At 61.1% G+C, this 230686-nt stretch carries 195 protein-coding genes, 2 tRNA genes, 6 pseudogenes and 1 riboswitch (1 of these 204 only partly in view); of the genes and pseudogenes, 84 read left to right on the forward strand and 119 right to left on the reverse strand.

All coding sequences use genetic code 11. From position 1 onward, the window contains the following. From AO356_RS03905 to AO356_RS03980, 16 genes are all read right to left on the reverse strand, one after another. Window positions 1-2802: the 5' portion of a glycosyltransferase gene (locus AO356_RS03905; protein WP_060743067.1), read on the reverse strand. 780 nt of this gene lie to the left of the window's left edge; 2802 of the gene's 3582 nt are visible here — the first part of the coding sequence; the start codon lies at window positions 2800-2802; its stop codon lies off the left edge, out of view. A 110-nt stretch (window positions 2803-2912) separates the two neighbouring features. Further along, the gene (locus tag AO356_RS03910; RefSeq protein WP_060738656.1) at window positions 2913-4478 is read right to left on the reverse strand and encodes a flagellar hook-associated protein 3; all 1566 of its coding nucleotides are present in this window, start codon (window positions 4476-4478) and stop codon (window positions 2913-2915) included. Window positions 4479-4491: 13 nt separating this feature from the next. Further along, window positions 4492-6558 carry a flagellar hook-associated protein FlgK gene (gene flgK, locus AO356_RS03915; protein WP_060738657.1) on the reverse strand — a complete coding sequence of 689 codons (2067 nt, stop codon included), beginning with the start codon at window positions 6556-6558 and terminating at the stop codon, window positions 4492-4494. Between the two features lie 10 nt (window positions 6559-6568). Beyond that, window positions 6569-7873, reverse strand: coding sequence for a flagellar assembly peptidoglycan hydrolase FlgJ (gene flgJ / locus AO356_RS03920; RefSeq protein WP_060738658.1), 1305 nt, complete (start codon window positions 7871-7873; stop codon window positions 6569-6571). A gap of 10 nt (window positions 7874-7883) precedes the next feature. Next, entirely contained in the window at window positions 7884-8954 is a 1071-nt protein-coding gene (locus tag AO356_RS03925; RefSeq protein WP_161798353.1) for a flagellar basal body P-ring protein FlgI, read from the reverse strand. Window positions 8955-8999: 45 nt separating this feature from the next. After that, window positions 9000-9695, reverse strand: a complete 696-nt coding sequence (gene flgH, locus AO356_RS03930; RefSeq protein WP_060738659.1) for a flagellar basal body L-ring protein FlgH — start codon at window positions 9693-9695, stop codon at window positions 9000-9002. 70 nt (window positions 9696-9765) lie between these two features. Then, window positions 9766-10551, reverse strand: a complete 786-nt coding sequence (gene flgG, locus AO356_RS03935) for a flagellar basal-body rod protein FlgG (RefSeq protein ID WP_053146447.1) — start codon at window positions 10549-10551, stop codon at window positions 9766-9768. 49 nt (window positions 10552-10600) lie between these two features. Next, a complete protein-coding gene (locus AO356_RS03940) occupies window positions 10601-11338 on the reverse strand; it encodes a flagellar basal body rod protein FlgF (protein ID WP_060738660.1) in 738 nt (245 codons plus the stop codon). A 247-nt stretch (window positions 11339-11585) separates the two neighbouring features. Further along, window positions 11586-15092, reverse strand: coding sequence for a glycosyltransferase family 2 protein (locus tag AO356_RS03945; RefSeq protein ID WP_060738661.1), 3507 nt, complete (start codon window positions 15090-15092; stop codon window positions 11586-11588). Continuing rightward, complete coding sequence (locus tag AO356_RS03950) at window positions 15089-15841, reverse strand: class I SAM-dependent methyltransferase (protein WP_060738662.1); 753 nt, start codon at window positions 15839-15841, stop codon at window positions 15089-15091. The genes AO356_RS03945 and AO356_RS03950 overlap by 4 nt, the downstream gene beginning before the upstream one ends. A 4-nt stretch (window positions 15842-15845) precedes the next feature. After that, the gene (locus AO356_RS03955) at window positions 15846-16625 is read right to left on the reverse strand and encodes a phytanoyl-CoA dioxygenase family protein (protein WP_060743068.1); all 780 of its coding nucleotides are present in this window, start codon (window positions 16623-16625) and stop codon (window positions 15846-15848) included. Further along, window positions 16622-17179, reverse strand: a complete 558-nt coding sequence (locus tag AO356_RS03960; protein ID WP_060738663.1) for a GNAT family N-acetyltransferase — start codon at window positions 17177-17179, stop codon at window positions 16622-16624. Before AO356_RS03960 ends, AO356_RS03955 begins: the two co-directional genes overlap by 4 nt. Further along, complete coding sequence (locus tag AO356_RS03965) at window positions 17176-18162, reverse strand: hypothetical protein (RefSeq protein WP_203225776.1); 987 nt, start codon at window positions 18160-18162, stop codon at window positions 17176-17178. Before AO356_RS03965 ends, AO356_RS03960 begins: the two co-directional genes overlap by 4 nt. Further along, window positions 18149-18907: a WbqC family protein gene (locus AO356_RS03970; RefSeq protein WP_060738665.1), complete on the reverse strand. Its 759-nt coding sequence runs from the start codon at window positions 18905-18907 to the stop codon at window positions 18149-18151. The genes AO356_RS03965 and AO356_RS03970 overlap by 14 nt, the downstream gene beginning before the upstream one ends. After that, window positions 18904-20022, reverse strand: a complete 1119-nt coding sequence (gene vioA, locus AO356_RS03975) for a dTDP-4-amino-4,6-dideoxy-D-glucose aminotransferase VioA (protein ID WP_060738666.1) — start codon at window positions 20020-20022, stop codon at window positions 18904-18906. The genes AO356_RS03970 and vioA overlap by 4 nt, the downstream gene beginning before the upstream one ends. A gap of 179 nt (window positions 20023-20201) precedes the next feature. Then, window positions 20202-21761: a sigma-54-dependent transcriptional regulator gene (locus AO356_RS03980; RefSeq protein WP_060738667.1), complete on the reverse strand. Its 1560-nt coding sequence runs from the start codon at window positions 21759-21761 to the stop codon at window positions 20202-20204. Between the two features lie 350 nt (window positions 21762-22111). On the opposite strand from AO356_RS03980, the gene phhA reads away from it, so the two are divergent. The 3 genes from phhA (at window position 22112) to AO356_RS03995 (ending at window position 24546) form a co-directional block, all read left to right on the forward strand. After that, window positions 22112-22897, forward strand: coding sequence for a phenylalanine 4-monooxygenase (gene phhA, locus AO356_RS03985; RefSeq protein WP_060738668.1), 786 nt, complete (start codon window positions 22112-22114; stop codon window positions 22895-22897). 99 nt (window positions 22898-22996) lie between these two features. Then, a complete protein-coding gene (locus AO356_RS03990; protein WP_003184087.1) occupies window positions 22997-23353 on the forward strand; it encodes a 4a-hydroxytetrahydrobiopterin dehydratase in 357 nt (118 codons plus the stop codon). Further along, window positions 23353-24546 carry an amino acid aminotransferase gene (locus AO356_RS03995; protein ID WP_060738669.1) on the forward strand — a complete coding sequence of 398 codons (1194 nt, stop codon included), beginning with the start codon at window positions 23353-23355 and terminating at the stop codon, window positions 24544-24546. Before AO356_RS03990 ends, AO356_RS03995 begins: the two co-directional genes overlap by 1 nt. 195 nt (window positions 24547-24741) lie before the next feature. Here AO356_RS03995 and AO356_RS04000 read toward each other — a convergent pair whose 3' ends face one another. Further along, entirely contained in the window at window positions 24742-25305 is a 564-nt protein-coding gene (locus AO356_RS04000) for an NAD(P)H nitroreductase (protein ID WP_060738670.1), read from the reverse strand. A 119-nt stretch (window positions 25306-25424) separates the two neighbouring features. Here AO356_RS04000 and AO356_RS04005 point away from each other — a divergent pair, with 119 nt between their 5' ends. Further along, a complete protein-coding gene (locus AO356_RS04005; RefSeq protein ID WP_060738671.1) occupies window positions 25425-26879 on the forward strand; it encodes a TrkH family potassium uptake protein in 1455 nt (484 codons plus the stop codon). Here AO356_RS04005 and AO356_RS04010 read toward each other — a convergent pair. Beyond that, entirely contained in the window at window positions 26836-27897 is a 1062-nt protein-coding gene (locus AO356_RS04010) for an AraC family transcriptional regulator (RefSeq protein WP_081015311.1), read from the reverse strand. The two genes, AO356_RS04005 and AO356_RS04010, sit on opposite strands and share 44 nt — an antisense overlap. Window positions 27898-28036: 139 nt before the next feature. On the opposite strand from AO356_RS04010, the gene AO356_RS04015 reads away from it, so the two are divergent. Together AO356_RS04015 and AO356_RS04020 are read left to right on the forward strand one after the other, a co-directional pair. Beyond that, the gene (locus tag AO356_RS04015) at window positions 28037-28348 is read left to right on the forward strand and encodes a DUF962 domain-containing protein (protein ID WP_060738673.1); all 312 of its coding nucleotides are present in this window, start codon (window positions 28037-28039) and stop codon (window positions 28346-28348) included. 12 nt (window positions 28349-28360) lie between these two features. Continuing rightward, window positions 28361-28948 (forward strand): HD domain-containing protein, encoded by a 588-nt coding sequence (locus AO356_RS04020; RefSeq protein ID WP_060738674.1) that lies wholly within the window; start codon window positions 28361-28363, stop codon window positions 28946-28948. 147 nt (window positions 28949-29095) lie between these two features. Here the strand turns inward: AO356_RS04020 and AO356_RS04025 are convergent, their stop codons facing one another. Beyond that, complete coding sequence (locus AO356_RS04025) at window positions 29096-29914, reverse strand: UDP-2,3-diacylglucosamine diphosphatase (RefSeq protein WP_060738675.1); 819 nt, start codon at window positions 29912-29914, stop codon at window positions 29096-29098. A 135-nt stretch (window positions 29915-30049) separates the two neighbouring features. Here AO356_RS04025 and AO356_RS04030 point away from each other — a divergent pair, with 135 nt between their 5' ends. Both AO356_RS04030 and AO356_RS04035 read left to right on the forward strand, forming a co-directional pair. Beyond that, on the forward strand, window positions 30050-30799 hold the full coding sequence (locus AO356_RS04030; protein WP_060738676.1) for a helix-turn-helix transcriptional regulator: 750 nt from the start codon (window positions 30050-30052) through the stop codon (window positions 30797-30799). Window positions 30800-31027: 228 nt separating this feature from the next. After that, window positions 31028-31918 carry a DMT family transporter gene (locus AO356_RS04035; protein ID WP_060738677.1) on the forward strand — a complete coding sequence of 297 codons (891 nt, stop codon included), beginning with the start codon at window positions 31028-31030 and terminating at the stop codon, window positions 31916-31918. Here AO356_RS04035 and AO356_RS04040 read toward each other — a convergent pair. Further along, window positions 31912-32199, reverse strand: a complete 288-nt coding sequence (locus AO356_RS04040; protein WP_060738678.1) for a SelT/SelW/SelH family protein — start codon at window positions 32197-32199, stop codon at window positions 31912-31914. The two genes, AO356_RS04035 and AO356_RS04040, sit on opposite strands and share 7 nt — an antisense overlap. A 71-nt stretch (window positions 32200-32270) precedes the next feature. Here AO356_RS04040 and AO356_RS04045 point away from each other — a divergent pair, with 71 nt between their 5' ends. Next, window positions 32271-34472 carry a patatin-like phospholipase family protein gene (locus AO356_RS04045; RefSeq protein WP_060738679.1) on the forward strand — a complete coding sequence of 734 codons (2202 nt, stop codon included), beginning with the start codon at window positions 32271-32273 and terminating at the stop codon, window positions 34470-34472. Between the two features lie 126 nt (window positions 34473-34598). Here AO356_RS04045 and AO356_RS04050 read toward each other — a convergent pair whose 3' ends face one another. The 3 genes from AO356_RS04050 to recQ all read right to left on the reverse strand — a co-directional run bounded on the left by AO356_RS04050 (window position 34599) and on the right by recQ (window position 39361). Further along, window positions 34599-36563 (reverse strand): FimV/HubP family polar landmark protein, encoded by a 1965-nt coding sequence (locus tag AO356_RS04050; protein WP_060738680.1) that lies wholly within the window; start codon window positions 36561-36563, stop codon window positions 34599-34601. Window positions 36564-36682: 119 nt separating this feature from the next. Next, on the reverse strand, window positions 36683-37117 hold the full coding sequence (locus tag AO356_RS04055; protein ID WP_003199001.1) for a MarR family transcriptional regulator: 435 nt from the start codon (window positions 37115-37117) through the stop codon (window positions 36683-36685). Between the two features lie 117 nt (window positions 37118-37234). Further along, the gene (recQ, locus tag AO356_RS04060) at window positions 37235-39361 is read right to left on the reverse strand and encodes a DNA helicase RecQ (RefSeq protein WP_060738681.1); all 2127 of its coding nucleotides are present in this window, start codon (window positions 39359-39361) and stop codon (window positions 37235-37237) included. A gap of 422 nt (window positions 39362-39783) precedes the next feature. On the opposite strand from recQ, the gene AO356_RS04065 reads away from it, so the two are divergent. Beyond that, a complete protein-coding gene (locus AO356_RS04065; RefSeq protein ID WP_060738682.1) occupies window positions 39784-40371 on the forward strand; it encodes a YecA family protein in 588 nt (195 codons plus the stop codon). An 8-nt stretch (window positions 40372-40379) separates the two neighbouring features. Beyond that, window positions 40380-40775, forward strand: a complete 396-nt coding sequence (locus AO356_RS04070) for a YbaN family protein (RefSeq protein ID WP_060738683.1) — start codon at window positions 40380-40382, stop codon at window positions 40773-40775. 348 nt (window positions 40776-41123) lie between these two features. Here the strand turns inward: AO356_RS04070 and AO356_RS04075 are convergent, their stop codons facing one another. Then, window positions 41124-49691, reverse strand: a complete 8568-nt coding sequence (locus AO356_RS04075) for a retention module-containing protein (protein ID WP_060738684.1) — start codon at window positions 49689-49691, stop codon at window positions 41124-41126. 455 nt (window positions 49692-50146) lie between these two features. Between AO356_RS04075 and AO356_RS04080 the strand changes: the two genes are divergently transcribed. From AO356_RS04080 to AO356_RS04090, 3 genes are all read left to right on the forward strand, one after another. Further along, window positions 50147-51505, forward strand: a complete 1359-nt coding sequence (locus AO356_RS04080) for a TolC family outer membrane protein (protein WP_060738685.1) — start codon at window positions 50147-50149, stop codon at window positions 51503-51505. Window positions 51506-51534: 29 nt separating this feature from the next. Further along, window positions 51535-53694 carry a type I secretion system permease/ATPase gene (locus AO356_RS04085; protein WP_060738686.1) on the forward strand — a complete coding sequence of 720 codons (2160 nt, stop codon included), beginning with the start codon at window positions 51535-51537 and terminating at the stop codon, window positions 53692-53694. A gap of 176 nt (window positions 53695-53870) precedes the next feature. Further along, on the forward strand, window positions 53871-55235 hold the full coding sequence (locus AO356_RS04090; protein ID WP_060738687.1) for an HlyD family type I secretion periplasmic adaptor subunit: 1365 nt from the start codon (window positions 53871-53873) through the stop codon (window positions 55233-55235). Between the two features lie 132 nt (window positions 55236-55367). On the opposite strand, the gene AO356_RS04095 is transcribed toward AO356_RS04090, so the two are convergent. Beyond that, window positions 55368-55964 (reverse strand): tRNA-uridine aminocarboxypropyltransferase, encoded by a 597-nt coding sequence (locus tag AO356_RS04095; protein ID WP_060738688.1) that lies wholly within the window; start codon window positions 55962-55964, stop codon window positions 55368-55370. Between the two features lie 2 nt (window positions 55965-55966). Beyond that, window positions 55967-56860 carry a LysR family transcriptional regulator gene (locus tag AO356_RS04100; protein WP_003184133.1) on the reverse strand — a complete coding sequence of 298 codons (894 nt, stop codon included), beginning with the start codon at window positions 56858-56860 and terminating at the stop codon, window positions 55967-55969. Between the two features lie 310 nt (window positions 56861-57170). Between AO356_RS04100 and speB the strand changes: the two genes are divergently transcribed. From speB to AO356_RS04120, 4 genes are all read left to right on the forward strand, one after another. Then, window positions 57171-58121: an agmatinase gene (gene speB / locus AO356_RS04105; protein WP_003198979.1), complete on the forward strand. Its 951-nt coding sequence runs from the start codon at window positions 57171-57173 to the stop codon at window positions 58119-58121. 9 nt (window positions 58122-58130) lie between these two features. Next, on the forward strand, window positions 58131-58538 hold the full coding sequence (locus AO356_RS04110; protein ID WP_060738689.1) for a YybH family protein: 408 nt from the start codon (window positions 58131-58133) through the stop codon (window positions 58536-58538). Between the two features lie 49 nt (window positions 58539-58587). Next, window positions 58588-60099 (forward strand): purine-cytosine permease family protein, encoded by a 1512-nt coding sequence (locus tag AO356_RS04115; RefSeq protein WP_162491251.1) that lies wholly within the window; start codon window positions 58588-58590, stop codon window positions 60097-60099. Between the two features lie 223 nt (window positions 60100-60322). Then, a complete protein-coding gene (locus AO356_RS04120) occupies window positions 60323-61711 on the forward strand; it encodes a sodium:solute symporter (protein WP_060738691.1) in 1389 nt (462 codons plus the stop codon). Between the two features lie 208 nt (window positions 61712-61919). Here the strand turns inward: AO356_RS04120 and AO356_RS33190 are convergent, their stop codons facing one another. Both AO356_RS33190 and ptrR read right to left on the reverse strand, forming a co-directional pair. Beyond that, window positions 61920-62048 (reverse strand): PA1414 family protein, encoded by a 129-nt coding sequence (locus AO356_RS33190; RefSeq protein WP_003198971.1) that lies wholly within the window; start codon window positions 62046-62048, stop codon window positions 61920-61922. A 139-nt stretch (window positions 62049-62187) separates the two neighbouring features. Further along, window positions 62188-63081 (reverse strand): putrescine utilization regulator PtrR, encoded by an 894-nt coding sequence (ptrR, locus tag AO356_RS04125; protein ID WP_060738692.1) that lies wholly within the window; start codon window positions 63079-63081, stop codon window positions 62188-62190. Window positions 63082-63184: 103 nt separating this feature from the next. Between ptrR and AO356_RS04130 the strand changes: the two genes are divergently transcribed. Further along, a complete protein-coding gene (locus AO356_RS04130) occupies window positions 63185-64357 on the forward strand; it encodes an MFS transporter (protein ID WP_060738693.1) in 1173 nt (390 codons plus the stop codon). On the opposite strand, the gene AO356_RS04135 is transcribed toward AO356_RS04130, so the two are convergent. Continuing rightward, window positions 64358-65812, reverse strand: a complete 1455-nt coding sequence (locus AO356_RS04135) for an NCS1 family nucleobase:cation symporter-1 (protein WP_060738694.1) — start codon at window positions 65810-65812, stop codon at window positions 64358-64360. 384 nt (window positions 65813-66196) lie between these two features. Continuing rightward, window positions 66197-67033 carry a S1 RNA-binding domain-containing protein gene (locus AO356_RS04140; protein ID WP_060738695.1) on the reverse strand — a complete coding sequence of 279 codons (837 nt, stop codon included), beginning with the start codon at window positions 67031-67033 and terminating at the stop codon, window positions 66197-66199. Window positions 67034-67372: 339 nt separating this feature from the next. Here AO356_RS04140 and AO356_RS04145 point away from each other — a divergent pair, with 339 nt between their 5' ends. From AO356_RS04145 to AO356_RS04155, 3 genes are all read left to right on the forward strand, one after another. After that, window positions 67373-67561, forward strand: coding sequence for a hypothetical protein (locus AO356_RS04145; RefSeq protein ID WP_018607615.1), 189 nt, complete (start codon window positions 67373-67375; stop codon window positions 67559-67561). A gap of 190 nt (window positions 67562-67751) precedes the next feature. Further along, the gene (locus AO356_RS04150) at window positions 67752-68462 is read left to right on the forward strand and encodes a TorF family putative porin (RefSeq protein ID WP_060738696.1); all 711 of its coding nucleotides are present in this window, start codon (window positions 67752-67754) and stop codon (window positions 68460-68462) included. An 81-nt stretch (window positions 68463-68543) separates the two neighbouring features. Beyond that, window positions 68544-69410, forward strand: coding sequence for a DUF6279 family lipoprotein (locus tag AO356_RS04155; protein ID WP_060738697.1), 867 nt, complete (start codon window positions 68544-68546; stop codon window positions 69408-69410). 155 nt (window positions 69411-69565) lie between these two features. Here the strand turns inward: AO356_RS04155 and AO356_RS04160 are convergent, their stop codons facing one another. Continuing rightward, window positions 69566-69958 (reverse strand): hypothetical protein, encoded by a 393-nt coding sequence (locus AO356_RS04160; RefSeq protein ID WP_060738698.1) that lies wholly within the window; start codon window positions 69956-69958, stop codon window positions 69566-69568. 187 nt (window positions 69959-70145) lie between these two features. Between AO356_RS04160 and AO356_RS04165 the strand changes: the two genes are divergently transcribed. Further along, window positions 70146-70877, forward strand: coding sequence for a DUF899 domain-containing protein (locus AO356_RS04165; RefSeq protein ID WP_060738699.1), 732 nt, complete (start codon window positions 70146-70148; stop codon window positions 70875-70877). Window positions 70878-71140: 263 nt separating this feature from the next. Then, window positions 71141-71413 (forward strand): hypothetical protein, encoded by a 273-nt coding sequence (locus AO356_RS04170; RefSeq protein WP_060738700.1) that lies wholly within the window; start codon window positions 71141-71143, stop codon window positions 71411-71413. A 44-nt stretch (window positions 71414-71457) separates the two neighbouring features. Here the strand turns inward: AO356_RS04170 and AO356_RS04175 are convergent, their stop codons facing one another. The 5 genes from AO356_RS04175 to AO356_RS04195 form a co-directional block, all read right to left on the reverse strand. Next, window positions 71458-72018 (reverse strand): hypothetical protein, encoded by a 561-nt coding sequence (locus AO356_RS04175; protein ID WP_060738701.1) that lies wholly within the window; start codon window positions 72016-72018, stop codon window positions 71458-71460. 324 nt (window positions 72019-72342) lie between these two features. Next, a complete protein-coding gene (locus AO356_RS30585) occupies window positions 72343-72903 on the reverse strand; it encodes a hypothetical protein (protein WP_081015312.1) in 561 nt (186 codons plus the stop codon). 2 nt (window positions 72904-72905) lie between these two features. Beyond that, window positions 72906-73382 carry a hypothetical protein gene (locus AO356_RS04185; protein ID WP_060738703.1) on the reverse strand — a complete coding sequence of 159 codons (477 nt, stop codon included), beginning with the start codon at window positions 73380-73382 and terminating at the stop codon, window positions 72906-72908. A gap of 256 nt (window positions 73383-73638) precedes the next feature. Next, on the reverse strand, window positions 73639-74172 hold the full coding sequence (locus AO356_RS04190) for a hypothetical protein (RefSeq protein ID WP_060738704.1): 534 nt from the start codon (window positions 74170-74172) through the stop codon (window positions 73639-73641). 68 nt (window positions 74173-74240) lie between these two features. Further along, on the reverse strand, window positions 74241-74942 hold the full coding sequence (locus AO356_RS04195; RefSeq protein WP_060738705.1) for a transposase: 702 nt from the start codon (window positions 74940-74942) through the stop codon (window positions 74241-74243). Window positions 74943-75523: 581 nt separating this feature from the next. Between AO356_RS04195 and AO356_RS32965 the strand changes: the two are divergent. Then, a pseudogene (locus tag AO356_RS32965) lies at window positions 75524-75819 on the forward strand (IS4 family transposase); the annotation flags it as partial. Window positions 75820-75878: 59 nt separating this feature from the next. On the opposite strand, the gene AO356_RS32695 reads toward AO356_RS32965, so the two are convergent. The 3 genes from AO356_RS32695 to AO356_RS04210 are packed head-to-tail and all read right to left on the reverse strand — an operon-like array spanning window position 75879 to window position 91238. After that, complete coding sequence (locus AO356_RS32695) at window positions 75879-76148, reverse strand: hypothetical protein (protein ID WP_060738706.1); 270 nt, start codon at window positions 76146-76148, stop codon at window positions 75879-75881. A gap of 12 nt (window positions 76149-76160) precedes the next feature. Then, window positions 76161-89507, reverse strand: coding sequence for a filamentous hemagglutinin N-terminal domain-containing protein (locus tag AO356_RS04205; protein ID WP_081015314.1), 13347 nt, complete (start codon window positions 89505-89507; stop codon window positions 76161-76163). 24 nt (window positions 89508-89531) lie between these two features. Then, complete coding sequence (locus tag AO356_RS04210) at window positions 89532-91238, reverse strand: ShlB/FhaC/HecB family hemolysin secretion/activation protein (protein ID WP_060738707.1); 1707 nt, start codon at window positions 91236-91238, stop codon at window positions 89532-89534. Between the two features lie 279 nt (window positions 91239-91517). Here AO356_RS04210 and AO356_RS04215 point away from each other — a divergent pair, with 279 nt between their 5' ends. Beyond that, window positions 91518-91793, forward strand: a complete 276-nt coding sequence (locus tag AO356_RS04215) for a hypothetical protein (protein ID WP_060738708.1) — start codon at window positions 91518-91520, stop codon at window positions 91791-91793. Window positions 91794-92027: 234 nt separating this feature from the next. On the opposite strand, the gene AO356_RS04220 is transcribed toward AO356_RS04215, so the two are convergent. Next, on the reverse strand, window positions 92028-93374 hold the full coding sequence (locus AO356_RS04220) for a DEAD/DEAH box helicase (RefSeq protein ID WP_060738709.1): 1347 nt from the start codon (window positions 93372-93374) through the stop codon (window positions 92028-92030). Window positions 93375-93567: 193 nt separating this feature from the next. On the opposite strand from AO356_RS04220, the gene AO356_RS04225 reads away from it, so the two are divergent. Then, window positions 93568-94866 carry a mechanosensitive ion channel family protein gene (locus AO356_RS04225; RefSeq protein ID WP_060738710.1) on the forward strand — a complete coding sequence of 433 codons (1299 nt, stop codon included), beginning with the start codon at window positions 93568-93570 and terminating at the stop codon, window positions 94864-94866. A 112-nt stretch (window positions 94867-94978) separates the two neighbouring features. Here AO356_RS04225 and AO356_RS04230 read toward each other — a convergent pair whose 3' ends face one another. The 3 genes from AO356_RS04230 to AO356_RS04240 form a co-directional block, all read right to left on the reverse strand. After that, window positions 94979-95845, reverse strand: a complete 867-nt coding sequence (locus AO356_RS04230; protein WP_060738711.1) for a carboxylate/amino acid/amine transporter — start codon at window positions 95843-95845, stop codon at window positions 94979-94981. A gap of 381 nt (window positions 95846-96226) precedes the next feature. Further along, entirely contained in the window at window positions 96227-96826 is a 600-nt protein-coding gene (locus AO356_RS04235) for an FMN-dependent NADH-azoreductase (protein WP_053120158.1), read from the reverse strand. A gap of 150 nt (window positions 96827-96976) precedes the next feature. Beyond that, window positions 96977-97291, reverse strand: a complete 315-nt coding sequence (locus tag AO356_RS04240; protein WP_060738712.1) for a hypothetical protein — start codon at window positions 97289-97291, stop codon at window positions 96977-96979. Between the two features lie 50 nt (window positions 97292-97341). Between AO356_RS04240 and AO356_RS04245 the strand changes: the two genes are divergently transcribed. The 4 genes from AO356_RS04245 (at window position 97342) to AO356_RS04260 (ending at window position 101568) form a co-directional block, all read left to right on the forward strand. After that, complete coding sequence (locus AO356_RS04245; RefSeq protein ID WP_060738713.1) at window positions 97342-98265, forward strand: LysR family transcriptional regulator; 924 nt, start codon at window positions 97342-97344, stop codon at window positions 98263-98265. Between the two features lie 14 nt (window positions 98266-98279). Then, window positions 98280-99083 carry an alpha/beta fold hydrolase gene (locus AO356_RS04250; protein ID WP_060738714.1) on the forward strand — a complete coding sequence of 268 codons (804 nt, stop codon included), beginning with the start codon at window positions 98280-98282 and terminating at the stop codon, window positions 99081-99083. Window positions 99084-99087: 4 nt separating this feature from the next. Beyond that, window positions 99088-99651 (forward strand): peptidylprolyl isomerase, encoded by a 564-nt coding sequence (locus tag AO356_RS04255; RefSeq protein WP_060738715.1) that lies wholly within the window; start codon window positions 99088-99090, stop codon window positions 99649-99651. Window positions 99652-99735: 84 nt separating this feature from the next. Beyond that, entirely contained in the window at window positions 99736-101568 is a 1833-nt protein-coding gene (locus AO356_RS04260) for an ABC transporter ATP-binding protein (RefSeq protein ID WP_060738716.1), read from the forward strand. A gap of 139 nt (window positions 101569-101707) precedes the next feature. On the opposite strand, the gene AO356_RS04265 is transcribed toward AO356_RS04260, so the two are convergent. From AO356_RS04265 to aceK, 7 genes are all read right to left on the reverse strand, one after another. Further along, complete coding sequence (locus AO356_RS04265; RefSeq protein ID WP_060738717.1) at window positions 101708-102832, reverse strand: GNAT family N-acetyltransferase; 1125 nt, start codon at window positions 102830-102832, stop codon at window positions 101708-101710. A gap of 141 nt (window positions 102833-102973) precedes the next feature. Further along, entirely contained in the window at window positions 102974-104284 is a 1311-nt protein-coding gene (locus AO356_RS04270; protein ID WP_060738718.1) for an OprO/OprP family phosphate-selective porin, read from the reverse strand. A gap of 288 nt (window positions 104285-104572) precedes the next feature. Next, complete coding sequence (locus AO356_RS04275; RefSeq protein ID WP_060738719.1) at window positions 104573-104809, reverse strand: anti-sigma factor family protein; 237 nt, start codon at window positions 104807-104809, stop codon at window positions 104573-104575. Beyond that, entirely contained in the window at window positions 104803-105414 is a 612-nt protein-coding gene (locus AO356_RS04280; RefSeq protein WP_060738720.1) for an RNA polymerase sigma factor, read from the reverse strand. Before AO356_RS04280 ends, AO356_RS04275 begins: the two co-directional genes overlap by 7 nt. A gap of 192 nt (window positions 105415-105606) precedes the next feature. After that, the gene (locus tag AO356_RS04285) at window positions 105607-106728 is read right to left on the reverse strand and encodes a beta-ketoacyl-ACP synthase III (protein WP_060738721.1); all 1122 of its coding nucleotides are present in this window, start codon (window positions 106726-106728) and stop codon (window positions 105607-105609) included. A 329-nt stretch (window positions 106729-107057) separates the two neighbouring features. Further along, on the reverse strand, window positions 107058-110969 hold the full coding sequence (gene hrpA / locus AO356_RS04290) for an ATP-dependent RNA helicase HrpA (RefSeq protein WP_060738722.1): 3912 nt from the start codon (window positions 110967-110969) through the stop codon (window positions 107058-107060). 229 nt (window positions 110970-111198) lie between these two features. Beyond that, entirely contained in the window at window positions 111199-112920 is a 1722-nt protein-coding gene (gene aceK / locus AO356_RS04295; RefSeq protein WP_060738723.1) for a bifunctional isocitrate dehydrogenase kinase/phosphatase, read from the reverse strand. A 130-nt stretch (window positions 112921-113050) separates the two neighbouring features. Between aceK and AO356_RS04300 the strand changes: the two genes are divergently transcribed. Then, window positions 113051-113959 carry a DMT family transporter gene (locus tag AO356_RS04300; protein WP_060738724.1) on the forward strand — a complete coding sequence of 303 codons (909 nt, stop codon included), beginning with the start codon at window positions 113051-113053 and terminating at the stop codon, window positions 113957-113959. A gap of 201 nt (window positions 113960-114160) precedes the next feature. Here AO356_RS04300 and AO356_RS04305 read toward each other — a convergent pair whose 3' ends face one another. The 3 genes from AO356_RS04305 to cysK all read right to left on the reverse strand — a co-directional run bounded on the left by AO356_RS04305 (window position 114161) and on the right by cysK (window position 117630). Beyond that, window positions 114161-115024: a DMT family transporter gene (locus tag AO356_RS04305; RefSeq protein WP_060738725.1), complete on the reverse strand. Its 864-nt coding sequence runs from the start codon at window positions 115022-115024 to the stop codon at window positions 114161-114163. A gap of 339 nt (window positions 115025-115363) precedes the next feature. Beyond that, a complete protein-coding gene (locus tag AO356_RS04310) occupies window positions 115364-116302 on the reverse strand; it encodes an aspartyl/asparaginyl beta-hydroxylase domain-containing protein (protein ID WP_060738726.1) in 939 nt (312 codons plus the stop codon). Between the two features lie 353 nt (window positions 116303-116655). Further along, window positions 116656-117630 carry a cysteine synthase A gene (cysK, locus tag AO356_RS04315; protein WP_053120124.1) on the reverse strand — a complete coding sequence of 325 codons (975 nt, stop codon included), beginning with the start codon at window positions 117628-117630 and terminating at the stop codon, window positions 116656-116658. A gap of 147 nt (window positions 117631-117777) precedes the next feature. Between cysK and AO356_RS04320 the strand changes: the two genes are divergently transcribed. The 3 genes from AO356_RS04320 to AO356_RS04330 all read left to right on the forward strand — a co-directional run bounded on the left by AO356_RS04320 (window position 117778) and on the right by AO356_RS04330 (window position 121154). Next, window positions 117778-118854: a DUF748 domain-containing protein gene (locus tag AO356_RS04320; RefSeq protein WP_060738727.1), complete on the forward strand. Its 1077-nt coding sequence runs from the start codon at window positions 117778-117780 to the stop codon at window positions 118852-118854. 241 nt (window positions 118855-119095) lie between these two features. Next, window positions 119096-119941 carry an AAA family ATPase gene (locus tag AO356_RS04325; RefSeq protein ID WP_003184225.1) on the forward strand — a complete coding sequence of 282 codons (846 nt, stop codon included), beginning with the start codon at window positions 119096-119098 and terminating at the stop codon, window positions 119939-119941. Window positions 119942-119975: 34 nt separating this feature from the next. After that, window positions 119976-121154, forward strand: coding sequence for a vWA domain-containing protein (locus tag AO356_RS04330; RefSeq protein ID WP_060738728.1), 1179 nt, complete (start codon window positions 119976-119978; stop codon window positions 121152-121154). A 104-nt stretch (window positions 121155-121258) separates the two neighbouring features. Here the strand turns inward: AO356_RS04330 and AO356_RS04335 are convergent, their stop codons facing one another. From AO356_RS04335 to AO356_RS04365, 7 genes are all read right to left on the reverse strand, one after another. Then, window positions 121259-122179, reverse strand: a complete 921-nt coding sequence (locus tag AO356_RS04335; protein WP_060738729.1) for a biotin-dependent carboxyltransferase family protein — start codon at window positions 122177-122179, stop codon at window positions 121259-121261. Then, entirely contained in the window at window positions 122176-122880 is a 705-nt protein-coding gene (pxpB, locus tag AO356_RS04340; protein WP_060738730.1) for a 5-oxoprolinase subunit PxpB, read from the reverse strand. Before pxpB ends, AO356_RS04335 begins: the two co-directional genes overlap by 4 nt. Next, window positions 122877-123629, reverse strand: a complete 753-nt coding sequence (locus AO356_RS04345) for a 5-oxoprolinase subunit PxpA (RefSeq protein ID WP_060738731.1) — start codon at window positions 123627-123629, stop codon at window positions 122877-122879. The genes pxpB and AO356_RS04345 overlap by 4 nt, the downstream gene beginning before the upstream one ends. A gap of 64 nt (window positions 123630-123693) precedes the next feature. Then, window positions 123694-124980 (reverse strand): MFS transporter, encoded by a 1287-nt coding sequence (locus AO356_RS04350; protein ID WP_060738732.1) that lies wholly within the window; start codon window positions 124978-124980, stop codon window positions 123694-123696. A gap of 318 nt (window positions 124981-125298) precedes the next feature. Next, window positions 125299-125841, reverse strand: coding sequence for a DUF2937 family protein (locus AO356_RS04355; RefSeq protein WP_003184238.1), 543 nt, complete (start codon window positions 125839-125841; stop codon window positions 125299-125301). A 12-nt stretch (window positions 125842-125853) separates the two neighbouring features. Continuing rightward, on the reverse strand, window positions 125854-126630 hold the full coding sequence (locus tag AO356_RS04360) for a class II glutamine amidotransferase (protein ID WP_053120116.1): 777 nt from the start codon (window positions 126628-126630) through the stop codon (window positions 125854-125856). Window positions 126631-126662: 32 nt separating this feature from the next. Then, window positions 126663-127160, reverse strand: coding sequence for a hypothetical protein (locus AO356_RS04365; protein WP_060738733.1), 498 nt, complete (start codon window positions 127158-127160; stop codon window positions 126663-126665). Between the two features lie 135 nt (window positions 127161-127295). Between AO356_RS04365 and AO356_RS04370 the strand changes: the two genes are divergently transcribed. Both AO356_RS04370 and AO356_RS04375 read left to right on the forward strand, forming a co-directional pair. Further along, entirely contained in the window at window positions 127296-129350 is a 2055-nt protein-coding gene (locus AO356_RS04370; RefSeq protein WP_060738734.1) for a S9 family peptidase, read from the forward strand. A gap of 205 nt (window positions 129351-129555) precedes the next feature. Beyond that, window positions 129556-130029 (forward strand): cyclic nucleotide-binding domain-containing protein, encoded by a 474-nt coding sequence (locus tag AO356_RS04375; protein ID WP_057449793.1) that lies wholly within the window; start codon window positions 129556-129558, stop codon window positions 130027-130029. 130 nt (window positions 130030-130159) lie between these two features. Here AO356_RS04375 and AO356_RS30605 read toward each other — a convergent pair whose 3' ends face one another. Next, window positions 130160-130447, reverse strand: coding sequence for a hypothetical protein (locus AO356_RS30605; protein WP_046062927.1), 288 nt, complete (start codon window positions 130445-130447; stop codon window positions 130160-130162). 72 nt (window positions 130448-130519) lie between these two features. Between AO356_RS30605 and AO356_RS04385 the strand changes: the two genes are divergently transcribed. From AO356_RS04385 to AO356_RS04400, 4 genes are all read left to right on the forward strand, one after another. Beyond that, a complete protein-coding gene (locus AO356_RS04385; protein ID WP_018607541.1) occupies window positions 130520-131206 on the forward strand; it encodes a spermidine synthase in 687 nt (228 codons plus the stop codon). 49 nt (window positions 131207-131255) lie between these two features. Next, entirely contained in the window at window positions 131256-131630 is a 375-nt protein-coding gene (locus AO356_RS04390; protein WP_003184246.1) for a YajD family HNH nuclease, read from the forward strand. 183 nt (window positions 131631-131813) lie between these two features. After that, complete coding sequence (locus tag AO356_RS04395) at window positions 131814-132284, forward strand: RNA methyltransferase (protein ID WP_060738736.1); 471 nt, start codon at window positions 131814-131816, stop codon at window positions 132282-132284. 76 nt (window positions 132285-132360) lie between these two features. Further along, window positions 132361-132738: a YgaP family membrane protein gene (locus AO356_RS04400; protein ID WP_060738737.1), complete on the forward strand. Its 378-nt coding sequence runs from the start codon at window positions 132361-132363 to the stop codon at window positions 132736-132738. A gap of 105 nt (window positions 132739-132843) precedes the next feature. Here AO356_RS04400 and AO356_RS04405 read toward each other — a convergent pair whose 3' ends face one another. Then, the gene (locus AO356_RS04405) at window positions 132844-134073 is read right to left on the reverse strand and encodes a hypothetical protein (protein WP_060738738.1); all 1230 of its coding nucleotides are present in this window, start codon (window positions 134071-134073) and stop codon (window positions 132844-132846) included. Between the two features lie 32 nt (window positions 134074-134105). Further along, a complete protein-coding gene (locus tag AO356_RS04410) occupies window positions 134106-134555 on the reverse strand; it encodes a YcgN family cysteine cluster protein (protein ID WP_060738739.1) in 450 nt (149 codons plus the stop codon). A 159-nt stretch (window positions 134556-134714) separates the two neighbouring features. Here AO356_RS04410 and AO356_RS04415 point away from each other — a divergent pair, with 159 nt between their 5' ends. After that, a complete protein-coding gene (locus AO356_RS04415) occupies window positions 134715-135308 on the forward strand; it encodes a nitroreductase family protein (protein WP_060738740.1) in 594 nt (197 codons plus the stop codon). Window positions 135309-135460: 152 nt separating this feature from the next. Here AO356_RS04415 and AO356_RS04420 read toward each other — a convergent pair whose 3' ends face one another. The 6 genes from AO356_RS04420 to AO356_RS04445 form a co-directional block, all read right to left on the reverse strand. Beyond that, a complete protein-coding gene (locus AO356_RS04420) occupies window positions 135461-136393 on the reverse strand; it encodes a D-2-hydroxyacid dehydrogenase (protein WP_060738741.1) in 933 nt (310 codons plus the stop codon). Window positions 136394-136517: 124 nt separating this feature from the next. Then, a complete protein-coding gene (locus AO356_RS04425) occupies window positions 136518-136811 on the reverse strand; it encodes a YcgL domain-containing protein (protein WP_053120094.1) in 294 nt (97 codons plus the stop codon). Next, complete coding sequence (gene rnd / locus AO356_RS04430) at window positions 136808-137941, reverse strand: ribonuclease D (protein WP_060738742.1); 1134 nt, start codon at window positions 137939-137941, stop codon at window positions 136808-136810. Before rnd ends, AO356_RS04425 begins: the two co-directional genes overlap by 4 nt. Before the next feature lie 121 nt (window positions 137942-138062). Beyond that, window positions 138063-138704: a class I SAM-dependent methyltransferase gene (locus AO356_RS04435; RefSeq protein ID WP_060738743.1), complete on the reverse strand. Its 642-nt coding sequence runs from the start codon at window positions 138702-138704 to the stop codon at window positions 138063-138065. A 69-nt stretch (window positions 138705-138773) separates the two neighbouring features. Next, a complete protein-coding gene (locus AO356_RS04440; protein ID WP_060738744.1) occupies window positions 138774-140423 on the reverse strand; it encodes a phosphoethanolamine transferase in 1650 nt (549 codons plus the stop codon). A 164-nt stretch (window positions 140424-140587) separates the two neighbouring features. After that, on the reverse strand, window positions 140588-141955 hold the full coding sequence (locus AO356_RS04445) for a glutamine synthetase family protein (RefSeq protein ID WP_162491252.1): 1368 nt from the start codon (window positions 141953-141955) through the stop codon (window positions 140588-140590). A 536-nt stretch (window positions 141956-142491) separates the two neighbouring features. On the opposite strand from AO356_RS04445, the gene AO356_RS04450 reads away from it, so the two are divergent. After that, complete coding sequence (locus tag AO356_RS04450) at window positions 142492-143424, forward strand: LysR family transcriptional regulator (protein ID WP_060738746.1); 933 nt, start codon at window positions 142492-142494, stop codon at window positions 143422-143424. Window positions 143425-143427: 3 nt separating this feature from the next. Here AO356_RS04450 and AO356_RS04455 read toward each other — a convergent pair whose 3' ends face one another. The 6 genes from AO356_RS04455 to AO356_RS04480 all read right to left on the reverse strand — a co-directional run bounded on the left by AO356_RS04455 (window position 143428) and on the right by AO356_RS04480 (window position 149191). Beyond that, window positions 143428-143793, reverse strand: a complete 366-nt coding sequence (locus tag AO356_RS04455) for a 5-carboxymethyl-2-hydroxymuconate Delta-isomerase (protein WP_060738747.1) — start codon at window positions 143791-143793, stop codon at window positions 143428-143430. A 103-nt stretch (window positions 143794-143896) separates the two neighbouring features. Continuing rightward, window positions 143897-144820, reverse strand: coding sequence for a LysR family transcriptional regulator (locus tag AO356_RS04460; protein WP_060738748.1), 924 nt, complete (start codon window positions 144818-144820; stop codon window positions 143897-143899). Between the two features lie 228 nt (window positions 144821-145048). After that, window positions 145049-147133, reverse strand: a complete 2085-nt coding sequence (locus tag AO356_RS04465) for a DUF6311 domain-containing protein (protein WP_060738749.1) — start codon at window positions 147131-147133, stop codon at window positions 145049-145051. Continuing rightward, window positions 147130-147465, reverse strand: coding sequence for a GtrA family protein (locus AO356_RS04470; protein ID WP_060743069.1), 336 nt, complete (start codon window positions 147463-147465; stop codon window positions 147130-147132). Before AO356_RS04470 ends, AO356_RS04465 begins: the two co-directional genes overlap by 4 nt. A 44-nt stretch (window positions 147466-147509) precedes the next feature. Continuing rightward, window positions 147510-148220 (reverse strand): class I SAM-dependent methyltransferase, encoded by a 711-nt coding sequence (locus AO356_RS04475; RefSeq protein ID WP_060738750.1) that lies wholly within the window; start codon window positions 148218-148220, stop codon window positions 147510-147512. A gap of 2 nt (window positions 148221-148222) precedes the next feature. Further along, window positions 148223-149191 carry a glycosyltransferase family 2 protein gene (locus tag AO356_RS04480; protein ID WP_060738751.1) on the reverse strand — a complete coding sequence of 323 codons (969 nt, stop codon included), beginning with the start codon at window positions 149189-149191 and terminating at the stop codon, window positions 148223-148225. Between the two features lie 302 nt (window positions 149192-149493). Here AO356_RS04480 and AO356_RS04485 point away from each other — a divergent pair, with 302 nt between their 5' ends. From AO356_RS04485 to AO356_RS04495, 3 genes are all read left to right on the forward strand, one after another. Then, window positions 149494-149685: a YegP family protein gene (locus AO356_RS04485; protein WP_060738752.1), complete on the forward strand. Its 192-nt coding sequence runs from the start codon at window positions 149494-149496 to the stop codon at window positions 149683-149685. Window positions 149686-149881: 196 nt separating this feature from the next. Continuing rightward, window positions 149882-150688 (forward strand): AraC family transcriptional regulator, encoded by an 807-nt coding sequence (locus AO356_RS04490; RefSeq protein WP_060738753.1) that lies wholly within the window; start codon window positions 149882-149884, stop codon window positions 150686-150688. Between the two features lie 100 nt (window positions 150689-150788). Next, window positions 150789-151157, forward strand: coding sequence for a cupin domain-containing protein (locus tag AO356_RS04495; protein WP_060738754.1), 369 nt, complete (start codon window positions 150789-150791; stop codon window positions 151155-151157). 11 nt (window positions 151158-151168) lie between these two features. On the opposite strand, the gene AO356_RS32970 is transcribed toward AO356_RS04495, so the two are convergent. The 3 genes and pseudogenes from AO356_RS32970 to AO356_RS33300 form a co-directional block, all read right to left on the reverse strand. Beyond that, complete coding sequence (locus tag AO356_RS32970) at window positions 151169-151315, reverse strand: hypothetical protein (RefSeq protein WP_219734607.1); 147 nt, start codon at window positions 151313-151315, stop codon at window positions 151169-151171. 13 nt (window positions 151316-151328) lie between these two features. Then, entirely contained in the window at window positions 151329-152117 is a 789-nt protein-coding gene (locus tag AO356_RS33295) for a methyl-accepting chemotaxis protein (protein WP_371914143.1), read from the reverse strand. Between the two features lie 69 nt (window positions 152118-152186). Continuing rightward, a pseudogene (locus AO356_RS33300) lies at window positions 152187-152963 on the reverse strand (MCP four helix bundle domain-containing protein); the annotation flags it as partial. A gap of 333 nt (window positions 152964-153296) precedes the next feature. On the opposite strand from AO356_RS33300, the gene AO356_RS04505 reads away from it, so the two are divergent. Next, window positions 153297-153572, forward strand: a complete 276-nt coding sequence (locus AO356_RS04505; RefSeq protein WP_060743070.1) for a hypothetical protein — start codon at window positions 153297-153299, stop codon at window positions 153570-153572. Between the two features lie 270 nt (window positions 153573-153842). Here AO356_RS04505 and AO356_RS04510 read toward each other — a convergent pair whose 3' ends face one another. The 8 genes and pseudogenes from AO356_RS04510 to dapA all read right to left on the reverse strand — a co-directional run bounded on the left by AO356_RS04510 (window position 153843) and on the right by dapA (window position 159453). Beyond that, complete coding sequence (locus AO356_RS04510; protein WP_060743071.1) at window positions 153843-154151, reverse strand: addiction module antidote protein; 309 nt, start codon at window positions 154149-154151, stop codon at window positions 153843-153845. An 18-nt stretch (window positions 154152-154169) separates the two neighbouring features. After that, window positions 154170-154331: pseudogene (locus AO356_RS30610) on the reverse strand (type II toxin-antitoxin system RelE/ParE family toxin); the annotation flags it as partial. 193 nt (window positions 154332-154524) lie between these two features. Continuing rightward, window positions 154525-155634 carry a hypothetical protein gene (locus AO356_RS04515; RefSeq protein WP_060738756.1) on the reverse strand — a complete coding sequence of 370 codons (1110 nt, stop codon included), beginning with the start codon at window positions 155632-155634 and terminating at the stop codon, window positions 154525-154527. A 130-nt stretch (window positions 155635-155764) separates the two neighbouring features. After that, window positions 155765-155854, reverse strand: a tRNA-Ser gene (locus AO356_RS04520). Window positions 155855-155937: 83 nt separating this feature from the next. Next, window positions 155938-156651 (reverse strand): phosphoribosylaminoimidazolesuccinocarboxamide synthase, encoded by a 714-nt coding sequence (purC, locus tag AO356_RS04525; RefSeq protein WP_057449754.1) that lies wholly within the window; start codon window positions 156649-156651, stop codon window positions 155938-155940. 27 nt (window positions 156652-156678) lie between these two features. Further along, window positions 156679-157437: an MBL fold metallo-hydrolase gene (locus tag AO356_RS04530; RefSeq protein WP_060738757.1), complete on the reverse strand. Its 759-nt coding sequence runs from the start codon at window positions 157435-157437 to the stop codon at window positions 156679-156681. Between the two features lie 4 nt (window positions 157438-157441). After that, window positions 157442-158557, reverse strand: a complete 1116-nt coding sequence (gene bamC / locus AO356_RS04535; RefSeq protein WP_060738758.1) for an outer membrane protein assembly factor BamC — start codon at window positions 158555-158557, stop codon at window positions 157442-157444. Window positions 158558-158574: 17 nt separating this feature from the next. Then, complete coding sequence (gene dapA / locus AO356_RS04540; RefSeq protein ID WP_060738759.1) at window positions 158575-159453, reverse strand: 4-hydroxy-tetrahydrodipicolinate synthase; 879 nt, start codon at window positions 159451-159453, stop codon at window positions 158575-158577. A gap of 315 nt (window positions 159454-159768) precedes the next feature. Here dapA and AO356_RS04545 point away from each other — a divergent pair, with 315 nt between their 5' ends. Next, window positions 159769-160329: a glycine cleavage system protein R gene (locus AO356_RS04545; protein ID WP_060738760.1), complete on the forward strand. Its 561-nt coding sequence runs from the start codon at window positions 159769-159771 to the stop codon at window positions 160327-160329. A 10-nt stretch (window positions 160330-160339) separates the two neighbouring features. Next, window positions 160340-160813, forward strand: coding sequence for a peroxiredoxin (locus tag AO356_RS04550; RefSeq protein WP_024616115.1), 474 nt, complete (start codon window positions 160340-160342; stop codon window positions 160811-160813). Window positions 160814-160944: 131 nt separating this feature from the next. Here the strand turns inward: AO356_RS04550 and AO356_RS04555 are convergent, their stop codons facing one another. Continuing rightward, window positions 160945-162015, reverse strand: coding sequence for an AI-2E family transporter (locus AO356_RS04555; protein WP_060738761.1), 1071 nt, complete (start codon window positions 162013-162015; stop codon window positions 160945-160947). Window positions 162016-162047: 32 nt separating this feature from the next. Next, window positions 162048-162287 (reverse strand): sulfurtransferase TusA family protein, encoded by a 240-nt coding sequence (locus tag AO356_RS04560; RefSeq protein WP_053120054.1) that lies wholly within the window; start codon window positions 162285-162287, stop codon window positions 162048-162050. A gap of 98 nt (window positions 162288-162385) precedes the next feature. Here AO356_RS04560 and AO356_RS04565 point away from each other — a divergent pair, with 98 nt between their 5' ends. Then, window positions 162386-163819 (forward strand): M48 family metalloprotease, encoded by a 1434-nt coding sequence (locus AO356_RS04565; protein ID WP_060738762.1) that lies wholly within the window; start codon window positions 162386-162388, stop codon window positions 163817-163819. Window positions 163820-163880: 61 nt separating this feature from the next. Here AO356_RS04565 and AO356_RS04570 read toward each other — a convergent pair whose 3' ends face one another. From AO356_RS04570 to rpoE, 4 genes are all read right to left on the reverse strand, one after another. Continuing rightward, complete coding sequence (locus AO356_RS04570; RefSeq protein ID WP_060738763.1) at window positions 163881-165311, reverse strand: DegQ family serine endoprotease; 1431 nt, start codon at window positions 165309-165311, stop codon at window positions 163881-163883. A gap of 234 nt (window positions 165312-165545) precedes the next feature. After that, window positions 165546-166493, reverse strand: a complete 948-nt coding sequence (locus tag AO356_RS04575; protein ID WP_060738764.1) for a MucB/RseB C-terminal domain-containing protein — start codon at window positions 166491-166493, stop codon at window positions 165546-165548. A 12-nt stretch (window positions 166494-166505) separates the two neighbouring features. Continuing rightward, window positions 166506-167093 carry a sigma-E factor negative regulatory protein gene (locus AO356_RS04580; RefSeq protein ID WP_046065129.1) on the reverse strand — a complete coding sequence of 196 codons (588 nt, stop codon included), beginning with the start codon at window positions 167091-167093 and terminating at the stop codon, window positions 166506-166508. A gap of 31 nt (window positions 167094-167124) precedes the next feature. Beyond that, a complete protein-coding gene (gene rpoE / locus AO356_RS04585; RefSeq protein WP_003172477.1) occupies window positions 167125-167706 on the reverse strand; it encodes an RNA polymerase sigma factor RpoE in 582 nt (193 codons plus the stop codon). A 559-nt stretch (window positions 167707-168265) separates the two neighbouring features. Here rpoE and nadB point away from each other — a divergent pair. Then, window positions 168266-169882, forward strand: coding sequence for an L-aspartate oxidase (nadB, locus tag AO356_RS04590; RefSeq protein ID WP_060738765.1), 1617 nt, complete (start codon window positions 168266-168268; stop codon window positions 169880-169882). Here the strand turns inward: nadB and AO356_RS04595 are convergent. Further along, on the reverse strand, window positions 169851-170303 hold the full coding sequence (locus tag AO356_RS04595; RefSeq protein WP_060738766.1) for a protein YgfX: 453 nt from the start codon (window positions 170301-170303) through the stop codon (window positions 169851-169853). The two genes, nadB and AO356_RS04595, sit on opposite strands and share 32 nt — an antisense overlap. Next, window positions 170287-170541 carry a succinate dehydrogenase assembly factor 2 gene (locus AO356_RS04600; RefSeq protein WP_003184348.1) on the reverse strand — a complete coding sequence of 85 codons (255 nt, stop codon included), beginning with the start codon at window positions 170539-170541 and terminating at the stop codon, window positions 170287-170289. The genes AO356_RS04595 and AO356_RS04600 overlap by 17 nt, the downstream gene beginning before the upstream one ends. Before the next feature lie 149 nt (window positions 170542-170690). Between AO356_RS04600 and AO356_RS04605 the strand changes: the two genes are divergently transcribed. Both AO356_RS04605 and AO356_RS04610 read left to right on the forward strand, forming a co-directional pair. Further along, window positions 170691-171632 carry a YgfZ/GcvT domain-containing protein gene (locus AO356_RS04605; RefSeq protein ID WP_060738767.1) on the forward strand — a complete coding sequence of 314 codons (942 nt, stop codon included), beginning with the start codon at window positions 170691-170693 and terminating at the stop codon, window positions 171630-171632. A gap of 35 nt (window positions 171633-171667) precedes the next feature. Further along, the gene (locus tag AO356_RS04610; RefSeq protein ID WP_060738768.1) at window positions 171668-172489 is read left to right on the forward strand and encodes an HDOD domain-containing protein; all 822 of its coding nucleotides are present in this window, start codon (window positions 171668-171670) and stop codon (window positions 172487-172489) included. A 167-nt stretch (window positions 172490-172656) separates the two neighbouring features. On the opposite strand, the gene AO356_RS04615 is transcribed toward AO356_RS04610, so the two are convergent. Together AO356_RS04615 and AO356_RS04620 are read right to left on the reverse strand one after the other, a co-directional pair. Then, complete coding sequence (locus tag AO356_RS04615) at window positions 172657-174048, reverse strand: sensor histidine kinase (RefSeq protein ID WP_060738769.1); 1392 nt, start codon at window positions 174046-174048, stop codon at window positions 172657-172659. Next, entirely contained in the window at window positions 174041-174712 is a 672-nt protein-coding gene (locus AO356_RS04620) for a response regulator (protein ID WP_003198779.1), read from the reverse strand. Before AO356_RS04620 ends, AO356_RS04615 begins: the two co-directional genes overlap by 8 nt. 457 nt (window positions 174713-175169) lie before the next feature. On the opposite strand from AO356_RS04620, the gene AO356_RS04625 reads away from it, so the two are divergent. The 4 genes from AO356_RS04625 to AO356_RS04640 are packed head-to-tail and all read left to right on the forward strand — an operon-like array spanning window position 175170 to window position 179225. Next, window positions 175170-176162, forward strand: coding sequence for a Bug family tripartite tricarboxylate transporter substrate binding protein (locus tag AO356_RS04625; RefSeq protein WP_060738770.1), 993 nt, complete (start codon window positions 175170-175172; stop codon window positions 176160-176162). A 55-nt stretch (window positions 176163-176217) separates the two neighbouring features. After that, complete coding sequence (locus AO356_RS04630) at window positions 176218-176679, forward strand: tripartite tricarboxylate transporter TctB family protein (protein WP_060738771.1); 462 nt, start codon at window positions 176218-176220, stop codon at window positions 176677-176679. Window position 176680: 1 nt separating this feature from the next. Continuing rightward, a complete protein-coding gene (locus AO356_RS04635; protein WP_060738772.1) occupies window positions 176681-178195 on the forward strand; it encodes a tripartite tricarboxylate transporter permease in 1515 nt (504 codons plus the stop codon). Continuing rightward, window positions 178188-179225, forward strand: coding sequence for an AbrB family transcriptional regulator (locus AO356_RS04640; RefSeq protein ID WP_060738773.1), 1038 nt, complete (start codon window positions 178188-178190; stop codon window positions 179223-179225). Before AO356_RS04635 ends, AO356_RS04640 begins: the two co-directional genes overlap by 8 nt. A gap of 109 nt (window positions 179226-179334) precedes the next feature. Here the strand turns inward: AO356_RS04640 and ung are convergent, their stop codons facing one another. After that, the gene (ung, locus tag AO356_RS04645) at window positions 179335-180027 is read right to left on the reverse strand and encodes a uracil-DNA glycosylase (protein ID WP_060738774.1); all 693 of its coding nucleotides are present in this window, start codon (window positions 180025-180027) and stop codon (window positions 179335-179337) included. Between the two features lie 131 nt (window positions 180028-180158). Between ung and AO356_RS04650 the strand changes: the two genes are divergently transcribed. Next, window positions 180159-181271: an enoyl-CoA hydratase/isomerase family protein gene (locus tag AO356_RS04650; RefSeq protein WP_060738775.1), complete on the forward strand. Its 1113-nt coding sequence runs from the start codon at window positions 180159-180161 to the stop codon at window positions 181269-181271. A 182-nt stretch (window positions 181272-181453) separates the two neighbouring features. Here AO356_RS04650 and AO356_RS30620 read toward each other — a convergent pair whose 3' ends face one another. Beyond that, on the reverse strand, window positions 181454-181843 hold the full coding sequence (locus AO356_RS30620) for a hypothetical protein (protein ID WP_081015315.1): 390 nt from the start codon (window positions 181841-181843) through the stop codon (window positions 181454-181456). A 304-nt stretch (window positions 181844-182147) separates the two neighbouring features. After that, a riboswitch (guanidine-I (ykkC/yxkD leader) is annotated at window positions 182148-182249 on the forward strand. 60 nt (window positions 182250-182309) lie between these two features. On the opposite strand from AO356_RS30620, the gene AO356_RS04655 reads away from it, so the two are divergent. The 12 genes and pseudogenes from AO356_RS04655 to AO356_RS04710 all read left to right on the forward strand — a co-directional run bounded on the left by AO356_RS04655 (window position 182310) and on the right by AO356_RS04710 (window position 195410). Beyond that, complete coding sequence (locus tag AO356_RS04655) at window positions 182310-183377, forward strand: putative urea ABC transporter substrate-binding protein (protein ID WP_060738776.1); 1068 nt, start codon at window positions 182310-182312, stop codon at window positions 183375-183377. 15 nt (window positions 183378-183392) lie between these two features. After that, the gene (locus AO356_RS04660) at window positions 183393-184208 is read left to right on the forward strand and encodes an ABC transporter permease (protein ID WP_060738777.1); all 816 of its coding nucleotides are present in this window, start codon (window positions 183393-183395) and stop codon (window positions 184206-184208) included. Beyond that, a complete protein-coding gene (locus AO356_RS04665) occupies window positions 184205-184993 on the forward strand; it encodes an ABC transporter ATP-binding protein (protein ID WP_060738778.1) in 789 nt (262 codons plus the stop codon). The genes AO356_RS04660 and AO356_RS04665 overlap by 4 nt, the downstream gene beginning before the upstream one ends. A 13-nt stretch (window positions 184994-185006) precedes the next feature. Then, a complete protein-coding gene (locus AO356_RS04670) occupies window positions 185007-185732 on the forward strand; it encodes an urea amidolyase associated protein UAAP1 (RefSeq protein WP_060738779.1) in 726 nt (241 codons plus the stop codon). Between the two features lie 11 nt (window positions 185733-185743). Further along, window positions 185744-186385, forward strand: a complete 642-nt coding sequence (locus AO356_RS04675; RefSeq protein WP_042732480.1) for an urea amidolyase associated protein UAAP2 — start codon at window positions 185744-185746, stop codon at window positions 186383-186385. A gap of 286 nt (window positions 186386-186671) precedes the next feature. Beyond that, complete coding sequence (gene uca, locus AO356_RS04680; protein ID WP_060738780.1) at window positions 186672-190313, forward strand: urea carboxylase; 3642 nt, start codon at window positions 186672-186674, stop codon at window positions 190311-190313. A 22-nt stretch (window positions 190314-190335) separates the two neighbouring features. After that, the gene (gene atzF, locus AO356_RS04685) at window positions 190336-192114 is read left to right on the forward strand and encodes an allophanate hydrolase (RefSeq protein ID WP_060738781.1); all 1779 of its coding nucleotides are present in this window, start codon (window positions 190336-190338) and stop codon (window positions 192112-192114) included. A gap of 310 nt (window positions 192115-192424) precedes the next feature. Continuing rightward, window positions 192425-193042, forward strand: a pseudogene (locus tag AO356_RS04690) (GGDEF domain-containing protein); the annotation flags it as partial. Further along, on the forward strand, window positions 193035-193253 hold the full coding sequence (locus tag AO356_RS04695; RefSeq protein ID WP_060738783.1) for a cysteine-rich CWC family protein: 219 nt from the start codon (window positions 193035-193037) through the stop codon (window positions 193251-193253). The pseudogene AO356_RS04690 and the gene AO356_RS04695, both read left to right, overlap by 8 nt. A 35-nt stretch (window positions 193254-193288) precedes the next feature. Then, window positions 193289-193981: a pseudouridine synthase gene (locus AO356_RS04700; protein ID WP_060738784.1), complete on the forward strand. Its 693-nt coding sequence runs from the start codon at window positions 193289-193291 to the stop codon at window positions 193979-193981. 311 nt (window positions 193982-194292) lie between these two features. After that, complete coding sequence (locus AO356_RS04705; protein WP_060738785.1) at window positions 194293-195177, forward strand: alpha/beta fold hydrolase; 885 nt, start codon at window positions 194293-194295, stop codon at window positions 195175-195177. Window positions 195178-195336: 159 nt separating this feature from the next. Then, window positions 195337-195410: transfer RNA gene (locus AO356_RS04710), tRNA-Gly, on the forward strand. Between the two features lie 555 nt (window positions 195411-195965). On the opposite strand, the gene AO356_RS04720 is transcribed toward AO356_RS04710, so the two are convergent. After that, window positions 195966-196160 carry a hypothetical protein gene (locus tag AO356_RS04720; protein ID WP_025212339.1) on the reverse strand — a complete coding sequence of 65 codons (195 nt, stop codon included), beginning with the start codon at window positions 196158-196160 and terminating at the stop codon, window positions 195966-195968. A gap of 474 nt (window positions 196161-196634) precedes the next feature. Beyond that, entirely contained in the window at window positions 196635-197117 is a 483-nt protein-coding gene (locus AO356_RS04725) for an Lrp/AsnC family transcriptional regulator (protein ID WP_060743072.1), read from the reverse strand. A gap of 139 nt (window positions 197118-197256) precedes the next feature. Here AO356_RS04725 and AO356_RS04730 point away from each other — a divergent pair, with 139 nt between their 5' ends. The 3 genes and pseudogenes from AO356_RS04730 (at window position 197257) to AO356_RS04740 (ending at window position 198806) form a co-directional block, all read left to right on the forward strand. Continuing rightward, complete coding sequence (locus AO356_RS04730) at window positions 197257-197886, forward strand: LysE family translocator (RefSeq protein ID WP_060738787.1); 630 nt, start codon at window positions 197257-197259, stop codon at window positions 197884-197886. Between the two features lie 292 nt (window positions 197887-198178). Then, window positions 198179-198355 (forward strand): annotated as a pseudogene (locus AO356_RS30640) (type II toxin-antitoxin system HicA family toxin); the annotation flags it as partial. Between the two features lie 40 nt (window positions 198356-198395). Further along, the gene (locus AO356_RS04740; RefSeq protein ID WP_025212335.1) at window positions 198396-198806 is read left to right on the forward strand and encodes a type II toxin-antitoxin system HicB family antitoxin; all 411 of its coding nucleotides are present in this window, start codon (window positions 198396-198398) and stop codon (window positions 198804-198806) included. Between the two features lie 306 nt (window positions 198807-199112). Here the strand turns inward: AO356_RS04740 and AO356_RS04745 are convergent, their stop codons facing one another. Together AO356_RS04745 and AO356_RS32790 are read right to left on the reverse strand one after the other, a co-directional pair. Next, window positions 199113-202844 carry a calcium-binding protein gene (locus tag AO356_RS04745; protein ID WP_060738789.1) on the reverse strand — a complete coding sequence of 1244 codons (3732 nt, stop codon included), beginning with the start codon at window positions 202842-202844 and terminating at the stop codon, window positions 199113-199115. 509 nt (window positions 202845-203353) lie between these two features. Then, on the reverse strand, window positions 203354-203500 hold the full coding sequence (locus AO356_RS32790; protein WP_170866878.1) for a hypothetical protein: 147 nt from the start codon (window positions 203498-203500) through the stop codon (window positions 203354-203356). 176 nt (window positions 203501-203676) lie between these two features. On the opposite strand from AO356_RS32790, the gene AO356_RS04750 reads away from it, so the two are divergent. Further along, window positions 203677-204081: a low affinity iron permease family protein gene (locus AO356_RS04750; RefSeq protein WP_060738790.1), complete on the forward strand. Its 405-nt coding sequence runs from the start codon at window positions 203677-203679 to the stop codon at window positions 204079-204081. A gap of 96 nt (window positions 204082-204177) precedes the next feature. On the opposite strand, the gene AO356_RS04755 is transcribed toward AO356_RS04750, so the two are convergent. From AO356_RS04755 to AO356_RS33305, 3 genes and pseudogenes are all read right to left on the reverse strand, one after another. After that, window positions 204178-204681: a DUF4142 domain-containing protein gene (locus AO356_RS04755; protein WP_060738791.1), complete on the reverse strand. Its 504-nt coding sequence runs from the start codon at window positions 204679-204681 to the stop codon at window positions 204178-204180. Between the two features lie 328 nt (window positions 204682-205009). After that, complete coding sequence (locus tag AO356_RS04760) at window positions 205010-206359, reverse strand: GGDEF domain-containing protein (protein ID WP_060738792.1); 1350 nt, start codon at window positions 206357-206359, stop codon at window positions 205010-205012. 231 nt (window positions 206360-206590) lie between these two features. Next, a pseudogene (locus AO356_RS33305) lies at window positions 206591-206674 on the reverse strand (glutathione transferase); the annotation flags it as partial. A 256-nt stretch (window positions 206675-206930) separates the two neighbouring features. Here AO356_RS33305 and AO356_RS04765 point away from each other — a divergent pair. Both AO356_RS04765 and AO356_RS04770 read left to right on the forward strand, forming a co-directional pair. Continuing rightward, a complete protein-coding gene (locus AO356_RS04765; protein ID WP_060738793.1) occupies window positions 206931-208166 on the forward strand; it encodes an aminotransferase class I/II-fold pyridoxal phosphate-dependent enzyme in 1236 nt (411 codons plus the stop codon). Between the two features lie 13 nt (window positions 208167-208179). After that, a complete protein-coding gene (locus tag AO356_RS04770; RefSeq protein ID WP_060738794.1) occupies window positions 208180-209343 on the forward strand; it encodes an MFS transporter in 1164 nt (387 codons plus the stop codon). On the opposite strand, the gene yiaY is transcribed toward AO356_RS04770, so the two are convergent. Then, complete coding sequence (gene yiaY / locus AO356_RS04775; protein ID WP_060738795.1) at window positions 209340-210488, reverse strand: L-threonine dehydrogenase; 1149 nt, start codon at window positions 210486-210488, stop codon at window positions 209340-209342. The two genes, AO356_RS04770 and yiaY, sit on opposite strands and share 4 nt — an antisense overlap. Window positions 210489-210628: 140 nt before the next feature. On the opposite strand from yiaY, the gene AO356_RS04780 reads away from it, so the two are divergent. Further along, window positions 210629-211648, forward strand: a complete 1020-nt coding sequence (locus AO356_RS04780; protein WP_060738796.1) for a DUF4917 family protein — start codon at window positions 210629-210631, stop codon at window positions 211646-211648. Between the two features lie 169 nt (window positions 211649-211817). Here AO356_RS04780 and AO356_RS04785 read toward each other — a convergent pair whose 3' ends face one another. The 6 genes from AO356_RS04785 to AO356_RS04810 all read right to left on the reverse strand — a co-directional run bounded on the left by AO356_RS04785 (window position 211818) and on the right by AO356_RS04810 (window position 216615). After that, window positions 211818-212162: a YegP family protein gene (locus AO356_RS04785; protein WP_060738797.1), complete on the reverse strand. Its 345-nt coding sequence runs from the start codon at window positions 212160-212162 to the stop codon at window positions 211818-211820. Window positions 212163-212233: 71 nt separating this feature from the next. After that, window positions 212234-212815 carry a DJ-1/PfpI family protein gene (locus tag AO356_RS04790; RefSeq protein ID WP_060738798.1) on the reverse strand — a complete coding sequence of 194 codons (582 nt, stop codon included), beginning with the start codon at window positions 212813-212815 and terminating at the stop codon, window positions 212234-212236. Window positions 212816-213035: 220 nt separating this feature from the next. Beyond that, window positions 213036-214256, reverse strand: coding sequence for a class I SAM-dependent methyltransferase (locus tag AO356_RS04795; protein WP_060738799.1), 1221 nt, complete (start codon window positions 214254-214256; stop codon window positions 213036-213038). 212 nt (window positions 214257-214468) lie between these two features. Further along, the gene (locus AO356_RS04800; RefSeq protein WP_060738800.1) at window positions 214469-215086 is read right to left on the reverse strand and encodes a TPM domain-containing protein; all 618 of its coding nucleotides are present in this window, start codon (window positions 215084-215086) and stop codon (window positions 214469-214471) included. A gap of 28 nt (window positions 215087-215114) precedes the next feature. Further along, window positions 215115-215870, reverse strand: a complete 756-nt coding sequence (locus AO356_RS04805; RefSeq protein ID WP_060738801.1) for a TPM domain-containing protein — start codon at window positions 215868-215870, stop codon at window positions 215115-215117. A 136-nt stretch (window positions 215871-216006) separates the two neighbouring features. Continuing rightward, window positions 216007-216615, reverse strand: a complete 609-nt coding sequence (locus tag AO356_RS04810) for a LemA family protein (RefSeq protein WP_060738802.1) — start codon at window positions 216613-216615, stop codon at window positions 216007-216009. Window positions 216616-216866: 251 nt separating this feature from the next. Here AO356_RS04810 and bglX point away from each other — a divergent pair, with 251 nt between their 5' ends. Continuing rightward, a complete protein-coding gene (gene bglX, locus AO356_RS04815; RefSeq protein ID WP_060738803.1) occupies window positions 216867-219158 on the forward strand; it encodes a beta-glucosidase BglX in 2292 nt (763 codons plus the stop codon). Window positions 219159-219422: 264 nt separating this feature from the next. Here bglX and AO356_RS04820 read toward each other — a convergent pair whose 3' ends face one another. The 5 genes from AO356_RS04820 to AO356_RS04840 form a co-directional block, all read right to left on the reverse strand. Then, on the reverse strand, window positions 219423-220580 hold the full coding sequence (locus AO356_RS04820; protein ID WP_060738804.1) for a phospholipase D-like domain-containing protein: 1158 nt from the start codon (window positions 220578-220580) through the stop codon (window positions 219423-219425). Between the two features lies 1 nt (window position 220581). After that, window positions 220582-221172 carry a YceI family protein gene (locus tag AO356_RS04825; RefSeq protein ID WP_060738805.1) on the reverse strand — a complete coding sequence of 197 codons (591 nt, stop codon included), beginning with the start codon at window positions 221170-221172 and terminating at the stop codon, window positions 220582-220584. Window positions 221173-221395: 223 nt separating this feature from the next. Next, window positions 221396-221707: a hypothetical protein gene (locus tag AO356_RS04830; RefSeq protein WP_060738806.1), complete on the reverse strand. Its 312-nt coding sequence runs from the start codon at window positions 221705-221707 to the stop codon at window positions 221396-221398. Next, window positions 221704-222798, reverse strand: a complete 1095-nt coding sequence (locus AO356_RS04835) for a serine hydrolase domain-containing protein (RefSeq protein WP_060738807.1) — start codon at window positions 222796-222798, stop codon at window positions 221704-221706. Before AO356_RS04835 ends, AO356_RS04830 begins: the two co-directional genes overlap by 4 nt. Window positions 222799-222976: 178 nt before the next feature. Further along, entirely contained in the window at window positions 222977-223849 is an 873-nt protein-coding gene (locus tag AO356_RS04840; protein WP_060738808.1) for a hypothetical protein, read from the reverse strand. Between the two features lie 145 nt (window positions 223850-223994). Here AO356_RS04840 and olsB point away from each other — a divergent pair, with 145 nt between their 5' ends. Together olsB and AO356_RS04850 are read left to right on the forward strand one after the other, a co-directional pair. After that, complete coding sequence (gene olsB, locus AO356_RS04845) at window positions 223995-224750, forward strand: L-ornithine N(alpha)-acyltransferase (protein ID WP_060738809.1); 756 nt, start codon at window positions 223995-223997, stop codon at window positions 224748-224750. After that, window positions 224750-225541: a lysophospholipid acyltransferase family protein gene (locus tag AO356_RS04850; RefSeq protein ID WP_060738810.1), complete on the forward strand. Its 792-nt coding sequence runs from the start codon at window positions 224750-224752 to the stop codon at window positions 225539-225541. The genes olsB and AO356_RS04850 overlap by 1 nt, the downstream gene beginning before the upstream one ends. 120 nt (window positions 225542-225661) lie before the next feature. Here AO356_RS04850 and AO356_RS04855 read toward each other — a convergent pair whose 3' ends face one another. Then, window positions 225662-226246: an ACP phosphodiesterase gene (locus AO356_RS04855; protein WP_060738811.1), complete on the reverse strand. Its 585-nt coding sequence runs from the start codon at window positions 226244-226246 to the stop codon at window positions 225662-225664. A 159-nt stretch (window positions 226247-226405) separates the two neighbouring features. On the opposite strand from AO356_RS04855, the gene AO356_RS04860 reads away from it, so the two are divergent. The 4 genes from AO356_RS04860 to AO356_RS04875 all read left to right on the forward strand — a co-directional run bounded on the left by AO356_RS04860 (window position 226406) and on the right by AO356_RS04875 (window position 229812). Beyond that, on the forward strand, window positions 226406-226708 hold the full coding sequence (locus tag AO356_RS04860; RefSeq protein ID WP_003198672.1) for an ArsR/SmtB family transcription factor: 303 nt from the start codon (window positions 226406-226408) through the stop codon (window positions 226706-226708). A 17-nt stretch (window positions 226709-226725) separates the two neighbouring features. Continuing rightward, a complete protein-coding gene (locus tag AO356_RS04865; RefSeq protein WP_018607025.1) occupies window positions 226726-227892 on the forward strand; it encodes an MFS transporter in 1167 nt (388 codons plus the stop codon). 32 nt (window positions 227893-227924) lie between these two features. Continuing rightward, window positions 227925-228974, forward strand: a complete 1050-nt coding sequence (locus tag AO356_RS04870) for an alkene reductase (RefSeq protein ID WP_060738812.1) — start codon at window positions 227925-227927, stop codon at window positions 228972-228974. Between the two features lie 322 nt (window positions 228975-229296). Next, window positions 229297-229812, forward strand: a complete 516-nt coding sequence (locus tag AO356_RS04875; RefSeq protein WP_060738813.1) for a hypothetical protein — start codon at window positions 229297-229299, stop codon at window positions 229810-229812. Window positions 229813-230025: 213 nt separating this feature from the next. On the opposite strand, the gene AO356_RS04880 is transcribed toward AO356_RS04875, so the two are convergent. After that, the gene (locus tag AO356_RS04880) at window positions 230026-230658 is read right to left on the reverse strand and encodes a TetR family transcriptional regulator (RefSeq protein ID WP_060738814.1); all 633 of its coding nucleotides are present in this window, start codon (window positions 230656-230658) and stop codon (window positions 230026-230028) included. Window positions 230659-230686: the final 28 nt, after the last annotated feature.

Here is a 230686-nt window from a genome sequence, read left to right on the forward strand (position 1 = left end):
AGTGATGTCCTTGAACTTACCCACGTTGTAGCGACCCTGAAGGATGATCACATCCGGTGACTGGCGCTCGATGTCGATGATCGAGGGCGTATCGTAGGCAACACGCCCCACGACTCGCCCAGCCGCTTCCAGTTCGAATAACGGTTGGCTGACGCGGTAATGCCCCACCGCCGAGGTATTGACCGCCAGCCCCAGGATCGAAGGGACGTTGCGGGTGATCAATGGATTCCAGCCGGTGCGTGGTCCGGGCTCGAGGCAGAAGCTTTTGCCGATCAGGGTCAGGTTACGGTTGTAGGCAGGATCGTTGGCAATCCTGGGCAACCAGCGCTGATAGAACGCCTCTTGTTCGAGCTCCAGCCGCTGCTTCCACGAAGGATCGCGACTGGCTTCCACGCCGGACACCAGCACGACATCACTGTAAGGCGTGGTGACGATCAGGTAGCCGTTTTTTCCGACCTGCTGGCATAACTCCAGAGCGTTGATGCGCTGTGTTGTGATCGACTCATCGAACCCACCGGCCTCCTCCAGAACCTGCTTGCGCACCAACAGGCAGTGATCGCCGACAGCGCTCCAGTTCTGTACCGTCTGCAAGCGTTGCATATAGCCGCCAGACGCGACCGATTCGTTGACGAAGGCCCTGCCCGCCAACCCACCCAGCCCCATGATCATGCCGGCGTCGATGACCCGGCCTTGCTGGTTGAGTGTGCGAGGCCCCACGATACCGACCTCGGGACGTTGTCCATGATTGAGCAACTCATCCAGCCAGGCGGCTTCCAGCACGATGCAATTGGGGTTGAGCAACAACAGGTATTCACCGCGGGCATGCTGCGCGGCGAAGTTGCGGATCACTGCTTCGCTGCTGCTTTGCGGGTGCAGGAATATTCGCAACTTTTCACTGCCCAGCTCGGCCATGGCCCGCAGCCAATGCTGCAGCTCGGCGTTTTCACTGGCGTTATCGACAATGATGATTTCGTAATGCGGGTACGCAGTCGTGCTGATCAGGCTGTTGACGCAACGCTCCAGCGCGCCCAGGTCATCCTTGACGCTGATGACGATCGACACCAGGGGGCGCTCGGCGAACAGGTATTCGATGCGCGGGACCAACGCCAGTAGCGGTCCTGGGTGAAGCCGGTAAGGCACGCCGATACGCTGTAGATGAGCTTCGATCAGCCGGACGTTTTGCTCGATGACTTCCGGCAACGACAGCCATTGGGCAAACGAAAACGTCGACTCGACCTGGACTTCAGGAATGTGGCCAATGACCTGTGGCCCGTCCGTTTCCACCAGCCGCCAGATCAAGTCATGGGGTGCCAGCTCGCCCAGGCTCGAATCGAATCCACCCGAGGCCACAAATCGGGCACGCTCGAAAGCCAGTGTCCGACCAACATAGGGATAAGCGCGCATCAGGTCGAGATTGAAGTCGGGTTTGAAGATCGGCTCCACCGACTTCTCATCCACCAGCGCACCTTCATCGCTGTAGAGACAGGCAGCAGCCGGCGAGCTGACAATCCGATCGGCCATGATCAGCAGCGCAGACTCCGTCAAGCGATCGCCGGCACGCAGCAGGTAGAACCAGTCGGCGCCGTCCAGTTGAGGCAACAGCCCATTGAGCTGCTGCGCCCAGTCCGCTTGCAGGCCAAGGCGCAGGACATGGTTGTCCACGGCCTGGCGCCCATTGGACAGCAACAGCACCGATTCGCAGGCATAGGCTTGGGCAGCGATACTCTGCAGGGTAATACCCAGCGCATAAGGATCATCTTGCTCATCGATGATGACGGGAACGATCATCGGTCGATAGGCCCAGCGGGCAATCTGCCGGGACAAGACTTGCTTGCGCAATGGACTGAAACGTCGACATGTCAGCCACTGCGCATAGAGGTCTGCGTAGCTTTCGATGTCCGTGCCGACTTGCGAGCCGATGACGCCCTGGCGAGTCGCAATGACTGAATAGACGTTGATTTCTTCCCACTCGGGCGCCCCTGGCTCCTTGGGCTGTCCCAGCGACTGGTAACGCACCCAGCCACTGGCTGGCGCCGGCTCGCCACTGCGCTGAGCCAGCATTTCCTTGAGCCAGGTCAGCTCTACCGTGGCAGCCTCAACCATCTTGTGCTGACGCTCGAGGCGCTCGGGGTGCAACCGCTGGCCGCTTCCCTCGGCATAAAGCTGGACCAGATTGCCCCGGCGCAACAGGCAGATGAACAAGGCAAAATCGAGGACAGCCTCGAAGCCTTCGCCGGGCCGCGCCAACGCTGGCAGCAGGGCGTCGACATCTGTGCGACGCATCAATGCGCCACTCAAACCACCGAGAATATTACGGGTGGTCTTTTCAAAATACGCCAGCATGTCGTTGCCGTTGAACAACGCATCGAACTGCGTGATGCCCGTATTTTCAACGCGGACCGGCAAGGCATAGTTGTCGGCATCGATTAAATGATGCTTGTTGATCACCAGCGATACTTGAGGATGCTCCTGCAAGATGGCCGCCTGTTGGCTGACGCAGAACGCCAGCAACTGGTCGTCATCGCACAGGAACTTGATGAACTCGCCCCGGGACTCTTCAAGACAGCGCAACAGATTCTGCTGGAACCCCAGCCGGGTCGGGTTGCGCAGGTAACGCACCGTAACTGTGGAGCCCATGCCCACTTCCTGGACAATCTGCTCGATTGCATCGGTGCGGCAGTCGTCGCAGATGACAATCTCCAGGTTCTCGTAGGTCTGCTCGAGCGCGCTTTGCAAGGCGAGGCGGAAAAAGCGTGGGTGGTACGCGGGGATGGCAATGCTGACAAGAGGAGCTGATTTCACACGCATGGCTCTCAACCGTTGGGCGTCAACTCAGGCGAGAGCAGGACGTCCTGAATCGTATAGAGGAACGGGTCAGGGACCGCTTATAGCGTCACGGTCCCTGCCCTGGATCAGATTTTGTTGAACAATCCCAATTGCGTGATTTTGCTGAACGCCAACTGCGACGCCTGCAGCATCGTCTGCTGCAAGGTCAAGCGCGTCATCACTTCGGCCGGGTCGGAATCACGAATCGCCGACTGGGTCTGCGAGTTGGCGAGGACAAAGCTCTGATTGGTATCGCTCTGGGTATCGAGCGACTGGCCACGACCACCGACCGAACTCAATGCACTGGTCAACTGGTCAGTGCCGCTGGCCAGGTTACCGATCGCCGAAGCCAGTGACGCGTTCAGTTTCTGGATGGCGATGTTGTCGCCATCGGCCGGCGTGCTCAAAGCAGTCCGCAACTGGTTCACGGTGTCCAGGATGTTCTGCGTCTCGTGGGTATTGACCGCGATGCTGAACTGATCGTTGGCGGCCGGGGCACCATTGAGGGTGAAACTCACGCCGGAAGCGGTGGCGACGTTGCCCGCCAGGGTACCGCTGGACACCGGTTTGCTGTCAGCGGTCAGTGGCGCGGCGTACAGGTCGAAATCCGTGGCGCTGGTGAACTTCAGCACCGCCGCCCCCGTCGGAAAGCTGGCGTGGTAGGCCGTCGGATCAGTGATTGCGCTACCGGTGATCTGGGTCGCGGTGCTGTTGCCCGGGCTGCGGGCCGGGGTGAACGAATCGGGTTTGGCAGCCAGGGTGAAGGTATGGCCGGGCAAGACCGTGCCTGCAACATCGCCTGCTTGAAGGTTGACGTTCAAGGTCAAGTCGACACCGCGAAAGCTCACCGTCTGCCCGATCTGGTTACTAGGCTCGATGACCCCGCCCTTGCTGGCTTCGGCGGTCACATCGTTGCCACCCGAGTCGGTGATTTTCAATTGGGTGCCGCTGACGAACTCCACTGTGTACGGCTCGCCACTGCGGAACTGGCTGTTGTAGGTCACGCTGGACGACACTTGGCCGTTGGTCAGTACCACACGACCATCATCCACCGCCGGCGCAGTCATGGTGACTTGGGTGCGACTGGTGTTGACAGCCTGTTGGAACACTTCCCAGCCGGTGCTGTTGGTGGCCATCGACATGGTGTCGCCAATCGGCAGATCCAGGGTCACCTGGTCGCCGTTGTAGCTGTAGGTGCCATCGCCGTTGCGGGTGAACGGTACGACATCGCCCTTGGAACCGGAGAAGATGTATTTGCCGTTTTCATCCTTGGTGTTCATCAGGCTCAGCAACTGATCTTCGATCGACCCCAATTCCGAGGCAACCGCTTTACGGTCCGCGTCGGTGTAGGCGGCGTTACCGGCACTGACGGCCAATTCCTTGGCGCGCTGCAGCACGTTGCCGATGCTGGTCATGACCGCTTCGGTCGTGCCCAGGGTCGCCTTGATGGTGGTGACGTTGGTTTCGTATTGGGAAAGCATCGAAGCCTGGTTGCCCAGTTGCAGCAAGCGCGAGGCGCCCACCGGATCGTCCGCGGCGGTGTTCACGCGCACCAGGCTGCTGGCTTCCTCGCTGGTCTTGACCACCTTGGCGAAGTTTTTCTGGTAGTTCGCAGCCGTGCTTTCGTAGAACTGAGAGGTAGAAATGCGCATGGGCTACGGCTCCTTAAAGGCTGTTGATCAATGTGCTGAAGATTTGCTGCGCCGCCTTGATGATCTGCGAAGACGCGGTGTAGTACTGCTGGAACTTGACCAGGTTGCCGGTTTCTTCATCCAGGTCCACACCCGACAGCGAATCGCGGGCGGTCTTGGCATTGTCCAGGATCGCCCCAGTGGCGGCGCTGTCGAGCTTGCCCTGGGCGGCCTTGGCGCCGACGCCTTCCACCAGCTTGCCGTAGGCATCGTTCAGGGAAATACCCTTGCTGGCCGAACCGGTGTCTACGGTCTTGGCCGTCTGCAAACCGGCCAGGACAGTACCGTTACGGTTGTCCAGGCTACCGGCCTGGCTGAGGCTGACATTGATCGAGGCGCCGTTGGATGGAGCACCGGCAATGGACATGTCGAACGTGACGGTGCGTTGAACCGGCGGCACGGACGAATCCATGATCGGGTTGCCACTGGCGTCCTTGAGCGGAACACTCAGGCTCAAGGTGTTGCTTTCGCCGGGCTTGATCGTGCCATTGCTGATCTGGACACCTTTGGCATCGAGCAATTGATAAGCCTGGCTGGTGCCATCGGCGGACGTCGCGCCGAACACCACCTTGACCGGCATGGAGTTCTTGATGCCGTTCTGGATGATGGTCGTGGTGGCTGCGTCGTAGATGTCCAGCTTGGTGGTCATGCTCGGCTGGCCGCTGGCCGGGATGGTCAGTGTGCCGCTGCCCCCCGGCACGATGGCGGCGCCCAACGGCGCGGCAATCGCCAGCCGCTTGGAGTCGGTCATCTCGGTCTTGATGTTGGTCGCCGCGTTGCGGGTCGGCGTGAGCTTGAACGAGTCGCCGGCGACGGCGGTGCCGTTGGCGAACGTCATCGAAAAACCGTCGATCACCGGCGGAGGCGTGGTCGCGGTGTTGAACGCGCCCATCGAGGTGCCGTCCGGCAGGCGCTGGACGGTGTAGTCCGTGCCGCTGGTGAACGTCACCTTGTAGTCGTTGGTGGTCAGTTTGCCGGAGTCTTTGATGGCGATGTTGAAGTTGCCGGAGCCGGCGCTGTTGTTCAACGACGCAACGCTGCGCTGGCTGATCTGCGTGGCGCTGTTGATGTTAGTGAACAGGTTGGAGCCGAAGGCCCCGTTCATGTCGATGCCCGAGGCCTGGACGCTGTTCATCTGGTCGGCGACCACCAGGGCCACGCGCCCCAGCTCGTTCATGGCCGGGTCGAGCACGGTACTGCGGTAACGCATCAGGCCACCGATCTCGCCGCCGGTAAGCACCGACGTCAGGTCCATGGAGCTGGAACCGCTGTTGAGCTGGATACCCATGCGCCCTGGATCGTTCTTGTCCGGCACCGCTTCCAGGGTATTGACGATGTTGCCCATCACCAACGGTTGACCGGAGCCCAGGTAGATATCCAGGCTGTTGCCGCTCTCGACAACCTGTGTGCCGGTGAAGGTCGACAGTTGGCGAATGGTTTCGCTGCGGGCATCGAGCAGGTCGTTGGGGGCGCCGCCGGCGTTGGAGACTTCGGAAATTTTCTTGTTCAACTGCGCAACGGTGGCCGCCAGGTTATTGACCTGGTCGACCATGTTCGACAGGTTGCCATTGATGTTCTGGCTCTGCTCCGTCAACTGGTTGGAAATCGAATTGAAACGGTTGCTCAAGGCCTGGGCATCGCTGAGCAGCAACTGCCGGGATGCATCGTCACCCGGCTTGGCGTTGACGTTCTGCACCGAGGCGAAAAACTTGGTCAGTGCGCCGTTGAGACCGGTGCCGCTGTCCGACAGCAGGGAGTCGAGCGGCGTGATCTGCCCTTGGTAGGCCGCCGCGTCACTGTTGAGCGACGTGGTGGTTTTCAGTTGTGCTTCAAGGAAGGCGTTGTACACCCGGCGCACATCGGCCAGGGTCGTGCCGGAACCAATGAACACGTTGCCGTACTGGTTCGACGCCTTGGTGGTCTGCACGGTCTGCTGACGCGAATACCCAGCGGTATCGACGTTGGCAATGTTGTTACCCGTGGTCACCAACGCAGTCTGGCTTGCTGACAGACCCGACATCCCTATATTGAGCAAACTCATGGTTCAGACCTTATAAAGTCGTGGTGGCGCCTGCAGAAGCGTAGTTTTGGTAACTCGTCATCTGCCGGGCTATGTTCGAAATCTTGCTGGCGTAGTGCGGGTCGGTGGCGTAACCGGCCTTCTGCAACTCGCGTACAAACTGTTCGGGGTTATCGGCCGACTTCAGCACATCTTGATAGCGACTGTTGCTTTGCAGCAGGTTGACCAAATCATGGAAACTGTCGCGATACGAGGCGTAGGAACGGAACTCGGCCGTCTCCTTGACCATCGCGCCATTGCGGAATTCGCTGGTGATCGCCCGTGCCGAATCGCCCTTCCAATTGGCGCTGGCCTTGATGCCGAACAGGTTGTGACTGCTGCTGCCATCGGGCTGGCGCATCACCGACTTGCCCCAACCGGTTTCCAGGGCGGCCTGGGCCACCAGGTAACGGGGGTCGACACCGATGCGGTCGGCGGCTTCCTTGGCCATTGGCAGCATGGCGTTGACGAATTCATCGGCATCGCGGAAGGCCTTGCGCGCCGGTGCCAGCGGTGGCTGGGCCACGGCACGACCATAGACCTGCATGTCCCCTTTCGGCTCGGAAGCCTTGAGCGCGGCCAGCCAGTCGCCATTGGCCAGTTCGCCGGTGGCCGGCTTGACGGCGGCGATGGCGCGATCCGGCAGCAGGTTCTGCGCTGGGACATCGGCATTGGCCGAGGCCGAAGGCACCAGCCCGGCGAGCAGGCGGTCGGCCAGTTTCGGCGGCAGGGCCAGGCGACGCTGGTTGAGCAGTTCCATGTCGTTGCGGTGGACGCCCTCGGCACCTTGCGGCGCACTCACGGCCCGCGAAGCCCACAACGGACGCTGGCCATTGGTACGCGACAACGGACCGTCGGTGGGCAAGGTCCCCGCCGCCACCGGCGTCGGGACCGGCGCCTTGGCGACCTTGTCCAGGGCCTCTTGCTGCTTGGCCGCCGACAACGTCGCCGCCTCACCGGGCGCCAGTGGCTTGTTCTTCGACATCTGGCGCAGCAGCACATCGGCCAGGCCGATACCGCCGCCCTCGCGGGACATGGAAACGGCCAACTGCTGGTCGTACATTTCCTGGTATTGCTTGGCTTCCGGCGTGTTCATCGGGTTGTCCTTGCCCAAGGCCTCGGTGGCCGAACGCATGGACTTGAGCATTTCACCGAGGAACAGCGATTCGAACTCCTGCGCCACTTTACGCAGGTTGCCGTCGCTGTTCTTGTCGCCGACCTTGAGCTGGTTCAGACGGTTCAGGTCCGAGTAGGAACCTGAATCTCCGCTGATCAAAGCGCCCTTGCGCATATCCATGGCTCGGCCCTCAAATCACGATCAGGTCGGCTTGCAACGCGCCGGCCTGTTTCAAGGCTTCGAGAATGGCCATCAAGTCGCCCGGCGCCGCGCCGACCTGGTTCACCGCCCGGACGATTTCATCCAGGGTCGTACCCGGGCCGAACTTGAACATCGGCTTGGCTTCCTGTTCGGCATTGACCCGCGAACGCGGGACCACGGCGGTCTGACCGTTGGACAATGGGCCCGGCTGGCTGACGATCGGGTCTTCGGTGATGGTCACGGTCAGGCTGCCGTGGGTCACGGCGGCCGGGGAAACCTTGACGTTCTGGCCGATCACGATGGTGCCGGTGCGCGAATTGATGATGACTTTCGCCACCGCCTGGCCCGGATCGACCTCGAGGTTCTCCAGGATCGACAGATAGTCGACCCGCTGGCTCGGATCCAGCGGCGCGGTAACACGGATCGACCCACCGTCGATGGCCTGGGCCACGCCTGGGCCGAGCATGTCGTTGATCTTGTCGACGATACGCTTGGCGGTGGTGAAGTCGGAACGGTTGAGGTTCAGCGTCAGGCTGTTGCCCTGGTTGAAACCGCTCGGTACCGCACGTTCCACCGACGCACCGCCGGGGATGCGGCCGGCCGACGGAACGTTGACGGTGATCTTCGAACCGTCGCGACCCTCGGCATCGAAACCGCCCACCACCAGGTTGCCCTGGGCGATGGCGTAGACGTTGCCGTCGATACCCTTGAGCGGCGTCAGCAGCAACGTACCGCCACGCAGGCTCTTGGAGTTACCGATGGACGAAACGGTGATATCCACTTGCTGGCCGGGCTTGGCGAACGCCGGCAGATCGGCACTGATCGACACCGCCGCAACGTTCTTCAACTGCACGTTGCCAGAGCCGGCCGGCACCTTGATGCCGAACTGCGACAACATGTTATTGAAGGTCTGCAGGGTGAACGGGGTCTGGGTGGTCTGGTCGCCGGTGCCGTTCAGGCCCACGACCAGGCCGTAGCCGATCAACTGGTTGGAGCGCACACCGGAAATGCTGGCGATGTCCTTCAACCGCTCGGCCTGAGCGGTAAAGGCCGCGGACATCACCAGGGCACCTATCAACAGCTGCTTAAGATTCAACTGGGCCACCTAGAAAGGGAACTTCGGGCTGAGGAAGAAACGGTCGAACCAGCCTGGCTGACTCGCATCGGCAAAGGCACCGGTGCCCGAATAGGTGATGCGCGCATCGGCCACACGGGTGGACGAAACGGTGTTGTCGGTGGCGATGTCGTCGGCGCGAACCATGCCGGCGATGCGCACCAGTTCGTCACCGGTGTTGAGGGTCAGCCACTTCTCGCCGCGCACGACGATGATGCCGTTGGGCAGCACATCGGCGACGGTCACGGTAATCGAGCCGGTCAGGCTGTTGCTCTGGCCGGACTTGCTGTCGCCCTTGGTGGCGCGGTCAGCGTTGTACCCGGCGTTGAGGCTCAGGTCGCCGCCACCGACCGGGTTGTTGGTGGTCAGGCTGGAGCCGAACAACGAGGTCAAGCCGACGCTGGTCTCGCTGGTCTTGTCGATCTGCGAGTTGGCGTTCTTACTGGCCTGGGTCCGCTCGTTCAGGGTGATGGTGATGATGTCACCGACCCGGAAAGCCTTGCGGTCGCTGTACAGGTTCTGCTCGAAGCCGGCCTGGTAGATCGAGCCATTGTTGGCGGCGGCCGGCAACGGCGTACGCGGCAACACCGGAGCGTAATACGGGTCATTGGGCCTGGGTGTCGGCGCGACACAGCCCGCGAGTGCGGTGATGCCACTCAGTGCCAGAACAGATACGAAGCGTTTCATGACCCTACCTCTTGGTGTTGCAGGCGACCCTGGGGCCGCCCTGTCTACGTAATGACGGGCGTTGTGACGATTACAGATTCTGCGTAACGAACGAGAGCATCTGGTCGGCGGTGGAGATCACCTTGGAGTTCATCTCGTAGGCACGCTGGGTGGTGATCATGTTGACCATCTCCTCGACGGTGCTCACGTTGGACGTTTCCAGGGTGTTCTGCAGCGTGGTGCCGAAACCGTTCAGGCCCGGGGTGCCGACTTGCGGCGCGCCACTGGCAGCGGTTTCCAGGAACAGGTTGTTGCCCACCGCTTGCAGGCCGGCCGGGTTGATGAAGTCGGCGGTCTGCAGGTTGCCGATCACCTGGGCGGCCGGGTTGCCCGCCACGGTGATGGACACGGTGCCGTCACGGCCCACGGTAAAGGTCTGGGCATCGTTCGGAATGATGATCGCCGGCTCCAGGGCGAAACCGCTGGCGTTGACGATCTGGCCGTTGGAGTCGAGGTGGAACGTACCGTCACGGGTGTAGGACGTGGTGCCGTCCGGCTGCAGGATCTGGAAGAAACCACGACCGTCGATGGCCATGTCCAGCGGCTGCTCGGTGGTCTGCAGGCTGCCGGCGTTGAAGTTCTTCTGGGTGCCGACAATGCGTACACCCGTACCCACTTGCAGGCCCGACGGCAATTCGCTGTCTTGGGTCGACTGGGCGCCAGGCTGGCGTTTTACCTGATACAGCAGGTCCTGGAACTCGGCGCGATCACGTTTGAAACCCGTGGTCGAAACGTTCGCCAGGTTGTTGGAAATGGTCGTCAGGTTGGTGTCCTGGGCGGACAGACCTGTTTTGGCAACCCATAGAGCCGGAAGCATTCGATTCTCCTCGTACGCCTGTTTTTCGGCGCGACGCTTTAATTAATGGTTAGATCTGCAAGACCCGAGCCATGGCCTCGTCGCCTTCTTTGGCGGTGTTCATCATCTTCACGTGAAGCTCGAACTGCTTGGCCAGGGCCAGCACCGAAGTCATTTCATCCACGGCATTGACGTTGCTCGCCTCCTGGAAACCCGACACCAACTGCACGTTGGCATCGATGGGCGCCGGCTGGCCGTCCTTGGTACGGATCGAGCCGTCCAGGCCCTTGGTCATGTTCTTGAGGTCCGGGTTGACCAGCTTGATGCGGTCCACTTCAGCCATCACCCGCGGGCCTTCACCCATGGCGCGAATGCTGATGGTGCCGTCCTGGCCGATTTCGATTTTCTGTTCCGGCGGCACGGCGATCGGACCGCCGTTGCCCATCACCGGCATGCCGTTGCCGGCCCGCAGTACGCCCAGGGCATCGACATTGAGGCTGCCGGTGCGCACGTAGCTTTCACCGCCGTCGGGGTTCTGCACAGCCATCCAGCCCGGCCCGCTCACCGCGACGTCGAGGTCACGACCGGTTTCCACCAGCGCGCCCGGGGTGAAGTCAGTAGCGGGACGCTCGGACAGGGCAAAGGCCCGCGCCGGAAAGCTGTCACCGAATACAGGCATCGAGCGCGCCTGCTCCAGGTCTTTCTGAAAGCCATTGGTGGAGATGTTCGCCAGGTTGTTGGCATGGGCCCGCTGCGCCAGTGCGTTCTGGCTGGCGCCGGTCATTGCCACATAAAGGTACTTGTCCACTGTCGTTCCTCTGCATGCCGGACGTTTGCCGTCCACTGCTGTGTTGCACAGCCTCAAGCAATTTGCAGACCAACTTTCCCCTGATGCCACGCAGGCCTGTAAACAAAGGGCTTGAGGGGGTTGGTGGGCTTGTGGAGATGTATCGAAGACGAAAAACCGGCGCGGTTATGCCGGTAAGTGGCAAGTGTCGGCCCTTGCCCCCCCGGGGGCGGCTGGGTGCACTCCCCTGCCGCCTCTGAGGTCTGCGTCAGTCAGGCATCCACCCCTTGATCCATTGCGCCGCATAGGCATCGTCGAAGACCCAGTTGTCCAGCACTTGCTCGCGCAGTCGCGCGGCTTGGCGCCGTGAGGCTTGCCGATCAGCCAGGTGATCACGAATTGCCTCCAGCCATTGTTCCCGGCTGTCAGCCACGCGCGTGATGTCGAGATCACCCGGGTAATCGGCGGTATCGCTGCCGATCACACTGTAGCCGCAAGCGCCATACTGCAGATGATCCAGCGAACTTGCGCCTTCGCCTGCCTGGCCGAAGCCCCGAGGCGCGAGGACAATATCCAGATTGAGGCTTGCCATGACATCGGGATTGTCGTGAACGTCATCATGAACCTCGCTGGCGAGCGGTCGCAGATACGCTGGCACATCACCCCACAGTACCCACTCCACCTGACCGGCCAGCGCTTGCATCAGCTCGATGATCAACGGCTGAACGAAGGGCTGCGCCGGGTCGATATCGCAGCCTATGCGAGGAATGTCAAACGTCTGGCGCACATTGGGGAGGTTGCGCCATCTGCTATCCAGACGCGTTTCAAGGACGCGAATATCGCGGTGCAGTCCGGCACAGGCTTGAGCCATCGCAGGCGTCGCCACAATGATGCGGTCGACCAGGCTTGCCGCTTGTTGCAGTGAAGTCGCCCACCCAGGGATCGCTGGCGTCAATGCATCCAACTCAAGGACCTTGAAGGCTTTTGAGAGGGTATTGATGCGCTGCATCTGCTCCAGACGCAGCGGGTCGTTCTGATGCTGGAAGACAATGATATCGGGGTTGTAGCGCGCAAGCGTCGTTGCCGGTAACAGGCTACTGCTGATGCAACCTTCGATTTTGCCGCAGTCACGCAAAGCAGTGAACGGCTCGACAACTCGTAGATTGGCGGCTTTTGCCGACTTCGCAGGATGTACCAGCACCACCGGAAGCGGTCGCCAGGACAGCGGGCGCCAGGTCAACTCGTTGATAGCTTCCAGTTCGAAGCCGGAACCGCGCAACGACAGGTTGCTGTTGTAGGCGGGATCATTGGCCAAGACGCCCAACCATTTGCTCAAGGCCTGCTCTTGTTCCATGGCGAAGCGTTGCTGGTTGAGTGGGTCCTTGCCGACGCTTGACCAGGTCGCTTCACCCTCATGCAAGAGCACGGCATGGGGTGTCCAGACATTCAGGTAGCCAAGGTTCGCCACCTTCAGGCACAGGTCCAGATCGTTGCAGGTGACCTGGAACTGCGCGTCATCCATACCACCGGCTTCCAGATAGATCGCTGTGCGGATCATCAGGCAGGCCGCACTGACCGCACTGCTGTTCTGGTCGACCAACAGGCGCTGCATGTAACCGCCGCCGTTGGCAGCCTGATCGATGAAAGGGCTGCCGGCGGGGCCGCGCAGGCCAGTGATCAGGCTTGCATGCTGCACGGTGCCCGCCGGAGTAATCAGCTTGGCGCCGACGACCCCAACTTCCGGGCGCAAGGCGTGATTGAGCAACTCGTCCAACCAATCTTCGCGAATGATTGCCGTATCGTTGTTCAACAACACCAGGTACTCGCCACGCGCACGGCTGACCGCCAAATTGTTCATAGCGCTGAAGTTGAACGCAGAGGAGAAGCGGATGACACGGATCTTGTCACCGCCAATCGACTCCATCTCGCTCAGCCAGGTGAGCGCCTCTTCGGTCTCGCTGCCATTGTCGATCAGAATGATCTCGAAATAGGGGTAGCGGGTCTTCGACAACAGGCTGTCCACGCAGCGCTGCAAGAGTGGCAACTGGTCCCGGGTAGGAATCAGGATCGACACCAAGGGCTGCTGATCATGACCGTACTTGATGTGGTAATGGCGGGTCGGTTCCTGCAGGACCCTGGCGTTCGCGTAGCCGCGATTGTCCAGGTGCCGTTGCAGGGCAAGGCGCTCGTCCGGGTTATCGACAAGGTGGGGGGTGTTGCTTGCCACAAGCGGTTCGCTCAGGTGGGCAATGCCGTTCATGCTACCGCTTTCGATCAGTCGCAGGATCAAGTCCAATTCAAGTGCTGCGGGCACTTGCGGGTCGTAACCGCCAACCTCCAGCGCCAGCCCGCGACGGATCAGCCAATGGCTGGCCATGGCCAATGGCAGGCTCAAGAGGTAGTCGAGGTTGATATCAGGTCGAAAAACCGCTTGAGCACCATTCTCCGAGCGATACATGCCATCGCAATAGATCATTCGGCAGCCATCGGCACCCGGCAGTTCCAGATCGAGCATCAACGTACCGGCGGGCAGGACCTCATCGCCAGCCGTCAGCAGCATGATCCAGTCGCTGTCGTCTGCCTGCAGAATCTCGTTCAGTTCGAAGGCCCCCGGGTTGACGCATGTCAGCCAGTACAGGCTCTCGGGCAGATTGACAGGCGATGGCGAGGTGCTCAGGACCACCATGCGCAAGCTGATCGATGAGCGTGATCGCCACAACGCAAGACTTTCCAGGGTATCGCTCAAGGCATTGAAATCGCCCAGGGGATCGCGCACCAACAGCGTCAGGCTGGTTTGTCCGCTGAGTTGTTGACGACGCTTGTCGACAAGTTGCTGCTGGATCGGCGTCAGTACGCGGTTGCGCAGCCAGTCCTTGACGGAAGGTACGCGGACATCAATGGCATGCTGGATGGCAGCTTGCTGAGTGATATCGATGAAACGCTCCAACTGAGGCCAAAAGGCCTTTTCAAGGTCCAGCCAGCGCCTGCGCGCCTGCATCACGGTTGCGCGGGCGCGCTCCAGCCCGCCCACCTCGCCATAGAGCGCCGAGCCCGCATCACCAAACTGCTCGACGAAAGGCTGGGTCTTGACGTGACCGCCGGGCATGTAGATAACCGGGCAGCCACAGAGCATGGCTTCGGTGCACGTCGCTGAGATCTCGTAACTGTAAAGCGTTGAAGCGGTTCGGAAAATCTGCGCCAGCTCGGCCAGGGTCTTGGGGTTGGCCATGCTCAGGACTTCGATATCGTCCGGCAGCAGCGAATAGTCGACCTTGGTCTTGTCGAAGCGGTGCAGATACAGGTAGTTGCCACTACGCTGCACCGGCTCGGTTGGCGGCGAAAACAACTCCGAGTCGATGACGGGCAACAGGAGCAAGTTGCTGCTCTGGCCGTCGCCGCCAAAATCCTGGGTGTAATAAAAGAACAGGTCTGACTTCTGCACGCTGATCGCACGGCCGGTGAGAAAGCCTTCGCGATTGAGGAGATAACGCGCCACGATTGGAGCGCCAACCGGGTTGCCGTCCATCACTTCGGGATAGACCGCAATCGGCGCCAAGCCGATTGACCGATGGTGCCGCCGCACTTCATCGGTCAGGATCGGCGTGCGCAGTTTCGGGTTGACCTGGCATGGGGTGACATAGGCCTCGTAGCCGGACAGGTTCAGGACGTGGCACAGGTAGTGCAGCACGCATACCCCCGAAGAGGTCTCCCGATAGTTAGGGGCACCAATGTAGTAAGGGTGACGCGGCTTGCCATGCACGGATGGGGTGATCATATGGTTGCCTTGGGGCTGGAGGGCTGCTCACAAATGACGAAGACACTGGCACACAGGTCTGGATAGACCATCCCCAGCGCATGGCAGGCATCCATGAAGCGGTCATCGATCAATTGGGTTTCCAGGGCCTTGTCCAGCTGGAAGTTGGCCAATGGCTTGAAGAACACCCCGCCACGGTGACTCACTTGCCAACCGGCGCTGCGTACTTCGTGATCGAGGGTGTCGAGGGTGTAGGTGATCCGATGGCCATGCAGCCGCTCGCCTTCGGTCACGGCACTGTTGTGTTCGATCAAGCCCATCTTGACGGCGATCTGCCGCGAAGGGGCATTGGCGTTCGGTACGGCGATGAACAGGCGACCGCCGGGAGCGAGCCAGTTCCGCACGCGCTTGAGCACCGCCTGGCGGTCGTCGAGGTGCTCCAGGGTGTGGATCAGGAAAATGTTATCGAAGCGCGGCTCCAGCTCGGCCTCTTCAAAGGTACTGCAGACGAACTTGACGCCTGAGCCGACCTTTTTCCGGGTGACGTCAATCAGGTCGCTGGCCGCCTCGATGACCGTCAGGTCGGCAAAGCGCTCTGCGAACAGTGTCGTAAAAGCACCCTCGAAGCAGCCCATTTCCAGGGTCGGTCCCTCCGCCAGCCAGGGGCCGAAGCTGTCCAGCATGTAGCGTCGCAGGCGCGCATCGAAGTCGTAGAAGTAGCTGCGATGAGCGTTATCCTGAAACTCTTTGTTGTAATCACGTACGGACATGGCGTTATTCCTGGCTTTTCCTGTAGAAACGATGTTCTTCAGGTTGGTACCACTCATGGAGGGTCGAGGGAGTACGGGCATACCACCCCAGCAGTTGTTGCATGCTCGGTGTTTGCGAGCGGCAGAAGTCTTCGCCCAAAGCTCGGCAATAATCGAACTGCGGTTTGAAATAGCTTCGCGTGAAGGTCAATGTCAGGCAGCGTCGTGGCTGGTCGGTACGATTGACGCCGGCGGCATGCCAGATACGTGAGTCGAACAAGTAAATCGAACCGGCGCTGCCCAAGGCCTTGCGGGCCTGAGCCTCGAATACCTGAGGGTCGGGTTTTTCAGGAGCGGAGTGCGAGCCTGGCAGAAACAGGGTTGCGCCGTTGTCGATGGTGAAGTCGTCGAGCAATACCAGCGCCTGGGCCATCTGCATGGACTCGGCTGACCAGGAACGCACGTCCCGGTGCACGTTACGCACGTAGGCATCAGTGCTGTTCAGGTTGTTCAGGCCGCCGAACGAATTGAGAATCGCAGCACCGCCCAGCATATGCCGCAGGACGTCGACGATCCCCCATTCGGCGAATCGATCGAGCAATTCGACGAAACGGGTGTCTGGCGCAAGTATATGGTGCGCGGTCTGCTCGGTTCGCTGAGTGATACCGTTCTCCAGTTGTACCCGACGGCAACGGTCTATGGCACACGCCAGGTCTTCACGCAGCTGGTCGAGCAACGGATCGGTAATCAGCGAGGGCAGGCAGACGTAGCCGTTCGCTTGCAGCTCCTGCAAGATCGGATTCACAGGCTGTCCCCCCGCGCAGCTTGCCATACGCGATACTCCTCGGCGCTCACGCCAAGCATGATGCGATCCCAACGCTGGCCCTTGCGGTAGTACCACTGGCGCTGTACGCCCTCGATGACCCAAGGGGTCTTGCGCGTGTAGGTCGCCAGCGACGCTGCGTTGTACTCGATGATGGTGGTCGAGAGACGACTCAGACCCAGTTCGTCGAAGGCATAGCGCATCACCGTGGCGATCACGTCGGTGCCGTGGCCTTGGCCGCGCAGGGAGGGATCACCGATCATCATGCCGTGTTCGGCTGTGCGGTTTTTCCAGTCGATACTGACCAGGTTCGCCGTACCGATCAGGCCATGGCCCGGGACCTCTATACCGAAGCGCTGGTTGAGCGAGTCGTTCTTGAGACCCAGCAGCCAGTCCCGTTGTGCTTCCCGCGATGTGGGGAAATGCCAGCCACCCAGCAGGCTCCAGAGGGCTTCGTCGTTGGACCACTGATGCAACAGCGGCAAGTCCTCGAGCTCCAGCGCCCTGAGCAGGATGCGTTGACCTAGAATGCTCATGATTTCCCCGTGTTCTGAAGGATGGCGTCGGCGAGACGATTCATGTCATCGACGTTGTATCGCTGGTCGATCGGCAGCGGCAGCAAGCACTGTGCCCAATCCTTTTCTATGGGCGGCGCCGTTGGGCTGCTCAGCACTTCACGCCAATAGCTGGGTATATAGATGTGTTGGTCCAGCAGTTGAGCGTGTAGCCGGAGCGCCGTCTCGGCGGACTTGACCAGCAGCGGGTAACACAATGCGGCAACGGGCTGCGCGGGCCAGACGGCAAAGCGGTTGAGGTGGTCCAGGCGCCCGCGCAAATGCGCCAGGTTGTCTATCCTGCGCCTGGCAACTTCGTGGTAATCGATACTGTCGAGCAGGCGCGCGGTACTGGCGGCCATGGCCTTGATGCCATCGCTCTCCAATGCCTGTTCCAATGCCTGGAAGCTTGCATAGTGATGTTGTGGAGGGTCTTCAAGACGCCCCAGCAGCGCGGCAAAACGCCCCTGCGAGCGACTGGTCGGCGCTTGCGGCAGATCAGCGGGCGCATTGACCAGCCAGCCACCATCGGCAACGCCGACGAACTTACGGGGTGAATACAGGGTTGCAATCCCAGGCTGCGGCCGGGAAAACAGCGCCTGGGAATTATCCACGATCAATTGCTCGCCGTAGCGAACAGCGAGTACTTGGCCGATGTAGTCGGCCTTGAGTCCAAAGTAATCGACGAACAGCAGTGCCTCATCGGCTTGCAGGGCTGGGAAGTCCTGCAGCTCAAGCCGTTCGGTCAATGCATAGCGCAACACCTCGATGCCGGATCCGCGCAGCACGTCCTGCATGACATCGCAGATGTAAAAAGGCAAATGAACCCGGCGCAGGCTGCGCGCCATTACCAGAGCCTTGAAGGCCGAGCGGGCCGAGTTGAAGGCAACGGCCTGCGGGTAAGGATTATGTCCTTTACGCAGTTCCAGTTCGAAATAACCGCCGATGGCTTCAGGCACGGACAATTTCTCCACCTTTGGCCCAGGCCCCTACGGTCTGCGCGTCGTTGTACATCAAGACGTCGAGAATCGACAGGCCGGGCACGAAGGGTTGTTCACGCCCTCCCTGCCGGTAGTCGGGCAAGGTCGCCTTGAGCAACTCAAGGGTAATACCAACCTGTTGGAATACCTCGGCCTGGTAGAGGTGACCGCCATTGACAGGATTGAGGTAGTGAGTGCCGGCGCAGGCCTGGACCACTTCGAGTACCCGATCCTGGGCTTTGCTGTCCGCGCAAATCGACAGATCGCTGGAGCGCATGATCGGTGTTTGCAACCCTATCAGCGCGCAGCAGGCTCGCAGGATTCGTTCGTTGAGCTCGGCAATGCTCGAAGCCGGTTCGACCAGCAGCGCTTCCAGCCACGCCAGCAGGTACGGAGCGTGGGGCGCGCGACGATAGGCGAAACTCAGCTTGTTGAGGATATCGCCAGGATCGAACGTCTCGGCAATACGTTTTTCCATGATCTGCTGAGTGTGACTGCCCTTGCTCAGTGGTACACGGAACCACTTCGGCTCCTGCTCCAGCAGATAACGGTTGCGTTCGATCCAGCCGTTCTTGATGAACTGCACATTGTCGTAGATGACAAAACAGTCGACAGCGGCGATCAGCTGGAAATAACCCAGGTATGGCAGGAAATAAGGTTGCATGAGCGCAACCCGGTACTGCTCGTCAGCTGCAGGGCCGCACTTCTTCGAGGTATTGGCCTGGCTCATGCCACCCGGGCCCTGAGCAGTACCTCGATGATTCGCGCCTGGGTCTGCGGATCGAGATCCGGATAGATCGGCAGGCAAAGTACCTGGCGGGACACGTTGTAGGCATTGCCCAATTGGGAGAGGTCCGAACTGGGAAGACCGCGATACATTGGAAACTCGCATATCAGCGGGTAGAAATACCGGCGCACGAGAATGTTTTCGGCGCGATAGCGGTCGTACAGCTCATCCCGACTCACCCCGAACCGCTCACCATCGACCAGGATCGGACAATAAGCGAAATTCCAGTCCAGCCCCTGCGGTTGCTCCAGCAGGCTGATACCGGGAATGCCCTCCAGGGCGCTCCGATAATACTCAAACACCTTTTGCCGACGATTCAGGGCCTCATCGATGTAGCGTAACTGCAGCACTCCGAACGCCGCCTGCAGTTCGTTCATCTTCCCGTTGATACCGGGAGCCATGACCGTGACTTCATCGGCGAAACCGAAATTCTTCAGGTAATCGATACGCTGCTTGATTTTTTCGTCACGGCAGATGATGGCGCCGCCTTCAAATGTATTGAAGACCTTAGTGGCGTGGAAGCTGAGGATCGACAGGTCGCCGTTGTTGAGAACGCTTGCGCCGTTATGCCGGACCCCGAAGGCATGTGCGGCGTCATAGATAACCTTGAGTCCGTAGGTATCGGCGACGGCCTGGATGCCCTCGACATCACAGGGAATGCCATAGCAATGGACCGGAAGAATCGCCGATGTCGCCGGAGTGATGGCCTCGGCGATACGCCGTGGATCGAGGTTCTTGGTCACTGGGTCGATGTCCACGAACACTGGCTTGAGGTTGTTCCACAGCAGCGAGTGGGAGGTGGCCACGAACGAATAAGGCGTCGTGATGACTTCACCCGTAATGCGCAAGGCCTGGAGCGCGGTCACCAAAGCCAGGGTACCGTTGGAAAACAGCGACAGATGCTCGACCCCGAGGTATTCGGCCAACTCCTGTTCCAGTTGTTGGTGGAAGGGTCCGCCATTGGTCAGGCGCTTACTGTCCCAGATTCGCTGCAGGTAAGGCGTGAACTCTTCCAGAGGAGGTAGCAGCGGGCTGGTAACGGTAATGGAATCGGCCATGGGTACACTACTCGGGTGACTGAAAAATGGCACACGGCTCGGGAGCTCCTCTGACGCGGCGTTGCATCGCGGTCTATATCGGCGGGCTGCAACGCCATGAAACCGACAGCTGACTCTTGATGTGGAGGTACCCCAGCAAAAAATCGGCCAACTCCCGGTGACCCCGATAATCGGTTGCCTTACGGTGCGTCTTTGCCGACCTCATACTCACGCAATTTATTAGCGATGGTCGTATGGGAAACCCCCAACCGCTTGCCCAATTGCCGGCTGCTCGGGTGCTCGGAATACAGGCGCTCCAGCACGGCTTTCTCGAAACGCCCAACGATCTCGTCCAACCCACCTTCAAGGGAAAAATCGCCAAGGGGCTGACGCACGCCGTAGTCCGGCAGACGGATATGCTCGGCCTTCACCTTCCCGCCGTCACACAGGGAAACGGCCTGGAACAGCACGTTTTCCAGCTGTCGGACATTGCCCGGCCAGTGGTAGTGACTGAGGCGGTCCATTGCCGCCGGGGCCAGCTTGGGCAGTGCACAACCGATCTGGCGGCTGGCCTGGTCGAGGAAATGTTCCACCAGCGGCTCCAGGCCATCGAGGCATTCGCGCAGGGGTGGGATGTGCAAGGAAAGCACGTTCAAGCGGTGGTACAAATCCTGACGGAATTCGCCCCGGGCACAGAGTTCGGACAAGTCGACCTGTGTCGCGCAGATCACCCTGACGTCCAGGTACACCTCTTCATCGCTGCCGACACGGCGGAAGCAACCGTCCTGCAGGAAGCGCAGCAATTTCACTTGCAGGCGCGGGCTCATCTCCCCGACCCCGTCGAGAAACAGCGTTCCCCCCGCGGTCAGTTCCAGCAGACCGAGCTTGCCTTCGGCCCGGGCGCCCTCGAAGGCCCCCGGCCCGTAGCCGAACAGTTCGGTCTCGGCCATGGACTCGGGCAGCCCGGCGCAGTTGAGTGCCATCAAGGGCGATTGCCCGCGCGGGCTCGCCAGGTGACAAGCGCGCGCCAGCAGTTCCTTGCCAGTGCCGGTTTCGCCTTCTATCAATAGCGGCGCGTCCAGCGGGGCCATGCGCCGGGCCTCACGGACCACCGCCGCCATCACTTTCGAACTCTGGAAAATACTGTCGAAGCCGCGCAACTCCTGCTTGCGCACGTTATAGATCCGCTCGCCCACCCGGTCGGCCCGGTGCAGCGTCAGCACCGCACCGGCCATGGCTTCGCTGTCGTCGTGTTCCGATTGCAGTGGCGCGATGTCCGCCAGGAACACATCGCCCTTGACCTTGACCCGCAGGCCGTTGATACGCGATTGGTTGGCGCGCACCAGTTCCGGCAAGTCGAAATCCTCGGCGTAACGGGACAGGGGGATGCCCGGCACCTCGTCGACACGCACCCCGAGCAACTGCGCCGCCGCCCGGTTGGCCGCGACGATGGAGCCCCCCATATCGATGGACAGCACCGGAAACTCCAAGGCGCCGAGCAAGGCGTTGAGTTCCATGTGCCGACGCTCACTGGGCATCAGTCCTACGCGCTTGACGCCAAACACCCCGGCGATGCCTTCGAATTTCGGACGCAGTGCCTGGAACTGGATGTTGATCAGGTTTGGGCAGTGCAGGTAGATCGCGTTGCCATGCTCACCACCGACCTCCCCTCGGGCGACGTTGATGCCGTATTCCACCAACAAGTTGAGGATGTCCCGCAGGATGCCGATGCGGTTCTGGCAATGGACTTTGATGCGCATGGAAAGGCCCGGATTTGGATGAGAGAGACGCGCCATTCAAGCCCCGACACCCACCTGTGGCGAGGGAGCTTGCTCCCTCGCCACGGGGTTTTGCGTAGGGCTTTTTGTCTAGGCACACAAATAGTTGTCAAGATTATGTGACAGCTGTAGGCCGTTTCCCACTCAAAAATCCTGATACTGCCGAAGTATAGGCAATTGTGTAACGATAAGTTTACGAAGTGAGCCATTCTTGGCCCCGCTAGCTGGCTCACCCCTACTGCACGTATCCCTGCTTCGCGCTATCTCTATTGCATCGCTGGACATAACAACAAACACATCATCCCCCTGAGGGAAATCAGCAGGAGAGCAGCATGAAGCAGACGCAGTACGTGGCCCGCGAGCCCGATGCGCAAGGTTTTATCCACTACACCGCTGAAGAACACGCGGTGTGGAACACGCTGATCACCCGCCAGCTGAAAGTCATCGAAGGCCGTGCGTGCCAGGAATACCTGGATGGCATCGACAAGCTGGGCCTGCCCCACGACCGTATCCCGCAACTGGACGAAATCAACAAGGTGCTGGGCCAGACCACGGGCTGGCAAGTCGCCCGGGTGCCAGCACTGATTCCCTTCCAGACCTTCTTCGAATTGCTCGCCAGCAAACAGTTTCCTGTGGCGACCTTTATTCGCACCCGGGAAGAGTTGGATTACCTGCAGGAACCGGACATTTTCCACGAGATCTTCGGCCACTGCCCGCTGCTGACCAACCCTTGGTTCGCGGAATTTACCCACACCTACGGCAAACTCGGCCTGCAGGCGTCCAAGGAAGAACGGGTTTACCTGGCGCGCCTGTACTGGATGACCATCGAGTTCGGCCTGGTGCAGACCCCGCAGGGCCGGCGCATCTACGGCGGCGGCATCCTGTCTTCGCCCAAGGAAACCGTGTACTGCCTGTCTGACGAGCCGGAACACCAGGCCTTCGATCCGTTGGAAGCCATGCGCACGCCGTATCGCATCGACATCCTGCAACCGGTGTATTTCGTGCTGCCCGAACTCAAGCGTCTGTTCGACCTGGCTCACGAAGACATCATGGGCATGGTCAAGCGCGGTCGGGAGCTGGGCTTGCATGCCCCGAAATTCCCACCAAAAGCGGCGTGAACCGCCTCTTTTAATCCCAATTGAGTCTGTTGCACGACGCTGCTTTGCTTTAGCGTGGGTGCATCGACGCTTTCCAAATATTCGATCCAGGAACACACCATGAACACTCTGAACCAAGCCCATTGCGAAGCCTGCCGCGCCGATGCCCCGCAAGTCAGCGACGAAGAACTGCCGGTGCTGATCAAGCAGATCCCCGACTGGAACATCGAAGTGCGCGACGGCGTCATGCAGCTGGAAAAAGTTTTCCTGTTCAAGAACTTCAAGCACGCCCTGGCGTTCACCAACGCCGTCGGCGAGATCTCCGAAGCCGAAGGCCACCACCCCGGCCTGCTCACCGAATGGGGCAAAGTCACCGTGACCTGGTGGAGCCACTCCATCAAGGGCCTGCACCGCAACGACTTCATCATGGCCGCCCGCACCGATGACGTGGCCAAGACCGCCGAGGGCCGCAAGTAATGCATTTCGATGCCATCGGCCGGGTACCCGGCGACCCGATCCTCGGCCTGATGGAGGCCTACGGGGCGGACAGCAACCCGAGCAAGTTCGACCTGGGCGTGGGTGTCTACAAGGACGCCCAGGGCCTGACACCGATTCTTGAGTCGGTGAAACGGGCCGAGCAGCGACTGGTGGAACGCCAGACCACCAAGACCTACATAGGCGGTCATGGTGACGCCGCGTTCGGCCAACTGATCAATGAGCTGGTGCTGGGCGCCGACTCGCCGCTGATCAGCGAAAAACGCGCGGGCGCCACCCAGACACCGGGCGGTACCGGTGCCCTGCGCCTGAGCGCCGACTTCATCGCCCAGTGCCTGCCGGGCCGTGGCGTATGGCTGAGCAACCCGACCTGGCCGATCCACGAAACCATTTTCGCCGTGGCCGGGGTCAAGGCCAGTCATTACCCCTACGTGGGCGCTGATAATCGCCTGGATTTCGAGGCGATGCTGGCGACCTTGAACCAGGCGCCCAAAGGCGATGTGGTGCTACTGCACGCCTGCTGCCACAACCCCACCGGGTTCGACCTGTCCCATGAGCAATGGCGCCAGGTGCTGGAGGTGGTGCGCAGCCGCGACCTGCTACCGCTGATCGACTTTGCCTACCAGGGCTTCGGCGATGGCTTGGAGCAGGACGCCTGGGCGGTGCGGTTGTTTGCCCAGGCCCTGCCGGAAGTGCTGGTCACCAGTTCCTGTTCGAAGAACTTCGGCCTTTACCGCGACCGCACCGGTGCGTTGATCGTCTGCGCCCAGGATGGCGAGAAGCTGGTGGACGTCCGCAGCCAACTGGCAAACATCGCCCGCAACCTCTGGTCGACACCGCCGGACCATGGCGCGGCCGTCGTGGCGACCATCCTCGGCGACCCGGAACTCAAAAGCCTGTGGGCCGATGAAGTCCAGGCCATGCGCCTGCGCATCGCGCAATTGCGCAGCGGTTTGCTGGAAGCCCTCGAATCCCATGGCTTGCGCGAGCGCTTTGCCCATATCGGCGTGCAACGCGGGATGTTTTCCTACACTGGCCTGACGCCGGAGCAGGTCAAGCACCTGCGCGAGCGCCACAGTGTCTACATGGTCGGCACCGGCCGGGCCAACGTGGCCGGCATCGACGCCACGCGCCTGGACCTGCTGGCCGAGGCGATTGCCGACGCTTGCAAGTAACCCAAGGCCGGGCACTTCCCCTGTGGCGAGGGAGCTTGCTCCCGCTGGGCTGCGCAGCAGCCCTGAAACCTGGCACCTCGGAGTGTCAGGCGGCCTCTAACCAGGCACTTGGGGTGGCTTCGCCGCCCAGCGGGAGCAAGCTCCCTCGCCACAGTGGATCAAACACACCCGAAGTCATCCGCCGCCCTTGAGGCGTTACGAGCCCGTCCACTCCTGGACAAACTGCCCGAGATCTTCCTGCGGCGCGGTGCGCGCTTCTTTCTGCGGTGTGCCCAGGTAGAGGAAACCGATCACCTCTTCCCCCTCTTCAAGGCCAAGCCCCCTGGCCACATGCGGCGAATACGCCAGTTCACCGGTACGCCACACCCCACCCACCCCTTGGGCATACGCGGCCAGCAAGATGCCATGGGCCGCACAGCCGGCCGCCAGCAGTTGCTCGGATTTCGGGATTTTGAAATGGTCCTGCAGACGGGCAATCACCACCACGACCAGCGGCGCGCGCAATGGGCCGTTGAGGGCTTTTTCCACGACGGCTTCAGGGGCGAGCGGGTCATTGAATTTCGCCGCTTCGGCCAGCAGTTCGCCCATGCGATGCCGCGCCTGTCCCTCGACCGTCAGAAAGCGCCAAGGCCGCAACTGGCCGTGATCCGGCGCCCGCATGGCCGCGGCGAACATGAGTTCGCGCTGTTCCGGCGTGGGTGCCGGCTCCACCAGGCGCGGGACAGAAACACGATTGAGCAAAGCGTCGAGAGCCTGCATCGGCCACCTCCTGAAAAAATGTTTGGCTATTCTAGCGGGAAGCGCCGCCGGCTGCCGGTTTACATGCCGCTTGTCGCGGGTAGAATGGCGCCCTTCCCTTTACAGCCTGAGCGGACTTCATGGCGTTGCCGACCCTGCGGATCATTGGTTTCATCATCGGCATCTTCCTGATCACCCTGGCGATCTTCATGGTCGTGCCCATGGCCACCCTGTTGGTCTTCGAGCGCACCCGCGACCTGCCGTCGTTCCTCTGGTCGAGCATGATTACCTTCGTCGCCGGCCTGGCACTGGTGCTTCCCGGGCGCCCGGAACACATCCACCTGCGTCCGCGGGACATGTACCTGCTGACCGTCAGCAGTTGGCTGGTGGTGTGTATCTTCGCCGCCCTGCCCTTCCTGCTGACCCAGCACATCAGCTATACGGATTCGTTCTTCGAAAGCATGTCGGGCATCACCGCCACCGGCGCCACCGTCCTGAGCGGCCTGGACACCATGTCCCCGGGCATCCTGATGTGGCGCTCGCTGCTGCACTGGCTCGGTGGTATCGGCTTCATCGGCATGGCAGTGGCGATCCTGCCGCTGCTGCGCATCGGTGGCATGCGGCTGTTCCAGACCGAGTCATCGGACCGCTCGGAAAAAGTCATGCCCCGGTCCCATATGGTGGCGCGGCTGATCGTGGCGTCCTACGTGGGCATCACCATCCTCGGCACCCTGGCGCTCTGGTGGGCCGGGATGAGCCTGTTCGATGCCATCAACCATTCGATGTCGGCGATCTCCACCGGCGGGTTCTCCACCTCGGACCTGTCCCTGGCCAAATGGACCCAGCCGGCGGTGCACTGGGTCGCCATCGTCATCATGATCCTCGGCAGCCTGCCGTTTGCCCTGTATGTCTCGACGCTGCGCGGCAATCGCCGGGCGCTGATCAAGGACCAGCAGGTCCAAGGGCTCATCGGCGTGCTGCTGGTGACCTGGCTGGTACTCGGCACCTGGTATTGGGCGACCACCGACCTGCATTGGCTGGACGCGCTGCGGCACGTGGCGCTGAACGTGACGTCCATCGTCACTACCACCGGCTTCGCCCTGGGCGACTACAGCCTGTGGGGCAATTTCTCGTTGATGCTGTTCTTCTACCTGGGGTTCGTCGGCGGCTGTTCAGGCTCGACGGCTGGCGGGATCAAGATTTTCCGCTTCCAGGTCGCCTACATCCTGCTTCGGGCCAACCTCAACCAACTGATCCACCCCCGTGCGGTGATCAAGCAGAAGTACAACGGTCATCGCCTCGACGAAGAAATCGTCCGCTCGATCCTCACGTTCTCGTTCTTCTTCGCCATCACCATTTGCGTGATCGCCCTGCTGCTGTCGCTGCTGGGCGTGGAGTGGATGACGGCCCTGACCGGCGCGGCCAGTACCGTGTCCGGTGTCGGCCCGGGACTGGGGGAAACCATCGGGCCAGCCGGCAACTTCGCACCGCTGCCGGACGCGGCCAAGTGGATTCTGTCCGGGGGCATGCTGCTGGGCCGGCTGGAGATCATCACGGTGTTCGTGCTGTGTATCCCGGCGTTCTGGCGCCACTGACCGGTTCAGGCTGGCTTGCCAGTCGCGCCCGGTATTCGCCGGGCGTGGTGTCGAACCAGCGGCGAAAGGCCCGGAAAAAATTGCTCGGGTCGGCGAACCCCAGCAGATAGGCGATTTCCAGCAGCGTCATGCCTGGCTGCGCCAGGTACTGCTCGGCCAGTTCACGACGGGTGTCTTCGAGCAGGTTCTGGAAACTGGTGCCCTCTTCCTGCAAGCGCCGCTGCAAGGTGCGCTGCGACAGGTGCAACGTCTGCGCCACCACGTCTCGCTTGGGTTCCCCCTGGGGCAACAGCCGACACAATACTTGTCGCGCCTTGTGGGTCACGCGGCTTTCCGAAAAACGCGCGAGGTACTCCCCGGCAAACCGGTCGTGAAGCTGTGCCATGGCTTCGTTGGCCGTCGGCAGCGGCGCCTCCATGTCGGCCCGCTCAAAGATCAGCGCGTCATAAGGCGCGCCAAACACCAGTGGCGCGGGGAAGGCTCGGTGATAAGGCGCCAGGTCCAACGGTTCCGCGCCCTGGAGCAACACCTTCACCGGGTGCAGGGTGCGCCCGGTCAACCAACTGCACAGGGCCAGCGCACACGCCAGGGACGCTTCAGCACTTTGACGGGTCGGGGGCAGATGGTCGCCATGCACCGTCAGGATCAGCCCGTAGCCCTCTTCCAACTGGCGAAAACTCAAATCGGCGCTTTCGGCAATGATCCGCTGGTAACGCACCAACCGCTGGAAACCCTCCACCAGGGTGCGACTGGACATCAAGGCGTAGCCAACCACATGGAACGAGGCCGGGCGCACCACCTTGCCCATGTTCAAGCCAATGGCCGGGTTACCCGACAACTCCACCGCCCGTTGCCAGAGCCGGGTCATCGAGTCCTGGGGGAAACGCGCATCCGGATCGTCCAGCGCATCGAAGTCCAGCCCCAGTTGCTTGAACAGCATCCGACAATTCAGGCCGTCCATTTCCAACGCCTTGACAATCCCCATCGCCCAGCTTGAAGAAGTGGTTCGTTCGCTCATGACGTTTTACTTGCATGACGAGCCGCAGGGTACGGCTGGATTTGCGAAGGATACTAAAGTGGCGCTGATTGTCACTGGCCGTAGCGATTGATGGTTCTAGACTTCAAGTACCGGAACAATAACCACAGAGCCAGCCGTCGTGGGAAACGCTAAACGATTCAATAGCTTCGCCGAGTTCTACCCGTATTACCTCAGCGAACACAGCAACAGCAACTGCCGGCGACTGCATTTCATCGGCACCTCCCTGGTTATCCTGGTGTTCGCCCTCGCTCTGGTCGTGGGTAACGGGTGGCTGTGGCTCGCCCTGCCCGTGGCCGGCTACGGCTTCGCCTGGGTCGGGCACTTCTTCTTCGAAAAGAACCGTCCCGCCACCTTCCAGCATCCGCTCTACAGCCTGCTCGGCGATTTCGTCATGTACCGCGACATGCTGCTGGGCAAGGTCGCGTTCTAACAAGGACTGCCGATGAGCAACCACGCACGTTTTACCCACATGAAAGAAGGCACCCGACAAGACTGGGCGATCATCGCGGCCGACTTCAGCGCCTACGCGCGGCAATTGCCGGGCCGGATCCTGGCCCACTTGAAGCTGCTGGACGGCGATTTCGGCGGGTTCCCGGTGGATCGCCTGACTCATTCCCTGCAAACCGCCACCCGTGCCTACCGGGACGGGCGGGACGAGGAATACGTGGTCTGCGCCCTGCTCCACGACATCGGCGACACCTTGGGTTCATACAACCACCCGGACATCGCCGCGGCGATCCTCAAGCCCTTCGTCAGCGCCGAAAACCTGTGGATGGTGGAGAAGCACGGGATTTTCCAGGGCTATTATTTCTTCCATCACCTGGGCATGGACCGGCACCTGCGCGAGCAATTCAGTGGCCATCCGCAATACCAGGCGACCATTGAGTTCTGTGCGAAGTACGACGCGGCGGCATTCGATGCCGAATACGACACCCTGCCGTTGAGTTTCTTCGAGCCGATGCTGGAAAGGGTCTTTGCCACGCCGAAGCAATCGATCTACAAGGCGGCGATGGCTGACATACCGGCCTGACAGACACAGCAAAACCCGTGGCGAGGGAGCTTGCTCCCGCTGGGTGGCGAAGCCGCCCTGTTTTTGGGGGCTGCTGCGCAGCCCAGCGGGAGCAAGCTCCCTCGCCACAGGGGGTTATATGTTTGCTTGCGAAAGCATCAGACCGGTCTAAACCGGCTCGGCCACTTTCAACTCAGCCTTGAGCAGCGCCTCCCGCGCCTGGGCTTCCGCCAGCCGATACAGCTCGATCGACCCGTCCCAATGCTCGATCAGCGCCGTGCAGGATTCGACCCAATCGCCACAATTGAGGTATTCCACCTCGCCCACCATGCGCATCTCGGCGTGGTGGATATGTCCACAGACCACGCCATGCAGTTCGCGCTTCACACACTCGTGGGCGATGGCTTCTTCGAAATCGCTGATGAAGCTGACGGCGGTCTTGACCTTGTGCTTGAGGTACGCCGACAACGACCAGTAGCCGTAGCCATAACGCGCTCGCCAATGGTTGAGCCAGCGGTTCAGCGTGAGGGTGAACTCGTAGGCCGAATCCCCAAGGAACGCCAGCCAACGGTGGTAACGGGTGATGACATCGAACTGGTCGCCATGGATCACCAACAAGTGCCGACCATCGGCGGTGACGTGCACCGCTTCGTCCACCAACTGGATATTGCCCAGGATCAGCTTCGAATAGCGCCGCAGGAATTCGTCATGGTTGCCGGTGACGTAGATCACTTCGGTGCCGCGCTTGCTCATGGTCAGCAAGCGACGAATGACGTTGGTGTGGGCCTGGGGCCAATACATGCCACCGCGCAGTTTCCAACCATCGATGATGTCACCCACCAGGTAGATCTTGTCGGCGTGGTAGCCCTTGAGAAACTGCGACAAGTGCTCGGCCTGGCAATCCCGGGTGCCCAAGTGCACATCGGAAATCCACAGGGTGCGAACACGCTGCTTGCGGCTGGGTTTGGCGAGCTCGGCGCTGGTCATTGGGCAACCCTCTGATCGTTTTCGCCACTGTGCACGCCAGCGGTTAATGGCCCATGACAAACACAAGTCCATTACATGACAGCGCGGGGCGGTGCGCCCTCGGTGTATGCTGGCGGCCTGAGACGGGAGACCGCGATGAGACCGATCCTCACGCTACGCCATTACAGCCACGATTTGATTGTCCACAGCCACGACCACGCGCAACTGGTGTTCGGGTTGTCCGGCGCGCTGGATTTCGAGGTCGAAGGGCGTGGCAGCCAGGTGGTGCAACAGAGTTTCGTGGTAGTACCCGCCGGTGCCCATCATGCCTGCGGCAGTCCCCAGGGCAGTCGCTGCCTGGTGCTGGATGTGCCCAGTGACGATTGGGTCGGGCAATGCCTGGGGGATCACGCCGACGCCAGCCGCCGCTTGCTCGATGCCACCGCTCGCCTGCCCCTGGACCCGGGACAAAGCCAGTTGGTCAGTTGGCTGGCAGGCAGCCGGGTGGACGACCCGGTGATCGCCCAGCAAGGCGCGGTGCTGCTACTGGCGACTCTCAATGACGTTCGCCAGCGCCCCCTCGGTGGCCGGCGCCTGCCCTACGCCGCACTCAACGCCCACATCGACCAGAACGCCGCCTACCCGCTGCAAGTGGCGGACCTGGCGCGGGTCGCCGGCCTTTCCAGCGCCCGCCTGCATGCGCGCTTCATCGCCGAGTGCGGACAAACCCCAATGGAGTACATCCGCAGCCGCCGCTTGCACCAGGCCGTGGCGTTGTTGCGCGAGTCGGACCTGCCCATCGGCGAGATCGCCCACCGGGTCGGCTACAGCTCCCAGAGCGCTTTCGCCGCAGCGGTGCTGCGGGAATTCGGCGCCTCGCCGGGCAAGCTGCGGCGTCAGCGCTAGAGGCGCGCTAAAAATCGCTAGGATCGCGACAGACATAGCCGCCTCACCCACGCTTAAATACTGACATCCGTGACGCGGCGGTCCTGTGGGAGCTTGCTCCGGGCGGCAATCCGACGATTGCTATCTGTCAGTCAATATCTGCATTGCCTGAATCACCGCTTTCGCGAGCAAGCTCGCTCCCACAGAAGACACTCGCCAGTTGCCCCACTGTCTGTCGAAAGGATTGAAATGACGCCCCGTACCGCCCTCGGCGCCCTGCACATTGGTGCACTCATGTTTGGCCTGACCGGTGTCTTCGGCAAACTCGCCGCGGCTTCGCCTGCGGTTATCGTGTTCGGTCGCGCCGTCTTCGCCGTGCTGGCCCTGGCGGTGTTCGCCCGGTTCGCCAGCAGCAGTCGCTGGCAGAAACTGCGGGCACAGGATGGCCGGCGATTGCTGCTGGGCGGCCTGTTGCTGGCCGGGCACTGGGTGAGTTTCTTCATCGCCGTGAAGGTGGCCGGCGTGGCGATCGCCACGTTGGGCTTCGCCAGTTTCCCGGCCTTCACGGTATTGCTCGAGGGGCTGATCTTCCGTGAGCGGATTCGCGCCAATGAAATCTGGCTGGTGGTGCTGGTGAGCGTCGGCCTGGTGTTGGTCACCCCGAACTTCGACCTGGCCAGCGGTGCCACCACCGGCCTGCTCTGGGCCGTGGCTTCGGGGCTGTTGTTTTCACTGTTGTCATTGACCAACCGTGCCGGCTCCGCGCATGTACCGCCCGTGCAGGCCGCGCTGTGCCAGAACGTGGTGGTCGGGTTGTGCCTGTTGCCAATGGCCGCGCCACAATTGAGCGACGTTCGCCCCCTCGACTGGTTGTGGATCGGCTTGCTCGGCGTGTTCTGCACCGGCCTGGCCCACAGCCTGTTCGTCGCCAGCCTGGCGGTGATCAAGGCCCGTACGGCGGCGGTGGTCTTCGCCATGGAACCGGTCTACGGCATCGCCATGGCCTGGTGGCTGTTCGACGAACGCCCGACGCTGCGGATGCTGGTGGGCGGCGTGGTGATCATCGCGGCCATCGTGATCTCGAGCCAGCTGGGCGGTTCGAAGAAACCGGAGGTGGGCGCCCAAGCCGCGTCTCACTGAACCCGGTCGTTGTGGCCCAGGTCCCGCTCCGGATCGATCCGGTCGCGGACCCGCTGCTTGAGGACCTTGGCCTCGGGAAAACCGCCATCGGCCTTACGCTCCCAGATTTGCGCACCGTCGCAACTGATGTGGAACACACCGCCGGTGCCCGGCACCAGGGACACTTTGCCCAGGTCGTCGCCGAAGGTACTGAGCAGTTCCTGGGCCAGCCAGGCGGCGCGCAGCAGCCATTGGCACTGGGTGCAATAGGTGATGACAACTTCGGGCTTGTGTTCGGTCATTGCGGGTGAACTCCTGGGTTCGAAGGCGTCGTTATAATACCTGCCTTTGATCGCCCGCCCCGAGATAGACGATGCGCCGCCTGCTCCCCCTCCTGCTTCTGCTGCTGTTGCCCCTGTCCGGCCATGCCAACCAGCCCGCCGTCGAAACGCCACGCCCGAAAATCGGCCTGGTGCTGTCCGGCGGCGCGGCGCGGGGCCTGGCCCACATCGGCGTGCTCAAGGCCCTGGAGGAGCAAGGCATCAAGATCGATGCCATTGCCGGCACCAGTATGGGCGCAGTGATCGGCGGGCTGTATGCCTCGGGTTACAAGATCGACGAGCTGGAAAAACTCGCCCTGGGCATCGACTGGCAACAGGCCTTGTCCGATGCGCCGCCACGCAAGGACGTGCCGTTCCGGCGCAAGCAGGATGACCGCGACTTCCTGGTGAAACAGAAACTGAGCTTTCGCGACGATGGCAGCCTCGGCCTGCCCTTGGGGGTCATCCAGGGCCAGAACCTGGCCCTGCTGCTCGAAAGCCTGCTGGCCCACGCCAGCGACACGCGGGACTTCGACAAACTGCCGATCCCGTTTCGCGCCGTCGCCACCGACATCGCCACAGGCGAAAAAGTCGTGTTCCGCAAAGGCCACCTGCCCAAGGTCATTCGCGCCAGCATGTCGATCCCAGCGGTGTTCGCCCCGGTGGAGCTGGACGGCCGGCTGCTGGTGGACGGCGGCATGGCCGACAATATCCCGCTGGATGTGGCCCGGGACATGGGCGTGGACGTGGCCATCGTGGTCGACATCGGCACCCCGCTGCGCACCCGCAAGCAACTGGTCACGGTGGTGGATGTGTTGAACCAGTCGACCACCCTGATGACCCGGCGCAACTCTGAAGAACAACTGGCCACCCTGAAAAAAAGCGACGTATTGATCCAGCCGGCTCTGGCGAGCTTCGGCTCCACCGACTTCGGCCGGGCCCAGGACATGATCGACGCCGGCTATCGCGCCACCCGGATACTCGAGTCACGCCTGGCCCCTCTACGTCCTTCCGAGGCCCCCGACGCCGAACTCATGGCCGCCCGCGCCCCCAGCGAACGCACACCGGTCATCACCGCCATTCGCGTAGAGAACGACTCGAAAGTCGGCGATGACGTGATTCGCTACTACATTCGCCAGCAGATCGGTGAGCCGCTGGACCTGGGCCGCCTGCAGACCGACATGGGCACGCTGTACGGCCTGGACTACTTCGAACAGGTGCAATACCGCGTGGTCCACAAGGGCCCGGACCACACCTTGGTGATCAGCGCCCGGGGCCGACGCACCGGCACCGACTACCTGCGGCTGGGGCTGAGCCTGTCGGACGATATGCGCGGCGACAGCGCTTTCAACCTGGGGGCCAGCTATCGGGTCAACGGCATCAATCGCCTGGGCGCCGAGTGGCTGACCCGGGCGCAGATCGGCGACAAGCAGGAGTTGTACAGCGAGTTCTACCAGCCATTGGACGTCGGCTCGCGCTACTTCATTGCCCCCTATGGGCAATTCGAATCGCGCAATGTGGAGTCCATCCTGGACAACGATCCGGTGGCCCAGTATCGCGTCGAACGTTACGGCTTCGGGCTCAACGTGGGCCGCCAGATCGGCAACAGCGGCGAAATCCGCTTCGGTGTCGGCCAGGCCTGGGGCAAGGCGGATGTGCGCATCGGCGACCACGACCAGCCCAGCGAGAATTTCAACGAAGGTTTCTACGAACTCAAGTATTCATTCGATTCCCTCGACAGCGTGTATTTCCCCCATGAAGGGGAAGACATCGGCCTGAGCTGGCGCCAATACGAACCGGGGCTGGGCTCCGACCAGCGCTACCGCCAGTGGGAATTCAAACTGGACAAGGCGCTTAGCAGCGGCCCGGACACCTTCATCCTGGGCGGGCGCTACGGCCGCACTCTGGACACCGCGGAGGTCGTGACCTCCAGCTTTGTGCTCGGTGGCGCGCGGCAATTGTCCGGCTTTCGCGAAGATGGGGTGTCCGGACAGAACATGAGCCTGATGCGTGCCGTGTATTACCGCCGCCTCACACCGCGGGCCTACCTGCCATTGGATTTCCCGTTGTACATCGGCGGCTCGTTGGAACGCGGCCGGGCCTGGAACAACGATAATGAATTCGACAGTGGCTACATCAACGCCGCCAGCATTTTCCTCGGTTTCGATACACCGTTGGGGCCATTGAACTTCAGCTATGGCTTCAACGACGACGATGAACAGGCGGTGTACCTGAACCTGGGGCAGACGTTTTGAGGGGCTGGGTGTTTGCCCGGGCTGGATTGATAACCTGACAGGCCGTCATCGCGAGCAAGGAGGCGCAGATTCCTGTGGGAGCGAGCTTGCTCGCGATAAGGCCAGCCGCTACAACCTCGATGGCGCTTAGCGAATCCCCGCCAGCAGCACCCGGGCGGTGTGCTTGAGGGGTTCGTCCCCCTCTTCGAGCAGCTCTTCAAGCAGAGTGACGGCGGTCTTCAGGTCGCCATCGTCGATGCAGTTCTGTGCCTGTTCCAGCTTGACCGAATGTTCCGGAACCTGGGGTTCGAGGGACAGGGTGTCCAGGGAAACAGGTTCAAGGGCCAGCGGCTCAAATTCCAGCGCCTGCTCTTCATCGGCAAAGCCATCGAGGAAATCATCGTCCAGCGACTCGGTTTCCAGGGGGGCTTCCCATTGCAACTCCGGTTCGTCGAAACCTGAAAGCGACAAGCCCTCGACACGGTTGTCGGCCAGTGGCGTCGCTGGTTTTTCTTCAGCGAGGGTGCCCTGGTCATCCGCCAGGTCCCAGCTGGTGTCCATGGACAGTGCGTCCAGGTCCAATTCGAACTCGTCACTGGGTGCCTGTTCACGTTCAGGCGCAAGAACCGGTACCTGGGGTTGCGCCTGTTCCACTATCGGTGCGGTGATCAAGGCAACCTTGGGATAGCGCCCGCGGATATCCTCCAGCGTTCCGGCATCGACGCCTTGTGCCAGCAGATGATGTTCCTGGGCCTGGAAACCGATGACATCGCCCTGCTTGCCCAATACCTCCAACAACTTGAGGCCCAGGTCGGTGCGCTCCGGTTCGGCCAGCAATGCCGCGCGCAACAGCCCGGCGGCCTCGGTGAAACGGCCGTAGGTCAGGTAGATCCCGACGCCCTCCAGCACATCCCCCTGGGGCGCATCACCGTTGTTGAACGAGTTCGCGGCCTCGGACGGCTCCGTCTCGGGGATTGATGCGAAGGTTTCGTCACCCGCCTCCAGCATCGGCTCGGGGCGCTCGGTCATCGGCTCCAACTCGTCCTGCTGCTGGCGACGCCGAATGAACAGTAACAATGCGAGCAACCCCAACAGGGCCACCAATCCCGCCACCCATGTCCAATTGATGCTCTCTGGCTCTGCAACCGGTTCGGTCACGGGGGAGACGTCCGGTGCCGGCTCCGATGCAGGCTGCGCCGGTTGCGGTTGCGCCGACGCAACGGGGGCTGGAGTCTCGGCCAGCCGGGTCTGCAATTCGCTGATCTGCTTGCGCTGGCCGGCGATTTCTTCGTCCTGGGCCTGGAGCCGCGCCTGCAGAGCCTCGATGGTCTTCTGTTGCTCCTGGCTCTGCAGCACGCTGGCGGCCAACTGCTCATCGGTCGCGGCGGCCTGGCCAGCGGTGGATGCAGCCGCTGTCGGCAGCACGGCCGAGTCGGGCAATAACAGGCGCTGGCCGATGGAGAGCCGGTCGCTGCCGGGATTCAGGGCCTGGATCCCTTGCATCAACTCATTGACCGACGCGTTGCTGCCGGCGTCATGCAGGCGCTGGGCAATCACCCAGGGGTTGTCTCCCTGCACGACCGTGTAACGCTTGCCCTGTACCGCCGGGGGCGGCTTGATGGCCGGAGTGGCCTGGCTCGGCGTCGCAGGCTGCGGGGCCGTGGACGGTTCGTCACGGGCCGGCACGATACCCGGTGAGCCCGGTGGGTCGATCAGCACAGTGTATTCGCGCAGCAGGCGCCCATTGGGCTGATTGAGCTGCACCAGGAAATTGAGAAAGGGCTCTTCCACCGGCTTGCTGGACGTCACCCGAATGAAGCTGCGCTCACCCCGCCATACCGGCGTAAAGCGCAGGTTGCTGAGAAAGAACACCCGCTCCACACCCGCACGACTGAAGTCGTCCGGGCTCGCCAGGCTGGCCGACAGATCCCCTTCACCGATCCCGGCCACATCGACCAGGGCGATATCGGCGCGCAACGGCTGGTTCAGGGCGGAATGGAGCGTGATCTCGCCAAGGCCCAGCGCGGACGCCAAGGCCGGAAACCCCAAGGCACCCACGACGATCGACACGTTGACCCAACTGCGCAACGTGGACTGCAAACTTTCAAGCATGGGCATCCCTTTCGATTACCAGAACCAACCGCGGCGTAAACGCTCCCAATAGGAACGCCTAGTACTGGTTATAGTTCGCTAACCGGCGAATCTCAAAAGCCTGACGCCAGGGATCTGCCTCAGGATTTTTCCAGGTTAGCCAGGATCGTGCCGTGAACCCGCATGCACACGCGCATGTCCGCCTCGTCGACACCTTCGAAGAGCTCCCGGCGCAATTGCGTGGCAATGGTTTCGATCTGTTCGATCAACGGCAGGGCCGGTGCGCAGAGCACGATTTTCTTGGCCCGACGGTCTTCGGCCACAGCCTGGCGCTGCACCAGCCCCTGGGTCTCCAGGCTGTCGAGCAACCGGGCCAGGGTCGGGCCTTCGACGGCGACACTCTGGGCCAGTTCACGCTGGGTCGGCGCCTGTTCGAAACGGGCCAGGTGCAGCAGCACCAGCCAGCGCGCCTGGGACAGGCCCAGCCCGGCCAGGCGGCGGTCCAGTTCGGCGCGCCAGCCTCGAGACATTTGCGCCAACTGCATGCCAAAACGGTGTTGATCGGTTAACGGCATAAAAAACTCATCAGATCTGAAATAGAGAAAAACTAATTATTAGTCAGCTAAGCATGAGCTTTGGATTCAAGCAAGGTTCGCCTTGTACTGAATCGTTAAAGGAGCGCAACTCACTGATCAGACTTCAAATTCCGACTGTAACGCAGCCCTGACGCAATACAGCACACCTTCGGGCACCCGTCCGACAAACAGCGCGGCGACTTCGGACACCGGCGGTAACTCGCCCTCGCCGTCCAGGAACGCGTCCTGTACCTCGCCCATCAGTTCCTCGGGCAAATCCAGTGCCTGTTCCAGGGACAACTGCTGTTTGCCGATGGCCTCGGCCAGCATCGTGTAGACGTTTTTCTCCGAGCACTGCAATTGCCCGGCGATCTGCAGCGGGGTCATGCCGGCCCGGGCCAGCGTGATGAGCTCGTGGCGCACATCGGCCACCGCTTTCGGCGCTTCGACCTCGCCCCCCAGGACCTGGAGGAAGGCTTCGCCATACCGCTCCAGCTTGCGCGCCCCCACGCCGCTGACCCGGGCCATTTCCGCCAGGGAGGTGGGCTGGCTGCGGAGCATTTCCAGCAGCGTCGAATCGGGGAAGATGACGTACGGCGGCACGCCGTGTTCCTCGGCCAGCTTGCGACGCAAGGCGCGCAAGGCTTCCCATTGATCGCGCTCTTCGCCACGGACCAATTGGCTGGCCTGGCTCTTGCTGCTCTTGATCGCCGTGGCCGGCTTGAGGTCGCGGCGCAGTTCGAGGGTAACCTCGCCCTTGAGCAAGGGCCGGCAGGTTTCGGACAAGCGCAGGCCACCGTAGCCTTCCAGGTCAATGTCTGCCAGGCCGCGGGCCACCAGTTGCCGGAACAATGAGCGCCACTCACTCTCGGTGCGCGCCTTGCCCACGCCGAACACTGAGAGGTGCTGGTGACCGAAGTTGCGGATCTTCTCGTTGTCCTTGCCCAGCAACACGTCCACCAGGTGCCCGACGCCATAGCGCTGGCCGGTGCGGAAAATCGCCGACAAGGCCTGGCGGGCCGGTTCGGTGGCGTCCCAGGTTTCCACGCCATCGACGCAGTTGTCACAGTGCCCGCAAGGCTGGGGCATGTCTTCGTCGAAATAGGCCAGCAGGGTCTGGCGCCGGCAGCGGGTCTCTTCGCACAACGAGAGCATGGCGTCGAGCTTGTGCTGCTCCAGACGCTTGTGGCGCTCATCGCCTTCGGAGTTTTGCAGCATCTGCTTGAGCATCACCACGTCTTGCAGGCCGTAGGCCATCCAGGCATCGGCCGGCAAGCCATCACGGCCGGCACGCCCGGTTTCCTGGTAATACGCCTCGAGGGATTTGGGCAGGTCCAGGTGTGCGACAAACCGCACGTTGGGCTTGTCGATGCCCATGCCGAACGCCACGGTGGCCACCATGATCAGGCCTTCCTCGTTAAGGAAGCGCTTCTGGTGGTAGGCCCGCAGGTCGTTGGGCAGGCCGGCGTGATACGGCAACGCCGGGAACCCCTGTTCACACAGGAACGCCGCCACTTCATCGACCTTTTTGCGCGACAGGCAATAGACAATGCCGGCATCGCTGCGGCGCTCGGCGAGGAACGCCAGCAGTTGCTTGCGTGGCTGTTCCTTGGGCACGATGCGGTAGAAAATGTTGGGACGGTCGAAGCTGGACAGGAACCGCTCGGCCTCCTGCAAGTGCAGGCGCTCGACGATTTCCTCGCGGGTGCGTTTGTCGGCGGTGGCGGTCAGGGCGATGCGCGGCACGTCGGGGAACAGTTCCGCCAATTGCCCCAGTTGCAGGTATTCACGTCGGAAATCGTGACCCCATTGAGACACGCAGTGGGCTTCGTCGATGGCGAACAGGGCGATTTCCAGGCTCTGCAGGAACGCCAGCATGCGCGGCTGTACCAGGCGTTCCGGGGCCAGGTACAACATTTTCACTTCGCCGCGCTTGATCCGCGTCGCCAGGTCCCGCTGTTGCTCGGCACTGAGGGTGGAATTCAGTGAAGCGGCGGCAACCCCCAGTTCCTCGAGGGTCGCGACCTGGTCGTCCATCAGCGCGATCAGCGGCGAAACCACCACCGCCAGGCCGTTGCGCAGCAGCGCCGGCACCTGGAAGCACAAGGATTTGCCGCCGCCGGTGGGCATGAGCACCAAGGCATCGCCACCGCTGGCCACGCGCTCAATAATGGCACCCTGGCGGCCACGGAAACTGTCGTAGCCGAAGATGTCCTTGAGGACGCGTTGAGCCTGTTCGAGCATAGAAACTCCAAAAATCACCGAAACATCCCTGCAAGGCTGGTTCAGAATCGCAAACGCTGCACCGGCAAATCGTAAGTGCGCGTTTCGAACCGGCGGGACGCCGCAGGGCATGACAAAACGCGGCAGTATACCCGAGGCCTTCGCCGCAAAGGGGGCTGCTGACAAGAGGTGCTTGAAGCGAGTGCTGGACGAGGCACGAACCTGTGGCGAGGGAGCTTGCTCCCGCTGGGTGGCGAAGCCGCCCCCAAAAAACAGGGCCGCTACGCGCCCCAGCGGGAGCAAGCTCCCTCGCCACGGGCGATATGTGCCAGGCATGCGCGCAGTTCAGCCCTCACCGACAAGGCAAATACGCCACGCGGCTGGCCTGTACGCTCAAGAAGGCCTAGAATTCCCGCATTGTTTATTCCCCAAGGTAGCCCGTAATGTCCTTCGCTGAGCAACTGACCCGCCTGCAAGTCTTCCTCGACGCCGATGAGCTGCACGAGGAAGCGCTGGACTACGTGGCCGCTCACGGCTATCTGACCGCCCTGTCGATCTGCGCCGAAACGGTGCCGGATCGTGAGTGGATCGACGCCCTGTTCGCCGAAGAGCCGCATTACAGCGACGAAGCCCAGCGCGCCGAAATCGAAGCCACCCTGGTCGGCCTCAAGGCCCATATCGCCCGTCAACTGGCCTCCGACGAAGAATTCGAGCTGCCATGCGAACTGGACCTGGGCGATGACCCGGACGACTCGGAACTGCGTGGCTGGTGCATCGGCTTCATGGAAGGCGTGTTCCTGCGCGAAGCCGCCTGGTTCGAAACCGCCGAAGAGGAAGTCAGCGAAATGCTCCTGCCGATCATGGTGGGTTCCGGCCTGTTCGACGAGCAACCGGAATTTTCCGACATCGCTGCCGACGCGAACCTGATGGACGACATGATCGTCCAGATCCCCGAAGCCCTCACCGCCCTGTACCTGCTGTGCAACGCCCCGGACGAGAAACCGGCAATCCTCAAGCCTCGCCACCACTGAGTGACCGGGTGCCCTCGCCAGTCGGCAACCGCCCGCTGATCCTGCGTTACGCTCTACTGGCCATCGGCTGGCTGAGCGTGGTGCTGGGAGTCATCGGCATTTTCGTTCCCGTACTGCCCACCACCCCCTTCCTGCTGCTGGCCGCGGCCTGCTTCGCCCGCAGCTCGCCGCGCTTCTACCGATGGCTGGTCGAACATCCCCGCCTCGGCCCGTGGATCAGCGACTACCTCAGCGGCAACGGCATCCCGCTCAAGGGCAAGGCCTATGCCATCGGGCTGATGTGGGCGAGCATTCTCTTTTCCTGCTACCTGGTGCCGCTGCCGTGGGCGCGGGGGTTCATGCTCACCAGTGCGGTATTGGTGACGATTTATATCCTCAGGCAGAAAACACTGCGCAGGCCCTAAGCCAACCCTGCAGATGCTCCCGCTGGGCTCTGTAGGAGCTGGTTCGCTTGAGACTCAAGTGTCTGGGGAAAGATCGCAGCCTCGCGCCGCTCGACAGCGCCTACCGCGCGCGCCGGCATGCCCTCGGAATCCGGCCCATACCGCAAGTCCTGTGGGAGCCGAGCTTGCTCGCGAAAACGGTGTGTCTCGGATGGTGATGGTGGATGTGCCGCCGTCTTCGCGGGCAAGCCCGCTCCCACAGAGAGGCGCCGATCAATACTCATCTGAGACCAGGCAATCCCAACCTGGAATGTAGAAACCCCGCCATGTCCAATTTGGACATGGCGGGGTTTGTCGTTTCAGCTCACCTCACACCGTATCCACCTTCAACGAATGATCATTCAACATCCCATTGATGATGGTCGCCGTGTCCGCTGCGCCGATGATTCCTCCCGCGCCTGGCGCGACGCCGTAGTGACTGGCGAGGTTGACGCCGGCCAGGTCGATGGTCTGGTTCGGCGTGGCGCCGGCGATGGCGCTGACGTCGATGCTGGTGATGACCGACGCCCCGCTGCCGCTCACGCTGAAATGCAGGTAATCATCCAGTGACGCCGCGCTGTCATTCTCCCCTTGCAACAGCTGGGACAGGTCGAGCTTGTCGATGCCGGGGGTGAAGTCGGTGATCACGTCGTGGCCGCTATTGCCCGCCTGCCATTGGAAGGTGTCGGCGCCGCTGCCGCCGGTGAGGGTGTTGTTGCCCAGGCCACCGATCAGCAGGTCGTCGCCGCCACCGCCATTGAGCACGTCATGGCCCAGACCACCGTCGAGACGGTTGCTGGCCCCGTCGCCGGTGAGGGTGTCGTTGAAGTTCGAGCCCACGAGGTTTTCGATGTGGCTCAATGTATCGGTGCCCGCGCCCAGGGTGTTCTGCGCCGCCAAAAGGCCCAGGTTCACCGTGACTGCCGACGTGGCGTGGGCGTAGCTGACGGTGTCGTTGCCCGTACCGCCATCGAGCAGGTCGTTGCCCGTGCCGCTGTAGAGCAGATCATTGCCTGCCCCACCGTTCAGGGTGTTGTTGCCCGAACCGGCGCTAAGTACGTCGTTGCCGTCGCCAGCGTTGAGGATGTTGTCGCCGTTGCCGGCCAACAGCACATCGTCGCCACTGGTGCCCGTCAGGGTATGACCCGCCTGATAGCTGATGCCTACCGCTGCGCTGTCACTGCCGCCGTGGTTGTCGCTGGCGGTGTAGCTGCCGTGGTAATCCGGTGTTTTGTCCTGCGCCCCGGCATAGTCGACGGTGAGGGTCAGTTGATAGTTCTCCGCAGTGTTGGAATTACCGCCGCCGGGATTGGCGATGTTGGTGACGTGGATCTGGTAATTGCCATCCGCTGCCGCGGTGAAGGAAGCCCCGTCGTTGATCGCAATGAATGGCCCGCCGTTGAGTGAATACTCCATCGCGATGCGACCGGCCGAAAGATTGTGGTCCAAGGTGAGGGTTTCGCCCTGTTTAAGGCTGATGTTGAGCCGGTCTTCATCGTTGGCGTTGTTATTGGACACCATCCCCAATGCACCGCTGACCACCAGCATCGCCGTCATGCTCGCGGTATTGGCGACGAAAGCGCTGCGGCTGAGGTTGATCGACTGCACGTTGTTGCCGGTGAAGCTGGCCGTGCCGGTGCTGCCGGTGAAGTCCGCGCCTTTGGCGACCCAACCGGTATTGAAACTGGTGGGTGACGCCGTGAGCGGATCGCCGTTGGCATCGCTGTCGTTACCCAGCAGCAACTCGCCCGGGATCACGATGTTGCCCGACAGCACGTTGGTGATGATGTTGTCGTCGGCAGCGATCGGTGGGCTGTTGGGCACGACGTTGATCACCAGGTTGGAGCTCGCCAGGTCACCGTCATGGTCGCTGACGGTGTAGCCAATGTGCTCGGTGATCAAGGTGCTGGTGGCCGTCTGGGAGGTGTAGGTGAACGCACCGGTATCCAGGTTGACCACCAGGGTACCGTCGTGGTCGGTGGCGATGCTCAATGTGTTGGTGGCTGTATTGAAGGAGCCATGGTTAAGCCCGCCGCTGGCGGTCAGCGCGCCATGGCCACCGTTGGCCGCCGGGTCATAGCTGTACGTGGTGCCATCGACCACCAGGCTTTTGATAAACCCGCCATCGGCGCCAAACGAGCCCCCCTCGCCCAGCAGGTTGCCGGTGACAGGCGCGCCTTGCACGGTACCGGAAAGCGCCGAGTTGAGCTGGTTCAAGTCGGTGACCACCACCGCATTGGTGTCGGTGTGGGTGCTGCCGTCATAGGCCAGCGGGTCGAGATTGACGTTTCTGGCGCCGCTGCCCAGGCCGACGGCGTAATTCTTGATGCCGTTGGCATCGAGAAAGGCTTTCCACGCGACCTCGTCCGCCGAGCCGATTTCGCCCAAGGTCGGCTTGCCATCGGAGAAAAAATAACCAATGTTCTGGGCGCCGGTCAGTTGCCCGGGGGTTGCGAACGCGGTCTTGGCCATCGCCACGGCTGCATCGTAATTGGTGTCACCGTGCGCGTTCAGCGCGGCGATCAGCGTCTTGGCAGTTGCCACGTCCACCCACACGGCACTCTGGTCGGTGGCACTGCCGCTGAAGGTCACAAGCTGGACTTTGACGTCGCCCATGTCGTCGTATTTGTCGAGCAAGGCGCTGATTGCCTGTTTGGCCAGATCCATACGCGAGAGTCCCGGCACGCCAGAATCGTCTTTCATGCTGCCGGACACATCAAGCACGATCAGCAGGTTCGAATCGACCTCCACCGCCGTCACCGAACGCTCGGACGCAACGGCCTTTGGTATGTCATCGACGATGCTGACCACCAGGCTGCCGGTGGTGCTGTTGCCCAGGGCGTCCGTGGCCTGATAGGTGAAGTTTTCGCTCAGCACGTTCGGGCCATCGTTGGCATGGGGTGTGGTCGTGGCCGGCGAGGTCAAGGTGTAGGTGTACGACCCATCAGGATGGAGCAGCAACTGACCGTAGGCACCGCTGGCATTGCCCACCAGGGTGAAGGTGACGGCGCCCGTGGCACCGCTGACCGAGCCGACCAAGGTCCCGCTGGCGGTTTCACCGGTGGCGCTCGGGTCACTGCCGGTGACGGTGCCGGGGGCCAGGTCCTGGCCGTCCTGGGTCAGGTCCAGGGCTTTTTCGTAGACGGTCACGTCATGGTCGGTTTCTGCGACGAGGCAGCTGTTGTGTACATCGATGGTGATGGTGGTGGTGCTTTCATCGCCATCGGCGTCCCGCACGGTGTAGGTGAACACATCGATCGCGCCTGGCGCGCCGACAGCATCGGGATTGCTGTGGTAGACGGCGTTGCCGTTGGCGTCCAGGGTCAGGTAGCCGTAGGTGCCATTGATCTGGCTGTTGAGGCCGCCGATGGCTGGATTCGAGGTGTCGTTGCCCGCACGTACGCCGATGACTGCACCACCGTCGGCACCGAGTACGTCGTTGTCCAGCACGTTGCCATTGACCGTGCCGCCCTCCACCACCGAGGCGACATCGCAGTGAGCCTTGGGCACGTCGTCGACGATGTCGATGACGATGGTGCTGGTGACCGTGTTGCCCAACGAGTCCGTGGCCTGGTAGGTGAAGCTTTCGCTCAATACGTTCGGGCCATCGTTGGCGTGAGGCGTGGTGGCGGCTGGCGAGGTCAGGGTGTAGGTGTAGGAGCCGTCGGGGTGAAGCGACAGTTGACCGTAGGCACCGGCGGCGTTGCCCACCAACGCGAAGGTCACTGCGCCCACGGCTCCGCTGATCGAGCCGACAAGGCTGCCGCTGGCGGTCTCGCTGGTGGCATTCGGAGTGCTGCCGGTGACGGTGCCGGGGGCCAGGTCCTGGCCGTCCTGGTTCAGATCGAGGGCTTTTTCGTAGACGCTGATTTCGTGCTCGGGTGTGGCAACGAGGCAGCTTTCGTGGACATCGATGGTGATGGTGGTGGTGCTTTCATCGCCGTCGGCATCACGCACGGTGTAAGTGAACACATCGGTCGCGCCTGGGGCGCCGACGGTGTTCGGGTTGCTGTGGTAGACAGCGTTGCCGTTGGCGTCCAGGGTCAGGTAGCCATAGGTGCCATTGATCTGGCTGTTCAAGCCACCGACGGCAGGGTTCGAGGTATCGCTGCCGGCGCGTACGCCAATCACCGTGCCACCGTCCGCGCCCAGCACGTCGTTGTCCAGCACATTGCCGTTGACCGTGCCGCCCTCCTCCACCGAGGCCAAATCGGCATGGGCCTTGGGCACGTCGTCGACAATGTCGATGACGATGGTGCTGGTGACCGTGTTGCCCAACGAGTCCGTGGCCTGGTAGGTGAAGCTTTCGCTCAGCACGTTCGGGCCATCGTTGGCGTGGGGCGTGGTCGTGGCTGGCGCCGTCAGGGTGTAGGTATACGAACCGTCGGGCTGAAGCGACAGTTGACCGTAGGCACCGGTGGCGTTGCCCACCAGCGCGAAGGTCACTGCGCCCACGGCACCGCTGATCGAGCCGACAAGGCTGCCGCTGGCAGTCTCGCTGGTGGCATTCGGAGTGCTGCCGGTGACGGTGCCGGGGGCCAGGTCCTGGCCATCCTGGTTCAGGTCGAGGGCTTTTTCGTAGACGCTGATTTCGTGGTCGGGTGTGGCGACGAGGCAGATATCGTGGACATCGATGGTGATGGTGGTGGTGCTCTCATCGCCGTCGGCGTCACGCACGGTGTAGGTGAACACATCGGTCGCGCCTGGGGCGCTGACGGTGTTCGGGTTGCTGTGGTAGACGGCGTTGCCGTTGGCGTCCAGGGTCAGGTAGCCGTAGGTGCCATTGATCTGGGTGTTCAAGCCGCCGATCGCCGGGGTCGAGGTGTCGTTGCCAGCGCGCACGCCAATCACGGCACCACTCGCGGCCGGCCCGTCGGCACCGCCTTCGTCGTTGTTCAGGACGTTGCCACTGACCGTCCCGCCCTCATCCACCGAGGCGGCATCAGCATGGGCGGTCGGCAAATCATCGACGATGTTCACGTCCAGGTTGCCGTTGGCCGTGGTGCCGTTATCGTCGGTGACGACTACGGCGAACTGTTCGCTAACGCTGTTGGCGCCGTTGGCGTTTGGATGGGCTTCGTTGTCCAGCAAGATGTAGCTGTAGCTGACCACACCAGTAGCAGCGTTGAAGCCGGTGATGGTCAGCGTGTTGCCCAGCGCGGTGGTGATGGACTGCGGGAAACCCGCCGCCACGCCGCCTATAACCACATTGATACCGCCAACACTCAGGGTCTGCACGCCGTCCAGCGCGGTCACGGTGAACGTGCCGCTTTGAGTCAGGGCCGATGCATCCGGGTTGCTGCCGTCGCTGAGGTTTTTTTCCTGGACCGTCAGCTCACCACCTTCAGTGTCGAGGCCGGTGATGATCACCGGATCGTCGTTGTTATGCACTTGCAGCACCAGGTTCGCAGTGCTGGTGTCGCCGTCGGCATCGGTCAGGGTGTAGGTGAAGGTTTCGCTGCCGTTGCCACCGCCGTGCAAGCTTTTGAAATCGGCGTCCGCGGTGTTGAGGGTGTAGGTGTAGGAACCGTCGGCGTTGAGCACCAGGGTGCCGTAGGTGCCGGTGAAGGTACCGGGCGTGATTGGGCCGGACGCCACCTGATCCGCGCCTTGGGTATCGTTGGTCAGGACGCTGCCGGTCAGGGTCAGGTGGGTTTCCGAAGCCGTACTGGCGTTGTTGTCGTCCACGGCTTTGGGCAAGTCGTCGACGATATTTACGTCCAGGTTGCCGTTGGCCGTGGTGCCGTTATCGTCGGTAACCACAACGGCGAATTGTTCGCTAACGCTATTGGCGCCGTTGGCGTTGGGATGGGCTTCGTTGTCCAGCAAGGTGTAGCTATAGCTGACCACACCGGTGCTGGCGTTGTAGCCAGTGATGGTCAGGGTGTTGCCCAGCGCGGTGGTGATGGACTGCGGGAAACCCGCCGCCACTCCGCCTACAACCACATTGATACCGCCAACACTCAAGGTCTGCACACCGTCCAGCGCGGTCACGGTGAACGTGCCGCTTTGGGTCAGGGCCGATGCGTCCGGGCTGCTGCCGTCGCTGAGGTTTTTTTCCTGCAACGACAGCTCGCCGCCCTCGGTGTCGAGGCCGGTGATGATCACCGGATCGTCGTTGTTGTGCACTTGCAGCACCAGGTTCGCAGTGCTGGTGTCGCCGTCGGCATCGGTCAGGGTGTAGGTGAAGGTTTCACTGCCGTTGCCACCGCCGTGCAAACCTTTGAAATCGGCGTCCGCGGTGTTGAGGGTGTAGGTGTAGGAACCGTCGGCGTTGAGCACCAGGGTGCCGTAGGTGCCGGTGAAGGTACCGGGCGTGATTGGGCCGGACGCCACCTGATCCGCGCCTTGGGTGTCGTTGGTCAGGACGCTGCCGGTCAGGGTCAGGTGGGTTTCCGAAGCCGTGCTGGCGTTGTTGTCATCTACGGCTTTGGGCAAGTCGTCGACGATGTTCACGTCCAGGTTGCCGTTGGCCGTGGTGCCGTTATCGTCGGTGGCGACTACAGCGAACTGTTCGCTAACGCTGTTGGCGCCGCTGGCGTTGGGATGGGCTTCGTTGTCCAGCAGCGTGTAGCTGTAGCTGACCACACCGGTGCTGGCGTTGTAGCCAGTGATGGTCAGGGTGTTGCCCAGCGCAGTGGTAATCGATTGTGGGAAACCCGCCGCCACGCCGCCGGTGACGACGTTGATACCGCCCACGCTGAGGGTCTGCACGCCGTCCAGCGCGGTCACGGTGAACGTGCCGCTTTGGGTCAGGGCCGATGCGTCCGGGCTGCTGCCGTCGCTGAGGTTTTTTTCCTGCAACGACAGCTCGCCACCTTCAGTGTCGAGGCCGGTGATGATCACCGGATCGTCGTTGTTGTGTACTTGCAGCACCAGGTTCGCGGTGCTGGTGTCGCCATCGGCGTCAGTGAGTGTGTAGGTGAAGGTTTCACTGCCGTTGCCGCCGCCGTGCAAACCTTTGAAATCGGCGTCAGCGGTGTTGAGGGTGTAGGTGTAGGAACCGTCGGCGTTGAGCACCAGGGTGCCGTAGGTGCCAGTAAAAGTGCCGGGCGTGATTGGGCCGGACGCCACGTGATCCGCACCTTGGGTGTCGTTGGTCAGAACGCTGCCGGTCAGGGTCAGGTGGGTTTCCGAAGCCGTGCTGGCGTTGCTGTCGTCCACGGCTTTAGGCAGGTCATCGACGATGTTTACGTCCAGGTTGCCGTTGGCTGTGGTGCCGTTATCGTCGGTGGCGACTACGGCGAACTGTTCGCTAACGCTGTTGGCGCCGTTGGCGTTGGGATGGGCTTCGTTGTCCAGCAGCGTGTAGCTGTAGCTGACCACACCGGTGCTGGCGTTGTAGCCAGTGATGGTCAGGGTGTTGCCCAGCGCAGTGGTAATCGATTGTGGGAAACCCGCCGCCACGCCGCCGGTGACGACGTTGATACCGCCCACGCTGAGGGTCTGCACGCCGTCCAGCGCGGTCACGGTGAACGTGCCGCTTTGGGTCAGGGCCGATGCGTCCGGGCTGCTGCCGTCGCTGAGGTTTTTCTCCTGCAACGACAGCTCGCCACCTTCAGCATCCAGGCCCACCAACACCACCGGATCGTCGTTGTTGTGTACTTGCAGCACCAGGTTCGCGGTGCTGGTGTCGCCATCGGCATCGGTCAGGGTGTAGGTGAACGTCTCGGTACCGCTGCCCCCGCCATGCAACGCGACGAATTGCGGGTCGCTGGTGTTCAGGGTGTAGGTGTACGTGCCGTTGGGGTTGAGCACCAGGGTGCCGTAGGTGCCGGTGAACGTCCCGCCAACGATCGGCCCGCTGTCGGGGCCGGTGGGGATCCGGTCGGCGCCCTGGTGGTCGTTGGGTAATACGTTGCCGGTAAGGGTAACCAGGGTTTCCGACGCGGTGTTCGCGTGGCTGTCGTCGATCGCCTGGGGCACGTCATCGGTGATGTTGACGTCCAGGGTGCCGGTGGCCGTGTCACCGTCGGTGTCGACGGCCACCACGGGGAACTGCTCGGTAATGTTGTTGGCACCACCGCCGGCAGGATGGGTTTCATTGTCTGTCAGGGTGTAGGTGTAACTGACCACCCCCGTGGTGGGGTCATAGCCCGTGATGGTCAACGTGTTGCCCAGCGCCGACGTGATGGTCTGAGGAAAGCCTGCGGGCACGCCACCACTGATCACGTTGATGCCGCCGATGCTCAGGCTGCTCAGCCCGTCAGGCGCGGATACCGTGAAGGTGCCATTTTGCACCAGCGCCCCCGGATTGCTGGCCGAACCATCGGCCAGATTGGCCTCGTTGGTGGTCAGTTCGCCGCCCTCGACATTGACCCCGTCGAGGGTCACGGGGTTGTCCGGCATCTCAGGAGTTACCGGCGGGGTTGCATCGTCGCCGGTGTTATCCGGGTCACCGGCCAAGCGTAGCTGTGGAAACTCGGGAATCCCGTTGAACCCGGCCGTCGGAAAACCGATCAGCGGATCGACCTCCCCGCCGACTTCTTCCAACAGCACAAAACTGTGCCCGCCGCCTACACCACCCGGGTTGCCACCTTCGGGTCCGGCGGCCGTGGCTTCACCGGTCTGGGTCGGGTCGGCACCGGCGGCGATGGCTTGCTGCAGCTTTTGCACGTCGGTCAGTTGCGCGTCACTCGGCGGCGTCGTGTCGGGCGTGTCGACATGAGGCGCATGGTTGGCCAGCAGCTGCGGGGTAAGAGTCAGGTTGCTTTCGCGGCCCAGGGTCAACGACTGGCCGTTCTGCAGATGCACAGCCACGGCCCCTTCGGCACCGGTGACCAGGTGTTCGCCGGCATAGAGCCGATCGCCTTCGACCAAAGGCCGCCGCAAGCCACCGGCCGCTTCTGCGAAAACTTGCCCGACCACTTTGCTGACGATACCGATGAGCGCTGCCATGTGCATTTCCTCCGTTGCCGACCGCAATCGGCACCTGTCTGGGTGAAGAATTCGTCCTCAGGTTTGGCGACCCCAAAAGCTGGAAAATCTGCCAGCTTTCGCGAAAGCAGAAGGTGCTGGCAATTCGCCTAAACGACAAAAAACCGTCACCAAAAACCGCTTCTCACATCGCCCTTTCGGCACTTCTTCACGTCGCTTAAAAATCTGCATGAAACTTTTATTGACGCCTAAAAGCCGTCAGAACCCGCAGATTCAAAGGCTTTCGCTTTGAACAATGTGCCGGTTTTTTTCAAGCACATAAGTTTTTTTCGGAATAATCCTTATGAGAAATTCTTCTTAGGTTTTGCTCAGGATGTTCTTAGCTGTGTTGTTACAAGGTTGAAACGGTTTTGATCTTAAATACGTCAATATTTTGGCGACAAGCGAAGCACTACAGACCTCAGGAGATGCACCCCATGCGCGTTCTAACCCCCCTCTGCAGCGCGGTTTTGCTGGCCATGGCCTGCTCTTCTCAGGCGCAGGCCATGTCGTTGACCGAGGCGATCCAGAGCACCATCGCGACTCACCCGGAACTGGCACAACGGGTGGACAGCCGTCTGTCGGCCAATGAAGACGTCAAGGTCGCCAGAGGGGGCTTTTTCCCATCGGTGGATCTCAATGCCGGTTACGGCCGGGGCTACAGCGACAACACCAACACCCGTGCCCTGGGCAACCACCACACCAATATCCTGACCTACACCCAATCGGAGCTGCGCCTGCGGCAGATGATCTTCGACGGGTTCAACACCGCCAATGAAGTGCAGCGCACCCAGGGCGTGGTCAATTCCCGGGCCTATTACGCCCAGGGCACCGCCCAGGATCTGGCGCTGCGTACCATCGAGGTCTACCTGGAAGTGCTCAAGCGGCGCGAGCTGGTGACCCTGGCCAAGAACAACCTGCAGGCACACCTGCGGGTCAACGACCAGATCGGCCTGCGCACCGAGCGTGGGGTGGGCAGTACGGCCGACTCCGACCAGTCCAATGCCCGTCGGGCCCTGGCGGAAAACAACTTCGACACCGCCCAGGTGGACCTGGCGGACGCCGAGGCGAACTTCTACAGCGTGGTCGGACGCATGCCCGATGAGCTGGAGGCGCCGCCCTCGACCAAAGGCGAAATCCCCGCCGACCTGCGCGAAGCCCAGCAAAGCATGGTGGATAACAACCCGTACCTGAAATCGGCCCAGGCCGACATACAGTCCGCCGAGAGCCAATATGAAGTGGCGAAGTCGCCGTTCTACCCGCGCTTCGATGCCGAAGCGGCGGTGGGCGCCAACAACAACCTCGGCGGCGAAGAAGGCCACGACAACAACTGGCGTGTGGGCGTGGTGATGAACTACAACCTGTTCCGCGGGGGCAGCGACAAGGCGCGGCTGGCGTCCAACGCCCACCAGATCAACCAGGCCATGGACATCCGCAACAACGCCCTGCGCCAGCTCAACGAAGACACCCGCCTGGCCTGGAACGCGATGCTCAACGCCCGCAAACAGACCCCCACCGCCCGCGAATACGCCGACACCACCGCCCGTGTGCGGGCCGCGTACCAGGATCAGTTCGGTCTCGGCCAGCGCACCCTGCTCGACCTGCTCGACAGCGAAAACGAGTTGTACAACGCCAACCGTCGCTACACCGAGGTGCGTTACACCGAGGAGTACTCGATGTACCGGGTGCTGGCGAACATGGGCCTGCTGTTGCACAAACAACGGATCGTGCTGCCGGCCGATGCGGTCGCGCAGACCGAAGTCAAGAATCAGGCACGGCTGCCGGAACTGAAGTAGCCCCCTCCGAAAAAATGGGAGCGAACACTGTGACCAGCATGGAACCCACCACCCCCGGCGCCGATCCGCGCCTGAACTTCGATGATCCCTTGCTGGACGGCCTGTTGATCCTCTGCAAACTCCATGGCGCGACGGTCAGCCGCGCCAGCCTCAGCGCCGGGCTCCCTATGGCGCACCAACGCTTGAGCCTGGACCTGCTGCCCCGCGCAGCGGCCCGGGCGAGCTTGCAGGCGCGGTTGTTGCGTCGTGAGCTGGCGGACATCTCCCCCCTGAACCTGCCGGTGATGCTGATTCTGGCGGGGGGGCGCTGCGCGGTATTGCGGCGCTGGGGCGAGGATGGCAAGGCGCTGATCCTGCCCAGCGAAGCCGATGGCGGCGAGCAGTGGGTCAGCCGCGAGGAACTGACCACCGATTACAGCGGCCAGGCGCTATTCGCCCGGCCGCGCCATGAACTCGAAGACCTGCGCTCGCCCCTGGTACCCCGGGTCGAGGCGTGGTTTCGCGACACCTTGAAACTGTCGCGCTGGCTGTACAGCGACGCGATCCTGGCGAGTTTCCTGATCAACCTGCTGGGGCTGATGGTGCCGCTGTTCGTCATGCAGACCTACGACCGCGTGGTGCCGAACCAGGCCACGTCCACCTTGTGGGTGCTGGCCGTGGGGCTGTTGATCGGCACCGGCTTCGAACTGGTGCTGCGGGTGGTGCGCGCCCATCTGCTGGACACTGCCGGCAAGAAAACCGACGTGATTCTGTCCGCCACCCTGTTCGAACGCATCACCGGCATGGCGATGAAGGCCAAGCCGGTGACCATCGGCGGCTTCGCCCAGAGCATCCACGACTTCCAGGGCCTGCGCGAATTCCTCACGGCGGTGACGCTCACCAGCCTGATCGACCTGCCCTTCGCCCTGCTGATGCTCGTCGTGATCGGCCTGCTGGGCGGCTGGCTGGTGGTGATTCCCGTGATCGCGTTTCCGATCACCATCATCTTCGCCATGATCATCCAGGTGCGCCTGCGCGACACCGTGCAAAAAAGCCTGGCCCTCGGCGCCCAGCGCCAGGCCCTGCTGATCGAAACCCTCGGTGGCCTGGAAACCCTCAAGGCCTGCAGCGCCGAAAGCGAGCGCCAGCATCAATGGGAAAGCACCCACGGCGCCCTCACCCGCCTGGACAGCCACGCACGCAACCTCTCGGCACTGGCGACCAATGGCACGTTGTTCCTGCAACAACTGGCCGGCATGGCGACCATCGTCGCCGGGGTCTACAGCATCATTGCCGGCAACCTCAGCGTCGGCGCGCTGGTGGCGACCTACATGCTCGGCAGCCGGGTGCTCGCCCCGCTCGGGCAGATCGCCGGGCTGATCACCCGCTACCAGCAAGCCCAGCTCACCATGCGCAGCACCGATGCCTTGATGGCGTTGCCCCAGGAGCGAGACGCCAAGCAGCGGCCCCTGGACCGTACCCAATTGCAGGGTGCTCTGGACGTCAGCGGCGTGACGTTCCACTACAACGGCCAGAGCGCCCCGGCGCTGACCAATATCAGTTTCAGCCTCAAGCCCGGCGAACGGGTCGGGATCATTGGCCGCAGTGGCTCGGGCAAGAGCACCCTGGCACGCCTGGTGATGGGTTTCTATGCACCGGAGGAAGGCCAGTTACTGCTAGACGGCCTGGATCTGCGGCAACTGGACGTCGCCGACCTGCGCCAACAGATCGGCTACGTCGCCCATGACCTGCCGCTATTGGCCGGAAGCCTGCGGGACAATCTCACCCTGGGCGCGCGCTACATCAGCGATGCGCGCATGCTGGAAGTGGCGGAACTGACCGGTGTCACCGAACTGGCGCGCCAGCATCCCCAAGGTTTCGACCGCCCGGTGGGCGAGCGCGGGCAACTGCTGTCCGGCGGCCAACGCCAAGCCGTGCTGCTGGCCCGGGCCTTGTTGCTCGACCCGCCGATCCTGCTGCTGGACGAACCCACCAGCGCCATGGACAACACCAGCGAAGACGTCCTGCGGCAGAAGCTTCACCCCCATGTACAGGGCAAGACGGTGCTGCTGGTCACTCACCGCACCTCGATGCTGAGCTTGGTGGACCGGTTGGTGGTGCTGGATAACGGCCGGATCGTGGCGGATGGGCCGAAGGAAGCGGTCATCGATGCCTTGCGCAAGGGACGGGTAGGCTCTGCGGCGGTTTAAGCCGCTCTAACTGTCAGCACAGCACCTGTGGGAGCAAGGCTTGCCCGCGATACAGGCGCCTCGGTTCCAGTGAGACCGCATTAGCTTCATCGCGGGCAAGCCTTGCTCCCACAGATAACCCTCTCAAGCCACGGGTATGTGTTCGGCTTATTTCACTCAACTGACGGGTACCGCCCATGTCTGCCCAAACACCGGATTCAGCCGCCCGAAGCTACTTCGGCAGTTTCAGCAAAAGCGCCGAAAGCGAGTTCATGCCGGAAACCGCCGGCGCCACGCTGCAGGATTCGCCCCGGCGCTCGCGGGTTACCGTGTGGCTGGCCGCCGGGTTGATCATCACCGGGCTGGTCTGGGCGAAGTTGGCGGTCTTGCAGGAAGTCACCACCGGCGAAGGCAAGGCGATTCCGTCGAGCAAGATCCAGGTGATCCAGAACCTGGAGGGCGGCATCGTCACCGAGATATTCGTGCGCGAAGGCCAGATGGTGAACAAGGGCGACACCCTGCTGCGCCTGGACGACACGCGATATCAATCGAACAAGGGCGAGAGCGAAGCCGACCGCTATGCCTTGACCGCCCAGGTCGAACGCCTGTCGGCCGAGGCCGAGGGCCGGCCCTTCAAGCTTTCAGATGAGGTGATCGCCAAGGCCCCGCAAGTGGCCGAGGACGAGCGTTCACTGTACGAACAGCGCCAGCGGCGCCTGGCCAGCGAACAACGGACCCTGACCGAACAGCTGCGGCAGAAGACCCAGGAGCTGGCGGAGTTTCGCTCCAAGCAAGGCCAGTTCAGCTCCGCCCTGGCCTTGCTGCAGGAAGAAATGAACATGTCCGCGCCGCTGGTGCGCACCGGGGCGGTGTCGCCGGTGGAAATCCTGCGGCTCAAACGCAGCGCGGTGGAAATCCGCGGTTCGCTCAACGCCACCACCCTGGCGATTCCCCGGGCCGAATCGGCGATCAACGAGATCAAGAGCAAGATCGACGAATCGGAACAGACCTTCCGCTCCGAGGCGGCCAAGGACCTCAACGAGAAACGTACCGAACTGTCGAAAATCACCGCCTCGAGCATCGCCATCGACGACCGCGTGACCCGCACGACGGTGGTCTCGCCGGTGCATGGGGTGATCAAGCAACTGAAGGTCAACACCATCGGCGGCGTGGTGCAGCCGGGCAACGACATGGTGGAAATCGTGCCCCTGGAAGACAACCTGCTGATCGAAGCCAAGGTCCGCCCCCAGGACGTGGCGTTCCTGCACCCGGGCCAGAAAGCCATGGTCAAGTTCAGCGCCTACGACTACACGATCTATGGCGGGCTGAGCGCCAGGCTCGAACTGATCGGCGCCGACACCATCACCGATGACAAGGGCAACAGCTTCTACCTGATTCAGGTGCGCACCGACAAAAACCACTTGGGCGGGGATGCCAAGCCGTTGCTGATCATTCCGGGAATGGTGGCGACGGTGGATATCATCACCGGGGAGAAAAGTGTCCTGGATTACCTGCTCAAGCCGGTATTGAAGGCGCGAACCGAGGCGATGCGCGAGCGGTAGACTTTGGCAGGGATCTTCGGTGCCTGGTCGATCGCTATCGCGAGCAAGCTCGCTCCCACAGGGGGGGCTCCAGCGCGCATAAATCCACTGTGGGAGCGAGCTTGCTCGCGATGAGGCCGGCAGCCACACCGCCTATTTTTCAGCATGATTACGACGAAACGTCTGCTCCCCCATCGCCGCAATCTGCCCCTCGATCAAGGCCTCGAACGGCCTCAACAACGCCTCGAAACTCGCCGGCGCTTCCAGGACCTGCAACGCCTGGACTATCGCCTCCACCGTCGACAACGCCCCCGGTCCGGGCGCCTTGCGCAAGCGGTAACGGGACACAGCGCCTTCGGCCAGGGTCACTCTCGGCAGTGCCGCCAGCAGCGGGTTGAGGTGCAGCAGCTTGCGCGCCTTGCGCCAGGTACCATCCGGGACAACCAGCAGGATCGGCTCATCGGACGGGGCGCAGGTCTGCAACGGTTGCGCCTCATCGCCGGGAAACAACAACCGCGCCTGATAGCCCGGTTGATTGAACAACCGGGGCAAATCCTCGAACACCTCGCCCACGATCAACTCGGCATTGCTCAGCCCCAACGCCGCCAGCCGGGCGGTATTCAAGGCGTGGTTCACTTCACTGGGATGCTGCAACAGCAAGACGCGGGTGCGGCTGTCGAGGCTGGGGATCAGCGGGCACAGGCAATGGCTTTGTGGCCTGTGGCAACGCGGGCATTGGATTCTGGACATGGTCAGGCCTGGTTCAGTTGAGCTTTGAGCAAATCACGGAACGTCTGGATCAGCGGCTCACGGCTGCGACCACGGCGCACGATCATCGAAAACGGCGCCTGATAGCCGAAGGTCGCTGGCAGCAGCACGCGCAAGTCGCCCTTGTCGACCCAGGCCTGGGCGTAGTGCTCAGGCAGGTAGCCGACGTAGGCACCGGACAGCACCAGGATCAACTGCGCCTCCATGCTCTCCACCGTCGCCGCGCTGTGCTTGAAGCCGTGGCGCGCCAGTTCGGCCTGGCTCCAGTAACCGCGCCCGACCATGCGCTGTTGGGTGATGACCTGCTCGGGAATGCGCCGCTCGTTGAACAACGGGTGGCGGTTGCTGCAATACAACCAGTGCTGCTCACGGTACAGCGGCATGTAGACCAGCCCGCTCATGCGCGTGGAAAACGCACCGATGGCCAGGTCCAGGCGATTGTCCTGCACGCCGAGTTGCAGCTCGTAAGGGCTCATGACCGACAGATGCAAATGCACCGCCGGATGTTCCTGGCTGTAGGCACCGATGGCCTCGGCGAACGGCAAGGCCTTGTCGCTGACGGTGGAGTCGATCACCCCCAGGTTCAACGTACCGCGCAGTTCCCCTTTGAGCGCGGCGGCGTACTGCTCGAACCCTTCGAGCTCGCCCAGCAGGCGCAAGGTTTCCTGATGGAACAGCTCGCCCTTGCTGGTCAGGCTGAACCCGCCCCGGCCGCGATGACACAGCACCAGGCCCAGGGCCGACTCCAGTTGGCTCATGTAGGTGCTGATGGCCGACGTGGACAGGTTGAGCTCGTGCTGGGCATTGGCGAACCCCTGGTGCCGGACCACGCTGACAAAAATGCGCAGCAGTTTCAGGTCGGGTAGAGCGTTGGCCATTGGGATGTCTCCATACAGGCGGGTCACTGCACATTTGTGGCGAGGGGATTTATCTGTGGGAGCAGAGCTTGCTCGCGATGCAGGCGCTTCGGTTCCAGGGGAAACCGCATGAACTTCATCGCGGGCAAGCCTTGCTCCCACAGGCTTGCACCCACCATTTAACCTCAACAGATCAGTCGCGAGTCTATCGCCCCGCCCGCCATTAGTTTAGAAAAATCTGAACTAAGTATTTGCCCCCAGCGATTCTTCACGGCAACGGCTTTTCGCAGAATCGGTCCCTGATAAGTAAAACAACGATGAGGCCCTACCTGTGGACAAGATTCTTCACCAACCACTGGGCGGCAACGAAATGCCGCGCTTCGGCGGCATCGCCACCATGATGCGACTCCCCCATTTGCAAACCGCTGCCGGCCTGGACGCGGCCTTCGTCGGCGTGCCGCTGGACATCGGCACCTCCCTGCGCGCCGGCACCCGTTTCGGCCCTCGCGAGATCCGCGCCGAATCGGTGATGATCCGCCCCTACAACATGGCCACCGGCGCCGCGCCGTTCGACTCACTGTCGGTGGCGGACATCGGTGATGTGCCGATCAACACCTTCAACCTGCTGGACGCGGTGCGGATCATCGAAGAGTCGTACCACAAGATCCTCGAACACAACGTCATCCCCCTGACCCTGGGGGGCGATCACACCATCACCCTGCCGATCCTGCGGGCGATCCATAAGAAACACGGTAAGGTCGGCCTGGTGCACATCGACGCCCACGCCGATGTGAACGACCACATGTTCGGCGAGAAGATCGCCCATGGCACCACCTTCCGCCGCGCCGTGGAGGAAGGCCTGCTCGATTGCGACCGCGTCGTGCAGATCGGCCTGCGGGCCCAGGGCTACACCGCCGATGATTTCAACTGGAGCCGCAACCAGGGCTTTCGTGTGGTCCAGGCCGAAGAGTGCTGGCACAAATCCCTCGCTCCACTGATGGCCGAAGTGCGCGAGAAAGTCGGCGGCGGCCCGGTGTACCTGAGCTTCGACATCGACGGCATCGACCCGGCCTGGGCGCCCGGCACCGGCACCCCGGAAATCGGCGGCCTGACCACCATCCAGGCGATCGAAATCGTCCGGGGCTGCCAGGGCCTCGACCTGGTCGGTTGCGATCTGGTAGAAGTCTCGCCGCCGTACGACACCACCGGCAACACCTCGCTGCTGGGCGCCAACCTGCTGTACGAGATGCTCTGCGTACTGCCCGGCGTGGTTCATCGCTGAGGTGCGGCCATGAACGATCGAGATCAAATCCTCAAGGCCGCCGCTGAGCTGGTGTCGGCCTTTGCCCGCAATGACCGCGACGCCTACTTCGGTGCGTTCACGGCCGATGCGAGTTTCGTGTTCTACACCCTTGAACAGCCCCTGCTGTCACGCGATGCCTACCAGGCATTGTGGGATCGCTGGCGGTCCGAGGATGGCTTCGAGGTGCTGAACTGCACCTCGAGCAACGCCTTCGTCAGCCTGCAAGGGGACGTGGCGATTTTCATCCATGACGTGGCCACCGAGCTGCGCATGCAAGGGGAGCTTCACTTTAGCCAGGAGCGCGAAACCATTGTGTTTCGCCAAGAACAACAAGGCCTGTGGCTGGCCTGTCACGAACACTTGTCCGCAATGCCGGAAGGGCTGCCATCCCCTTAGCAACAGGCGACATTCACATTCGATGAACGCGCCTCGATGATCGGAGCAGATCATGCATAACAATAACGATAAAAGCCTTACGCACATTGAAACCAACGGGGTCGAACAGATCCCGGACCACGAACGCACTGCCGGCCCGGGCGACCTGTTTCGCCTGATCTTCGGCGGCGCCAATACCTTCGCCACCGCCGTGCTCGGCAGTTTCCCGGTGCTGTTCGGCTTGTCGTTCCAGGCCGGGGTCTGGGCGATTGTGCTGGGGGTGTTGGTGGGTTCGATCATTCTCGCGCCGATGGGCCTGTTCGGCCCGCTCAACGGCACCAACAACGCGGTGTCTTCCGGTGCGCACTTCGGCGTGCACGGGCGCATCGTCGGCTCGTTCCTCTCGTTGCTGACCGCCATCGCGTTTTTCTCGCTGTCGGTGTGGAGCTCGGGCGATGCGTTGATCGGCGGCGCCAAGCGGCTGGTCGGCGTGCCGGAAACCGACCTGAGCCTGGGCCTGGCCTACGGCCTGTTCGCCTTGCTGGTGTTGACGGTGTGCATCTACGGCTTCCGCTTCATGCTGTGGGTCAACCGCATTGCCGTGTGGGCCGCCAGCCTGCTGTTCCTGCTGGGCATTTTCGCCTTCGCACCGACCTTCGACAGCCAGTTCGCCGGCACGGTCAGCCTCGGCCAGCCGGGCTTCTACGCGGCCTTCATCGGCGCGGCGCTGGTAGCCATGAGCAACCCGATTTCCTTCGGAGCGTTCCTGGGCGACTGGTCGCGCTACATCCCCCGCAACACGCCCAAGCGCCGCATCATGCTGGCCGTGATCGCGGCACAACTGGCGACATTGATCCCGTTCCTGTTCGGCCTCGCCACCGCCACCATCGTGGCGATCAAGGCGCCGGACTACATCGCGGCCAACAATTACGTGGGCGGGCTGCTGGCGGTTTCGCCGGGGTGGTTCTTCCTGCCGGTGTGCCTGATCGCGGTGATCGGCGGCATGTCCACCGGCACCACGTCGCTGTATGGCACCGGGCTGGACATGTCCAGCGTGTTCCCACGGGTGCTGTCGCGGGTCAAGGCCACGCTGCTGATCGGCGTGCTGTCGATTGCCTTCATCTTCATCGGGCGCTTCGCGGCGAACCTGGTGCAGAGCGTATCCACATTCGCCGTGCTGATCATCACCTGCACCACACCGTGGATGGTGATCATGATCATCGGCCTGCTGGTGCGCCGCGGCTTCTACTGCCCGGATGACCTGCAAGTGTTCACCCGCGGTGAAACCGGCGGGCGCTACTGGTTCAGCCACGGCTGGAACTGGCGCGGCCTGGGGGCGTGGATCCCCAGTGCGCTGGTGGGGTTGTGCTTCGTCAACCTGCCGGGGCAGTTCGTCGGGCCGCTGGGGGAATTGGCCGGCGGGATCGACATCAGCCTGCCGGTGACCCTGGGCCTGGCCTCGGTGGTGTACCTGGTGCTGCTTGGGTTGTTCCCAGAGCCGGCGGCGGTATATGGGCCGGATGATCCGCGTAGGAACGATTCGGCGTCCATCGATAAACCGCAGCTCAGACAGACCGCCTGACCCGAGGTGAACGCATCACCTGGCTGTAAATGCAACACCTGAGGCCGGGAGCTTTTGTGGCGAGGGAGCTTGCTCCCGCTGGACCGGGCTGGCGCTCCAGTGCGGAGCGCTCCCGAAATAGCGATTGCTTCGCAACCGAGCGGGAGCAAGTTCCCTCGCCACAAAAGCGTCACCCGACATCACCCCGACTTCCTATAAAAAAAACAATCGGAGACACGCCACCATGGCTTTGGACTTAATCGTCGTTCTCATCTATGCCGCCGGCATGATCGCCCTCGGCTGGTACGGCATGCGCCGCGCCAAGACCCGTGACGACTACCTCGTCGCCGGGCGCAACCTCGGCCCGGGCTTTTACCTAGGCACCATGGCCGCTACCGTCCTGGGCGGTGCGTCCACCATCGGCACCGTGCGCCTGGGCTACGTCTACGGCATTTCCGGGTTCTGGCTGTGCGGCGCCATCGGCCTGGGCATCGTCGGCCTGAGCCTGTTCCTCGCCAAGCCGTTGCTCAAGCTCAAGATCTACACCGTGACCCAAGTGCTGGAACGCCGCTACAACCCGGCGGCGCGCCAGGCCAGTGCGCTGATCATGCTGGTGTACGCACTGATGATCGGCGCCACCTCGACCATTGCCATCGGCACCGTGATGCAGGTGTTGTTCGGCCTGCCGTTCTGGGTGTCGATCCTGGTGGGCGGTGGCGTGGTGGTGCTGTATTCCACCATCGGCGGCATGTGGTCGCTGACCCTCACCGACATCGTGCAATTCCTGATCATGACCGTCGGCCTGGTGTTCCTGCTGATGCCGATGTCCATCAGTGACGCGGGCGGCTGGGATGCCATGGTGGCTAAACTGCCAACCAGCTACTTCGACTTCACCGCGATTGGCTGGGACACCATCCTCACCTACTTCCTGATCTACTTCTTCGGCATCTTCATCGGCCAGGACATCTGGCAGCGCGTGTTCACCGCCCGCAGCGAAGGCGTGGCCAAAGTGGCCGGCACCGCCGCCGGCCTGTACTGCGTGCTGTATGGTCTGGCCGGGGCGTTGATCGGCATGGCGGCCAAGGTGTTGCTGCCGGACCTGGAGAACGTCAACAACGCCTTCGCCAGCGTGGTGCAGACCAGCCTCCCCAACGGCATTCGCGGCCTGGTGATCGCCGCGGCCCTGGCGGCCTTGATGTCCACCGCCGCAGCGGGCCTGCTCGCCGCGTCCACCACGGTGGTCCAGGACTTGCTGCCCCGTCTGCGCCAGGGCCGTGAGAGCGGCAGTGGCGACGTCCACGAGAACCGCATCGCGACCCTGCTGATGGGGGCGGTGGTCCTGGTGATCGCCCTGGTGGTCAGCGACGTCATCAGCGCCCTGACCCTGGCCTACAACCTGCTGGTGGGCGGCATGCTGATCCCGCTGATCGGCGCCATCTACTGGAAACGCGCCACCACTGCCGGGGCGATCACCAGCATGTCGCTGGGCTTCTTGACCGCGCTGTTCTTCATGCTCAAGGACGGCCTGGACGCCAACACCCCGATCTACTACAGCCTGAGCGTGGCGCTGGTGAGTTTTGTGCTGGTGAGCGTGTTGTCGCCACGGCCGAGTACGGTGGCCAAGGCGGTTTGACCGCCAACGCTCGGCAATGAGATCCCTGTGGGAGCGAGCTTGCTCGCGATGACGGCGGTACATTCAACATGAATGCATGCCGGTCTACCGCTATCGCGAGCAAGCTCGCTCCCACAGATTCTGTCTTCGGAAATAAAAAGATCGCAGTTCCGGGCCATCTCAATTGAAATGGTCCGGAACTGCGATCTCTCCAAATTCGGTGGTGTATTTACCGGCGGCGCGGTTGGCGGCGGCGTTGCTCGTCATCGGTGCGGATCGGTACCGGTTGCATCGGCGGTTCGATCAGGCCAAGCGCGACACCCAAGTCGTGAAGCCAGTTCTGGATTTTCTCTTTCATCGTGGTGCCCCCTCAGGGTGGTGCGAGCGGCAGATTTCTGTGGCCCCTTCGCACTGATAATAGTCCGATGTTCTACGCAATGCTCGTCTCAGTTTGCAATGATCTGTTACTGAATTGATCCAAATCCACCTCCCGGAGTTCAAGCCGATTGCGCCGTGAGCATTGGCCCCCGCGGCCAGGCCTGTTGTTGCAACTCGATCCAGGCGTTCAGGTTGGCTCCGACCATGCCTTTGCGCCACATCAGCCAGGTGGTGGCGCTGGCGAACGGCTCGGCCAGCGAATGCACCGATACCCGCTCGCGGCCCGGCAGGCTGGCCAGCATCGACTCGGACATCAACGCCACCCCGGACCCGGCGATCACACACGCCAGCATCCCCTGGTAAGACTCGATTTCCATCGCCCGGCCCATGGTCGCGTGATCATGGGCAAACCAGGCCTCTAATCGCATCCGGTACGAGCAACCACGCCGGAACGTGAACACCGCGCGGCCCTGCACATCCAGGGCACTGCGTACCGGCGGGTGATCGGCCTCGGTAATCAGCACCAACCGCTCGTCGCACAACGGCACGCCATCCAGCCCCGCCAGCTCCAGCGGGCCGTCCACCAGTGCCGCGTCGAGCCGGTTGGTGAGCAGGCCTTCAAGCAGTTCACCACTGGGGCCCGATTGCACTTGCAGGTTCACCGCCGGATACGCCCGGTGATAAGCCGCCAGCAGGTCGGGCAAATGCGTCGCCGCCGTGCTGTACATCGTGCCCAGCAGGAAATCCCCGGCCGGCTGACCGCCCTGCACGGCGGCATGGGCCTCGTCATGCAAGGCGAACAGCTTGGCCGCATAGTCCAGCAGGACTTTTCCTGCCGGCGACAACTGCAAACGCTGACGCTCCCGCAGGAAAAGGTCCACACCCAGCTGTTCTTCAAGCTGCTTGAGCCGGGTCGACAGGTTCGACGGCACCCGGTGCAGGCGCTCGGCGGCCCGGGTGATGGAACCTTCCTCGGCCACGGCCTGGAAAATCCGCAGTTGGCTGAACTCCATGACCTTCTCCAAAAAAGAACAAGTTACTCACTATTATTCATTTTTAATGAAAGTCAATCAGTCCTAGCCTGACGGTCATTCGCCCCGACACCGGAGAACGACCATGTCACCTCTAATTCGCCTGCTCGGCAGTTTCATCGCGCTGATGATGGCCATGGGCATCGGCCGCTTCGCCCTGACGCCCCAGTTACCTCACTTGATCGGCGAAGGTCAGGTCGACTTGACCGCCGCCGGTCTGATTGCCGCCGCCAATTACCTGGGATACTTCCTTGGCGCGCTGGACGCCATGTTCGCCCGTCGGCCGGAACAGGTGCGACGGCGGTTGCTCGGCGGCCTGTGGCTGTGCGTGCTGCTGACCCTGGCGTCGTTCTGGGCCTGGGGCTTCTGGCCGCACCTGGCGCTGCGTTTCGGCACCGGCGTGGCGAGCGCCTGGGTGATGGTGATGATCACCACCCTGAGCCAACCCTTGGCTGCGGCGGTGGGACGGCCACGGCTCGGTGCCTTGGTGTTTGCCGGCCCGGGCCTGGGGATTTTCCTGACCGGCCTGCTCGCCCTGGGTTCGAACCTGCTGGGCCAGACCTCCGCCACCCTGTGGCTGGTGTATGCCGGCGTGGCCTTGGCGATGTTGCTGGTGATCTTGCCGATCCTGCCGCAGCCGGCAGCCGCAGCACCTGTCGCAGGGCCGACCGCCCCTTCGCCGAACGCGGGCATCGCACGATTGGGCGTGGTGTACGCCCTGTACGGCGTGGGCTACATCATTCCGGCGACGTTCCTGTCGCAAATGGCCTCGGCGCAGTTCCACGGCCAATGGCTGGCCGATCTGTTCTGGCCCTGCTTCGGCATGGCCGCCGCCAGCGGCGTATTGCTGGTCAGCCGGCGGCGGCCGAACCCGAACACCACCGGCCGCTGGTTGATCGGTACGCTCTGGCTGCAAGCCGCCGGGGTATTTGCCTGCCTGCTGGGCAGCGGGCCGGGGCTGGCCCTGGGGGTGATCCTGTGTGGCACGCCGTTCCTGGCCTGCATGCAACTGGTGATGCTGCGCTCCCGGGAACTGGCGCCCCACGCCACCCAGCGCAACGCTGGCCTGTTGACCGCCTGTTTTGCCGTGGGCCAACTCAGCGGGCCACTGCTGGCGGCGCTGAGCAGCCATTTCAGTGGCGGCCTGCAACCGGCGCTGATCATTGCCGGCAGCGGCCTGGTGCTGGCCGGTGGCTTGTTGCTGCGGCCCGCCAGCCGGGGCGCGGCGAGCCCTTGCGCCCAGAGCGCCCTGCGTTGATCAGGCCTGGCCGGCCGGGCTGAACGCCTTGCTCGACTGCGTGGCCGGCTCGCGTCGCGCCAAGGCGAAATACAACACCCCGCCGAGGAAGCAACCGGTGAACCAGGCAAAGTTGGCCATCGGTTGCAGCACGGGGGTGAAGGTGATCGCCACCCCCATCAGCGTCGCCGGAATCAACGCCTTGACCGCCGTCCAGTTGATGCCGCCGCTGTAGTAATAGCGCCCGCTGGGCCCGTCATTGAACAACGCATCGACGTCGATCTGCTGCTTCTTGATCAGGTAGTAATCCACCAGCAGGATCCCGAACAACGGGCCGATGAACGCCGCCAGCACGTCCAGGGTGTAGTGGATCACTTCGGGGTTGTTGAACAGGTTCCACGGCGTGATGAAAATCGAGGCCACCGCCGCGATCATGCCGCCGGCGCGCCAACTGATCTTGCTGGGGGCGACGTTGGCGAAGTCGAAGGCCGGCGAGACGAAGTTGGCGACAATGTTGATGCCGATGGTGGCGGTCACGAAGGCAAAGGCCCCCAGCAAGACCGCCACGTCGTTGTCGATGCGCGCCACGGTGGCAATCGGGTCGTGGAGCATTTCACCGAACACCGGCAAGGTCCCGGAAACAATCACCACGGTGACCAGGGAGAACGCCAGGAAATTCACCGGCAGCCCCCAGAAATTACCCCGGCGCACGTCAGACATGCTTCGGCAGTAACGGCTGAAATCGCCGAAATTCAGGGTCGGGCCGGAAAAGTACGACACCACCAGGGCCGTCGCCACGATCACTTGGCCGAACGCCTGCCAGCCGGACAAGGACTTTTCTGCCAGGGTGAAGCTGATGTTGCTCCAACCGGCCTTCCACACGATCCAGCCGGCCAACAGGAACATCACGGCGTACACCACCGGCCCGGCCCAATCGATGAAACGACGGATCGATTCCATGCCGGTCCAGAACACCAGCGCCTGGACAAACCACAGGCTGAGGAAACCGAACCAACCCAGGTAGGACAAACCGGCAAAATGCGGCGTCGCGTAAACCTCCATTGAAGGAAAAAACCGCAGCACCACGATGATCAGCGCGCTGGACGCCAGGTACGTCTGAATGCCGTACCAGGCCACGGCGATCAAACCGCGAATGACCGCAGGAATATTCGCCCCGAACACCCCGAACGCCAGCCGACAGATCACCGGGTACGGCACCGCCGCCTGTTGGCTCGGCTTGGCGACCAGGTTGGCGATCAACTGCACGATGCAGATCCCGCCGAGCAAGGCGATAAGCACCTGCCAACTCGCCAGACCCAAGGCGAACAGACTCGCGGCGAAGACATAACCGCCCACGCTGTGCACGTCACTCATCCAGAACGCGAAGATGTTGTACCAATTCCATTTCTGCGGCAGCGGGCCCAGGTCCTCGTTATAGAGGCGGGGGCTGTAGCCGTTGGGCAATTGCTCGGACATTGCGGGGCTCCTTTGAGTACCGCCGTGCCCCCGTATCGACCTGCTCACCATACTGCGCACGGGAGCCGGCATGGTTTGTATACGCGTTGCTACGCAGAATGCGTGCCATAGGCGCAGGATGTGAGACAAACCGGGGTGTGTGGCGCAGAGGAACACCGCGCAGGAACAGGCATACGCCCACGAACAGGGCGCGAGTGCATGCTAAAGGTGCAGGATTTTGTATACAGCGAAGGTCAACCTGTGGGAGCTTGCTCCCGCTGGGGCGCGAAGCGGCCCCTTCGAACATGCCACCTCGGTGTGTCAGCTTGGATTGAGTGCACCTGGTTTGGCGCTGCTTCGCAGCCCAGCGGGAGCAAGCTCCCTCGCCACAGGAATTGTGTGCAGTTAGCTCAATTCAATGCGATCGGCATGAATGACAATCTGCCCATTCTTGTACAGCGCACCAATGGCCTTCTTGAAGTTGCCCTTGCTCACGCCAAACAGGCTGCTGATCAGCGCCGGGTCGCTCTTGTCGCTGACCGCCAGGGTGCCGTTGTTCTCTCGCAACTTGGCGAGGATCTTGGCGTTCAGGCTGGTGGCGGCTTCCTGGCCCACCGGCTGCAGGCTCAGGCTGATCTTGCCGTCCGGGCGGATTTCCTTGATGAAGCCTTTTTCCTGCATGCCGGCGCGCATGAACTTGAAGATTTCATTCTTGTGGATCAGGCCCCAGTGCTTGTTATTGATGATCGCCTTGAACCCCATGTCGGTGGCTTCGGCGACCAGCAAATCCACTTCCTGGCCCGGCGTGTAGTTGGCCGGGGTCTTGTCCAGATAACGATCCAGGCGCGCCGTGGCGGTGATGCGACGGGTGTGCTTGTCGAGGTAGACGTGCACCACGCAGTATTCGCCGGCGGTCATCTGGCGCTTTTCTTCGGAATACGGCAGCAACAGGTCCTTGGGCAGGCCCCAGTCCAGGAACACGCCGATGCTGTTGACCTCAACCACTTTCAGGCTGGCGAACTCACCGACCTGAACCTTGGGTTTTTCCGTGGTGGCGATCAATTTATCGTCGCTGTCCAGATAAATGAAAACATTGAGCCAGTCTTCATCTTCACTGGGAATATCCTTGGGAATATATCGATTGGGCAGCAGGATTTCGCCGTCCGCACCGCCGTCCAGATATAAACCGAAGTTAGTGTGTTTAACCACTTGCAAACTGTTGTAGCGCCCGACTAAAGCCATTTCCAATACCCTCATTGCGTGGGCGGCATTCTACCCGGTTTTGCGGCGCGATTCGTGGCCGCCGGCAAGGTTTGCCTGGAAGGCCCGGCCCAACCGTTGATTTTCCTGGGTTTTCGTCCGAGGCACAGCCATTCGTCAGGCCGGTGACGGTGCGTGCCGTCCTTTCTCGGCACAATATTCTTCACACGGTTGTTATTTAAAACAGAGGCTTAGGGCAATTATTGCCGGATAACGGCTGATTATTCCCGTCACGCCAGCGATAATTCAGAAGGATATTTGCCAAGCAATTGTCAAGTATTTCCTGTACGATGCCTGGCCCAATTAATTATCTACAGGTTAATGGCCGTCATGCGCGTAAAAGCATCCAACAGCAAAGCAAAGCCAGCTCCAGCCGTTGAAACCAGCGAGTCGATCAACGACCAGATCGCTGCGTTCCTCAAGTCCGGCGGCGAGATCCAGCAAATTGCCAAAGGCGTCAGCGGCCAGACATTCGGCCCGTCCAAGCAGATCAGCCTGGGCAAGAAGTAACCTGCGCGTCACCTGGTCCCAAAGCGCTTTGAGCTTCGAAGCGCTTGGACTGGAACCCTCCCCCGCCCTATCCATTTCCCATGAATCGACGAACGGCCTTCACTGCCGATCATTCGCCGGTATCCTTGCACCTCTCTAGCTCAAGCGTTTCAGCTTAGTTCCTGCTCCTCGCTATTTCATGGAGTGAAGCATGCGTATTCCTATTGTTGCGCTGGCGATCAGCCTGCTGACGTGCTCCCTCGCCCAGGGGCAGGTGTTCCAACGCGAACTCGGCGACTTCGACCTCAAACTGGGCACCACCCCCAGCCGCAGCATGGCCCAGGGCCTGGTCACACCGTCGAGCACCGGTTCGTTTCATGGTGGGTTGGACCTGAGCCACGACAGCGGTTGGTATGTTGGCCAGTGGTCACCCAGCGCCGGCGTGTCCGCTGATCTGGAGGTGGATTCCTACATCGGCTTTAAACAACCCTTCGACCAGACCCTGGGCTACGAAGTCGGCCTGATCCACTACAGCTACCCCACCGTCGATACCCTCGACAGCCAGGAGTTCTACGGCGGCCTGACCGTGCTCGGCAGCCGTTTCGGCGCGGCCCTGAGCAACGATCCGGACAAACAGAACAGCACGCTGTTCGCCGACCTGGGCGGCAACGTGCCGTTCGGCATTGGCATCAGCGCCAAGTACACCACCCACCAGCTCAATACGCCGGTCTCGGTCGAGAACGGTTATGTAGGCAGTTTCAGCGACTGGTCGTTGAAAATTTCCCGTCCGTGGAAGGGCCTCGACCTGGACCTGATCTACAGCGACTCAAGCCTCAGCGGCAGCAGTTGCTCGGCGTATTCCGGCCACAACAGCGAATGCGACAGCCTGCTGACCCTCAAGATGGCCCATCCTTTTTACTAAGCGTTACGTATTCGATCGGCTGAACTGCTGCGTGCCTGCCATGCTCCAACAAAGCACCTACGCTTTTGCAAGGACTCGCTCATGTCGCGCTGGTTGACCCGCACCGCCCTGTTCATTGCCCTGCTGCTGACGCTGACCGCCTGCAGCCGCGTAGGCCTGGCCTACCGCAACCTCGACCTGATCATCCCCTGGACCCTCAACGATTATCTGGAGATCAAAGGCGAGCAAAAAGACTGGTTCAACGAACGCCTCAAGGAACACCTGACCTGGCACTGCACGACGCAATTGCCCGGCTACGTCGACTGGCTGGATCGCTTGAAGACCATGGTGCAAACCAATCAGGTGACCGACGAAGCCCTGCAACAACGGACCCAGGAAGCCAAGGCCGCCATCGCCGAAACCGCCCAGGCCATCACCCCCTCGGCCATCGAATTGCTGCAAGGCCTGAGTGACGAACAAGTCGACGACATGGACGCCTCTTTCGTCAAAGACCAGCGCAAACGCCAGCAGCAATACCTCAAGCCGACATTGCAGGAGCAGATCCAGGAGCGCAGCGAGCGCATGGTCAAACGCCTGAACGACTGGCTCGGCCCGCTCAACGACGCCCAGCGCCAGCGGGTGGTCGCCTGGTCCACCGCCCTGGGCGATCAGAACCAGCAATGGATCGCCAACCGCGCCCACTGGCAAAACCAGTTCAGCGAAGCCGTGGCCCAACGCCACAGCCCCGATTTCCCGAAACGCATCGAGCAGTTGCTGGTCAACCGCGAAAGCCTCTGGACGCCCGCCTACCGCGAAGCCTTCAGCAAAACCGAAGCCCAGGCCCGCAGCCTGCTGGTGGACCTGATGGCCGAAAGCACCCCGCCCCAGCGCGAACGGCTACTGAAGAAAATCGACGGGATGAAGAAGGACTTCACTGATTTGAAGTGCCTGAAAGCAGCACGCTCTTAAAACCACTGAAGATCCAATGGGGGAGCGAGCTTGTGTGGGAGCTGGGCTTGCCCGCGATGCAGGCTACTCGGTCTATCAGGTGAACCGAGGTGATGCTATCGCGGGCAAGCCCAGCTCCCACACAAGCCGCTCCCACAGGGCTCAGCGCAGGCCTCTCAGGCAATCTGCGCCTTGGACGCCAAATCATCAAAAGTAAGCTCATCCAGCGCATCTTCCTGCTCATCCAGCACCTGGCGCGGATGATCATTACCCGGAATGCTGCTGTCGATCAGGCTCAACAACCGCGAGCCACGGGGCGTCAGCACGAAGTTCTCGCCATTACCGCCCTCTTCCTCCGGCCGCGGCTCGATATAGCCACGCTCCAGCAGTAATTTTTCATACTCCCCGGCGACCGCTTTCAGATGATCGAGGTTCTCGATCTCCTCGCCTGCAGCAGTTTTCTCTGCCGCGTACTGCTCTGCATAAGGCCGAGGGGTAAAACTGTGGCCGGCGCCGTTCTGCACTTCGTGCAACAACTTTTCGATCAAGTCCCAGTTATAAGTCGTCATCCTGGTCCATCCTCTGAAGAGTGAGATGCCTACCTAGGTTGTGACCGAGGTGCCGCGCTGCCGTTCAGCCAGGTTTCCGGGTGGTCGCCGCCTTGAGCCGACCAACGGCCTGTCGAATTCATCGAAGGCCAAACGACCAGTTGCTGAAGCGCCCACTCAGCAGCTCTGCCATGCAGGAGAAATCACCATGAACGTAGAGAATCATCCGGTCGTCTCGCGGGAAGAATGGCTCGCCGCCCGCCGCCAACACCTGGCCCACGAAAAAGCCTTCACCCGCGAACGGGACAAACTCAGCGCCGAACGCCGCGCCTTGCCCTGGGTAAAAATCGACAAACCCTACCGCTTCCAAGGCCCCCACGGCGAACTGAACCTGGCCGACCTGTTCGGCGGCCGCAGCCAATTGATCGTCTACCACTTCATGTTCGGCCCCGGCTGGACAGAAGGCTGTGATGGCTGCTCGTTCCTGTCCGACCACATCGACGGCGCCAACCAACACCTGGCCCACCATGACGTGGCTGTGGTCGCCGTCTCCCGCGCCCCCTTTACCGAGTTCCAGGCGTTCAAACGCCGCATGGGCTGGGCGTTCGACTGGGTCTCGTCCAACGGCTGCGACTTCAACTACGACTTCGGCGTCAGCTTCAAAGCCGAAGACACCGCCGGTGGAAAAGCCACCTACAACTACGAAAAAACCGACACCACCGAAGGCGAACTCCCTGGCCTGAGCGTCTTCTATCGCAACGAAGCCGGCGACATCTTCCACACCTACTCCACCTACGCCCGCGGCCTGGACATGCTGGTCGGCACCTACAACTACCTCGACCTGACGCCAAAGGGCCGCAACGAAGACGAAATCATGGATTGGGTGCGGCATCACGATAAATACGACGAGGCCAAGCCCCACAGCTGCTGCCACAGCTGATGCGCCAACCCGCACAAGTCGAGCGCGATCCCCGTGGCGAGGGAGCTTGCTCCCGCTCGACTGCGCAGCAGTCGCCTGCAGTGCCTGACCCGCGGCAGCCCAAAAAGCCGACTGATGCAGGGCTAAAGGTCCTACACAAAGCTCGGAAAGTGGCGTCTTGTGGCTCTGGAACGGGGCGGTCTATAGTCCGTTGTCGCCTAAGAAGCGACCGGGTTTGGCGACCCGATCCACAGAGAGACTCATTAATTTTCGAGGCTCTGAATATGACCAGATACATGCCCATCACCGGCATTGATTGTACCCCCGCTACCCTGCTCATCGACACCGAAGCCCCGCTGGACGTCCTCTTCGAAACCGCCGACTACCGCATCCGCGCCGTGACCCAACTGCTGGAAAACATCGCTTTCCGCTCGGATATCAGCTCCGATACGGTGGTGCTTTCTGATTTTTGCAAACTACTGACGATATCTCTGCGCGACGGATGTGACGTGATGGATGTGATTGGGAGACGGTTGCGGGCGCAGGTAGCGGAGTAGACGAACGGCGGGCGACTTATGGTCGCCCGTTCGTACGTTGGTACTTATCGATATTTTTTTATAAAAACCGGAATTACCACTGGCGAAGCCGACCTGGGGGAATTGATCAAGCCCTCGCTGTCCGCCACTGGCACCCCTTTGCTCTTTATTGCCTCAAACAGACTTTCGGTGGCTGCTCCATTGATAAACTCGCCGCCGTCAGTGGTCACGCTCAACGCCAATTGACGTCGTTCCTCGGTCAATTGGAGCTGTTTGGTCCGAAAAAAAGTGTGCAATGCAACCTTCTGAAACTTCGAAATGCCCACATGAACGATCTCTACATACTTCAGTGCTTTGGCGTCCCACTCCTGTATATAAAGGGTGTTTGCAGTCAGAGCGTAAGTGCAAAAATAATAAGCTCCAGTATTTGAACCTGGTGTTGAAATAATCAGTGAGCAGCGCCCATGCTGAAGAATTGGGTCGGTCAGCTCCGGAAAATCTTTGACGAGCTGAGCAGGAAACTGCTCACGATCATAGTAGATGGTGGCTTTGCCGTAGGGGGTTGTGTTGCAGGCCGACAAGAGCATTGCCAGACTAAAAAAGATACCAAGATAAAAATAACGCATAAATCCTCATGAAATTTCATGTCGATCACTAGACAAAGTTTTATCGCTACCGCTTGATCCATATGGGTGTCAGGCACGACTCGGTCGTAGCCATTGATGAGAAAACGGGTACGACAGGTTCAACCAGGCAGGTTGGGATAAGGGGGAACCCAGCAGTTAAAAGCTGCAGGGCAAGTTGGCTTTTAGCCTTGACTTGAGACCGGCTAATGGGTGTTCCCATTTTCCTTGTCCCCATTTTCCTTTTCATTTTCCTTTTGGGTACAAACCAAGCCTTAGATCTAAAACCTACACAGATCTGTGGTCTGCCCCTGAAGAACCGCAATCTCATTTTTTTCGGCAATATGAAAATTCAAAGGCCTTTGCAATCAAACCCTCTACAGAGCTAGAGGATGACATTTTTGAAAGTCCATCACAGGAAATGAAATTTGATTCCAAATATTCGAAAAAACCATTCTGAAAACTCGACACCTTAACAGCAATCACGCCAAACTCTTCACGCAAACTTTCAAAAGCGACCCAGTCAAATGCCCCATTAAACAAAACCACTGGATAACCAACCCTACCACCAAAAAAATCCTCAAAATTATCGCTAACCCAAGAGGCGTCCGCATCAACAGTATCTCCATTGATAGCAAAACAGCTATCGACCAAAAACTCCTCTCCTGAAAATTTAATAAATACATCCCCCCCAAAACTTGAGAGACTTTCTGAAACCAACTCACTAAACACGTCAACAAAATCTAGCAATGGCCTCTCAAAAAACCAAAACTTAAAGCCATTTCCAACAAACAAATTCGTAGGCAGGTCCTTTTTAAAATCAACCATTCCTGACAGCTCACCAATTAAGCGAGACAACTCAACAAAATCAACTTTCCGAATTGTCAATTTTACTCTCCAATAAATCTAATTTTCGTTACCGGATTCTTAATCCCTTCAATGTTCAGCGAAGCCGTAGGTTGTCCTGTGGACGTCGACCTTGGATAAAAGCGGTATATTTTATCTCCATTTGTCATTACTGTAATTGTACCATCTTGATACAAATTCTTCTTATATCCATTTGACTCAAGCATTTTTATAGCATCGCTGGAAGTCATATTCACCTCGATCTGGCCCGCACTATTTCGAGTCTTTTTCGGCACAAATTCGATGCTGGTTACTTTTGCCCCTGTTTTCCCAAACAACAAGCCCCCCATGGCAGAGAGCAGATAGCTCCCCCAGCTAGCAGCTTCGGGAGACGCCCCATTGCTTTCTAGGGATAGCTGCGTTAGCGCTTGAGTCAACGTACCGGTGGCACTGGTATTTTGCATCTGATAACGATGCAGGTCCTCCCGAAACATAGCTGGGAGGGTGTCATCCAAAGCCATTTGCGCAAGACGCTCCTGCAAGCTATTCCGGTCATGCACTAGATCACCATACAACTGAACACAAAGATACGCATTGCCATCACACAAGGCTGCAAGCGCATCATCGTCCGCAACGCTTTGATTCCTAAACTGCTGCTTAACCTCCTCACAGTTTCCTTTAGCCTCAGACCAGAAAAGGGGACAGATTTATTTTCCAGACCTAAATAAATCTGCCCCCCTTTTTATGTCCCTATTTTGGACCCTTCTGCGCCACTTTTTACTCGGAGGTTATCTGCCAAAATGTCAGACAAACCCCATATTCATCGAGAAGATCATCAGCAATTTCAAACTGAAACACCTTCTCCGGAAAGCAATCCGATAACGCCTTCCTCCAATACCTGGTGATCTGCTCGGCAAATATATGACAAAGGCGATAATCCTCCTCCGACAGACCGACCTTAAATACTGGCCTACCCGGCGCATCTTCCCACTTTGAAAAGAACTGATTTATTGAAAAAATATTTTTGTGTCGTTCAACGTCTCTACGTGATGAACTTTGTTTCAACACACCAGCTTCAGTCTCGACCAACCCCTTCAAAGGAATTTTTTGCGGGTCGTATTGCTGAGCGTTAGGCAGCCAGAAAACGTGACCTTCTAACTCAATAAAATCAGGAGAAAGCAAACCTAAAACAGAAATTGCTTGCTCCAATGAAACCAAGTTCCCTACGTACGAAAAAAATTCCCCGGAACCAATATCCGAAGCAAACAGATTCAACGAATCTTTGGAAATATTACCCTGACAACTCTTCATCAGTTCAACCCTAAGCTATTAAGAACAGACTGCGGAACATTTCCCTCAAAGGAGAAAAGGCGACAGATTTATTTTCCCGGCTCAGTCCTCGGCCGCCCCTGCCCTCGCTGCTCTACCCGCACACCCACAATCCGCTCAACCTCATCTACGAAACGGCTTGTACCCGTCAGCTGACCTCGCTGCAAAGCGTCGCGGATTAATCGAAGCTGATCAATCGGAATGGCCTGGCGCACAAACTCTTCATACCGAAGCCGCCGCTCCATCGAGGTATCACCCAAGGCCATGAAGCATGGATCAGCATCTAACCAGCCCCCACCAGACTCATCATCTACCCGACTTCGATAGCTCGACCACGCATAGTCTGCGACGTTGGCGACCATGCGAGCGCGCACAGGATTCAATTCAATGTAACGACTACAAGCGAGCAAATATGAATCCGACTGCACCACACTGGATTTGTAACGACTTTCCCACAAGGTGCCTGAGCGCCCTTCCAATCGATTGCGATAGCGCGTCGCACGGGCAGCCAGTGCTTTCATTAATTGCCCCAATCCAGCGGTTGACTCCCCAGGAGCTAGCAACAAATGGACATGATTCGTCATCAAGCAATAGGCGTAGACCTTCACCCCGAACGCATCTTTCAGCTCGCGCAGATCAGAGAGATAGCGCTGATAATCCTCTGCCGCCGCAAACACCACCTGCCGGTTATGGCCTCGCTGCACTACGTGATGCGGGTAATTCGGTAAAACAATACGTCCCATCCTGGGCATATTTGATTCCTCCTCCATGGAAGTTTTCAGCGTAGCAAAAAATCAAATAAATCTGTCCCCTTTTCCTGGTCCCCTTTTCCTGGTCCCCTTTTCCTCGGTCCCCTTTTCCTCGTCCCCTTTTCCTCTTTTACCCCTTCCGCGCCCCCTTTTGCACCTACTCAGGAATAATTTGCAACTCACTCCATAGTGGTTTCAGCCCTAGACTTTCCATATAAGTCCCATAGTCGACAAAGTCCTTAACCCCAATGTTTTCGTATAAAAACCATGAGGCCTCGCACTCTTGACATACGAACAAACAAGTGTCGTTAGCTACAACTCTAGCCTTGACAACATCTCCTTGCTCACACCTTGGACACAGCATATAAAACCTCTCTATTTAACAGGATAGGCGGTAATGACCTGATTGGTCCCAGGCCGAACAATAATTTTAATACTCGTTTCTCCCCGTCGATCAGCAAGGGGCGAGGTCAGGAAGAATGGACACCCGAAGAAGGTTAAGTAAGTGCCATTCAAATCTGCCCCCCTTTTTCCGAAATAAATCCGTCCCCTTTTTTCTTCGTCCCCTTTTTTCTTCCTTTTTTCTTGGCGTAGGCGTCACTCGCCATCGGAGTCACTGCCCACGCCGAATCGAAGTACTTTTGCTGATCTCGGCTCTGGCTAATTACATCATTTGTTTAACGGGGTTGCAGGCCCGCGAGGCGGGGCATGAGCGCCGTTTTCAAAGCAATAGCCTTAAACGCCGACGAGTGTTATCGCTATGGCGGCTGGGCCTGGATACTGGCGTAGCGGACGCTGCTCAAACTCTCGAAAAACTTTGGAGAGACTTGAGCACGCGTTGCGAGCAGAGGTACATCAAGAGGCGCAGGCATTGGAATAGATTTGTGGGGATCCCTCAGAATCCGTCCCCTTTTTTTCCCACATCTAGGCCTCTAACAATTAACAAGAGACATTCAAACCGCAAGCAGAGATAAAATCACGTATCGGTATATCAAGAAAGCTACCCTCTCCAGCGGAAAGAACATCTTGCAATGTGACGATGCCTTTTTCAAAGTCCAAAGAAACGTCAAAGCAATTAAACTCGAACTCCCTGAGCAGAACGCTCTTTGAGCAAATCCGCTCATCAAAGGCATCATTCAAAATAGAGCGAACGCTGTCGTCCAACTCTTGGGCGACAAATCGCTCTATTAGTGTACCGCCACTGCTCATAACCATTCCTAACTAGTACGGGAATGCAGTCTGAATCACACCATCCCGAACATTTATTTTGATTGTCGATGTTGGAGCGCCTGAGACGTTTGTTCCAATCACCTTACCTGCGTTGTACTCAATAACGTGCCCACCTGGGCCATTAGGAGTTACCTTCCCATATCTCAGTGCGTTATCAACATAACTAGAGACATCTTTAACAGATGTTCCTTGCGAAAACTTACTAACATTCGCAAATCCTGAGTCAGGTCCATGGCGATAGAATACATGCTCAATACCTGTCATCAAACCGCCTTTGTTATAAGTGCTCGCGCTCCACGATGCATCTATTTGTCTTGGGGCTGGTAATGCGTTGATTGTGTCATCTACAACAGCCCCAGTTCCTTTTGCACCGCCTGCCGCACCACCTGCCGCAGCAAGCCGCCTAGCTAGCAACGCTCTTAATACCGCAGGCGCCCCCGTAAGCGCAAGCGCTGCATCCAGATCCCAGGTAACTCTATCGATACCCCCGCCGACTATAGTTGAAACCCTTTGCACCAAGTCGTTGAACTCTTCCGGGCTGCTGGAAACTCCAGCAATCTCTCTCAGGTAAGTGGTGGCGTTTTCGTCGCCGAACTGAGCCTTCCACGCCTCAGGAACCTTGCCTGTATCGGTCCGGGACCACAAAGAAGCAGTACTGAACAGATTCGGATCAACGAACTGAGTCGTCGTCGACTGGAACGCATGCACCTCGGCACCATTGGCGACAATGGTGCGCCCGTCGCCCCAGGTGAGCGCAGTGTTCTGGGCTGCCAAGAGCTGAATGCTCTTTGTCGCCGTTAACAAGTCTTGAGCAAGGTGCTGCCCCTCGGGATTCCCGGGGGGGAAACTGTCCACGAGTGCCTTCAATCGCGCGTTTTCTGCTGCATCCACTTGAGCATTGGCAGCGAGCAGCAGTACATCCTCCCAAGACATATCCGACTGAGGCTTGCCCAATTTCTCTGCAAGAGCCTTCGCCTCTTCGGCAAGCGCTTTCTTCTCTGCCGAATGCAACAGCCGATTATAGGAAGTCGCACTCCCCGCTACCCATGACCCGGTCTGAAGGCTCTTTGCATCTCCCCCCTGTGCGGCGGCTGCAAGCACGCCAATCAACTGGGAGTTCATCACCAGAAGCTTGTCCTTTTGCTCCTTGGTCATTTTGGTGTACTGCTCGGCCAAGCTATCAATCAACAACTCGTTGGCACCCGCAGCCAGCGCGCCGGTTTTGAAATCACCGCCAGCCGCCTCAGCGGCCAGTCCGCCCATGACCGCGTGCAAGCCAACCTTGGCCAGCCCCCCTTCTTTCAAGTCGAATTTCTTGCCAAGATCCCCAACGAGATTGAATCCCGCCGCAGCAAAGGTGTTCGCCAGGCTGGTACGCAGGGCATTGTCGAACTGACTGTCCCCGCCTAGCGCTCGGTCCAATAAGGTTGAGGTACCGTTCTGCAGCAATTGGTTAGCGCCAAACCGGCCGATCCCTTCCAGGCTCGATAGGCCACCTTGGGCCACTACCTTACCTGCGTTAGGCAAGGCGCCCTCCACAGTGGTGGTGGTATTGGTCATCTTGTCGAAGATGCTGGAGGTCAATCCTGCTGTAACACCGGACACCACATAACCACGCAAAGCGTCCGAAGAAGTTACATCCTTGAATACGGCCCCCAGATTTCCACCGTTATTGATAAAGCTAATAGTGGCGTTGCTCGCAGCCCCCGTCGCGACAGCCGTGAGCGCCACGTTCGCCCAACCTGCGGCCACAGTTGAAGTGGCGACTGTGCCACCGACCACTGTCGATCCGGCCACTGTTCCGGCTGCCATGGCGGTCCCTGAACCTGCGGTGGCACCAGCCATACTGCCAATCAAGCCACTGGCCGCACCTGCAGTGAAATAGACCACCAAAATCGCAATGATCATCTGCACAGCCGGCCCCATGCCTGAGTGGCTGTACTTATAAGAGTCGTGGACTTCCTTGACCTGCCGCCAATCCACGTCACCGCGTTTCTCAGCTTCCGCCAACCAGGCCAGTTGCGGGTCTGCGTCGACCATTGCCTTGATCGACTGGTGGACGGTGTCTTGGTTGACCTGTTTGAGATCAATGTTCAACCCATCGACTGCTTTGATCGTGATGGCACCGGCAGCGACCATCTGTGTCTGACGCAGAGTTTCGTCGGTGTGGCCTTTACCCGACATCGAACTCCAGGCCATGCTGCTTTTGCTTTTTGAATGGTCTTCTTTATGCAGATCCTTCACACCTTCGAAGGTAATCGAGCCACCACTTTGTATCGTCAGGTCATTCCCACTGTTCAACTTCGCAGCCTGATACCGCTGGTCATCCCCACTGACCAGCGTCAAATCGCCCCCCGCAGTGATTTCACTCCCCACATTCGTGACCTTCGTCACTTCATCACGCTTGGTCTGCTTTTTCCCCCAGCTACCTTTTTTCTTCTTGTCGTACAGCGAATAGTCACTGTCCTGCGCCGCCAGCACGTCGAGATTCTCACCCGCCACCAGATAAGCGTCGTCCCCGGCGCTGATGCGGCTGGAAATGATGGCCATGTCTTTTCCGGCCCCCATCGTCACGTCACCGCCAGCGGTGATGGCGCTGCCGATCTGTTTGACGTGATCTTCCTGGATGGTGACTTTTTTCGTTTTGGAATAAGAGTGGGTTTCGTCGGCCGCGGAGGAGATGGTCATATTCTCCCCGGCGGTCAGTGCGACGTTGCGCTCGGCCCCGAGTTGGCTGGCGATGGCGTTGAGATCCCGGCCAGCGTTCACGACCAGGTCACGGCCTGCTTGGGCGCTGGAGCCGAACTGCGTCACCGCGCTTTTGCGGACACCATTGTTGCTGGCACTTTCCTGTTGGGCTGAGACGATGATCGCGTCCCGGCCGGCATCGATCGTGGTGTCGCGCCCACTGACCATGACGCTGCCGACGCTCTTGATATCGCGTCCGGCGCCCATGTCCAGATCATTGGCGGCCTCGATACGGGCGGCGCTGTCCATGAAGTCCTGTCGCCGATTGCCGTTCGCGGTGGTCACGGTACGTTCGTTGACGACGTCTCCCATCACCGCCTTGATGCTGACGTCACGCCCGGCGAGGATCCCACCGGCCTGGTTGGCGATGTTGTTGACCGCCAACAGGTCCAGACGATTACCGGCCTGGATCAAGCCACTGTTGACCAGGTCGTTGCCTGCGGTCGCCGACAGGTTGTTGGAGGCGCGCAGGGTGCCGACGTTATCGAGGTTTTGGCCGGCGATCAGCGTCACGTCATTACCGGCGATCAGCGCACCGGTAGGCCCGAGGCGGCCTTCGGCCTGGGCCAGGTACAACACCGGCACCAGGACTTTTTCGCCGTTCACTTCGTGCTCTTCGAGCCAGACGATGTCGTGGGTCAGCGCGGCGACTTGTTCCGAAGTCAGCGTCACGCCCACCGCCAGGCCGAGCTCCTGCTTGCTGGCGATGGCGTTGTTCATCAGGTACTTGAACAAGCCTTCGTCGCTGGTCTGGCCGTCGATGAAACGCTGGCCGGTGCGGGCAACGACCGCTTGTTGGATCAAGCGCTGTTCGTAGAGACCATCGCCCAGGCGTTTGGCGCTTTGGTCCGGGTCGTAGCCGAGGTTTTGCAGCAGGTAGTCCGAGCTCATGAACGACTTGAGGTCGGTGAGTACGGGGTTGGTCTCGATCAGGTACTTCTGCGGATTGGACTTGAAGGAAGTCTCCGGTACACCTTGAACGCGCACGACCGCCTGGCCGGCAGCTGGCGTATCCACCGCATTGCCCACCTGTGGGACGACCTGTGCCGTTGGGAGCAGGTTGGTACCCGTGACATTCACGGCGGCCACTTGAGTCCCGATGCCAACGCCGCTGTTGCGACTTGGCATTGGCAGCGAGTGGCTGCCTTCCACGGGCGCACTGACGTTAAGCGTACTGGCGCTCACGTTGCTGTCGTTGGCTTGACGAGTGATCAGGGCCAGTTGCCGATCACTGGTGCCCACCGCCGCGATAGCACCGACCTGGACATCACGGGCTTGAGCATCAGGCAGGTCTTGTTGGCGCTGGCGGGTGCTGATCGAGGCGCTGCCCATGCTCCAGTTTTGCGAGCCGGTGCTGGCCTGGGTGGCCTGTTGAGCCGAACCACCTTGGCCGCTCAAGCGGAACAGACCGTTTTGCCCGGAGGGCAAGGCGAAACCAGGAAGGCTCAGCGGGTTTACCTGCTGCTGGGCGCGATCAGGCGGCAGCTGATTGTTGATTCTTACGACCGTGGTGCCGGTTCCGCTTGCCTGGGTGTCCGCCACTTTGTTGGTACCACCACTGGCGGTGTAGTCCTCATGGATGACGCTGTTCTGCAGGTCTTTGGTTGCGGTGATCGAGACGTTACCGCCGGCCTGGATGACGGCGTTACGGCTGCCGACTGTACTTGCGGCGCCGGAACTGTCTTTGGCGATTTCGATGTCACTAAGAAGGTTGTACTGATCCAGATTTGGCATCTGAAGCAGGTTGTTCGGGTCGTACTGGGATTGCGTGGTGTTCTCGAAACCGTAGCTGAGCCCAGACAGTACGAGGTTGTAGTCTCCACGTGTTTTGACAGCGGCCCCTGTATCGACATCTGTAAGAGTCACCACGGAAAGGGTTTCACCGTCTCGCCCCCCTTCCCTGTAGCGAGTCGATTTGGGGATGGCCTTGTGAATATTCCCGTCCAGGTCAAGGTAATAGACATACGGGAAATCAGGATTATTGCGCTGGTTGTAAGGAGTCAGGACGTTAGCGAAAAACCGCCCGGTACCGCCGTCGCTCATACCTGCGACTTGATACATGCGCGTGCGCTCGATGGTTCCGTTCTGCGCGCCGATGTTCTGTACGTTGTCGGCCACGATGTTGATATTGCCGCCAGCGCTCACCGTACTTTTACTGTTGAGAAAGCTGCTGCCTTGGAACACGAAATCCTTGCCGGCCGTCAGCAGCGACGAGGCACTGGTGTCGTTGTCAACACTTTCAAAGACCTCACGGGCCGCCAGCGTGAAGGTGTAATAGTCCCCTTTGCAGTCATTACATATATTGGCGATAAACCCCGAAATCAGCTTGCGCCCACCAGACGCCACCGCGCCCTCGGTACGGTTCTGGAACCCATCGGCGTTGATCGTGAATGTGCCGCCGCTCTCCATTGAGCCGGAGACGTTGTTCACGCTGGCGGCTCGTGCGGCGGCGCCATAGCCACCGATCACCACATTACCCAACCCGTAGAGATCACCGCTCTGGTTGGTGAAATTGCTCACGCCCAGCGTCATGTCCGCACCGCTGAATACCAACCCGCGGTCATTGAGCAGCGAAGGAGTTTTCAGTACGAGGTTCCGGGCCGAACCCAGGGTTCCGGAATTGACGAGGTTCCCGGCCTGGACGGTCAGGTTTGCGCTGGAGGTCAGACGCCCGGCATTGGTCAGTTGTCCACCGATCTTTACCGTGGTGTCGCCACCGCCAGCGATGCTGGAAGTCACGCCCAAATTCAGTTGCGCTGCGGTCAGGTCGATACCACCGAGGCTCGACATCCGTCCGCTGCCTCCGTAGCTTCCCCCCAACACCAGACTGATCGAACCATCACTGGCAATCAGCCCATCATTACTCCAATTTTCCCCATTCCCCTCCAGGCTGGTAGAAGCCAGCAACTGCCCAGTCCCGGTCTGTGTCAGGTTGTCCACATTGACGGTCAGTCGCCCGGCCTGGATGACGCTGCTGTTGGTCCAGTTTTTGGCAGTCAGCGTCAACCCGCCACGGGTGACGAGGCTGCCGCCGGCGTTGGTGAGGTTGGCGGTGGAGATATCAAAGTCGCCGCTGCCCACATGCAACAGACTGCCGCCCAGGTTCTGGAAGTTGGTGGCGTTGAGGATCAGGCCATTGTTGGCGGTCTCCAGCGTGCCATTGCGGTTATCGAACAGGCCGCCAATCTGGAAGTTGGTCGTACCGCTCCCACCCAAGGCACGCAACTGCCCCGTCTGGTTATCCAGGCTCGCCGCCTTGATCGCCAGGGTGCTGTCACTCTCGATAATCCCCTGGCGGTTGTTCAACGCGCCGGTCAGGTCCAGGTCGATCTGGCTGCCGGCGATCTGGCCGTCGTTGTCGCCACTGTTGTCAAAATCGTTGGCGCTGACGTTGATCTTGCCTTTGGCATAGAGGCCGCCGTTGCGGTTGTCGAAATTGCGGGTGGTGACGGTGGCGTCACCGGTCTGTGCGGAGATGCGCCCGCCGTAGTTGTCGAGGCCGCCGCGTGCGGTCAGGTTCAGTCGCTGGGCCTGGGTGATGCCACCCTGGCGGTTGTTGTTCAGGTCGTAGCCGTTTTTCAGCACGCCGGTCAGTTGGGTGGTGAGCAGGCCTTGCAGGCTGGCGAGGACGCCGCCACGGTTATCGAAATGGCGACCCGTTGCGCTCACATCGCCGGCCTTGGCTTGGATTCGACCGCTCTGGTTATCGATGTCCGCATCGACAGTGAGTTTCAACCCTCCTTGGCTTTGCACCACACCCTTGCCGTTGGTAAGGCTGGCCGCGTCGATTTCCACGCCGCCGTTCTGGCTGTAGATCAAGCCATCGGCATCATTCTGGACGGTGCCGGAGGTATTCAGGACCAACAAATCATTGGCCGCGACGGTGCCGCGATTGCGGTTGTCCAAGCCACTGGTGAGCAAGGTCAACAAGCCTTGGCTGGCGATCTGGCCGCCCTGATTGTTGATCTGCGTGGCGCGCTCGACCCGCAGCGGGCCGACGCTGGCGATCTTGCCACTGATGTTGGTCAGGGCACCGAGCAGGTCCAGGGTCACGGCGGCATTACCGATCAGGTTGCCACCGCTGTTGTCCAGGCTGGTGCCGGTGAAGTTCAAGGCTTTTTGTGCGTTGACAGTACCGCCGACGTTGCCCAGGGTCATGGCCTTCATGACCAGAGTGGCGCCGCTGTCGATCAAGCCGCCTTGGGCGTTATTCAGCAAACCGCCAGTGACGGTCAGGGTCTGGTCGGCGCCGCTGGACAGAATCCCGCCCTGGTTATCCAGGCTGGCAGCGCTGACAGTGAGTTTTTTCTGGCCGACCAGCGCACCGGTAGCGCTGTTGAGCAGTGCCCCGCTGAGGGTGACGCTAACGTCTCCATTGCGGCTGGAGAGCGTGCCGTTGTTGCGGTTGTCCAGGCTGCTGCCACTGACCTGCAAGTCCTGCCATCCAGAGATCAAGCCGTTCTGGTTGACCAGGCTATCGCCATGAAGGCTCAGGTTCTGACTGCTGATCAGCTTGCCGCCGCTGTTATCGATCGTCTGGCCGCTGAGGTTGAAGCTCTGGCTGCTGGAGATTTCGCCACCCTGGTTATCAAGGTTGCGCAGGCCGTTGACGGTCAGCAAACCTTTGGCGGTGATCAGGCCGTTGCGATTGTTCAGGTCATGACCGCCGAGGTTCAGCGTCACGGCTTGTTCGCCCAGTAGACGTCCACCGTTTTGGGTCAGCGCCGCGAGGGTCAGGTTCATATCGCCCTTGGCCGACACTTCGCCGCCGTCGCTGGAGTCCAGCGAATCGGCGCCGAGGGTGAGTCTGGATTGGGCATTGATCAGGCCGTTGGCGCTGTTGTTCAGGGCCATGGCGTTGAGGACCAATGCACCGCCCGCCAGCACGCTGCCACCCTGGTTGTTCAAATTGCCGCTGTTGAGTGTCAGCAACTGCGCGGCGCTGATCAGGCCTTGGGCCTGGTTGTCTAATTGTTGGCCAACCGTCAGGTCGAGCTTGCCGCGACTGGCAAGGGTGCCGCCGTTGTTGTTCAGGCTTTGCGCAACGGTATCGACGCTGGCCGCGCCGATCAGGCCTTTGACGTTGTTGAGCGCCTGGACGACGCGTAAGGTCAGGCCTTGGTTGCTGAGCAACCGGCCACCGTCGTTGTTGAGGTTTTGCGCCGTCAGAGTGAAGGCTTGAGCGCTGGAAATTTCACCGCCCTGGTTGTTCACGCCGAGGAGGTTTTTCAGCATCAACGTACCGGGGGCGTTGATCAGGCCGTTCTGGTTGTTGAGCTGGCCGTTGTTCAAGTCCAGGCTCAGCGAGGTGTTGCTGAACAACTGGCCGCCCTGTTGATCCAGGCCGGAGACCGCGGCAGTCAACGCGCCCTGGCTGCCGATGCGGCCGCCGTCCTGGTTAGTGACCTGGGCCGCCTTGAGGTTCAGCGTGCTGCCACTGTTGAGGCGTCCATTCTGGCTGTTGTCGAACGCGCCGGTGGCGACGTTGACCGCGCCTTTGCCGCTGATACTGCCTTGCTGACGGTTGTCCAGGGCCGTGCTGCTGAGCGACAACGCGCCGTCGGTCACCAATTCGCCGCCCTGGTTGTCGAGGCGGCCCAGGCTTTTAACGGTGAGGTTGGCGGCGCTGGACAGGCTGCCGCCGCTGTTGCTCAGGTTGGCGGCGCTGACGTCCAGGGTGCCTTCGCTGCTGATTTGACCCTGGGTGTTGATCAGGTCGCCACTGAGGTCGATGCGCTGGTTCTGCTGGCTGACCAGATAGCCGCCGCTGTTGTCCAGCGAACCGCCCTCAAGGCTCAATTGCGTCTTGGCACTGAGCAGACCCTTGTTGCGGTTGATCAGTTTATCTACGGTGAGCTTCAGCGCCTGCCCAGCGAATACCTGGCCGCTGTCGCTGTTGTCGAGGTTTTTGCTCACCAGTGCGACGCTGGTGTTACCGCTCAGCTCGCCGCCGCGGTTGTCGAGGTCGTCAACGTTGATATCCAGCGCTTTTGTAGCACCGATCAAACCGGCCTGGCGGTTGTCCAGGCTCGACGCTTGCAACGTCAGGTCCGTGGTGCTGACCAGCGTACCTTGACGATTATCCAGCGCGGTGACGGTAGCGTTGAGCCCGGCTTTGCCGGCGATGTTGGCGGCACGGTTGTCCAGGCGATCAGCGTTCAATGTCAGCGCGCCGTCGGCGATCAGCGAACCGCGCTGGTTGTCGAGCAGTGCATCTACGTTCAAATCGAGCTGGTCGAGACTGCTGATCAAGCCATCGCTGTTATCCAGGCTGGCGCTGTGGCTGTCCACGGACGCGGCCGAGATGATCCCTTTGGCGTTGTTCAGGGCCTGGGCTGTCCTCAGGACCAGGCCTTGATTGCTGAGCAGTTTGCCGCCGCTGTTATCGAGATTCCGCGCCGCCAGGGTGAATGCTAGCCGGCTGGAAATTTCACCGCCCTGATTGTTGACGTCCTTGAGGTTGCTCAGCAGCAACAGGCCCGGGGCGTTGATCAGGCCGCCCTGGTTGTTCAACTGGCCCTGGTTCATGTCCAGGCTGACGCTGGTGTTGCTGAACAACTCTCCTTGCTGTTGATCCAGCCCGGTGACCGATGCAGTCAGAGCCTGACTGCTGGCGATACGGCCGGCGGCGTTGTTCACCTGAGCGGCGGTGAGCTTGAGGGTGTTGCCCGAGGTCAGGCGCCCGCCCTGGCTGTTGTTGAGAGCGCCGGTGCTGACTTGGGTGGCGGCGCTGCCCGAGACCAGGCCTTTCTGACTATTGTCCAGGCTGGCGCTTTTGAGGCTCAGGCCAGCGTCGGTGCTGATGGAGCCGCCCTGGTTGATCAGCCCACCCTGGCTGACGATGGACAACGCGCCGGCGCTGCCGAGGCTGCCGGCGGTGTTATCGAGGCTGCCGGCGTTGACGGTCAGTTCACCTTCGCTGCTGATCAGGCCTGTGTTATTCAACAATGCGTTGTCGAGTGTGATCACCAAAGCATTCAGGCTACTGAGTGCGCCACCGCTGTTGTCCAGCGTATTGCCCGTGAGCGTGAGGCGGCCTTGGGCGTGGATCAGGCCCTTGGTCTGGTTGATCAGTTGCGCAACTTTCAATTCAAGCGCGCTGCCAGCAATCAGTTTGCCGCCGTCGCTGTTGTCCAGGCGTTGAGCGCCAACCTTGACGTCCAGCCCTGCGGACAGTTCGCCCGCCCGGTTATCGATCTGCTCAACCTGCAAATCCAGCGCTTTTGTGGTGCCGACCAAGCCACCGTTGCGGTTATCCAGAACGCTGCCGGTCAGGCTCAGGTTGCCTTGTGAGACCAGCGCGCCGCCCTGCTGTTGCAGGGTATCGATCAGCGCGGTGAGGTCGGTTTGGCTGGAGATGCGGCCAAGGGCGTTTTGCACCTCACTGGCCTTCAAGTTCAGCGGGCCGACGCTGCTCAGCAGACCACCGCGGTTGTCCAGCCGCGTGACTTCGACACCGACGCCGGCCTTGCCGGTGATGATCCCGTTGCTGCGGTTGTCCAGTTGCGCGACCGTCAGTTGCAACGCTTTGTCGGCGCGGATGTTGCCGCCACGGTTGTCGAGGGAATCGCTGCGCACGGTCAGCAGGTCGACCCCGGTGAGACGACCGCCACGGTTGTCGAGGCTACCGGTTTGCAGGTCAAGTGCGCCCTTGGCGATCACTTCGCCCTGGCTCTGGTTGTCCAGCAGGCCGCTGATGCGTGCGCTCAGGCTGCCGTCGCTGATCACCTGACCGGCGTTGCCGTTGTTCAGGCTCGCGGCCTGGATGTCCACGACCTTGCCCGAACCGAGCACGCCATCGCGGTTGTCCAGCGCGCCGCCAAGGCTGATGTTCAAGGCGTTATCGCCCAGTACCTGACCGTTGCGGTTGTTCAGGGTCATCGCGTTGAGCCGGGTCAGGCCGGCGCTGGAAATTTCGCCTTCCAGGTTGGTCAACGTTGCGTCGACGTTCACGCTCAGGTCGGCGTCGCTGCTCAAGGTGCCGCTGCTGTTGTCCAGGCTGGCGGCGCGCACGGCAAGGCCATTGGCCGAGACCAATCCTTGGGCGTTGTTCAACGCCTGGGCGATGGTCAGGTTGAGGCCCTGCTTGCTGACGACCTTGCCAGCGCTGTTGTCCAGGCTGTTTGCATTCAGGCTGAAGGCTTTGTCGCTGGAGATCTCACCCTCGCGGTTGTTCACGGCGGCGAGGTTGTTCAACAGCAGCGCGCCGGGGGTGCTGATCAGCCCGCCCTGGTTGTTCAATTGCCCATGGTTGAGGTCGAGGGAAAGGCTGGTGTTGCTGACCAATTGGCCATTCTGTTGCTCCAGCCCGGTGACGCTGGCATTCAGGGCCTTGGCACTGGCGATGCGACCGGAGGTGTTGTTCACCTGACCGGCCTTCAGCAACAGCGTGTCACCGCTGATCAGGCTGCCACCCAGGTTGTTCAGGGTCGCGGCGCTGTCGATGCTCAACGCACCGATGCTGGTCAGTTGGCCCGCATCGTTAGTGATCCCGGCGGCTTTGACACTGGCGGTGGCGTCACTTTTGAGGCTGCCTTGGGCGTTGAGCAGTTGCCCGCGCAGGTCCAGGTTCATCCCTCGCTGGGCATACAGCGACCCCTGGCGGTTGTCGAGTTGGCCGGCGTTGACCGCCAGGACGCCTCGGGTCGAGATCAATCCGAGGCTTTGGTTGGTCAGGCGTTCGAGCGTCAGGCGCAGATCACCGTAGGCAATTACTTTGCCGCTGTTGCTGTTGTCCAGCTCGGTGCCGGCCAGCGCCAGGACACCCTGGCTCGACAGCTCACCGCCGCGGTTATCCAACTTGCCTACATTGAGGCTGGCGGCCTGGGTTGTGGTGACAACGCCGCTCTGACGGTTGTCCAGGCTCGCCGCGTTGAGGGTCAGCAGTCCGGCCGAGGACAGCAATCCCGCCTGATTCAGCAATTGCGCCGAAATGCGGGCGGTGAGCGCACCGTCACTGAGCAAACGGCCTGCGGTGTTATCCAGCGACGCAGCGCTGAGCTGTACGCTCTTGCTTGAAGTGAGCCGGCCGCTGCGGTTGTTCACTTGGCCGCTGGCGTTGATATCCAACCCCTGCCCTGCCGCGACCAGACCCGCTACGTTGTCCAGCGAAGCAACGCGCAACGTAACGCCGCTCAAGCCGGTGAATTCGCCACCGTTGTTATTCAACTGCCTGACATTGGCCGTCAGGTTGCCGTTGCTGCTGACCGTGCCCTGGGTGTTGAGCAGCGTGTTGGCGGTGACGTTCAGCGTATTGCTGCTGAGCACCCGTCCTTTACTTTGATTGTCCAGGGTCGCGGCGTTGACCGTGGTGGTCTGCCCGGCGCTCAGCGTCCCACCCTTGTTGCTCAGCGTCTGCGCAACGTCGACTGTGAGGTTACGGCTGGCAACGACGCTCTTACCGTTGTTACTCAGACTCTGCGCCTCCAGGCTCACATCCCCCGCCGCATTACGGGTGTTATTCGCATTGACCCCGGCCTCAATAATGCCGTTGTTGGTCAGTTGCCCACCCGCGCTCAGGGTGATGCTGTCCCGCGCCGCAAGACTCTGCTGGTTGCTCAGGTTGCCCTGGGTCTGGGCCTTCAATGTGGTGCCGGCGTAAACCGGTCCTTGGGCATCAAGGCTCGCGGCTTTGACGTTGACCGCGCCGGTGGCCGAGGTCTGCGCCAGGCTCAGGTGGCCGTTGGCATCCAACTGAATATCCCCGCCACTGGCAATCAACTGCCCGTCCAGCTTCACCCCGACACCGGCCTCGGTGCCCACCAGCTTGATCGCGCCGGCGTACATCCCGCCCAGAGCCGAGGAGTCGATCGCCAACTGCGGCTTGGCGCTGCCGTCGTTGGCGCGGGCTGTAGCGCTCAAAGTGTCAGCGTCGACATCATTGCGGCCGGCAACAATCGTCAGGTTTTTCGCCTGGATCTCAGCGTTGATCTTGGCGCTGCGAGTGATGATTTCGAAACTGTCGACGTTGTTGGCGTTGAGGCCCGCGCCTTCGATGGCGACACTGCCCTGATCGACCTGATAGCGGCTCACCTGGCCGTTCTCGATGATTGGCTTGCCAGTGGTCAGGGTCGCCTTTGGGGTATTGATGAAGCCGCAGCCGTTGCAGGTAATGCCGTAGGGGTTGGCCACGATCACGCGGGCCGATTGCCCGGCCACTTCGGTGTAGCCGCGCAACTGGCTGGGGTTGCCGCCGTTGACTTCATTGAGGATGGTGGTGGCGGCCGTGCCGTTGAGGTTCGGGTTGCCGATAATGATCCCGCCCAGTTGCGTGGACTGGGTGCGGGCGGTGGCGTTGTTGAGGATCACGCCGTTGCTGCCGACGTTGTAGTCCGTGAACTGGTTGTGCGACAGGCCATTGCCGTTGGGCTTGGCGATATTGACGATGGGCACGCCGTTGCCCGCCCGGTCCAGGCCGGTGCCCGGGGCGCTGACGACGATGCCATCGGCCTGGGCCCACATCGGCTGCCAAAACATGACGTTGGCCAACAGGAACGCCAGGCCACGCTTGGGCATGCCCCAGAAGCGGTCACGGGCTTGCAGGGCTGCGGAAGGTTGGCGGGCCAGGAAGGCGTGTTGGCGGTCGTCCATGTTCAGGTCTCGTTGCAGCAAAATTTAGAGGAGTACGTCCATGCGGAAGTAGATCGGCGCTTCGCGCTCGGTCAGGGCATCCGGGCGTTCCAGGGAGTGGGCGAAGGTGACGCTGGCGCTCAGGTGCTCACCACGGGCGAACAGCTCCAGCGAGTTGCTCGACATGCGCCCGTGCTGGCCGCCGTTGTAGCGGTCGCCGCGAATCACGCCCTGGTCATAGCCGAGGCTGGTGCCGTATTCGGCGAACACCGGGCGCAGCCACTCCAGCGCTACCGGGCGGCTCCAGCGCAGGTCGTTGCGCCAGTAGCCGCCGCTGTCGCCGGACAGTGATTGGTCCTTGTAGCCACGGATCGACGATTGCCCGCCCAGGCTCATGCGCTGCGGGCTGAACAGCACGTCTTCGCTGCGCTGGCCGGTCATCAGGCTGCTGAAGCTGAAGGACTCGTCCCACAGCTTGAAAGGCTGCAGGTAGCTGGCGGTGGCGGTGTATTTGCGATAGCGCGCATCCGGTACGCCAGGGCCCGGGTCGTGATCGCCCTGGGCGTCCAAGGCACCGATGCCCTCCTGCATGCCCAGGTCGAGGTTGACGAAAGCACTGCCGACTCGCCGTCCGTGGTTGATCCCGAACTGCGCCTCGCTGATGCGATTGCTGCTCTCGCGAAGCTTGCTGCCTTCGATGAAGTTGTTGGTACGCAGGTACGAAAGGCCGGTGTTGAGGGAAGTCTTGCTCAGCGCATCGCGATGGATCACCCGCTCGACCCGCAACTGATGGTTCTGGCTGTCGCCGGTCTGTTTGAAGTTGAAACCGTTGGCCGGGATCTGCGAGCGGTACTCGCTCTGGCTGTAGGTGTAGCTGACGTTCCACCAACCCCAGGGCAGGTTGTAATAAAGCATGGCGTTGTTGGAGGTGTGCTGGTGGTCGGTCATGGCGTCATGACCGCCGCGCAACATCAACTGGTCGGCCAGGCCCAGCGGGCTGTCCCACTCGAAACTGCTGCCCCACTGCTGCTCGCCGGTGCTGCGCTGGCCGTCGTTGCTGCGCGACAGACCGGCGCGCCAGGGCTTTTTCGGCTCGTTGGTGACATTTACTTCACTGCCACCGACTTCCTGGCCGGGGGTCAGCTCCATCTTGGCCTGGTTCGACGGCAGGCGATTGAGCTGATCCACCATCTGCTCGATCTCCCGCAGGTTGACCAGGTCACCGGCCTTACCGGGAAACGCCATCGCCAGTTCACGCTCCGATAGCTTGCTGTTCTCGGCCCCCTTCAGGCCTTCGAGTCGCCCTTCCACCACCAGCACGCTCAGATGCCCACCGGACAGGTCCTGCTGCGGCAGATAAGCACGGCTGGTGACCAGCCCCTTTTCGATGTAGTGGTCGGTGATGACTTTGAGCAGTTCGTTAAGCTGCGGCACACCCAGGCATTGGCCGATGTAGGGCTTGAGCAGATGCTCGCGCTCGCTGGCGGAAAGACTGTTGGCGCCTTTGAGTTCGATGGTCTTGATGGGGAAGCAACGGGTATCGACAGGTGCGGTCGGCTGGGCCGGCTTCGCCTCCTGGCCGGGCAGGTCCTTGAGTTCCTCCAGGCGACGACGCTGCTCTTCGAGCAAACGGTTCTGGCGCTCGCGGATCAGGTCCGTATCGCCTGGAGTGGGGGCGGCGTGAGCCAGGGTCAGCGGAGAAAGGCACAGCAAAGCCACGCACAACCTCGCCCAAAAGACGGGTGAGGACATGTTCGATCCCTCGAGTGAAAAGTGACATTAAAATAGTGGCGCGATATTAGTTAGCCATCATTTTGACGTCAACTATTTGCCTGAGTTTTGAGGCTACTATTGGATCCGTTCGTCTGAAATCAGACCCCTCTCGTGCGCCGGTATGAAAGATCCGGTACGGGGCTGGAAATCTCCTACGAAACGAACACACAGGCCCTCACAGCCTCTAGCAAATGAACTTTCCGACCAACGCCGGCCTCAACCCATTACCTGCCCAATAAGGAATACGAGGCCCACCCCATGAAGACTTTCCTGAAACTGACCCTCGCCACCGCCCTGGCCTGCGCCCTGCCCGCCTGGGCCACTTGCACGCCAGAGGAAGCGACCACCAAGCGTGAACAACTGGCGCAGGAAGTGACCAAGCTCACCGAACAGAACCCGGCCAAGGCCAAGGAAATCAATGACGAGCTGCAGGCCATGGACCTGGAGACCGCCAGCAAGGATGTGCCGGATAAGTGCCAGTTGATCGATAAGCGTCTGCAAGAGTTGAAGCAAGCAGAGAAGAAGGCTGGGTGATTAGCCACAGCCGAGCACAGCCTGCTTTTGTGGCGAGGGTACATTCGTGGGAGCAAGGCTTGCCCGCGATGAAGGCGATGCGGTCTTTCAGAAATCGAGGCGTCTGTGTCGCGAGCAAGCTTTGCTCCCACAAATCCCCCTCGCCACAGGGGTCTGCGCCAAGCTTGGATTTTAGTTTCACCCATAAAAAAACCGGACCCAAGGTCCGGTTTTTCATGAAGCACTACCGCGGCTTCACTCAGCCGCCGGCGCTTCCGGCTTGCGGCGCTTGAGCGGGGCCATGCCGTCCTTGCTGACCAGCGACGGGGCGTCGGTCTTCGGGCGGTTGGCGGTCTTGCGCTTGGTCGGGGCCTTGGCGCCGGTTTTCTTCTTGTCGCCCTTGGCGTCGACCTTTTTCTTCTTCACGCCAACGGCCTTGCCCGAGGCCTTGACCTTTTTCGGTCCGCCGTAGGTGCCTTTGACTTCCTTGATGGTGCGGCGCTCGAAGCTCTGCTTGAGGTAGCGCTCGATGCTCGACATCAGGTTCCAGTCGCCGTGGCAGATCAGCGAGATCGCCAGGCCATCGTTACCGGCGCGACCGGTACGACCGATGCGGTGCACGTACTCGTCGCCGCTGCGAGGCATGTCGAAGTTGATGACCATGTCCAGGCCATCCACGTCCAGGCCGCGGGCAGCGACGTCGGTGGCGACGAGGATTTTCACGCCGCCCTGCTTGAGGCGGTCGATGGCCAGCTTGCGGTCCTTCTGGTCTTTCTCGCCGTGCAGCACGAACGCCTTGTATTCCTGGGCCACCAGGCGACCGTAGATGCGGTCGGCCATGGCCCGGGTGTTGGTGAACACGATGGCTTTTTCGTAGGTCTCGTTGGCCAGCAACCAGTTGACGATCTGTTCTTTGTGCTGGTTGTGGTCGGCGGTGATGATCTGCTGGCGGGTGGTGGAGTTCAGTTGGCTGACCGCGTTGAGCTGCAAGTGCTCGGGGTTGTTCAGCACCTTGGCGATCATCTCGCGCAAGCCCGAACCGCCGGTGGTGGCGGAGAACAGCATGGTCTGCTGGCGATTGACGCATTCGTCCACCAGGCGCTGCACGTCTTCGGCAAAGCCCATGTCGAGCATGCGGTCGGCCTCGTCCAGCACCAGCACTTCGACTTCCTTAAGGTCGAGGTTGCCAGCGTTCAACTGCTCGATCATCCGCCCCGGCGTGCCGATCAGGATGTCCGGCACCTTGCGCAGCATCGCAGCCTGGACCTTGAAATCTTCGCCGCCGGTGATCAGGCCGGACTTGATGAAGGTGAATTGCGAGAAACGCTCCACTTCCTTCAAGGTCTGCTGGGCCAGTTCGCGGGTCGGCAGCAGGATCAGAGTCTTGATGCTGACGCGGACCTTGGCCGGGCCGATCAGGCGGTTGAGGATCGGCAGCACGAACGCGGCGGTCTTGCCGCTGCCGGTCTGCGCCGTCACCCGCAGGTCACGCCCCTGGAGCGCGAGCGGAATAGCCGCTGCCTGCACCGGCGTTGGCTCGACAAATTTAAGCTCGGCCACGGCTTTGAGCAGGCGTTCGTGCAGGGCGAATTGGGAAAACACGGGTGCTACCTCGAAGAAATGCAAAAAAACAGCTGCATAGGGTAACGGTTTCGAGCGCGAAGGCCGAGTTTCTTTATACAAACGGCGGTAAATCAGTGCATTTTTATAAGCCGATTTGTCATCAACGGTCACTTGAACGGGCTTAAATGCTCTAATCGCCCCGTCGCGTCTTTATAGAAGAACCGTTTCGTCCATGGACATCAAACAACTCTGGGTCAACATCCAAGACCTCTGGGGTGCCCTTGACCAGCACCCGCTCCTGCATTCCAGCCTCGCCCTGATGTTGCTGCTGGTCATCGCCCTGGTGCTGGGACGGGTGGCGCGCTACCTGATCCTGCACGCGGCCAAACTGCTCGGGCGCCAACCGGCCCTGCACTGGGTCAACGACCTGCGCCAGAACAAGGTCTTCCATCGCCTGGCGCAGATGACGCCGTCACTGATCATCCAGTTCGGCCTGCACCTGGTGCCGGAACTGAGCAAGACCAGCATGATTTTCCTGGGCAACGTCGCCCTGGCGTTCACCATCCTGTTCATGGTGCTGAGCCTCAGTGCCCTGCTCAGCGCCCTGCTGGACGTCTACGCCCGCACCGAACATGCGCGTACCCGCTCGATCAAGGGCTACGTGCAACTGACGAAGATGGTGCTGTATGTGTTTGGCGCGATCATCATCGTCGCCACGCTGATCGACCGTTCGCCGTTGTTGCTGCTGTCGGGCCTGGGTGCGATGTCGGCGGTGATCCTGTTGGTCTACAAGGACACCCTGCTGTCATTCGTTGCCAGCGTGCAACTGACCAGCAATGACATGCTGCGGGTCGGCGACTGGATCGAGATGCCCCAGGTCGGCGCCGACGGTGATGTGGTGGATATCACGCTGCACACGGTCAAGGTGCAGAACTTCGACAAGACCATCGTCTCGATCCCGACCTGGCGGCTGATGTCCGAGTCGTTCAAGAACTGGCGCGGCATGCAGCAGTCCGGCGGACGACGGATCAAGCGCAGCCTGTTCATCGACGCCAGCGGCGTGCGCTTCCTGCATGACGAGGAAGAACAGCGCCTGACCCAGGTGCGCCTGCTGACCGACTACATCGGCCGCAAGCAGGCCGAGCTCAAGGCCTGGAACGAAGCCCAGGGCAACGTCGCGGCCATGTCGGCCAACCGTCGGCGGATGACCAACCTGGGCACCTTCCGCGCCTACGCCCTGGCCTATTTGAAGAGCCACCCGGAGATCCAGCCGAACATGACCTGCATGGTCCGGCAGATGCAGACCACCGCCCAGGGCATCCCGCTGGAAATCTACTGCTTCACCCGCACCACGGCGTGGGCGGATTACGAGCGCATCCAGGGGGATATTTTCGATTACCTGCTGGCGGTGATGCCGGAGTTCGGGTTGAACCTGTACCAACAGCCCAGCGGCATGGACTTGCGTTCGGGATTGTTGCCGGCGGTGCTAGGGGCGAGCCACCTGCCGGAGCCGCAGAAGCAGGTGATCTGAAACCACCACAGATCCCCTGTGGGAGCGAGCTTGCTCGCGATGACGGTGTATCAGAAACATAGATGCTGACTGACACTCCGCCATCGCGAGCAAGCTCGCTCCCACAAGGGGATCAGGGTGAAGGCTGAGGCTGGCGGATCCCCAACCGACTGATCCACACCGCCGCCAATATCACCGACCCACCCAGTAGCAGCCGCCCCAACACCTCGTGCTGGTTCCAGATCAGCAGGTTCACCAGCAGCCCCACCGGCACGTGCAGGTTGTTCATCACCGCCAGCGTCCCGCCGTTGACCAGGCAGGCGCCTTTGTTCCACCAGTACAACCCCAGTGCGGTGGAAACCAGGCCGAGGAACACCAGCACGCCCCATTGCAACGGCGCTTCTGGCCAGAAATTGGCCTTGCCGAACAGCAGGAATGCCGGCAACGCCACCATCAGCGCGCCGAGATAGAAATAGCCGAAACGCCGGTAGTGCGGCAGGTCGCTCGGATGACGGGCCACCAGGTGTTTGTAGAGCACCTGCCCGGCCGCGTAGGTGAAGTTGGCCAGTTGCAGCAGCAAGAAGCCCATGAAGAAATCCGGGTTGATCCGGTCGTAGCGAATCACCGCCGCACCGGCCACGGCCACCAGCGCCGCGATCAACGCCCAGGGATTGAAGCGGCGGTTCAGCGCATCCTCGATCAAGGTCACGTGCAGGGGCGTAAGGATGGTGAACAGCAGCACCTCGGGCACCGTCAATACTCGGAAGCTCAGGTACAGGCAGACGTAGGTCACGCCGAACTGCAAGGCACCGATCAACAGCATGCCGCGCATGAACGACGGCTCCACCTGACGCCAGCGGGTCAGCGGAATGAACACCAGCCCGGCCAACAGGACCCGTACCAGTACAGCGAAGTAACTGTCCACATGTCCGGACAGGTACTCGCCGATCAGGCTGAAGGAAAATGCCTGGATCAATGTCACAAAAAGTAGATAGCCCATACGCCCCTCGTTTCGGATGGCGGCGAAGATAGCGGTTTTGAGCTTTGGGGGCGAGTTCACTCGCTCCCACATGGGGCGGAGTGGTGAGCACAGTCTCGCGGTCACCGCCAAACCCTGTGGGAGCTGAGCTTGCTCGCGATGGCGGTGGGTAAGAGACATAGCAGCTGACTGATACTCCGCTATCGCGAGCAAGCTCGCTCCCACAGGATCATTCAGCGGCCAGTAAATCGCGGGCAAAAAAAAGCCCGATCTCGCTAAAGCGTTCAATCGGGCTGATGCACTCAGGAGCAATAAGTGCAAAGGGAGGTTCGATGCGCAAAACGGTTTGAAGGGAAGCGCCAGGTCACTAGACCACCTGGCGATTACCCGAGGATTAACGGATCAGGCGACCTGGGACAATTTGGCGTTGGCCTGATTCAAACCCTTCTCCTGGAACTCGCCACCCAGGTTCATGCCTTCGGCATGGATGAAGGTCACGTCGTGGATGCCGATGAAGCCCATGACTTGGCGCAGGTAGGGTTCCTGATGGTCGGTGCTGCCACCGGCGTGAATGCCACCCCGGGCGGTGAGCACGAAGGCGCGCTTGTCGGCCAGCAGGCCTTGGGGACCGGTGGGGGTGTATTTGAACGTCACGCCGGCACGCAGCACATGGTCGAGCCACGCTTTCAAAGTGCTGGGAATGGCGAAGTTGTACATCGGTGCAGCCATCACCAGGACGTCGGCGGCCAGCAGCTCATCGGTCAGTTGGTTCGAGCGTTCCAGCGAGGCGTTTTCAATGTCGTTGCGCTGCTCGACAGGCTTCATCCAGCCGCCCAGCAGATTGGCATCCAGGTGCGGCACCGGGTTGATGGCCAGGTCGCGAACGCTGATTTCGTCGGCCGGGTGCGCAGCTTTCCACTGGCTGATGAAAGTCTGGGTCAGTTGACGGGAAACCGAGTCTTGCTGGCGGGCACTGCTTTCGATGATCAGAACGCGGGACATGGCTTGTAGGCTCCATCTGAGAATGTTGTCAGTCGATGGAGTGAAGGTTAAACGTGATCATATCGATGAAAAAGCGCAAATAACTGCTGTAATGCATCGATATTTTCGTTTATAAGCGGAGCAGGCACGATCACTTGCCCCGCTGCCGGACTATTTCGGCTGACAGGTCAGCTTGATGCGCAGCTTGATGATGTTGCGGTTGAACTTGGCCGTGGCGTTCTTGAACTTGCCGGCGGCGACTTCGATCTTGCGGGTGCGCGGTGCCTCGGGACCGTTGTTGAACACCACGGTGCAGGCCGCGTCGGTGCTGCCGTAGTTGTTGACCTGGATAGAGCCGATGTCGGCATCGGTGTCATAGGCGGTGTAGTCGATGCTCAGGCCGTTGAGGTGTTTTTCCACATCGATCGGGTAGGCAAACGCAGTCAGTGGCAGCAAGGCCAGCACCACACAACAGATTTTCTTCATTCGGCAGTCTCCACCAAGGGACCGCCAGCTTAGGACAAGAGGAGCCCGATATGAAAGCGCCCCGCGTGACCCTGGATCAATGGCGCACCTTGCAGGCGGTGGTCGACCACGGCGGTTTCGCCCAGGCCGCCGAAGTGCTGCATCGCTCCCAGTCATCCGTGAGCTACACCGTGGCCCGCATGCAGGACCAACTCGGTGTGCCGTTGCTGCGCATCGATGGACGCAAGGCCGTGTTGACCGAAGCCGGCGGGGTGCTGCTGCGCCGCTCGCGGCAACTGGTGAAACAGGCCAGCCAACTGGAAGACCTGGCCCACCACATGGAGCAAGGCTGGGAAGCGGAAGTGCGCCTGGTGGTCGACGCGGCCTACCCCAACGCCCGCCTCGTTCGCGCCTTGACCGCTTTCATGCCGCAAAGCCGTGGCTGCCGGGTGCGGCTGCGCGAAGAAGTGTTGTCGGGTGTCGAAGAAGTGCTGCTCGAAGGCGTGGCCGACCTGGCCATCAGCGGCTTCAGCATTCCCGGTTACCTGGGTGCGGAATTGAGCGACGTGGAGTTCATCGCGGTGGCCCATCCCGAGCATGCCCTGCACCGCCTCAATCGCGAGCTGAACTTCCAGGACCTGGAAAGCCAGTTGCAAGTGGTCATCCGCGACTCCGGCCGCCAGCAGCCTCGCGACGTCGGTTGGCTCGGCGCCGAACAGCGCTGGACCGTGGGCAGCCTGGCCACCGCCGCGAGTTTTGTCGGCAGCGGCCTGGGCTTCGCCTGGCTGCCCCGGCACATGATCGAACGGGAACTCAAGGAAGGCGTGCTCAAGCGTCTACCCTTGGAGCAGGGAGGCAGCCGCAACTCGACCTTCTATCTTTTCTCGAACAAGGAAAAACCCCTGGGCCCGGCCACGCAAATCCTGATCGAATTGCTGCGCACCTTCGACACCGCGCCGCTGGATGCGCCGTTCGCCGCCCCTGAACAAGCCTGACAAGGATTTCGCCGATGGCCTATTTTGCACACGAAGGATGCGACCTGCACTACGAGGAATACGGCCACGGCACGCCCTTGGTGCTGGTCCATGGGCTGGGCTCCAGCACCCGCGACTGGGAAAAGCAGATCCCGGCATTGTCCGCCCGCTACCGCCTGATCGTGATGGATGTGCGCGGTCATGGCCGCTCCGACAAACCCCGCGAGCGCTACAGCATCAAAGGTTTCAGTGCCGACCTGAGCGCCCTGATCGATCACCTGGACCTGGGCCCGGTGCATTTGGTGGGCTGGTCCATGGGCGGCATGATCTGTTTCCAATTGGCGGTGGATGAGCCCGAACGGGTCAGGAGCCTGTGCATCGTCAACAGTGCTCCCGAAGTCAAAGTCCGCACGCCCGATGATTGCTGGCAATGGTTCAAGCGCTGGAGCCTGATGCGCCTGCTCAGCCTGGAAACTATCGGCAAGGCCCTGGGCGCCAAGCTGTTTCCCAAGCCCGAGCAAACCGAGTTACGCCTGGAAATGGCCCGGCGCTGGGCAAAGAACGACAAACGTGCTTATCTCGCCAGCTTCGATGCAATCGTGGGGTGGGGCGTTCAGGAACGACTTTCACAGGTCGCCTGTCCAACCCTCGTCATCTGCGCCGACCACGACTACACCCCGGTGGCGCTGAAAGAAGCCTATGTAAAGCGGCTGCCCAATGCGCATCTGGTGGTCATCGCCGATTCACGGCACGCTACCCCGCTGGATCAACCCGAACGCTTCAACCAAACCCTGCTCGACTTTTTGACCGCAACCGATTCCACCACTCAGGATCTCTGACCCCATGCTGAAAAAAATCGCCCTCGCCGCCGGCACCGCATTGTTTGCCGCCAACCTGATGGCCGCCACGCCCGCCAAGGCCCCCCATGTATTGCTGGAAACCACCAACGGCCAGATCGAAATCGAACTGGACCCGGTCAAGGCCCCCATCAGTACCAAGAACTTCCTTGAGTACGTGGACAGTGGTTTCTACAACAACACGATTTTCCACCGCGTGATCCCGGGCTTCATGGCCCAGGGCGGCGGCTTTACCGCACAGATGCAACAGAAAGACACCAAGGCACCGATCAAGAACGAAGCCAGCAATGGCCTGCACAACGTTCGCGGCACCTTGTCGATGGCGCGCACGTCCAACCCGGACTCGGCCACCAGCCAGTTCTTCATCAACGTGGCCGACAACGCCTTCCTCGATCCGGGCCGTGACGCCGGCTACGCAGTGTTCGCCAAGGTGGTCAAGGGCATGGACGTGGTGGACATCATCGTCAACTCCCAGACCACCACCAAGCAAGGCATGCAAAACGTGCCGATCGACCCTGTGCTCATCAAGTCGGCCAAGCGCATCGACTGAAGCGGCACACGGCAAGCCTGGGCGGCGCGGTCATCCCGCACCGCCCATTAGCAAAAAGGAGAGCCCCTGCCAGGGCATTTACAGATGGTTTTTCGCCGCTTCGAAACACTGATCGACATCTTCCGCGACGCCCCGAGCTCGGCCCCGCCGAACCGCGTCCTGCCCTTCTACACCTATTATCTGAAACAGGTCTGGCCCAGCTTCGTGGTGCTGCTGGTGGTGGGCCTGATCGGCGCGCTGATCGAAGTGGCGCTGTTCAGCTACCTGAGCCGCATCATCGACCTGACCCAAGGCACGCCCAATGTGGACTTCTTCAAGGTCCATGGCCTGGAGCTGGCCTGGATGGCCGTGGTGGCGCTGGTCTTCCGGCCGATCTTCGTGGCCCTGCATGACCTGCTGGTGCACCAGACCCTGAGCCCCGGCATGACCAGCCTGATCCGCTGGCAGAACCACAGCTACGTGCTCAAGCAGAGCCTGAATTTCTTCCAGAACGATTTCGCCGGGCGCATCGCCCAGCGCATCATGCAAACCGGCAACTCCCTGCGCGACTCGGCGGTCCAGGCAGTGGATGCCCTGTGGCACGTGCTGATCTACGCCGTCAGTTCCCTGGTGCTGTTCGCCGAAGCCGACTGGCGCCTGATGATCCCGCTGCTGATGTGGATTGCCGCCTACATCGGCGCACTCTGCTATTTCGTGCCACGGGTCAAGGAGCGCTCGGTGGTGTCGTCCGATGCCCGCTCCAAACTCATGGGACGGATCGTCGACGGCTACACCAACATCACCACCCTGAAGCTGTTCGCCCATACCAATTTCGAACAGCAATACGCCCGCGAAGCCATCCAGGAGCAGACCGAAAAAGCCCAGTTGGCCGGCCGCGTGGTGACCAGCATGGACGTGGTCATCACCAGCATGAACGGGCTGCTGATCGTCGGTACCACCGCGCTGGCCCTGTGGCTCTGGACCCAGTCGCTGATCAGCGTGGGCGCCATTGCCCTGGCGACCGGGCTGGTGATCCGCATCGTCAACATGTCCGGTTGGATCATGTGGGTGGTCAACGGCATCTTCGAAAACATCGGCATGGTCCAGGACGGCCTGCAGACCATCGCCCAGCCGGTCAGCGTCACCGACCGCGACCAGGCCAAGCCCCTGGCGGTGGCCCGGGGCGAAGTGCGTTTCGAGCATGTGGACTTCCACTATGGCAAGAAAAGCGGGGTCATCGGCGACCTCAACCTGACCATCGAGCCTGGCGAGAAAATCGGCCTGATCGGCCCGTCCGGCGCGGGTAAATCCACCTTGGTGAACCTGCTGCTGCGCCTCTATGACGTGCAAGGCGGGCACATCCTCATCGACGGCCAGGACATCGCCGAAGTCGGCCAGGAAAGCCTGCGCGAACGCATCGGCATGATCACCCAGGACACCTCGCTGCTGCATCGCTCGATTCGCGACAACCTGCTCTACGGCAAACCCGACGCCACCGATGCGCAACTCTGGGAAGCCGTGCACAAGGCCCGGGCCGATGAATTCATCCCATTGCTGTCGGACGCCGAAGGCCGCACCGGCTTCGATGCCCATGTGGGTGAGCGCGGGGTGAAACTGTCCGGCGGCCAGCGCCAGCGCATCGCTATCGCACGCGTGCTGCTCAAGGACGCACCGATTCTGATCATGGACGAAGCGACGTCAGCACTGGACTCGGAAGTCGAGGCGGCGATCCAGGAAAGCCTCGAGACCCTGATGCAAGGCAAGACGGTGATCGCCATCGCCCACCGCCTCTCCACCATCGCCCGGATGGACCGATTGGTGGTGCTGGAAAATGGCCGCATCGCCGAAACCGGCAGCCATACCGAATTGCTCGCCCACGGTGGGTTGTATGCGCGGCTGTGGCAGCATCAGACGGGTGGGTTCGTGGGGATCGATTGAATAGATCAAACAGTCCGCAGCACTGGGCTGTGGGAGCAAAGCTTGCTCGCGAAACAGGCGACTCGATCTATAAAGGATTGCGCCGACCTCATCGCGAGCAAGCTTTGCTCCCACGGGGTTTGGTATCAGCCTTGGGATATCAACCCTGCCGATATGGCAGTGCCGTCCTGGCCTCTTCGGCGTACGCCAGAACCCCCTCCTGCTCGCGCACGAGAAAATCCGCCACCGCCGCTTTCAACCCCGGATGACGCAAGTAATGCCATGAGCGGGTAATCACTGGCTCGAACCCGCGAATCAACTTGTGCTCACCCTGGGCGCCGGCATCGAAGCGCTGCAAGCCATGGGCAATCGCGTAGTCCATGCCTTGATAGAAACAGGTCTCGAAGTGCAGCCGGTCGAACTCCGCCAGGCAGCCCCAGTACCGTCCATAGAAACTGTCGCCGCCCACCAGGCTGAACGCCATCGCCACCGGCCGTGAACCTTGCTTGGCCAGCACCACACGAATGGCCTCGGGCATGCGTTCGGCCAGCAGGCTGAAGAATGTCCGGGTCAAGTAGGGCGCCTGCCGTCGTATCGCGTAGGTGTTGGCGTAACAGGCGTAGACAAAATCCCACTGTGCCTCGTCCAACTGATGACCTTCGAGCCAGTCGAACGCGATGCCCTGCCCCGCCACTTGTTCGCGCTCCTTGCGCATCTGCTTGCGCTTGCGGGAACTGAGGGCATCGAGAAAATCCTGGAAGTCGCGATAACCGCGATTTTGCCAGTGATACTGGCAGCCGATCCGCTGCAGCCAGCCTTCTTGCCCGGCAAGTGCCGCGTCGGTGAAGGCATCGGTGAAGTTGATGTGGGCACTGGAAAGCCCTTCGATTTCCAGGTATCCGGGCACGCTGTCCAGCAACTCCAGACCGTCCTCCACCCGCGCCGCCAACAGTCGCGGACCACTGACCGGGCTGAACGGTACCGCCGTCAACAGCTTGGGGTAGTAATCGATGCCGGCGCGGGCGCAAGCGTCGGCCCAGCCGTGGTCGAACACGTATTCACCGTAGGAATGCCACTTGCGGTAACTGGGCAAGGCCGCCAACAGCTGACCGTTTTCAATGTGCAACAAATGCTCGGCTTGCCAACCGGATTGCGGACCCAGGCTGGCGCTGTCTTCCAGGGTGCCGAGGAAGGCATGGCGCAGGAAAGGCTGGTTGGCGGGCACCAACGCGTCCCACTCGTGCGGCGCGATGGCGGACAGGCTGTCCAAGACGTGAAGCGGCATGCGATTCCTCGAGAGCCAGACGACGGATGGAGCGAGTATCGCCGATCCTGACCGAGCGCACATAAAAAAACCCCGCCAGGGGCGGGGTTGAAAAGGAGCATTAACGGATGAAGAAAAAGCGCTGTATCAAGTCAGCGCGATTCAGAACACGTACTGGGCACGGACAACAAAACCGTCGCCATCGTCATCGCCATTGGCGTTGGTGACTTTGTCGGTCTTGGCCTTGACGTAGGCACCGGTGATTTTCACCGCTTCGTTGGCGTACCAGTTCACGCCCAGGTTGTGCACCTTGGCTTCGGCATCGCCCACTTCACGGGTCGCCGAGGCAGTGGTGATGTTGTCGTCTTCGACGGTCATGCTGTCGAAGCGGTAGAACACTTCCCAGGCGCCGATGGATTTGTTCTGAGGCTTGATCGCGTCAAACTTGCCGACCTTATAGCCACGGGACTCACCGGTGATGGTGTAGGCACCCTGGACGTAGAAGCCATGGCCTTTGAGGTCTTCGAAGGCGTCGCTGTCAGCCTTGGTCTTGCGGGAGATGTATTCACCCTGGATCGACGCTGGCCCCATGGCGAAAGCGGCTTCCAGGCCGAAGGCGGTGTCAGTGTCGTACGAACCGGCCGGCGAGTTGTTGGCGCCGCCCAGGACCGGACGGTTGCCGTTGGGACCGGCATCGTTGCCACCCAGGGTTTCAACGCCACGCATGCCCAGGCGGGAGCGATAACGTGCATCGAACGCGGTGTCCGAAACGTCACGGGAGGCTACGTTCAGACCGAAGTGCAGCACGTTGCCAGCTTCGTGCATCGGAGCGAAGACGAAGCGACCGTTGACTTGCTTGACGCTGTCGCCGTCGGTGTCGTCGGTGTCCTTGCTGAACACGCCGGCCGAGGCATAGAACGAATCGGCGAAGGTGCTGGAGGCCTGGATGCCCAGGCCGTTCTGGTGGCTGTTGGCCCAGTCGATCAGGTCGTAGGCAGCGTTACGCTCGGGCGCGGTCACCCACTTGGAGCTGGTGGCTTTTTCCAGGCCGAAGTCGGGGTCGAAGCGACCGACCTTGATCGACACGGGCTTGAAGCCGTTGTAGGCCAGGGACGCTTCGTCGAAGTAGCCGTTATCGGAGTCGCCACTGTTGTGGGACATGTCGTAGTTGATGGTGTAGGCCCAATCCGTGTACAGCACGCCGGACAGTTCCAGGAACGCGCGGCGGATGTAAGCGGCATCGGCCGATTTGCCGTTGTCGGTGTAGATGCCATCGAACTGGCTGTAGTCAGCCTGCAAACGACCGCCGAGCTTGAAGCTGAACTCTTTGTCAGTGGTAGCGACCTCGAGGCCGCCCTTGGTTTTGACCACGATATCGGCGCCATCGGTGGTGACGGTGCCGGCGAAAGCCTGGGCGGTTACTGCCATTGCCAGTGCGCTGGCGGCAACACCTGCGAAGTGCTTACGGATCATCGAAGAATTCCCCTGTTGGTAGTCTATGCGTTAGAAAACACGCGGAACTGGGCCCGCTGGTGTTGGGAGGGGATGTTGGCGACCGGTTGTGTCAGGCGAGTTGCTATCACATAAAGATTTTATGACAGCGGAACTTTTTACTTCGAATGGGAATAACCAGCACATGGGCAAGCCCCTTGTGGGAGCGAGCTTGCTCGCGATGGCGGCGTATCAGGCAACAAATCTTTCACTGACATACCGCCATCGCGAGCAAGCTCGCTCCCACAAGGGTGGGTGGTGTCTCAGGTGTCAGCGGATGTTTTTGCGACGCTCGGCGGCGAGTTTCTCGGCGAGCTGGTCCAGGTCGGGGATCGGGGGTTGCGGCAGTTTTTTGAGGGTCGCCTGCATCAGGCGCATCTGACGGATGAAGCGTCGGCAATTGGGGCAGAACATCAGGTGATGACGCACCATCAGGCGCTCACGAAAGCTCAATTGTCCATCGAGAAAATCGCTGGAGCGCGCCACTTGTTCCTTGCAGGTCAGCATTCGCCGGTTTCCTCGAAATGTTCAACAGTCGCGAAGACCTTCAGTCGGGCACGATGCAACAGCACACGGACATTGGAGAGCGAGATACCCAACAGATTACAGATTTCGTCCAACTCCAGGTCTTGCTGTTCCCGCAGGGTCAGTACGCTGCCTTGCAGCTCCGACAGGCTGAGCAACGTGTGCTCCAGGCAATCACGCAATTCACTCATCGTGAGCAACGCTTCGGGCGTGTCCTGGTGCCAGGCGAACGGCGCCAGCAGCCAATGGCCGTCCGCGGCGAAACGGTCATCGCCGAGAGTGCCGTGGGGGGCCGGGAGGTCATCGAGCAGCACTTCCCGGCGGTTCTGCTTGTAGCGCCCCTTGGCGGCGTTGGCCGTGATGGTCAACAGCCAGGTCTTGAGGCTGGAACGCCCCTGGAAACCACTGAGATTGCGCACCACGGACAACCAGGCGTCCTGCACCACTTCGTCGACATGGCGACTGCCGACAATGGCATAGGCCACGGCACGCATCGGGCTCTGGTAGGCGCTGACCAGCTCCCTGTAGGCCTGCTGCTCACCGGCCAGGAGGCGTTGGAGCAGGAGGGTGTCGTCGGTGACCGTCATTCAACACCCCATTGCCTGGAAGGACTGATGATTTTTCTGTGGCGAGGGAGCTTGCTCCCGCTCGGTTGCGCAGCAACCGCAAAATCCTGGGGCCGCTGCGCAGCCCAGCGGGAGCAAGCTCCCTCGCCACAAAAGCTGAACCAACCCAGATAGAAACTGAAAAGGCACAGATCAAAGCTGAGCCAGACCAGATCAATGCTTACGCAAAATCACGCTGCCAATCGAATAACCGGCACCGAACGAGCTGAGGACGGCAACCGAGCCGCTGGGCAGGTCATCCTGGTATTTGTGGAATGCAATCACCGAACCGGCCGAACTGGTGTTGGCGTAGCGGTCGAGGATCACGGGGGCTTCCGCCTCGGTGGCTTCACGTCCCAGCAGTTTGCGCACGATCAGGTGGTTCATGCTCAAGTTGGCCTGGTGCAGCCAGAAGCGTTTCACGTCGCCAACGTTCAGTTGGTTTTCTTCCAGATGGGTACCGATCAGTTCGGCCACCATCGGGCAAACGTCGCGGAACACCTTGCGGCCTTCCTGGACGAACAGCTTGTCGCGGCTGCCGATGCCCTCTTGCGCGGCGCGGTTGAGGAAACCGAAGTTGTTGCGGATGTTGTTGGAGAACTTGGTGAGCAGCTTGGTGCTGACCACGTCGAACTGGTACGGCGAGGTCGCCAGGTCCGCCCGCTCGATGATCACGGCAGTGGCCGCGTCGCCGAAGATGAAGTGGCTATCGCGGTCGCGGAAGTTCAAGTGGCCGGTGCACACTTCCGGGTTGACCATCAGGATCGCCCGGGCCTGACCCAGTTGCACACTGTTGGCCGCGGCCTGGATACCGAAGGTCGCCGAGGAACAGGCCACGTTCATGTCGAAACCGAAACCTTCGATGCCCAGGGCTTCCTGGACTTCGATGGCGATGGCCGGGTAGGCACGCTGCAGGTTGGAACAGGCGACGATGACCCCGTCGATGTCGGCGACCGTGCGGCCGGCGCGCTCCAGGGCCTGTTTCGCAGCGCCGATGGCCATTTCGCAGAGCACCGACCACTCGTCGTTGGAGCGCTCGGGCAGGCGTGGGGTCATGCGTTGCGGATCGAGAATGCCGTCCTTGTCCATGACAAAGCGGCTCTTGATGCCCGAGGCCTTTTCGATGAACGCAGCGTTGGATTCGGTCAATGCCTCGACTTCACCCCGCTCGATGGCATCGGCGTTGTCAGCGTTGAATTGCGCGACATAGGTATTGAAAGATTGCACCAGCTCTTCGTTGGAGATGCTGTTGGCCGGGGTGTACAGGCCGGTGCCGCTGATGACGACGTTATGCATGGGTCGTGTCTCTGATCTGTTCAGGCAGAAAGTATTGGCACCGACGTACCAATACACAAAGGGACTTTTCCCATCCGGGGAAGCAGCCCTGGCATCGCTTTATTCCGGATCCGCCCGTGGCCTTGAAGCTCAAAACCACGGAACCGGCATTTATAGGCGCGAAGTTTGCCATAAACGCGGGGGTTTGGCCCATTCTCCCTGACTTACGACACAAAACCTGTGGGAGCGAGCTTGCTCGCGATAGCGGGGGTTCAGCCTGCACTGATGTTGACTGATCAACCGCTATCGCGAGCAAGCTCGCTCCCACAAGGGTTTGGTGGCCTTGGCCATCAACCCTCCACCAGCCCCCACTGCTTGCCCAGGCGCTTGTCGGAAATCGGCACTTTGGTACCCAGTTGCTGGGCGAACAACGACACTCGGTATTCCTCCAGCCACCAACGGTACAACTCCAGTTGCGGGTCGCGCTTGCCTTCCTGGGCGTGTTTGCTGGCGCGGGCCTGGTATTGGGCCCAGAGGTTCGACAGTTCGCCGCTCCAGACCCGGTCTTTCTGCACCTGGCTGCCCAGCTTCTCGAAGCGTTGCTCGATGGCCTTGAGGTAGCGCGGCAGCTCCTTGAGCCACTGATGCGGGGTTTCCCGCACGAAGCCCGGGTACACCAGGTGACTGAGCTGCTGCTTGATGTCGTTCAGCGCCACGGCCTGGGCCAGGTCGATCTTGCCCTTGAAGCGTTTTTGCAGGCCATGCCAGAGCTTGAGGATGTCCAGGGTCAGCTTCGCCAGGCGTTCGGCGTGTTCGGTCCAGCCGCCGCGCTTGCGCTCGGCCAGGGCAGCCAAGGCGGCGCCGTCGCGGGGCAGGCTCGCTTCACCTTCGAGCACACAGCTGTCGAGGCTGGCGAGCAGGATATCTTCCACCAGGCCGTCGATGCGGCCCAAGTCGCGGTACAGCAGGCCCAACTCCGTCAGCCCCGGCAGCTTGCCACGCAGGAACTTGGCCGATTCGGCCAATTGCTGCATGAGCAAACGCTGCAAGGCGCGGCGATGCTGGAATTCGGCTTCGGCCGGGGTCGGGAAACGCCCTTCCTTGACCACGCCGCCCTCTTCCACCAGCGCCGGATAGACCGTCATCGACAGCCCGGCGATCTTCTGCTGGGTTTTCTCGGCCACCGGCGCGAAGATCTTCGCCTCCACCGGTTCCTGGCTTTTTGCCGTTTGCGGCACGGCCAAGGCCGCCTGGCTGGCCTCGGCAAAGCGTGCTGTCAGCTCGGCCAGGTCGCGGCCCTCGCCGAGGAACTTGCCCTGGCCGTCAACGATTTCCAGGTTCATGCGCAGATGGCTTTCCACCTGCTGGGCCGCTTCGGCCCAGGCTTCGTCGCTGACCCGCGCCCCGGTCATGCGCAGCAGCTCACGGCCCAGGGACTGCGGCAACGAGCCCTCGGCGAAGGTGATACGTTGCAGCGCCGCCTTGACGAAGTCAGGTACCGGCACGAAGTTCTTGCGCAAGGCCTTGGGCAGGTTGCGCACCAGGGCGATGCACTTGGCCTCGATCATCCCCGGCACCAGCCATTCCAGGCGTTCCGGCGGCAGCATCGGCAACAACGGCGCCGGCACACGCAAGGTCACGCCGTCGCGGGGATGGTTGGGCTCGAAGTGATAGCTCAACGGCAAGGTCAGGTCACCGACACGCAAGGTGTCGGGGTACTGCGTGGCGGTGACCTCGCTGGCCTCGCGGGCCAACACATCTTCCTCGCGCATGATCAGCAATTGCGGGTCTTTCTGGCTGTTGATCCGGTACCAACTGTCGAACGTCGCGGTCTGGTGGATCTCGGCCGGCAAACGGGCGTCGTAGAACGCGAACAGGGTTTCCTCGTCCGCCAGGATGTCGCGGCGACGGGCCTTGGCTTCCAGTTCGTCGAGTTGCTCCAGCAAGCGGGTATTGGCGCCCAGGCATTTGGCCTTGGACTGGATCTCGCCACGTACCAGCGCCTCGCGAATGAACAGCTCACGGGACACCACCGGGTCCACTGGACCGTAGTGCACTGGCCGCCGACCGACGACTATGAGCCCGAACAAGGTGATCTGCTCATAGGCCACCACTTGCCCGCGCTTCTTCTCCCAATGGGGTTCGAAGTGGTTTTTCTTGATCAGGTGCCCGGCCAGCGGCTCGATCCAGTCCGGCTCGATCTTGGCCACCATGCGCGCGTACAACTTGGTGGTTTCCACCAGTTCGGCGGTCATCAGCCACTGCGGACGCTTCTTGCCCAGGCCCGACGACGGATGAATCCAGAAGCGCCGCTGACGGGCACCGAGGTAGTCACCGTCTTCGGTTTTCTGGCCGATCTGACTGAGCAAGCCCGAGAGCACCGCTTTGTGCAGCTTCGGGTAGTCGGCCGACTCCTTATTGAGGCTCAACTGCATGTCGCGGCAGATCAGGCTTAACTGGCGATGGGAATCACGCCATTCGCGCAGACGCAGGTAATTGAGGAAATTCTTGCGGCACCAGTTGCGCAGCGGACTGGCAGTCAAGGCCTGGCGCTGCTCTTCGAAACCGCGCCACAGGTTGACCAGCCCGGCGAAGTCCGAATCCGGATCCTTCCACTGGGCGTGGGCCTGGTCGGCCGCCTGTTGGCGCTCCGGCGGACGCTCGCGCGGGTCCTGGATCGACATGGCGCTGGCGACGATCAGCACTTCCTGCAAGCTGCCCAGCTTCGCTGCTTCCAGCAGCATGCGGCCCATGCGCGGGTCCACCGGCAAGCGCGCCAACTGCCGACCGAGCGGGGTCAGCTGACTGTTGCGGTCCACCGCCGAGAGCTCTTGCAGCAGGTTGAAACCGTCGCTGATGGCCTTGCCGTCCGGCGGCTCGATGAACGGGAAGTCGGTGATCTCGCCGAGGCGCAGGTGCAGCATCTGCAGAATCACCGCCGCCAGGTTGGTGCGCAGGATCTCGGGATCGGTGAACTCCGGCCGCCCAAGAAAATCTTCCTCGCTGTACAACCGCACGCAAATCCCCGGCTCGACCCGCCCGCAACGGCCTTTGCGCTGGTTGGCGCTGGCCTGGGAAATAGCCTCGATGGGCAAGCGCTGGACCTTGGCCCGATAGCTGTAGCGGCTGATGCGCGCGGTACCGCTGTCGATCACGTAGCGGATACCCGGCACGGTCAGCGAGGTTTCGGCGACGTTGGTCGCCAGCACCACGCGACGGCCCGGGTGGGACTGGAAGATCCGCTGCTGTTCGGCCGGCGATAAACGCGCATACAGCGGCAGGATCTCGGTGTGCTTGAGCTGGGCCTTGCGCAGCATCTCCGCGGCGTCGCGAATCTCCCGCTCGCCCGGCAGGAACACCAGCACATCCCCAGGACTGCGGCGCTCGCTGCGCTCGTAGGCGGCGATTTCATCGAGGGTGGCGAGGATCGCCTGGTCGACGGTCAAGTCGTCCTCGACCCGGTTGCCTTCCTCGTCCTGCTCCAGGGTCAGCGGGCGATACCAGGTGTCCACCGGGAAGGTGCGGCCCGAGACTTCCACGATGGGCGCGTCATCGAAGTGCTTGGAGAAACGCTCCAGGTCGATGGTCGCCGAGGTGATGATCACTTTAAGGTCTGGGCGACGCGGCAGCAGGGTCTTGAGGTAGCCGAGCAGGAAATCGATGTTCAGGCTGCGTTCGTGAGCTTCGTCGACGATGATCGTGTCGTAGCGCTCGAGGTAGCGGTCGTTCTGGGTCTCGGCCAGCAGGATGCCATCGGTCATCAGCTTGATCAGGGTGTTGGCGTCGCTCTGGTCCTCGAAGCGCACCTGATACCCCACCAACGCCCCCAACGGCGTGGCCAGTTCTTCGGCGACACGGCTTGCGACGCTGCGGGCGGCAATCCGGCGCGGCTGGGTGTGGCCGATCAAGCCGTACTGGCCGCGACCGATTTCCAGGCAGATCTTCGGCAACTGTGTGGTTTTGCCCGACCCGGTTTCGCCGGCGATGATCAGCACCTGATGCTTGAGCAATGCCTCCTTGATTTCGTCGCGCTTGGCGGCGATCGGCAGATTGTCGTCATAGCGGATCACCGGCAGGCTCGCCTTGCGCGCCAGCACCTGGTCGCACGACGCCTGCATGCGCGCCACCCACTGGGTCAGCTTGGCCTCGTCGGGCGTCTTGCGCAGCTCGAGCAACTGGCGCCGCAACCGGTGACGGTCGGCGAGCATGGCGTGGTCGAGGTTTTTCAGCAGCTTGTCGATAGCGGGGGCTTGGTCAGTCATCAGGTACGCAAGGGTCGTCGGTTTGTGCAGGGGGCGGATTGTCGCAGATTTGCAGCCATTGCGCCGAACACGCAAAGCAGCCCAGCGCCACCCCCTTGTGGGAGCGAGCTTGCTCGCGATAGCGGTGGTTCAGCCTGCGTTGATGTCGACTGATACACCGCTATCGCGAGCAAGCTCGCTCCCACAGGGGATTTGCGTCAAGGCTGCTTGTGGCGAGGGAGCTTGGCGCTTATTCGTTGTCCAGGTCTTTACGCCGATACGGGAACACATCGATCACCTTCCCCGCCCGGATCGCCTCTTGCAGGCTTTTCCAGTAGTCGGCGTTGTACAGCTCGCCGTGCAACTGGTCGAACAGCTTGCGCTGCCCGGCGTCGGCGAACAGGAACGGGGGGAATTCTTCGGGGAACACATCCAGCGGCCCGATGGAATACCAGGGCTCGGAGGCCATTTCATCTTCCGGGGTACGGGGCTCGGGGATGTGGCGGAAATTGGCTTCGGTGAGGAAGCAGATTTCATCGTAGTCATAGAACACCACGCGACCGTGGCGGGTCACGCCGAAGTTCTTGAGCAGCATGTCGCCGGGGAAGATATTGGCCGCCGCCAGTTGCTTGATCGCCAGACCGTAGTCTTCCAGCGCCTCGCGCACCTGGTCCGGGTTGGCGTTTTCCAGGTAAAGATTCAGGGGCGTCATCCGGCGTTCGGTCCAGCAGTGCCGGATCAGCACCGTCTCGCCTTCCACCGACACCGTGGAAGGTGCTACTTCCAACAGTTCCTCCAGGCAGGCCGGCTCGAATTTGCTCAGGGGAAAGCGGAAATCGGCGAACTCCTGGGTATCGGCCATGCGCCCGACCCGGTCGACGCTTTTCACCAGTCGGTACTTCTCGATCACCGTGGCCCGGTCGACGTTTTTCGACGGCGAGAAGCGGTCCTTGATGATCTTGAACACCGTGTTGAAGCCCGGCAGGGTGAACACGCTCATGACCATCCCGCGCACGCCGGGGGCCATGATGAACTGGTCGTCGGTGTTCGCCAGGTGGTTGATCAGCGCCCGGTAGAACTCGGACTTGCCGTGCTTGTAGAAACCGATGGAGGTGTACAACTCGGCGATGTGCTTGCCCGGCAGGATGCGCTTGAGAAAGCCGATGAATTCCGCCGGCACCGGCACGTCCACCATGAAGTACGAGCGGGTGAACGAGAAGATGATCGACACCTGCGCCTCGTCGGTGATCAGCGCATCGATCTGGATACCCCGGCCCTCACGGTGCAGCAGCGGGATCACCAGCGGCCATTGGTCGTCGCGGGTAAAGATCCGGCCCACCAGGTAGGCGCCCTTGTTGCGGTAGAGCACCGAGGAAAACAGCTCCACCGTCAGTTCCGGGTCCTTGCAGACCCAGTCCGGCAGGTTCTCGCGCAACTGCGTCTCGAGGCGCTGCAGGTCGCCTGGCAGGTCGCCGTAGTCCTCGCTGAACCGGTAATCGGCGAACACGCTGGCCAGCATCCGGTCCAACTGCCCCTGGGGCTTGTAGGTGCGGGTCTGGGCGGCACGGGCCCGGCGCAGGCTGGGGCGGGTGGTGTGGATGAACATGGTGCCGTCGCTGATCAGGTCGTGGCTGAACAGCCCGCAGAAGATCGAGTTGTACCAGGTTTCCGACAGTTCATCGTCGAAACGCAGGTCGATCAGGCTGATGTAGGCGCTTTTGACCAGCGGCCAGCAGCCCACATCCATCAGTGTTTCGTCATCGAAGGCCTTGTGCAGCCTGGCGACGGTTTCGAAGACTTTTTCTTCATACAAATTGATCCGCGCCGCCGACGCCGCTTGGGCCTCCAGCCACAGGGCCTGCTCGAACCGGGCGCGGGCGCCGTCGGTGATCTGCCGGAAATGCTCACGATAATCGTCGAAGCCGTCGAGGATCGAACGGGCGATTTCGAGGGCGGGCCATGGCTGCAGCATAGGGTAAACCTCGGCGGGTCATGCTTGTTATTGGCGACTGAGCTTAGAGGCCAATCACGCGCCAACGCAACCATTGCCATCGCTATGCAGGACGGCGACACTTGCCACCCCATCAAGGAAGGAGTGGCTCGTGAACCTCGTCGATATCCTGCGTTTACTGTCATTGGCCGCCATCTGGGGGGCCAGCTTCCTGTTCATGCGCATCATCGCCCCCGTCATTGGCACCCTCCCCACTGCATTCTTTCGCGTGTCCATCGCCTTCGTCGGGCTGCTGGTGATCCTGGCCCTGATGCGCGTCAACTGGAATTTTCGCGGCAAGCTCAAAGTCGTGATGGTTCTGGGCCTGATCAACTCGGGTATTCCGGCCACGTTTTATTCCCTGGCGGCCCAGGTGCTGCCGGCCGGTTATTCGGCGATTTTCAATGCCACCACGCCATTGATGGGGGTATTGATCGGCGGCTTGTTCTTCAGCGAACAACTGACCCTGGCCAAGGTCAGCGGTGTCTTCCTCGGGCTGCTCGGCGTTGGCATCCTGACCCGCGCCGGCCCGGTGGCCTTCGACCTGCAACTGTTGATGGGCGCCCTCGCCTGCCTGCTGGCCACGACCTGCTACGGCTTTGCCGGTTTCCTCACCCGGCGCTGGCTCGATCACCAAGGAGGCCTGGACAGCCGCCTCTCGGCCCTGGGCAGCATGTTCGGTGCCACGGTGTTCTTGCTGCCGCTGTTTGGTTACAGCGTCATCAGCCAGCCGCCGGCCAGCTGGGGGGGCTGGAGCGTCTGGTTGTCCCTGCTGGGTCTGGGACTGGTGTGCACCGCGCTGGCGTACATTCTTTACTTCCGCCTGCTCAGCTCCATCGGCCCGGTCAAATCCATGACCGTGACGTTCCTGATCCCGCCGTTCGGCGTGTTGTGGGGGGCGTTGCTGCTGGACGAGCCGTTGGGGATGGCGCATTTGTATGGCGGGGTGTTGATTGCGGCGGCGTTGTGGTTGGTGTTGAAACCTGGGGTGGTGAAACCGGCTGAAGCATCTGCCCGGTAATCCTTCGGTGTGGCTGAATAGGCCATCGCGGGCAAGCCTTGCTCCCACAAGGACTACATATGACCTGTGGGAGCAAAGCTGCTCCCACAGGCATTACATATAACCTGTGGGAGCAAAGCTGCTCCCACAAGGATTACACATGACCTGTGGGAGCAAAGCTTGCTCGCGATAGCGGTTGTTCAGTCAGCGAGCCTCTAAAGGTCAGCGACTCTTACGAAACACAAACACCAACCCCACGATGATCAGCACCATCCCCAGCAAGCTCAACAACGCCAGCCGGTTGCCGAACACCAGGTAGTCCATGATCGCCGTCACCGCCGGCACCAGGTAGAACAGGCTGGTGACATTCACCAGGTTGCCCCGAGCAATCAAACGGTACAGCAGCAACGTCGCCAGCACCGACACCACCAGCGCCATCCACAACACCGGCACGAAGAACCCCGTGCTGTATTCGAAGTGAAACGGCTGGAACGGCACGAACACCGCACACAACACCAACCCGGCCAGGTACTGCACTGGCAGCGTGCCCAGTGGGTTATCGGTGATGCGCTTCTGCATGATGGAACCGGCCGTCATGCTCACCAGTGCCAGCAACCCGCACACCATCCCCGCCAGGGACATGCCGGCCAGGCCGATGCCCTGGTACACCACCATGACCAACCCGACCAAGCCCAGCACCAGGCCGAACATCCGCGACCAGGAACGCTGACGTTCCATGAGCACCACGGTCAGGATCGGCTGCACGCCCATCAGCGTCGCCATCACTCCGGGGGTGACGTTCATCTGCAGGGCCAGCAAATAGAAGATCTGATAGGCGCCCAGCAGCACCAGCCCGGTGGTCACCGCGTACAGCATCGGCTTGCCGGTCTTGGGCAGCTTGAACTTGAGCATCGGGATCAACAGCACCAACGCGAACAGCGCGATGGCAAAACGGATCAGCAAAAAGGCGAAGGGGGAAGCGTGGGCCAGGCCCAGCTTGGAAAAGATCGCCCCGCTGCTCCACAGCAAAACGAACAGGCTCGTGGAAGCCGCCGCCAATAAGGCGTTTTTGGAAAGGGAAAACATGGATACCACCTGTAGTCAGGCAAAAAGCCAACTCAGCCGAAGCTGAAGTCCAGTAGTTTTTTTCGGGCGGACACAGGGGATGGCAACCGTTGCCGATCAGCCCTGAATGCCAACACCCGGCGGTGATACGACGGCGTACACCGATGAGCTACTGACAGGTGGGGGGTATTGACCGATCTGCGCAGGCTGCTGATTCCCACACGGCACGACGCCAGCGTTGAACGCTGGAACCACGACCGCGATGACAGGGGATGCAGACATGAGCCGATCTCTTGAAGAGTGGGTTCGAAAACCCGAAGAGCGCTGACTATAACCAGCGCTCGATGGACTACGCAATGTTTAAACGAACAACCAATAGCCAAGCGCCGTCAGCACCGCCACCGCCAACACCGGCCGCATCACCCGGTAGGCCTTGGGATGCTTGCGTTTGAACTGCTTGACCTGGCCGCTGATGCCGTCACTGAACGACTTGCTCCAGGCATAGGCCCGGTTGATGCCGCCGACGTGTTCATCCTCCAGGTTCTGCGGCGCGGTGGCGCGGCCGAGGAACGCGCTGATGCTGCGGTTGAGGCGGGTCATCAGCCGGCTTTTCAGGGGCCGCTCGACATCGCAGAACAGGATTACGCGGGTCTGTGGGGTTTCGTTCTTGACCCAGTGCACATAGGTCTCATCGAACATGACGTCTTCGCCGTCGCGCCAGGCGTAGATCTGACCGTCGACGAAGATCCGGCAGTCATCGGAATTGGGCGTGGACAGCCCCAGGTGATAACGCAACGAACCGGCGAAGGGGTCTCGATGTGGATTCAGATGGCTGCCACCGGGCAACAGGGCAAACATCGCGCCCCGGATGTTGGGAATCCGACTGACCAGCTCGACCGTCCTGGGGCAGAGCAACTCGGCCGACGGCAGCGGTTTGTCGTACCACTTGAGGTAGAAACGCTTCCACCCTTTCTTGAAGAACGAGCCGAAACCGGCATCGTTATTCTTCTCGGCGGCACGAATGTAACCCTCGTCGAACAGGTGCATGGCCTCGTCGCGAATGATTTGCCAGTTGTCCTTGAGCACATCCAGCTCGGGGAATTTGCTGCGATCCAGGTAAGGCTTCGAGGGCACGCCGGAGAACAGGTACATCAAGGCGTTGTAGGGGGCGAACAGCGCCGAGTGGTTGACGAACTGGCGCAATACCGGCAAACGCGCCTTACCGCGCAGATGCACATACAGCGTGCTGCCCAGGAACAACAGCAACACCGAGGCCTTGGCGACAAACGAAACGGTCATTTATAACTCCTTGTCCAAAACAACTGACGCGACGCCTACTGCCCGACGTAGCCGAGGGCCATGTTAACCACTCCAGGCCCGGGTAAAAACCGTCTGACGCAACATTCTCTGTTGAGTGAAACGCAATAAACACTTTCTAACATGCGCCGCCTGAACCTTGGCTGACGCATCGAACAATCATTCAACCTACGATGGCGAGGGCTTTTGTGGCGAGGGAGCTTGCTCCCGCTGGCGTGCGGAGCGCGCCCCTGCGATTTGGCGAGCCGCATTGGATTGCGGGCGCCTGCTTCGCAGTCGAGCGGGAGCAAGCTCCCTCGCCACAAAAGCGTCTCGCTACACCTGTGAATTCACCGTTACTGCTGAGTCTCCTGCTCGGTAAACAAATCACTGAACAACATGCTCGACAAGTACCGCTCGCCCGAATCCGGCAGGATCACGACGATGGTCTTGCCCTGCATTTCTGGTTTTTCCGCCAGGCGCACAGCCACGGCCATCGCCGCACCACAGGAAATCCCGCAGAGGATGCCCTCCTCCTGCATCAAGCGCAGGGCCATGGCCTTGGACTCGTCGTCAGTGACCCGCTCGACCAGGTCGACGATCGACAGGTCGAGGTTCTTCGGCACGAACCCGGCACCGATTCCCTGGATCTTGTGGGGGCTGGGCTTGATTTCATGGCCCGCCATCGCCTGGGTAATCACCGGCGAAACCTCAGGTTCGACCGCCACCGACAAGATCGGTTTGCCACAGGTGTTCTTGATATACCGCGAAACCCCGGTAATGGTTCCGCCGGTGCCCACGCCCGCCACCAGCACATCCACCGCGCCGTCGGTGTCGTTCCAGATTTCCGGGCCAGTGGTTTTTTCGTGGATCGCCGGGTTCGCCGGGTTATCGAACTGCTGCGGCATGAAGTATTTGGACGGATCGCTGGCCAGGATCTCGGCGGCCTTCTCGATGGCCCCCTTCATGCCCTTCGCCGGTTCGGTGAGCACCAGCTCCGCCCCCAGGGCCTTGAGCACCTTGCGGCGCTCGATGCTCATGGAGGCCGGCATGGTCAGCATCAGCTTGTAGCCACGGGCAGCGGCCACGAACGCCAGGCCGATCCCGGTGTTGCCCGAGGTCGGTTCGACGATGGTCATGCCCGGCTTGAGTTTGCCCGAGCTTTCAGCGTCCCAGATCATGTTCGCGCCGATCCGGCACTTGACCGAATACCCTGGGTTGCGCCCCTCGATCTTGGCCAGGATGGTCACACCGCGCGGCGCAATGCGGTTGATCTGTACCAGTGGCGTATTGCCGATGGAATGGGCGTTGTCAGCGAATATACGACTCATGGCTGGGTCCTTGATGCGGCGAGAATTTAAGCCTTTAAAGGTATGCCTGTTGCCCATGGGCGTCCAGTTGCACCGAACGTTCCCGTTGTTGCGACAGTCAATGGCATTAGGAGGTGTTCCCCCAACAAACGCTGGAGACTGACTGACATGAAGCGTCGATATCGCTGGCCACTGTGGGTGTTCGCCACCCTCGTCGCGGTGCTGGTGGCCTTGCATTTCGCCCTGCCGTACCTGGTACGCGACTACCTGAACGACAAACTGGCCAACATGGGCGATTATCGCGGCCAGATCACCGATGTGGACCTGGCCCTGTGGCGCGGTGCCTACCGGATCAACGGCCTGGAAATCGTCAAGGTCGACGGCAAGGTCCCGGTGCCGTTCGTCAGCGCACCGCTGGTGGACCTGTCGGTGAGCTGGCACTCGCTGTGGTACGACCACGCGGTGGTGGCCGAGGTGGAATTCACCCGTCCAGAGGTGAACTTCGTCGACGGCGGAGCCAACCGGCAGAACTCCCAGACCGGCCGGGGCACCAACTGGCGCGAGCAACTGGGCAAACTCTTGCCCATCACCTTCAACGAAGTACGCATCAGGGATGGCAAGGTCACCTTTCGCAATTTCAACTCCAAGCCACCGGTCAACCTGCGGGCCACCGACGTCAACGCCAGCTTCTACAACCTGACCAACGTGGTCGACACCGAAGGCAAGCGCGACGCCCGCTTCGAGGGCAAGGCCCTGGTGGCCGAACATGCGCCCCTGGAAATGCAGGCAACCTTCGACCCGTTGAGCAACTTCGAGGACTTCGATTTCCGCCTACGGGCCACGAACATCGAACTCAAGCGCCTGAACGACTTCGCCGCAGCCTATGGCAAGTTCGATTTCAATGCCGGCCACGGCGACCTGGTGGTCGAGGCCGAAGCCGACAACGCCCGACTCCGCGGCTACATCAAGCCACTGCTGCGTGATGTCGACGTGTTCGATTGGCAGCAGGACGTGGAAAACAAGAACAAGAACATCTTCCGCTCGGTCTGGGAAGCGCTGGTCGGCACGGGTGAGACAGCCCTCAAGAACCAGCGCAAGAACCAGTTCGCCACCCGGGTGGAACTCAGCGGCAACGTTCATCAGCAGGACATCAGCGCCTTCGAAGCCTTCCTGCAGATCCTGCGCAACGGTTTCGTCCAGGCGTTCAACGCCCGTTATGAACAGCCACCGCCTTCGACCGAATAGGCCTGTGGCCTTGGCCCCATGATATCCCTCGCCACCAAGAGCGGATCATGACCACCGATGCATTCCAGCCAATTGCCCACTGGCAAGCAGCCGAGACTGAGTCAACATGTGACGCCCCATTCAGAGACTGAATACAGCGTCTGCGTTCACAGTCGGCGGGGCCTCGCGTTATAGTCGGGCACGATATCTATTTTGCGCGCCCCGCCTCGCCAGGCCGGCGACACCGTTCGAGGAATTGCAGATGAAGTTCGAAGGCACCAGCGCCTACGTGGCCACCGATGACCTGAAACTGGCCGTGAACGCCGCCATCACCCTGGAGCGGCCATTGCTGGTCAAGGGCGAACCGGGCACCGGCAAGACCATGCTCGCCGAGCAACTGGCCGAGTCCTTCGGCGCGCGCCTGATCACCTGGCACATCAAGTCCACCACCAAGGCTCACCAGGGCCTGTACGAGTACGACGCGGTGAGCCGCCTGCGGGACTCGCAACTGGGCGTGGACAAGGTCCACGACGTGCGCAACTACTTGAAGAAGGGCAAGCTCTGGGAAGCCTTCGAGTCCGAGGAGCGGGTGATCCTGCTGATCGACGAAATCGACAAGGCCGACATCGAGTTCCCCAACGACCTGCTGCAGGAACTCGACAAGATGGAGTTCTACGTCTACGAGACCGACGAAACCATCAAGGCCAAGCAGCGCCCGATCATCATCATTACCTCCAACAACGAAAAGGAATTGCCGGACGCCTTCCTGCGCCGCTGCTTCTTCCACTACATCGCCTTCCCCGACCGCGTCACCCTGCAGAAAATCGTCGATGTGCATTACCCGGACATCAAGAAGGACCTGGTCAGCGAAGCGCTGGACGTGTTCTTCGACGTGCGCAAGGTGCCAGGCCTGAAGAAAAAACCCTCCACTTCCGAACTGGTGGACTGGCTCAAGCTGCTGATGGCCGACAACATCGGCGAAGCGGTGCTGCGCGAGCGTGATCCGACCAAGGCCATCCCGCCGCTGGCCGGCGCCCTGGTCAAGAACGAGCAGGACGTGCAACTGCTCGAGCGCCTGGCGTTCATGAGCCGTCGCGGCACCCGCTGATCCTCTTCGTCCAACAAGAGCGAGGGCGATTGCCATGCTGCTTAACCTGTTCAACGAGATGCGTGCCGCCAAGGTACCCGTGTCGGTGCGTGAACTGCTGGACCTGATCAACGCGCTGAAACAGCGGGTGATCTTCGCCGACATGGACGAGTTCTATTACCTGTCCCGGGCGATCCTGGTGAAGGACGAACGGCATTTCGACAAGTTCGACCGGGCGTTCGCCGCCTACTTCAACGGCCTGGGGAAACTCGACGATCACCTCCAGGCGCTGATCCCCGAGGACTGGTTGCGCAAGGAATTCGAGCGCTCGCTGACCGATGAGGAACGGGCGCAGATCCAGTCCCTGGGCGGCCTGGACAAGCTGATCGAAGAATTCAAGAAGCGCCTGGAAGAACAGAAGGAACGCCATGCCGGTGGCAACAAGTGGATCGGCACCGGCGGCACCAGCCCGTTCGGCTCCGGTGGTTTCAATCCCGAGGGCATTCGGGTCGGCGACGCCGGCAAGCGCCAGGGCAAGGCCGTGAAGGTCTGGGACCAGCGCGAGTACAAGAACCTCGACGACCAGGTGGAACTGGGCACCCGCAACATCAAGATCGCCCTGCGCCGGCTGCGTAAGTTCGCCCGCCAGGGTGCGGCCGAAGAGCTGGACATCGACGGCACCATCGACCACACCGCCCGGGACGCCGGCCTGTTGAACATCCAGATGCGCCCGGAGCGACGCAACACCGTCAAGTTGCTCCTGCTGTTCGACATCGGCGGCTCGATGGACGCCCACGTGAAAATCTGCGAAGAACTGTTCTCGGCCTGCAAGACCGAGTTCAAGCACCTGGAGTACTTCTACTTCCACAACTTCGTCTACGAATCGGTGTGGAAGAACAACCTGCGCCGCACTTCCGAGCGCACCTCGACCCAGGATTTGCTGCACAAGTACGGTGCCGACTACAAAGTGATCTTCATTGGTGACGCCGCCATGGCCCCCTATGAAATCACCCAGGCCGGCGGCAGCGTCGAACACTGGAACGAAGAAGCCGGTTATGTGTGGATGCAGCGCTTCATGGAGAAGTACAAGAAGCTCATCTGGATCAATCCGTACCCCAAGGACACCTGGGGTTATACCGCCTCGACCAACATCGTGCGCGAGTTGGTGGAAGACCGGATGTATCCGCTGACCTTGCGGGGGTTGGAGGAAGGGATGCGGTTTCTGTCCAAATAAGATTTTGGTTGCCTGTTCAGGCCTCATCGCGAGCGAGCTCGCTCCCACACGGGATCTTCGTCGTACATAAGACCCCTGTGGGAGCGAGCTTGCTCGCGATGCTTTTAGCGGTCGAGAAAACTACGCAAACACTCCACCTGCTGCCGATGCGCAACCTCCTGCACCACCGGTCGCAACCGCACCTGTGCCCCCGGCAAGCATTGCGCCAGCCGGGCCAGGGCCAATGGGGTCAAGGCGCCCAGGCGTGGATAACCACCGATGGTTTGCCGGTCATTGAGCAGCACGATCGGCTGGCCGTCCGGCGGCACCTGCACAGCGCCCAGGGGGATACCTTCGGAAATCATCGCCGCCCCCTGATACTCCAGCGCCGTGCCCAGCAAGCGCATGCCCATGCGGTCGGCGCGACTGTCCAGCGTCCACGGGGTGTTGAACGCGTCGAACAGACTCTGTCCGCTAAACGCGCCATTCTGCGCCCCCAGGATCAGGTCCAGCGGCTGCGCTTGCTGGAAATCCGGAATCCGCGTGTGCGGCATGGGCCGCGGCGTCGCCGTGCCTGAATAGCTCAAGTGCGCGCCGCGACTCAGCGCCCGCCCCCTTCCATCCAGGCCACCCAGTTCCTCGCGCACCACAGTCGCCCGGCTGCCCAGCACCGCAGGCGCATTGAAACCGCCAGGGGCTGCCAGGTAGGCCCGGGCACCGAGCACTGGTTGGGTGAGCGCCAGCACCTGGCCCTTGCGCAGGCTGAAGAAGCGCCACGATGCCACGCCCTGGCCGTCTATTCGCGCGCCCAGGTCCGCCCCGGCCAGCGCCAGCACGCAATCCTCTTCGGCCACCACGGTAAAACCGCCGAGGGTAATCTCCACCACCGCCGCGTCCAGGCCATTGCCGAGCATCCAATTGGCCCAGGCCATCGACAGCCAGTCCGCCGCCCCGCCCTGGGTCACGCCCAGGTGCCTCACGCCGAAGCGGCCGGCGTCCTGCAACAGGCACAGCGGTGTGCTGGCCTCGATCAACAACCGGCTCATGCCTGGGCCTCCAGCGGTGTGTCGTCGCCACCCAGTGCGATGAATTCGGCGTGGTCCACGGGGGCAAAACGCACCGTGTCCCCCGGCTGCATCAGGCTGTAGCCGTCGCGCTCACGATCAAACAGTTTGGCCGGGGTGCGACCGATCAGGTTCCAGCCGCCGGGCGACACCACCGGATACGCCGCGGTCTGGCGTTCGGCGATGCCGACACTGCCCGCGGCCACGCGCTTGCGCGGCGTGTCGAGGCGCGGTGCAGCCAATGCTTCGTCCACTAGCCCCATGAAGGCAAAGCCGGGCGCGAAGCCCAGGGCAAACACCTGGTACTCGCGTTCGCTGTGGCGACGGATCACCTGGGCGACCGTCAAGCCGCTGCGGCTCGCCAGCAGCGCCAGTTCCGGCCCGACGCTAAGGTCGTACCACACCGGCAGCACGTGGCATTGGCCGACGGACCGGGCATCCGGGGAGAGGTCATGCAGCGCCTCACCGATCAATTCGCGGGCCTGGGCCGGGTCCAGGGCGAGCAAGTCGTAGTGCACCATCAAGGTGGTGTAGGACGGCACCAGATCGATCAGGTGTTCGGCAAACACCGCTCGCAGGCGCTCGCTGGCGGCGAGCATCCAGGGCATGTTGGCCTCGGCGATCTCGTCGAACAGGCGCACCATCAGGCAGTCCAGCGCCACCACTTCCAAGCGTGGTTTCATGGCGCACGCTGCCGGTCCAGGGCTTCGCGGATGCGTTGCACGGCCGCCACGGAGCTGGCGTTGTCACCGTGCACGCACAAGGTATTGGCCTTCAGGTGCAAGGCGCTGCCATCACTGGCGGTCAACGCATCGCCGCGGGCAATGGTCAGGGCCTGCCCGATGATGACCTCGGGATCGTGGTGCACCGCGCCCGGCGCTTGCCGCGAAACCAGGCGGCCGGCACTGTCGTAGGCGCGATCGGCAAAGACTTCGAACCACAGGGTCAGGCCATACTCGTCGCCCAAGGCCTGGGCGGCGCTGTTGTCCCGGGTCGCCATGAGCATCAGCGGCAGTTGCCGATCATAGGCGGCGACAGCCTGGATCACCGCGCGCAGTTGCGCCGGGTTGGCCATCATGTCGTTGTACATCGCGCCGTGGGGTTTGACGTAGCTGACCTGCCCGCCCTGGGCCCGGCAGATGCCGTCGAGGGCGCCGATCTGGTAATGCAGCAAGTCCTGCAATTCCTGGGCACCATAGGCCATGGAACGGCGGCCGAAGCCCGCCAGGTCTTGATAGGCCGGGTGCGCGCCGATCCGCACGCCATGGCTCAGGGCCAGGCTGACGGTCTTGCGCATGATGCTCGGGTCGCCGGCGTGGAAGCCGCAGGCGATGTTGGCGCAATCGATGAAGGGCATCACCTCGGCGTCCAGACCCATGGTCCAGCTGCCGAAGCTTTCGCCAATGTCGCAGTTCAATAGCAGGCGGTTCACGGTGAACGCTCCTGTAGATTCTTTCTTTGTTTAACTGTGGGGCACGTGCCCCACAGGTTATCAGTTACTCGGCTTCCAACTGCTTGCCTTGGGTTTCCGGCAGGCTCAGGGCCGCCAGGATCACCACGCCATAGGACACCGCAGCGAACGCCCCGATACCCACGCTCAGCGGCACCTTCTGGCTCAGAATACCGATCAACAGCGGGAACAATGCCGCCACCGCCCGGCCAATGTTGTAGCAGAAGCCTTGGCCCGAACCACGAATGCGCGTAGGAAACAGTTCGGTGAGGAACGAGCCCATGCCGCTGAACATGCCCGACGCGAAGAACCCCAAGGGGAAGCCCAGCCAGAGCATCACGTTATTGCTCACCGGCACCTGGGTATACAGCAGGACGATGGTGAAGGAGCCGACGGCGTACAGGACGAAGTTCTTTTTGCGCCCCAGGATGTCCGACAGGTACGCACTGATGACATAGCCCACGTAGGAACCCACGATCACCATCGCCAGGTAGCCGCCGGTGCTCAATACACTCAGGCCACGCTCATTTTTCAGGAACGTCGGCAGCCAGGACGTGATGGCGTAGTAACCGCCCAGGGCACCGGTGGTCAGCAGCGAGGCGCGAAGAGTGGTGAAGAGAATGCCGGGGGCAAAAATTTCGTAGAACTTCGCTGGGTTTTCCGGCGTCAGCCGGGCCTTGGTCTGGTTATAGACTTCCGGATCCTTGACCAGTCGGCGGACGAAAATCACGAACACTGCCGGTACGATGCCGAGGATGAACAGTGCGCGCCAGGCGTCTTCCGGCGGCAGCACCGAGAACAGCAGCGCATACAGGATCGCCGTCATGCCCCAGCCCAGCGCCCAGCCCGATTGCACCATGCCCACCGCCTTGCCGCGGTCCTTGGCACGGATCACCTCGCCCATCAACACCGCACCGGCAGTCCACTCGCCACCAAAGCCGAAACCCATCAATGTGCGAGCGATCAGCAGTTGTTCGTAGTTCTGGGCAAAGCCGCACAGGAAAGTGAAGAACGCAAACCACAGCACCGTCAGTTGCAGGGTGCGCACCCGACCGATCCGGTCGGAGAGAATGCCCGCCACCCAGCCGCCAATGGCCGAGGCGATCAAGGTGCTGGTGTGGATCAGGCCTGCCTGGCCGGTGGTGATGCCCCACATCGCGATCAGGGTCGGTACCACGAAACTGAGCATCTGGGTGTCCATGCCGTCCAGGGCGTAGCCGATCTTGCAGCTCCAGAATGTGCGACGTTCCTGCTGGTTGATGTTGCGATACCAATCGAACGGGCCAGAACGGGCCTGGGGTTGGGGGACGCCGAGCGTGTCGGGTGCACTCATGGTGGTTCTCCACGGTTTTATTGTTGTGAGTCTCGACGACGCTGACGTGGAGACCGTTGCCCCGATTCTTGAGCGCGCGGCCGATCCCGTCCAACGAATAAAACCTTGGCTGGGTCATAAGAAAAATTTGATTGGGTAAGACGCAGGGCCTGGCTGAACACCGTTGTGGCGAGGGGATTTATCCCCGCTGGGGCGCGAAGCGCCCCCTTACAAGGCCACCACATATGTCAGGCGGATCATTTCTATTGCTGCATTGGGGGCTGCTTCGCAGCCCAGCGGGGATAAATCCCCTCGCCACAACAGCAAGGCCATTGTTGGCTACAACCCCCGCAAATCCCGCTCTTCAATCGGCCGGCTCTGACGCAAGCGCTTGCCGCCCAACACCACCCAGTCGATCAGGCGGAACAGGCATTCCAGGCCGAACGACAGCAACATCGCGCCGCTGATGCCCCAGATCATGGCTTCGGGGGTCAGCAGGATCTGGTAGCTGTAGCCGTTCCAGGTTTCCTTGCGGATGTCCGGATCGGCGGCCAGGGCCACTTGCAGCAGGCGGATGTACCACGGGCCCTGCATGGCCTGGAATTGCTTGTCCAGGGCCTGTTGGCGCACGAGCAAGGTGTTCAGGCTGTCGGCATCGCTGCGAAAGATCGGGTCTTCGCTGGCGCGGTAATGGGCCACCAGGGCCTGCATGTCGCCCTTGAAGAACTGGTTGGCGGTGCCCTGGAAACCTTGCAGGCCGGTCTGCGCCTCGATCAGGTGAGCCTCGACCCGCTTGGCGTAATCATTGATGAAGCCCGGCACCTGGACCCCAACCAACAGGCCCACCGCGAACAACACCAGCCGTAGATAACTGAGCAACATAGCGTGACGTCCTTATTCGGTCCGGCCGTGGCTGACGCATTCGCCGCGTCGCCACAGGCTCCATTGGCCCGGTTCGTAGCGGGTCCAGGTTTCGTTTTCGGTCAAGGGCTCGGTGGCGATCACCGTGACCACGTCGTTGGGCGTGGTTTCCGCCTGGAAATCGACAATCACATCCACGTCCTTGAGCCGCGCCGGGCCGAACGGCGCGCGACGGGTGATCTGGGCCAGTTTGGTCGAGCAATAGCAGAACAGCCAGTCGCCATCGCTGAGCAGGCAGTTGAACACGCCTTTGCTGCGGTATTCGGTGCAGGCCTCGATCAACGACGGCAGCAGCTGTTCTACCTCCACCGGCTCCGGGAAAGCCTGGCGCACGCGGTTGAGCAAATCGCAGAAGGCCGCTTCGCTGTCAGTGTCGCCCACCGGGCGGTAGAAACTCACGCCCGGTTGGAAATCGGCCAACTGGCCGTTGTGGGCAAAACACCAGTTGCGGCCCCACAGCTCACGCACGAACGGGTGGGTGTTGGACAGGCAGACTTTGCCGACATTGGCCTGGCGAATATGCCCGATTACCACTTCGCTCTTGATCGGATAGCGTTGCACCAGATTCGCCACCTCCGATTCGCTGCTGGCGGCCGGGTCCTGGAACAGGCGCAGGCCACGACCTTCATAGAAGGCGATGCCCCACCCGTCCCGGTGCGGCCCGGTCTTGCCACCGCGCTGCATCAGCCCGGTGAAGCTGAACACGATGTCGGTCGGCACATTGGCGCTCATGCCCAGTAACTCACACATGCTCGAACTCTCGCTTCAAGGGGCAGGCCTGCTTACAGGCGCGGTTCGATACGCGAACGCTGGGGGTTGCTCGGCACAGGCGGGCGACCGTAGCGGTCATCACCGGCCACACCGAACGGTGGTTCGTCCTTTGGCTCATCGGCCGCGGCGGCGGCTTTGGCGGCGGCCGCCCGTTCCTTGCGTGCGTTGGCGGCGCGCTCGATGGGGAAGCGGATCAGCACGATCACCAGGTAGAGGCCGAAGGCGATCATGCCGTACATGAGCAGATCGGACGCCGCCCGCCAGACGTTGTTGCCGACCTTGAACAAGATGTCCAGGGCGACAATGGCCAAGGCCGGGGCGACTTTGTCCTTCACCGGGTCGACGACGGTGGGGCTGAACAGCAACACCGCCATCAGCAAGCGCAGCGGTTCGCGCAACCAGCGCCACATCCAGCGGGTCATGCGCATCCACACCAGCAGGCAGCCCAGGGCAGCGAAGGCGTAGAGGCCCCAGGCGATCAGATAGTCATTCTCGGTCATGGTGTCCATGGCAAGGCAGGCAAAGAGACGCTTATAGTAACGGCTTTTCGCGCGTCAGGCTGCCCCGGCGTCTGGCGAATGGCCTGTGTGGTGGGTTCTGTCCAGGCCGCGTGTCCCTTTTCGTACAACGTTCGAGAGCCTTTCATGTCCCTATCTGCCCACGTTTCCAACGCCCCGATTGCCCGCAGGGACGCCGGTGTTGACCCGTACGCCTGGCTGCAGGAGCGCGACACCGACGCCGTGCTCGACTACCTCAAGGCGGAAAACAGCTATCAGGAGGCGCAACTCGCCGATCAGGCCGAACTGCGCGAAACCCTGTTCCAGGAAATCAAGGGCCGGATCCTCGAGACCGACCTGTCACTGCCCTCGCCCTGGGGCCCGTACCTGTATTACACCCGCACCACGGCCGGTGACGAATACCCGCGCCACTACCGCTGCCCACGCCCGGCCGACGACAGCCTGAGCGTGGACGAAAGCCACGAACAACTGCTGCTGGACCCGAACGCGCTGGCCGGCGGTGAATTCTTTGCCCTGGGCGCCTTCAGCATCAGCCCCGACCACCAGCGCCTGGCCTACAGCCTGGATACCACGGGCGACGAGATCTACACCCTGTTCGTGAAGGAATTGTCCAACGACAAGATCAGTGAACTGTCCTTCGACAATTGCGACGGCAGCATGACCTGGGCCAACGACAGCCTGACGCTGTTTTTTGGTGAACTGGACGACACCCACCGCCCCCACAAACTCTGGCGCTATCGCCTGGACGGCACCGCCGCCGAAGAAGTGTTCCATGAGCCGGACGGGCGGTTCTTCCTGCATTGCTATCGTTCGAGCTCGGAAAAGCAACTGATCCTGTCCCTGGGCAGCAAGACCACCAGCGAAGTCTGGGTACTGGACGCCGCGCAACCGCAACAACCCTTCACCTGCCTGGCGCCACGCCTGGAAAACCACGAATACGACGTCGACCACGGCCTGCTCGATGGCCAATGGACCTGGTTGATCCGCAGCAACCGCGACGGGATCAACTTCGCCCTGTACCAGGCCGCCGACACCGGCGTGGCGCCGACCGAGGCCGACTGGCAGAACCTGATCCCCCACAGCGATACGGTGATGATCGACGGCCTGAGCCTGAACGCCAGGGCCATGACCTTGAGCCTGCGTGAGGGCGGCCTGCCGATCATCGAGGTACATCCCCAGGACTTGCCGGCGTATCGGGTGCAGTTGCCGGACGCGGCCTACAGCCTGCATGTGCAGAACAGCCTGGAATTCGTCAGCGACCGCATCCGCCTGCGCTACGAGGCCCTGAACCGGCCGGCACAGATCCGTCAGTTGGACCTGGCCAGCGGCGAACAGGTCGTACTCAAGCAGACCCCGGTGCTGGGCCCGTTCGATGCCGATGCCTACGTCAGCCAACGGCTGTGGGCGACGGCGCCAGACGGCACCCAGGTGCCCATCAGCCTGGTGGTCAAGCGCGAGGCCCTCGGCCGGCCGGTGCCGCTGTACCTGTACGGCTACGGCGCTTACGGCGAAAGCCTCGACCCATGGTTTTCCCATGCGCGGCTGAGCCTGCTCGACCGCGGCGTGGCGTTTGCCATCGCCCATGTGCGGGGCGGAGGCGAGCTGGGGGAAGCCTGGTATCGCGCCGGTAAACAGGAACACAAGCACAACACGTTCGGCGATTTCATCGCCTGTGCCGAACATTTGATCGCCAACGGCTTCACCACCGCCGAACAACTGGCGATCAGCGGCGGCAGCGCCGGTGGCCTGCTGATCGGCGCAGTGCTCAACCAACGCCCGGAGCTGTTCAAGGTTGCGATTGCCGAGGTGCCGTTCGTCGATGTGCTCAACACCATGCTCGACCCGGACCTGCCGCTGACCGTCACCGAATACGACGAATGGGGCAATCCTGAGGAGCCGGACGTTTATGATCGGATCCGGGCCTACGCCCCGTACGAAAACGTCCGCGCCCAGGCGTACCCGGCGCTGCTGGTGATCGCCGGTTACAACGACAGTCGCGTGCAGTACTGGGAAGCGGCCAAGTGGGTGGCGAAATTGCGCGCCACCAAGACCGACGACAACCCCCTGCTGCTCAAGACCGAACTGGGCGCCGGCCACGGCGGAATGAGCGGGCGTTACCAGGGATTGCGTGACGTAGCGCTCGAATATGCATTTGTCTTGAAGGTTTTGGGGTTGGGTTGAGGAACTCTGTGGGATGGCCGGGTCTTAGCTCCATGCGCTGGGCATCCCAGATCAAATAATTGTGGGAGCGAGCTTGCTCGCGATGGCGTCGGATCAGTCAGTATTGATGTTGACTGACACATCGCTATCGCGAGCAAGCTCGCTCCCACAAGGGTTCCTCTTCAATCCAAACCCGTAGCAAACACAAGAAAAAGACCGTGCCAACATGTCAGAACCGACCTTACTGAACAAAGAAATCCGCGACTGGCTGATGGACTGCGGCCTGTTCGACCAGTTGCTGCCCGTCGACTTCGCCGCGGCGTCGGGCTATTTCAGCATCAGCGCCATCGCCGAGGGCGAAGCGATTTTCCACGAGGGCGATGCCGGCAGCTTCATGTGCATCATCCACACCGGCCAGGTGGCCGTGCAGAAAACCGGTCCCGACGGCCAACCCGTGACCATCGCCACGCTGCGCAGCGGTCGGGCCTTCGGTGAAATGGCCGTGCTCGACGGCGAACGGCGCTCGGCCAGTTGCATCGCCGCCAGCGATTGCCAGTTGCTGAACCTGGGCAAGGACTCCCTGGAAAAAATGCTCAACGACGCCCCCAAGATCGCCGCCAAGATCATCCGCGCCCTCGCCGTCTCCCTGTCCAAGCGCCTGCGCATGGCCGACGGGCAGTTGTTGTCGCAGCAGGTCTGACAACAACACATAAACCCTGTGGGAGCGAGCTTGCTCGCGATAGCGGCGGATCAGCCAGCATTGAAGTCGACTGACACACCGCTATCGCGAGCAAGCTCGCTCCCACAGGTTATTGCGTCGTCTTGTCGATTTACCCCCCCGGCGACTTGGCCTTCACCGGCTTCGGCTCCATGCCCGGTATCGGCTGGTCCTTGGGCGGCTTGGGCATTTCAATGGGCGGCAGCAAGGGCGGCCCACCGCTTCCGGTGCCCGCCTTGGGCACACCGTTGGGCGTGACCGGCGGATACGGCATGGGGGTGGCGGTGCCCGGCGAGCCGGGGATGCTGGGCGGGTTGACCGGAATCGTCGGTTGTTGAGCCTGGGCGCAACTTATTGAGAGCGCCGCCAGGGCAATGGCCGTTAGAATGATGCACTTCATCAATGGCTCCGTGGCTATTGTCTGCTTTAAGGCTAGTCGTTACCGCGCGGTTTGCCCTCCTACGAGATTTCCATGAAACGTTTCGTTCTGCTCGACACCACACCCATCCCTGATAACGGCGGTGCCCTGTGCCTGTTCGAGTACGGCGAAGACTTCGTCATCAAGATCCAGGGCGGCGACGGCGGGCAGTTGATGAACACCCGCATGCACGGTTCCGAAGACGCCTTGGCAGAGATTCCTTGCCGCAAGGTCGCCGGTCGTCCTGGCTCGCGCGTGCTGATCGGCGGCCTCGGCATGGGCTTCACCCTCGCCTCGGCCCTCAAGCACCTGGGCAAGACCGCCGAAGTGGTGGTGGCCGAACTGGTGCCCGGGGTAGTGGAGTGGAACCGTGGCCCCTTGGGTGAAAAAGCCGGGCGACCGCTGGCAGACCCGCGCACGGTGATCCGCATGGAAGACGTGGCCAAGGTGCTGCAAGCCGAGCCCCAAGGGTTCGACGCGATCATGCTGGACGTCGACAACGGCCCGGAAGGCCTGACCCAGAAAGCCAACAGTTGGCTGTATTCGGCCGGTGGCCTGGCCGCCTGCGCCAAGGCCTTGCGGCCCAAGGGCGTATTGGCGGTGTGGTCGGCCAGCGCTGACCGGCAGTTTTCCGACAAGCTGAAGAAAGCCGGCTTCAAGGCCGAAGAAGTGCAAGTGTTCGCCCACGGCAACAAAGGCACCCGCCACACCATCTGGATTGCCGAGAAACTCAAGGGCTAAGCTAAACTGTGCCCAACCGTCATCAGTCTTTATTTACAAAGGTGAACCCATGAGTTCGTCAACGCCACCGTCCAACACCGCCAAGCTGGACCGCATCCTCGCCGATGCTCAGCGCGACCGGGAGATGGGCTACCGCGACAAAGCCCTGAAAATGTACCCCCATGTCTGTGGCCGCTGCGCCCGTGAGTTTTCCGGCAAGCGCCTGAGCGAACTGACCGTTCATCACCGCGACCACAACCACGACAACAACCCCCAGGACGGTTCCAACTGGGAACTGCTGTGCCTGTACTGCCACGACAACGAACACTCGCGCTACACCGACCAGCAATACTTCGGCGACGGCTCCCTGAGCACCCCGAAAATCGCCAAGGCGACCCACAACCCCTTCGCCGCGCTGGCCGGGTTGATGAAGAAAGACGAGTAATTACAGCCTGTCAGGCCGCCATCGCGAGCAAGCTCGCTCCCACAGGTTTTGTGAACGCCGAAAATCCAATGTGGGAGCGAGCTTGCTCGCGAAGGCGATCAAATAAACACCACACATCTCGAACCTGACCACCCTCCCCCATTCCCCGTATAATCGCGCCTTTTCCCCAAAGGCACCCCGCCCGTGGCCAACAAACGCTATAGCTGCATCGGTCTGTTCAACCCCAAGTCACCGGAAAACGTCGGTTCGGTCATGCGTGCCGCCGGCTGCTACGGCGTGGCGTCGGTGTTCTACACCGGCAAGCGCTATGAGCGCGCCGCCGACTTCATCACCGACACCAAGAAAGTCCACTACGACATCCCACTGATCGGTATCGACGACCTGAAGAAAATCCTGCCACTGGGCTGTGTGCCAGTGGCTGTGGAACTGGTGGAAGGCGCTCGCCCCCTGCCCGAATACACCCACCCGGACCGGGCGCTGTACATCTTCGGCCCGGAGGACGGTTCGCTGGACAAGGACATCCGCGACTGGTGCGAGGACGTGGTGTACATCCCCACCACCGGTTGCATGAACCTGGCCGCCACCGTCAACGTCGTGCTGTACGACCGCATGGCCAAAGGCAACAACACCCGTTCGGGGCCGCAATTCCGCTGATCGGTGCAAAACTCGATTGAACAACGCAATCGCGCGGGCAGTCAGTTTTATACCAACCCCATACTGGAGACAGATCATGAGCGATAACAATCCGTTCGAGCCCATCGAGAGCACCCCTTTCCAATCCCGTCCGCCACAAAACGTGCACGGCTGGGAACGCATTGGCTCGCTGGCCGGCGGTGTGCTGATGATGGGCAAGGGCTTGCGTCGTGGCGGGGTGATCGGCCTGGCTCAACTGGCGATCGGCGGCCTGGCGCTGGCGCGAGGGATCACCGGGCATTGCTCGGCCAAGAGCCTGCTGGAGAAGAATCGCCAGAATCTGCACAGCGCCCGCACCCGTATCGAGGAGGCCGGTGAAGAACTGAGTCGTTTGAAGGCCAATGCCGAGGCGGCGACTGGCACGGCTACGGTGACCGGGAATGATTCACTGGTTTCGCCGAAGGTTGGGCTCTGATTTTTGCAGCCCCGTTGATGACCCCTTCGCGAGCAAGCTCGCTCCCACAGGTTTTGTGAACGCCGAAAATCCAATGTGGGAGCGAGCTTGCTCGCGAAAGCGGTGTCACTGAAGTAACCGGGTATCCAGCACAGTAGAGGCCCCACCCAGAACGCTCTCACTGAGCTGCACAAACTCCTGGGTATCGACCGTTTCCAAGCGCATCGCCCCCTGCAACACATCATCCAGCGAACGCTTGTTGCGGGTTTTCAGGCGAATCTCGCGGTCCAGTTCCTGCAACAGCAGCACCGCCTTGGCCACCGTCGCCGGGCCGATCTGCTCGCCGCGCAAGGTGGTGACGCCCTTGCTCTCGCGGGCGAGCCGGTCGTTCAAGGTCTGGTAGCGCTCATCACTCAGGCCGCCGGCGCGGCGTAGCAGTTCAATGGCGTAGTACTCGGTCAGCCCCTCACTGATCCAGTCGCTACGATCCTGATCATTGACCCGGGCCAGCGCCTGCACCAGCTCCCGCAACAACGGGCTGCTGCCCCGCTCGCTGACCAGCGGCGGACGGCTGTGCAGGTAAATCGAGTCATGGCCGGCCTGGGCACCACGCCACAGCGGATCGCCGGCACCGACGATCAGCAACTTGGCCGGATAACGCGGCACCAGCGCCTGTACCTGCGGCCAGACGAACGTCAGCAGCGTCAGCACATCCATCCGGCGCATGCCCTGGCCCTGGGGCGAGGCCACCGTCACTTCGGTTTCGCCCAGGCGTGTGCGGCGGCTGCCCAGTTTGCCGGCGAGCATCCAGCCAGTGGGGCGATCGAACAAACGCGAGGGATTGTCGATGCGAAAGCGTTGTTTGCCGATACGCGGCCAGGGGGTCTCGATGCTTTTCCAGCCGTCGGGCAATTCCACCTCAAGACGAGCCACCAGTTCGACGCCATCCTGCTGGTCGAGCTTGGCCGCCGGCACCAGATCGTCGCCGCGCAGCAACGCCCACGTCGGGACCATGCGGGTTTCGAAGGTGGCGTTCTTGCGGGCATGGCTGATGCGCACACGGTAGCTCAGGCTGGCCTTGTCGGTGGCCGGACGCCAGACGCCACGCGCCGCTTTGCCGGGGGTGAGCAGCCATTGGCCGTCGGCCTTGAAATCGCTGTAGCGGCTGCCGTCGCCGAGGTCGAAATCCAGGCTGCGCACCGCCGAACCCCGGGCCAGGGTCAGGCGCACCTCGGCCTGATCGCTCTGTGGCAACAGGTGCACGTGATAATCCAGGTCGACTTTCTGCGCCGCCCACAGCGGCCCGCACACCGCCAGCAGCCCGGCTGCCAGCATCCGTTTCAATCCTGCAGCCATGGGTTCTCCCTGGTGGTGCGCCGCCCGGTGGTTCAGCCGGCGCGGAAAATCAGATGATCTTCCCAATCGTCTTCCGGCACGCTGCCTTCGGCCAGCATGCGCCCGGACTGGGAAATGCGTTCGTGGTGCACGGCCTCTCGATCACCGCAGACCAGGTGGTGCCACAACGGCAAGTCCTTGCCTTCGCTGACCAGCCGATAACCGCAGGTGGGCGGCAGCCATTTGAACTCATCGGCCTTGCCCGGTGTGAGCTGGATGCAATCGGGCACGAACTCACGGCGATTAGGGTAGTCGGTGCACTGGCAGGTTTTCAGGTCCAGCAGTTTGCAGGCGATGCGTGTGTAGTAGACGCTGTTGTCGTCTTCATCTTCGAGCTTTTGCAGGCAGCACAGGCCACAGCCGTCGCACAGCGATTCCCACTCCTGTGTATCGAGCTGATCGAGGGTTTTGCGTATCCAGAACGGTTCGACTTTGGCGGCCATGGCTCAAGCATCAACATCAGGTAGTGAAAGGCCGACAGTCTAGTGCCGGGACCTCCTCAGGCCAAGCATTGGCGACTGTCGGTAGGCAGGGGCTTGTCAGGCCGGGCGCCGGGACGTAGGTTGCTGCATTGTCTTTCCAAACTCGAGCCAGGTGAGCCCATGAGCGCCAATTCCCGCATTGCCGATTACGCGATCCACCCTCAGTTCATCGAACGCTGGTCGCCCCGCGCGTTTACCGGTGAAAGCATTGCCGAAGAAACCTTGCTGAGCTTCTTCGAAGCCGCTCGGTGGGCCCCCTCGGCCTACAACTCGCAACCCTGGCGCTTCCTGTACGCACGGCGCGACACGCCGAATTGGCAGCGTTTCCTGGGTTTGCTCAACGAGTTCAACCGCGGCTGGGCCCAACACGCCTCGGCGCTGGTGATCGTCGTCTCGAAAACCACCTTCGCGGTGCCCGGTGCCACCGAGGAAACCCCGGCGCAGACCCACACCTTCGACACCGGCGCGGCCTGGGGCCACCTGGCGTTGCAAGCCAGCCTCAGCGGCTGGCACACCCATGGCATGGCCGGTTTCGACCAGGAACTGACCCGCAAGGAACTGAAGATCCCGGAAGGCTACGCCCTGCACGCCGCCGTGGCGATTGGCAAGCTGGGGGACAAGTCGACCCTGGCCGAATACCTCCAGGCCCGCGAAGTCCCAAGCCCGCGCCGGCCATTGAGCGAACTGGTGGCCGAAGGCGACTTCACCCTGTAACCCTATGACGATCAACTGTGGGAGCGAGCTTGCTCGCGATAGCGTCAGGTCAGCCACTTTGATGTTGACTGACACTCCGCTATCGCGAGCAAGCTCGCTCCCACATTTTGATCTGTGGCGAACACATTTTTTGTGACCACTGAAAATGGACTTCAGTAACCCCGGCTGAAATCCACTTCCCCCCGCAGCGCTTCGCCCGCCTGGTAGGCCCGCAGGTTTTCCAGGAACAATTGCACCATCATCGGTGGCGAGGTCGGTGCCGAGCTGTGGCCGGTCAGCAGCAGCCCCCAGGCAGTCCAGAACGGATGGCGTTGTGGCAATGGCTCCTGGCGGCAAACGTCGATCACCGCACCGGCCAGGTGCCCGTCCTTCAGGGCTTGCACCAGGTCCGCATCCACCACCGCCACGCCGCGGCCGACGTTGATGAACAACCCGCTCGGCTTGAATTGCTTGAACAGCGCCGCGTCGTAGATGTCATGGGTATCCGGCGTATTGGGCAGCAAATTGATCACGTAATCCATGTCGCCCACCAGACGAGGCAAGTCCTTCAACGCCCCGACTTCGATAAACGGTGCCAACGTCCTGGCTTCGCTGGCGATGCCATACAACTGCACCCCGAACGGCATCAGGAACTGCGCCACACGCTGGCCGATGTCTCCCGTCCCGACGATCAACACCTTGCGTCCGGCCAGGCCTTGACCCTGGCGGTTGTCCCACTTGCGCTCGACCTGACTGACCAAACGGGCCAGCACCTCGCGCTCATGGCCGAGCATGTAGGTGAGCACGTACTCGGCCATCACCTGGCCAAAAATGCCCACCGCACGGGTCAGGCGGTAATCGCGGCTCAAGCCATCGGCCAGCAACGGCGTGATACCCGCCCAGGTCGATTGCAGCCAACGGGGCTGGTGGCCTTGACGCAACAGGGTGGCCAGCAGATCAGGCTGGCCGAGCCAGACCGGGCAATCGGTGGCCAGTCGCGACAGTTCGGCGGAATCGCCGCTGGTCAGGACTTCAATATCGGGTGCAGCCTGACGCAGAAGCTGGGCATACACCGCGTGATCGTGTTCGGCAATCAGAACGCGCATGAATCAAACCTTTCAAAAACAATGCAGACGAGCGCCGACAGAGTGTCGCTCCATCCCTGCGATCGTCGTCAATAAACCATTCCAGTGTTGCAAAAGGCACCCAGGACAGGCGCCCCCACTACCGTCAGACCGGGTCGTTGCGGCGCAGCAACTCTTCGGGCAAATGCTCGATGTACTCGTCTTCGGCCGGCGGCATCTGCAAGTGATAGCCCTGGGTGTCGAGGTTTTCCAGCACCTTGTTGATGTCTTCCCGGGACAGCTCCCGCTCGGGGCTCAGCACCAGGTCGAAGGCATGGATCGCCTTGCCAAAGGCGGCCATCAGGGGCTCGGGCACACGCTTCAAGGCATCGCTCTTGAGCACATACAGGTACATCTCGTTTTTCTTCGAACTGCGGTAGATGGAGCAGATACGTTTCAAGGCTGTTCTCCGGCAGTGGCCAGGCTGTCGAGCAGCGCCTGGCCCATCAATTCGCGGCGCCAGCCACGCAGCGAATCGGGCAATTGGTAAGGGCCCTCGGGGAAGCCGCTCTTGATCAGCGCTTCGAGGGTTTTCTTGCGCAGCATCAGCTCCGGGGCAATCTCCAGGCGCTCGGCTTCAGCCTGTCCCAACGCCCGCAGGCGCTTGACCAGGGCGGACGCCTCGATGGGCAACGGCTCGGCCACGGCCGGCGGCCATTGCTCGGGCGGAATGCTGGCGGCGCGCTGGATCAAGTCCAGCAGAAACTGGCCGTCCTGGCGCACGGTACGCGGGTGCATGTCTTCGATCTTCGCCAATGCGCCGAGGTTATCCGGCTGGGTGCGGGCCAGGGGCCACAGCGAATGCTCGCGAATGATGCGGTTACGCGGCAGGTCACGGGCCCGCGCCTCGCGCTCGCGCCAGGCGCACAACTCGCGCAGCACGGCTAATTGAGCCCGGGACAGCTTCCAGGCCAGCTTGGCCTCGCGGTAGACCTCGTACGGGTCGACTTCGCGACGCAGGTTGGCCACCAGTTCGGCGCCGTCCTCCAGGACCCAGCGGTATTTTTCGTCGGAAAGCTTCGGGCGCAGTTGTACGAAAACCTCTGCCAGATGCACGGCATCCTCTGCCGCGTAGCTGATCTGCGTCTCGGACAGGGGCCGTTGCAACCAATCGGAACGGGTCTCGCCCTTGGGCAACTCGATGCCCAGCACTTCCTGCACCAGCCGCGAATAGCCCATGGAGAAACCCAGGTTCAGGTAGGCGGCGGCCAGTTGAGTATCGAACAGCGGCGCGGGCAGGCTGCCAGTGAGGCGCAGCAGCACTTCAAGGTCTTCGCTACAGGCGTGCAGCACCTTGAGCACCGCCGGGTTTTCCAGCAGGGCGGCCAAGGGCTGCCAATTGTCGATGGTCAAGGGGTCGATCAGGTAGGCACGCTTGCCGTCGCCGATCTGCAGCAAACCGGCAATGGGATAAAAGGTGTCGACCCGCATGAATTCGGTATCGAGGGCGACGAATGGCAACTGCTGCCACTCGGCGCAAAACTGACCGAGGCTATCGTTGTCGCGAATCCAGTGAATATCGATGGCCACACGGCTCTCCCTTGAAGAATGGCGCGCAGTATATATCGCCGCTGGCGATTGCGAGCATCCATAGAGCAGCCGCCTGAGAGAAATCGCCTGCGAAAAATCAAGAATAGTCCTACATCAAGAGTTAACCGGTCTTACGCAACACATAAACACGCGTCAGGGCAAAACCGGGCAGGAAATCCTGGTACCAAAGCACGCTGAAACCGGCCTGGCGGAACTCGGCTTCGATATCAGCCTTGTCGGCCAGGCTCCGTCGCGGGGCCTGGCCGATCTTGAGGCGTCCTTCGATTTGCACCGAAACGATCACCGTGTCGCGACTGACCCGATGAAACTCGCGCAACAGCGCCAGGCGATGCTCGCTGGCACTGACGTGGCGAAACAGTTGCAGACAGAGAATACAATCCACCGCGTTGGCCGACAGCCCAAGGGTGAAGGCCGAACTCGGGAAGGTCTTGACCCGCTGGAGCAATGCGCCGCCATGGTGGGTGAGCGCATGTTCGAGCATGTCCGGCGATGGGTCCGCCGCCAGGATCACCCGGTTGGCATGCTCGGCCAGTACTGGCCAGAACCGCCCCGCCCCACAGGCCACATCCAGCACCAGCCCCGGCTCGCCCGCCACCTTCAGGGCATTGCGCACCATGTGCTCGTCGCGCCAGAACGCCAGGCGCAAGCGGCGCGGTGTCGGCCGACGGCAGACCTGCGCATGTTCCTGGTCATGCTGCCGGGCGAACTCAAGCTCGACGGTGGATGGGGGTAACCCGGACATACAAACGGCTCTTGGAAAAGATTTGGATGACAGGTTAACCAACCCTGCGTGAAAAAAAGGTCCAGGCGCTCACTCCCGCGCCAGGACACCGTCGATCACCGCACCGCGGCAGTTGGCGAACAGGTCCAGGTCCCGGTTGTAGACCTGGCTGTTGACTTCCAGCAGCCCGAGCATCGAGTGGAACAGGTTGTCCTGGCTCAAGGGCTTTTCCCGGCTCAGTTGCAGGCAATGGGTGTCGACCGAAAAAGACTTCTGGTAGCTGTCGGAGAACCAGGCCAGCATCGCCACGTGTTTCTGTTGCTCCGGGGCGAGCATGTAGGGCGTGCCATGGAGAAACAGGTTGTATTCGCCCAGGGACTCGCCATGGTCCGACAGGTACAGCATGGCCGTATCGACCTTGTCCTGGTTGGCCCGCAGCAGGTCGATCAGGGTCGACAGCACGTGATCGGTGTACACCAGCGTGTTGTCGTAGCCATTGACGATGCTCTCGCGGCTGCAATTGTTCAGCGCGTTGCTTTCGCACACCGGGGTGAAATGCTCGTACTCCTTGGGATAGCGCTTGAAGTACTCCGGCCCGTGGCTGCCCATCTGGTGCAGCACCAGTACCGTGTCCTTGTCGAGCGTGTCGATGAAATGCTGCAGGCCCTGGAGCAGGATCTCGTCGCGGCATTCACTGTTGGCGCACAAGGCCGGGTCCTTGAGATTGCTGACATCCTGCAGCGTGACCCGATCGCAGGTGCCCTTGCAGCCGGACTGGTTGTCTCGCCAGATCACCTCCAGCCCGGCGCGCTTGAGCACGTCCAGCAAGCCCTCTTCATTCCTGGCCTTGCTGGCGTCGTAGTTCTTGCGTCCCATGTTGGAAAACATGCAGGGCACCGACACGGCGGTTTCGGTGCCGCAGGAATGCACATCGGTGAAGGCGATCAGGCCGGCCTCTTTGTCCAGTGTCGGCGTGGTGTCGCGGTTATAGCCGAGGATGCCGAAGTTCTCGGCCCGGGCACTTTCGCCCACCACCAGGACAGTCAGGGATTTGCGACCGTGGGTTTGCCAGGCCGGGTTGCGGCTCGCGTCTTCGCCCACGGTGATGAACGGCTGCTTGGCCGACGCGACCTGCTCACGCAAGTACCCGAATGAAGCACCGATGTAGTTGCTCGGCACGACCATCAACCGCAATTCGTGGTGGTTACGAAACAATGAAGACAGGCCTTGGTAGTTGGCCAGGGCGACCAGGCCGATCACGGCGGCCGAGGCCACGCCGACCAGCAACTTACTTAATAATTCTTTGGGCCAACGACGGTAGTTGATTGGGGTTTTGAACAACAACCAGCATGGCAAGACACCCAATAAACAGATATAGACAAACAACTTCAGCGATAACAGATCACGGACTTCCGTGGCATTGGTTTCAGCGAAGTTGCGCAACATGCCGGCGTCGATCAGTACACCGTATTGGGCCATGAAATATGCCACGCCAGCGCTGATCAGGAAGAGCAGCATCAGTACGGGCTTGAGCAGCGGACGGAAGGCCACGAGCGTCAACACCAGGTTGAACGCGCAGAAAATCATCAGGCCAAACGCCGCGCACATCAGCAGGCCCCGAGCGTCAGCCGTGGTGATCGCCAGCAAGTGTTGCCAGAGCACGATGTTGAAGCCCACTAACAAAAAGGCACTGGCGGCCAGCGTCACCCACTCGGGGCGCACGGCTTTAATAGTCAGCATGATGGTTGACGGTTTCCTGAAGTTGCTCTTTTAAAAAAAAGTGCCGCAGTAAACATGAAAAAATCGGTTCCTACGGCAACACAAACTTTAGGTAGCCCACCATCAATTTTTCGTGAAAAAGTTGCTATTAAATAATTATTTAAGGATCCCGCCAGGCACCTGTTTCAGGCCTGATGCAGATACCAGCGCCAATCCTGCTCGCCGACTTCCCCCATGAACTGACGGTATTCGGCGCGCTTGACCGCCAGATAAACATCCAGAAACGCCTCGCCAAACGCCTGCCGCGCCCAGGCCGAAGCCTCGAGAGCACGCAGGGTGGTGAGCCAGTCGGTGGGCAGCGGTTCGATCACCTGGGCATAGCCGTTGCCTTCCACAGGTTTCCCGGGATCGCACTGCTCACGTATGCCGTGATGAATGCCGCCCAATATCGCCGCCGCAGCCAGGTAAGGGTTGGCATCGGCGCCGCAGATACGATGCTCGATGTGCCGCGAGAATGCCGGGCCACCCGGCACCCTCAGGCTCACGGTGCGGTTGTCCACGCCCCAGGTCGCCGCCAGCGGCGCGTAGCTGTTGCTTTGGAATCGCCGGTAGGAGTTGGCGTTCGGGCAAAACATCAGCAGCGAATCGAGCAGGGTGTCGAGCATCCCGCCCACTGCATGGCGCAGCAACGGCGTGCCGTCGCCGGCTTCACTGGCAAACAGGTTGTGGCCATCACGGTCCGCCAGACTGACATGCATGTGCATGCCGGAGCCCGCCAAGTGATCGAATGGCTTGGCCATGAAACACGCCTGCATGCCGTGCTTGTGGGCCACGCCCTTGACCAGTCGTTTGTAGCGCACCGCTTCATCCATGGCTTGCAAGGCATCGCTGCGATGTTCGAGGGTGATCTCCACTTGCCCGGGTGCGTATTCGGAAATGGCGGTCCGGGCCGGGATGCCTTGCAGTTTGCATGCGGCGTACAGGTCGGCCAGGAACGGCTCGATCTGCTCCAGCTCGCGCAAACCATAAACCTGGGTGGCATGCGGTCGTCCACCGTCGGTGTCCCGTGCTGGCTGCGGCCGGCCTTGGTTGTCGCGGTGCGCATCCAGCAGATAGAACTCCAGTTCCGCCGCCATCACCGGGTAATAACCGTCGGCCTGCAGGGCCTCGATCACCTGGCTGAGCAAATAACGCGGATCGGCGATGGTCGCCGGTCCACCTTCCTGGGGATGCATGCTGACCTGCACCGCGGCCGTGGGAATCAACCGCCACGGCATGCGTTGCAAGCTGCCACTGATGGGATAGGCGCGGCAATCGATGTCACCGACGTCCCACACCAGCCCGGAGTTCTCCACATCGTCGCCATTGATGGTCAGCCCGAGAATCGTACTGGGCAGTGGCCGGCCACTTTCGTAGACCGCCAGCAACTCGTCCCGATGCAACAACTTGCCCCGAGGCACGCCGTTGTTATCGAGAATGAACAACTCGAACAGCTCGATATCGGGGTTCTGCGCGAGGAACGCCAGGGCGTCTTGCACGGGTGCAAAAGAAATTTTCGCAAGGCTCATGGGAAGGCTCGTATTTCCATGTCGGACGGGCGACAAAGCGCCGTCAATGTGTGCTCGTCGTTGTGCGAGCACGATGAGTGATCAACAGGAAATACAAGTATCTGGAGGGCGCGCATGCCGGCAATGCCAGAGCGCCCAAAAGGCCAGCTCGGAAGGCAACGCACTCAGGGCTGGGGCCATGGCAGGCGTGAACCGGCCGACCGGATCGACTGCGGCGTATGAAGGGTATTGGAATGCCAGGGGCGAACCGTCCATGAGCGCATCACAGGAAACACATCGGGCAAGCGTCCCACGACCCCCTGGACGGTTAAACCTGGATTTGCTGGAGCTTGGATCGGCGCAAACTAAACATAGGCAAACGAATCGGTCGTTGATCGACACGTCGTGTTCCCTACATTATCTGTCCCGTTCCCGACCATGAAAGCGCCTGCCCGGCATTCTCTTGGCACCATCGTTCCGTTAGGATCGTCAGCCTGGTTTGCGCAAGATCCGCGCAAGGAGCACAGCGAGAGACAGAACGGATGCTGAACAGTAACTCCCTCAGAAAGCTCGACATGCAGGACCTCATGGTGTTTAGCGCCGTGTACGAGCAAAGCAGTGTCACCGGCGTGTCCGAGGCATTGTGCGTCAGCCAGTCAACCGTCAGTTATTGCCTCAAGAAACTGCGAACCTGTTTCGAAGACGAACTGTTTATCAACACCCGCACTGGCATGCGCCCCACCTACAAGGCCGAGGGCATGTACGATCATGTGCGCGGCATTTTGCAAAGCATCAATCTGTGCCATGCCGGCAGGCCAACCTTTGATCCGGCCCGGCAAGCCATTACCTTCAATATCTGCGCACCGGAATATTTCGAACACCTGATCCTGCCGCAACTGCTGCAAGGCTTCGATTACGCCAATCTGCCGGTGGTGGTGAACGTGCACAAGCTCGAAGCCGACATTCCCGCCGAAGAGCTACGGGACGGCAGCCTGGACCTGGTGATCTGCTTCGGCCCGAACTTCCACAGCAACCATACCGATTTCAAATCCCGGCAGCTGTTGCAGGAGGACCTGGTCTGCGTCGTGGATAAACGGGCGACGCCGCTTGAGACGCAACTGAGTCTTCAATCGTTCGTACAGCGCCGACACGTGTTTCCGACACCCTGGACGTCAGCGACCAACATGGTGGATGGCTGGCTGTCGCAGCAGGCGCATCACCGGCAAATCGCCGCTCGCGCCAACAGCTACAGTGCCGCACTGAAGATGATCACCGGCACCGACTTCATCCTGACCCTGCCCCGCCGCATCCAGAAACTGCTGGCCAACGAGGCGGTTTTCAATCACCACGAAGCGCCCAGGGGGCTGCCAGGGTTTACCTTGAACATGCAGTGGAGCCTGGCCCTCGATCAGGACAGTGCCAACGCCTGGCTACGCGAACAGATCATCAAGGCCTGCGCCCCACGCGACACCTGATCGTCATTGACCGATCAAGGCCTTGGCATACGGCTCCCGATCGATGTCGAGGATTTCCACGCACAGTTGCACGCTGACTTCGGCCGGCCATGGCCCCAGGTCCTGGATCACCGCCAGCAGGCTATCGGCCAATTGCTTCTTGATTTCCGGCGAGCGTCCGCTGAGCAAGGCCAGCTTCACGTGCACGAAACCCCGCTCGCCTATTCCTGTGCCCACTCGAAAAGTCTCGAGCTTGACGGCCCGGCTCTTGATGTCGTGCTCGGCGGAAAATTGACCGGAGGCCACCAGTGCATTGTTCAGGCGCAGCAGTGCGACCTCGGCCTTCAGCTCGGGCAGGTTGGCGGTGTACTCCATGTGCAGGTGAGGCATGTGTTCGACTCCGATTCGAAAATATGACGAGGGGGTTTCAGTCGTCACAACCTTACCTCGACTTTATGCGTTCAGGCAGGTTTTGTTTCGCCCCAGGCCGGTGTCAGGGCTCTGCCAGGGGCACGCGTTCGCCCATGAAGGCCTCCAACCGCGATCGCAACCAGCGCTCGGCCGGGTCACTGTCGACATGGCTCAGCCAGACCATGGACAAATCCAGGGTCGGGGTCTTGAAGGGAAAGGGCTCGTTGAACAGTTGCCCCGAGGCGGCCATGGCAGCGGCGGTATAGTCCGGCAGGCTGGCGATCAAGTCGGTGCCGGCCAGCAACGCCGGCAATGCGCTGTATTGCGGCACCGACAGCACGACCTGGCGCGTGCGCCCGATCTCGGCCAGCCATTCATCAGCGAACCCGGCGACGTTGGCGGTATGGGACACCAGCACATGAGGTCGCGAGCAGTACTCGTCCAGGGTCAGCGGCGTGTCCGATGTATCGGCACGCAATACGCGCGGTTGAATGTGTCGCAACAGTTTGCGCTTGGCGTTGGCCGGCAGGCCGCGTGTCTGGCTGATGCCCACGGTGATGTCGCCTGACGCCAGCAAATCGGGGATGCGCCAGTAATCGACATGCTGGACCACGAACACGATTTGCGGCGCCTCTTGCCGCAGGCTGCTCAACAGCGGCGGCAACAGGCCGAACTCGACGTCGTCCGACAGGCCGATGCGAAACGTCATGGTGCTGTTGGCGGGATCGAAATCGTGGGTCAGGCTCAAAGCCACCGACAGCGAATCGAGCGCCGGCGAGAGATGCTGGATGATCTCCTCGGCCCGGGCCGTCGGCTCCATGCGGTGGCCGACGCGAATGAACAGCGGGTCGTTGAACATCTTGCGCAAGCGATTGAGGGCCGAGCTGATGGTCGGCTGGCCCAGGAACAATTTTTCCGCCACCCGCGTCACGTTGCGTTCAAGCATCAACGTTTCGAAAACCACCATCAGGTTGATGTCGGCCTTGCGCAATTCGTTGCGGTTCATCCCCTGCCCCCCGATTCCTTGACTGGATGCAGTGTAGAAACGCCGGGGGCTGCGCGTCTATGCGCAAAAAGGCGAAGCGCCTGTGCAATACCGTCGAAGAAATTGGGAGAGGCACCCTGCTTTTGTGGCGAGGGAGCTTGCTCCCGCTGGGCTGCGAAGCGGCCCCAAGATTTTGCGGTTGCTGCGCAACCGAGCGGGAGCAAGCTCCCTCGCCACAATGAAAAAGCCCTACCTCACAATCAGCGATTTCAGCCCCAGCGCCATGACTCGCTCATCACCTCCCAACCCCAGCGCCTTGGGACTGATGGCATCAGGCAACTGGAAATGCACGCGCAACCGCCCATCCGCGCCAATCGTTTCACGAATGAGCGGTGTCAGGGGCAGTTCAAGGGTGTTGTCCTGCAAGCGCGTGAACTGCGTCGACAGCGCTTCAACACCGTTGATCAAGACCTCCACCCGCTGGCGCGTGTGCGAGGGCTGCACGAACGCCGCCGCTTCGATCGAAATGGCCCGCGCTTCTGGCGGTATGCGCAAAACAACCTCAGCCTCAGGCCCTTCCGACCACGTGCCCCACTCTTCGACGCGCCCCCAGCCCTCGGCCAACATGGCGTTGATTCGGCTGAACACCTGGCGCTCACCGAGCTTGACCTGCATGTCCAGCGTCTCGTCGGCAACCGGCGGGCATTGGGCGCAGGTTTTCCAGCCCGGCGCCAACACCACGAGGCCGTCGATACGGGTCAACAGGTCGGTTTGGCGGTTGACGGTTTTCGCCGCCTGGAGCGCGGCGCGAGGGTCGAGGATGTACAACGAATCGGCTGCGTACTGGCCGCTGGCAAGCATCTGATCGGCGTGTCGCTGGGCTCGCTCGATCGCCCGGTCGCTCATGCGTCCCAGGTACACACCATCGGTTTCCAGGCCATGCGCCAGGGCGTATTGGCTGGTCAGCAGCCAGTTGTCCGGCTGGTTCTGCGGCAACAGCGTCCGGACTTTCGAATAATGACCGGCCGCGCTGGCCCAGAACGGATCGTTCATGGCCGTGGGCCAACTCGAGGCCGCCGGCACCATCCGGCTCTGGCGCAGGCCGGCCCATCCCGCGCGGGTATCCAGCACTTGCACCACCAGGGCGATGGCCAGCAGACACGCCGCTGCCCGGGGCTTGTTGCCGCGGATCACCGCGAAGATGACGACAAATACGATGGCGTAGAACACGGGCCAGAACATTCGGCCGGCCGCGCGAAAGACGTTTGCCAGAAGTTCAAGGGGTTTGGGCAGCCAGTAGTGCATATTCAGCATGCCAATACCGACGTGGTTGGTCAGCGAAAACAGCGTCAGCCCGATCAATGCCAACAGCAACAGTCGCCTGTGGCGCACGGCATTCGCCAAACCGGTGTTGCCTTGCAGCAATGCCACGCCAGCGCAGATCGCCAGCATGAGGACACCCAATCCCAGGTAGTTGAAACCTTCGTAGTCCCCGGGGCCCTGGGGCATGTCGCGCAAGGTGTGTGACCAGCCGCTGGGGTTGACCAGCGACATCACGTTCAAGCGATACAACCCATAACCCCCCGCCACGGTCCCGCCACCCACGCTGAAATAACCCGCCTGCCAGCAACAGAACGCAACCAGCAAAAACAAGCCACCCAGCTCGATCCAGGCATCGCGCCGGGACACTCGGCCCTTGCTGGCCTGACTGGCAAGGTCGGCCAGCCAGATCAACGCCACCATGGCCAACAGGTAAGCGTGTACCAGCGCTGTGGCGGCCAACAGCCCGCCCCAGGCCAGCCGGCGTTTTTGCACACCGGGCCGCAGCGCCAAGTACAAGGCCGCCAGGATCAGGAAATGCCCGGACAGCGACAGATGCCCGCCCATGCGCAGAAACATCGGCGGCGAAAACACCAGCAACCCGGTACCCAACAGCCTGATCCACAGCGACGGCGTCAGCAGGCCGACCAGCTTCCAGCCGAACCAGGCTTGCAGGATGAAACAGGCCAGCAACCACAGGCCAAAATACTGGAACGTCTCGGGAAGCCAGGCGTTGAAGGGTTTGAACACAAATGCCAGCAGCGGATTGGAGTCGGAAAAAATGATGCCGTTGCCCAATTCCAACCCATAGGAAGGGTTCGTGCCCAACGGAAAGGTCCAGGGCGAACTGCGGAAAAACGCCCAGCCCATGTAATGGGTCGCCGCATCCCCCTCCCCCAACCAGGCGATGTTCGTCGGGTCCAGCACCCGCGGGCCGATCACCAGCAGGAACGCCAGCGTACCCAGCAGTATGGGCAACAAGGAAACCAGGTGATGCTTGCCGCGAACGGTCATCGATACGTCCAGAAATTATGCAGGATGAAGGTGAACACGGGGATGATCAGCGCCACGGCCGCGATGCCCGCCAGGTAATCCAGGCCGACACGTTGGGCTACCCAGGCCACCAGCATCGCCAGCCCGAACCCGCCGATCGATACCACGACGAAACGGCCAAGGGTGCGGCCATGCAAGCGGCTGGAAAAGCTCCAGAGGGTGTTGATCAGGTACGACACCACGGTCGCCACGACAAAGGCGAAACCGTTGGCCAGTGGCGGGTTGGCCAGGATCAAGTGCACAAACAGCACGGCAGCCACCACATGGACCGCGGTGACGAGCAGGCCGGTCATGGCAAAGCGCAAGGCACGTCGCAGCAGCGGCGAGTGCGTCCAGGTCACGGCTTCTGCGCCAGGCAGAACACCGTCAGGCCGGCGATACGATTGGCCCCCATGAATGGACGCTCCAGGCTGCACAGGGTCCTCAGCACGCCATTGACCAGCGGATGATGCCGCGCAAGCTGCGACTTGGCCGGTGCCCCGGAGGTTTTGCGCTGCAACAGGCGCAGGCCGGCGGCAATGGGAAATACCAGGCCGAAGTAATACGCCCCTTGCTGGACCTGCAAACCGGCCTGCGCCACGACGCTTTCCAGTTGTTTGAGGGTATAGCGGCGCTTGTGCTCGAGGAAATCGTCATGCCCGCTCCAGAGAAACTGGAACGCCGGCACGGTGATCAGGAAGCGGCTACCGGACGGCACTTTGTCGACGTAGGCCTTGAGCAGGCCCACATCATCATCCACGTGCTCCAACACGTCCATCAGCAACACCAGGTCGGCGTCCAACGTGTCGATGGCGCGTCGGTAGCGGACCGGTTTACCGGCGGTGCTGGCGTCGGAGTCGGCCGGATAGCTGATGTCCACGCACCAGGCCTGGGCCGTTGGGGTATGGGTCAGCAGGTGATGGGAAAAAAAGCCCGAGCCGGCGCCCACGTCCAGCAACGTACTGGCCGAGGTGCCCTTGAGCATGTGGAGCATGGCCCGCGCTTTCGATCGGTAGTACCAATGCTGCTCGATATCGGGACCGAGGATGTCGGTTTCCTTGAGATCCATGGTCAGTCCTTGGCGTCATAGATGCGCCGCACCAGGAAAACCGGCCGACGCTTGGATTCGATATAGGTGCGGCCCAGGTATTCCCCCAACACGCCGATGCCGATCAGTTGCAGTCCGCCCAGGAACGTGACCGCGACCATCAGCGAGGCATAGCCCGGCAGGTCGACCCCGGAAATCAGGGTCCGCAACACGATGAACATGGCAAATGCAAAGGACACCAGCGAGACGCAAAGCCCCAGGTACGTCCAGATACGCAGCGGTTCGGTGCTGAAGCTGGTGATGCCTTCCAGGGCAAAATTCCACAGGCGCCAGCCATTGAACTTGCTTTCACCGGCGGACCGCTCCGGCCTGACGTAGTCCACGTGGGTGGTCCGGAACCCCACCCAGGCAAACAGCCCTTTCATGAAGCGGCGCGATTCGGGCAGGGTTAGAAGGGCATCGACCACACAGCGATCCATCAAGCGGAAATCGCCGACATTCTCCGGCAGCTTGTGGTCGGCGATTTTATTGTGCAGCCGGTAGAACCCGTTGGCGGAAACCTGTTTGGCCCAGGAGTCGGAATCGCGATTGATCCGATGCCCCAGCACCACTTCGGCGCCGTTGCGCCAATGGGCGATCATGTCCAGGATCACTTCGGGAGGATCCTGCAAATCGACGTCGATCGGCACCACCGCCTGGCCACGGGCGGCTTGCAGGCCCGCGCTCAACGCTGCCTCCTTGCCGAAGTTGCGACTCAGGTCGACGATGCGGATACGCGGGTCGGCCTTCTGCCTGTCCAGCAGCAGCGCCAACGTATCGTCCACGCTGCCGTCGTTGACGAACACCAGTTCCAGGCTCACCAGCGATTCATGGGCAAAGACCTGGTCGATCCTGGCCATGAACAAATCGATGGACTGGGCTTCGTTATAGACCGGAATGACAAGCGAAAGCGCTAGACGACCTTGCAGATCCGCTCCTGGATATTCAGTCACTTGATGGCTCTTTTTCTTATAGTGTTTTCAGTCCCATCGGGCTTCCGGCCCTAGGCGTCGAACCGTATTAAGCAGGACCAGGCAGGGCAACGCAAGGATCCAGTCAGAACTTAAGCCGACCACATATTCGCAACATGACTTTTCACACTGTAACGGTCAAATTCCCGGCCAGCGCTCATGCCCAGCAATATTTGATAACCAATGGAAACGAATTTCCCATAGCCAAAACCAACCACTTGGCTAGGCTTGCAGCCACATGTTCAACGCATGTCTTGAGTGAATGAATCGCAGGGAGCGAACCGATGTATTTTGAAATCTATCGACAGACCCGAGGCAACCCGAGCACCGGAAAAGGCCAATGGCGCTGGCGCTTGAGAGCCGGCAACCACGAAACGATCGCCAGTGGCGAAGCCTATGTGAACAAGAGTGACTGCCTTCATGCCGTCAGGTTGATCAAGAACGTCCATGACGAGACGCCCGTGAAAGAGATCTGAGCACCGCCAAGCGGGGTCTGTAGGAGCTGGCGAAGCCTGCGATCTTTTGATCTTGATCTTTCGCTTGAGATTCAAGTGTCTGGAGAAAGATCGCAGCCTCGTTGCACTCGACAGCGCCTACATCGCTTCTGCTTTTTGCTGTGACGATGGTTGCCAGGCAGGTAGGGTATACGGACGAAAACAGGAGGCCGGTGCAATGACTCGATCCACCCACAACCGCGACTGGCTGGTGCGGGCGCCCGAATCGAGGAAAATGGAACGCATCGAGGCTTATTTCAGTGGGCATGGCTACACCACCCATCGCCATGACACCTACGCCATCGGCATCACGCTTTCCGGCGTCCAGAGCTTCAACTATCGCCACAGCAAGCGTCATAGCCAGCCCGGCGGCACCATCGTCCTGCACCCGGACGAAGTGCACGATGGCGAAGCGGGGACCCGCGATGGCTTTCGTTACCGGATGTTCTATATAGAACCGTCGGTGATCCAGCAGGTGCTGGGGGGCAAGCCGCTGCCTTTCATCGAAGGTGGATTGTCCAGCGATCCCCGCCTCAACATCGCGACCCGTCGATTGTTGAACAGCCTGGATCATCCCCTCGACCCGCTGGAGGAAGAGGACGCCATCTACGATGTGGCCCAGGCCCTCGACGTTGCGGCGGGCAACAGGCGCGGACGGCGGCTGATCGACTACCCGGCGGCAGAACGTGCCCGCCTGTTCATCCACGATGCCCTCGACCAGGTGATCACCCTGGACGATCTGGTGCAGGCAAGCGGCAGGGACCGATGGAGTCTGTCCCGGGACTTCCGGGCGCTGTACGGCACCAGCCCCTATCGCTACATCACCCAGCGCCGCTTGAGCGAAGCCCGACGCCTGGCCTTCCACGGTACGCCACTGAGCGAAGTGGCCCTGGCCTGTGGTTTTTTCGATCAGAGCCACATGACCCGGTTGCATACACAAGCCTTCGGTATTTCACCGGCACGCTGGCTGAACATGCGACGCTAGGACAGCGACTGCGCGGCGCAAAAAGCTGCACGATCATCCAATACGCACACTGGCTCGAACCATAAAGTAGGACGCACCACCCCACCAAGGAGATGCCTCGATGACCCGTTACGCCCCCATCAACTTCGCCCAGAAATACACCCTGTTCCAGGAACAGTGGACGCCGAAAGTCGTGGCCGAAATGAACGACTACCAATTCAAGATCGCCCGGCTCGAAGGCGACTTCATCTGGCACGCCCACGCCGATACGGATGAAACCTTCATCGTGCTGGAGGGCGAACTGCGTATCGACTTTCGCGACGGCGCGGTGACGATTGGCCCGGGCGAGATGTACGTGGTCAAAAAAGGTGTGGAGCATAAGCCCAGCGCCGCCCAGGAAGTGAAGCTGCTGTTGATCGAGCCTCGCGGCGTGATCAATACCGGCGAAGAAACCAATGAGCGAACGGCGGTCAACGATGTCTGGATCTGACTGAGCCAGGCTCAATCGTATTCAGCTTCCTGGTGATCGCCCAACACACCTGCATCGATCGGCCAACACAGGTCGGCGACCTGCCCGGCATTCAACACACCGGGCATCAGGACAAAGCCCTGCTGATGCAGGGCTCGCAGGAGGTCGTCAGTCGACACGACACCACCGGCTTCAGGTACGGAAGCGGCCGGTCAGTTCCGCCAGGTTTCTCGACAGGCTCGAAAGCTGCTGACTGGCCTGCATGCTCTGGGCGGAATTGGATGCCGCTTCGTTGGACAAGTCGCGAATGTCGGAGATGTTGCGAGCAATCTCTTCGGTGACACTGCTCTGCTCTTCACACGCGTTGGCGATCTGCGCGGCCATGTCGTTGATCCGCTGGATCGAGCCGCTGGTACCGCTGAGCACCTCATCAACCCCTGCGGCGCGCTCGACGCTGTCCCGGGCCTTGCTGCTGCCGACCTGCATGGCTTGCACCGCCTTGGCGACACCGCTTTGCAAGCGCTCGATGCGTACCTGAATGTCCTTGGTCGAGTCCTGGGTGCGTGCCGCCAGGGCCCTGACTTCGTCGGCCACGACCGCGAAACCACGGCCTTGCTCACCCGCCCGTGCCGCCTCGATGGCTGCGTTCAGCGCGAGCAGGTTGGTCTGTTCGGCAATGCCCCGGATCACTTCGAGCACGGCGCCGATGCTGGAGGTTTCCTGGGCCAGTGCCTCGATCGTGCCCGAAGCGCTCTCCACTTCCTGGGCCAACTGGCGGATCGACTCGATGGTGCTGCTGACCACCTCAGCACCGTCCCGAGACTGACTGCTCGCCTGTTGCGCGGCATCCGAGGCGCTCACCGCGTTATGCGCAACTTCATGCACCGCCGCGCTCATCTGGGTGGCGGCGGTGCTGACCTGATCGAGCGCCGCATGTTCGCTGCTGATCAAGCGGTCATTCGTCGCGGCCATATCGGCCATGGCACGCGCTGCGGAGTCCACCTCTCCGGTCACCCGTCCAACCTCGGCAATCAACGGCTGCAATTTATCGAGAAAACGATTGAAGGCACCACCGAGCTGGCCTAACTCATCAGCGGAGCGCACCTCGAGACGCCCTTTCAAATCGCCGCCGCCCTCGGCAATCTGCTCGACGCGGTGCAGCAACCGACGCATAGGGCTCAGCACCACCAGCGGCAAGACAGTAAGCACAAGGACGCAACAGAACAGGCCGATCAACAGAATCGCACCCTGTTGCACACCGACTGCCTCGCCGTTTTCAATCGCTGCGTCGCCTTCGCGATGCGATGCCGCATCTTCAAGGTCACCCAGCTTGTCGATGGAGTCCCGCATGGTTTCGAACAGGCGTTCACTGTCACCGAAGCTCAGGGCACTAGCGCCCTGCGGATCCCTTACAGACTGTTCGACGACCCGCCGCGAAACCTGCATCCATTTCCCGAAGCTGTCATTGAACTGACTGACCAAGGCCTGCGCCTCGGCACCGGGTTGCATCGCGGCATACTTCTGTACGCGATCATAAGCCTGCTTCGCATTCTCGCTGTGACTGGTGCTCAGCGCTTGAATATGCTCATTCGCATGACCATCCAGCAGGCTGCGCTCGGCGACGAAAGCCTGATAAAGATCGCGATCGGCATTGAGCAACAGGCTGATGGCCGGCAGATTACGTTTAGTCAATTGCGTGCTCGATTCAGTCACCTGACCGATGCCACGCATGCCCGTCCACCCCATCAGCACCAACAACAGCGCGAGAAACGCAATGGGCAGAGTGATTTTCCAACGAAAGCCCAGATCGGCAAAAAACCGCAGCATGGGGTGTCACTCCTTTCATGGGGATTAACTTACCTATCGGCAGCCATGCCTTGAGCTATAGACCATTAGTCCAATTGTTACAAAGCCTTGGGCTGTGATCATGCAGGTTGCGCAGGGGGGCGGGCGGGATAAAAAAAGGCGGGGGGAGGCAATAGCTGCGGGGAATTTTCTGACATTTCTCGCCCACATAATTTAGAGAATTTTCTGACTCATCATCTGATTGATGATTTCTCCAGAAGGGCTCTATAGTCCAAATGTCGTTCGTAAGAGCGGCTTGGGTTTGGCGACTCAATGACAAATGGTAAGAAAGCCCTCAATCAAGCGGAGTTTGAAATGAATAGATACATGGCTCTTACCAGCAATGCCGACAATCAACCCCTCTTCGTCGATACCTCTGCGCCTTTGCACATCCTGCTCGACACGGCGGGTTATAGAATTCGCGCGGTCACCCAGCTTTTAGAGAACCTCGCCATGCGAGGGGACATTCCGAGTGATTCAGTGGTCCTCCAGGGCTTTGCACAGCTGTGCTGCATTCCTTTGAGGGATGGCTGCGACGTACTCGATGTCACAGCTCGGCGCTTGGATGCGGAGCCGGCCTCTCACAGGTAATGCCAGTCTAAGGATAAAACGACACAAAACCTGTGGGAGCAAAGCTTGCTCGCGATGGCGGCGGACCAGTCAATGGCGCTGTCGACTGGCTCACCCCAATCGCGAGCAAGCTTTGCTCCCACGGGTTTGGGGCTTAATTGACTGGCATTAGACTTTCACAGGGACCCATTTAGTCAGGGGGAAACGGGGACAGACCACGATTAGAGGCAGGCTGATTAAAGATGAACTCATGATCGTGGTCTGTTCCCAGTCTCCGCTCTAATCCACTCTTCAGACAGGTGAATGATTAGCCGCATGCCCAGGCTGCGCATGAAGATCGATGCCTAGCGCATGAATGACCTTGAGTACGGTATCGAATCTCGGTTTTGATCCGGGGGCGAACGCCTTGTACAAGCTTTCTCGTCCCATGCCGGAGTCTTTAGCGATCTGCGCCACGCCTCGGGCCTTGGCTACATAGCCGATCGCTCGGAGAAACTCCTCGCTGTCACCATCAGCCAACACCTGGGAAAGGTATTCACTGATCGCTTCGTCGCTATCGAGTAGTGCGGCCATGTCAAATGTCGTCAGGTGTTGGCTCATGCTCAAATCTTCTGCCAATTTTTTCGCTCGCCGGATATCAGCACTCGGTGAAGACTTGTTGCCCCCAGCGAGTAGCACGATGACCACTCCACTGCGCATGGTGAAATAGACCCGGTAGCCAGCGCCTACATCCACACGCAACTCTGAAACACCATCACCGATAGGTTTCACATCGCCCAGGTTACCGACTGCGCGCGATCAATGCCGTATCCCGTTGGATACTGAAAATCAAGGTACTGATGCTGGTCATCCCCCCGCATCCTCAATTCAGGGCGGGCGGGGGAAGAAATGGGAACAGATCAAGATCTGATGATGAGTGAACTCAAAACCGTGGTTTGTCCCCAGTCTTGGTTAATTCCTACTGCCTTAGCCGCTAATCATCATCGTCTGGCATGAGAGGCCCATCATAAATTTCCGCCAATCGAACCACAGCCTCGATGACATCTTCAGGTTTAGCTCGCCCTTGTATTCGCTTTAAAACGCTTTCGCACACAATGTGCCTTGAAGGTACCTTGGGGTTTAAGACGTTACCCAGTCCCTTCCGTGAAGTATTTTTAAATTCCTCATTTACTGCGGCTTCCAGATCACCCGGCCCGATTTCAATCTCAAATGGAAGCTTCTCGAAGGTGCCACCATCAATAATCTCGTCAATCACTGATGTATGCCAAACAATACCAACCTGCGGATCATTCTTATCAGTTACCCCCTCCCGCCCCACATAGATACCAGCAAGTATCGCGACATCGGTCGTAAATCGATAGGAGGCACCATTGACGATTACTTCTCCTTTCGGACTGTAGTAAAGGACAGGGGAACCAGACATACCGCTCTTCGATGCAGAATCAATAAGATATTTTGGTTGGCCGTTCCACCCCCTTTGCACGGAGGAAGCAATTGTCGCCCGCTTCCACACGGGCTGCGAGTAGTCATCCTGGAGATTGTGAGGATATCCAGGTATAAAAAGCTCTTCTGTCACCTCTACATTACCCAACCATTTATCTATAACGCTTTGACTCGGTACTAAATAACGTTGCACAGGGCAAAGGTCAGCAGGAATATTGGTGTTTCCAGTGTCCAGAAGCGAAACAACTACATCTTGAACCGTACCATCAAAATCATAGAGCTCCATTTTCAGATACGCCATAGGATCAAAAGGAATGGCTACCACGTCAACTCTTGGCCAGCCCGTTGGATGTATCAAGAAGAGCGCCTTATCCTCATCCATTAACGGTAGAACAACTGACATTCGTGAGGTTCCAAAATCACCACGACTAACCGCAATACTGACGACTATATTGTCGGGTATGGAGCTATGCGCGCTCAGAAATTTCAAATTATCGGGATGACGCCCCGTTAAATTGTGCCAGGCGGTCACGATATAAAATTTTCCATCGCGCTTGTATACCACCCCAGTACCGATAGCGAGCTTCGTTCTCTGAAATCGCATCGTCAAATGAACAACTGAGTTACTCACTGCGGCCATGCTCGCTCCTTGCGCCTTTGAATGGTCGCAAGACGATATCAACAAGCCATTACCACGCCAACAAAAAACTCAAAAACGAAAAAGCCCCTGAAATGTTCAACCATTTCAGGGGCTTAGTCGTATTCAATAATGGCGGAGAGATAGGGATTTGAACCCTAGGTACTGTCGCCAGTACAACGGATTTCGAATCCGTCCCGTTCGGCCACTCCGGCATCTCTCCAGTGGCGCGCATCATACCAGCACATTCGCCGGAAGCGAACCCCCGAGCGAAATTTTTTCCGTGCTATCAGATGCTTGCGTCGATTACAGCGGTACACCCAGGCGCTGGGCGACTTCTTCGTAGGCTTCGATGACGTCACCGAGGCCCTGGCGGAAGCGGTCCTTGTCCATCTTCTTCTTGGTGTCCTTGTCCCACAGGCGGCAGCCGTCCGGGCTGAATTCGTCGCCCAGGACGATGGAACCGTCGCTGAACACGCCGAACTCAAGCTTGAAGTCCACCAGCAGCAGGCCGGCGTCGTCGAACAGCTTGGTCAGCACTTCATTGACCTTGAGGGACAATTCCTTCATGCGGGCCAGTTGCTCGGTGGTGCCCCAACCGAATGCCACGACGTGGGATTCGTTGATGAACGGGTCGCCCTTGGCGTCGTCCTTCAGGAACAGCTCGAAGGTGTAAGGGTTGAGTTTCATACCCTCTTCCACACCCAGGCGCTTGACCAGGCTGCCGGCGGCGTAGTTACGCACGACGCATTCGACCGGGATCATGTCCAGCTTCTTGACCAGGCATTCGTTGTCGCCCAGCAGCTTGTCGAACTGGGTCGGCACGCCGGCGGCTTCGAGTTTTTGCATGATGAAGGCGTTGAACTTGTTGTTCACCATGCCCTTGCGGTCCAGCTGTTCGATGCGCTTGCCGTCGAACGCCGAGGTGTCGTTGCGAAACAGCAGGATCAAGCGGTCAGCGTCGTCGGTCTTGTAAACCGACTTGGCTTTGCCGCGGTAGAGTTCTTCACGTTTTTCCATGATGGGCTCCGCTTGCTAAGTAGTGGGCTAGGCGATATGTCGCCAGTCGAGCCCTGAATCTTGATCGGCCAGTTGCAGCCAGTCCGGGTCGCACCCGAGGGTGTCGACGAAACATTGCCGGGCCAGCTGCGGCAGGTTGTTCTTGCTGCTCAGATGGGCCAGGACCAGGTGTTGCAGGCCTTGCCAGCCCAACTCGGCCACCAGGAACGCGGCCTGGTGGTTGTTCAAATGTCCGTGCTCCCCGCCTACCCGCTGCTTGAGGAAGTAGGGGTAGTAACCACGGGCCAGCATGTCACGGCAGTGGTTGGACTCGATCATCAATGCATCGAGGTCCCGATAACTGTCCATCACCCTGTCGCAATACGACCCCAGGTCGGTGAGCAGCCCGAAGCGCCGCTCGCCGTCGCTGAATACATATTGCGTCGGCTCCCGGGCATCGTGCGCCACACTGACCACGCTGATGTCCAGGCTACCGATACGCAGTTGCTCGCCACCGACCACGAAACCGGCTGGCTCGATGGGCTTGCGCAGGCCTGCCAGTGTCCCACGGCTCAGGTACACCGGCAGATTGTAGCGCCGAGACAGCAAACCCACGCCATGCACGTGGTCGGCATGTTCGTGGGTCACGAGTATCGCGCTCAGTTGCGCCGGGTGCACACCCAGGCGCAACAGGCGTTTCTCGGTTTCCCGCAGGGAGAAACCACAATCGACCAACACGTACGTACCAGCGCTGGCGACCAGCGTGCCGTTGCCCTGGCTACCGCTGCCGAGAACGGCGAAACGCATCGGATCAGCCCAGGTTATCCTGAATCACGCTCAATACCTTGCGGGCCACATCGGCCGGCGCCACGGTGTTGATGTTCTTCTCGACAGTGACCTGGACGCTTTCGCCGACCTTGCTCAGGCGAACCTGGTAACGCTCGGCGCGGGCTTCGATCTCTTCCTTGTCCGGCTTGCTGCCGAACAGGCCGCTGAAGAAGCCGGGCTTGTCGTCTTTCTTCTCGGCCTTCTCGGCGAGGTTGATGTAGTACAGGCCCAGGCTGCGGTTGATGTCCTCAACGCGCCACTCACCCTGTTCCAGCGCACGGCCAACGCTCGACCAGGCACGGTCCAGGTCGGAGCCGACGTTGAGCACCGGGTTGCCGCTGCCGTCTTCGCTCAGGCTGACGCGGCTCGGCGCATCGAATTCCTTGGACGCCAGCATCGAGACCGAACCGCCCTGCTCCGCGGTACGACTCATGCTGGCAAGCATGTCGTCCACCAGGGCAGCGTCGAGGCCGGTATTGACCGAACGGTTGGTGAAGGCCACGTCGGCGGTGCTGCCGGCAGGACGCTCGGCGCTGACCACGTAGATTTCACTGGTGTTGCGCTGCACGCCCGGCTCGATACGCACCCGCACGCGGGTTTCGCTGTCGGCCGCGACACCGGCGGCGCTCAGGCGCTTGGCCATGGCGGCGGACAGTTCATCGGAGCGCTGCCAGGTGGTGGTGAACTCGCCGGTTTGCGGGCGCTGTTCGTCCAGGCGGAAACCGTTGTCCTGGAAGAACTGGATCGCCACCGGCCAGACTTCGGCTGGCGGATGCTGGCCCATGACCCAGCTGGAATCGCCACTCTTCTGCAGGGTGTAGTCGCTGGCGTCGGCCACGGCCGACAGCGGCTGCGGACGTGGAACGATGTACTCGCCCTTGACGCTGTCGTCCGCGACGTTGCGCGGAATCGGCAGCAGCGGATCCAGGCGCTTGGCGATGTTGACGTCTTGCGGCAGTTGCATCGGTGCAGTCTGTTGCGCTTGCAGGTAATCGCTACCACGGTCGCGGAAGTAACCTTCCGGCCCCCAGATCCATCCGCAGCCGCTGGTGCTGGAGATAATCAAGGCAAGTGCGGAAAGTCCGGCCATTCGCTTCATGCGTTGTACTTCCTCAATTAAACCAGGACGCCGGACTGGCGCAGGGCCTGCCGCAGCGGTTCGTGACAGGGGGTGCTCAGCCAGGTCAGTGGCAAGCGGATGCCTTCGTGCATCAGGCCCATTTCGACCAAGGCCCACTTCACCGGAATCGGGTTGGCCTCGATGAACAGGTCCTTGTGCAACGGCATCAGTTTTTCGTTGATGGCCCGTGCGGTCTCGGCGTCGCCCTTGAGCGCGGCCTCGCACAGGTCGGCCATTTCGCGCGGGGCAACGTTGGCGGTGACGGAGATGTTGCCCTTGCCACCCAGCAGGATCAGCTCGACCGCTGTCGGATCATCCCCGGACAGCACGATGAAGTCCTTGCTCACGCCATCGAGGATGGCCTTGGCGCGCTTCATGTCGCCGGTGGCTTCCTTGATGCCGATGATGTTCGGCACAGTGGACAGGCGGATCACGGTCTCGGCCTGCATGTCGCAGGAGGTGCGGCCGGGAACGTTATAGAGAATCTGCGGGATGTCGACGGCTTCGGCAATGTGCTTGAAGTGCTGGTACAGGCCTTCCTGGGTCGGCTTGTTGTAGTACGGGACGACCAGCAGGCAGGCGTCGGCACCGGCTTCCTTGGCGTTGCGGGTCAGCTCGACGGCTTCGCGAGTCGAGTTGGCGCCAGTACCGGCGATGACGGGGATGCGACCGTTGACCTGCTTGACCACGGCACGGATGACTTCGATGTGCTCATTGACGTCGAGGGTTGCCGACTCGCCGGTGGTACCGACGGCGACAATGGCATGGGTGCCGTTCTCAAGGTGGAAGTCCACGAGTTTGCTGAGGCTGGCCCAGTCAAGATGCCCTTGTGCATCCATGGGTGTGACCAGTGCCACCATACTGCCCGCAATCATGAAACCGCTCCTGCCGGAAAAAGAGAGCGGTAATGGTACTGGCGCCAAGATGCTTGTACAAGCGAACTACCATTCCCCTGGGCGATGGTTTTCGCTACCCTTCAGGCTTTGATCGGTACCGACAAGCTCATACGCCGGTTTCCAGCCTCCGTTTTCGACGCCACAAGCCCCGATCCCGGGTTTGTCCTGGTGCATTCCCGCTGTCGCGGAATGCAGCGCAACCCCGGACAAAAGGCTTGAGCCGTTCGTTTTCCCGGGCCGGGCGCTGTGTCGAGCGGCAAAGGTACCGACCGCTCATCGCTTTAGGAATGCTGCATGTCCACCCCCACAGTCCGCGAACAATTCCTTGTTATCAGTGCCCTTGGCGCCAACCCCATGGAGCTGACTAACGTCCTGTGCCGCGCCAGCCATGAAAATCGCTGCGCCGTCGTAACCTCACGCCTGACCCGTCATGGCGAATGCAGTGCACTCGTGCTGGAGATCTCCGGCAGCTGGGACGCCCTGGCGCGCCTGGAAGGCGGCCTGCCGGTGCTGGCCAAGAAGCATGCCTTTACCGTCAACGTCGTGCGCAGCGCCGCCCTGGAGAACCGTCCACAGGCCCTGCCCTACGTGGCCTACGTGAGCTCGGCCTACCGTCCGGACATCATCAACGAGCTGTGCCAGTTCTTCATGGACCATCACGTCGAGCTGGAAAACCTGACCTGCGACACCTACCAGGCCCCGCAGACCGGCGGCACCATGCTCAACGCCACGTTCACCGTGACCCTGCCCGCCGGCACCCAGATCAGTTGGCTGCGCGATCAGTTCCTGGACTTCGCCGATGCGATGAACCTGGATGCCCTGATCGAACCGTGGCGCCCACAAAACCCAATGTAAGGAAGCGTTCATGGCCGTTGCCGTCGACCAGCCGGTTACCGATTTCCAGGCGCCCGCCACCAGCGGGCAGACCATCAGCCTCGCCGCCCTCAAGGGCAAGCAGGTGGTGATCTATTTCTACCCCAAGGACAGCACTCCCGGTTGCACCACCGAAGGCCAGGGCTTTCGCGATCAGTACGCGCAATTCCAGGCTGCCAACACCGAAGTGTTCGGCGTCTCCCGGGACAGCCTCAAGTCCCACGAGAACTTCAAGTGCAAGCAGGAGTTCCCGTTCGAACTGATCAGCGACAAGGACGAGGCGGTCTGCCAGCTGTTCGACGTGATCAAGCTGAAAAAGCTCTACGGCAAGGAATACCTGGGCGTTGACCGCAGCACCTTCCTGATCGACAAGAACGGCGTGCTGCGCCAGGAATGGCGTGGCGTGAAGGTGCCGGGGCATGTGGATGCGGTGTTGGCGGCGGCCCAGGCGCTCAACAAGGGCTGAAACTTTCGCTGCCTTTACTGGCGCTATCGCGAGCAAGCTCGCTCCCACACTGGATTGAGTAACACCACTTATCCCGTGTGGGAGCGAGCTTGCTCGCGATGAGGCCATCCGCCTCACCCCATCAGTCAAAGCTACAACAACGGCGCGACAACCGGCTCCTTGCTCGGCCACGCATCCAGCACCGCCTTGAACAGCGTCGCCAGGGGAATCGCAAAGAACACCCCCCAGAACCCCCACAGCCCGCCAAACAGCAGCACCGCACAGATGATCGCCACCGGATGCAGGTTCACCGCCTCGGAGAACAGCAGCGGGACCAGCACGTTGCCGTCCAGGGTCTGGATGATCCCGTAGACCGCCATCAGGTAGATGAACTGATCGCTCCAGCCCCACTGGAACAGCGCAATCAAGGCCACCGGCACGGTCACCACCACGGTGCCGACGTAAGGCACCACCACTGAAATGCCCACCAGCAGCGCCAGCAGGGCGGCGTAATTGAGCCCCATGGTCACGAAACCGATATAGGTCACGCCGCCGCAGATGAAAATCTCGATGACTTTTCCGCGAATGTAATTGGCGATCTGCCGATTCATCTCCTGGGCCACTCGGGTGATCAGCGCCCGCTCACGAGGCAGGTAGCCACGCACCCAACGCCCGATCATTTCCCGGTCCTTGAGGAAGAAGAACACCAGGATCGGTACCAGCACCAGGTAGATCATGATGTTGACCAGAAGCGGCAGGCTGGACAGCGAGAACGTCAGCGCCCATTGGCCGAACTTGCCAATCTCGCCGCGCACCACTTCGATGGTCTGCAACACCTGCTCATCGGACACCAGGTGCGGATAACGCTCAGGTAGCAGCAATAGCAGGGATTGCCACTTGGCGAGCATCCCCGGCAACTCGTTGAACAAGGTCACCAACTGGTGCCAGAGCAACGGCACGATTACCACGATAAACACCACCAGCACGCCCATGAACAGGGCAAACACCAGCCCGACTGCCGCAGTGCCGGGCAGCCGCAAGCGCTCCAGCGTCGTGACCAGCCCCTGCATGAGATACGCCAGCACCATTCCCGCCAGCACCGGCGCCAACATGCCGCCCAAGGTAAGCACGGCGGTAAACGCCAGGAACAGCAGCACTGCCAGAACCACCGCCTCTTCATCGGAGAAGTAGCGCTGAATCCAATCGCGTAACACTTTGAACATTAAAAATCCTTAAGAGACGCTATCGGTTTTTTTCAGGCCTTTTTCAGCCAGTAACGGTAGACGCCGTTTTCGTCTTCTTCACGCAGCAGCGTATGACCGGCCAATCGGGCGAAGGTGCGAAAGTCACGTTGCGAGCCCGCATCCGTGGCGATGACCTTGAGCACACTGCCGCTGGCCAGGCGGTTGAGCTCCAGCTTGGCCTTGAGCAACGGCAACGGACAATTCAGGCCGCTGGCGTCCAGTTCGGCATCGTGGGCTACAGCATCAGTCATGGGTTCGCTCCGCGGCAGGTCGTTGAGCGGCCTAGAATATCTGGTCCCGGGCCCGGTGTCCGGCTACAGTAGGGTCTTTGTCAACTAAGGCTTCGTGCATGACATTTCTGCGCCCCACCCTGCTGACGCTCGCTTGCCTGCTTGCCTCACCGGGCTTCGCCGACGACTTGCCGTCACTTGGCGATGCCAGTTCTGCCATCGTCTCGCCAGAACAGGAGCACCAACTGGGCCGCGCCTGGCTGGCCCTGCTGCGCAGCCAGGTTTCACAGCTCAACGATCCACAGCTCAAGGACTACGTCGAAACCAGCGTCTACAAGCTGGTGGAAACCAGCCAGGTCAACGACCGGCGCCTGGAATTCATCCTGATCAACAGCCCGCAGCTCAACGCCTTCGCCGCACCGGGCGGCATCGTCGGGGTCAACGGCGGCCTGTTCCTCAACGCACAGACCGAAGGCGAATACGCTTCGGTCATGGCCCACGAACTGGCGCACTTGTCACAGCGCCACTTCGCCCGCGGCGTCGAAGCCCAGCAACGCATGCAGGTGCCGATGATGGCGGCACTGCTGGCTGGCATCGTGATTGCCGCCGCCGGTGGCGGTGACGCCGGGATCGCGGCCATCGCCGGAACCCAGGCCGCCGCCATTCAGGAACAACGGCGCTTCTCGCGCCAGAACGAACAGGAAGCCGATCGCATCGGTATCCAGAACCTCGAGAAGGCCGGCTACGACCCGCGGTCCATGCCAACCATGTTCGAGCGCCTGATGCGCCAGTACCGGTTCGACGCCAGGCCGCCGGAATTCCTGCTGACTCACCCGGTGACCGAATCGCGGATCGCCGATACCCGCAACCGCGCCGAACAGGCCAAGCCGGGCGGCATCGAAGACAGTGTGCGCTATCAACTGATTCGCGCGCGGGTCCAGCTGACCTACGAAGAAACCCCGGGCCTGGGCGCCAAGCGCTTCCGGGCACAGCTGGATGAGAACCCGAAGAACGACGTGGCCCGCTATGGCCTGGCGATCGCGCAAATCAAGGGCGGCCAGTTGAATGACGCACGGGAGAATCTCAAGCCGTTGCTGGCCAAATCGCCCAACGAGATCATCTACAACCTCGCCCAGGTGGACCTGGACATCACCAGCAACAAACTGGCCGACGCTCAATCCCGCGTCGACCGGATGCTGAGCCAGTACCCCGGCAACTATCCGCTGAACCAGGTACGCGTCGACCTGCTGCTCAAGCAGAACCGCCCCGCCGATGCCGAGAAAGCCCTGGAAACCTTGCTCAAGTCGCGCCCGGACGATCCGGACATCTGGTACATGGTGGCCGAGACCCGCGGGCTGTCAGGCAACATCATTGGCCTGCATCAGGCCCGTGCCGAGTACTTCGCCCTGGTGGGCGACTACCGTCAGGCCATCCAGCAACTGGACTTCGCCAAACGACGTGCCGGCACCAACTTCCCCCTGTCGTCGCGCATCGATGCCCGCCAGCGGGAACTCATGGAGCAGGAACGCATGGTCAAGGACATGATGGGCTGAGCATTCGCCAGGCATAAAAAAACCGCCTCTTTCGAGGCGGTTTTTTTCAGCGGCTAACCGATCATTCGGCCAGCTTGAAGGTGATGAAGCTCGCACGCCCCTGGCGCAGGACTCGCATCGACACTGAACGATTCTTCGGCAATGCCTTGGCAATGTCGGTGAATTCCTTGGCCGAACCGATGGCCTGGTTGTTCAGGTGCGTGATGATGTCGCCCGGCTGGAGACCGATCAACGCGGCAGGACCGTCCTGCACTTCCTTGATCACCACACCGCCCTGGAGCTCCAGGGTGCGCTTCTGCTCTTCGGTCAGCTCGGCCACCGCCACGCCCAGGCGGTTGCTGCTGCGCTCGACGCCGGACTTGGGCAGCGAATCCAGCTCCTTGCCCTCTTCAGGAATGGCCCCGACGGTCAACTCGACATTCTTGCGCTTGCCCTCGCGAATCACTTCCAGATTGGCCTTGGCGCCAGCCTTGAGGGCTCCCACCAGGTGCGGCAGGTCGGCGGACATGACGATCGGCTGACCATTCATGCTCAGAATCACGTCACCCACTTGCAGACCGCCCTTGGCAGCCGGGCCACCTTCCTGGATCTGCGCCACCAGCGCACCGGCGGGTTTATCCAGCCCGAACGACTCGGCCAGGTCCTTGTTCACTTCCTGGATCACCACACCCAACCAGCCACGGCTGACCTTGCCTTCGCTCTTCAGTTGGTTGGACACGTCCATGGCAACGTCGATCGGAATCGCGAAGGACACGCCCATGAAGCCGCCCGAACGGGTGTAGATCTGGGAATTGATGCCGACCACTTCACCGTTGAGGTTGAACAGCGGGCCACCGGAGTTACCCGGGTTGATCGGTACGTCGGTCTGGATGAACGGCACGTAGTTTTCGTTCGGCAGGCTGCGACCGATGGCGCTGACAATACCCTGGGTCACGGTGTGGTCGAAGCCGAACGGCGAACCGATGGCAACGACCCATTGGCCGGCTTTCAGGTCCTGGGATTTGCCCAGCTTGAGCACCGGCAGGTCCTTGCCCTCGATTTTCAACAGCGCCACGTCGGAACGTGGGTCGGTGCCGATCAGCTTGGCCTTGAGCTCGCTGCGGTCGGCCAGGCGAACCAGGATTTCGTCGGCATCGGCGATCACATGGTTGTTGGTCAGGATGTAGCCATCAGGTGAAATGATGAAGCCCGACCCCAGGGACTGGGCTTCGCGCTGACGACCACCGCCGGGTGAACGGGGCTGTTGTGGCATGCCACGCTCGAAGAACTCCCGCAGCATCGGCGGCAAGCCTTCCAGGTCCGGCATCTGCTGGTCCGATACACGGCGATCCGGCAGCTTCTGGGTCGTGCTGATGTTCACCACGGCGGGTGAAGCCTGCTCGACCAGTTGTGTGAAGTCAGGCAATTCGACCGCCACGGCAGGAACGGCCTGGCCGAGCACAAGCACGGTGGCAAAAATGGAGAGATAGGTTTTCAAGCGTGGTATCGACATACGGCTCCCGTTACGACGAGCATGGTTAAGCGATATGGAGCAAGGAATACCAGGGAAAGATACGCCGGTATTTTTGTTCCGGGAACAGACAAGGCCAGAGCCGAGCGGCTCTGACCTATAGAAAAAAAGCTGGGGTTTTGCAAATGAAAATGCTGACAGGAAGTTTCGGCATTTCGATCAAGCCCTGGCGTCATCAGCCTCTCGCACAATCGAACCACCCGCGCCGTCAGCCGGCTATTGAGTCGCAGTGACGTCGGAGCGCATGGAAAGCGCGATCCGTTCCGCCGTACCGATAGGAATCTCGCCGACCACCGTGACCATCATTTCGCCTTGGGGCGTGGTGAGTCTGCGGGAGACGGCAGCCGTCGGACCGAGTTGAGTACGGGTATCGGTGGCGTTGGCACCGTTCAACGGCTCCAGGAACACCGAGAAGCGCGCCAAGCCATCGTCGTACATCAAGCTGCTGACCTGGATCTGGGTGTCCGGGTCCTTGCGCATGGCACTGCTGGTCAGTTCAAAGCCGGGCGGCAACCAGTCCGAGTGCCAGGCGGCTTTCACCGCAACGGCCTTGCCGGGTTCCTGCGCGACAGCCTTGCATTCGGCGCTGGCTTGCAGGTCACCGTCCGTGGGCACGGCGACGTTCAGGCGAGTGAACTGGAAACGTTCGAGCAACTGGCCCTTGTCGTTGAGCAACAAGGACTTGAGCGGCAGGCCGGTCTCTTTGTCCAGGTGCAGCTCGAAGCCATAACGATGCTGGTCCTTGGGCGTCAACGCCACGATGACCGCTTGACGCCCGGCCACGCGCGACTTGCCTATGACGGCAAGGTCATACCAATTCTTGAGTTTTTGCGGATCGAGCGCACGTGAAGTGCCGTCCGGCGTATTGCCCAACCCCGCGATCAAGGAGCCGCTGACGCATTGAGTATGCCCATCAATGCGCAGGACTTCCTGTGCCGAGCCGTCGAGCTGGAGTAACCGCTCGCGGACCTTGCCATCCTGGACGCGATGCCAGATGTTATGCGTAGAAAAACTACCGTTGCGCTCGTAAACGAAAGTGCCCTGGAAGCTCTGCTGTTGCTCGGCTTGACTCAGGCGACTCAACCAGTCCTGAGCCTCATCGGCATGGGCTGGAATCGCACACCAGCCACCAAGCAGAAGCGTGAATAGAGGTATGGCGCGCAATGGTTTTCCTTATTAACGGTTTTCCAGGCTGGCGGCACGGGCGTAAGGCAGCGCGCTTTCGGTACCTTTCAAGGCAGCTTGCTGGGCATGCTGACGCAGGTAGTTGGGCAGACGCTGATCATGCCAGCCAGGCTGGCCTTGCAGCACACCGTTGACCATCGGGCCTGCGGTTTCCGAACCTTCGCTGTAGCCGGCCAATACCGCTGGACCCTTGACCTGTGGAGCGACCAAGCCAGGCTGGTTGGACTGCTGCGCCATTTGCACGCCGGCAATCTCATCCTGGTTGTACAGGCGCACACCGGCCAGTACGGCAACGGTGACCGACGCGGCTACCGCCAGACGTCCCAGGCTACGCCATGGTCCGCGTGAAGCTTTTGCCGGTACGGCTTCGTCAGCCAATGCAGCAGAAACGGCCGCAGCGATGTCCAGGCGTGGAAGCAGCAAATCCTTGTGCATGACAGCCCGGGCGATCTGGTAACGAGCCCAGGTCTCACGTGTTTCAACATCGTCGAAGGCATTCAATACCCGACGCAATTCAAGTTCGTCCGCTTCGTTGTCCATAACTGCGGACAGCGATTCCTGCAGGGCTTCACGACTCATGGCGTTCCTCTCTTGGCTGTCGCCGCTGTCTCTAGTTTTCCTGCAACAAGGGTTGCAGGGCTTTATCGATGGCCTCCCGAGCGCGGAAAATCCGGGAGCGCACGGTGCCCACAGGACATTGCATGACGCTCGCAATGTCTTCGTAACTCAGACCGTCGAACTCACGTAAAGTTAAAGCCGTACGCAAATCTTCAGGCAATTGCTGGATGGTTCGATGGACGGTGCCTTCGATCTCATCCCGCAGCAACGCACGTTCCGGTGATTCGAGATCCTTGAGGCCATGATCGCCATCATAGAACTCGGCATCTTCAGAACTTACATCGCTATCCGGCGGCCGGCGGCCGCGTGAAACCAGATAGTTTTTCGCCGTGTTGATGGCGATGCGGTAAAGCCACGTATAAAACGCGCTGTCCCCGCGGAAATTACCAAGTGCGCGGTAGGCCTTGATGAAGGCTTCCTGAGCAACATCCTGCGCTTCATGGGTGTCGTGCACGAAACGCACGATCAACCCGAGAATTTTGTGCTGGTATTTCAGCACCAGCAGATCGAAAGCTCGCTTGTCGCCGCGTTGGACCCGCTCGACCAGCTGCTGATCCTCTTCCTGGGTTAGCATGAACACTCCTCGATAAGCTCGAAGGAGGCTTGCATTACTAATTGACCGGGCTTGCAAACATAGACTCGGGCTTTTCGCAAAAGTTCTCCCCCTTCCAAGCAAGTTTCCGGCGCGCTCTGATCTCGGCACGCACGAAAAACGCAGCAGGAGATTCCCCGGCTGCGCGAATAATCTGTCATCGGGTCTGTCGGCAGAGATTTCAATCGAAATATTGCACCAACCCGACGCTGCTCCCTTTTGCAGACAACCGTCTATTGAACGTAGGCGCTTGGCAAAAGTTCCCGCTATTTACATCGCCATGAACTGAATTTCAGGCAACCATGCCGCGATAAACAGCGTTCTGTCCTCGAAACGGCCGCCTTTGTCGACTCAAAGCCAAAAGGATGATCCGACGAAGCGTGTCGCTTTCCTGTCACACTGGTTTCACATTGCCATGAAGGCCCGGCTATTGTGCCGATCCCCCCCTCTATATACTAGTGGGCTGCGTGGCTGCCCGACCCGTTGAAGCGGTGTCTGGCGCCAACCCCGACCCGGGTCGCCTTGAGCGGAAACCATTCGAATGAGCCAACAGTTTCAACACGATGTTCTGGTAATCGGCAGCGGAGCCGCCGGATTGAGCCTGGCGCTGACCTTGCCTGCGCATTTGCGCATCGCAGTGCTGAGCAAGGGCGACCTGGCCAACGGTTCGACCTTCTGGGCCCAGGGCGGTGTCGCCGCCGTGCTGGACGATACCGACACCATTGAATCCCATGTCGACGACACCCTCAACGCCGGCGGTGGCCTTTGCGATCCGCAAGCGGTGCGTTTCACCGTCGAGCACAGCCGGGAAGCCATCCAGTGGCTGATCGACCAGGGCGTGCCGTTTACCCGTGACGAACAATCGGGCACCGAAGACGGCGGTTTCGAGTTCCATCTGACCCGCGAAGGCGGCCACAGCCATCGGCGCATCATCCACGCGGCCGACGCCACGGGCGCGGCGATCTTCAAGACCCTGCTCGCCCAGGCGCGACTACGGCCGAACATCGAATTGCTGGAACAGCGCGTCGCGGTCGACCTGATCACCGAAAAACGCCTGGGCCTGGACGGTGACCGCTGCCTCGGCGCCTACGTGCTCAATCGCGGCACCGGCGAAGTCGACACCTACGGCGCGCGCTTCGTCGTCCTGGCGTCCGGTGGCGCGGCGAAAGTCTACCTGTATACCAGCAACCCCGACGGCGCCTGCGGCGACGGCATCGCCATGGCCTGGCGTTCGGGTTGCCGGGTGGCGAACCTGGAGTTCAACCAGTTCCACCCCACCTGCCTCTATCACCCGCTGGCCAAGAGCTTCCTGGTGACCGAGGCCCTGCGTGGCGAAGGGGCCCATTTGAAGCTCCCCAACGGCGAACGCTTCATGCAACGTTTCGATCCGCGTGCCGAACTGGCGCCGCGTGACATCGTCGCCCGGGCCATCGACCACGAAATGAAGCGCCTGGGTATCGATTGCGTCTATCTGGACATCAGCCACAAGCCTGAAGCCTTCATCAAGAGCCACTTCCCGACGGTGTACGAGCGCTGCCTGGAGTTTTCCATCGACATCACCAAGCAACCGATCCCGGTGGTGCCGGCGGCGCACTATACCTGCGGTGGCGTGATGGTCGACCAACACGGCCGCACCGACGTGCCTGGCCTGTATGCCATTGGCGAAACCAGCTTCACCGGCCTGCACGGCGCCAATCGCATGGCCAGCAATTCGCTGCTGGAATGTTTCGTCTACGCCCGCTCGGCGGCGGCAGACATCCTCGAGCAATTGCCGCAGATCGCCATTCCGGCCGCCCTGCCCTCGTGGGACGCCAGCCAGGTCACCGACTCGGACGAAGACGTGATCATTGCCCACAACTGGGATGAACTGCGGCGCTTCATGTGGGACTACGTGGGCATCGTGCGCACCAACAAGCGCCTGCAACGGGCACAGCACCGGGTGCGCTTGCTGCTGGATGAGATCGACGAGTTCTACAGCAACTACAAAGTCAGCCGCGACCTGATCGAACTGCGCAACCTGGCCCAGGTGGCGGAACTGATGATTCGCTCGGCCATGGAACGCAAGGAAAGCCGGGGGCTGCATTACACCCTCGACTACCCGAACCTGCTGCCCGAGGCACTGGACACTATCCTGGTGCCGCCCACCTACGCCGACTGAACCTGAGCCGCACCCGCAGGCGCCGATGGACATCCGGCGCCAGCGCGTCGCGGAGCACGCACAGCGATCGGACCCGCCGCTCACCCTGCAATCGGAAACGCAGCACGATGATCAGCGGCAGCGCCAGGCTATCGGGGCGCAACTGCACAGCCCGCCAGCCATCGGCCCGGCTCCAGAGCTGCCAGCCCGCGGCATTGCGACGCAACCCGCAAAAGGCCCGGCGATGGGTCAGCACGACATGTCGGGGGATCACCCAGGCGCCATGGGCCAGGCACACGATAATGCCAAGCGCGGCGCACCAGGACGCGATGGACAACAGCAACAACGAACCCAGGGCGAACACCTGGGCCAGCAGATAGGCCGCCAGCAGTTGCCCAGAGGCCTGCCAGCGGCATTCGAAGTCATTACTTGGGTTGGACACGGTCCAGGATCATCCGGACCATGCGCTGCAACTCGGGGTCTTCGGATTCGCTGCGCTCCATGAACCAGCCGAACATGTCCTGATCCTCGCATTCGAGCAGGCGGACATAGCACGCACGGTCCACTTCATTGAGATGGGGGTAAACCTCTTTCACGAACGGCACCAGCAACACGTCCAGTTCAAGCATGCCGCGGCGGCTGTGCCAGTAGAGGCGATTCAGTTCAACATCTTCGACCATGGAGCGCTCCTCAAATAGAGCGCAAGTATACAGGCCTCGCCACAGCGCAACAGACGGCTTTGGTCTGGCACCACCGATCCTTTGTGAACTACCCATTTCAAGGGCGTCCCCTTATGATGTCTACCAGACTTTTTACCCTGCGATGACCCATGGCTGATTTCGCTTTTTTCTGCACCCTGTCCCACGAAGGCGTCCTCGCGGTCCGCGGCGTGGACGCCAGCAAATTCCTGCAAGGCCAATTGACCTGCAACCTCGACTACCTCAGCGACAGCCGGGCCAGCCTCGGCGCCCGCTGCACGCAGAAAGGCCGGATGCAATCGAGCTTCCGCATCCTGCTCGAAGGCGACGGTGTGTTGATGGCCATGGCCACCGAACTGCTCGAACCGCAATTGGCGGACCTGAAAAAATACGCCGTGTTCTCCAAATCCAAGCTCACCGACGAAAGCGCCGCCTGGGTTCGCTTCGGCCTGGAAAATGCCGACAATGCCCTGGCTGGCCTGGGCCTCGAACTGCCGAGCGACACCGACAGCGTGGTGCGCCATGAAGCCTTGATCGCCATCCGCGTTTCTCCCGGCCGCGCCGAGCTGTGGGCCCCCGCCGAACAGGCACAGGCACTGCGAACCCGCCTGGGCGCCGAACTGGCCGAGGCGGACCTGAACCCCTGGCTGCTGGGCCAGGTCCGTGCCGGGATCGGCCAGGTCATGCCGACCACCCGCGAACTGTTCATCCCGCAGATGCTCAACCTGCAAGCCGTCGGCGGCGTCAGCTTCAAGAAAGGCTGCTACACCGGCCAGGAAATCGTCGCCCGCATGCAATACCTGGGCAAGCTCAAGCGGCGCCTGTATCGCCTGCAACTGGACGCCAGCGAACTGCCGGAACCTGGCACGGCGCTGTTCTCCCCCACTCATGGCAGTTCCATCGGCGAAGTGGTGATTGCCGCCCGCGGCGAAGGAAACATTGAACTGCTGGCGGTATTACAGGCCGAAGCTGCAGAAGATAACAATCTGCACCTCGGTGCCTTGGAAGGCCCTCGCCTTCAATTGTTGGACCTGCCTTACGAACTGGACCGCGACCGCGAAATCCAGCGCTGATCGCAGCATTTGTCGCAACACCCTAGAGAACCGAAATGAGCGATTTGGCGGATAAGGTCCAACGGGATTTGGTGCAGGCCATCGATAACGATGACCTGGTTCTGCCAACATTACCGGAAGTGGCCATGCAGATTCGCCGGGCCGCCGAAGACCCGGAAATCAGCGTCAGCAACCTGAGCAAAGTGATCGGCCGCGATACGGCCCTTTCGGCACGCCTGATAAAAGTGGTCAACAGCCCGCTGTTGCGCGCCACCCAGGAAGTCACTGACCTGCACACGGCCATCACTCGACTGGGCGTCAACTACAGCAGCAACTTGGCCATTGGCCTGGTGATGGAGCAGATTTTCCATGCCCGTTCCGAGGTAGTGGAACTGAAGATGCGCGAAGTCTGGCGCAAAAGCCTGGAGATCGCCGGCGTCAGCTATGCGTTGTGTCGCGGCTACACCCAACTCAAGCCCGACCAGGCCGCGTTGGGTGGGCTGGTGCATCAGATCGGCGTGCTGCCGATCCTCACGTATGCACAGGACAATAATGAGTTACTGTCGGATCCGGTCAGCCTCAACCATGTCATCGAAACAATTCACCCGGTGCTGGGGGACAAATTGCTCAGTGTCTGGGAATTTCCGGAGCGGCTGGTGAAGCTGCCGGGGTTGTATCTGGATTTCAACCGCGACTCCAAGCAAATCGATTATGTCGACCTGGTGCAGGTCGCTGCGCTGTATTGCTACAAGGACACCGACCATCCCCTGAGCAAGATTGATGTATTCGGCGTCCCAGCCTTCAAGAAACTGGGCATCGACCCGGAGAACAAGGCCCGGTGTGCGGATATCGAAGAAGCGCGGTCGATGTTTTATTAGAGACGTCTGAGGCCATGTAGACGTCTCCGAGCATGCTGTGGTCAGCAGATGCTTTTGTGGCGAGGGAGCTTGCTCCCGCTCGACTGCGCAGCAGGCGCAAGGCTTTTAGCGCCGCGCGCAACCCAGCGGGAGCAAGCTCCCTCGCCACAACGGCGTTCTGCTCTGGCTCAGTCTGATCCAGGAATAAAGCTCACCCGCACCTTCAGCCCGCGCTCCTGCCCGTCATGCAAGGTGATCTGCGCCAGATGCGCGCGGCAGATTTCACCGACGATCGCCAACCCCAGCCCGGAACCGGCCACTTGCTGGTTGCGTCGATAGAAGCGCTCGAACACCCGGTCCCGCTCATGCAACGGAATGCCTGGCCCGTCGTCCTCGACTTCCAGGACCGCCGGTGGGGTGACCCGCAGGATCACGTTGCCGCCGGACGGTGTGTGGGCCAGGGCGTTGTCCACCAGGTTGCTCAACAGCTCGTTCAACAAGGTCGGCTCGCCCCGCAGCCATACCGGCTCGTCGGCTTCCAGGGCCAGTGCCACGCCTCGGGCATGGGCCAGCGGGGCCATGGCCATGCCCAGCTCACGGGCCAACTGGCTGAGATCGAGCAACTGTGCGCCGCCTTCGGCAATGGCCCGGGCGCCATTTTCCACCCGCGCCAGGGACAGCAACTGGTTGGCCAGGTGGGTCAATCGATCGGTCCCCTGAGCCGCGGTTTCCAGGGTTTCACGCCAGGTCGCCGGCTCGCTGGCGCGCAACCCCAGCTCCAGGCGCGCCTTGAGCGCGGCCAGCGGTGTACGCAGTTCATGGGCGGCATCGGCGATGAACTGAGCCTGACGCTCGAACTGCCCGCGCAGGCGTTCGGTGAAATGGTTGAGGGCCCGCACCAGCGGCCATAATTCGTGCTGCACCTCCACCAGCGGCAACGGCCGCAGATCGTCCGGCTGGCGCTCCTCCACCGCCGTGCGCAAGCGCTCCAACGGGCGCAACGCCGCACTGACCGCAAACCACACCAACAGCAGCGCGCCCACGGCCAGCATGCCCAGGCGCAATAGCGTGTCGGCCATCAGGCCACGGGCCATGCTGACCCGCGCCTCTTCGGTCTCGGCCACGCGAATTTCCGCCATGCCATTCATGTTCGGCTCGCTCACCGCCTTGAGCAGGCTCACCACCCGCACGCTCTGCCCCTGGTATTGGGCGTTATAGAAGCGCGCCAGGGCCGGGTAATCGTCCGTGCGGGGTGTTCCGGGCGGCGGGCCGGGAAGGTTTTCGTAGCCGGAAATCAACTTCTTGTCGATGTCATTGACTTGGTAATAAATGCGTCCGGCACTGTCGTAGGCAAAGGTGTCCAGGGCCACGTAGGGCACATCTGCGCTGAGGCTGCCGTCGCGCTGGGACAGGCCTGCGGCGATGGTCCGGGCCGAGGCCAGCAGGGTCCGGTCATAGGCGGTGTCCGCCGCTTCGCGGCCGTTCCAGTAGGCGCTCAGGCCGCTGGCGAGCATCAGTACCACCAGCAGCAATGCCAGGTTCCAGAGCAGCCGCCAGCGCAGGCTGTCGGGCTTATGCATTGCGGTTTTCCAGCAGGTAGCCCAAGCCGCGGAACGTCACGATCGCGACCGCATGGCCGTCGAGTTTCTTGCGCAGGCGATGGACGTAGATTTCGATGGCGTCCGGGCTGGCTTCTTCGTCCAGGCCGAACACCTGGGCCGCCAGTTGCTCCTTGCTCATCACCCGCCCCGGCCGGGCAATCAACGCTTCGAGCACGGCCTGCTCGCGGGAGGTGAGGGTGAGCAATTCATCGTCGAGGGTAAAACGGCGGGTGTCCAGGTCGTAGACCAGCCCGCCGCAGCGCTGCTGGCGTTCGCCGCCCAGTACGCTGCGCCGCAACAGGGCCTTGACCCGGGCCTCCAGCTCAGTGAGCTCGAATGGCTTGGCCAGGTAGTCGTCCGCACCGAGATTGAGGCCATGGACGCGGTCCTTGACGTCGCTGCGGGCGGTCAACATCAGCACTGGCAAAGTCTTGCCGCGTGCCCGCAGGCGCGCCAGCACCTCGAAACCGTCCATGCGCGGCAGCCCGACATCGAGCACCGCCACGGCATATTCCTCGCTGCTCAAGGCCAGGTCGGCCGCGACGCCGTCGTGTAGCACGTCCACGGTCAAACCGGTGCTCTTGAGCGCCTGGGCAACGCTTTCGGCGAGCTGCAGATGGTCTTCGACGAGCAGAACACGCATGGGTTATTCCTCGATTCAGGGATGGTCGACGCCATTCTTTGGCGCGGAGTTTACAGCCGAGTCCGCCGCTGTGAAGGCAAAAGAATCATGAAAGCCTACTGAAAGGTTAGCGAAAGGTTGGACAGTTAGAGTCCTCCCACGGACGGTTTCGACTGCCCGCCGCGACGCACATCGCGAACGAAAAACGCCTCGAAGCGTTTTCGCCAAATAAGAACAATAAAAGCGGAGTATTCACCATGCTGTCCCTACAGCTCCAGGCCCCAATGCCTGCTCGCCCTTCCCGCTTCAATCAGACCCGCGTGGCCGATGCCGCCGCTCCTCGGTCCAGCGTCTTCCTACGCCTTCAATCCCGAACTCCCTGGCAACAACCTGCGTCCGCTATCAGCGACGACCAGGCCGGGAACCCATCGACACCAAATTTGCACCACACACAACAACAACTCCTGTGGAGACGATGATGAATCTATCACTGCGTAAAATAGCCTTGGCCGCTGGATGCCTGATGTTCGCCGGGCAGTTGCTCGCCGCTGATCCGTCCAAAGAACCCAAGCGCCCCGAATGCATCGCCCCGGCTTCCCCTGGCGGCGGCTTCGACCTGACGTGCAAGCTGGTGCAAAGCGCGCTGGTCAACCAGAAACTGCTGACCAAGCCAATGCGCGTCACCTACATGCCCGGCGGCGTCGGCGCGGTAGCCTACAACGCAGTGGTCGCCCAACGTCCGGCCGACGCCGGCACATTGGTGGCCTGGTCCAGCGGCTCGTTGCTGAACCTGGCCCAGGGCAAGTTCGGTCGTTTCGATGAAAGCGCCGTGCGTTGGTTGGCCGCGGTCGGCACCAGCTATGGCGCCATCGCGGTGAAAAGCGATTCGCCCTACAAGAACCTCGACGATCTGGTACAGGCCCTGAAGAAAGATCCGGGGTCGGTGGTCATCGGTTCCGGCGGCACGGTCGGCAGCCAGGACTGGATGCAGACCGCCCTGATCGCCAAGGCCGCCGGTATCAACCCCCGCGACCTGCGTTACGTAGCCCTCGAAGGCGGCGGCGAGATCGCCACCGCGCTGCTCGGCGGCCACATCCAGGTCGGCAGTACCGACATTTCCGACTCCATGCCCCACATCCAGAGCGGCGACATGCGCCTGCTGGCGGTGTTTGCCGAGAAGCGCATCGACGAGCCGGAGATGAAAAACATCCCCACCGCCCGCGAGCAAGGCTATGACATCGTCTGGCCGGTGGTCCGCGGTTTCTACCTCGGGCCAAAAGTCAGCGATGAAGACTACGCCTGGTGGAAAGACGCGTTCGACAAGCTGCTGGCTTCCGAAGAGTTCGCCAAGTTGCGTGACCAGCGCGAGCTGTTCCCGTTTGCCATGACCGGCCCGGAGCTGGACACCTACGTGAAGAAGCAAGTGGCTGATTACAAGGTGCTGGCCAAAGAGTTCGGCCTGATCCAGTAACCGTCTCTGTTCGCGTGGCGGCGCTGGCATCACCGGCGCCGCCCAGGAGTTAGTCATGCTCACCATCCAACGTATTTTTGCCGCGGTGCTGCTGCTGGTTTGCATCGGCCTCGCGCTGATGGCCTGGCCGTATCAGGCCGCTTTTTCCTACGAACCGGTCGGCCCGCGCGCCTTTCCCTTGCTGATGCTGGGGCTGATGGGCCTGGCGCTGCTGTACATGCTGTTTCGTCCGACCCCTATCGTGCACAGCGACGAAGACCCGCAACTGGACCGTGAAACCCTGCAGAAAATCGGCATCTGTGTGGCGTTGTTGCTGGTATTCGCCGGGACCTTCGAACCCCTGGGCTTCATTGTCGCCAGCATCCTGATCGGCGTGCCGATGGCGCGCCTGTATGGCGGGCGCTGGGTGCCGAGCGTGGTGATCATCAGCCTGATGGCCATCGGTCTTTATCTGTTGTTCGACAAGCTGATGGACGTGCCGCTGCCCCTGGGCCTGCTCGACGTCCTGGAGAATTGATATGGATACCCTGAATTATCTCGGCCAGGGTTTTGGCGTTGCACTGACCCCCTACAACCTCGTCACCGCCTTGACCGGTACGCTGATCGGCACGGTGGTCGGCCTGCTGCCGGGCCTGGGCCCGATCAACGGTGTAGCGCTGCTGATCCCGATCGCCTTCGCCCTGGGCCTGCCGCCGGAGTCGGCGCTGATCCTGTTGGCGGCGGTGTACCTGGGTTGCGAATACGGCGGGCGCATCAGCTCGATCCTGCTCAACATCCCGGGGGAAGCCTCCACCGTGATGACCACCCTCGACGGCTACCCGATGGCTCGCCAGGGCCTGGCCGGGGTGGCGTTGTCGCTGTCGGCGTGGAGTTCGTTCATCGGCGCGTTCATCGCCACCTGCGGCATGGTGCTGTTCGCGCCGTTGCTGGCCAAATGGGCGATTGCGTTCGGACCGGCGGAATATTTCGTCCTGATGGTGTTCGCCATTGTCTGCCTCGGCGGCATGGCCGGCGACCGACCGCTCAAGACGTTCATTGCGGCGCTGATCGGTCTGTTCCTGTCCAGTGTCGGGATCGATGCCAACAGCGGCGTCTACCGCTTCACCGGTGACAACATCCATCTGACCGATGGCATCCAGTTCGTCGTGCTGGTGCTGGGTTTGTTCTCCATCAGTGAAATCCTGTTACTGCTGGAGAAAACCCATCGCGGCCAGGAAGCGGTGGAAGCCACTGGGCGGATGATGTTCAACTTCAAGGAAGCGGCGTCGGTCTTCGTCGTGAACCTGCGTTGCGGCGTGCTCGGCTTCATCATGGGCGTGTTGCCCGGTGCCGGGGCGACCCTGGCCAGTGCCGTGGCCTACATGACCGAGAAGCGCATCGCCGGTGCCAGTGGCAAGTTCGGCCAGGGTGACAAACGCGGCCTCGCCGCTCCGGAAACCGCCATTGGCGGCGCAGCCTGTGGGGCGCTGGTGCCGATGCTGACCCTCGGTGTTCCCGGCTCGGGCACCACGGCGGTGATGATCGGCGCACTGTCGCTGTACAACATCACGCCCGGTCCGCTGCTGTTCCAGCAACAGCCGGACATTGTCTGGGGCCTGATCGCCTCGTTGTTCGTCGCCAATATCATGTTGGTGATCCTCAACATCCCGATGATCCGCATCTTCACCCGTATCCTGGCCGTGCCGAACTGGGCATTGGTACCGGTCATCGCGATCATCACCGGCATCGGCGTCTACGCAGTGCATGCCACGACGTTCGACCTGTTCCTGATGATCGGCATTGGTATCTTCGGCTACATCCTGCGCAAGCTGGATTTCCCGCTGTCACCGGTCCTGCTGGGCTTCATTCTCGGCGGCCTGATGGAACAGAACCTGCGTCGTGCGCTGTCGATCTCCAACGGTGCGCTGGAAATCCTCTGGTCGAGCCCGATCACCTTCGGCTGCTGGATCCTGACGGCGATCATGCTGTTCATGCCATTGCTGCGGATCTGGCGTCGCCGCGCCGCCCAACGTCGCGCCCTGGCCAATGTCTGAAGCGACGTTCAAACAATGGTGGGGAACACCGCTGGTCGGTCTGGCCGGCGGTTACCTGGCCAGCCTGATCGGCTGGCCTTTGCCCTGGATGGTCGGCTCGTTGCTGGCGATCATCCTGGTGCGCTGCCTGACGCCGTGGCAATTGGCGGAAATCCCCGGCGGCCGTAAATGCGGCCAATGGGTGGTGGGCATCGGCATCGGCCTGCACTTCACCCCTGTGGTGATGGAACAAGTCCTGAGCCACTTCGGCTTGATTTTTTTCGGCGCGCTGATCACCAGCGTGTCCAGCGTGGTAAGTGTCTGGCTGATGCGTCGCACCGGCGAGGACCGTGCTACCGCGTTTTTCTCGAGCATGCCCGGCGGTTCCGGCGAAATGGTCAACCTCGGTGCCCGCAACGGCGCGGACCTCAGCCGTGTCGCCGCGGGCCAGAGCCTGCGGGTGCTGGTGGTGGTGCTGTGCGTGCCGGCGGCCTTCAAGTACCTGCTGGGCGAAGGCACCCCGGCGCAGCACGCCACGACGGTGGACTGGCTGTGGCTGGCGCTCCTGTTTCCGGCGGGCGCCCTGCTCGCCTGGGTTTGGGAACGCTTGCGCCAACCCAACCCGTGGTTGTTCGGGCCGTTGCTGGTGAGCGCGGCGGTGAGCGTCGGCTGGGACCTGCACATCGGCCTGCCCAACGGCGCCAGCCAGATCGGCCAGTGGCTGATCGGCAGCGGGCTGGGTTGCCATTTCAACCGGCAGTTCTTTCGTCGGGCACCGTCGTTCATGGGCCGCACGTTGGTTGGCACGGTGTTGACGATGCTGATCGCCACGCTTGCCGCCCTAGGCTTGAGCACCTTGACCCATCTGGATCTGCGTTCGTTGACGCTGGGCATGATGCCCGGCGGCATCGCGGAAATGAGCCTGACGGCGGAGACACTGCAACTGTCGGTGCCATTGGTGACGGCGTTGCAGGTGATGCGGTTGCTGTTCGTGCTGTTTCTGGCGGAGCCGTTGTTCAGGTATTGGACGCGCCAGCCGAATTCGGCCTGATCGTCCGCGGCGCCTTCATCGCGAGCAAGCTCGCTCCCACAGGGTTCAGGGCAACACAACCCCCTGTGGGAGCGAGCTTGCTCGCGATGGGGCCCTCATTGCCGACCGTTCAAACTGGCGGCAACCGCCAATCGATCGGCGTCTCGCCCTGCTGCTGGAGAAACTTGTTGGTCCGGCTGAAATGCCCGCAACCGATGAAACCTCGGTGGGCCGACAGCGGTGACGGGTGGACCGAAGTCAGCACCAAATGCTTGGTCGCATCGATCAGCTTCTGCTTGCTCTGGGCATGGGCGCCCCACAACAGGAACACCAAGTGCGGCTGGTGTTCACTGACGACTTCAATGATCCTGTCGGTAAAGTGCTGCCAACCTTTTTTGGCGTGGGCGTTGGCATTGGCGCGCTCCACGGTCAGGGTCGTGTTGAGCAGCAACACGCCCTGGTCGGCCCAACTTTGCAGGTAGCCGTGACTCGGGATGTCGATGTTCAGGTCGCGCTTCAATTCCTTGTAGATGTTCACCAGGGACGGCGGTGTCGGCACGCCCGGCTGTACCGAGAAGCACAAGCCATGGGCCTGGCCTGGACCGTGGTAAGGATCCTGGCCGAGAATCACCACCTTGACCTTATCCAGCGGCGTGGAATTGAGGGCGTTGAAAATCAGCGAAGCCGGCGGATAGATCTCCTTGCCAGCGGCGTATTCACTGCGTAGGAACTCACGCAACTCCGCCATGTAGGGCTGGTCGAACTCGGCACGCAGGGCCTGCTTCCAGCTCGGTTCGAGTTTGATACGGTCGTCAGCAGTCATGGTTGCATCCGGTAAAAACAATGGGCGCACCCTAGGAAAGCCTACAGGGCTTGTCAATTGATCTGACGCAGAACCGGCACTTTCCTACATAGCGGTCATACTGAACATTCAAATTTCTGATCGAGGTCACGATGAATTTGCACTTCGAAGAGCTCACCGGCATCGACGGTGCCCGCATCGGCATCGCCACCCTGGATGCCGAAAAATCCCTGAACGCCCTGTCCCTGCCGATGATCAACGCCTTGCGTGATCGCCTCGATGCCTGGGCTCGGGAACCGCAGGTCGTTTGTGTGCTGTTGCGTGGCAATGGCGCCAAGGCCTTCTGCGCCGGCGGTGAAGTGCGCAGCCTGGTAGAGGCCTGCCGCGCTCATCCCGGCGAAGTACCGCCGTTGGCGGCACAATTCTTCGCGGCGGAATACCGCTTGGACTTCAACCTGCACACCTACCCAAAACCCTTGCTGTGCTGGGGCCACGGTTATGTCCTGGGCGGCGGCATGGGCCTGCTGCAAGGCGCCAGTACCCGCATCGTCACGCCAAGCAGCCGCCTGGCCATGCCGGAAATCAGCATCGGCCTGTACCCGGATGTCGGCGCCAGTTGGTTCTTGTCCCGCCTGCCCGGCAAGCTCGGGCTGTTTCTCGGCCTGACCGGCGCTCACATGAATGCCCGGGACGCCATCGACCTGGGCCTGGCCGACCGCTTCTTGCTGGATGAACAACAGGACGACCTGATCGAAGGCCTGCTGCAACTCAACTGGCAGGAGCAGACCGAGATGCAACTCAACAGCCTGCTCAAGGCCCTGCAGCAGGAAGCCGTCGCCCAACTGCCCGAGGCCCAATGGCTGCCGCGGCGGCCGAAAATCGATGAGTGGCTGGATGTCAGCGATGTGCGCTGCGCCTGGAAAGCCCTCAGCCTGTTGGTGGACCACCCCGATCCACTGATCGCCCGGGCCGCCAAGACCATGAGCGAAGGCTCGCCATTGACCGCTCATCTGGTCTGGGAGCAGATCGCTCGGGCTCGGCATTTGTCCCTGGCCGGCGTGTTCCGGATGGAATACACCCTGAGCCTCAACTGCTGTCGTCATCCGGAATTCAGCGAAGGCGTGCGGGCACGATTGATCGACAAGGACCACAAGCCGCGCTGGCACTGGCCGGATATCAATCACGTTCCCGAAGCGGCAGTCGAAGCGCACTTTCACAAGGCGTGGGAAGGGCGGCATCCGTTGGCGGATTTGTCCAACGAATAACGAGCCAGGGACAACTCCCTGTGGGAGCGAGCTTGCTCGCGATAGCGGCATATCAGACACATCAATGCTGGCTGACCCGACGCCATCGCGAGCAAGCTCGCTCCCACAAGAGCTATCCCATCGGTTTTATGACAGGTACAAAAAAAGCGGCGCTATATGCGCCGCTTTCTGTTGCCCCAGGATCAGCGATGACCGCCCCTTCCGTCATGACCACCGCGTCCCCGATGATCACGCCCGCCTCGACCGCCTCGGTCGTCATTCCAACCGCCCCGGTCACGGCCGTCCCAGCCGCCCCGATTCGGATAAGACCGATACGCCGCTCGCGGTGGCGAGTAGTAGCGCGGGCCTTGTTGGTAGTAACGCGGTGCCGAGTAATAGCGCGGCGCCGGTTGGTAATACCGCGGGGCGTAATAACCACGCGGAGCCGAATAATAACTCCCGCCACCGTAATAGACCGGCGCCGGTGAGGTGTAGACCTCGGAACGGTAGTAGCTCGAGTCTCCGTCGTAATAAGGCACGCAGGCCGAAAGAGTCAAACCGAGAAACGCAATGAGCAGCAGTCGTCGATACATGGCGGCCTCCTGGACCGCGGATGGGCCACATCAGCGACGCTGATGGGCGGCAGTCAACAGGGTGTGACTGACAACTAGTCAGACAGCAAAATCGGAATCTGGTGCGACCTGGCAACAACTGGAAACATGTCCCTCGTCGCTCTTTTCCGGTGCGCGCGAGCACCACAAGCAAGCACAAATCCGCCCTCGATCCTCCTTCCCCAACACCTGCCCTCTCTGGCCCGGGGCTTTGCCGGAGTTGGCACGGCTCTCGCTTTAACAAACTCCGTGCAGGAGTCATCACAGGTTCGCGGCACCACAATTTGCAATGGCTGACTAGGGTTCCGGCTCGCTTCTGGCGAGTGGCTGGTCCGAGAGTTGGCGACCTCCAGTTGAGGTTACACGGCGGGACAAAAGCCCGGGAGACAAGCCACCGTTCGCGGTGCCGCGTTGCTCCTGTCCGCCCTTGATCAACTGGAGAACCACCATGCTCAAGCTTCGTCTGTCCGCCCTGCTCCTCGCCGCCCTCTCGGCCCTCGTGAGCTTTTCATCCGCCGCCGCACAAAAAGACCACTTCAGCGTCTGCTGGACCATTTACGCCGGCTGGATGCCCTGGGAATACGCCGGCAGCCAGGGCATCGTCGACAAATGGGCGAAAAAATACGGCATCAAGATCGATGTCGTGCAGCTCAACGATTACGTTGAGTCCATCAATCAGTACACCGCCGGTCAGTTCGATGGCTGCACCATGACCAACATGGACGCCCTGACCATTCCCGCCGCCGGTGGCGTGGACAGCACCGCGCTGATCGTCAGCGATTTCTCTAACGGCAACGACGGCATCGTCCTCAAGGGCGAGGGCAAAAAAGTGGCCGACCTCAAGGGCATGGACGTCAATCTGGTGGAACTGTCGGTGTCCCATTACCTGCTGGCCCGCGCCCTGGATTCCGTCGGCCTTGCCGAAAAGGACCTGAAAGTCGTCAACACCTCCGACGCCGACATCTCCGCCGCGTTCAACACCGATCAGGTCAAGGCCGTCACCACCTGGAACCCGATGCTCTCGGACATCAAGGCCCAGCCCGGCGTGAGCGAAGTGTTCAATTCCAGCCAGGTTCCCGGCGAGATCATGGACATGATGGTGGTCAACACCCAGACCTTGCAGGACAACCCGGCCCTGGGCAAAGCGTTGACCGGCGCCTGGTTTGAAGTGGTGGCGCTGATGAATGCGAAAAACCCAGCCAGCCAGGCAGCGTTGGAACACATGGCCAAAGCCTCGGGCACCGACCTCAAAGGTTTCCAGGCGCAACTGGACACCACCAAGTTGTTCGCCACGCCCACAGAAGCGCTCAACTTCGCCACCAGCGAACAACTGCCCGCCACCATGGGCAAGGTCGCCGAATTCTCGTTCCAGCACGGTTTGTTGGGCGAAGGCGCCAAGGACACGAACGCGGTCGGCATGGCGTTCGCCAATGGCGTGACCCGCGGCGACAAGGCCAACCTCAAGCTGCGCTTTGACCCGACCTACGTACAGCTGGCCGCCGACGCCAAGCTGTAAACCGGAGGACCTGGCATGCGCCTGATCAACCGCTACCCGGATCGTCCCAGCCGCTTGTTGCTGGTGATCCTGCCATTCGCGCTGGTGTTGTTCGCCTACTTCATGGGCTCGGCCGAACGGTTGACGGACAACCCCAACGACAAACTGCTGCCCAGCGCCGTACAAATGGCCGATGCGGTCAAGCGCCTGGCCTTCACCGCTGACGCCCGCAGCGGCGAATACCTGCTTTGGCAGGACACCGCCTCAAGCCTGCGCCGGTTGGCCATCGGCCTGGGCATCAGTGCCCTGGCCGGGCTGTGCCTGGGCATTGCCGCCGGCACGTTGCCGCTATTGGGCGCGCCGTTATCGCCGCTGCTCACCGTGGTGTCGATGGTGCCGCCGCTGGCTATCCTGCCGATCCTGTTCATCGTCTTCGGCCTGGGAGAGTTGTCGAAAGTGATGCTGATCGTGATTGGCATCACACCGTGCCTGGCCCGGGACCTGGAACAGCGCGCTCGGGAAATTCCGCCCGAACTGCTGATCAAGGCCCAGACTCTCGGCGCTTCGACCTGGACCCTGATGCTGCGGGTGGTGCTGCCGCAATTACTGCCGCGCCTGTTGATTTCCCTGCGACTGATGCTCGGTTCGGCCTGGCTGTTTCTGATCGCCGCCGAAGCCATCGCCTCCACCGATGGGCTGGGCTATCGGATTTTCCTGGTGCGCCGTTACCTGGCGATGGACGTGATCTTGCCGTACGTGGTGTGGATCACCCTGCTCGCCTGGCTGATGGATTGGGGCCTCAAGCGCCTGACCCGGCAAGCGTTCCCCTGGTATGAGGGGGCGAAGGCATGAGTTTCATTACCGTGAACAATGTCTGGCAACAGTACGGCGATCAGGTGGTGCTCGAGCGCTTGAACCTGAGCGTCGCCGAGGGTGAGTTCTGCACCTTGGTGGGGGCGTCGGGTTGCGGCAAGTCGACCTTCCTGCGCTTGCTACTGGGCCAGGAACGCGCCAGTCGCGGACAGATTCTCCTGGATGGCGAGCCCTTGGCTGGCGAGCCGGATGCCAGCCGGGGCGTGGTGTTCCAGCGTTACTCGGTGTTCCCGCACCTGACCGTGCTGGACAACGTCGCCCTGGGCCTGGAGTTGCCACGCTCGTCGCTGCTGGGCCGTCTGTTCGGCAGTGCCAAGCGCCAGGCCCGGGAAGACGCCGCACACTTGCTGGACAAGGTCGGACTCGGCCATGCGCTGGATAAATACCCGGCGCAACTGTCCGGCGGCATGCAGCAGCGACTGGCCATCGCCCAGGCACTGATCATGAAGCCCCGGGTCCTGTTGCTGGACGAACCCTTCGGCGCCCTCGACCCGGGCATTCGCAAAGACATGCACGCCTTGTTGCTGGAGTTGTGGCGCGAAACCCGGCTGACCGTGTTCATGGTTACCCACGACCTGTCCGAAGGTTTCAGCCTCGGCACGCGCCTGCTGGTGTTCGACAAAGTCCGTGTCGACCCCCACGCCCCTGGCGCCTATGGCGCCCGCATCACCTACGACATTCCATTGAACAGCGACCGCCGCACCGCCCGTGCCGCCGTCGACGCCCTGCCCGCCGAACTGGCCGGCACATTGCGTATCGCTTGAAAGGAGTTTTTCCATGCCCGACTCGACCCGCTTGTTTACGCCCTTCGCCGAAGAACTGCTGCCCGGCGGCGGCCACCGTTCGTTCGTGCTCAAGCGCGGCCAGCTGCTGCGCCTGACCGATCTGCGCGGCGGGGCCAACGTGAGCCTGACCCTACTCAATGCCAACGAGAAAACCGAACGCCTGAACCTGCCTGACAGCCTCAAATGCCAACACACCGCCAAGCTCACCGCCGGCCACTGCCTCTACTCGGACATGGGCCGGGTACTGGCGGCCATCACCGCCGACACCTGCGGCTGGAGCGACAGCCTGGGCGGCGTGCTCTGCGCCGAGGAAGTCGCACAAAAATACGGTCAGGGTCGCTACCAGGAACTGCGCAACGGCTTCTTTCGCAACGGCACTGACAACCTGTTGGTGGAACTGGGCAAATGGGGCCTGGGCCTGTCCGACCTGCTGATGACCCTCAACCTGTTCAGCCGGGTCGATGTCGATGAGGCGGGAAACTTTCACTTCGTCGAGGGCAACTCCCTGACTGGCGACTACATCGAGCTGTACGCGCCAATGGACACCCTGGTGGTGCTGACCGCGCTGCAACACCCGATGGACCCGAACCCGCAGTACGCCCCGCAACCGATCAAGCTCAGCTGGATGAATGCCGATGCCAGCGTCGCCGAGCACTGCCGCCTTTCGCGCCCGGAAAACCAGCGCGGCTTCATCAACACCGACCGCCTGTTCGCCTGAGGATCGCTGCCATGTCACTCGCCATCGCCACCGCACACAAGCAACCCGATACCGCCGTCTACCGTGCCACGATTCCCGCCGGGGAACCCTGGCTGGTGGAGGTCAAGGCGGGCCAGACCCTGCGCATCCTCGACCTGGAAGGCAACCAGGCGGTCGATACGCTGTTCTACAGCCTAGCCAACCCCAAGGAACGCTACGACGTACAGCGCACCCTGCGCCGGCAAAACAGCGTTTATTTGAGCACCGGCAGCGTGCTCTATTCGAACCTCGGCCACCCGATGCTGACCATCGTCGAAGACACCTGTGGACGCCACGATACCCTCGGCGGCGCCTGCGCCCAGGAAAGCAACACCGTGCGCTACGCCCTGGAAAAACGCTACATGCACAGCTGCCGTGACAACTACCTGCGGGCCTGCGCCCACGATGGTCGCCTGGGCAAGGGCGATATCGGGCCGAACATCAATTTCTTCATGAACGTGCCGGTCACCGCCGATGGCGGGCTGACCTTTGAAGACGGGATCTCGGCGCCAGGCAAATACGTCGACCTGCGAGCCGAGATGGACGTGATCGTGCTGATCTCCAACTGCCCGCAACTGAATAACCCGTGCAACGCCTACAACCCCACGCCAGCGGAGCTTTTGATATGGAACTGAAACTCACCCGCCTGCGTCGCTGGCTGTTCACGCTGTGCCAGAGCCGATCGGGGCAATGCATCAAGTAACGCCCTGATCCCCTGTGGGAGCGAGCTTGCTCGCGATAGCGGTCTGTCAGGCACATCGATGTTGGATGGACCATCGCTATCGCGAGCAAGCTCGCTCCCACAAGGGGCGCAGTGATGTTTGGAGGTTTGCCACCTGGGACGACCCCGGTGGCCATCGACAACTGCGGGACGGCCCGCATCCCAGTTCAGGCAGCGCTCATGCCTGAGGGGGCAATGCCATGTTCGAAAAAATCCTCATCGCCAACCGTGGCGCCATCGCTTGCCGCATCCTGCGGACCCTGGGCGAACTGAAGGTCCACGGCGTGGCGGTGTATTCCCAAGCCGACGCCGCCAGCCTGCATATCCTGCAAGCCGACGAAGCCCACTGCCTGGGCGAAGGCGCGGCGGCCAATACGTATCTGGCGGTGGACAAGCTCCTGGCGATTGCCAAAAGCAGCGGCGCGACGGCGATTCATCCCGGCTACGGTTTTCTCTCTGAAAACGCAGCCTTCGCCGAAGCCTGCGAAGCGGCCGGTGTTGCCTTCATTGGTCCGACGCCACAACAACTGCGCGTGTTCGGTCTCAAGCACACCGCCCGCGACCTGGCGCGGCAACACGGCGTGCCCCTGCTCGAAGGCACCGAACTGCTGGACAGCCTCGACGCCGCACTGTTGGCCGGCACCCGGATCGGTTATCCGGTGATGCTCAAAAGCACGGCCGGCGGCGGCGGCATCGGCATGCGCGTGTGCCGCAGCGCCGCCGAGCTGAGCGAATCCTTCGAAGCGGTCAAGCGCCTGGGCCAGAACAACTTCAGCGACGCCGGAGTATTCATCGAGAAATACATCGAGAAGGCCCGGCACCTGGAGGTGCAGGTGTTCGGCGACGGCCAGGGCCAGGTGATCGCCCTGGGCGTGCGCGACTGCTCGGTGCAACGGCGCAACCAGAAGGTCCTCGAGGAAACCCCGGCCCCCAACCTGCCCGAAGGCATGGCCGACGCACTCTGCGCAGCGGCGATCCAACTGGCCCAGGCCGTGAATTACCGCAGCGCCGGCACCGTGGAATTCGTGTTCGACAGCGACGCCGGGCGCTTTTACTTTCTGGAAGTGAACACCCGCCTGCAAGTGGAGCACGGTGTCACCGAACAGGTGTGGGGCGTGGACCTGGTGCGCTGGATGGTGCAACTGGCTGCCGGAGACCTGCCGCCACTGAACGAGTTGAGCCAGGGTTTAAAAGCCGAGGGCCACGCGATCCAGGCGCGCTTGTACGCCGAGGATCCAGGCCGGGACTTCCAGCCAAGCCCGGGACTGCTGACCGCCGTGAAATTCCCCGAGGCCGACGGCAAACAGTTGCGCATCGACACCTGGGTCGAGGCCGGTTGCCAGATCCCGCCCTATTTCGACCCGATGATCGCCAAGGTCATTCGCTGGGCGCCAACCCGCGAGCAGGCCCGCCTTGGCTTGCACCAAGCGCTGGACAAAAGCCTGCTGTACGGCGTCGAAACCAACCGCGCCTACCTGCAACAGATTCTCCTCGATGCACCGTTTGCCAACGGCCAGCCCTGGACCCGCTGCCTGGACGCGTTGGTCTACCGTGCCAACACCGTTGAAGTGCTCAGCCCCGGCACCCAGACCAGCGTCCAGGACTATCCCGGCCGCCTCGGTTATTGGGCGGTGGGGGTGCCGCCGTCAGGACCGATGGACAGCCGTTCGTTGCGCCTGGGCAACCGCCTGCTGGGCAATGAAGAAGGTGCGGCGGCATTGGAAATCACCATGAACGGGCCGCTGCTGCGTTTCAACTGCGATGCCCGGGTGGCGGTGACCGGTGCGGTGATTGCCCTCACGCTCGACGGTGAAGCCGTACCGATGAACACCCCGCTGTCGATCGCTGCCGGCGCCACCCTCGCCATCGGCAACATTTCCGGTGCCGGGGCGCGCAGCTACCTGTGCCTGCAGGGTGGCGTACAAGTGCCGGATTACCTGGGCAGTAAAAGCACGTTTACCCTCGGCCAGTTTGGCGGCCATGGCGGACGAGCATTGTGTACCGGCGACGTGTTGCACCTGGCGCCACTGGATGAGCACACGACGCTGCCGCCAACCAGCGCACCGATCCTGGAACTGCCGAGCGTGCGCCAGATCCGCGTGATCTACGGCCCCCACGGCGCGCCCGAATATTTCACCGAGCGCTCTATACAGACGTTCTTCGACACCGCCTGGGAAGTGCACTTCAACTCCAGCCGCACCGGCGTCCGACTGATCGGGCCGAAACCTGAATGGGTTCGCGCCGACGGTGGCGAGGCCGGGCTGCATCCTTCCAATATCCATGACAACCCCTACGCCATCGGCGCCGTGGACTTCACCGGCGACATGCCCGTCATCCTCGGCCCCGACGGCCCGAGCCTGGGCGGTTTCGTCTGCCCGGTGACGGTGATCGAAGCGGATCTCTGGCAGTTGGGGCAACTCAAGGCCGGGGACAAGGTGCGATTCGTGCCGGTGGATATATCGACCGCGCGCTCACTGGCCCTGAAATGGGCCCCCTGTGGGAGCGAGCTTGCTCGCGATAGCGGTCAGTCAGTGACTTCGATGTTGGATGTCCCGCCGCTATCGCGAGCAAGCTCGCTCCCACAGGGAATTGTGTCGCCTGTGGTGTTGGACATCGGGCAGGACGATACCCGCCTGGTTGCTCGCCTGGCCGGCGACACTCATCTGCTGCTGGAAATCGGCGCCCCCGAACTGGACCTGGTGCTGCGCTTTCGTGCCCACGCCTTGATGCAGGCTTTGGAACACAAACAATTGCACGGTGTGATCGACCTGACGCCGGGCATTCGTTCGCTGCAAGTGCACTATCAACCCGAACAATTGCCCCTGGCCGCTCTACTGAGCATCGTCGCCGGTGAGTGGGACGCCGTGTGTGCCGCGCAGGACCTGCAAGTGCCGTCGCGCATCGTTCACCTGCCGCTGTCCTGGGATGATCCGGCCTGTCAGCTGGCCATCGAAAAATACATGACCACGGTGCGCAAGGACGCGCCCTGGTGCCCGAGCAACCTGGAGTTCATTCGACGCATCAACGACCTGCCCAACCTCGACGCGGTGCAACGCACGGTGTTTGACGCCAGCTATTTGGTAATGGGCCTGGGGGACGTCTACCTCGGCGCGCCGGTCGCCACACCGCTCGACCCACGCCATCGACTGGTGACCACCAAATACAACCCGGCCCGGACCTGGACCGCGGAAAACTCGGTGGGCATCGGCGGCGCCTACATGTGCGTGTACGGCATGGAAGGGCCTGGCGGCTATCAGTTCGTCGGGCGCACATTGCAGATGTGGAATCGTTATCGGGAGGTCGCCGCATTCGACGGCAAACCCTGGTTGCTGCGGTTCTTCGATCAGATCCGCTTCTACCCGGTCAGCGCCGATGAGTTGCTGCACATCCGCCGCGAATTCCCCCTGGGCCGCTTCGACCTGAAGATCGAGCACAGCCAGCTCAACCTCGCCGACTACCAGCGTTTCCTGGTGCAGGAAGCCGACAGCATCGCCGCGTTCCGCCACCAGCAACAAGGTGCCTTCGAGGCCGAGCGCGAGCGTTGGATCGCCAGTGGCCAGGCACACTTCGACAGTGAAGAACCGGCCATCTCGCCAAGTGAAGATGCGCAGCTGACTGACGGTCAACTGAGCGTCGACAGCCACATCGCTGGCAACCTCTGGCAAGTGCAGGTCGACGTGGGCACGCGGGTGGCCGCCGGTGATGTGCTGGTCATCCTGGAGTCGATGAAGATGGAAATCCCGCTGCTTGCGCCCTCGGCCGGCGTGGTGCGCGAGGTGCGCGTCCAGGCCGGTTCGGCGGTGCGCGCCGGACAGCGCGTCGTGGTGCTGGAACGTGACTGAACTCAATCAAAGGATTAACACCATGAACCTTTCGCTTCGCTTGGACGACCTGCGCGATGCCTATCGCAGCGGCGAACTGACGCCTCGCAAATTGCTGTTGGACCTGCGGGAAAAAGCCGCGGCGCTGAACCCGGACTATCACCTGTTCATCCACCTGCTGACGGTCGAGGAACTGGAGCCCTACCTGGCCGCATTGGAAGGCCGCGACCTGGAAAGCTTGCCCCTGTATGGCGTACCTTTTGCCATCAAGGACAACATCGACCTGGCCGGCATTCCGACCACGGCAGCCTGCCCGGCGTTTGCCTATGTGCCGCCACGCTCGGCGACCATTGTCGAGCAGTTGCTGGCACTGGGCGCGATCCCCCTGGGCAAGACCAACCTCGACCAGTTCGCCACCGGGCTCAATGGCACCCGCTCGCCCTACGGCGCCTGCCGCAACAGCGTGTTGCCCGACTATCCGGCAGGCGGTTCGAGCGCCGGCTCGTCGCTGGCCGTGGCCCTGGGGGTGGCGAGTTTTGCCTTGGGCACCGATACCGCCGGCTCCGGTCGGGTGCCCGCCGCGCTGAACAATCTGGTGGGATTGAAAGCCACCCTGGGCTTGATCTCCACGGCGGGCGTGGTCCCGGCCTGTCGCACGCTGGACTGCGTCACGACCTTCACGGCGACGGCCAAGGAAGCCAGCCAGCTATTGGCGCTGACGGCCCGTCCAGACCCTCGAGACGACTACAGCCGCCACAACCCGCAGTGGAACGACGGCTCTTCGTTCGGCGCGCCTCGGCGCTTTCGTTTCGGTGTGCCGCGCCAGCAGGACCTGGCGTTTTTCGGCTGTCCTGAAGGTCCGCAACTGTTTCTGGAGGCCATCGAGCGACTCGAACGTCTGGGCGGCGAAGCCGTGGAACTGGACCTGTCGCCGTTCCTGGAAGCCGCACGGCTGCTTTATGAAGGCCCGTGGGTGGCCGAACGCTACAGCGTTGCCGGCCCATTGATGGAGCACGAACCCGACGCCGTACTGCCCGTCATCCGCGCCGTATTGGCGAAAGCGCCTACGGTAGATGGCGTACAAACCTTCCGCGCCCGCTACCGTTTGCAAACGCTCAAAGCCCAATGCGACCGGGCCATGGACGCGCTTGATTGCGTACTCACACCGACCATTGGCCGGCCAGTGACCCTCGCCGAACTGGCCGCCGAACCGGTGCTACGCAACTCGGAACTGGGTTACTACACCAATTTCATGAACCTGCTGGACTACGCCGCCGTCGCCGTTCCCAGCGCGTTCATGACCAACGGCTTGCCCTGGGGTGTGACGCTGTTCGGTCGAGCCTTCACCGATCAATACCTCTTGAGCCTGGCCGATGCCTTGCAGCGTCAACAGGACAAGACCTTGCCCGTGCCCGCCCACCCGGCGCGCCACGACCGGGCGCGACTGGTCGTGTGCGGCGCACACCTGGACGGGTTGGCGCTGAACTGGCAGCTCAAGCAACGCGGTGCCCGGCTGATCGAGGCCACCCAAAGCTCGCCGCACTACCGCCTCCATGCCTTGGCCGGCGGCCCACCCTTGCGACCCGGCATGGTTCGGGTTCGTGAAGGTGGCGTGGCGATCGAGGTCGAAGTCTGGGAGCTGCCGAGCAGTGAACTGGGCTCGTTCCTGACGGGCATTCCCGCACCGTTGGGACTGGGCAAGGTGCAACTGGCCGATGGGCGCTGGGAGAGCGGATTCATCTGTGATTCGTATGGTTTGGAGGGCGCACGGGACATCAGTCACATGGGAGGATGGCGGGCTTATTTACAGAGTCTGAAATAGCGTTGATGGGTGGCGAGGGAGCTTGCTCCCGCTCGGCTGCGAAGCAGACGCTTTCGGGGCCGCTTCTCGGCCCAGCGGGAGCAAGCTCCCTCGCCACGTTCCTACAAACCTGCAAATTCGACTGTCTTTTCCCACAAGGCCACTAAACTGACTCCATTGGGTCCTAGCCAAGGGAATCGCCATGTCGCTTCGTTCGCCGTTGTATTCCCAGCGCAAGCCGCTGCTGGTCGTGGTGGCGTTGCTTGGTACAAGCTTCCTGATCATTTCATTGTTGGGCTATTACGCCGCCCATACCTCGATACGCGATCACATTCTCAAGACGCTGTATGTGAACCTGCTGGTCGGCCTGCTCGTGACGCTGGCGGTCCTGGCCATTCTTTGTCGGCTGATCAACAACTACCAGCAACGCATCGACGCCCAGGCCACCCTCGACGGCCTGACTGAATTGCCAAACCGCCGTGGCTTCGACCTGCTGGCCGTGCAAGCCCTGCACGAAGCCCAGCGCGAGCCCAGACCCTTGACGGCGCTGCTGGTGGAACTGGACGACTTCAAGCGGCTGGACACCACTCACGGTCATATCGCCACCGATCAACTGTTGACCGGGTTCGCCCGCAGCCTGACTGAGAGCCTGCGGCATTCGGACATCGTCTGTCGCTGGAGCGCCGAAGCCTTTGTCGTCCTGCTCAAGGACACCGACGGCCAGACCGGTCTGAAAATCGCGGAGAAAATTCGTCAGCACATCGAAAAGCAGCGCTATTTCTGCAGCGGTAAACAATTGTTGGTCACCGTCAGCCTCGGCCTCACCACCTTGCAGGACGAAGATACCTTGCACAGCTTGCTGTCGCGGACCGATCATGCGTTGCAACGCGCCCGGCAGACCGGGTGCAATCGAACCTGCGTGGACATGCCTCACTCCAGTTATGAATAAACCCGACCTTTGCCCGGCCTGCGGCGGCACCAATGACTGCACCCTGGCCGACCCACGAACCGCCGACCGGGCCTGCTGGTGTTATGGCGTGAGCATCGACCCGGCCGTGCTTGAAGCATTGCCGGCCGAACTGCGTGATCAGTCCTGCCTGTGCCCACGCTGCGCCCAGGTCCAGGCCCAGTTGCGCGCCAAGCCCCAGCCGATCGCGTAAGATGCCCACCCTCCGCTGCCCTGCCTGAACTGCCCATGCGCGTCGACCGTTTCCTCAGCAATCTGCCGCGATTCAATCGCCAACAAGTGCGCCTGTTGCTGGTGGAGCGCCGGGTGCGAATCGACGGCCAGACCGTCAACGATCCCCATGCCCCGGTACGTGAATTCAGTCGCGTCGAAGTCGACGACGAAGTGCTGCAAGCCGGCCGACCGGCGCGCTACTTCATGCTGCACAAGCCGCCCGGCTGCGTCAGTGCCACTCGCGATCCGCAACACCCCACTGTCCTCGACTGGCTGGACGAACCGGACAAGGACGACCTGCACATCGCCGGACGCCTGGATTTCAACACCACCGGGCTGATGCTGATCACCAATGACGGCAGCTGGTCGCGGCGCCTGACCCAACCACAGACCAAGCTGCCCAAGGTCTACTACGTCGAAACCGAACAAACCATCACCGCCGAATACGCCGACACCTTCGCCCGAGGCCTGTATTTCGCCTTCGAAGACCTCACCACCCAGCCGGCAGAACTGACGCTACTGGGGGAAAAATCGGCGCGCTTGAGCATCGTTGAAGGGCGCTACCACCAGGTCAAACGCATGTTCGGCCACTTCGACAACAAGGTGCTGCGCCTGCACCGCGAGCGCATGGGCCCACTGACGTTGGACGGCCATCTCGAGCCGGGCCAATACCGCGCCTTGAGCCCTGAGGAAGTCCAGCTCATCTGATCCCGCTACCGCTCGGCAGAAGTGTCGAACAATTTTCCGACAGGTACTTGCGCAACGGTCGCCCCCCTGCTTGAATCAAACCGTCGGCCGAAATGTGACCGATGAGTCACCACATACTTCCAAGAAACTTTTTGCCGGCGGGAACCCTCAGGTTCCGCCTTGTCCGCCCGGCAAACTGCCCGCCTATAACAACACCCGTCGACCGTCTTCCTTGGATCGACATGGGCCTTATCTTCCAGGCGTATGCCTACCTGTCACATTGCCCGTGCAATCTCATTGCGCGCATACCCGCTTGCCAGGAGTCTTATGACATGAGGCCAGAAATCGCTGTGCTGGATATACAGGGTCAGTATCGGGTTTACACGGAGTTCTATCGCGCAGACGCCGCACAAAAGACCATCATCCTGGTCAACGGCTCAATGGCCACCACTGCGTCGTTTGCACAGACCGCCAAAAACCTCTACCCGCAATTCAATGTCGTGCTGTACGACCAACCCTACGCGGGCAAGTCCAAGGCTCACAATCGCCACGAGAAAATGCTGACCAAGGAGATCGAAGGGCAGATCCTCCTGGAGCTGATCGATCACTTCGCCGCCGAGCACGTGCTGTCGTTTTCCTGGGGCGGCGCCGCCACGCTGAGTGCCCTGGCCCATCGGCCAAGGCGCATCGAAAAAGCAGTGATCAGCTCGTTCTCACCGGTGCTCAACGCGCCGATGCGCGACTACCTGGAACGCGGCGTGGATTACCTGGGCAGCCTGGACGGCGACCGTGTCGGGCACTTGGTCAACAGCACCATCGGCAAGCACTTGCCGCCGTTGTTCAAGCGCTTCAACTATCGCCACGTCAGCAGCCTGGCCGAGCATGAGTACGGGCAGATGCACTTCCACATCACCGACGTGCTCCACAGCGACCAACAGTGCTACGTCAACGCGGCCAGGAAAATCAACGTGCCGGTACTGTTCCTGAACGGCGAATGGGACGAATACACCTCGGCCGTCGACGCCAGGCTGTTCGCCAACCACGTCGAGCACAGCACCTTCAGCACGCTGCAAGCCACCGGGCACTTCCTGGACATGGAACACAAAGCCGCCTGCCGCGAAAGCCGCAACGCCTTGCTGGGTTTCCTCACACCGGAACACCACGAAAGCCGACCGCGCTACAGCTACGTGCAGGGCTACCATGCACTGGCTATCTGAAACCGAGTCCTGGCGAGCAAGCCCCTTCCCCCATCAGCACAGGGGCTTGCCCGCCAACGACCGCTCTGGTTTGAGCCTTGCGTAGACGAGTAACCTCGCCGCACGTAAAGAAAAACTTCAAATCCGTGGCCACATCTGGTACAAAGTCAGCCGCTCTGAGCGGGTGTCGTATAATGGCATTACTCCAGCTTCCCAAGCTGATAACGAGGGTTCGATTCCCTTCACCCGCTCCAATCGAATTCTGGTCCCGCGTCGTATGTTTTTTGACGGGGGATTAAAAAACCGGCCCATGGTGGCCGGTTTTTTTATGGCTGATATTCGGGGAAGTGTGAGGTGATCTCCGAGCGTAGATAGATGGCTCCCCGTCTACGTCCAAAATAAATACGTCCCCATTTCCACACCCTCGATGTCATCGAGAAAGCCCCCTCTTGCAAGCCGAATACGCCTTGAGCCGGCTACCGCTCAGCATCGTCAAAAAAAGGTACTTCAGCTGATAGAGCATCAAACATGCTTAGCGACAAAAGCGACGACGACAAATACGGTCAGAGCGAACGCTGCACCGATGCTGAACGGCAACCACGTAACGCGAAATGTGGTCGGGGCCGGGCGCCTCATTTCTTCTGCCAAAGCCTCTACCTCTTGATGCAATTGCTCAATGCTTGCTTGATGACTTCGATGTGTGGACATGTCTTTTTTCTCTTCCGAGGTCGCGGGGCCCTGCTGGGTCAGTGAAACATATCTAGCAATCCTGAGCCGTGTGAGATTGACGCATTGTTGCGATCCAGCACTCAGATTTTAACCCAAACACTCGTAAAGGCGACTATGGCGGTCACTACCCCAGCCCCTACTGCGTATGGGTACCAGAAGGCTTCGTGCTTCAGCTTAGTTTCTTCGGCCGTAAGCTTGCGAGTCTCAGCCAACAACTTTCGGGTTTCGATCAATAGTTTATCGAGCTCTAAATTATCGCGGTCGTTCTGAAGCATTGATCATCCTTCCAGGGTTTAAGCCATCGCCCTAAGCGTCGCTTTCTACGCAGCCGGCAAAATCTGTCGGACGTCAATCGCAATGCCAATCGAATAGTCCGTCTACGGAGCACTATTTCCTATCCGCGCAGTTGTGGATAGCGGGCGGCTCCCCCTGAATTTGTAGGCAAACTCAGAGAGTTGCGTACGCCCCGGGAGATTTGTAGGCAGAATCCGAAAACTGCGTAGGGGGTGCGCTTACCTTACTTTTCGGCGAGTTTTTGCCTTGTCGCCCTTGTCCTTCGATGGCTACGTCTCCAGACGTCGCTGCAAATCAGCGATCGGGCTTGGGAACACGTGAGTCATGCAACCGCGCTTCACGGGAGCTAGACAATGCGTACCTCGCAGCAAAGATTCCCACCTAACGACAAAACAAAAAGCCTCGGCGTTTTTCGCAACGGGGCTTTTTGTGTCTTGGCTGCCTACTTGTGTCGTTCATTGCTCAGCCCCCGGCAAATGCCCCAACGGCAACGCTCCCGGCGTCTTCACCGTATGAATCGCAAAATTGCTCCGGATGTCACTCACCCCCGGCAACTTCAGCAGCCGCCCGGTGAGGAACCGGTCGTAGGCTCGTAGATCCGGCACCACCACTTGCAACAGGAAATCCGATTCCCCTGAGACCAGGAACGCCGAGATCACCTCCGGCAATGCCGTGACCGCCTGGCGAAACGCTTCGGCTTGTTCGTCGTTGTGTCGTTCGACCTTCACGCCGACAAAGATCGTCAGCCCGAGGCCCACTTCGTCGCGGTCCAGGATGGCTTGGTAACCGCGAATGACACCGGCGTCTTCGAGCATTCGCACGCGGCGCAGGCAGGGTGACGGGGACAAGCCGATTTCTTCGGCCAGTTGCACATTGCTCAGGCGACCATCGCGCTGCAGCGCGGCGAGGATTTTGCGGTCGAAGGCATCCAGTTTCATGTATTGGCATTTCCCAATGGAATAACACAATTGCATAGCAGGTTATGCCAATTTCCTGAGCTTTAGAAGCTGACTTCGCAACCACCTGCCCTTCGGCCCTAGACTGGCACGACCGAATCGTCGATGAAGGGGGTGTGGCATGGCAGAGCTCTGGTTGTTCCTGATGGCCTTGATGGTGGTGTATGTGCTGCCTGGGCCGGACATGATCCTGCTGCTGCAAACCGGTGCCCGTCAGGGCAGGGGCGCGGCGCTGGCGACGGCGGTGGGCCTGGGCGTCGCCCGGGGATGTCATGTCGCGCTGGCCGCATTGGGGCTTTCGGCATTATTCAAGACTGCGCCCTGGACCTTTGACGCGGTACGCCTGGCCGGGGCTGCCTACCTGTTATGGATCGGTCTTCAATGCCTGAGGACCACATTGTTGCCGAGTTTTGAAGGAGCCGGTATCGAGGCCGGAAAGCGGCGTTGGTATCAGGCGATTCGGCGTGGGCTGCTGACCAATTTGCTCAACCCGAAGGCATTGCTGTTTTGCTCGGTGTTGTTGCCGCAGTTCATCGATCCACAGGGCGGACCGGTGCTGGGACAGTTTGCGTCCCTGGGCGTGGTATTGGTCAGCGTGGGTTTGTTGTTTGATAGCGCCTACGCGCTGGTAGGTGTCGCGCTTGGGCGCTGGCTTCAACGCTCCCCTTCGGCCCAGCGCGTACAGCAGTGGTTGTTTGGGAGTCTTTTGATTGGGTTTGCGGTGCGGCTGACGTTTGTGCAGCAGGCCTAGTGCCTGTGGATAAGCTGATCGAACGGGACCTGGAGCGAAGCGAACTGGGCTGAAACCGGGGGCTGCTGCGCAGCCCGGCGGGAGCAAGCTCCCTCGCCACGGTCGTATTTTTTATCCTCCCTCACATCCCGAAATAACCCCACTCACCTAGCTGCTCCCCTTGCCGGGCGTGGCTTCTACACTTCTGTCCAATCAGTTCACCTACCCACCAGTGTCGCTCCTGGTGGTTATAGTGTTGATCATTAAATTTCAGTAGGTATAGTACCCACCAAGCACACCACACGGAGGTGTTGTGAATAGCCGATTCTTGATAAGCCAGATCATTGCAGACGGTTGGTATCTGGTGCGGGTTCGGGGCAGTCATCATCACTTCAAGCACCCGACCAAACCGGGGTTGGTCACGGTTCCTCATCCGAAGAAGGATCTGCTCAAGAAAACGGCCATCAGTATTTTGCAACAGGCGCTGCTTCAGCCGGCCCATTGCGCAACGTTCCCGGAGGACGATGAATATGCTTTACCCGATTGCGATTTCCATGGGCGATGACAAGCACGCCTGGGGTGTTGAAGTGCCTGATATTCCCGGTTGCTTCTCCGCAGGCGACGATCTGGACGACGCCATGGCGATGGCCCGCGAGGCCATTGAGGGGCACTTCGAGATTCTGGCCGAGGACGGTTCGGCAATTCCGCCAGCCAACACCGTCACCCTGCATGCGGCTAATCCCAAGTATGCCGGCTGCACTTGGGCGCTGGTGGACATTGATGTCACCAAGTACCTGGGCAAGGCCCAGAAGCTCAACATCACGTTGCCAGGCTATCTGCTGAATCGCATTGATGAGTATGTGTTGCACCACCCTGAAGAAAAAAGCCGGTCAGGGTTCCTCGCTTCTGCCGCTCTCAAGGTATTGCAGCAAGGGCGCTGAAGCCTTCGTGGGAGCGAGCTTGCCCGCTTGTGTCTTACCCCACGATTAGACCATCGCCTTTGGTATTGGGATCAGGAAGGTCATCTGGTTTCCTGCCGCAGCCTGTCTTCAAACGTGTGTCTTCACCGCTGTAGTCAATTCGGGCGACGTTTCTCTCCAGGGTGGAGGGTTGAACACTTTTGCCCGGCTCAAGCAATACCGGGCAAAAGCGACACATTCAAGACTCGTTATGAAAGCGTGTTTGCCATTGAATGCATTTTCCTACCGTGACCAGTATGAAACGGCAAGAAATGCCGACTCAGCTGTTTAGGCAAACAGATCATCGGCAAACCCCTTGATGCCCGACAGACTGACGAGTTGCATATCAGCTGTCTGGATCTGTTCGATGGTGTCGTAACCTGCATACCAATCCTTGAGGCGCACACCTTCTTGCGGTGTCTGTCCTGGAGTGAAACTTGATCGGTGCAGATAAAGGTCATCACCGATGCGATCAGTCAACAGTTCAGAGCTGCTGATGTATGACAAAACCAATTTGTCGCCGCTGCTGATACCGTCGTCCTGAATCGTCACTAACTTTGGAGTATCGACGGTGTAGATATCGTCACCCTCACCACCGTTAGCAAAACCGCCGGTCTGCAATATCAGTCTGTCATCCCCCTGACCTCCTGACAGTGAAAAGCCCACGCCTCTACCGGTCAGCAGGTCGTTGCCTTCTCCACCATCAGCCATGCCATGTATCACAGTAATCGTGTCATTTCCGGCCTCACCGTAGGCTTGAGTCCCCTCATCGCTGGCAGTCGTGACGATGGTGTCGTTACCGCCGCCGCCGTACAAGATGTCTGCCTGTGGCCCATTCGCCGAGCTATCGACTTTGAAAGGTTCTATCCACGAGGTCAGCCCACCATAGAGGAAATCATCGCCGTCCCCGCCGTCGATGACGTCATTGCCCAATCCACCCTCCAGATAATTAACACCCGTGTTTCCAACCAGGACATCGTTGAAATGACTGCCCAACACGTGTTCGATGTTAAGCAATACATCACCTTCGGCATCGCCACCTTGATTGGTTTGAGTCTGCAAGTTGATCGAGACGCCTGTTGTGCTTGTAATGTAAAAAGCACTGTCGAAACCTGCGCGACCATCGATTACATCTGCCCCGGCTCCACCAATGAAGATCTCCTTCAGACCAGAGCCTGATAGCGTATCGTTAAAATTGCTGCCTTGAAAAAACTCAATGTTGGCGTAGGTGTGGCCAGCAGCCGCCCCTGTGTCAGTACCGTTGGTCAGATCGATCGTCACCGCGCTGTCAGACTGTTCATAAGTGACTAGATCCACGCCACCCGCGCCATCCTGCATCATGGAGGAACTACCGCCATAGAAAACGTCGTTAAAATTCGATCCCCTGATCACTTCGATACCGGTATAGGTATCACCTGCCGCGGTCCCGGAATACACACCCGTCTTGAGGTTGAAGGTCATGGCTTCTTGGCTGTCGAGATAGCTCGCTATGTCATAGCCAACACCGCCGATCAACTGATCCGCTCCCGCGCCACCGTACAGTGTGTCGTTGCCCGAACCGCCGGTAATGATGTTGTCGCTGTCGTTGCCGTAACCGGTGAATGCGCCAGTGCCGACGTAGGTCAGGCGCTCGACGTTTGCCGCCAGGACCGTGCCGCTGGCATTGATCACCGACACGCGGACTTCATCGTTGCCGCCACCGGCCTGTTCGATGATGTAGGGGGTCAGCCCCAGATTGATGTTGTAGATGTCGTCGCCTGCCCCCCCTTCCAGCCGTACCGTTGGGATTACGGTGTACGGGCCAGCGGAGAGTACGTCGTTGAAGGCAGAGCCTATGACGGTTTCGACATTCGCTAAAATGGTGCCTTCTGCATCTCCGCCCGTTCCTGCGGTTCCCGTCCCGGTACGGATATCGACGTTTACCCCGGCAGTCGAGCCCGAGTAGTCAACCGTGTCGATCCCGGCACCGCCGTCAAAATCCATACCGCTACCATCGCCAACGAAGGTGTCGTTGAAATTCGATCCTCTGATCGCCTCGATACCGGTGTAGGTATCACCTGTCGCGATCCCGGAATGCACGCCCGTCTTGAGGTTGATGGTCACAGCTTCTTTGCTATCGATATACCCCGCTACGTCGTAGCCAACTCCGCCGATGAGCTGATCCGCCCCCCCGCCGCCGTGCAGTATGTCGTTGCCCGAACCGCCGGTAATGATGTTGTCGCTGTCGTTGCCGTAACCGGTGAATGCGCCAGTGCCGACATAGGTCAGGCGCTCGACGTTTGCCGCCAGGACCGTGCCGTTGGCATTGAGCACCGACACGCGGACTTCATCGTTGCCGCCACCGGCCTGTTCGATGATGTAGGGGGTCAGTCCCAGATTGATGTTGTAGATGTCGTCGCCTGCCCCCCCTTCCAGCCGTACCGTTGGGATTACGGTGTACGGGCCAGCGGAGAGTACGTCGTTGAAGGCAGAGCCGATGACGGTTTCGACATTCGCTAAAATGGTGCCTTCTGCATCTCCGCCCGTTCCTGCGGTTCCCGTCCCGGTACGGATATCGACGTTTACCCCGGCAGTCGAGCCCGAGTAGTCAACCGTGTCGATCCCGGCACCGCCGTCAAAATCCATACCGCTACCATCGCCAACGAAGATGTCGTTGAAATTCGATCCTCTGATCGCCTCGATACCGGTGTAGGTATCACCTGTCGCGATCCCGGAATGCACGCCCGTCTTGAGGTTGATGGTCACAGCTTCTTTGCTATCGATATACCCCGCTACGTCGTAGCCAACTCCGCCGATGAGCTGATCCGCCCCCCCGCCGCCGTGCAGTATGTCGTTGCCCGAACCGCCGGTAATGATGTTGTCGCTGTCGTTGCCGTAACCGGTGAATGCGCCAGTGCCGACATAGGTCAGGCGCTCGACGTTTGCCGCCAGGACCGTGCCGTTGGCATTGATCACCGACACGCGGACTTCATCGTTGCCGCCACCGGCCTGTTCGATGATGTAGGGGGTCAGCCCCAGATTGATGTTGTAGATGTCGTCGCCAGCCCCCCCTTCCAGCCGTACCGTTGGGATTACGGTGTACGGGCCAGCGGAGAGTACGTCGTTGAAGGCAGAGCCTATGACGGTTTCGACATTCGCTAAAATGGTGCCTTCTGCATCTCCGCCCGTTCCTGCGGTTCCTGTCCCGGTACGGATATCGACGTTTACCCCGGCAGTCGAGCCCGAGTAGTCAACCGTGTCGATCCCGGCACCGCCGTCGAAATCCATACCGCTACCATCGCCAACGAAGGTGTCGTTGAAATTCGATCCTCTGATCGCCTCGATACCGGTGTAGGTATCACCTGTCGCGATCCCGGAATGCACGCCCGTCTTGAGGTTGATGGTCACAGCTTCTTTGCTATCGATATACCCCGCTACGTCGTAGCCAACTCCGCCGATGAACTGATCCGCTCCCCCGCCACCGTACAGTATGTCGTTGCCCGAACCGCCGGTAATGATGTTGTCGCTGTCGTTGCCGTAACCGGTGAATGCGCCAGTGCCGACGTAGGTCAGGCGCTCGACGTTTGCCGCCAGGACCGTGCCGCTGGCATTGATCACCGACACGCGGACTTCATCGTTGCCGCCACCGGCCTGTTCGATGATGTAGGGGGTCAGCCCCAGATTGATGTTGTAGATGTCGTCGCCTGCCCCCCCTTCCAGCCGTACCGTTGGGATTACGGTGTACGGGCCAGAGGAGAGCACGTCGTTGAAGGCAGAGCCTATGACGGTTTCGATACCAATGAGCGTATCCCCCTCTGCGTCGCCACCCCGTCCAACAAGTCCAGTTCCCTGGCGCAAATCTATACTGATACCTTCAGTCGATGCCGAATAATCAACAGTATCTAAACCGGCACCGCCATCAATTTTGTCTGCGCCAGCAGTACCCTTGATGACGTCGTTGCCGCCCAGAGCGTTGATTTCATCATCCCCTGCGGTGCCAATTAGTGCATCTGCGCCAGCTGTTCCATTGATAACGGCCATTTTTTCTTCCCTGCTTAAGGATGGTAGAGGAGGTCTCGTAAAATCGGTGTTTGTTGACAAAACTGAAGCAAGAATCTCTGCGGTGCTTTTCGGCTGTGGCCAGTGAAGCTTGAGCGGAGATTTCGTCTAGAAAAATAGGCGATTAAGGTGTCATTTATTAAATTTCAGGCACGGCACAACCGCCCGATCTGAAAAAACGGGATCTGTTGATTTTTTTACGATTAATTGCGTGCTGGCGCAGCCCTTCCATGCTGAGCTCCATCCAAGGTCCTTCTCCCTATTGGGAAGTTAACTGGGCACTGAGCGTCCTTGCGTTGAGTGATAGCACGACAATATCTCGTTACACAAGAGTGTCCGGTACCTAGGGATAGCGTGCTGCTGACGTCCTAAGGGCGGTGAATGTATGTGGGAGCGAGCTTGCTCGCGATAGCGCCCTGTCAGCCAACATGGATGCTGCTGATCTGACGCCATCGCGAGCAAGCTCGCTCCCACAGGACTCAGCCAGACGGCTATTTTTTCTCCGCCCCCGACTCTTGCATCTGCACCGAAGACTTGGTGCCGTCGGTGTTGTCCTTGGTCTCGTTATCCGAGTTGTCGAAACAGCCTTGCAGGGCGAACAAGCAGCAGGCAAGGCAAAAAGTGCGGGCGAGATTCATGTTGTACTCCGATGCCGAGGGCTTTGAGCAGTGACCTGCGAGAGCGGCAATGGTTGCGACGGTCATCGTGCCGGACGATGAACGTCGACGGATGCTGGCGACTGAAATGTAAGTAGAATTTTCACCGCCTCGTTGCTGTCACACCAGACAGGTGCATCCAATAAGGAAACACGGCAATGGCGTTCGCAAAAATCGCTCAAAAACTGGCCCTCTGGGCGGGGAGCCCCAAGACATTCCTGGGGGCCATCGTGTTGTTGGCACTGTGGGCAGCCAGCGGACCTTTCTTCGGTTTCAACGACACCTGGCAATTGATCATCAACACCTCGACCACCATCATCACCTTCCTCATGGTGTTCCTGATCCAGAATACGCAGAACCGCGATACGGACATCCTGCATCTCAAGGTCGACGAATTATTGCGGGCGACCAAGGATGCGCAGAACGCAATGCTCGGCCTCGAGTCGCTGGACCTCAAGCAACTGGAAGCGCTGAGAAAGCACTACCAGGACATGGGCAAAGACGAGGCCAAGAGCCTTGACGGCTTGGAACAAAAAAACAAGATCGACCTGAACCAGTGCTGATGCCTGTGCACGCGTGCTGTCAGGCCTTTTTTCGGCGGGCAAAATCAACCGGGACGCTGGCGCCCCGGTCCTGAATGTAAAAGCAGATCCGGCAGATCAACGGCTGGCCTGCAGCGCCCTGGCCATTTCGAGATGGGTCTGCAACTTGGGCAGGGTTTCGTCGGCGAAGGCCTTGATCTCTGGTACTTCGGTGGTCTGGGCCTGCTGCTGGATTTGCGCGATGGCCTCCTCGGTAGCCTTGACCTGGCTGGCGGCATACGCGGCTTCGAACGACTCGCCTTCCGTGACCTGTGGCATCAAGGCCTTGGCCTTGTCGGCCACTTCCTCCCGGGGGGCGACAGGCAAGTCGAGCTTCTTGGCGATCTTCGCCAGATGTTGATTGGCGGTGGTGCGGTCGTTGATCACCATAATGGTGTAGTCCTTGACCTCCCTGGATTCGGCTTTTGCGTGGGCCATGCGACTTGTCTCGATGTCGGCCATGCCCTTGGCAGAAGCATCGTCGATGAATTCGGCAGGCGATTGGGCCCAGGCACTGTTGGCACCCAGGCCCATCAGCACGACGAGACTGGTGGTGCGAAAAAAGCTGGCCATACGGCTCATGGTCGCGCCCTCCTCTAATAAAAGTTCTGGTGGGTTATCCACCGTTGAATCAGAACCAGCCATGAATATTCAGCGAGACGTCCGACCCGGCTTTCGACGGGATTCTATCGACGGTCGTGATGGTGGTTCTCCCACCTTTGCGACCTGCTTCAGACACCTTCGTTCGATCATGAGCAATGTTTGTCGGATAAACATTGCTTGAACCAGGCATGGTTCAGCCCTCCTTATTCGTTAATGCCGGGCACGCAGGCCCCGTCTTGTATTCGAATGGGATACGCGCTGAAGGTTTGAGAAAGGTGCTGGCGCCACGACGAACGGTGACGCACGATCAAATACCAAACGCCCGGTGATTGTGGCGTTTGGCGGCGTACATCGCCTCGTCGGCGTGGCGGAACAGCGCGATATCTTCAGTGCCATGGTCGGGGAAACAGGCCACGCCGATGCTCGGCTCGATGCTCAGGCAGTGCCCGTCCAGGCGCAGCGGCTGGGCCAGTGCATGGTGGATTTTTTCCTGCACGCTGTGGGCATCCTCCAAGGCCTGGATGCTGTGCAGCAGGACCACGAACTCGTCTCCGCCGATGCGCGCCACGGTGTCGGTGTCGCGGATACAGCCCTTGATACGATTGGCCACCGCCTGTAACAGCATGTCGCCCACTCCGTGGCCATAGGTGTCGTTGACCTGTTTGAAACGGTCCAGGTCGATATACAGCAAAGCCATGCGCCCGGATGCGGCGCGGGCGGTCGCCAGTGCGCACTTGAAACGTTCACGGAGCAATTCGCGGTTGGGCACCTGGGTCAACTGATCGTACTGAGCCATGTGCTGCAACCGGGCGTGCAACTGCTTGCGCTCGATGGCAATGGTGATCTGTGCGCAGACGTATTGCAGCAGTTCCTTGTCCTGTTCGGTGTAGCGCTCGTTGTCCGGCGCACTCTTGACGATCAATGCGCCAATCGTGCCGTTCTGCGAATTCAGCGGCACGCCCAGCCAACACGGTGCGTCCGGCTGCGCCACCAGGTCGTCGAACCCCGCTGGCAACGAGTTGCCACCGGGCGTCAGCAGGATCGGCTGGCCGCTGCGAATCACCTCGGCGCACAAACGCCCGGTGACCGTGCCCGGCAACTCAGGCTGGCCTTCCCGATCATCGACGTGATAGGGGAAGTTCAGCTGCGAACATTGTTCGTCATACAGCGCCACCGAGAAATTCAGCGCCGGCAGCCACTCACCGATAATCAGATGGACGCGCTTGAACAGCGCCAGCAAGTCAGCCGCAGCATGGGCCGCCTCGGAAATCGCATACAACGCCGCCTGCCGGGACTCGGCCTGCTTGCGTTCAGTGATGTCCCGGGCCACGGCAATGCGCAGTTGGTCCACCGGCGACCAGCGCGCCGACCACAGGATGTGTACCACCCGCCCGTCCTTGCGCAGGTAGCGATTCTCGAAATTGAGCTTGGGCTCGCCCTCCATGATCTCCCGCGCCGCCTCGAGGGTCCGCTGGCGGTCGGCAGGGTGCACCAGATCGATCATCGGCTGGCCGATCAGCTCCTGCGGCGTGTAGCCGAAAATGCGCTCGCAGGCGGCACTGACAAACACGAAACGCCCTTGACCGTCGACGGCACACACGGCGTCCAGCAGAAGGTCGATGTAGCTGGCCAGCGGCGCGGAACTTGAAGTGTCCATGGGGCTGGAGGTCATCCGGATAATGCAACGGTGAGCGAAGCGGGCAATGGTCAGTTCGTGACGCCGTACAGCGAGCGAGACCGACGCGCCCAATACCGATGAGGATAGCGCAGGCGATCACACTTAAGGGGATGAAACGCCTGGCAGGCGCTGCCACTCGACTCGACCCAGCCCATCACGGCTCCGTAAAAAACACCATGCCGGCATACGGTGCCTGTCGACAGGTCTTCAGCCGCGACGCCAGGTCGCCATAAAAACCACACTGCGATCCAGATCGGTGACCGCAAGGGTCAGATGATTGAGGCCTGAGAGCATCAGCAAGCAACCTTCAGAAAAGCGTGATCACCCAGCGGGCCTGGGGCAAATCCGTGGTGTTCCCAAGCTCCGACAGTGCCGATGGATTCCCCGGCCAGGGTCCTAGGCAAAGTCCTACGTGGAAATCCCCAGTGACACTCAAACATGCCGGAAACAGCCGATTCAAAGCCCTGCACAACAATCTGTAAAGTCTGGAAACACACCACTCTCGCAACACCCACGGACAGCACCATCAACCAAGGAATGTAATCGCGCCATGGACCAGACTGCTCAACCACCTCATTACTTCACCAACTACCGCAAGCTCATTTCCCTCGCTGACCAGGATTGGCAGGGCACTGAGGCCGGAAAAATCTCAGGGCTGAATGTCGAGGTCAAGACACCCAACGTGCTGGTCGACCAATACGGTCGGACCTTTCATCACTTCTGTACCACGTCCTACCTGGGCCTGGACTATCACCCCGCGCTGCTGGACGGCGCCATGACCGCCCTGTGGGAAACCGGGACACTGCGGGTCGCCAACTCAAGGAATCGCTGCAAGCTGGCGATCCTGGACCAGTACGAAAGCCAACTGTCGGAGCTGTTCGGCGCCAGTTGCCTCAGTGCCCTGTCCTGCAGTGCGGCAAGCGCCGGGATCCTGCCGTTGCTGGCCAGCGGCGCATTCACCGACCATCGCGCGCCCGTCATGGTGTTCGACAAACAGGCCCATTATTCGATGAACCACAGCAAGGCTGCCTGCGCCGATGAAACCCAGGTCATCACCTGCCCGCACAACGACATGGATTTCATCGAAGACGTGTGCAAACGCCAGCGCGATGTGGCGTATGTGGCCGACGGCGCCTACAGCATGGGCGGGATGGCGGACCTGGACAGCCTGATGTATCTCAAGCAGCGCTATGGCTTGTTTCTTTACCTGGACGACTCCCACGCCCTGTCTGCCGTCGGGGAATCCGGCGCCGGCCTGGTCCGTTCGCGCATCCCGGCAGTGGACGAGCGCACCCTGATCGTCGCCTCGCTGGCCAAGTCATTCGGTGCCAGCGGCGGGCTGGTCATGTTTGGCTGTGAACGGTACAAGGCGCTGGTGCAGCGCTACGGTGGGCCGAGAAATTGGTCCCAGAGCCTGAACGCGGCGGCCATCGGTGCCGGCATGGCGTCGATCCGCCTGCACCGCAGCCGCGAATTCAGTGCCTTGCAGGAGCGTTTGCAGGCTAATATCCGCCTCTTCGACAGCCTCGTGCGCACCGGACAGCGCGGCACCCCCATGGCGATCCGTATGGTGCCTTGCGGTGAAGCGGCCCTGGCCAACAGCCTGGCGGTCGAACTGGCCGAACGGGGGTATTTCACCTCGGCGGTATTTTTTCCCGTGGTGCCGCAAGGCAAGGCTGCCATCCGCATTACCCTGCGCGCCGACATGGAGCCGGACGTGATTCGCTCGTTTTGTGAAACGATCACCGAACTGCTGCTGACCCACGGGCGTGACCTCCGCCCTTGAGACAGGACGCTCGATGAAGAACCGTACAACCCTGATCCTTACCTGCACCACTGTTTTCCTGGCACAACTGGGCATGAGCATCTACTTGCCGGCCCTGCCCGCTATCGCCCGGGACCTGGGTGCCGATGCGTCCCAGGTTTCCTGGGGCCTGTCGGTATACCTGATCGGCATGGCGCTGCCCATGTTGCTGTGGGGCAGCCTGAGCCAGCGCTTGGGGCGCAAACCGGTCTTGCTGGCAGCACTGGGGTTGTATGGCCTGGGCAACCTGGCCCTGCCGCTGGGCACAACCGTGGAGGCGTTCCTGGCGCTCAGGTTGATTCAGGGCATCGGTGCCAGCGGTATTTCGGTGATGGCGCGGGTCTTGATTCGCGACAGTTTCAGCGGCGACCTGCTGGCCAAGGCCCTGTCCTGGATATCGATTGCCTTTGTGATTGCCCTCGGTATCGGCCAGTACCTGGGCTCGCTGATCCAGGCCGCTTTCGGCTGGGAGGCGATTTTCCAGGGTTTGGGCGCCATCAGCCTGGCCATGGCAGCGGCGGTGTCCCGGGCCAGGTTCCCGATGTTGGTGCACGCCAGCAATGGGCAATCGGCGTGGGGGATCTACGGGCAGATAGTCCGGCAACGCGCGTTCCTGCTGCCGGCCTTGGCCGGTGGGCTGGGTTACGGCGTAATCGTCGCCTTCAATACCGCCGCGCCGCTGATCCTGCAGGAAAGCTTCCACTGGTCGGCCATCGAATACGGCCTGCTGGGCTGGCCGATCAGTGCGGCGTACCTGTTCGGGGCGCTGGCGGTGAACGCGTTTGTGCTGCGCACCGGTCAACGGCGAATGATGGGCTGGGGCATCGTACTGGTGCTGGGCGGCAGCATGACCATGCTGGCAGGCAGCCTCACCCTGAGCAGCATCGCGCTGCTCTTCTGGCTGCCGTATTGCTTCGCGGTGTTTGGTCAATCGTTGATCTACCCCATCAGCCTGTCCCTGGCCAACGAAGGCTCACCGGTGGCCGGCGCTTATGCCATGGCGTTGAGCGGATTCCTGCATCAACTGATGGCTTCGGTGATCGGCGCCATGGCCAGCCTGTTGTTGAGCCAACAGGCCTGGCCATTGGCGGCGTTGTGCGCACTGCTGGGGGCGGCGGCGATGCTCTGTGTGAGGTTCGTGCCGCCCCGGGTCGCTTAGAACGCGCTGCGGAAAATCTCTTCGATCTGCCGCTGGTCCGCCGCCCGTGGGTTGGTCAGGCCGCACGCGTCTTTCAAGGCGTTGGCGGCCAGCAACGGCACGTCGTTGAGGCGCACGCCCAAGTCACGCAAACCGGCCGGAATGTCCACGTCATGGGCCAGGCTGCGGATCGTCGCAATAGCTTCCCGGGCCCCCTCTTCCGGGCTGAAGCCACGTGTATCGGCGCCCATGGCATGGGCCACGTCGCTCAGGCGAGCGGCGCACACCGAGGCGTTGAAACTCTGTACATGGGGCAACAACACTGCGTTGCACACGCCATGAGGCAAGTCGTAAAAACCACCCAGCTGATGGGCCATGGCGTGCACGAACCCCAACGACGCATTGTTGAACGCCATCCCCGCGAGAAACTGCGCGTAGGCCATGTTTTCCCGCGCCACCAGATCGTTGCCGTCGCGCACGGCCAGGCGCAGGTTGTCGCTGATCAGGGTCATGGCCTTCAGGGCGCAGGCATCGGTAATCGGATTGGCTGCGGTGGACACATAAGCCTCGATCGCGTGGGTCAGCGCATCCATGCCAGTGGCAGCCGTCAGGCCCTTGGGCATCGCCACCATCAGCGCCGGGTCGTTCACCGACATCAGCGGGGTCACGTTGCGATCGACAATGGCCATTTTCACGTGGCGTGTCTCGTCGGTGATGATGCAAAAGCGGGTCATTTCGCTGGCGGTGCCGGCCGTGGTGTTGATGGCGATCAGCGGCAATTGCGGCTTGCTCGAACGGTCGACGCCTTCATAGTCACTGATCTGCCCGCCGTTGGTGGCACACAACGCGATGCCCTTGGCGCAATCGTGGGGGGAACCGCCGCCCAGGGACACCACGAAATCGCACCGGTTCTCCATCAACAAACCCAGGCCGAGCTCGACATTGGCAATGCTCGGGTTGGGCTTGGCACCGTCGAAAATCACCGAATCGATGTCCTGCAACGCCAGCAGTTCGGCCACCTTGCTGGCGACGCCGGCCTTGGCCAGCCCCACGTCGGTGACGATCAGCGCCTTGCGAAAGCCGTAGTTGCGGATGGCGGTCATCGCTTCATCCAGGCAACCCAGCCCCATGATGTTCACGGCGGGAATGAAAAAAGTACTGCTCATGGGGTCACACTCCTGGTAGAGGCCGGATCGGCAGGACCTACAGAATGACCCAGTAGTCACGACGCATCTTGATCTGGCTCAAGACTGGGGCGTGATAAAGTCCCGGCCTGCCTTTGCCACGTTTTGAGATGATCCTTGCGATGACCGATTTCCAGGAATACGACACCCGGCTCGAAGACTGGGAGGCCGTGCGCGCCGATACCGCCTTCAGCGGCCTGCTGGTGGGCAATGGGGCCAGCCGCGCGGTGTGGGACGATTTCGGCTATGACTCGCTGTTCGAAAACGCCCGCACCGTCGAGGAGAAACCCTTGAGCCCGTCGGAACTGAGCGTGTTCGACGCGATGCAGACGCGCAGTTTCGAACAGGTGCTCGGGGCGCTGAAAACCACCAGTCGGGTCAACAAGGCCCTGGCCGTCAGTTCCGCCGCCCCGCGTAACCGCTATTACGCGATCAAGGAAGCGCTGATCAACACCGTGCACGCGGTGCACATCCCGTGGCGCCTGGTGCAACCGTCGACCCTGGCAACGCTCAACCAGGAGCTGAGCCGCTACCGCACGGTGTTCACCACCAACTACGACCTGCTCAACTACTGGGCGATCCAGCATGGGGCCAAGACCATCAGCGACCTGTTCTGCGGCGATGATCACAGTTTCGACCTGAGCCAGGTGACCACGGACAAACCGCGCTTGCTGTACCTGCACGGTGGCCTGCACCTGGTGCGCAACCAGGACGGCACGGCGCGCAAGCTCACGTCCACCGAAGGCACCTTGCTGGGCAGTTTCGCCATCAACAACACGATCAAGACCCTCGACGACGTGCCGCTGTTCGTCAATGAAGGCTCCAGCGCGGACAAGCTCAAGACCATCCGCAGCAGCGATTACCTGTCGTTCTGCTACGACCAGTTGCTGCGCCATGGCGACAACCTGTGCCTGTTCGGCCATGCCCTGGGCGAGCAGGACCGGCACATTGTCCATGCCCTGCGCCTGGCCGCACCGAAAACCGTGGCGATTTCGATCTACCCGCGCAGTCAGGCGTTCATCCAGCACCAGAAACGGCATTACGCCAAGGTGTTCCAGGGGCTGGAGGTGCAATTGCGCTTCTTCGATGCCAAGAGCCATCCACTGGGCGATCCGAAGCTGTCGGTGCCGGTGGAGGTTTAAAGGCAGGGTAAAAAACGTGTAGCGAGGGGATCTATTTGTGGGAGCAAAGCTTGCTCGTGATGAACAATGGCTCGCTTAGCCTGCACAACCGCAGCGCCTGGATCGCGAGCAAGCGTTGCTCCCACACATGATTCCCCTCCACAGGCCAGGCGCCCTTATTGCTGTCCCGTCAGAGCGCAGCCACGGTCTTGTCCTTGATGACCGTCGTCGGTCCGTTGGCCTTGACGCTGGCGATGCCTTTGTCCCGGGCGGCGTCCGATGAATACGCCTCACTGCTGCCAATCACTTCATGGTTACCGGCCTTGAGGTTGAAGTACGGATGGCCGTCCTTGGTGTTCTTGAGTTCATAGCGGTCGGCCAACGGGCTGTTTTTCTGCACCGCAGCAATGCCGCCGTCGACGCCGCTGCGGGTGGTGTACAGCTCGCTGGTCAAGATGATCTCGGCGTTGGCCGCCTTGAGTACAAACCGAAACTGGCCACTGCTGCTTTTGCTGATTTCGTACCATCCGGACATGATTGTTCTCCAGGCAATGAGGGCATGTCCCGAGAGTAAAGACCCGCTGCGCTTGCCTTGCCAGTGCGTTACTACAAAGTGATGGCCGTGCCCAGCAGGGTCAGGAACCCCGCCAGCCAGCTTGGGTGCGCAGGCCAGGCCGGTGCAGTCGCCAGGTTGCCCTGGACATGGCCTTGGGTCACGGGAATGTCGATATAGGTCCCGCCCGCCAGGCGTACTTCCGGGGCACACGCCGGGTAGGCGCTGCATTCGCGCCCTTCCAGGATGCCCGCCGCCGCCAGTAATTGCGCGCCGTGGCACACCGCGGCAATCGGCTTACCCGCCAGGTCGAAATCGCGCACCAGTTGCAGGACTTTTTCATTCAGGCGCAGGTATTCCGGCGCGCGACCGCCCGGCACCAATAACGCGTCGTAGTCGGCGGCTTCGACACCGGCGAAATCATGATTGAGGGCAAACAGGTGCCCCGGTTTTTCGCTGTAGGTCTGGTCGCCTTCAAAGTCGTGGATCGCCGTGCGCACGGTCTGCCCGGCCGTTTTGTCCGGACACACGGCGTGCACAGTGTGGCCGATCATCTGCAACGCCTGGAACGGCACCATGACTTCATAATCTTCGACGTAATCGCCGACCAGCATCAGGATTTTCTTGGCGGCCATGGGTTGGGCTCCTTTGGAAATGCGTGAGGGGTGAACGCATTAAAGGTAGTCCGGTAAGTCGGCGGATGAGCGATAACCCGTCATTACCTGACGGACTGCACAAAAATGAAGTGGCAGGACAGTCTGTGGGAGCGAGCTTGCTCGCGATTCAGGCGATGGGGTCTTTCAGGCACACCGCGTCATCGTTCCATCGCGAGCAAGCTCGCTCCCACAGGGGGCCTCAGTGCTCGAAATAACCATCCGCCCGCAGTAGCGTTTCCAGGCAATGCTCGGTGATGTGGTAGAAGGCCTTGAGTGCTTCGATCTTTGCCAGCAGCTCGGTGGGATCCACAGGTTCGGCGCGTTTGACGGCCAGGATCATCTTGTTCTTGTTGGTGTGGTCCAGGGAGATGAACTCGAAGACCTTGGTCTCGTAGCCGCAGGCTTCCAGGAACAGCGCCCGCAAACTGTCGGTGACCATTTCCGCCTGCTGGCCCAGGTGCAGACCGTACTGCAGCATCGGCTTGAGCAAGGCCGGGCTCTGGATCTGCAGGCGGATCTGCTTGTGGCAGCACGGCGAGCACATGATGATCGAGGCACCCGAGCGAATGCCCATGTGGATCGCGTAGTCGGTGGCGATGTCGCAGGCATGCAAGGCAATCATCACATCCACCGCGCTCGGCGCCACGCTGCGCACGTCACCGTGCTGGAAACTCAGGCCCGGGTGCTCCAGCCGCGCGGCGGCTTCGTTGCACAGCCTGACCATGTCTTCACGCAGCTCGACACCGGTCACCACGCCTTCGGCCTGCAAGGTGTTGCGCAGGTAATCGTGGATGGCGAAGGTCAGGTAGCCCTTGCCCGAACCGAAATCCGAGACCCGCACCGGTTGGTCCAGGGCCAGTGGCGAAGATGTCAGCGCGTGGCTGAAGACCTCGATGAACTTGTTGATCTGCTTCCACTTGCGCGACATCGCCGGAATCAGCTCGTGCTTGTGGTTGGTCACGCCCAGGTCGGCCAAAAATGGCCGGTTCAGGTCGAGGAAGCGGTTCTTCTCGCGGTTGTGCTCGGCAGACGGCACTTCCCGCAGTTGCTGGGGCTTGCTCTTGAACAGCGAGCTTTTGCCCTTTTTGCTGTACTCCAACTGCGCCTCGTCAGTGACCGCCAGCAAATGCGCGTTCTTGAACGACGCTGGCAACAGCGCGGCGATAGTGTCCACGCCTTCGGCCAGGGGGAGATTCTTGGTGATGTCGCGAGTCTTGTAGCGGTAGACGAAGGACAGGCACGGCTGGTCCTTGACCGTCAGCTGCTTGATGATCAGCCGCTGGAGGTCCACCTCATCCCCGACGTACTTGGCCAGCACCAGTTTGATGAAAGCGTTTTGTTCAAGGCTGGTGTGCAGCAGTTCGATGAACTGGGCGTGGTGATCCGGCGCGGGACGGGCTGGAGTTGCGGTGGCGGACATGGACAAGCGGCCTCGGGGCGGGCGGATCGGGAATGCCGGTATTTTAGGGGGGATGGGCAGCGAGGGCACGGAAAAGTTGGTGTGGCGAGCAGTAGCCTCTGTGGGAGCAAGGCTTGCCCGCGATGAATACGCCGCGATTCGGCAGGCAAAACCGAGTCATCGTTCATCGCGAGCAAGCTTTGCTCCCACAGGCTTGTGCCGACAGGAAACTTTCAGCCCAGCACCACCAACCGATTCGGCAGCTCATTGCGCTCATGAGTCACCGGCACATGTTCCTTGAGCAATTCGCCGCAGGCTTGGATACACGTCACGAACCCCTGCAAGGTCTGCCCCTGGCGCACCTGCTGGGTGAACGTTGCGACGATGGCGTCCCAGCATGTGTTGTCCAGGTGTCTGGAAATGCCTTCATCGACGAGGATTTCCACATACCGCTCGGCCTCGCAGACAAAGATCAGCACGCCCGTGCTGCCCACGGTGTGGTGCAGGTTTTGCTCGAGAAATTGCCGGCGTGCCAGGTTGGAGGCCCGCCAGTGACGCACGGAACGGGGGATCAGGTGAGTGGTGATCCTTGGGATGCGAAACACCAGGCACAACACGATGAAACTGACCCACTGCACCAGCAACAGGCTGTGCAGGGCCAACCAACCGGTGAGGTAATGGACCGCGCCGGGCACCACCAGCGCCAGCAGGCTCGCCCATAGCAGCGGGATGTAAGCGTAGTCGTCGGCGCGGGCGGCCAGCACCGTGACCAGTTCGGCGTCGGTATGCTGCTCGACCCGGGCGATGGCCTCGGCGACCTTGCGTTGTTCGTGTTCAGTCAGTAATGCCATGGTTAAAAGTGCCTGCTCATTATTATTGTCACCAGCCGCCCGACGAACCGCCGCCCCCGAAACTGCCACCGCCACCGCTGAAGCCGCCACCGCCGCCTCCACCGCTGAAGCCGCCCCCACCGGAGCTGCCCGAACCGCTGGAGCCACCGCGCCCGGCCGGCAGGATACCGAGCATCTGGCAGACCGATATCGTCAAAATAAACAGGATCACCAGGAAGATGAACAACCCGGCATGGCGCTCGACAAAATCGCCCTGCTCCTGCTGTTCATCCGTACTGTATGCCGGCGCCGGCTCGTCCAGCGGGCTGCCGCCCAGCACCACCAGCATCGCCGCGACGCCGTCGCTGATGCCTTTGTTGAAGTTGCCGGTCTTGAAGGCCGGCGTGATCACCTGGTTGATGATCACCGAACTCTGGGCGTCGGTCAGGCGATCCTCCAGGCCGTAGCCCACTTCGATGCGCAGTTTACGGTCATCCCGGGCCACGATCAGCAGCGCGCCGTTGTTTTTATCCTTCTGCCCGATGCCCCAGTGGCGCCCCAGCTGATAGCCGAAATCTTCGATGCTGCTGCCCTGCAGGTCCGCCAGGGTCACGACCACCACCTGTTCGCCGGTCGCCTGTTCATGGGCCTTGAGCTGCGTCTCCAGTTGCGCGCGCACCGAAGGGTCGAGCATCTGGGCGGTGTCCACCACACGCCCGGTCAACGCTGGAAACTTCAATTCGGCCTGTGCCGTGACTGCAAACACCCAGAGCAACAGCACCAGGCCAAATTTCAACACTCGCATCGCAACTCCTGTGTGGGAGCGAACTGCTGTGGGAGCAAAGCTTGCTCGCGATGAAGGCACCTCGGTCTTTCGAATGACCGCGTTATCGTTCATCGCGAGCAAGCTTTGCTCCCACAGGCTCGCTCCCACAATTTCTTCAGAACTTCACTTCAGGGGCTTTTTCGGCATTGGAGCTGGTGGCCTCGAACGTTTCGCGCAGCGGCAGGTCGCTGTACATCACGCTGTGCCACAGGCGGCCCGGGAACGTGCGGATCTCGGTGTTGTACTTCTGCACCGCCAGGATGAAGTCGCGGCGTGCCACGGCGATACGGTTCTCGGTGCCTTCGAGCTGCGATTGCAGCGCCAGGAAATTCTGGTTGGCCTTGAGGTCCGGATAACGCTCGGACACCACCATCAGCCGGCTCAACGCGCCGGTCAACTGGTCCTGGGCCTGTTGGAACTGCTTGAGCTTTTCCGGGTTGTCCAAGGTACTGGCGTCCACCTGGATCGACGTGGCCTTGGCCCGCGCCTCGATCACCGCGGTCAGGGTTTCCTGCTCGTGCTGGGCGTAGCCCTTGACGGTTTCCACCAGGTTGGGAATCAGGTCGGCACGGCGCTGGTACTGGTTCTGCACCTGGCCCCAGGCGGCCTTGGCCTGTTCGTCCAGGGTCGGGATGTTATTGATGCCGCAACCGGCCAGCAGCGTGGTAAGCAGCATCAAGGCCAGCATCGGCAGGCTGCGAAGGTGGTTCAGTCTTGGATTCATTGGATGAAGCGCTCCCTGGCATGACATTGGAAAAACCCGGCCACCTATCTCACTGGCGTCTGGGGCATAATCTGCCGCCGCACTGGATTGAAACGGGTCGATGGGCTAAAAGATGCGCGGTGCGAAACTAAGTTCAGCCCCCTGGGCTCGAAAGTGTGCTGTATTTGACCGAACAACAATAGCCGCTCCTCACATTTTGGCTGACCGGCGTGTCCTGATCACCGCCCTTTAGGCTTGCGAGAAAACTATTCATGAAGAAGCTGTGTTTGCTGGGCCTGTTTGTCAGTCTGGCCAGTCACTCCGTATTTGCCGACAACCTGCCCGCCCCCATAGAGAACAAGGACGCCTTCATCAGCCATCTGATGAAGCAGATGACCCTCGAAGAGAAGATCGGCCAATTGCGCCTGATCAGCATCGGCCCGGAAATGCCCCGGGAGATGATTCGCAAGGAAATCGCCGCCGGCAACATTGGCGGTACGTTCAACTCCATCACCCGCGATGAGAACCGTCCGATGCAGGACGCGGCCATGCGCAGCCGGTTGAAGATCCCGATGTTCTTCGCCTATGACGTGATCCACGGCCACCGCACGATTTTCCCGATCCCCCTGGCCCTGGCCTCGAGCTGGGACATGGACGCCATCTACCACTCCGGGCGCATCGCCGCCCAGGAAGCCGCGGCCGACAGCCTGGACATTACCTTCGCGCCCATGGTCGACATTTCCCGCGACCCACGTTGGGGCCGGACCTCCGAAGGTTTCGGCGAGGACACCTACCTGGTGTCGCGCATCGCCGGGGTGATGGTCAAGGCATTCCAGGGCAACGGCGCCAACGCGGCCGACAGCATCATGGCCAGCGTCAAGCACTTCGCCCTCTACGGCGCAGTGGAAGGCGGTCGGGACTACAACACCGTGGACACGAGTCCGCTGAAAATGTACCAGGACTACCTGCCGCCCTACCGCGCCGCCATCGACGCCGGAGCCGGCGGGGTGATGGTCGCGCTGAACTCCATCAACGGCGTGCCGGCCACCGCCAACACCTGGCTGATGAACGACCTGCTGCGCAAGGAATGGGGCTTCAAGGGCCTGGCGGTCAGTGACCACGGCGCCATCTTCGAACTGATCAAGCACGGCGTCGCCAAGGACGGTCGCGAAGCGGCGAAGCTGGCGATCAAGGCCGGCATCGACATGAGCATGAACGACTCGCTCTACGGCAAGGAACTGCCAGGGCTGCTCAAGGCCGGCGAGATCGAACAGAGCGACATCGACAACGCCGTGCGCGAAGTGCTCGCGGCCAAATACGACATGGGCCTGTTCAAGGATCCGTACCTGCGCATCGGCAAGGCCGAGGACGACCCGGTCGACACCTACGCCGAAAGCCGCCTGCACCGCGCCGATGCCCGTGACGTGGCACGCCGCAGCCTGGTCCTGCTGGAAAACCGCAACCAGACCCTGCCCCTGAAAAAGACCGCCAGGATCGCCCTGGTCGGCCCGCTGGCCAAGGCACCGATCGATATGATGGGCAGTTGGGCCGCGGCCGGGCGCCCTGCGCAATCGGTCACCCTGTTCGACGGTATGACCCGCGCCCTGGGCGCCGAGTCGAAGCTGATCTACGCCCGTGGCGCCAACATCACCGGCGACAAGAAGGTGCTCGACTACCTGAACTTCCTCAACTTCGATGCCCCGGAAGTGGTGGATGACCCGCGCTCGGCCCAGGTGCTGATCGACGAAGCGGTGCAAGCCGCCAAGGACGCCGATGTGGTGGTGGCCGCCGTGGGCGAGTCCCGTGGCATGTCCCATGAGTCGTCGAGCCGTACCGAACTGAACATCCCGGCCAGCCAACGCGAGCTGATCAAGGCCCTGAAGGCCACCGGCAAGCCCCTGGTGCTGGTGCTGATGAATGGCCGTCCGCTGTCGTTGCTGGAAGAAAAGCAGCAGGCCGATGCGATCCTGGAAACCTGGTTCAGCGGCACCGAAGGTGGCAACGCCATCGCGGACGTGCTGTTCGGCGACTACAACCCGTCGGGCAAGCTGCCGATCACCTTCCCACGCTCGGTGGGGCAGATTCCGACCTACTACAACCACCTGAGCATTGGCCGGCCGTTCACGCCGGGCAAGCCGGGCAACTACACCTCGCAGTATTTCGATGACACCACCGGCCCGCTCTATCCGTTCGGCTACGGCCTGAGCTACACCGAGTTCAGCCTGTCGGACATGGCCCTGTCATCGACCACGCTGAACAAGACCGGCAAGCTCGATGCCAGCGTAACCCTGGAAAACACCGGCAAGCGTGACGGCGAAACCGTGGTGCAGTTGTACATCCAGGACGTGACCGGCTCGATCATTCGCCCGGTGAAAGAGCTGAAGAACTTCCGCAAGGTGATGCTCAAGGCTGGCGAGAAGAAAGTCATCCACTTCACCATCACCGAAGACGACCTGAAGTTCTACAACGCCCAGCTCAAGTACGGGGCAGAGCCGGGCAAGTTCAACGTGCAGATCGGCCTGGATTCCCAGGACGTGAAGCAGCAGAGTTTTGAGTTGCTCTGACCTTCAGAACAACTTGATCCTCCTGTGGGAGCGAGCTTGCTCGCGATAGCGTCAGGTCAGCCGCATCGATATCGACTGACACTCCGCTATCGCGAGCAAGCTCGCTCCCACAATGGGTTCTGTGGCAAACGCTTTTGTGACCGCTGAAAATCCACTGTGGGAGCGAGCTTGCTCGCGATGGCGTCAGATCAGCCGCATCGACATTGGCTGATACTCTGCTATCGCGAGCAAGCTCGCTCCCACAGTTGTATCTGGGTGCTTGAGCTAACCGCGCCGATCCAACAGATTCACCACCACCCGATCCACCAACCCCCACACCCGCTGCTTGAATCGCTTCCACAACGGTCGGCGCTGCCAGGCGTCGAGGCTGACTTGCAGGCTCTGGGCGAAATCCCGCTCGAAACTGGCCGCCACGGCGCTGCTGAGCCTGGAATCCAGGGCTTCCAGATTGGCTTCCAGATTGAAACGCAGGTTCCAGTGATCGAAATTGCAGGAGCCGATGCTGACCCAATCATCCACCAACACCATCTTCAGGTGCAGGAAACACGGCTGGTACTCGAAAATCTGCACGCCGGCCCTGAGCAATCGCGGGTAGTAACGGTGCCCGGCGTAGCGCACGGATGGGTGATCGGTGCGCGGGCCGGTCAGCAGCAGGCGCACGTCGATGCCCCGGGCGGCGGCCTTGCGCAAGGAGCGGCGCACGTTCCAGGTCGGCAGGAAATATGGCGTCGCCATCCAGATGCGTTTCTGGCCGCTGTTCAATGCCCGGGATAGCGATTGCAGGATGTCGCGATGCTGGCGGGCGTCGGCATACGCCACCCGGCCCATGCCTTCGCCCACCGGCGGGATGCGCGGCAGGCGCGGCAAGCCGAAATTGGAGGCTGGCTTCCAGGCCCGCCGATGACGGTTGGCAAGCCACTGGCGGTCGAACAGCAACTGCCAGTCGAGCACCAGCGGGCCGACGATTTCCACCATCACTTCGTGCCACTCACTGCGGTCGTCGAGGGGGTTCCAGAATTCATCGGTCACCCCGGTGCCACCGACCACGGCCAGGCGCTGGTCCACCAACAGCAGCTTGCGGTGATCCCGATAAAGGTTGCGCACCCAGCGGCGCCAGCTCAGGCGATTGTAGAAACGCAACTCAACCCCAGCCTCGGTCAGGCGCTTGCGCAAGGCCAGGGTAAACGCCAGGCTGCCATAGTCATCGAACAGGCAGCGCACGCGAACGCCCCGCTCGGCGGCCTGCACCAGTGCCTGGACCATCGCCTCGGCGCAGGCCCCCGCCTCCACCAGGTACAGCTCCAGTTCGACCTGCTCCTGGGCACGGGCGATTTCCACCAGCATGCGTGGGAAGAACTGTGGGCCGTCGATCAACAGCTCGAAGCGATTGCCTTCACGCCAGGGAAAGACCGGGCCGCTCATGTCAGCGCGCCGTGAAGATCAGCACCGCATTCACCGGCACCGACAGGCTGATGGCCGACAAACCGGCCAGGTTGCGGAGCTTTTCCAGGCCCGGCGCCAGATCGAAATCCGCCGCGTTGAGCACCACCGGCTCCAGGGTCACCACTTGGAAGCGGCGTTCATCCAGGCGCGTCGCCAGCAGTTCGACGGGGTACTCATGCTGCTTGCCGTGCAGGTTCACCGTCAGCGGCAGGCGCAACTCCAACTGCGCGCCATTGGCCAGGTCCTGGATCGGTGCCAGGTCGATCTTGGCGGTAACGGTGGCTTCGGCGAATTGCTTGATCTGGAACAACTCGGCGCGCATGCGCTCGTCCCGCAGGGGAATGCCGCTGTTGATGGATTCCAGCTCCACTTCCAGGCGCGCCAAGCCGTCGGGCTGGACTTGACCGTGCAGCACCAGGAAACGCTGGACCTCGGAAACGTTGCCGTTTTTGCTGCTGATAAACGACAGCCGCGACGACTCGCCGTCCAGGTACCAGTCGGCCTGGGCCGGCAACGCTGCGCAGGCCAGCAGCAGGCTGGCGACCGCGTGAGGGAAAAACCGCTTGAACATACACACTCGGGGGGCAGATAAACCTGTGGCGAACCTTAACCGGGCCGAGGGCGCTTGCAAACTGTCTGTTTCAACAACCGCCCAGGAATACAGAGAACCTGGGGGCAAGAGGTTTATCTGTGGGAGCAAGGCTTGCCCGCGATGGCGTTTTCAACATCGCCATCGCGGGCAAGCCTTGCTCCCACAATAGGATCGACGTGAGGCCATGTTTCCAAAGGTTAGTTCAGGGCTCCAACCGACACCCCTGCCGCTCTCCCAACCATTGCGCACTGTTGCTGCGCCCCAACCCGCTGACGGTGACGCGCTTGGCTTCAACGGTCTCGAGAAAATCGCGGATGGGCACTGCCTGCTTCACAAAACCCCGACAATACTCGGCCGGTTGCTGCATCACATAGCGGCACGAGCAGTATTCCTTGGCGGTGTAGGCACTGATGATGTCGGGGAAAGCCTGCAATGCCACCCGCTCCAGCCAGACCCAACTGAACAGGGCAATGAGTAGCACCGACAGCAAGGTCAGCAGGATTTTGCGCTTCATGGCTGCCCCTTCCCAGCGAACGCCGCCATGGCGCGCTTGAGCAGTTCGTTATGGCGATAGCTGCCGTCGCGGTCGTCGCCGTAGCGCACTATCACCAGTCTGGCGCTGGGGATGACGTACAGCGCCTGGCCCCAATGGCCCAGCGCGGCGAAGGTATCCGGCGGCGCATCGGGCCAGGGGTGGAGCGCCGGATCGGCGCCGCGGTTGAGCCACCAGTGCCCGCCCGGCACGGCTTCGTCCTGGCCGGCCTGGAAGTGCACGAACGGTTCGCGGCTGAACGCGACCCAATCCTTGGGGATCAGTTGCCGTTCGCCCCAGCGGCCGTCCCGTTGCATCAACAACCCGACACGCGCCAGGTCCCGCGCCGTGAGGTAGGCATAGGACGATCCCACGAACGTGCCGCTGGCGTCGGTTTCCCAAGTCGCGTGGCGGATGCCCAGGGGCTCGAACAGGGCCGTCCAGGGATAATCGGGATAGCGTGCCGCACCGACGATGTTTTTCAGGGCCGCCGCCAACAGGTTGCTGTCACCGCTGGAATAACGAAACGCCTGCCCCGGGGGGCTGAAGCTTTCATGCCGTGCGGTAAACGCCGCCATGTCATGACGCCCGCGGGTATAGAGCATCGCCACCACCGAGGACTTGAGCGGCGCGTATTCGTAGTCCTCCTGCCAATCCAGGCCAGACGCCCAGTGGAAAAGATCGGCCAGGGTCAGGCCCGGGTGCCGGTTCAGGGGTGGGTAGTACTTGGCTGCCGGATCGTCCAGGGCAAAGCGCTGTTCGCCGTAGGCCACGCCGAACACCGTCGCCAACAGACTTTTGCTGATGGACCAGGTCAGGTGCGGGGTCTGGGCGGTGGTCGGCCCGGCGTAGCGTTCATAGACCAGTCGACCGTCCTGGATCACCAGCAGCGCATCGGTACGGATGCCCTCACGGCTCGCGTCGTCCCGGAATGGGAAGGCGTATTGTTCCAAGGCTTCGATGGCCGGCCCGCTGGGAGTCGGGCCGCTTGGCCATTGCTCGCCGGGCCAGTCTTCGGCCTGGACGCTCAGGTTGAGTATCAGCAGCGGGATCAGGAACCAGCCTTTGGACATGCTTGGGGCTCGCAGGTTTTAACCTTCAGAGCCTATGCAGACTTGATGACAATTTGAGTGTGTGCCCCCTGTGGGAGCGAGCTTGCTCGCGATAGCGGAGTGTCAGCCAACATCATTGTCGCTGATCCAGCGCTATCGCGAGCAAGCTCGCTCCCACAATGGATGGTCGTTTGGAGCGCTATCCCAACGCCTTGGCCAACCGCTTGGCCCGCGCCCCCGCCGCAAGGTCCATCACACCTTTGTCCCGCGTCCACATCTCGCGCCACACCGCAGGCCCGGCGGCCAGGGCAGCGTCGAGTTCGTCGTCGAGCCCTTGGAACTGGGCGAACAACCCGCCCAGCAGCACATGCCCGGCAGGGCTGGAAGGGTTGTGGCGACTCACCTCCGCGCAGCCGGCAAGCAACGCCAGCAGGCGCAATTGCAACACCTGGGGCCAGGCACATTCCTGCCCGACGCCATACAACCAGGCCGTCATCGCGCTGAGTACATAAAGGTCTTCCAGGGTGCGGAACGGTTTGACGTAGGCGTCCCAGCCATCACCGGCCAGCAACTCGCACAGCGCGCCGTCGAGCAGCACGCGGCCATGGCTGATGTCCGGCATCAGGCCCATGGCGGGGAGTTTTTCCAGGGTCACGCCAGGCTCGCCCGCATAGGCCACTGCCAGGTTCAGTCGTGGCGTTTCGCCGGGCGCTTCGCTGCGAGCGGCAATCAGCAGCCACTCGGCGGCGTCGCCAGCGGTGACGAAATCCTTGCGCCCGCTCAGGCGCAAATCGTCGAGGCGGGTTTGCATGTCCGCCGGGCGCAAGCTGCGTTGTTCGGTGGCACACAGGGCGCCAAGGCTCTGGGGCGCGCTCGGCCAAAGCACCCGCAGCGCCGCCTGGTACCCCACCAGGAACGCCAGCCCCGGCGTGGCCATCGACCGAGCACCGACCACGGCCAACTCGAACGGCGTCACCGGCCCCAGGCGTTGCAACAACGCGGCATAACCTTCAGCCAGGTCCGGATAGGTGGGTAGGCGCTCGCCACGTTCGATCAGGGTGTGCCAGGGCATGAGAGGGCTCCTTGAAGGCTGTCATATAAGCATCACCAAAGCTTCATGGCGATGACACCGGGGCTACATAGCCTGACTTTGCACAACATGGCTGCATAAAGAAAGTCGACAGGCTGCAACTGAACAGCCCGCACGGAGATTCGCTATGACCCAGATCGCCCGCATCAGCGACACCGGCAATGAACGCCGCCTGCAAGCCGAACGCCTGATCGGCGCCCACGCCTTGCAAGAAGCCCAGGCCCTGCGCTTCAACGTCTTCAGCGGCGAATTCAACGCCAAGCTCAAAGGCGCGGAAAAGGGTCTGGACATGGATGACTATGATGTTCACTGCGCCCACATCGGCGTACGCGACCTGAACACCGGCCGCCTCGTGGCCACCACGCGCCTGCTCGACCACCAGGCCGCCAGCAGCCTGGGCCGGTTCTACAGCGAAGAAGAATTCAGCCTCCACGGCCTGGTCCATCTCAAGGGCCCGATCCTGGAAATCGGTCGTACCTGCGTCGACCCGGCCTACCGCAACGGCGGCACCATCGCGGTGCTCTGGGGCGAACTGGCCGAAGTCCTGAACGAAGGCGGCTACAGCTACCTGATGGGCTGCGCGAGCATTCCGATGCAGGATGGCGGCATCCAGGCCCAGGCAATCATGCAGCGCCTGCGCGAACGCTACCTGTGCACCGAACACCTGCAGGCCGTGCCGAAAAAACCGCTGCCGAGCCTGGACGTACCGTCCAACGTCATCGCCGAAATGCCGCCGCTGCTCAAGGCCTACATGCGCCTGGGCGCGAAGATTTGCGGCGAGCCGTGCTGGGACGAGGACTTCCAGGTGGCCGACGTGTTCATCCTGCTCAAGCGCGACGAACTCTGCCCGCGCTACGCCCGCCACTTCAAGGCAGCCGTGTAATGAGCCGGTTGCGGGTGTACGCGCGTATCGCGCGAGTCTTGCTGGTGGTGACCCTGGGCCTGAGCATGGCCAGCGTGTTCGGCCTGTTCGAACGCCTGGGGGTCGCCAACTCGATGGTCCGTCGCCAGCGCTGGTCGCGGTTCTTCATGGCGCGGCTGAGCCATGCCCTGCCCTTTTCAGTCACCGTCCACGGTCAACTGCCGCAACGGCCGATGCTGTGGGTCAGTAACCATGTGTCCTGGACTGACATCCCGTTGCTGGGCATGCTCACACCGATGTCATTCCTGTCCAAGGCCGAAGTGCGCACCTGGCCGGTGGCCGGATGGCTGGCCGCCAAGGCCGGCAGCCTGTTTATCCGGCGCGGGTCGGGTGACAGCCAACTGATCCGCAAACAAATGAGCCGCCACCTGGAACAGGCCCATCCGCTGCTGATGTTCCCGGAAGGCACCACCACCGATGGCCGATCCCTGCGCACGTTCCATGGGCGCTTGTTGTCGGCAGCCATCGATGCCGATGTGGCGTTGCAGCCAGTGGCGATCCGTTACCTGCGCGACGGTGAGCCGGATTCGCTGGCACCGTTCATTGGCGATGATGATTTGCTGTCGCACCTGATGCGCCTGTTCGCCAATGATCGGGGCGACGTGCACATCCATCTGCTGGAACCGATTGCCTGCCACGGCCAGGAACGCGCCGCCCTGGCGTTCCAGGCGCAACAGGCGGTGCACAAGGCGTTGTTCGGGACGATTCCCGAGAAACAGCAAGCGCCGATGCGGCCTGCCATCGCGGCTTGAACCGGATCCTTTCGTGCAGAAGGATCCCTTGTGGGAGCGAGCTTGCTCGCGATAGCGGCTTAACATTCAGCAGATGAACTGGCTGATACACCGCTATCGCGAGCAAGCTCGCTCCCACAATTAGTCCTGCGGCGTGACCTGGTTTTGAGCAAAATCCTGAAGCTGAGGGTAGAACAACCGGAAATCCTCGCTCAGCGGCTCATAAAGCTCGATCAACTCCGCCATCGCCCCGGCCAGTTCCTCGGGTCGGGACAGGCGGCGGGAAATGCCGCGCAGTACCTGCCCCAGCACGTCGAATTCCTGATAAGACCCCAGCCAGTCATCCGCCGCCATATACGGCGCGATCTGTGCCAGGCGCCCTGGCAACTGCGGTTCGGTGCGCAGTACCTGGTAGACACGGGACGTGAAATCCACCAGCGGCCCTTCGCCGTACAACGCCCAGTCCCGGGCCAGGCAGTGATCGAAAAACACGTCCAGCACAATCCCGGCATAGCGCCGTCGCACCGTGGAAAAACGCGACAGGGCAATGCCCACCAAGGGATGGCGGTCGGTGTACATGTCGATGCGCCGATGCAGGGCAATCGCCGCTTCGATCTGCGGATCGTACTGCCCTTGCAACGGCCCTTTGACGAAGTCGCCGTAGAGGCTGCCGAGCAGTTGTTCCCGGCCAGGGCCGCCGAGGTGCAGGTGCGCGAGATAGTTCATGGCCCGCAGCTTAGCACTCCCGCGCCCATATCGTTATAACCCGATATAGCGATTTGTTCGGCATTCAGATCAAATCCATATTGGTGTATCGCGAAATAACGATTTAAGGTTCGCTCTATCGCGATATAGCGTTTTACTCACCCCCCGAGCCTGCCACCCATGACCCTCGACCTCGACGAAATAATAAAAGCCCTGGCGCACCCAGTACGGCGAGACATCCTCAACTGGCTCAAAGACCCCAAGGTCCAGTTCCCCGAGCAGTTGCACAACCACGAGTTCGGCATTTGCGCCGGGCAGATCGACCAGCGTTGCGGCCTGTCGCAATCCACGGTGTCTGCGCACTTGGCGGTGTTGCAACGGGCGGGGCTGATCACCAGCCAGAAGGTCGGTCAATGGCACTTCTTCAAACGCAACGAGGAAGTGATCCAGCAGTTCCTCAAGCAGATGAGCCAAGAGCTCTGACCCGACAAGGACCCATCATGCCCCTCTCACTCCTGATCCTGGCCCTGAGCGCCTTCGCCATCGGCACCACCGAGTTCGTCATCATGGGCCTGTTGCCCGATGTGGCGGCTGACCTGGGCGTGTCGATTCCCGGCGCCGGCTGGCTGGTGACCGGCTACGCCCTGGGCGTGGCCATCGGCGCACCGTTCATGGCCCTGGCCACCGCCCGGCTGCCGCGCAAGGCCGCCCTGGTGGCGCTGATGGGGATTTTCATCGTCGGCAACCTGCTCTGCGCGATCGCCAGCGACTACAACGTGCTGATGTTCGCCCGGGTCGTCACCGCCCTGTGCCACGGCGCGTTCTTCGGCATCGGTTCGGTGGTGGCCGCCGGCCTGGTGGCGCCCAACAAGCGCGCCTCGGCCGTGGCCCTGATGTTCACCGGCCTGACCCTGGCCAATGTGCTCGGCGTGCCGTTGGGCACCGCACTGGGCCAGGAGGCCGGCTGGCGTTCGACCTTCTGGGCGGTGACCGTCATCGGTGTGATTGCGCTGATCGGCCTGATTCGTTTCCTGCCAGCCAAGCGCGATGAAGAGAAACTCGACATGCGCTCGGAACTGGTAGCGCTCAAAGGCGCCGGCCTGTGGCTGTCCCTGAGCATGACCGCGCTGTTCTCCGCGTCGGTGTTCACCCTGTTCACCTACGTCGCCCCGCTGCTGGGCGAAGTGACCGGCGTGTCGCCCCGTGGCGTGACCTGGACCCTGGTGCTGATCGGCCTGGGCCTGACCCTGGGCAACATCATCGGCGGCAAGCTGGCGGACAAGAGCCTGGCGAACACCCTGATGGGCGTCTTCCTCACCATGGCCGTGGTGTCCACCGTCCTGAGCTGGACCAGCGTGGCGCTGATCCCCAGTGAAATCACCCTGTTCCTCTGGGCCACCGCCTGCTTCGCTGCCGTGCCGGCCCTGCAAGTCAACGTGGTGACCTTCGGCAAAGACGCACCCAACCTGGTGTCCACCCTGAACATCGGCGCCTTCAACATCGGCAACGCCCTGGGCGCCTGGGTCGGCGGCAGCGTCATCGACCATGGCCTGGGCCTGACCTCCGTGCCCCTGGCCGCCGGCGCGCTGGCCGTGCTGGCGCTGCTGGTCACCCTGATCACTTTCCGCCAGGGCGGCAATGCCGACCTGGCCCCGGCGACTCATTGATTTAACCCTTCCACTTTCGAGGTTGTATTTTCATGGCGACTATTTTCGACCCTATCAAACTCGGCGACATCGAGCTGAAGAACCGCATCATCATGGCTCCACTCACCCGCTGCCGCGCCGACGCAGGCCGCGTCCCCAACGCGCTGATGGCCGAGTACTACGTGCAACGCGCCTCCGCTGGCCTGATCCTCAGCGAAGCCACGTCCGTCACGCCGATGGGCGTGGGCTACCCGGACACCCCGGGCATCTGGTCCAACGACCAGGTGCGCGGCTGGGCCAACATCACCAAGGCGATCCACGGCGCCGGCGGCAAGATCTTCCTGCAACTGTGGCATGTGGGCCGGATCTCCCATCCGTCATACCTCAATGGCGAAGCCCCCGTGGCGCCCAGCGCGATCCAGCCCAAGGGCCACGTGAGCCTGGTTCGCCCCCTGGCCGACTACCCGACGCCGCGCGCACTGGAAACCGCTGAAATCGCCGACATTGTCGACGCCTACCGTGTCGGCGCCGAGAATGCCAAGGCCGCGGGTTTCGACGGCGTGGAAATCCATGGCGCCAACGGCTACCTGCTCGACCAGTTCCTGCAAAGCAGCACCAACCAGCGCACCGACCAGTACGGCGGTTCCCTGGAAAACCGTGCCCGCCTGCTGCTGGAAGTGACCGACGCAGCCATTGAAGTCTGGGGCGCCGGCCGAGTGGGCGTGCACCTGGCGCCACGGGCCGACTCCCATGACATGGGCGACGAAAACCGTCTGGAGACGTTCAGCTACGTGGCCCGTGAACTGGGCAAGCGCGGCATCGCCTTCATCTGCTCCCGTGAGAAGGAAGGCGATGACAGCATCGGTCCGCAACTCAAGCAGGCGTTCGGCGGCCCGTACATCGCCAACGAACGCTTCACCAAGGACAGCGCCAACGCCTGGCTGGCGGCTGGCAAGGCTGACGCGGTCGCGTTCGGGGTTCCGTTCATTGCCAACCCGGACTTGCCGGCACGCCTGAAGGCCAATGCACCGTTGAACGAGCCGCATCCTGAAACTTTCTATGGGAAAGGCCCCGTGGGGTACATTGATTACCCCGTGATGTAAGCTCGCACCAGCCGTTTTATAAAAAAGCCCCGACTCGAAAGAGCCGGGGCTTTTTTTATACCTGTAAAACTTCGGCCACGCGCAATCAACGCGAACAGCAACATTAAATAACAAGGCAACTTTCATCTGGCGTGGATTCAATCACGCAACGGCGCTAATAATAACGCTCGAACGCACCAACCACTGATATAAAGGATTGAAACTTACACTTCACCCAGCCACACATTAAGAACTTTAACATTCCAGCAACACCCACTAACCAGACACCATCAGTTTGCAGGCGAACGCCAGTGAACCGTGTACTTATGAGAGATGCCTTACCATGAACATCCTGAAAAACTTCATTCTCGCCCTCCTGCTGGGCCCCGCCATGGTTGCCCACAGCCAGGCCAATACCGAAGTGACCGTGGAGATTGCCAACAACACCCGCGGCACATTGAAAATGAACAACCTGTTAACCGACCCACCCCAGGCCGAGGATTTTTCCTTGAGCGCCCACGACATCGATCCAACATCAAGTTATAGATTCCATATCGAGCACTTCAGGGATTACACCTACCCCGGAGCCGGCTGGCGCCCGACATTAAAAAAAGTCAAACCTGTCGAACTGGTCCTTAATTATGAAATGAGCCATTTCAACTTTGAATGTCAAATGCACACTCGCTTGCAGGTCTCCATCGTGCCTGGCGTTTTGGAACCCAGCTATAAGCCCACTTGGAAGAGCAGGACGACTTACACCGGCAATGGCGAATACACGTGCCGCTCGGAAATTTCCCGGAAGATGCTTGAGCCCCCCTTCAACTACACCGTTCGCCTCATTATCGAACCAGGTCGGTGAGCCTGCGGCCCCGCCAAGACGTTGACATGAGCCGGCGATTCTCCTGCAAGCTTACTCCGTGGGATCGGGAGCCGACGGAGTCGCTGCCGGTCACGAAACAAATCCCCTACAAAATTTGTTCATGATTGCCTTTCAACCACGACAGCATTCAGTTTATAAAAGCTATTTCGAACTCTTGTCATGAAACAAGCCGAAGCAATTACGCATTTTGTTTCATTTGCGCAGGCTAGGGCTCAGGCGCAGCATATCCAGCCCGATATCCACCCAGCGCTCAGCCTCACCGGCCAGGGGGAAGCTATCGGGGGCCAGCAGCCACTGATAAAGAATACCGTCGACATAGGCATGCAGGGCAATCGCCGCCCTTTCCGGTTCCAGGTCCGCCGGTAGCTGGCCACGATTCATCGCATTGCGCAACGACAAGGCAATACGCACATTACAGTCGAGACTGACCTGGCGCCGCTGCTGGCGCAGATCGCACATTTCATCGGTGAATTCACACTTATGGAACAGAATCTCATTAATGCGTCGGGTCTTCGGGTCCAGGGCAACTTGTTGAAACAATTGCACCAGCAGCTTGCGCGTACAGCCCAGCGGGTCAAGCTCCTCTTCATTCTCACTGGCGCGGGCCAGGTCATCGAGCGGCTCATGCAAGGTATCGAGCATGGCCTGGAGCAGGTCCGCCTTGTTGCTGAAATGCCAATAGATAGCACCGCGCGTCACGCCGGCCAGCGTCGCGATATCCGCCAGAGTGGTGCGGGCCACGCCTCGCTCGAAGAACGCCTTTTCGGCCGCTTCGACTATCTGGCTGCGAGTCTCCTGGGCTTCCTCTTTGGTACGACGGACCATGGCAGTAAACACCTCAATCAGGATTGCG

This window comes from Pseudomonas fluorescens (assembly GCF_001307275.1).
Lineage (GTDB): Bacteria > Pseudomonadota > Gammaproteobacteria > Pseudomonadales > Pseudomonadaceae > Aquipseudomonas > Aquipseudomonas fluorescens_AA.

Coding starts and splice junctions, on each gene's coding strand:
- AO356_RS03910 (WP_060738656.1), bottom strand. CDS start 4,478: ATGCGCATTTCTACCTCTCAGTTCTACGAAAGCACGGCTGCGAACTAC.
- flgK (WP_060738657.1), bottom strand. CDS start 6,558: ATGAGTTTGCTCAATATAGGGATGTCGGGTCTGTCAGCAAGCCAGACT.
- flgJ (WP_060738658.1), bottom strand. CDS start 7,873: ATGGATATGCGCAAGGGCGCTTTGATCAGCGGAGATTCAGGTTCCTAC.
- AO356_RS03925 (WP_161798353.1), bottom strand. CDS start 8,954: ATGTCCGCGGCCTTTACCGCTCAGGCCGAGCGGTTGAAGGACATCGCC.
- flgH (WP_060738659.1), bottom strand. CDS start 9,695: ATGAAACGCTTCGTATCTGTTCTGGCACTGAGTGGCATCACCGCACTC.
- flgG (WP_053146447.1), bottom strand. CDS start 10,551: ATGCTTCCGGCTCTATGGGTTGCCAAAACAGGTCTGTCCGCCCAGGAC.
- AO356_RS03945 (WP_060738661.1), bottom strand. CDS start 15,092: ATGATCACCCCATCCGTGCATGGCAAGCCGCGTCACCCTTACTACATT.
- AO356_RS03950 (WP_060738662.1), bottom strand. CDS start 15,841: ATGTCCGTACGTGATTACAACAAAGAGTTTCAGGATAACGCTCATCGC.
- AO356_RS03960 (WP_060738663.1), bottom strand. CDS start 17,179: ATGAGCATTCTAGGTCAACGCATCCTGCTCAGGGCGCTGGAGCTCGAG.
- AO356_RS03970 (WP_060738665.1), bottom strand. CDS start 18,907: ATGAGCCAGGCCAATACCTCGAAGAAGTGCGGCCCTGCAGCTGACGAG.
- vioA (WP_060738666.1), bottom strand. CDS start 20,022: ATGGCCGATTCCATTACCGTTACCAGCCCGCTGCTACCTCCTCTGGAA.
- AO356_RS03980 (WP_060738667.1), bottom strand. CDS start 21,761: ATGCGCATCAAAGTCCATTGCCAGAACCGCATCGGCATCCTGCGGGAC.
- phhA (WP_060738668.1), top strand. CDS start 22,112: ATGAAGCAGACGCAGTACGTGGCCCGCGAGCCCGATGCGCAAGGTTTT.
- AO356_RS03990 (WP_003184087.1), top strand. CDS start 22,997: ATGAACACTCTGAACCAAGCCCATTGCGAAGCCTGCCGCGCCGATGCC.
- AO356_RS03995 (WP_060738669.1), top strand. CDS start 23,353: ATGCATTTCGATGCCATCGGCCGGGTACCCGGCGACCCGATCCTCGGC.
- AO356_RS04000 (WP_060738670.1), bottom strand. CDS start 25,305: ATGCAGGCTCTCGACGCTTTGCTCAATCGTGTTTCTGTCCCGCGCCTG.
- AO356_RS04005 (WP_060738671.1), top strand. CDS start 25,425: ATGGCGTTGCCGACCCTGCGGATCATTGGTTTCATCATCGGCATCTTC.
- AO356_RS04010 (WP_081015311.1), bottom strand. CDS start 27,897: ATGAGCGAACGAACCACTTCTTCAAGCTGGGCGATGGGGATTGTCAAG.
- AO356_RS04020 (WP_060738674.1), top strand. CDS start 28,361: ATGAGCAACCACGCACGTTTTACCCACATGAAAGAAGGCACCCGACAA.
- AO356_RS04025 (WP_060738675.1), bottom strand. CDS start 29,914: ATGACCAGCGCCGAGCTCGCCAAACCCAGCCGCAAGCAGCGTGTTCGC.
- AO356_RS04030 (WP_060738676.1), top strand. CDS start 30,050: ATGAGACCGATCCTCACGCTACGCCATTACAGCCACGATTTGATTGTC.
- AO356_RS04035 (WP_060738677.1), top strand. CDS start 31,028: ATGACGCCCCGTACCGCCCTCGGCGCCCTGCACATTGGTGCACTCATG.
- AO356_RS04040 (WP_060738678.1), bottom strand. CDS start 32,199: ATGACCGAACACAAGCCCGAAGTTGTCATCACCTATTGCACCCAGTGC.
- AO356_RS04045 (WP_060738679.1), top strand. CDS start 32,271: ATGCGCCGCCTGCTCCCCCTCCTGCTTCTGCTGCTGTTGCCCCTGTCC.
- AO356_RS04050 (WP_060738680.1), bottom strand. CDS start 36,563: ATGCTTGAAAGTTTGCAGTCCACGTTGCGCAGTTGGGTCAACGTGTCG.
- AO356_RS04055 (WP_003199001.1), bottom strand. CDS start 37,117: ATGCCGTTAACCGATCAACACCGTTTTGGCATGCAGTTGGCGCAAATG.
- recQ (WP_060738681.1), bottom strand. CDS start 39,361: ATGCTCGAACAGGCTCAACGCGTCCTCAAGGACATCTTCGGCTACGAC.
- AO356_RS04065 (WP_060738682.1), top strand. CDS start 39,784: ATGTCCTTCGCTGAGCAACTGACCCGCCTGCAAGTCTTCCTCGACGCC.
- AO356_RS04075 (WP_060738684.1), bottom strand. CDS start 49,691: ATGGCAGCGCTCATCGGTATCGTCAGCAAAGTGGTCGGGCAAGTTTTC.
- AO356_RS04080 (WP_060738685.1), top strand. CDS start 50,147: ATGCGCGTTCTAACCCCCCTCTGCAGCGCGGTTTTGCTGGCCATGGCC.
- AO356_RS04090 (WP_060738687.1), top strand. CDS start 53,871: ATGTCTGCCCAAACACCGGATTCAGCCGCCCGAAGCTACTTCGGCAGT.
- AO356_RS04095 (WP_060738688.1), bottom strand. CDS start 55,964: ATGTCCAGAATCCAATGCCCGCGTTGCCACAGGCCACAAAGCCATTGC.
- AO356_RS04100 (WP_003184133.1), bottom strand. CDS start 56,860: ATGGCCAACGCTCTACCCGACCTGAAACTGCTGCGCATTTTTGTCAGC.
- AO356_RS04110 (WP_060738689.1), top strand. CDS start 58,131: ATGAACGATCGAGATCAAATCCTCAAGGCCGCCGCTGAGCTGGTGTCG.
- AO356_RS04120 (WP_060738691.1), top strand. CDS start 60,323: ATGGCTTTGGACTTAATCGTCGTTCTCATCTATGCCGCCGGCATGATC.
- AO356_RS33190 (WP_003198971.1), bottom strand. CDS start 62,048: ATGAAAGAGAAAATCCAGAACTGGCTTCACGACTTGGGTGTCGCGCTT.
- ptrR (WP_060738692.1), bottom strand. CDS start 63,081: ATGGAGTTCAGCCAACTGCGGATTTTCCAGGCCGTGGCCGAGGAAGGT.
- AO356_RS04130 (WP_060738693.1), top strand. CDS start 63,185: ATGTCACCTCTAATTCGCCTGCTCGGCAGTTTCATCGCGCTGATGATG.
- AO356_RS04135 (WP_060738694.1), bottom strand. CDS start 65,812: ATGTCCGAGCAATTGCCCAACGGCTACAGCCCCCGCCTCTATAACGAG.
- AO356_RS04140 (WP_060738695.1), bottom strand. CDS start 67,033: ATGGCTTTAGTCGGGCGCTACAACAGTTTGCAAGTGGTTAAACACACT.
- AO356_RS04145 (WP_018607615.1), top strand. CDS start 67,373: ATGGCCGTCATGCGCGTAAAAGCATCCAACAGCAAAGCAAAGCCAGCT.
- AO356_RS04150 (WP_060738696.1), top strand. CDS start 67,752: ATGCGTATTCCTATTGTTGCGCTGGCGATCAGCCTGCTGACGTGCTCC.
- AO356_RS04155 (WP_060738697.1), top strand. CDS start 68,544: ATGTCGCGCTGGTTGACCCGCACCGCCCTGTTCATTGCCCTGCTGCTG.
- AO356_RS04160 (WP_060738698.1), bottom strand. CDS start 69,958: ATGACGACTTATAACTGGGACTTGATCGAAAAGTTGTTGCACGAAGTG.
- AO356_RS04165 (WP_060738699.1), top strand. CDS start 70,146: ATGAACGTAGAGAATCATCCGGTCGTCTCGCGGGAAGAATGGCTCGCC.
- AO356_RS04170 (WP_060738700.1), top strand. CDS start 71,141: ATGACCAGATACATGCCCATCACCGGCATTGATTGTACCCCCGCTACC.
- AO356_RS04175 (WP_060738701.1), bottom strand. CDS start 72,018: ATGCGTTATTTTTATCTTGGTATCTTTTTTAGTCTGGCAATGCTCTTG.
- AO356_RS04185 (WP_060738703.1), bottom strand. CDS start 73,382: ATGGCTTTGGATGACACCCTCCCAGCTATGTTTCGGGAGGACCTGCAT.
- AO356_RS04190 (WP_060738704.1), bottom strand. CDS start 74,172: ATGAAGAGTTGTCAGGGTAATATTTCCAAAGATTCGTTGAATCTGTTT.
- AO356_RS04195 (WP_060738705.1), bottom strand. CDS start 74,942: ATGCCCAGGATGGGACGTATTGTTTTACCGAATTACCCGCATCACGTA.
- AO356_RS32695 (WP_060738706.1), bottom strand. CDS start 76,148: ATGAGCAGTGGCGGTACACTAATAGAGCGATTTGTCGCCCAAGAGTTG.
- AO356_RS04205 (WP_081015314.1), bottom strand. CDS start 89,507: ATGGACGACCGCCAACACGCCTTCCTGGCCCGCCAACCTTCCGCAGCC.
- AO356_RS04210 (WP_060738707.1), bottom strand. CDS start 91,238: ATGTCCTCACCCGTCTTTTGGGCGAGGTTGTGCGTGGCTTTGCTGTGC.
- AO356_RS04215 (WP_060738708.1), top strand. CDS start 91,518: ATGAAGACTTTCCTGAAACTGACCCTCGCCACCGCCCTGGCCTGCGCC.
- AO356_RS04225 (WP_060738710.1), top strand. CDS start 93,568: ATGGACATCAAACAACTCTGGGTCAACATCCAAGACCTCTGGGGTGCC.
- AO356_RS04230 (WP_060738711.1), bottom strand. CDS start 95,845: ATGGGCTATCTACTTTTTGTGACATTGATCCAGGCATTTTCCTTCAGC.
- AO356_RS04235 (WP_053120158.1), bottom strand. CDS start 96,826: ATGTCCCGCGTTCTGATCATCGAAAGCAGTGCCCGCCAGCAAGACTCG.
- AO356_RS04240 (WP_060738712.1), bottom strand. CDS start 97,291: ATGAAGAAAATCTGTTGTGTGGTGCTGGCCTTGCTGCCACTGACTGCG.
- AO356_RS04245 (WP_060738713.1), top strand. CDS start 97,342: ATGAAAGCGCCCCGCGTGACCCTGGATCAATGGCGCACCTTGCAGGCG.
- AO356_RS04250 (WP_060738714.1), top strand. CDS start 98,280: ATGGCCTATTTTGCACACGAAGGATGCGACCTGCACTACGAGGAATAC.
- AO356_RS04255 (WP_060738715.1), top strand. CDS start 99,088: ATGCTGAAAAAAATCGCCCTCGCCGCCGGCACCGCATTGTTTGCCGCC.
- AO356_RS04260 (WP_060738716.1), top strand. CDS start 99,736: ATGGTTTTTCGCCGCTTCGAAACACTGATCGACATCTTCCGCGACGCC.
- AO356_RS04265 (WP_060738717.1), bottom strand. CDS start 102,832: ATGCCGCTTCACGTCTTGGACAGCCTGTCCGCCATCGCGCCGCACGAG.
- AO356_RS04270 (WP_060738718.1), bottom strand. CDS start 104,284: ATGATCCGTAAGCACTTCGCAGGTGTTGCCGCCAGCGCACTGGCAATG.
- AO356_RS04275 (WP_060738719.1), bottom strand. CDS start 104,809: ATGCTGACCTGCAAGGAACAAGTGGCGCGCTCCAGCGATTTTCTCGAT.
- AO356_RS04280 (WP_060738720.1), bottom strand. CDS start 105,414: ATGACGGTCACCGACGACACCCTCCTGCTCCAACGCCTCCTGGCCGGT.
- AO356_RS04285 (WP_060738721.1), bottom strand. CDS start 106,728: ATGCATAACGTCGTCATCAGCGGCACCGGCCTGTACACCCCGGCCAAC.
- hrpA (WP_060738722.1), bottom strand. CDS start 110,969: ATGACTGACCAAGCCCCCGCTATCGACAAGCTGCTGAAAAACCTCGAC.
- aceK (WP_060738723.1), bottom strand. CDS start 112,920: ATGCTGCAGCCATGGCCCGCCCTCGAAATCGCCCGTTCGATCCTCGAC.
- AO356_RS04305 (WP_060738725.1), bottom strand. CDS start 115,024: ATGTTTTCCCTTTCCAAAAACGCCTTATTGGCGGCGGCTTCCACGAGC.
- AO356_RS04310 (WP_060738726.1), bottom strand. CDS start 116,302: ATGACCGTTTCGTTTGTCGCCAAGGCCTCGGTGTTGCTGTTGTTCCTG.
- cysK (WP_053120124.1), bottom strand. CDS start 117,630: ATGAGTCGTATATTCGCTGACAACGCCCATTCCATCGGCAATACGCCA.
- AO356_RS04320 (WP_060738727.1), top strand. CDS start 117,778: ATGAAGCGTCGATATCGCTGGCCACTGTGGGTGTTCGCCACCCTCGTC.
- AO356_RS04325 (WP_003184225.1), top strand. CDS start 119,096: ATGAAGTTCGAAGGCACCAGCGCCTACGTGGCCACCGATGACCTGAAA.
- AO356_RS04330 (WP_060738728.1), top strand. CDS start 119,976: ATGCTGCTTAACCTGTTCAACGAGATGCGTGCCGCCAAGGTACCCGTG.
- AO356_RS04335 (WP_060738729.1), bottom strand. CDS start 122,179: ATGAGCCGGTTGTTGATCGAGGCCAGCACACCGCTGTGCCTGTTGCAG.
- pxpB (WP_060738730.1), bottom strand. CDS start 122,880: ATGAAACCACGCTTGGAAGTGGTGGCGCTGGACTGCCTGATGGTGCGC.
- AO356_RS04350 (WP_060738732.1), bottom strand. CDS start 124,980: ATGAGTGCACCCGACACGCTCGGCGTCCCCCAACCCCAGGCCCGTTCT.
- AO356_RS04355 (WP_003184238.1), bottom strand. CDS start 125,841: ATGTTGCTCAGTTATCTACGGCTGGTGTTGTTCGCGGTGGGCCTGTTG.
- AO356_RS04360 (WP_053120116.1), bottom strand. CDS start 126,630: ATGTGTGAGTTACTGGGCATGAGCGCCAATGTGCCGACCGACATCGTG.
- AO356_RS04365 (WP_060738733.1), bottom strand. CDS start 127,160: ATGGACACCATGACCGAGAATGACTATCTGATCGCCTGGGGCCTCTAC.
- AO356_RS04370 (WP_060738734.1), top strand. CDS start 127,296: ATGTCCCTATCTGCCCACGTTTCCAACGCCCCGATTGCCCGCAGGGAC.
- AO356_RS04375 (WP_057449793.1), top strand. CDS start 129,556: ATGTCAGAACCGACCTTACTGAACAAAGAAATCCGCGACTGGCTGATG.
- AO356_RS30605 (WP_046062927.1), bottom strand. CDS start 130,447: ATGAAGTGCATCATTCTAACGGCCATTGCCCTGGCGGCGCTCTCAATA.
- AO356_RS04385 (WP_018607541.1), top strand. CDS start 130,520: ATGAAACGTTTCGTTCTGCTCGACACCACACCCATCCCTGATAACGGC.
- AO356_RS04390 (WP_003184246.1), top strand. CDS start 131,256: ATGAGTTCGTCAACGCCACCGTCCAACACCGCCAAGCTGGACCGCATC.
- AO356_RS04400 (WP_060738737.1), top strand. CDS start 132,361: ATGAGCGATAACAATCCGTTCGAGCCCATCGAGAGCACCCCTTTCCAA.
- AO356_RS04405 (WP_060738738.1), bottom strand. CDS start 134,073: ATGGCTGCAGGATTGAAACGGATGCTGGCAGCCGGGCTGCTGGCGGTG.
- AO356_RS04410 (WP_060738739.1), bottom strand. CDS start 134,555: ATGGCCGCCAAAGTCGAACCGTTCTGGATACGCAAAACCCTCGATCAG.
- AO356_RS04415 (WP_060738740.1), top strand. CDS start 134,715: ATGAGCGCCAATTCCCGCATTGCCGATTACGCGATCCACCCTCAGTTC.
- AO356_RS04420 (WP_060738741.1), bottom strand. CDS start 136,393: ATGCGCGTTCTGATTGCCGAACACGATCACGCGGTGTATGCCCAGCTT.
- AO356_RS04435 (WP_060738743.1), bottom strand. CDS start 138,704: ATGTCCGGGTTACCCCCATCCACCGTCGAGCTTGAGTTCGCCCGGCAG.
- AO356_RS04440 (WP_060738744.1), bottom strand. CDS start 140,423: ATGCTGACTATTAAAGCCGTGCGCCCCGAGTGGGTGACGCTGGCCGCC.
- AO356_RS04450 (WP_060738746.1), top strand. CDS start 142,492: ATGCTGAACAGTAACTCCCTCAGAAAGCTCGACATGCAGGACCTCATG.
- AO356_RS04455 (WP_060738747.1), bottom strand. CDS start 143,793: ATGCCTCACCTGCACATGGAGTACACCGCCAACCTGCCCGAGCTGAAG.
- AO356_RS04460 (WP_060738748.1), bottom strand. CDS start 144,820: ATGAACCGCAACGAATTGCGCAAGGCCGACATCAACCTGATGGTGGTT.
- AO356_RS04465 (WP_060738749.1), bottom strand. CDS start 147,133: ATGACCGTTCGCGGCAAGCATCACCTGGTTTCCTTGTTGCCCATACTG.
- AO356_RS04470 (WP_060743069.1), bottom strand. CDS start 147,465: ATGACCGGCCTGCTCGTCACCGCGGTCCATGTGGTGGCTGCCGTGCTG.
- AO356_RS04475 (WP_060738750.1), bottom strand. CDS start 148,220: ATGGATCTCAAGGAAACCGACATCCTCGGTCCCGATATCGAGCAGCAT.
- AO356_RS04485 (WP_060738752.1), top strand. CDS start 149,494: ATGTATTTTGAAATCTATCGACAGACCCGAGGCAACCCGAGCACCGGA.
- AO356_RS04490 (WP_060738753.1), top strand. CDS start 149,882: ATGACTCGATCCACCCACAACCGCGACTGGCTGGTGCGGGCGCCCGAA.
- AO356_RS04495 (WP_060738754.1), top strand. CDS start 150,789: ATGACCCGTTACGCCCCCATCAACTTCGCCCAGAAATACACCCTGTTC.
- AO356_RS33295 (WP_371914143.1), bottom strand. CDS start 152,117: ATGGCCGATATGGCCGCGACGAATGACCGCTTGATCAGCAGCGAACAT.
- AO356_RS04505 (WP_060743070.1), top strand. CDS start 153,297: ATGAATAGATACATGGCTCTTACCAGCAATGCCGACAATCAACCCCTC.
- AO356_RS04510 (WP_060743071.1), bottom strand. CDS start 154,151: ATGAGCCAACACCTGACGACATTTGACATGGCCGCACTACTCGATAGC.
- AO356_RS04515 (WP_060738756.1), bottom strand. CDS start 155,634: ATGGCCGCAGTGAGTAACTCAGTTGTTCATTTGACGATGCGATTTCAG.
- purC (WP_057449754.1), bottom strand. CDS start 156,651: ATGGAAAAACGTGAAGAACTCTACCGCGGCAAAGCCAAGTCGGTTTAC.
- AO356_RS04530 (WP_060738757.1), bottom strand. CDS start 157,437: ATGCGTTTCGCCGTTCTCGGCAGCGGTAGCCAGGGCAACGGCACGCTG.
- bamC (WP_060738758.1), bottom strand. CDS start 158,557: ATGAAGCGAATGGCCGGACTTTCCGCACTTGCCTTGATTATCTCCAGC.
- dapA (WP_060738759.1), bottom strand. CDS start 159,453: ATGATTGCGGGCAGTATGGTGGCACTGGTCACACCCATGGATGCACAA.
- AO356_RS04545 (WP_060738760.1), top strand. CDS start 159,769: ATGTCCACCCCCACAGTCCGCGAACAATTCCTTGTTATCAGTGCCCTT.
- AO356_RS04550 (WP_024616115.1), top strand. CDS start 160,340: ATGGCCGTTGCCGTCGACCAGCCGGTTACCGATTTCCAGGCGCCCGCC.
- AO356_RS04555 (WP_060738761.1), bottom strand. CDS start 162,015: ATGTTCAAAGTGTTACGCGATTGGATTCAGCGCTACTTCTCCGATGAA.
- AO356_RS04560 (WP_053120054.1), bottom strand. CDS start 162,287: ATGACTGATGCTGTAGCCCACGATGCCGAACTGGACGCCAGCGGCCTG.
- AO356_RS04565 (WP_060738762.1), top strand. CDS start 162,386: ATGACATTTCTGCGCCCCACCCTGCTGACGCTCGCTTGCCTGCTTGCC.
- AO356_RS04570 (WP_060738763.1), bottom strand. CDS start 165,311: ATGTCGATACCACGCTTGAAAACCTATCTCTCCATTTTTGCCACCGTG.
- AO356_RS04580 (WP_046065129.1), bottom strand. CDS start 167,093: ATGAGTCGTGAAGCCCTGCAGGAATCGCTGTCCGCAGTTATGGACAAC.
- rpoE (WP_003172477.1), bottom strand. CDS start 167,706: ATGCTAACCCAGGAAGAGGATCAGCAGCTGGTCGAGCGGGTCCAACGC.
- nadB (WP_060738765.1), top strand. CDS start 168,266: ATGAGCCAACAGTTTCAACACGATGTTCTGGTAATCGGCAGCGGAGCC.
- AO356_RS04600 (WP_003184348.1), bottom strand. CDS start 170,541: ATGGTCGAAGATGTTGAACTGAATCGCCTCTACTGGCACAGCCGCCGC.
- AO356_RS04605 (WP_060738767.1), top strand. CDS start 170,691: ATGGCTGATTTCGCTTTTTTCTGCACCCTGTCCCACGAAGGCGTCCTC.
- AO356_RS04610 (WP_060738768.1), top strand. CDS start 171,668: ATGAGCGATTTGGCGGATAAGGTCCAACGGGATTTGGTGCAGGCCATC.
- AO356_RS04615 (WP_060738769.1), bottom strand. CDS start 174,048: ATGCATAAGCCCGACAGCCTGCGCTGGCGGCTGCTCTGGAACCTGGCA.
- AO356_RS04620 (WP_003198779.1), bottom strand. CDS start 174,712: ATGCGTGTTCTGCTCGTCGAAGACCATCTGCAGCTCGCCGAAAGCGTT.
- AO356_RS04625 (WP_060738770.1), top strand. CDS start 175,170: ATGAATCTATCACTGCGTAAAATAGCCTTGGCCGCTGGATGCCTGATG.
- AO356_RS04630 (WP_060738771.1), top strand. CDS start 176,218: ATGCTCACCATCCAACGTATTTTTGCCGCGGTGCTGCTGCTGGTTTGC.
- AO356_RS04635 (WP_060738772.1), top strand. CDS start 176,681: ATGGATACCCTGAATTATCTCGGCCAGGGTTTTGGCGTTGCACTGACC.
- AO356_RS04640 (WP_060738773.1), top strand. CDS start 178,188: ATGTCTGAAGCGACGTTCAAACAATGGTGGGGAACACCGCTGGTCGGT.
- ung (WP_060738774.1), bottom strand. CDS start 180,027: ATGACTGCTGACGACCGTATCAAACTCGAACCGAGCTGGAAGCAGGCC.
- AO356_RS04650 (WP_060738775.1), top strand. CDS start 180,159: ATGAATTTGCACTTCGAAGAGCTCACCGGCATCGACGGTGCCCGCATC.
- AO356_RS30620 (WP_081015315.1), bottom strand. CDS start 181,843: ATGTATCGACGACTGCTGCTCATTGCGTTTCTCGGTTTGACTCTTTCG.
- AO356_RS04655 (WP_060738776.1), top strand. CDS start 182,310: ATGCTCAAGCTTCGTCTGTCCGCCCTGCTCCTCGCCGCCCTCTCGGCC.
- AO356_RS04660 (WP_060738777.1), top strand. CDS start 183,393: ATGCGCCTGATCAACCGCTACCCGGATCGTCCCAGCCGCTTGTTGCTG.
- AO356_RS04665 (WP_060738778.1), top strand. CDS start 184,205: ATGAGTTTCATTACCGTGAACAATGTCTGGCAACAGTACGGCGATCAG.
- AO356_RS04670 (WP_060738779.1), top strand. CDS start 185,007: ATGCCCGACTCGACCCGCTTGTTTACGCCCTTCGCCGAAGAACTGCTG.
- AO356_RS04675 (WP_042732480.1), top strand. CDS start 185,744: ATGTCACTCGCCATCGCCACCGCACACAAGCAACCCGATACCGCCGTC.
- uca (WP_060738780.1), top strand. CDS start 186,672: ATGTTCGAAAAAATCCTCATCGCCAACCGTGGCGCCATCGCTTGCCGC.
- atzF (WP_060738781.1), top strand. CDS start 190,336: ATGAACCTTTCGCTTCGCTTGGACGACCTGCGCGATGCCTATCGCAGC.
- AO356_RS04695 (WP_060738783.1), top strand. CDS start 193,035: ATGAATAAACCCGACCTTTGCCCGGCCTGCGGCGGCACCAATGACTGC.
- AO356_RS04700 (WP_060738784.1), top strand. CDS start 193,289: ATGCGCGTCGACCGTTTCCTCAGCAATCTGCCGCGATTCAATCGCCAA.
- AO356_RS04705 (WP_060738785.1), top strand. CDS start 194,293: ATGAGGCCAGAAATCGCTGTGCTGGATATACAGGGTCAGTATCGGGTT.
- AO356_RS04720 (WP_025212339.1), bottom strand. CDS start 196,160: ATGCTTCAGAACGACCGCGATAATTTAGAGCTCGATAAACTATTGATC.
- AO356_RS04725 (WP_060743072.1), bottom strand. CDS start 197,117: ATGAAACTGGATGCCTTCGACCGCAAAATCCTCGCCGCGCTGCAGCGC.
- AO356_RS04730 (WP_060738787.1), top strand. CDS start 197,257: ATGGCAGAGCTCTGGTTGTTCCTGATGGCCTTGATGGTGGTGTATGTG.
- AO356_RS04740 (WP_025212335.1), top strand. CDS start 198,396: ATGCTTTACCCGATTGCGATTTCCATGGGCGATGACAAGCACGCCTGG.
- AO356_RS04745 (WP_060738789.1), bottom strand. CDS start 202,844: ATGGCCGTTATCAATGGAACAGCTGGCGCAGATGCACTAATTGGCACC.
- AO356_RS32790 (WP_170866878.1), bottom strand. CDS start 203,500: ATGAATCTCGCCCGCACTTTTTGCCTTGCCTGCTGCTTGTTCGCCCTG.
- AO356_RS04750 (WP_060738790.1), top strand. CDS start 203,677: ATGGCGTTCGCAAAAATCGCTCAAAAACTGGCCCTCTGGGCGGGGAGC.
- AO356_RS04755 (WP_060738791.1), bottom strand. CDS start 204,681: ATGAGCCGTATGGCCAGCTTTTTTCGCACCACCAGTCTCGTCGTGCTG.
- AO356_RS04760 (WP_060738792.1), bottom strand. CDS start 206,359: ATGGACACTTCAAGTTCCGCGCCGCTGGCCAGCTACATCGACCTTCTG.
- AO356_RS04765 (WP_060738793.1), top strand. CDS start 206,931: ATGGACCAGACTGCTCAACCACCTCATTACTTCACCAACTACCGCAAG.
- AO356_RS04770 (WP_060738794.1), top strand. CDS start 208,180: ATGAAGAACCGTACAACCCTGATCCTTACCTGCACCACTGTTTTCCTG.
- yiaY (WP_060738795.1), bottom strand. CDS start 210,488: ATGAGCAGTACTTTTTTCATTCCCGCCGTGAACATCATGGGGCTGGGT.
- AO356_RS04780 (WP_060738796.1), top strand. CDS start 210,629: ATGACCGATTTCCAGGAATACGACACCCGGCTCGAAGACTGGGAGGCC.
- AO356_RS04785 (WP_060738797.1), bottom strand. CDS start 212,162: ATGTCCGGATGGTACGAAATCAGCAAAAGCAGCAGTGGCCAGTTTCGG.
- AO356_RS04790 (WP_060738798.1), bottom strand. CDS start 212,815: ATGGCCGCCAAGAAAATCCTGATGCTGGTCGGCGATTACGTCGAAGAT.
- AO356_RS04795 (WP_060738799.1), bottom strand. CDS start 214,256: ATGTCCGCCACCGCAACTCCAGCCCGTCCCGCGCCGGATCACCACGCC.
- AO356_RS04800 (WP_060738800.1), bottom strand. CDS start 215,086: ATGGCATTACTGACTGAACACGAACAACGCAAGGTCGCCGAGGCCATC.
- AO356_RS04805 (WP_060738801.1), bottom strand. CDS start 215,870: ATGCGAGTGTTGAAATTTGGCCTGGTGCTGTTGCTCTGGGTGTTTGCA.
- AO356_RS04810 (WP_060738802.1), bottom strand. CDS start 216,615: ATGAATCCAAGACTGAACCACCTTCGCAGCCTGCCGATGCTGGCCTTG.
- bglX (WP_060738803.1), top strand. CDS start 216,867: ATGAAGAAGCTGTGTTTGCTGGGCCTGTTTGTCAGTCTGGCCAGTCAC.
- AO356_RS04820 (WP_060738804.1), bottom strand. CDS start 220,580: ATGAGCGGCCCGGTCTTTCCCTGGCGTGAAGGCAATCGCTTCGAGCTG.
- AO356_RS04825 (WP_060738805.1), bottom strand. CDS start 221,172: ATGTTCAAGCGGTTTTTCCCTCACGCGGTCGCCAGCCTGCTGCTGGCC.
- AO356_RS04830 (WP_060738806.1), bottom strand. CDS start 221,707: ATGAAGCGCAAAATCCTGCTGACCTTGCTGTCGGTGCTACTCATTGCC.
- AO356_RS04835 (WP_060738807.1), bottom strand. CDS start 222,798: ATGTCCAAAGGCTGGTTCCTGATCCCGCTGCTGATACTCAACCTGAGC.
- AO356_RS04840 (WP_060738808.1), bottom strand. CDS start 223,849: ATGCCCTGGCACACCCTGATCGAACGTGGCGAGCGCCTACCCACCTAT.
- olsB (WP_060738809.1), top strand. CDS start 223,995: ATGACCCAGATCGCCCGCATCAGCGACACCGGCAATGAACGCCGCCTG.
- AO356_RS04850 (WP_060738810.1), top strand. CDS start 224,750: ATGAGCCGGTTGCGGGTGTACGCGCGTATCGCGCGAGTCTTGCTGGTG.
- AO356_RS04855 (WP_060738811.1), bottom strand. CDS start 226,246: ATGAACTATCTCGCGCACCTGCACCTCGGCGGCCCTGGCCGGGAACAA.
- AO356_RS04860 (WP_003198672.1), top strand. CDS start 226,406: ATGACCCTCGACCTCGACGAAATAATAAAAGCCCTGGCGCACCCAGTA.
- AO356_RS04865 (WP_018607025.1), top strand. CDS start 226,726: ATGCCCCTCTCACTCCTGATCCTGGCCCTGAGCGCCTTCGCCATCGGC.
- AO356_RS04870 (WP_060738812.1), top strand. CDS start 227,925: ATGGCGACTATTTTCGACCCTATCAAACTCGGCGACATCGAGCTGAAG.
- AO356_RS04875 (WP_060738813.1), top strand. CDS start 229,297: ATGAACATCCTGAAAAACTTCATTCTCGCCCTCCTGCTGGGCCCCGCC.
- AO356_RS04880 (WP_060738814.1), bottom strand. CDS start 230,658: ATGGTCCGTCGTACCAAAGAGGAAGCCCAGGAGACTCGCAGCCAGATA.